The organism is Nocardia sp. NPDC050697 (assembly GCF_040654395.1).
Classification (GTDB): Bacteria; Actinomycetota; Actinomycetes; order Mycobacteriales; family Mycobacteriaceae; genus Nocardia.
In genome coordinates, this window is record NZ_JBFAHY010000006.1 from 280,599 (window position 1) to 494,948 (window position 214,350).

General features: G+C 73.0%; 190 protein-coding genes and 2 pseudogenes (1 of these 192 cut by a window edge). 72 read left to right on the forward strand and 120 right to left on the reverse strand.

Annotated features, from left to right (window positions below):
* On the reverse strand, positions 1-429 hold the 5' end (the start) of the coding sequence (locus AB0H71_RS22295; protein WP_357024026.1) for a hypothetical protein. Its footprint begins 1,167 nt before the window's first position; only the first 429 of its 1,596 coding nucleotides appear in the window; it begins with the start codon at positions 427-429; the stop codon falls past the left edge of the window.
* An 819-nt stretch (positions 430-1,248) separates the two neighbouring features.
* On the opposite strand from AB0H71_RS22295, the gene AB0H71_RS22300 reads away from it, so the two are divergent.
* The gene (locus AB0H71_RS22300; RefSeq protein ID WP_357024029.1) at positions 1,249-1,812 is read left to right on the forward strand and encodes a hypothetical protein; all 564 of its coding nucleotides are present in this window, start codon (positions 1,249-1,251) and stop codon (positions 1,810-1,812) included.
* 123 nt (positions 1,813-1,935) lie between these two features.
* Positions 1,936-2,268: an STAS domain-containing protein gene (locus tag AB0H71_RS22305; protein WP_357024523.1), complete on the forward strand. Its 333-nt coding sequence runs from the start codon at positions 1,936-1,938 to the stop codon at positions 2,266-2,268.
* A gap of 52 nt (positions 2,269-2,320) precedes the next feature.
* Here AB0H71_RS22305 and AB0H71_RS22310 read toward each other — a convergent pair whose 3' ends face one another.
* Complete coding sequence (locus AB0H71_RS22310; RefSeq protein ID WP_357024032.1) at positions 2,321-3,469, reverse strand: LLM class F420-dependent oxidoreductase; 1,149 nt, start codon at positions 3,467-3,469, stop codon at positions 2,321-2,323.
* Between AB0H71_RS22310 and AB0H71_RS22315 the strand changes: the two genes are divergently transcribed.
* The 4 genes from AB0H71_RS22315 to AB0H71_RS22330 all read left to right on the forward strand — a co-directional run bounded on the left by AB0H71_RS22315 (position 3,461) and on the right by AB0H71_RS22330 (position 7,336).
* Entirely contained in the window at positions 3,461-4,126 is a 666-nt protein-coding gene (locus AB0H71_RS22315) for a cyclodeaminase/cyclohydrolase family protein (protein ID WP_357024034.1), read from the forward strand. The two genes, AB0H71_RS22310 and AB0H71_RS22315, sit on opposite strands and share 9 nt — an antisense overlap.
* Before the next feature lie 120 nt (positions 4,127-4,246).
* A complete protein-coding gene (locus tag AB0H71_RS22320; protein WP_357024037.1) occupies positions 4,247-4,999 on the forward strand; it encodes a L,D-transpeptidase in 753 nt (250 codons plus the stop codon).
* A 76-nt stretch (positions 5,000-5,075) separates the two neighbouring features.
* Complete coding sequence (locus AB0H71_RS22325) at positions 5,076-6,038, forward strand: TIGR03557 family F420-dependent LLM class oxidoreductase (protein ID WP_357024039.1); 963 nt, start codon at positions 5,076-5,078, stop codon at positions 6,036-6,038.
* Between the two features lie 110 nt (positions 6,039-6,148).
* The gene (locus tag AB0H71_RS22330) at positions 6,149-7,336 is read left to right on the forward strand and encodes a cation:proton antiporter (protein ID WP_357024526.1); all 1,188 of its coding nucleotides are present in this window, start codon (positions 6,149-6,151) and stop codon (positions 7,334-7,336) included.
* 152 nt (positions 7,337-7,488) lie between these two features.
* Here AB0H71_RS22330 and AB0H71_RS22335 read toward each other — a convergent pair whose 3' ends face one another.
* Positions 7,489-8,343, reverse strand: a complete 855-nt coding sequence (locus AB0H71_RS22335) for a bifunctional 5,10-methylenetetrahydrofolate dehydrogenase/5,10-methenyltetrahydrofolate cyclohydrolase (RefSeq protein WP_357024042.1) — start codon at positions 8,341-8,343, stop codon at positions 7,489-7,491.
* Positions 8,344-8,506: 163 nt separating this feature from the next.
* Between AB0H71_RS22335 and AB0H71_RS22340 the strand changes: the two genes are divergently transcribed.
* Positions 8,507-9,376, forward strand: a complete 870-nt coding sequence (locus AB0H71_RS22340; RefSeq protein WP_357024045.1) for a YdcF family protein — start codon at positions 8,507-8,509, stop codon at positions 9,374-9,376.
* Positions 9,377-9,542: 166 nt separating this feature from the next.
* Positions 9,543-10,313: a putative protein N(5)-glutamine methyltransferase gene (locus AB0H71_RS22345; RefSeq protein WP_357024048.1), complete on the forward strand. Its 771-nt coding sequence runs from the start codon at positions 9,543-9,545 to the stop codon at positions 10,311-10,313.
* Here AB0H71_RS22345 and AB0H71_RS22350 read toward each other — a convergent pair.
* Both AB0H71_RS22350 and AB0H71_RS22355 read right to left on the reverse strand, forming a co-directional pair.
* The gene (locus tag AB0H71_RS22350) at positions 10,291-11,124 is read right to left on the reverse strand and encodes an SDR family NAD(P)-dependent oxidoreductase (RefSeq protein ID WP_357024051.1); all 834 of its coding nucleotides are present in this window, start codon (positions 11,122-11,124) and stop codon (positions 10,291-10,293) included. The genes AB0H71_RS22345 and AB0H71_RS22350 overlap by 23 nt on opposite strands.
* Positions 11,125-11,135: 11 nt before the next feature.
* On the reverse strand, positions 11,136-12,686 hold the full coding sequence (locus AB0H71_RS22355; RefSeq protein WP_357024054.1) for a succinic semialdehyde dehydrogenase: 1,551 nt from the start codon (positions 12,684-12,686) through the stop codon (positions 11,136-11,138).
* A 137-nt stretch (positions 12,687-12,823) separates the two neighbouring features.
* On the opposite strand from AB0H71_RS22355, the gene AB0H71_RS22360 reads away from it, so the two are divergent.
* Positions 12,824-13,516, forward strand: coding sequence for a TetR/AcrR family transcriptional regulator (locus AB0H71_RS22360; RefSeq protein WP_357024057.1), 693 nt, complete (start codon positions 12,824-12,826; stop codon positions 13,514-13,516).
* Here AB0H71_RS22360 and AB0H71_RS22365 read toward each other — a convergent pair.
* The 3 genes from AB0H71_RS22365 to recC form a co-directional block, all read right to left on the reverse strand.
* Entirely contained in the window at positions 13,513-15,507 is a 1,995-nt protein-coding gene (locus AB0H71_RS22365) for an AAA family ATPase (protein WP_357024060.1), read from the reverse strand. The genes AB0H71_RS22360 and AB0H71_RS22365 overlap by 4 nt on opposite strands.
* A complete protein-coding gene (locus AB0H71_RS22370; RefSeq protein ID WP_357024529.1) occupies positions 15,504-18,764 on the reverse strand; it encodes a UvrD-helicase domain-containing protein in 3,261 nt (1,086 codons plus the stop codon). The genes AB0H71_RS22365 and AB0H71_RS22370 overlap by 4 nt, the downstream gene beginning before the upstream one ends.
* 134 nt (positions 18,765-18,898) lie before the next feature.
* Entirely contained in the window at positions 18,899-22,381 is a 3,483-nt protein-coding gene (recC, locus tag AB0H71_RS22375) for an exodeoxyribonuclease V subunit gamma (protein WP_357024063.1), read from the reverse strand.
* Between the two features lie 259 nt (positions 22,382-22,640).
* Between recC and AB0H71_RS22380 the strand changes: the two genes are divergently transcribed.
* The 4 genes from AB0H71_RS22380 to AB0H71_RS22395 all read left to right on the forward strand — a co-directional run bounded on the left by AB0H71_RS22380 (position 22,641) and on the right by AB0H71_RS22395 (position 26,445).
* The gene (locus AB0H71_RS22380) at positions 22,641-22,835 is read left to right on the forward strand and encodes a hypothetical protein (protein ID WP_357024066.1); all 195 of its coding nucleotides are present in this window, start codon (positions 22,641-22,643) and stop codon (positions 22,833-22,835) included.
* Between the two features lie 133 nt (positions 22,836-22,968).
* On the forward strand, positions 22,969-23,820 hold the full coding sequence (locus AB0H71_RS22385) for a tat pathway signal sequence (protein WP_357024068.1): 852 nt from the start codon (positions 22,969-22,971) through the stop codon (positions 23,818-23,820).
* A gap of 167 nt (positions 23,821-23,987) precedes the next feature.
* The gene (locus AB0H71_RS22390) at positions 23,988-25,520 is read left to right on the forward strand and encodes an NAD(P)/FAD-dependent oxidoreductase (protein ID WP_357024071.1); all 1,533 of its coding nucleotides are present in this window, start codon (positions 23,988-23,990) and stop codon (positions 25,518-25,520) included.
* Between the two features lie 142 nt (positions 25,521-25,662).
* Positions 25,663-26,445, forward strand: coding sequence for a hypothetical protein (locus tag AB0H71_RS22395; protein ID WP_357024074.1), 783 nt, complete (start codon positions 25,663-25,665; stop codon positions 26,443-26,445).
* A gap of 90 nt (positions 26,446-26,535) precedes the next feature.
* Here the strand turns inward: AB0H71_RS22395 and AB0H71_RS22400 are convergent, their stop codons facing one another.
* From AB0H71_RS22400 to AB0H71_RS22415, 4 genes are all read right to left on the reverse strand, one after another.
* The gene (locus AB0H71_RS22400) at positions 26,536-27,240 is read right to left on the reverse strand and encodes an urease accessory protein UreD (protein ID WP_357024077.1); all 705 of its coding nucleotides are present in this window, start codon (positions 27,238-27,240) and stop codon (positions 26,536-26,538) included.
* 1 nt (position 27,241) lies between these two features.
* Positions 27,242-27,949, reverse strand: a complete 708-nt coding sequence (gene ureG / locus AB0H71_RS22405; protein ID WP_357024080.1) for an urease accessory protein UreG — start codon at positions 27,947-27,949, stop codon at positions 27,242-27,244.
* Positions 27,950-27,961: 12 nt separating this feature from the next.
* Positions 27,962-28,591, reverse strand: coding sequence for an urease accessory UreF family protein (locus AB0H71_RS22410; RefSeq protein WP_357024082.1), 630 nt, complete (start codon positions 28,589-28,591; stop codon positions 27,962-27,964).
* Positions 28,592-28,668: 77 nt separating this feature from the next.
* Positions 28,669-30,153: an MFS transporter gene (locus AB0H71_RS22415; protein ID WP_357024085.1), complete on the reverse strand. Its 1,485-nt coding sequence runs from the start codon at positions 30,151-30,153 to the stop codon at positions 28,669-28,671.
* A gap of 78 nt (positions 30,154-30,231) precedes the next feature.
* On the opposite strand from AB0H71_RS22415, the gene AB0H71_RS22420 reads away from it, so the two are divergent.
* Positions 30,232-30,903: a TetR family transcriptional regulator gene (locus tag AB0H71_RS22420; RefSeq protein ID WP_357024087.1), complete on the forward strand. Its 672-nt coding sequence runs from the start codon at positions 30,232-30,234 to the stop codon at positions 30,901-30,903.
* Positions 30,904-30,961: 58 nt separating this feature from the next.
* Positions 30,962-31,942: a zinc-binding dehydrogenase gene (locus AB0H71_RS22425; protein WP_357024090.1), complete on the forward strand. Its 981-nt coding sequence runs from the start codon at positions 30,962-30,964 to the stop codon at positions 31,940-31,942.
* 104 nt (positions 31,943-32,046) lie between these two features.
* Here AB0H71_RS22425 and AB0H71_RS22430 read toward each other — a convergent pair whose 3' ends face one another.
* The 16 genes from AB0H71_RS22430 to AB0H71_RS22505 all read right to left on the reverse strand — a co-directional run bounded on the left by AB0H71_RS22430 (position 32,047) and on the right by AB0H71_RS22505 (position 49,648).
* A complete protein-coding gene (locus tag AB0H71_RS22430) occupies positions 32,047-32,715 on the reverse strand; it encodes an O-methyltransferase (RefSeq protein WP_357024092.1) in 669 nt (222 codons plus the stop codon).
* Positions 32,716-32,737: 22 nt separating this feature from the next.
* Positions 32,738-34,459: an urease subunit alpha gene (locus AB0H71_RS22435; RefSeq protein ID WP_357024095.1), complete on the reverse strand. Its 1,722-nt coding sequence runs from the start codon at positions 34,457-34,459 to the stop codon at positions 32,738-32,740.
* On the reverse strand, positions 34,456-34,782 hold the full coding sequence (locus AB0H71_RS22440) for an urease subunit beta (RefSeq protein ID WP_357024097.1): 327 nt from the start codon (positions 34,780-34,782) through the stop codon (positions 34,456-34,458). The genes AB0H71_RS22435 and AB0H71_RS22440 overlap by 4 nt, the downstream gene beginning before the upstream one ends.
* Positions 34,779-35,081 carry an urease subunit gamma gene (locus AB0H71_RS22445; protein ID WP_357024100.1) on the reverse strand — a complete coding sequence of 101 codons (303 nt, stop codon included), beginning with the start codon at positions 35,079-35,081 and terminating at the stop codon, positions 34,779-34,781. Before AB0H71_RS22445 ends, AB0H71_RS22440 begins: the two co-directional genes overlap by 4 nt.
* A gap of 74 nt (positions 35,082-35,155) precedes the next feature.
* Positions 35,156-35,539: a PaaI family thioesterase gene (locus tag AB0H71_RS22450; RefSeq protein ID WP_357024532.1), complete on the reverse strand. Its 384-nt coding sequence runs from the start codon at positions 35,537-35,539 to the stop codon at positions 35,156-35,158.
* Positions 35,540-35,888: 349 nt separating this feature from the next.
* Positions 35,889-36,926, reverse strand: coding sequence for an aldo/keto reductase (locus tag AB0H71_RS22455; protein ID WP_357024103.1), 1,038 nt, complete (start codon positions 36,924-36,926; stop codon positions 35,889-35,891).
* Positions 36,923-37,957, reverse strand: coding sequence for an aldo/keto reductase (locus AB0H71_RS22460; protein WP_357024106.1), 1,035 nt, complete (start codon positions 37,955-37,957; stop codon positions 36,923-36,925). The genes AB0H71_RS22455 and AB0H71_RS22460 overlap by 4 nt, the downstream gene beginning before the upstream one ends.
* A gap of 3 nt (positions 37,958-37,960) precedes the next feature.
* Complete coding sequence (locus AB0H71_RS22465) at positions 37,961-39,298, reverse strand: LLM class flavin-dependent oxidoreductase (protein ID WP_357024109.1); 1,338 nt, start codon at positions 39,296-39,298, stop codon at positions 37,961-37,963.
* Between the two features lie 2 nt (positions 39,299-39,300).
* Positions 39,301-40,689: an LLM class flavin-dependent oxidoreductase gene (locus tag AB0H71_RS22470; protein ID WP_357024112.1), complete on the reverse strand. Its 1,389-nt coding sequence runs from the start codon at positions 40,687-40,689 to the stop codon at positions 39,301-39,303.
* The gene (locus AB0H71_RS22475) at positions 40,686-41,873 is read right to left on the reverse strand and encodes an acyl-CoA dehydrogenase family protein (RefSeq protein WP_357024115.1); all 1,188 of its coding nucleotides are present in this window, start codon (positions 41,871-41,873) and stop codon (positions 40,686-40,688) included. The genes AB0H71_RS22470 and AB0H71_RS22475 overlap by 4 nt, the downstream gene beginning before the upstream one ends.
* 1 nt (position 41,874) lies before the next feature.
* Complete coding sequence (locus AB0H71_RS22480; RefSeq protein ID WP_357024117.1) at positions 41,875-43,191, reverse strand: NtaA/DmoA family FMN-dependent monooxygenase; 1,317 nt, start codon at positions 43,189-43,191, stop codon at positions 41,875-41,877.
* Between the two features lie 176 nt (positions 43,192-43,367).
* Complete coding sequence (locus AB0H71_RS22485; protein WP_357024120.1) at positions 43,368-44,273, reverse strand: LysR substrate-binding domain-containing protein; 906 nt, start codon at positions 44,271-44,273, stop codon at positions 43,368-43,370.
* A 100-nt stretch (positions 44,274-44,373) separates the two neighbouring features.
* Positions 44,374-46,143 carry an ABC transporter ATP-binding protein gene (locus AB0H71_RS22490; RefSeq protein WP_357024122.1) on the reverse strand — a complete coding sequence of 590 codons (1,770 nt, stop codon included), beginning with the start codon at positions 46,141-46,143 and terminating at the stop codon, positions 44,374-44,376.
* Complete coding sequence (locus tag AB0H71_RS22495; protein WP_357024125.1) at positions 46,140-47,009, reverse strand: ABC transporter permease; 870 nt, start codon at positions 47,007-47,009, stop codon at positions 46,140-46,142. The genes AB0H71_RS22490 and AB0H71_RS22495 overlap by 4 nt, the downstream gene beginning before the upstream one ends.
* Positions 47,010-47,012: 3 nt before the next feature.
* Positions 47,013-47,993 carry an ABC transporter permease gene (locus AB0H71_RS22500; protein ID WP_357024128.1) on the reverse strand — a complete coding sequence of 327 codons (981 nt, stop codon included), beginning with the start codon at positions 47,991-47,993 and terminating at the stop codon, positions 47,013-47,015.
* Positions 47,993-49,648: an ABC transporter substrate-binding protein gene (locus AB0H71_RS22505; protein WP_357024131.1), complete on the reverse strand. Its 1,656-nt coding sequence runs from the start codon at positions 49,646-49,648 to the stop codon at positions 47,993-47,995. Before AB0H71_RS22505 ends, AB0H71_RS22500 begins: the two co-directional genes overlap by 1 nt.
* 148 nt (positions 49,649-49,796) lie before the next feature.
* Between AB0H71_RS22505 and AB0H71_RS22510 the strand changes: the two genes are divergently transcribed.
* Positions 49,797-50,621, forward strand: coding sequence for an NADPH-dependent oxidoreductase (locus AB0H71_RS22510; protein ID WP_357024133.1), 825 nt, complete (start codon positions 49,797-49,799; stop codon positions 50,619-50,621).
* Between the two features lies 1 nt (position 50,622).
* Here the strand turns inward: AB0H71_RS22510 and AB0H71_RS22515 are convergent, their stop codons facing one another.
* Positions 50,623-51,408, reverse strand: coding sequence for a hypothetical protein (locus tag AB0H71_RS22515; RefSeq protein ID WP_357024136.1), 786 nt, complete (start codon positions 51,406-51,408; stop codon positions 50,623-50,625).
* Positions 51,409-51,535: 127 nt separating this feature from the next.
* Here AB0H71_RS22515 and AB0H71_RS22520 point away from each other — a divergent pair, with 127 nt between their 5' ends.
* The 11 genes from AB0H71_RS22520 to AB0H71_RS22570 all read left to right on the forward strand — a co-directional run bounded on the left by AB0H71_RS22520 (position 51,536) and on the right by AB0H71_RS22570 (position 64,069).
* A complete protein-coding gene (locus tag AB0H71_RS22520) occupies positions 51,536-52,576 on the forward strand; it encodes an iron ABC transporter permease (RefSeq protein ID WP_357024140.1) in 1,041 nt (346 codons plus the stop codon).
* Positions 52,573-53,691: an iron chelate uptake ABC transporter family permease subunit gene (locus AB0H71_RS22525; protein WP_357024143.1), complete on the forward strand. Its 1,119-nt coding sequence runs from the start codon at positions 52,573-52,575 to the stop codon at positions 53,689-53,691. The genes AB0H71_RS22520 and AB0H71_RS22525 overlap by 4 nt, the downstream gene beginning before the upstream one ends.
* The gene (locus AB0H71_RS22530; RefSeq protein ID WP_357024145.1) at positions 53,688-54,539 is read left to right on the forward strand and encodes an ABC transporter ATP-binding protein; all 852 of its coding nucleotides are present in this window, start codon (positions 53,688-53,690) and stop codon (positions 54,537-54,539) included. The genes AB0H71_RS22525 and AB0H71_RS22530 overlap by 4 nt, the downstream gene beginning before the upstream one ends.
* Positions 54,540-54,617: 78 nt before the next feature.
* The gene (locus tag AB0H71_RS22535; protein ID WP_357024148.1) at positions 54,618-55,034 is read left to right on the forward strand and encodes a BlaI/MecI/CopY family transcriptional regulator; all 417 of its coding nucleotides are present in this window, start codon (positions 54,618-54,620) and stop codon (positions 55,032-55,034) included.
* 62 nt (positions 55,035-55,096) lie between these two features.
* Positions 55,097-56,035 carry a M48 family metalloprotease gene (locus tag AB0H71_RS22540; protein WP_357024150.1) on the forward strand — a complete coding sequence of 313 codons (939 nt, stop codon included), beginning with the start codon at positions 55,097-55,099 and terminating at the stop codon, positions 56,033-56,035.
* Between the two features lie 260 nt (positions 56,036-56,295).
* Complete coding sequence (locus AB0H71_RS22545) at positions 56,296-57,873, forward strand: DEAD/DEAH box helicase (RefSeq protein ID WP_357024153.1); 1,578 nt, start codon at positions 56,296-56,298, stop codon at positions 57,871-57,873.
* A gap of 169 nt (positions 57,874-58,042) precedes the next feature.
* On the forward strand, positions 58,043-58,906 hold the full coding sequence (locus AB0H71_RS22550; RefSeq protein WP_357024156.1) for a DMT family transporter: 864 nt from the start codon (positions 58,043-58,045) through the stop codon (positions 58,904-58,906).
* Positions 58,907-58,925: 19 nt separating this feature from the next.
* Positions 58,926-60,362 (forward strand): GuaB1 family IMP dehydrogenase-related protein, encoded by a 1,437-nt coding sequence (locus AB0H71_RS22555; RefSeq protein ID WP_357024159.1) that lies wholly within the window; start codon positions 58,926-58,928, stop codon positions 60,360-60,362.
* A 260-nt stretch (positions 60,363-60,622) separates the two neighbouring features.
* Complete coding sequence (locus AB0H71_RS22560; RefSeq protein WP_357024161.1) at positions 60,623-62,008, forward strand: hemolysin family protein; 1,386 nt, start codon at positions 60,623-60,625, stop codon at positions 62,006-62,008.
* On the forward strand, positions 62,001-63,065 hold the full coding sequence (locus AB0H71_RS22565; RefSeq protein ID WP_357024162.1) for a hemolysin family protein: 1,065 nt from the start codon (positions 62,001-62,003) through the stop codon (positions 63,063-63,065). Before AB0H71_RS22560 ends, AB0H71_RS22565 begins: the two co-directional genes overlap by 8 nt.
* 206 nt (positions 63,066-63,271) lie before the next feature.
* The gene (locus AB0H71_RS22570) at positions 63,272-64,069 is read left to right on the forward strand and encodes a 3-methyladenine DNA glycosylase (RefSeq protein ID WP_357024535.1); all 798 of its coding nucleotides are present in this window, start codon (positions 63,272-63,274) and stop codon (positions 64,067-64,069) included.
* 78 nt (positions 64,070-64,147) lie between these two features.
* Here the strand turns inward: AB0H71_RS22570 and AB0H71_RS22575 are convergent, their stop codons facing one another.
* On the reverse strand, positions 64,148-64,537 hold the full coding sequence (locus AB0H71_RS22575; protein ID WP_357024165.1) for a hypothetical protein: 390 nt from the start codon (positions 64,535-64,537) through the stop codon (positions 64,148-64,150).
* A 216-nt stretch (positions 64,538-64,753) separates the two neighbouring features.
* Between AB0H71_RS22575 and AB0H71_RS22580 the strand changes: the two genes are divergently transcribed.
* The gene (locus tag AB0H71_RS22580; protein WP_357024168.1) at positions 64,754-66,298 is read left to right on the forward strand and encodes a hypothetical protein; all 1,545 of its coding nucleotides are present in this window, start codon (positions 64,754-64,756) and stop codon (positions 66,296-66,298) included.
* A 1-nt stretch (position 66,299) separates the two neighbouring features.
* Here AB0H71_RS22580 and AB0H71_RS22585 read toward each other — a convergent pair whose 3' ends face one another.
* Together AB0H71_RS22585 and AB0H71_RS22590 are read right to left on the reverse strand one after the other, a co-directional pair.
* Positions 66,300-66,872: a hypothetical protein gene (locus AB0H71_RS22585; RefSeq protein ID WP_357024170.1), complete on the reverse strand. Its 573-nt coding sequence runs from the start codon at positions 66,870-66,872 to the stop codon at positions 66,300-66,302.
* A 393-nt stretch (positions 66,873-67,265) separates the two neighbouring features.
* Positions 67,266-69,455, reverse strand: a complete 2,190-nt coding sequence (locus AB0H71_RS22590) for a malate synthase G (protein ID WP_357024173.1) — start codon at positions 69,453-69,455, stop codon at positions 67,266-67,268.
* A 152-nt stretch (positions 69,456-69,607) separates the two neighbouring features.
* Between AB0H71_RS22590 and AB0H71_RS22595 the strand changes: the two genes are divergently transcribed.
* From AB0H71_RS22595 to AB0H71_RS22615, 5 genes are all read left to right on the forward strand, one after another.
* The gene (locus AB0H71_RS22595; RefSeq protein ID WP_357024176.1) at positions 69,608-70,348 is read left to right on the forward strand and encodes a glucose 1-dehydrogenase; all 741 of its coding nucleotides are present in this window, start codon (positions 69,608-69,610) and stop codon (positions 70,346-70,348) included.
* Between the two features lie 146 nt (positions 70,349-70,494).
* Entirely contained in the window at positions 70,495-71,121 is a 627-nt protein-coding gene (locus AB0H71_RS22600; protein ID WP_357024538.1) for a TetR/AcrR family transcriptional regulator, read from the forward strand.
* Positions 71,122-71,123: 2 nt separating this feature from the next.
* On the forward strand, positions 71,124-72,413 hold the full coding sequence (locus AB0H71_RS22605) for an acyl-CoA dehydrogenase family protein (RefSeq protein WP_357024179.1): 1,290 nt from the start codon (positions 71,124-71,126) through the stop codon (positions 72,411-72,413).
* A 2-nt stretch (positions 72,414-72,415) separates the two neighbouring features.
* Positions 72,416-73,099, forward strand: coding sequence for a hypothetical protein (locus AB0H71_RS22610; protein WP_357024182.1), 684 nt, complete (start codon positions 72,416-72,418; stop codon positions 73,097-73,099).
* Positions 73,100-73,190: 91 nt separating this feature from the next.
* Positions 73,191-74,723: an acyl-CoA synthetase gene (locus tag AB0H71_RS22615; protein ID WP_357024185.1), complete on the forward strand. Its 1,533-nt coding sequence runs from the start codon at positions 73,191-73,193 to the stop codon at positions 74,721-74,723.
* 166 nt (positions 74,724-74,889) lie between these two features.
* On the opposite strand, the gene AB0H71_RS22620 is transcribed toward AB0H71_RS22615, so the two are convergent.
* Both AB0H71_RS22620 and AB0H71_RS22625 read right to left on the reverse strand, forming a co-directional pair.
* Positions 74,890-75,138, reverse strand: coding sequence for a hypothetical protein (locus tag AB0H71_RS22620; RefSeq protein ID WP_357024187.1), 249 nt, complete (start codon positions 75,136-75,138; stop codon positions 74,890-74,892).
* A 357-nt stretch (positions 75,139-75,495) separates the two neighbouring features.
* Positions 75,496-75,678 (reverse strand): hypothetical protein, encoded by a 183-nt coding sequence (locus tag AB0H71_RS22625; RefSeq protein WP_357024190.1) that lies wholly within the window; start codon positions 75,676-75,678, stop codon positions 75,496-75,498.
* Positions 75,679-76,101: 423 nt separating this feature from the next.
* Between AB0H71_RS22625 and AB0H71_RS22630 the strand changes: the two genes are divergently transcribed.
* Both AB0H71_RS22630 and AB0H71_RS22635 read left to right on the forward strand, forming a co-directional pair.
* Positions 76,102-77,595 (forward strand): alpha/beta hydrolase domain-containing protein, encoded by a 1,494-nt coding sequence (locus AB0H71_RS22630; protein WP_357024193.1) that lies wholly within the window; start codon positions 76,102-76,104, stop codon positions 77,593-77,595.
* A 51-nt stretch (positions 77,596-77,646) separates the two neighbouring features.
* The gene (locus tag AB0H71_RS22635) at positions 77,647-78,261 is read left to right on the forward strand and encodes a dihydrofolate reductase family protein (RefSeq protein WP_357024196.1); all 615 of its coding nucleotides are present in this window, start codon (positions 77,647-77,649) and stop codon (positions 78,259-78,261) included.
* On the opposite strand, the gene AB0H71_RS22640 is transcribed toward AB0H71_RS22635, so the two are convergent.
* Together AB0H71_RS22640 and AB0H71_RS22645 are read right to left on the reverse strand one after the other, a co-directional pair.
* Positions 78,236-78,952 carry a siderophore-interacting protein gene (locus AB0H71_RS22640; RefSeq protein ID WP_357024198.1) on the reverse strand — a complete coding sequence of 239 codons (717 nt, stop codon included), beginning with the start codon at positions 78,950-78,952 and terminating at the stop codon, positions 78,236-78,238. The genes AB0H71_RS22635 and AB0H71_RS22640 overlap by 26 nt on opposite strands.
* 14 nt (positions 78,953-78,966) lie before the next feature.
* Positions 78,967-79,560: a helix-turn-helix domain-containing protein gene (locus AB0H71_RS22645; RefSeq protein WP_357024200.1), complete on the reverse strand. Its 594-nt coding sequence runs from the start codon at positions 79,558-79,560 to the stop codon at positions 78,967-78,969.
* Between the two features lie 85 nt (positions 79,561-79,645).
* On the opposite strand from AB0H71_RS22645, the gene AB0H71_RS22650 reads away from it, so the two are divergent.
* Positions 79,646-81,013: an FAD-dependent monooxygenase gene (locus AB0H71_RS22650; RefSeq protein ID WP_357024203.1), complete on the forward strand. Its 1,368-nt coding sequence runs from the start codon at positions 79,646-79,648 to the stop codon at positions 81,011-81,013.
* Between the two features lie 102 nt (positions 81,014-81,115).
* On the opposite strand, the gene AB0H71_RS22655 is transcribed toward AB0H71_RS22650, so the two are convergent.
* The 9 genes from AB0H71_RS22655 to AB0H71_RS22695 all read right to left on the reverse strand — a co-directional run bounded on the left by AB0H71_RS22655 (position 81,116) and on the right by AB0H71_RS22695 (position 88,505).
* On the reverse strand, positions 81,116-81,616 hold the full coding sequence (locus AB0H71_RS22655; RefSeq protein ID WP_357024206.1) for a GNAT family N-acetyltransferase: 501 nt from the start codon (positions 81,614-81,616) through the stop codon (positions 81,116-81,118).
* A 62-nt stretch (positions 81,617-81,678) separates the two neighbouring features.
* Positions 81,679-82,119, reverse strand: coding sequence for a DUF4189 domain-containing protein (locus AB0H71_RS22660; RefSeq protein ID WP_357024208.1), 441 nt, complete (start codon positions 82,117-82,119; stop codon positions 81,679-81,681).
* A 110-nt stretch (positions 82,120-82,229) separates the two neighbouring features.
* The gene (locus tag AB0H71_RS22665) at positions 82,230-82,595 is read right to left on the reverse strand and encodes a metal-sulfur cluster assembly factor (RefSeq protein WP_357024211.1); all 366 of its coding nucleotides are present in this window, start codon (positions 82,593-82,595) and stop codon (positions 82,230-82,232) included.
* Positions 82,592-83,053 (reverse strand): Fe-S cluster assembly sulfur transfer protein SufU, encoded by a 462-nt coding sequence (gene sufU / locus AB0H71_RS22670; protein WP_357024214.1) that lies wholly within the window; start codon positions 83,051-83,053, stop codon positions 82,592-82,594. Before sufU ends, AB0H71_RS22665 begins: the two co-directional genes overlap by 4 nt.
* A gap of 3 nt (positions 83,054-83,056) precedes the next feature.
* A complete protein-coding gene (locus tag AB0H71_RS22675) occupies positions 83,057-84,313 on the reverse strand; it encodes a cysteine desulfurase (protein ID WP_357024217.1) in 1,257 nt (418 codons plus the stop codon).
* A gap of 1 nt (position 84,314) precedes the next feature.
* A complete protein-coding gene (gene sufC / locus AB0H71_RS22680) occupies positions 84,315-85,085 on the reverse strand; it encodes a Fe-S cluster assembly ATPase SufC (RefSeq protein WP_357024220.1) in 771 nt (256 codons plus the stop codon).
* 32 nt (positions 85,086-85,117) lie between these two features.
* On the reverse strand, positions 85,118-86,293 hold the full coding sequence (gene sufD / locus AB0H71_RS22685) for a Fe-S cluster assembly protein SufD (RefSeq protein WP_357024222.1): 1,176 nt from the start codon (positions 86,291-86,293) through the stop codon (positions 85,118-85,120).
* Positions 86,293-87,729, reverse strand: coding sequence for a Fe-S cluster assembly protein SufB (sufB, locus tag AB0H71_RS22690; protein ID WP_357024225.1), 1,437 nt, complete (start codon positions 87,727-87,729; stop codon positions 86,293-86,295). The genes sufD and sufB overlap by 1 nt, the downstream gene beginning before the upstream one ends.
* The gene (locus AB0H71_RS22695) at positions 87,726-88,505 is read right to left on the reverse strand and encodes a metalloregulator ArsR/SmtB family transcription factor (protein ID WP_357024540.1); all 780 of its coding nucleotides are present in this window, start codon (positions 88,503-88,505) and stop codon (positions 87,726-87,728) included. The genes sufB and AB0H71_RS22695 overlap by 4 nt, the downstream gene beginning before the upstream one ends.
* Positions 88,506-88,757: 252 nt before the next feature.
* On the opposite strand from AB0H71_RS22695, the gene AB0H71_RS22700 reads away from it, so the two are divergent.
* The 7 genes from AB0H71_RS22700 (at position 88,758) to AB0H71_RS22730 (ending at position 96,087) form a co-directional block, all read left to right on the forward strand.
* The gene (locus AB0H71_RS22700; protein ID WP_357024228.1) at positions 88,758-89,180 is read left to right on the forward strand and encodes a YciI family protein; all 423 of its coding nucleotides are present in this window, start codon (positions 88,758-88,760) and stop codon (positions 89,178-89,180) included.
* Between the two features lie 43 nt (positions 89,181-89,223).
* The gene (locus AB0H71_RS22705; protein ID WP_357024543.1) at positions 89,224-90,438 is read left to right on the forward strand and encodes a DUF6596 domain-containing protein; all 1,215 of its coding nucleotides are present in this window, start codon (positions 89,224-89,226) and stop codon (positions 90,436-90,438) included.
* Between the two features lie 59 nt (positions 90,439-90,497).
* The gene (gene mptB / locus AB0H71_RS22710; RefSeq protein ID WP_357024231.1) at positions 90,498-92,174 is read left to right on the forward strand and encodes a polyprenol phosphomannose-dependent alpha 1,6 mannosyltransferase MptB; all 1,677 of its coding nucleotides are present in this window, start codon (positions 90,498-90,500) and stop codon (positions 92,172-92,174) included.
* The gene (locus AB0H71_RS22715) at positions 92,171-93,103 is read left to right on the forward strand and encodes an ABC transporter ATP-binding protein (RefSeq protein WP_357024235.1); all 933 of its coding nucleotides are present in this window, start codon (positions 92,171-92,173) and stop codon (positions 93,101-93,103) included. The genes mptB and AB0H71_RS22715 overlap by 4 nt, the downstream gene beginning before the upstream one ends.
* Complete coding sequence (locus AB0H71_RS22720) at positions 93,100-93,885, forward strand: ABC transporter permease (protein ID WP_357024238.1); 786 nt, start codon at positions 93,100-93,102, stop codon at positions 93,883-93,885. The genes AB0H71_RS22715 and AB0H71_RS22720 overlap by 4 nt, the downstream gene beginning before the upstream one ends.
* A gap of 41 nt (positions 93,886-93,926) precedes the next feature.
* Entirely contained in the window at positions 93,927-94,895 is a 969-nt protein-coding gene (locus tag AB0H71_RS22725; RefSeq protein ID WP_357024241.1) for a heme A synthase, read from the forward strand.
* Positions 94,896-95,205: 310 nt separating this feature from the next.
* Positions 95,206-96,087 (forward strand): universal stress protein, encoded by an 882-nt coding sequence (locus tag AB0H71_RS22730; RefSeq protein WP_357024244.1) that lies wholly within the window; start codon positions 95,206-95,208, stop codon positions 96,085-96,087.
* Positions 96,088-96,104: 17 nt separating this feature from the next.
* Here the strand turns inward: AB0H71_RS22730 and AB0H71_RS22735 are convergent, their stop codons facing one another.
* Positions 96,105-96,455: a hypothetical protein gene (locus AB0H71_RS22735; RefSeq protein WP_357024246.1), complete on the reverse strand. Its 351-nt coding sequence runs from the start codon at positions 96,453-96,455 to the stop codon at positions 96,105-96,107.
* 62 nt (positions 96,456-96,517) lie between these two features.
* Between AB0H71_RS22735 and AB0H71_RS22740 the strand changes: the two genes are divergently transcribed.
* Complete coding sequence (locus tag AB0H71_RS22740; RefSeq protein ID WP_357024249.1) at positions 96,518-97,483, forward strand: quinone oxidoreductase; 966 nt, start codon at positions 96,518-96,520, stop codon at positions 97,481-97,483.
* Here AB0H71_RS22740 and AB0H71_RS22745 read toward each other — a convergent pair.
* Positions 97,480-98,367: a heme o synthase gene (locus tag AB0H71_RS22745; RefSeq protein WP_357024546.1), complete on the reverse strand. Its 888-nt coding sequence runs from the start codon at positions 98,365-98,367 to the stop codon at positions 97,480-97,482. The genes AB0H71_RS22740 and AB0H71_RS22745 overlap by 4 nt on opposite strands.
* A gap of 260 nt (positions 98,368-98,627) precedes the next feature.
* Here AB0H71_RS22745 and tkt point away from each other — a divergent pair, with 260 nt between their 5' ends.
* From tkt to AB0H71_RS22780, 7 genes are all read left to right on the forward strand, one after another.
* The gene (tkt, locus tag AB0H71_RS22750) at positions 98,628-100,769 is read left to right on the forward strand and encodes a transketolase (protein WP_357024251.1); all 2,142 of its coding nucleotides are present in this window, start codon (positions 98,628-98,630) and stop codon (positions 100,767-100,769) included.
* Between the two features lie 6 nt (positions 100,770-100,775).
* On the forward strand, positions 100,776-101,912 hold the full coding sequence (gene tal, locus AB0H71_RS22755) for a transaldolase (protein WP_357024254.1): 1,137 nt from the start codon (positions 100,776-100,778) through the stop codon (positions 101,910-101,912).
* A gap of 4 nt (positions 101,913-101,916) precedes the next feature.
* Positions 101,917-103,473, forward strand: a complete 1,557-nt coding sequence (gene zwf, locus AB0H71_RS22760; protein WP_357024257.1) for a glucose-6-phosphate dehydrogenase — start codon at positions 101,917-101,919, stop codon at positions 103,471-103,473.
* A complete protein-coding gene (opcA, locus tag AB0H71_RS22765; RefSeq protein ID WP_357024548.1) occupies positions 103,470-104,381 on the forward strand; it encodes a glucose-6-phosphate dehydrogenase assembly protein OpcA in 912 nt (303 codons plus the stop codon). Before zwf ends, opcA begins: the two co-directional genes overlap by 4 nt.
* The gene (gene pgl, locus AB0H71_RS22770; RefSeq protein ID WP_357024260.1) at positions 104,371-105,099 is read left to right on the forward strand and encodes a 6-phosphogluconolactonase; all 729 of its coding nucleotides are present in this window, start codon (positions 104,371-104,373) and stop codon (positions 105,097-105,099) included. Before opcA ends, pgl begins: the two co-directional genes overlap by 11 nt.
* A gap of 274 nt (positions 105,100-105,373) precedes the next feature.
* On the forward strand, positions 105,374-107,395 hold the full coding sequence (locus AB0H71_RS22775) for a thiamine pyrophosphate-dependent enzyme (protein ID WP_357024551.1): 2,022 nt from the start codon (positions 105,374-105,376) through the stop codon (positions 107,393-107,395).
* Positions 107,396-107,481: 86 nt separating this feature from the next.
* The gene (locus tag AB0H71_RS22780) at positions 107,482-107,964 is read left to right on the forward strand and encodes a hypothetical protein (RefSeq protein ID WP_357024263.1); all 483 of its coding nucleotides are present in this window, start codon (positions 107,482-107,484) and stop codon (positions 107,962-107,964) included.
* Here AB0H71_RS22780 and AB0H71_RS22785 read toward each other — a convergent pair.
* Complete coding sequence (locus tag AB0H71_RS22785) at positions 107,961-108,917, reverse strand: alpha/beta hydrolase (protein ID WP_357024266.1); 957 nt, start codon at positions 108,915-108,917, stop codon at positions 107,961-107,963. The two genes, AB0H71_RS22780 and AB0H71_RS22785, sit on opposite strands and share 4 nt — an antisense overlap.
* Before the next feature lie 55 nt (positions 108,918-108,972).
* Between AB0H71_RS22785 and AB0H71_RS22790 the strand changes: the two genes are divergently transcribed.
* Positions 108,973-109,809 carry an SDR family NAD(P)-dependent oxidoreductase gene (locus AB0H71_RS22790; protein ID WP_357024268.1) on the forward strand — a complete coding sequence of 279 codons (837 nt, stop codon included), beginning with the start codon at positions 108,973-108,975 and terminating at the stop codon, positions 109,807-109,809.
* Between the two features lie 9 nt (positions 109,810-109,818).
* Here AB0H71_RS22790 and secG read toward each other — a convergent pair whose 3' ends face one another.
* The gene (secG, locus tag AB0H71_RS22795; protein ID WP_067657074.1) at positions 109,819-110,052 is read right to left on the reverse strand and encodes a preprotein translocase subunit SecG; all 234 of its coding nucleotides are present in this window, start codon (positions 110,050-110,052) and stop codon (positions 109,819-109,821) included.
* Positions 110,053-110,094: 42 nt separating this feature from the next.
* A complete protein-coding gene (locus tag AB0H71_RS22800) occupies positions 110,095-111,693 on the reverse strand; it encodes an MFS transporter (RefSeq protein WP_357024271.1) in 1,599 nt (532 codons plus the stop codon).
* 188 nt (positions 111,694-111,881) lie between these two features.
* Between AB0H71_RS22800 and AB0H71_RS22805 the strand changes: the two genes are divergently transcribed.
* Positions 111,882-112,664, forward strand: a complete 783-nt coding sequence (locus AB0H71_RS22805) for an META domain-containing protein (protein WP_357024274.1) — start codon at positions 111,882-111,884, stop codon at positions 112,662-112,664.
* 54 nt (positions 112,665-112,718) lie between these two features.
* Here AB0H71_RS22805 and tpiA read toward each other — a convergent pair whose 3' ends face one another.
* From tpiA to AB0H71_RS22845, 8 genes are all read right to left on the reverse strand, one after another.
* A complete protein-coding gene (tpiA, locus tag AB0H71_RS22810) occupies positions 112,719-113,504 on the reverse strand; it encodes a triose-phosphate isomerase (protein ID WP_357024277.1) in 786 nt (261 codons plus the stop codon).
* A gap of 1 nt (position 113,505) precedes the next feature.
* Positions 113,506-114,741, reverse strand: a complete 1,236-nt coding sequence (locus AB0H71_RS22815) for a phosphoglycerate kinase (protein ID WP_357024279.1) — start codon at positions 114,739-114,741, stop codon at positions 113,506-113,508.
* A gap of 5 nt (positions 114,742-114,746) precedes the next feature.
* Positions 114,747-115,766 (reverse strand): type I glyceraldehyde-3-phosphate dehydrogenase, encoded by a 1,020-nt coding sequence (gene gap / locus AB0H71_RS22820; RefSeq protein WP_357024282.1) that lies wholly within the window; start codon positions 115,764-115,766, stop codon positions 114,747-114,749.
* Between the two features lie 91 nt (positions 115,767-115,857).
* On the reverse strand, positions 115,858-116,841 hold the full coding sequence (whiA, locus tag AB0H71_RS22825) for a DNA-binding protein WhiA (RefSeq protein ID WP_357024286.1): 984 nt from the start codon (positions 116,839-116,841) through the stop codon (positions 115,858-115,860).
* Positions 116,832-117,902 carry a uridine diphosphate-N-acetylglucosamine-binding protein YvcK gene (yvcK, locus tag AB0H71_RS22830; protein ID WP_357024289.1) on the reverse strand — a complete coding sequence of 357 codons (1,071 nt, stop codon included), beginning with the start codon at positions 117,900-117,902 and terminating at the stop codon, positions 116,832-116,834. The genes whiA and yvcK overlap by 10 nt, the downstream gene beginning before the upstream one ends.
* Positions 117,899-118,849, reverse strand: a complete 951-nt coding sequence (gene rapZ, locus AB0H71_RS22835; protein ID WP_357024292.1) for an RNase adapter RapZ — start codon at positions 118,847-118,849, stop codon at positions 117,899-117,901. The genes yvcK and rapZ overlap by 4 nt, the downstream gene beginning before the upstream one ends.
* 142 nt (positions 118,850-118,991) lie before the next feature.
* Positions 118,992-121,061, reverse strand: a complete 2,070-nt coding sequence (uvrC, locus tag AB0H71_RS22840) for an excinuclease ABC subunit UvrC (protein ID WP_357024295.1) — start codon at positions 121,059-121,061, stop codon at positions 118,992-118,994.
* 41 nt (positions 121,062-121,102) lie between these two features.
* Positions 121,103-121,777, reverse strand: coding sequence for an HAD-IA family hydrolase (locus tag AB0H71_RS22845; RefSeq protein WP_357024554.1), 675 nt, complete (start codon positions 121,775-121,777; stop codon positions 121,103-121,105).
* A gap of 124 nt (positions 121,778-121,901) precedes the next feature.
* Here AB0H71_RS22845 and ggt point away from each other — a divergent pair, with 124 nt between their 5' ends.
* Positions 121,902-123,839: a gamma-glutamyltransferase gene (ggt, locus tag AB0H71_RS22850; RefSeq protein WP_357024298.1), complete on the forward strand. Its 1,938-nt coding sequence runs from the start codon at positions 121,902-121,904 to the stop codon at positions 123,837-123,839.
* Here ggt and AB0H71_RS22855 read toward each other — a convergent pair whose 3' ends face one another.
* From AB0H71_RS22855 to rpe, 5 genes are all read right to left on the reverse strand, one after another.
* On the reverse strand, positions 123,840-124,322 hold the full coding sequence (locus tag AB0H71_RS22855; protein WP_357024301.1) for a PH domain-containing protein: 483 nt from the start codon (positions 124,320-124,322) through the stop codon (positions 123,840-123,842). It lies immediately after the preceding gene.
* A 2-nt stretch (positions 124,323-124,324) separates the two neighbouring features.
* Positions 124,325-124,804 carry a 6,7-dimethyl-8-ribityllumazine synthase gene (gene ribH, locus AB0H71_RS22860; RefSeq protein WP_357024303.1) on the reverse strand — a complete coding sequence of 160 codons (480 nt, stop codon included), beginning with the start codon at positions 124,802-124,804 and terminating at the stop codon, positions 124,325-124,327.
* 13 nt (positions 124,805-124,817) lie between these two features.
* Complete coding sequence (locus AB0H71_RS22865; RefSeq protein WP_357024306.1) at positions 124,818-126,062, reverse strand: bifunctional 3,4-dihydroxy-2-butanone-4-phosphate synthase/GTP cyclohydrolase II; 1,245 nt, start codon at positions 126,060-126,062, stop codon at positions 124,818-124,820.
* 87 nt (positions 126,063-126,149) lie between these two features.
* The gene (locus AB0H71_RS22870) at positions 126,150-126,761 is read right to left on the reverse strand and encodes a riboflavin synthase (protein ID WP_357024309.1); all 612 of its coding nucleotides are present in this window, start codon (positions 126,759-126,761) and stop codon (positions 126,150-126,152) included.
* A 60-nt stretch (positions 126,762-126,821) separates the two neighbouring features.
* Positions 126,822-127,487, reverse strand: a complete 666-nt coding sequence (gene rpe / locus AB0H71_RS22875; protein ID WP_357024557.1) for a ribulose-phosphate 3-epimerase — start codon at positions 127,485-127,487, stop codon at positions 126,822-126,824.
* 111 nt (positions 127,488-127,598) lie between these two features.
* Between rpe and AB0H71_RS22880 the strand changes: the two genes are divergently transcribed.
* Complete coding sequence (locus tag AB0H71_RS22880) at positions 127,599-128,021, forward strand: ATP-binding protein (protein WP_067657030.1); 423 nt, start codon at positions 127,599-127,601, stop codon at positions 128,019-128,021.
* Between the two features lie 14 nt (positions 128,022-128,035).
* Positions 128,036-128,968 (forward strand): RNA polymerase sigma factor SigF, encoded by a 933-nt coding sequence (locus AB0H71_RS22885; RefSeq protein ID WP_357024312.1) that lies wholly within the window; start codon positions 128,036-128,038, stop codon positions 128,966-128,968.
* On the opposite strand, the gene AB0H71_RS22890 is transcribed toward AB0H71_RS22885, so the two are convergent.
* The 19 genes and pseudogenes from AB0H71_RS22890 to pyrR all read right to left on the reverse strand — a co-directional run bounded on the left by AB0H71_RS22890 (position 128,969) and on the right by pyrR (position 149,934).
* Entirely contained in the window at positions 128,969-129,310 is a 342-nt protein-coding gene (locus AB0H71_RS22890; RefSeq protein ID WP_357024315.1) for an MmcQ/YjbR family DNA-binding protein, read from the reverse strand.
* 56 nt (positions 129,311-129,366) lie between these two features.
* Positions 129,367-130,695: pseudogene (locus tag AB0H71_RS22895) on the reverse strand (transcription antitermination factor NusB); the annotation flags it as partial.
* Between the two features lie 368 nt (positions 130,696-131,063).
* Complete coding sequence (fmt, locus tag AB0H71_RS22900) at positions 131,064-131,987, reverse strand: methionyl-tRNA formyltransferase (RefSeq protein ID WP_357024318.1); 924 nt, start codon at positions 131,985-131,987, stop codon at positions 131,064-131,066.
* Positions 131,987-132,532, reverse strand: a complete 546-nt coding sequence (def, locus tag AB0H71_RS22905; RefSeq protein ID WP_357024321.1) for a peptide deformylase — start codon at positions 132,530-132,532, stop codon at positions 131,987-131,989. The genes fmt and def overlap by 1 nt, the downstream gene beginning before the upstream one ends.
* Before the next feature lie 60 nt (positions 132,533-132,592).
* Entirely contained in the window at positions 132,593-133,618 is a 1,026-nt protein-coding gene (locus tag AB0H71_RS22910; protein WP_357024324.1) for an alpha/beta fold hydrolase, read from the reverse strand.
* Positions 133,619-133,816: 198 nt separating this feature from the next.
* Complete coding sequence (locus AB0H71_RS22915; protein WP_357024327.1) at positions 133,817-134,488, reverse strand: PadR family transcriptional regulator; 672 nt, start codon at positions 134,486-134,488, stop codon at positions 133,817-133,819.
* Positions 134,489-134,591: 103 nt separating this feature from the next.
* Positions 134,592-136,739, reverse strand: coding sequence for a primosomal protein N' (locus tag AB0H71_RS22920; protein WP_357024560.1), 2,148 nt, complete (start codon positions 136,737-136,739; stop codon positions 134,592-134,594).
* Positions 136,740-136,838: 99 nt separating this feature from the next.
* Positions 136,839-138,062: a methionine adenosyltransferase gene (gene metK, locus AB0H71_RS22925; protein WP_357024330.1), complete on the reverse strand. Its 1,224-nt coding sequence runs from the start codon at positions 138,060-138,062 to the stop codon at positions 136,839-136,841.
* Between the two features lie 210 nt (positions 138,063-138,272).
* On the reverse strand, positions 138,273-139,490 hold the full coding sequence (gene coaBC, locus AB0H71_RS22930; RefSeq protein ID WP_357024333.1) for a bifunctional phosphopantothenoylcysteine decarboxylase/phosphopantothenate--cysteine ligase CoaBC: 1,218 nt from the start codon (positions 139,488-139,490) through the stop codon (positions 138,273-138,275).
* A gap of 22 nt (positions 139,491-139,512) precedes the next feature.
* Positions 139,513-139,788 (reverse strand): DNA-directed RNA polymerase subunit omega, encoded by a 276-nt coding sequence (rpoZ, locus tag AB0H71_RS22935; protein WP_067657009.1) that lies wholly within the window; start codon positions 139,786-139,788, stop codon positions 139,513-139,515.
* A gap of 135 nt (positions 139,789-139,923) precedes the next feature.
* On the reverse strand, positions 139,924-140,508 hold the full coding sequence (gmk, locus tag AB0H71_RS22940; protein ID WP_357024336.1) for a guanylate kinase: 585 nt from the start codon (positions 140,506-140,508) through the stop codon (positions 139,924-139,926).
* Between the two features lie 8 nt (positions 140,509-140,516).
* A complete protein-coding gene (gene mihF / locus AB0H71_RS22945; RefSeq protein WP_067657004.1) occupies positions 140,517-140,837 on the reverse strand; it encodes an integration host factor, actinobacterial type in 321 nt (106 codons plus the stop codon).
* Between the two features lie 449 nt (positions 140,838-141,286).
* Positions 141,287-142,105, reverse strand: a complete 819-nt coding sequence (pyrF, locus tag AB0H71_RS22950; RefSeq protein WP_357024339.1) for an orotidine-5'-phosphate decarboxylase — start codon at positions 142,103-142,105, stop codon at positions 141,287-141,289.
* Positions 142,102-145,437 carry a carbamoyl-phosphate synthase large subunit gene (gene carB, locus AB0H71_RS22955; RefSeq protein WP_357024342.1) on the reverse strand — a complete coding sequence of 1,112 codons (3,336 nt, stop codon included), beginning with the start codon at positions 145,435-145,437 and terminating at the stop codon, positions 142,102-142,104. Before carB ends, pyrF begins: the two co-directional genes overlap by 4 nt.
* A 1-nt stretch (position 145,438) precedes the next feature.
* Complete coding sequence (gene carA, locus AB0H71_RS22960) at positions 145,439-146,554, reverse strand: glutamine-hydrolyzing carbamoyl-phosphate synthase small subunit (RefSeq protein WP_357024345.1); 1,116 nt, start codon at positions 146,552-146,554, stop codon at positions 145,439-145,441.
* Complete coding sequence (locus AB0H71_RS22965) at positions 146,551-147,060, reverse strand: transporter (RefSeq protein WP_357024348.1); 510 nt, start codon at positions 147,058-147,060, stop codon at positions 146,551-146,553. The genes carA and AB0H71_RS22965 overlap by 4 nt, the downstream gene beginning before the upstream one ends.
* Positions 147,060-148,367 (reverse strand): dihydroorotase, encoded by a 1,308-nt coding sequence (locus AB0H71_RS22970; protein ID WP_357024351.1) that lies wholly within the window; start codon positions 148,365-148,367, stop codon positions 147,060-147,062. Before AB0H71_RS22970 ends, AB0H71_RS22965 begins: the two co-directional genes overlap by 1 nt.
* Complete coding sequence (locus tag AB0H71_RS22975) at positions 148,364-149,326, reverse strand: aspartate carbamoyltransferase catalytic subunit (protein ID WP_357024354.1); 963 nt, start codon at positions 149,324-149,326, stop codon at positions 148,364-148,366. Before AB0H71_RS22975 ends, AB0H71_RS22970 begins: the two co-directional genes overlap by 4 nt.
* Entirely contained in the window at positions 149,326-149,934 is a 609-nt protein-coding gene (gene pyrR / locus AB0H71_RS22980; RefSeq protein ID WP_357024357.1) for a bifunctional pyr operon transcriptional regulator/uracil phosphoribosyltransferase PyrR, read from the reverse strand. The genes AB0H71_RS22975 and pyrR overlap by 1 nt, the downstream gene beginning before the upstream one ends.
* 169 nt (positions 149,935-150,103) lie before the next feature.
* Between pyrR and AB0H71_RS22985 the strand changes: the two genes are divergently transcribed.
* Both AB0H71_RS22985 and AB0H71_RS22990 read left to right on the forward strand, forming a co-directional pair.
* Complete coding sequence (locus AB0H71_RS22985) at positions 150,104-150,727, forward strand: alpha-ketoglutarate-dependent dioxygenase AlkB (protein WP_357024360.1); 624 nt, start codon at positions 150,104-150,106, stop codon at positions 150,725-150,727.
* 47 nt (positions 150,728-150,774) lie between these two features.
* On the forward strand, positions 150,775-151,518 hold the full coding sequence (locus tag AB0H71_RS22990) for an HD domain-containing protein (protein WP_357024362.1): 744 nt from the start codon (positions 150,775-150,777) through the stop codon (positions 151,516-151,518).
* 3 nt (positions 151,519-151,521) lie between these two features.
* Here the strand turns inward: AB0H71_RS22990 and AB0H71_RS22995 are convergent, their stop codons facing one another.
* Both AB0H71_RS22995 and AB0H71_RS23000 read right to left on the reverse strand, forming a co-directional pair.
* Positions 151,522-152,079, reverse strand: coding sequence for a DUF4334 domain-containing protein (locus AB0H71_RS22995; RefSeq protein WP_357024365.1), 558 nt, complete (start codon positions 152,077-152,079; stop codon positions 151,522-151,524).
* Positions 152,080-152,144: 65 nt separating this feature from the next.
* Positions 152,145-157,823: a TIR domain-containing protein gene (locus tag AB0H71_RS23000; RefSeq protein ID WP_357024368.1), complete on the reverse strand. Its 5,679-nt coding sequence runs from the start codon at positions 157,821-157,823 to the stop codon at positions 152,145-152,147.
* A gap of 62 nt (positions 157,824-157,885) precedes the next feature.
* On the opposite strand from AB0H71_RS23000, the gene AB0H71_RS23005 reads away from it, so the two are divergent.
* A complete protein-coding gene (locus AB0H71_RS23005) occupies positions 157,886-159,103 on the forward strand; it encodes an SLC13 family permease (protein ID WP_357024370.1) in 1,218 nt (405 codons plus the stop codon).
* A gap of 121 nt (positions 159,104-159,224) precedes the next feature.
* On the opposite strand, the gene AB0H71_RS23010 is transcribed toward AB0H71_RS23005, so the two are convergent.
* The 6 genes from AB0H71_RS23010 to AB0H71_RS23035 all read right to left on the reverse strand — a co-directional run bounded on the left by AB0H71_RS23010 (position 159,225) and on the right by AB0H71_RS23035 (position 164,319).
* On the reverse strand, positions 159,225-160,127 hold the full coding sequence (locus tag AB0H71_RS23010) for an inositol monophosphatase family protein (protein ID WP_357024373.1): 903 nt from the start codon (positions 160,125-160,127) through the stop codon (positions 159,225-159,227).
* Positions 160,128-160,177: 50 nt separating this feature from the next.
* A complete protein-coding gene (locus tag AB0H71_RS23015) occupies positions 160,178-160,870 on the reverse strand; it encodes a hypothetical protein (RefSeq protein WP_357024376.1) in 693 nt (230 codons plus the stop codon).
* 30 nt (positions 160,871-160,900) lie between these two features.
* Positions 160,901-161,791: a hypothetical protein gene (locus AB0H71_RS23020; RefSeq protein ID WP_357024378.1), complete on the reverse strand. Its 891-nt coding sequence runs from the start codon at positions 161,789-161,791 to the stop codon at positions 160,901-160,903.
* A gap of 223 nt (positions 161,792-162,014) precedes the next feature.
* Entirely contained in the window at positions 162,015-162,524 is a 510-nt protein-coding gene (gene nusB, locus AB0H71_RS23025) for a transcription antitermination factor NusB (RefSeq protein ID WP_357024381.1), read from the reverse strand.
* Positions 162,525-162,544: 20 nt separating this feature from the next.
* Positions 162,545-163,108: an elongation factor P gene (efp, locus tag AB0H71_RS23030; protein ID WP_067656953.1), complete on the reverse strand. Its 564-nt coding sequence runs from the start codon at positions 163,106-163,108 to the stop codon at positions 162,545-162,547.
* 50 nt (positions 163,109-163,158) lie between these two features.
* On the reverse strand, positions 163,159-164,319 hold the full coding sequence (locus AB0H71_RS23035) for an aminopeptidase P family protein (RefSeq protein ID WP_357024385.1): 1,161 nt from the start codon (positions 164,317-164,319) through the stop codon (positions 163,159-163,161).
* Between the two features lie 129 nt (positions 164,320-164,448).
* Between AB0H71_RS23035 and AB0H71_RS23040 the strand changes: the two genes are divergently transcribed.
* The 4 genes and pseudogenes from AB0H71_RS23040 to aroB all read left to right on the forward strand — a co-directional run bounded on the left by AB0H71_RS23040 (position 164,449) and on the right by aroB (position 168,560).
* Positions 164,449-164,922 carry a prepilin peptidase gene (locus tag AB0H71_RS23040; protein WP_357024387.1) on the forward strand — a complete coding sequence of 158 codons (474 nt, stop codon included), beginning with the start codon at positions 164,449-164,451 and terminating at the stop codon, positions 164,920-164,922.
* A 55-nt stretch (positions 164,923-164,977) separates the two neighbouring features.
* Positions 164,978-166,186 carry a chorismate synthase gene (gene aroC, locus AB0H71_RS23045; protein ID WP_357024389.1) on the forward strand — a complete coding sequence of 403 codons (1,209 nt, stop codon included), beginning with the start codon at positions 164,978-164,980 and terminating at the stop codon, positions 166,184-166,186.
* A pseudogene (locus AB0H71_RS23050) lies at positions 166,183-166,701 on the forward strand (shikimate kinase); the annotation flags it as partial. The gene aroC and the pseudogene AB0H71_RS23050, both read left to right, overlap by 4 nt.
* Before the next feature lie 740 nt (positions 166,702-167,441).
* Positions 167,442-168,560 (forward strand): 3-dehydroquinate synthase, encoded by a 1,119-nt coding sequence (gene aroB / locus AB0H71_RS23055; RefSeq protein ID WP_357024392.1) that lies wholly within the window; start codon positions 167,442-167,444, stop codon positions 168,558-168,560.
* Positions 168,561-168,659: 99 nt separating this feature from the next.
* On the opposite strand, the gene AB0H71_RS23060 is transcribed toward aroB, so the two are convergent.
* The 7 genes from AB0H71_RS23060 to AB0H71_RS23090 form a co-directional block, all read right to left on the reverse strand.
* On the reverse strand, positions 168,660-169,115 hold the full coding sequence (locus AB0H71_RS23060; protein ID WP_357024395.1) for a B-4DMT family transporter: 456 nt from the start codon (positions 169,113-169,115) through the stop codon (positions 168,660-168,662).
* 104 nt (positions 169,116-169,219) lie between these two features.
* Positions 169,220-170,044: a shikimate dehydrogenase gene (locus AB0H71_RS23065; RefSeq protein ID WP_357024398.1), complete on the reverse strand. Its 825-nt coding sequence runs from the start codon at positions 170,042-170,044 to the stop codon at positions 169,220-169,222.
* Complete coding sequence (gene mltG / locus AB0H71_RS23070; RefSeq protein ID WP_357024401.1) at positions 170,034-171,563, reverse strand: endolytic transglycosylase MltG; 1,530 nt, start codon at positions 171,561-171,563, stop codon at positions 170,034-170,036. Before mltG ends, AB0H71_RS23065 begins: the two co-directional genes overlap by 11 nt.
* A gap of 29 nt (positions 171,564-171,592) precedes the next feature.
* Positions 171,593-172,168, reverse strand: a complete 576-nt coding sequence (gene ruvX / locus AB0H71_RS23075; RefSeq protein WP_357024403.1) for a Holliday junction resolvase RuvX — start codon at positions 172,166-172,168, stop codon at positions 171,593-171,595.
* On the reverse strand, positions 172,168-174,834 hold the full coding sequence (alaS, locus tag AB0H71_RS23080; RefSeq protein ID WP_357024406.1) for an alanine--tRNA ligase: 2,667 nt from the start codon (positions 174,832-174,834) through the stop codon (positions 172,168-172,170). Before alaS ends, ruvX begins: the two co-directional genes overlap by 1 nt.
* 11 nt (positions 174,835-174,845) lie before the next feature.
* Entirely contained in the window at positions 174,846-176,243 is a 1,398-nt protein-coding gene (locus AB0H71_RS23085; RefSeq protein ID WP_357024408.1) for a replication-associated recombination protein A, read from the reverse strand.
* 49 nt (positions 176,244-176,292) lie between these two features.
* The gene (locus AB0H71_RS23090) at positions 176,293-177,462 is read right to left on the reverse strand and encodes a kinase (protein WP_357024411.1); all 1,170 of its coding nucleotides are present in this window, start codon (positions 177,460-177,462) and stop codon (positions 176,293-176,295) included.
* A 252-nt stretch (positions 177,463-177,714) separates the two neighbouring features.
* Between AB0H71_RS23090 and AB0H71_RS23095 the strand changes: the two genes are divergently transcribed.
* Entirely contained in the window at positions 177,715-178,572 is an 858-nt protein-coding gene (locus tag AB0H71_RS23095) for a hypothetical protein (RefSeq protein WP_357024413.1), read from the forward strand.
* A 49-nt stretch (positions 178,573-178,621) separates the two neighbouring features.
* Here AB0H71_RS23095 and aspS read toward each other — a convergent pair whose 3' ends face one another.
* Complete coding sequence (aspS, locus tag AB0H71_RS23100; RefSeq protein WP_357024416.1) at positions 178,622-180,433, reverse strand: aspartate--tRNA ligase; 1,812 nt, start codon at positions 180,431-180,433, stop codon at positions 178,622-178,624.
* Between the two features lie 166 nt (positions 180,434-180,599).
* Between aspS and AB0H71_RS23105 the strand changes: the two genes are divergently transcribed.
* Both AB0H71_RS23105 and AB0H71_RS23110 read left to right on the forward strand, forming a co-directional pair.
* Positions 180,600-181,520, forward strand: a complete 921-nt coding sequence (locus AB0H71_RS23105) for a neutral zinc metallopeptidase (protein WP_357024419.1) — start codon at positions 180,600-180,602, stop codon at positions 181,518-181,520.
* Between the two features lie 54 nt (positions 181,521-181,574).
* Positions 181,575-182,102, forward strand: coding sequence for a hypothetical protein (locus tag AB0H71_RS23110; RefSeq protein ID WP_357024421.1), 528 nt, complete (start codon positions 181,575-181,577; stop codon positions 182,100-182,102).
* Positions 182,103-182,138: 36 nt separating this feature from the next.
* Here AB0H71_RS23110 and AB0H71_RS23115 read toward each other — a convergent pair whose 3' ends face one another.
* A complete protein-coding gene (locus AB0H71_RS23115; RefSeq protein ID WP_357024423.1) occupies positions 182,139-183,770 on the reverse strand; it encodes a hypothetical protein in 1,632 nt (543 codons plus the stop codon).
* Positions 183,767-184,084, reverse strand: a complete 318-nt coding sequence (locus tag AB0H71_RS23120) for a type VII secretion target (RefSeq protein WP_357024426.1) — start codon at positions 184,082-184,084, stop codon at positions 183,767-183,769. Before AB0H71_RS23120 ends, AB0H71_RS23115 begins: the two co-directional genes overlap by 4 nt.
* A gap of 137 nt (positions 184,085-184,221) precedes the next feature.
* Here AB0H71_RS23120 and AB0H71_RS23125 point away from each other — a divergent pair, with 137 nt between their 5' ends.
* From AB0H71_RS23125 to AB0H71_RS23140, 4 genes are all read left to right on the forward strand, one after another.
* Positions 184,222-185,235, forward strand: coding sequence for an NAD-dependent epimerase/dehydratase family protein (locus tag AB0H71_RS23125; RefSeq protein WP_357024429.1), 1,014 nt, complete (start codon positions 184,222-184,224; stop codon positions 185,233-185,235).
* 21 nt (positions 185,236-185,256) lie between these two features.
* On the forward strand, positions 185,257-186,270 hold the full coding sequence (locus AB0H71_RS23130; protein WP_357024432.1) for an Rv2578c family radical SAM protein: 1,014 nt from the start codon (positions 185,257-185,259) through the stop codon (positions 186,268-186,270).
* 99 nt (positions 186,271-186,369) lie between these two features.
* Positions 186,370-188,304 carry a 2-oxoacid:acceptor oxidoreductase subunit alpha gene (locus tag AB0H71_RS23135; protein ID WP_357024434.1) on the forward strand — a complete coding sequence of 645 codons (1,935 nt, stop codon included), beginning with the start codon at positions 186,370-186,372 and terminating at the stop codon, positions 188,302-188,304.
* Positions 188,301-189,341: a 2-oxoacid:ferredoxin oxidoreductase subunit beta gene (locus AB0H71_RS23140; protein WP_357024437.1), complete on the forward strand. Its 1,041-nt coding sequence runs from the start codon at positions 188,301-188,303 to the stop codon at positions 189,339-189,341. Before AB0H71_RS23135 ends, AB0H71_RS23140 begins: the two co-directional genes overlap by 4 nt.
* Here the strand turns inward: AB0H71_RS23140 and AB0H71_RS23145 are convergent.
* The 3 genes from AB0H71_RS23145 to hisS form a co-directional block, all read right to left on the reverse strand.
* Complete coding sequence (locus AB0H71_RS23145; protein WP_357024440.1) at positions 189,338-190,348, reverse strand: malate dehydrogenase; 1,011 nt, start codon at positions 190,346-190,348, stop codon at positions 189,338-189,340. The two genes, AB0H71_RS23140 and AB0H71_RS23145, sit on opposite strands and share 4 nt — an antisense overlap.
* A 93-nt stretch (positions 190,349-190,441) precedes the next feature.
* The gene (locus AB0H71_RS23150; protein ID WP_357024443.1) at positions 190,442-191,137 is read right to left on the reverse strand and encodes a hypothetical protein; all 696 of its coding nucleotides are present in this window, start codon (positions 191,135-191,137) and stop codon (positions 190,442-190,444) included.
* A gap of 22 nt (positions 191,138-191,159) precedes the next feature.
* Entirely contained in the window at positions 191,160-192,428 is a 1,269-nt protein-coding gene (gene hisS / locus AB0H71_RS23155) for a histidine--tRNA ligase (protein ID WP_357024446.1), read from the reverse strand.
* A 122-nt stretch (positions 192,429-192,550) separates the two neighbouring features.
* Here hisS and AB0H71_RS23160 point away from each other — a divergent pair, with 122 nt between their 5' ends.
* Together AB0H71_RS23160 and AB0H71_RS23165 are read left to right on the forward strand one after the other, a co-directional pair.
* Positions 192,551-193,423, forward strand: coding sequence for a peptidylprolyl isomerase (locus AB0H71_RS23160; protein ID WP_357024449.1), 873 nt, complete (start codon positions 192,551-192,553; stop codon positions 193,421-193,423).
* Positions 193,424-193,650: 227 nt separating this feature from the next.
* Positions 193,651-194,208 (forward strand): hypothetical protein, encoded by a 558-nt coding sequence (locus AB0H71_RS23165; protein ID WP_357024451.1) that lies wholly within the window; start codon positions 193,651-193,653, stop codon positions 194,206-194,208.
* A gap of 36 nt (positions 194,209-194,244) precedes the next feature.
* On the opposite strand, the gene AB0H71_RS23170 is transcribed toward AB0H71_RS23165, so the two are convergent.
* The 17 genes from AB0H71_RS23170 to AB0H71_RS23250 form a co-directional block, all read right to left on the reverse strand.
* A complete protein-coding gene (locus AB0H71_RS23170) occupies positions 194,245-194,631 on the reverse strand; it encodes a DUF4913 domain-containing protein (protein ID WP_357024563.1) in 387 nt (128 codons plus the stop codon).
* Complete coding sequence (locus tag AB0H71_RS23175; RefSeq protein WP_357024453.1) at positions 194,631-196,469, reverse strand: TraM recognition domain-containing protein; 1,839 nt, start codon at positions 196,467-196,469, stop codon at positions 194,631-194,633. The genes AB0H71_RS23170 and AB0H71_RS23175 overlap by 1 nt, the downstream gene beginning before the upstream one ends.
* Before the next feature lie 29 nt (positions 196,470-196,498).
* Positions 196,499-197,026 (reverse strand): hypothetical protein, encoded by a 528-nt coding sequence (locus tag AB0H71_RS23180; protein WP_357024456.1) that lies wholly within the window; start codon positions 197,024-197,026, stop codon positions 196,499-196,501.
* A 65-nt stretch (positions 197,027-197,091) separates the two neighbouring features.
* On the reverse strand, positions 197,092-198,777 hold the full coding sequence (locus tag AB0H71_RS23185; protein WP_357024459.1) for a peptidoglycan DD-metalloendopeptidase family protein: 1,686 nt from the start codon (positions 198,775-198,777) through the stop codon (positions 197,092-197,094).
* 7 nt (positions 198,778-198,784) lie between these two features.
* Positions 198,785-199,093, reverse strand: a complete 309-nt coding sequence (locus tag AB0H71_RS23190) for a transposase (protein WP_357024462.1) — start codon at positions 199,091-199,093, stop codon at positions 198,785-198,787.
* A 28-nt stretch (positions 199,094-199,121) separates the two neighbouring features.
* Positions 199,122-201,782, reverse strand: a complete 2,661-nt coding sequence (locus AB0H71_RS23195; protein ID WP_357024464.1) for a hypothetical protein — start codon at positions 201,780-201,782, stop codon at positions 199,122-199,124.
* Between the two features lie 7 nt (positions 201,783-201,789).
* Entirely contained in the window at positions 201,790-203,280 is a 1,491-nt protein-coding gene (locus AB0H71_RS23200) for an SCO6880 family protein (RefSeq protein ID WP_357024466.1), read from the reverse strand.
* On the reverse strand, positions 203,277-204,758 hold the full coding sequence (locus AB0H71_RS23205) for a hypothetical protein (protein ID WP_357024469.1): 1,482 nt from the start codon (positions 204,756-204,758) through the stop codon (positions 203,277-203,279). Before AB0H71_RS23205 ends, AB0H71_RS23200 begins: the two co-directional genes overlap by 4 nt.
* Positions 204,759-204,786: 28 nt before the next feature.
* The gene (locus AB0H71_RS23210; RefSeq protein WP_357024472.1) at positions 204,787-205,605 is read right to left on the reverse strand and encodes a hypothetical protein; all 819 of its coding nucleotides are present in this window, start codon (positions 205,603-205,605) and stop codon (positions 204,787-204,789) included.
* Between the two features lie 13 nt (positions 205,606-205,618).
* Positions 205,619-206,236, reverse strand: a complete 618-nt coding sequence (locus AB0H71_RS23215) for a hypothetical protein (RefSeq protein ID WP_357024474.1) — start codon at positions 206,234-206,236, stop codon at positions 205,619-205,621.
* A 29-nt stretch (positions 206,237-206,265) separates the two neighbouring features.
* The gene (locus AB0H71_RS23220) at positions 206,266-206,493 is read right to left on the reverse strand and encodes a hypothetical protein (protein WP_067656861.1); all 228 of its coding nucleotides are present in this window, start codon (positions 206,491-206,493) and stop codon (positions 206,266-206,268) included.
* Positions 206,494-206,519: 26 nt separating this feature from the next.
* Complete coding sequence (locus AB0H71_RS23225) at positions 206,520-206,813, reverse strand: hypothetical protein (RefSeq protein WP_067656720.1); 294 nt, start codon at positions 206,811-206,813, stop codon at positions 206,520-206,522.
* A 46-nt stretch (positions 206,814-206,859) separates the two neighbouring features.
* Positions 206,860-207,333 (reverse strand): hypothetical protein, encoded by a 474-nt coding sequence (locus AB0H71_RS23230; RefSeq protein ID WP_357024477.1) that lies wholly within the window; start codon positions 207,331-207,333, stop codon positions 206,860-206,862.
* Between the two features lie 179 nt (positions 207,334-207,512).
* On the reverse strand, positions 207,513-208,286 hold the full coding sequence (locus tag AB0H71_RS23235) for a hypothetical protein (protein WP_357024480.1): 774 nt from the start codon (positions 208,284-208,286) through the stop codon (positions 207,513-207,515).
* Positions 208,287-208,301: 15 nt separating this feature from the next.
* Positions 208,302-209,567, reverse strand: a complete 1,266-nt coding sequence (locus AB0H71_RS23240) for a hypothetical protein (RefSeq protein WP_357024482.1) — start codon at positions 209,565-209,567, stop codon at positions 208,302-208,304.
* Positions 209,568-209,646: 79 nt separating this feature from the next.
* Positions 209,647-211,251 (reverse strand): cutinase family protein, encoded by a 1,605-nt coding sequence (locus AB0H71_RS23245; RefSeq protein ID WP_357024485.1) that lies wholly within the window; start codon positions 211,249-211,251, stop codon positions 209,647-209,649.
* 533 nt (positions 211,252-211,784) lie between these two features.
* The gene (locus AB0H71_RS23250) at positions 211,785-214,163 is read right to left on the reverse strand and encodes a RelA/SpoT family protein (RefSeq protein WP_357024488.1); all 2,379 of its coding nucleotides are present in this window, start codon (positions 214,161-214,163) and stop codon (positions 211,785-211,787) included.
* Positions 214,164-214,350: the final 187 nt, after the last annotated feature.

Consider the following 214,350-nt stretch of genomic DNA (forward strand, 5'->3'; position numbering starts at 1 on the left):
GAGCCGCGCGGTGAACAGGTGCACGCCCTGGTCGACGCCGGCCGCGTCGATGAAGCGGGCGCCGACCACGCAGACCCGGGACACCGGAATGCCGACGCTCGGCATGAACTTCCTGGCCCGCGGGTTCGGGGTGTTGATGACGAACCCGTCGCCGTCCCAGGTCGCGGTGGTCTGCATGAACCCGATGTTCGAGCCGCAGCCGTACTCGGTCAGCAGCATGACGCCGATGGCCGAGGCATCGTCGAGATCGTGCAGGTACGGCTCCGCCGCCTCGGCGTCGGTCAGTGTGGCCAGGCTGCCCGAGGCCAGGTTGTAGTGCCCCGAGATCAGCGGAATCAGATCGGTCGCCAGCACCGCCGCCCAATCGAAGACCGCGAACAGCTCGGGCAGCGTCGTCGCCACCGTCTTGGTGCTGCCGATCTCTTTCACCAGGTACCGCAGCTGAGCGTACGCGTTCTCGCGCCGCTGCTCCTGGCTTTGCTTGTCCGTGACCCGATAGTCCGGACTACTCAGAATCTCCTGTAACCGCCGATGGAATTCCGGACTCCCGTGCCGGAGAAAATCGGCCAGCGATTCACGCTCATCAGACCCCTGCTCGACCATTGCACTTGCTCCTACCCTTTTCCGACCCCCGGCCCCACCGCCGGGGTGACGTTCAGGCCATCGCCGCCGCCTTCCGGCTCGACGAGGCCGACCGGTGCCGCACGAGCGCACCGGAGGAGCGAAAGGTGGTTCTTCCGTCGGAAATCGCGGGATCACGCACCCTCCCCCCGGACCCGCCCGCGCGCACCATGAAGGGTCGCGGGCGTGTAGCAGAGGATTCCCCGGGCCGCGATCGGCGAGCTGGGCGAAGGTCGGCTCCGCCCAGCTCGCTTCGGGCCTCCGGCGCCATGTTCGTTTCACAGTCGAACGCGCCTACCTGGGAAGTCACCGGTGCTGCAACGTTCAGTTTGAGCGACCGGGACACATGACACATTGTGCCACAGCAACTCTCGAAGTTCAGGTCGAAACGATGGCTGTGCGATAGCCGATTATTAGCTCTACTGCCCGCCCGAAGCCGTGAGCGCGGAATGTTTCCGAATGGTAGCCACGCAGCCGATGCCGTGCCCGCCCCGCTCCCCCTGTTGCCGATTGGTCGCTTGATCGATATGGAATCGTAAAAGATCTTGAGCGGCGCGCGCATTCACCCCCCGGGTGCGGCGCGAGCGGCCGTTTGAGCCGCGTCACCGCCCCGTGGATGATGTGGCGGTGAAATTGGATGACATCGACGCCCGCACCCGCGAACTGGCGACCCGATTGGGCATAGCGCCCCCGCAGCTCCAGGAGGGGCCGGTCGCGGCATGGGTGGCCGAGGGCGTCCGCGCACTGCCCCAGCCCGAGCAGACGGTGCTCGTGGTCGGGCCCGCCTTCGGCGAGCTCACCCCGGCCGAGCAGGAGGCCGGGCTGGCGAGCGCCATGGTGATCGCGGAGCTGTACCGGCGCGGGAAGCGGACGCCGCTCGTCGCGGCCGGGCTGGTCACCGTGGCCGCCGGCGCGGCGGGGTTCGCCTTCGCCGAGCCGAAGTGGCTGGTGGTCCTGGGGCTCGCGGTGCTGTTCCCGGTCAGCTTCGTGCTCGCGCAGGCGCTGTGGCTGCGCGGTATCGCCTACGGGCACGATCGGCGCCTCGCGGAGGTGTTCGGCCGCGACACCCCGGAGCTGCTCCTCGAGCTGAACGCCCGCAACAAGCACGAGATCCGGGGCATCCTGCGTGCGTACCTGACGGTGGCGAATCCGTCGCGGAGCAGCCGGAGCAAGCGTCTGCGCGCCGTCTGACCCGAGCGCACCGGCGCCCCGACAGAGCCCCGTGACCACACTGCGGTTGCGTTTTCGCGCGTAATTGTGTGTCGTGGGATCGTGACCAACACATCGGGCGACGCGTACCCCCTCACGGACACCATGACCACCACCGTCTCCTCGCGCGAGGGCGCGACGGTGCTGTCGGTGGCGGGCGAGGTGGATCTGGCGACGGCGCCCGCGCTGGAGAACGCGATCGACGCGATTCTCGGCGAGCGGCCCGCGGCGCTGATCATCGATCTGACCGCGGTCAGCTTCCTGGCCTCGGCGGGGATGGCGACGCTGGTGGCCGCGCATCAGCGGGCCGGGGAGTCGACGGCCATCGCGGTCGTGGCGGACGGCCCCGCGACCAGCAGGCAGCTCAAGATGACGAGCCTGGACCAGGTGTTCAAGCTGTACGCCACGCTGGACGAGGCGGTCGCCGGGCGCGGCTGAGCACAGCCCACGGCGTCGGCCCCGCCCCTCGACGGGCGGGGCCGAGCCGCGTTCAGACGATGTCGCGGAGCTGTTCGATGAGCTGCACGCGCTCGGCGGCGGTGCCGGCCAGCGGGACCACGTTGAGCACGGTGACGCCGGCCTCGCGGAAGGCGGCGACGCGCTCCTTCACGAAGCCGGCCGGGCCGATCAGGGAGATGTCGCGGACCAGGTCGTCGGGGACGGCCCGCGCGGCCTCCTCCTTCTTCCCGGCCAGGTACAGCTCCTGGATGCGGTCGGCCTCGGCGCCGTAGCCGTAGCGGGTGGCGAGGGTGTGGTAGAAGTTCTTGCCGCGCGCGCCCATGCCGCCGATGTAGAGCGCGAGGTGCGGTTTCACGAACTCGAGCAGCGGGGTGACGTTCTCGCCGATGGCGAGCGCGGGGCCGGCGTAGACCTCGAGGTCGCCGAGCGCGGGGTCGCGCTTGGCGAAGCCGGCGTCGAGCGCCTCGCCCCAGACGTCCTTGGCCCGCTCCGGCAGGAAGAAGATGGGCTGCCAGCCCTCGGCGAGCTCGGCGGCGAGCTCGACGTTCTTCGGGCCGAGCGCGGCGAGCAGCACGGGGATGCGCTCACGCACGGGGTGGTTGATGAGCTTCAGCGGTTTGCCGAGGCCGGTGCCCGCGCCCTCGGGCAGCGGGATCCGGTAGTGCTTGCCGTCGTACTCCAGCCGCTCCCGGCGCCACACCTTGCGGCAGATCTCGATGAGTTCCCTGGTGCGGCCGATGGGGGCGTCGTACGGGACGCCGTGGAAACCCTCGATGACCTGCGGGCCGGAGGCGCCGAGGCCGAGCACGAAGCGGCCGTCGGAGACGAAGTCCAACCCGGCCGCGGTCATGGCGGTGAGGCTGGGCGTGCGGGTGTAGATCTGCAGGATGCCGGAGGCGAGCTGCACCCGCTCGGTGCGGGCGGCCAGGAAGCCGAGCGCGCTCACCGCGTCGAAGGAGTACGCCTCGGGCACGAACACGATGTCCAGCCCGGCGCGCTCGAGGTCGGCCACCTCGGCGGCCACCTCCTTGAAACCGCCCGAGTAGTTGATCCCCAATCCGATCCGCATGGGGTCAACATATCCCCGGCTACGGCCGGGCCGAGCACCGGTGCGGCCGACGCGGCCGGATAGCGTGTAGCGGCCAGCCCCCGACCACGAAAGGTGCCGTCCGTGTCGCAACCACCCGCGCCGAGCCCGCAGGCAGGAACCGAAGCCGGATTCGGCGCCGTCACCGTCGCCGCGTACCTGGAGCAGCTGGGCGCCAAGGTGCCCGCGCCGGGCGGTGGCGCGGTGGCGGCGCTGCACGCGGCGCAGGGCGCGGCGCTGGTCGCCATGGTCGCCCGCTACACCACCAGGGCCAAGGACGCCGAGCACCGGCCGGAGATCGACCGGGTGATCGCCGCCGCGGACGCCGCGCGGGTTCGCGCGCTGGCGCTGGCCGACGCCGACGCCGCCGCCTTCACCGCGGTGGGCGCCGCCTACAAGCTGCCGAAGGAGTCCGAGACCAGGCAGCGGGCGATCACCGAGGCGCTGCTCGGCGCGGCCCGGGTGCCCGCGGAGGTGGTGGACGCGGCCGACGAGGTGCTGGCGCTCGCGGCCGACCTGCTGCCCATCGGCAACCCGAACGTGGTCACCGATATCGGGGCCGCCGCGGATGCCGCCAGGGCCGCCGCGACGAGTTCGCGGCTGAACATCGAGATCAACCTGGTGTCGCTGCGCGGCGCGGTCGCGGATAACGATCTGGCCGATTTCGCCGCCGCGCTGGCCCGCGTCGAGGAGATCACCGCGCGGGCGGATGCCCTGCACACGGAGGTCGTGCGCGCGGTTCGCGGCTGAAACCGACCGTGTCTCAACCGGGTTACCCCGGATTCAGGACGCGCGCTCGGCTGGACCGCGAAGATCATGACGGCCTAGGCTGAACACCTACTTACCACACCCGGTTCGAAGGTGGTTGTCATGAGGAGCGCGGGTCGGCCTCTTTTTCTGCTCGCCGCGGTGGTCGCGCTGGCGGTGACCGGCGTCGGCGCCGCGTTCGGCAGTATCGCGGCCGCCCCGGATATCCCCGCGGTCGTCGCGATCACCCCGTCGGAGGGGCGCACGGTCGGGATCTATCCCCCGGTCACGGTGCGCTACGCGGCGCCGGTGGCCGATCGGGCGGCGGCCGAGCGGGCGCTGACCGTGCGCGCGCCGGAGGCGGTGCCGGGCCACGTCACCTGGAACAGCGCCACCGAGCTGACCTGGCTGCCGGAGGCCTTCCTGCCCGCCCGCACGAAGGTGCAGGTCTTCGCGGCGGGCTGGCGCACCGAGTTCGAGACCAATGCCGGGTTCAGCGCGGTCGGTGACATCTCGGCGCACACCTTCACGGTGAGCATCGGCGGCGTGCCGGTGCGCACCATGCCCGCCTCGTACGGCAAGCCCGGCTGGGAGACCCCGGCGGGCACCTTCCCGATCCTGGAGAAGTTCCGCCGGGTGACCTTCGACTCGCGCACCATCGGCATTCCGCTCAGCTCGCCGGAGGGCTACCTCATCCAGGGCGAGTACGCGGAGCGGCTCACCTGGGGCGGGGTCTTCGTGCACTCGGCGCCGTGGTCGGTGGAGTCGCAGGGGTCGGCGAACGTCAGCCACGGCTGCGTGAACCTGGCCCCGGACGACGCCTCCTGGTTCTACGAGAACGCCGGGATCGGCGACCCGGTGCAGCTGCACTGGTAGTTTTCGCCGCCGCCGCCCGGGTACGCGCCGCTCGACGGCCGGGACGCGCCCGGCCGCCCGGAGAGGCGGAGGCGACATGCGGATCGGGTACAAGCTGGTCGCGGAGGCGTACGGGCCGAAGGAGCTGATCCGGCAGGCGGTCGCCGCCGAGCGCGCCGGGTTCGACTTCGTCGAGATCAGCGACCACTTCCACCCGTGGCTGGACAACCAGGGGCACTCCCCCTTCGCCTGGACGGTGCTCGGCGCCATCACCGCGCGGACCGAGCGGGCCGGGCTCGTCACCGGGGTCACCTGCCCGATCCTGCGCTACCACCCGGCGATCGTGGCCCAGGCCGCGGCGACGCTCGCCCTGGTGAGCGACGGCCGCTTCACCTTCGGCGTCGGCTCCGGCGAGCGGCTGAACGAGCACGTGGTCGGCCGCGAGTTCCCGCCGGTGCAGATCAGGCACGCCATGTTCCGGGAGGCGCTGGAGATCATCCGGCTGCTCTGGCAGGGCGGATATCAGAGCTACGAGGGCAAGTACATCCAGCTCTCCGACGCGCGGATCTTCGACCTGCCGGACGAGCTGCCGCCGCTGGTGGTCGCCGCGGGCGGACCGGAGGCGGCGCGGCTCGCGGGTGAGCTCGGCGACGGCCTCTTCGCCACCGATCCGGATGCCGACCTGGTCAGCGCCTTCTCCGCGGCGGGCGGCTCCGGCCCGCGCTACGCCGAGGTGCCGCTGGCCTGGGCGCCCGACGCGGACACCGCCGCGCAGGCGGCGCTGGAGACCTCGCGCTGGGCGGTGACCGGCTGGAAGGTCATGAGCGAGCTGCCCAACCCGGTGAACTTCGCCGCCGCCACCGAGACCGTCCGGCTGGACGACATCCGGGAGAACTTCGCCTGCGGCAGCGACCCGGAGCGCATCGTCGAGGCGGCGCGGCCCTTCGCCGACGCGGGCTTCGACCACCTGGTGCTGCTCAACGCGGGCCCCGACCCGGACGGTTTCCTCGACTTCTACGCGAGCGAGCTCGACGGCCCGCTGCGCGCGCTCGGCGCCTGAAAGCACCTGCCCGCGACCGTTTTCCGGGGCCGGGCGATCTTGGTGCACCACACTCGAGTAAAGTGCAGGTAATGAGGCGCGACACGGGGTGGGACGGCTGACCGGTGGTTATCGAGGAGACCGCGCTGGCCTTGATCCAGCTCGGAGCGGTGTTCTTCGGTCTCGGTGTGCTCGGCCGGGTGGCGGCGCGGATCGGGATGTCCCCGATTCCGCTGTACCTGCTCGGCGGGCTGGTGTTCGGCTCCGGTGGGCTGGTGCAGCTGCACGAGGTCGACGAATTCATCCACCTCGCCAGTGAGATCGGCGTCATCCTGCTCCTGCTGCTGCTCGGGCTGGAGTACACCGCCGCCGAGCTGGTCACCGGGATGCGCAAGTCCTGGCCCGCCGGGCTGCTCGACCTGGCGCTGAACGCGACACCGGGCGTGATCGTGGCGCTGCTGCTCGGGCTCGGGCCGGTCGGGGCGATCGCCATGGCGGGCGTCACCTACATCTCCTCCTCCGGGATCGTGGCCAAGGTGCTCGGCGATCTCGGCAGGCTCGGCAACCGGGAGACGCCGACGATCCTGTCGATCCTGGTGTTCGAGGATCTGGCCATGGCCGCGTACCTGCCGGTGCTCACGGCGGTGCTGGCCGGGGTCGGGCTGATCGCCGGGCTCTGGACGCTCGGGATCGCGCTCGCCGCGGTGACGGTGGTGCTGGTGGTGGCGCTGCGCTACGGGCGCTACGTCTCCGCGCTGGTGGCCAGCGACGATCGGGAGATCTTCCTGCTCAAGGTGCTCGGCGCGGCGCTGCTGGTGGCCGGGCTGGCCTCGGCGGTGCAGGTGTCGGCGGCGGTGGGGGCGTTCCTGCTCGGGATCGCCATCTCGGACTCCACCGCGCACACCGCGACCAAGATCCTGGAGCCGCTGCGCGACCTCTTCGCCGCCATGTTCTTCGTGCTCTTCGGGTTGAACACCGATCCGCGCAGCATTCCGCCGGTGCTGGCCTGGGCGCTGCTGCTCGCGGTGGTGACCACGGCGACCAAGATCGCCACCGGGTGGTGGGCGGCCGGGCGTGCCGGGGCGGGCGAGATGGGGCGGGCGCGCGCCGGGGTCGCGCTGGTGGCGCGCGGTGAGTTCTCCATCGTGATCGCCGGGCTGGCGGTGGCGGCGGGGGCGCTGCCCGATTCGTTCACCGCGCTCGCCACCACCTACGTGCTGCTCATGGCGATTATCGGGCCGGTGGCGGCGCGGATCGTCGAGCCGGTCATGCGGATGTTGCGGGGGAAGCCGCGAGCGCCGGAGCGCGTTCGGGAGTGACCGGGGGCGCCGGTCGGCCCCGACCGGCGGAGGTGAGGGACGCCGCGGCAGGGCAAGACCGGCGCCCGCGGCAAGCGATGACCGGCCGCCGGGCCGGACAGGACCAGCGACTCGGGCCGGGCGGGACCGGCCGTTGCGGGGCGGAACGCGGCTCAGGCTTCGGCGGCGCGCTCGGCGGCCTCGACCACGTGGCGCATGAGGAGCGCGGTGGTGACCGGGCCGACGCCACCGGGGACGGGGCTGAGGGCGGCGGCGCGGCCGCGTACGGAATCGGCGTCGACATCGCCGACGATGCTGCCGTCGGGGCCCTCGTTGGTGCCGACGTCGATGACGACGGCGCCGGCGCGGACGTGCTCGGCGCGGATGAGCCCGGCCCGGCCCGCGGCGGCGACCACGATATCGGCGGCCGCGGTGACGGCGGCGAGGTCGGCGGTGCGCGAGTGCGCGACGGTGACGGTGGCGTTCTCCGCGAGCAGCAGCTGGGCCAGCGGCTTGCCGACGACATTGGAGCGGCCGACCACGGCGACGTGCTTGCCGGTCAGCTCGATGCCGTGCTGCTTCAGCAGCACGACGACCGCCTCGGCGGTGGCGGGGGCGAAGACGGGGGTGTTGGCGGCGAGCAGGCCGAGCGAGAGCGGGGCGACGCCGTCGACGTCCTTCTCCGCGCCGATGGCGGCGGCGACGTCCTCCAGCTTCACCCCGGCGGGCAGCGGGGTCTGCAGCATGATGGCGTCGACGGCGGGGTCGGCGGTCCGGGCGGCGAGCTCGGCGCGCAGGGTGGTGATGTCGGCGTCGACGCCGAGGTCGACGGTGTCGCACTCGATGCCGCGGTTGGCAGCGGACTTGCGCAGCGAGTTCACGTACCAGGCGCTGGCCGGATCGGCGTTCGCCACCACCAGCGCCAGGCGCGGGGCCCGGCCGCGCGCGGCGAGCGCGGCGGCCCGCTCGGTGGTCTCGGCGTTCAGGGCGGCGGCGGCTTCCTTGCCGGTCAGCGATGCGGTCTCCACGGGGTCAACCCTATCGGGGCGGTTTCGGTCCGCCGCCGCGGTGTCACCCTTCCGGCCGCGATCGCCGACTTACGGCGAGTTCACACCCGCAACATCAGCCTCAGCCGTATCGTGGTCGCTGCTCTACAGCACAGCTGGCTGCCGTCCGCGAAAGGTGTGACCTGTGGTGACTCGTCGAATCCGAACGATTCTGCTCGCGGTGCTGACCGCGCTGGCCCTGTCCGGGGCGGTCGCCGCGCCCGCGGTGGCCGACCCCGACCCGGACGACCTCTACAACTCCGCGCAGCGGCACTTCGCCGCCGGTGACGACGCCGCGGGCCGCGCCGACCTGCGCGCGCTCATCGGCGCCGCGCCGGACGACGCGGAGGCGATCGCGCTGCAAGCGCTCTGGTCGCACTACGCCGGCGACCGGCCCGCGGTGGACGACGCCATGCGCAGGCTCGCCGGGCTCGACCCCGCCCGCGCCCAGGGCACCCGCCGGGTGATGGACGCCATCGGCGCCGCCGTCGGCACGCTGCCCAACCCGCTGCCCGCGCTGATCGGGCCGCAGACCGGGATCGTCGTCCTCGGCTACGGGCTGCTGCCGGACGGCGCGCTGCGCCCGGAGCTGGTGAATCGGTTGACCGCGGCCTGGGTGCAGGCGATCGCCGCGCCGCTCTCCCGGGTGGTCGTCACCGGCGGGAATCCGCAGAACGGGATCGCCGAGGCCGATGCCATGGCGGGGTGGCTGATCGGGCGCGGGATCCCGGCCGGCCGGATCATCGTGGAGAACCGGGCCGGCTCGACGGTGCAGAACGCGCTCTTCAGCACCGACCTGCTGCGCGCTGCCGGGGTGACCAGCGCTGTCGTGGTGACCTCGCCGAACCACATCCGCCGGGCGGTCGCCGATTTCATCGTCGCCGGGACCGCGGTGGTCGGGGCGATGGTCTCGCTGGAGCAGCTGGTGTCGAATCTGCCGCCGCCGGGACGGGCCGGGCAGCGCGGGATCTACCTGGATGCCTCCCGCACCTTCCGGCTGGCTGCCAGCCGCTGAATTCCGGTCCTCGCCGGTAGCGCCAGGGGTGGACGGAGTGGGCGTGGGCGCGCACGATGACGCGGTGCCCGCGCTCCCCCGCTCCGCCGCGAATAGTTCCCCGTCCGCGGACGGGCCAGCACCCGCGCCGGGAAGCTCGGCGCCCGGCGCCGCACCTATCGAGGGTGTGGTGGCTCGGTTGCGGGCGGCGGGGTGCGTGTTCGCGGAGGAGGAGGCGCGGCTGCTGGTCGCGGCGGGCGGCGATCTGGAGCTGCTGGTCGCGCGGCGGGAGCGGGGCGAGCCGCTGGAGCAGATTCTCGGCTGGGCCGAGTTCCGGGGGCTGCGGGTGGCGGTGGCGCCGGGGGTCTTCGTGCCGCGGGCACGGACCGCGGAGCTGGTGGACGCGGCGATTCCGCTGCTCCGGGCGGTGGGTGATCGGCTCGCGCCGGTGCTGGTCGACCTGTGCTGCGGGACGGGGGTGCTCGGGCTGGCATGCGCGCGGGAGGTGGATGTCACGCTGGTGGCGGCCGATATCGAGCCCGCCGCGGTCGCCTGCGCGCGGCGCAATCTGGAAGCCGTCGCGGGCCGGGTGTACGAAGGGGACCTGTTCGACGCGCTGCCCGGCGCCCTGCGCGGGACGGTGGACGTCCTGCTGGCGAACGTGCCGTACGTGCCGAGCGACGCCGTCGCCACCCTCCCGCCGGAGGCCCGCGACCACGAACCGCGCCGCGCCCTGGACGGCGGCGCGGACGGGCTCGACATCCTCCGCCGGGTGGCGGCGGGCGCACCGGAGTGGCTCGCCCCCGGCGGTCACGTCCTCCTGGAAACCAGCGCAGCGCAGGCCGATTCGGCGTTGCGCGCGCTGGCGGAGAACGGTCTGGCGGGCCGGCTCGCCGGGTCGGGCGAGCACGGCACCACCGTGGTGATCGGGACGCTCAGCTCTCCTTGCGCCCGGTGAAGTGGTCCATCGAGCGGTACACGCCGACGGTGTTCAGGAAGAGGTCGCGGGCCCGGATCGGCAGCAGCCCGGAGAGCGCCTTGTTGAACCGCGAGGTCCAGGGCAGCACCAGCACCGGGGTCCCGGCCTTCATCTGGGTCCAGGAGGTCTCGACCACCGCGTCCTGCTTGAGGATCGGGGTGAACCAGAAGCCCTTGGCGCCGTCGAACATGCCGGTGTCGATGTAGGTGGGGCACACGGTGGTGATCTTCACGTGCTCGTGTCCGGCCTGCTCCAGCTCGATGCGCACCGAGTCGGACCAGCCGATCGCGGCCCACTTGGAGGCGGCGTAGACGCTCATCCGCGGGTTCGAGACCAGCCCGGCGGAGGAGGCGATGTTCAGCACCCGGGAGGGCGACTTCGACGCCACCATGGCGGGCAGGAACTCCAGCGTGATCCACATGGGCGCCAGCGAGTTGATCGCCATGGTCTTCTCGATGTCGGCGCGGTTCGTGGTCTCCCAGAAGTACTGGTTGCCGCGCACGATGCCGGCGTTGTTCACCAGGATGTCGATATCGCCGACCTCGGCGCGCACCGCGGCCGCGGCCTCGGTGATCGCCTCCTGCGAGGAGACGTCGACAACGTTGTAGTGCACGGTGCCGCCCAGCTCGGTCAGCTCGGCCGCGGTCTCTTTGAGCGCGGCCTCGTTGATGTCCCAGAGCACCACCGCGGCCGCGCGCTCGCGCACCGCGGTGGTGGCGAAGAGCTTGCCGAGCCCCATGGCGGCGCCGGTGACCAGCACCGTGCGCCCGGCGACCGATTCCAGCTTCATCGCTGTGTTCCTCACTTCTGTCGCAGGGTCTTCATGACGCCGAAGTAGAGCGTCATGGTCTTGGCCCACAGCTCCTCGGACATGCCGGGCAGCGGGGCGATCGGCAGCACCCGTTGCTGCGCGATGGTCTGGGTGTCGAGGTACTTGAGCAGCCCCTCGGGGCCGTGCCTGCGGCCGGTGCCGGAGATGCCGAGCCCGCCGGAGGGGGCGTCCGAGCTGCCCCAGGCGGCGATGAAGCCCTCGTTGACGTTCACCGAACCGGCGTTGATCCGGGCCGCGACGGCCCGGCCGCGGGCCGCGTCCTTGGTCCACACGCTGGCGTTCAGGCCGTAGGCGGTGTCGTTGGCGGCGGCGACGGCGGCGTCGTCGGAGGGCACCCGGTAGACCGAGACCACCGGGCCGAAGGTCTCCTCGCGGTAGACCGTCATCTCCTCGGTGACGTCGGCGAGCACGGTCGGCTCGTAGAAGTACGGGCCCAGGTCGGGGCGGTGCCTGCCGCCCGCCAGGACGGTGGCGCCCTTGGCGACGGCATCGTCCACGTGCTGCTGGACGGTGTCGAGCTGGCGCTGGAAGGTGAGCGAGCCCATGCCCGCGCTGTAATCGAGCGCGCCGCCGAGCTCGATGTTCTCGACGTGCCCGGTGAACTCCGCCACGAAGCGGTCGTACACGCTGTCGTGCACGTAGATCCGCTCCATGGACTCGCAGAGCTGGCCCGCCGAGGCGAAGCAGGCGCGGATGGCGATCTTGGCGGCCCGCGCGATGTCGGCGTCGGCCAGCACCAGCAGCGGGTTCTTCCCGCCGAGCTCCAGCGAGTAGCCGATCAGCCGCTCACCGGCCTGCTGCGCGATGGTGCGGCCGGTGGCGCTGGAGCCGGTGTAGTCGACGTAGTCGGCGCGGGCGATCACCTCGCCGCCGATGTCCCGGCCGCGGCCGAGCACGGCCTGCCACAGCCCGCGCGGCAGCCCGGCGCGCTCGGCGGCGTCGATGGCCCAGAGCGCGGTGAGCGCGGTCTGGTTGTCCGGCCGCGCGACCACGGCATTCCCCGCGACCAGGGCGGGCAGCGCGTCCGAGACGGCGAGCGCGAGCGGGTAGTTCCACGGCGAGATGACCGCGACGACGCCCTTGGGCCGCTGCCGGACGTCGACCCGGGTGAGCACCGGCAGCACGCCGCGCGGGCGCCGGGTGGAGAGCAGCTTGCTCGCGACCGACCCGTAGTACCTGGCGTTCACCGCCACATCGCCGACCTCGTCGAAGGCGTGCGCGCGGGCCTTGCCGGTCTCGGTCTGCACGATGTCGAGGATGGTCTCCTGCTCGGCGAGCACGATGTCGTGCAGCTTGCGCAGCACGGCCACCCGCTCCCGCACCGGCCGCGCGGCCCACGCCGCCTGCGCGGTGCGGGCGGTGGTGAAGGCGCGCTCGATGTCCTCGGTGGAGGACTGCGGCAGGTCGGCGATCTTCACGCCGGTGGCGGGGGCGAACACCTCCACCGACGGCGCGCCGCCCGCGGTCGCCCGCTCCAGCAACGGCTTGACCAGGTCGGCGGGGAGGGCGGCTGTCGTCATGGGCGGCTCTTCCGGGGGTTTCGAGGTGGTGGTCGACGGGGGCTCATTAAAATGAACACTGATGTTAGAGTAATGGCCGTGCGACCCCCGGTGTCAAGCGTCACGTCCCGTGCCACATGCGGCGATGGCCGGAAACTGTGACCGCTCACAACACCGAGCGCCCGGCCCGCCGTGGCCGCCCGCCGCAGACCCCGGAGCAGGCCGGCGAGGTGCGCGCCCGGATCGTGGCGGCCACCGCCGCGGTGTTCACCCGCACCGGATCGCGCGGGCTCAGTGTCGCGCAGATCATCGACCAGGCCGGGCTGGCGCGCCCGACCTTCTACCGCTATTTCGCGAACGCCGCCGAGCCGCTGCACGCGCTGCTCACCGTCTCCAACCACGACCTGGTCGGCGGCATCCGCACCGCGCTCGGCACCGCCGCCGGGCCGCTGCCCGGCGTCGAGCTCGGCATCCGGCTGATCGACGCCTACCTGGCCTGGGCACGCGGCCACGGCGCCATGCTGCGGCCGCTCTTCGCCGAGCTGCACGACCCCGGTTCGCCGGTCTCGGCCTACCGGGAGGAGGCGCTGGAGGACATTCGCGGCATCATCCGGGAGACCTTCCGCGTGCTGGAGCGCCCGGTGCCCACCCCCCTGGACCTGGATGCCGCGCTGCACCTCTGCGAGTACGTGGTCTACCGGATCTCGGCGGGCAGCGCGCCCGGCTCCGAGCCGGCGGCCGCGGTGGTGGACGAGGCGCGGCTGACCATGATCCGGGTGCTGCTCACCACGCTCGGCACCCGCTCGGACGTGGAGTACGCGCTGACCGTCCCGGGGCTGCTGCGCGACTAACCCGGCCGGGAGAGGCCGCTGGCGCGGAGCACGCGGCGGTCGATGCCGGCGCGGATGGCGGCCTCGGTGCCGATGACGCGGACGCGGCCGCGCGCCCTGGTGATGGCGGTGTAGAGGAGTTCCCTGGTGAGCAGGGTGGATTCGGGTTCGGGGAGCACCACCGAGACGGTGCCGTACTGGCTGCCCTGGCTGCGGTGGATGGTCATGGCGAAGACCGAGACGACCGCGGAGAAGCGGGTGGGGTGCACCAGGTACGGGGTGCTGCCGCGGTGCAGGGCGGCGCGCAGGGTGCCGTCCGGGAGGCGGACGATGACGCCGGTGTCGCCGTTGTAGATCCTGGCCTCGTAATCGTTGGCGGTGACCAGCAGGGGCTGGCCCGGGTACCAGAGGTTCTGCTGCGGGTCGGCGCCCGCGCCGCTCGCGGCGGCCCACTCGGCGGCGAGGCGGTCCCAGCGTTCGACGCCGAACGGCCCCTGGCGGTGCGCGCAGAGCAGGCGGTGGGATTCCAGGGCGGTGAGGGCCCGCTCGGCGTCGCCGTCGATGGCGGCGGCGGTGACGGCGCGGGCGGCGGTGACGACGTCGGCGCGGACGGCGGCGATGTCGTCGGGGGCGCGGAGCTCGACGTCGTCGGCGCCGGAGGTGAGGAGGCGCAGGGCTTCGTCGGCGTCGCCGGCGCGCACCGCGACCGCGAGTTCGGCGATGGTGCCGCCGAAGCGGCGGCCCCTGGTGAGGCGGACGATGCCGCCGTCCAGGCGGTCGAGTTCGCGCGGGGTGAGCGCCTCGGTGGAGGAAACGGCCGCGTCCGCGATGGGTGCACCCGGCGTGGGGTGCGGGGCCGGTCGAGCGGGGTGCGGCTCGTCCACCGGTTGCTCGGCGTCGGATGCCACGCCCGCATCGGGTTCCCCGGCGCGCGGCGCGGTGCCGGTGATCTCGGCGAGGACCGGGTTCCCGGCGCCGCGGATGGGCCCCGCGACCAGGTCGGCGAGGACCGCACCTGCGTCGACCGAGGCGAGCTGGTCCGGGTCGCCGACCAGGACCAGGCGGGTGTCCGGGCGCAGCGCGGCGAGCAGGCTGCTCATGAGGGTGGAGGAGACCATGGAGGTCTCGTCCACCACGATCACGTCGTAGGGCAGCCGGTTGAACTCGTGGTGCTTGAAGCGGGTGGCCCGCCCGCGCTGCCAGCCGAGCAGCCGGTGCAGGGTGGCGGCGGTGAGCTCGGGCAGCCCGATCTCGGCGGCCTGCTCGCGCACCGCCTCCTGCAGCCGGGCCGCGGCCTTGCCGGTGGGCGCGGCCAGCGCGATCCGCAGCGCGGGCAGCTTGGGCTGCGCGGCGCGCTGCGCCACCAGCAGCGCGAGGATGCGCGCGATGGTGTGCGTCTTGCCGGTGCCCGGCCCGCCCGCGACCACGGTGGTCCAGCGGGTGGCGGCGACCGCGGCGGCGAGCCGCTGCCGGTCGGTGGTGCCCGCGGTCTCGGCGCCGAAGAGGCGGTCGAGTTCCCGGCGCACCAGCGCGGGGTCGACCGCGGGGTGGCCGGCGGCGCGCTCGGTGAGCACGCACCGGATGATCTGCTCCTGCTTGTGGTAGCGGTCCAGGTAGAGCAGCGGGCCACCGTCCGGGCCGCCCTCCAGCAGGGAGAGCGGGCGCAGCGGCCCGGCGTTCCCGCCGCGGACCAGCGGGCTGGTGCGCAGCGCGGCGACGAGTGCGCCGGGGTCCGGCCACGGCAGCCGGGCGGGGTCGAGCCCGGGGGCGGGCTCGCGGGTCTCGTCGGCCTCGACGCCGATCTCCGCGATCCGGTCCAGCTCCAGGCAGACCGAGCCGGAGCGCACCGCGCGCACCGCGAGCGCCGCCGCGAGCAGCACCTCCTCGCGGTCCTCCCGGCCGAGCCGGGCCAGCCGGGTGGCCACGTGCACGTCGGCCGAGGCGAGCACCCCGGCCTCGTTGAAGAGCCGGAGCAGCCCGGTGCCGCGCTGCGCGATCTGGATGGAGGTCACCGCTCCCCCGCCAGCAGGTCGGAGAGCTCGGTGACCAGCGCGGCGGGCGGCGCCCAGTCGAAAACGCCCGCGCCGCCCGGGGTCTCGGGCCCGATCATGCCGCGCACGAACAGGTAGCGGACCCCGCCGAGGTGCCGCTCCGGGTCGTAGCCGGGCAGCCGCCAGCGCAGGAAGCGGTGCAGCGCGACGGCGTAGAGCACCGCCTGCAGCGGGTAGTGCGAGCGGATCATCTCGGCGGCCATCCGCTCCCCGGTGTAGTGCGCGACGGTGAGGTCGCCGAGCCCGAGCCGGTTGGTCTTGTAGTCGACGACGACGAAGCGCGGGCCCGGCAGCCGGAGCACGGCGTCGATGCTGCCGGTCAGGTAGCCGCGCAGCGCGCCGCCGTCCAGGTGCGACAGCTGCGCCGGGTACCCGGCCAGCACGTCGCCGGCCGGGAGGTGCCGCTCCAGCAGCGCGGCGATGGCGGGCAGCGAGGCGGCGGCCGCCGCCGGGCGCTCGCCACCGGCCAGCGGCAGCTCGAAGTCGAGCTCGCTCAGCCGATCCGAGGCGGGGATCTCGGCCAGCGTGCGGCCCAGCCCGAGCGGGGTGTGCAGGACCGCGAGCAGCGCCGTCGCCAGCACCTCGGGGTCGGCGGCGGAGGCGGCGGCGTGCACGGCGTCGAGGCAGCGGGCGCGCACCTCGGCGGCGAGATCGGCGGCGTCGGTGTCGACCAGCTCGAGCACGCCGTGTACCAGGGTGCCGAACTCGGCGCCGTAGGGCAGCGCGTTCATCAGCGAGGGCGCGGCGGCCGGGACCTGCGGCTGCTCCGGATCGAGCACCGGGATGCCGACCGGCTCGTCCGGGCGGGCGCGGTCGTTCTCCGGCTCGGGCTCGGCCGCGGCGGCGGCGGCCTCGTGCGCGCCCGCGGTGAGCGCGGAGTACGAGGTGCGGCGCCACTGGTGATCGAGCGCGCGGTCGAAGGCCGCGGCGGCCAGCGCGCCGGTGTGCGGCCGGGTCCGGATGCGGCGCGGCTCGGCGGGGGCGGTGCCGTCCGGGGCGGAGACCGCGATGGCGCCGTCGGCGGGCGCGGCCCACGCCGTGAGCGCGGCCAGCGCGGCGGCGTCGGCCGGGACGGGGGCGCGGGCGGGCACCTCGGGGCCGCGCTCGGGGCGGCCGAGCGTCATCCGGTGCAGCGGGGCGCTCTCGGTGCCCCACGCCGGCGCCCACCAGGCGACGACCTGGCACATGGCGCGGGTCAGCGCGACGTAGAGCAGCCGCAGCTCCTCCCCCGACTCCTCGGCCTCGGCCCTGCGCCTGGTCTCCGCGGCGCCGGGGATGTCGGGGCCGCCGACGTCGAGCACCCGGGTCCGGCCCTCGTGGTAGAGCTGGGTGGCGGGCTTCGGGTTGCGCGCGCTGTCCCAGGCGAAGGGCAGGTAGACGATGGGGAACTCCAGCCCCTTGCTGGCGTGCACGGTGGCGATCTGCACGGCGGCGGAGTCGCGGTCCAGCCTGCGGCTGCGGTCGGCGACGCTGCCGGAGGCCGGGTCGCGCACCCGGTCGCCGAGCCAGCGGGTGAGCGCGGTGAGCCCGAGGCCGTCGGTGAGCGCGACCTGGTCCAGCAGCTGGGCCAGGTGCCGCAGGTCGGTGAGCTCGCGCTCGCCGTTGCGCAGCGCGAGCAGCCGGGGCGCCAGCTCGGTCGCGGCGGCGAGCCGTTCGAAGACCGCGGCGAACCCGGCCCGGCCGAAGAGCCGCGCCGCCTCGCGCAGCAGCGTGCTCATCCGGCCGGTGAGCTCGGCGCCGCCGCGGTCGAGTTCGGCGGCGTCCACCCCGAGCAGCGGGGTGCAGGCGGCCAGCCGCACCCGGTCCGAGCGGTGCGGCTGCTCCAGCGCGCGCAGCACCCAGAGCCAGTGCGTGGCCGACGGGGTGTCGAAGACGCTGGTGCCGCCGGCCAGCACCGCGGCCACCCCGGCCCGGTCCAGCGCGGCGCGCACCACCTCGAGCTGCGAGCGGGTGCGCACCAGCACCGCGATATCGCCGGGGCCGAGGTCACGGAGTGCGCCGGCCCGGTCCCGCAGCCGGACCCCGGACTCCAGCAGCCCGACGATGTCGTCGGCCAGGTCGGCGGCGGCCCGTTCGCGTACCCGCCCGATCTGCGGAAAGCCCGACGAGCCGAGCGGCCCGGCGCCGGTGCGCGGCAGGCAGCGCAGCCGCAGCGGCACGATCCGCTCGTCCGGCCCGGTGAGCCTCCACTCCCTGGTCGGCTCCACCCCGGCGACGGTGATCGCCGGATGGCCGAGCGCGGCGCCGCCGTGCAGGTGCGCCAGCGCGCGCAGCAGCCCGGCGTCGCTGCGCCGGTTGTGCGTGAGCTCGTGCCGCGCGTCGGCCACCGCGACGGCGTCCAGGTAGCTGAGCACCTCGGCGCCGCGGAAGGCGTAGATGGCCTGCTTGGGGTCGCCGACCAGCACCAGCGTGGCGGCGCCGTGGAAGGCGAGCCGCAGGATCTCCCACTGCAGCGGGTCGGTGTCCTGGAACTCGTCGACCAGCGCCACCGGGAAGCGCTGGCGCACCCTGGCCCTGGCGGCCGGGCCGTGCACCGGGTCGGCGAGCACGGCGTGCAGCACCACGAGCAGGTCGTCGAAGTCGCGCAGCCCGAGCAGCCGCTTGCGGCGCTCGGTCTCGGCGCGCACGGCGGTGGCGAAGGCGACCCGCTCGCCCGCCTCGCCCTCCTCGTCGGGGGCGAGGGTGGCGTGCCGGTCGTGCACGGCGGCCAGGGCGAGCGCGCGGGCGGTCTTCAGCGGGAACGGCGGCTCGGTGCGGGCGTAGCGGGCGAGGTAGAGGTCGTCGGCGACGGTCAGCACCACGTCGTCCACGTTCTCCACCAGCCTGCTGCCCGGGTCGTCGTCCCCGGCCAGGCCGAGCTCGTCCAGCATGCGCTGGCAGAAGCTGTGCGTGGTGGCGATGGTGCCCGCGTCGAACTCGGCCAGCGCGGCGAGCAGCCGCTGCCTGCGCAGGGCGGGCTCGGTGGCGGCGAGCGCGCGCACCACCTCGTCGTCGTGCGCCGCCGCGCGCTCCGGCTGGGCGAGCGCGGCGGCGACCGCGACGAAGCGCTCGCGGGTGCGTTCCCGCAGCTCCTGGGTGGCGGCCCGGCTGAAGGTGACCAGCAGCAGGTCGGCGATATCGATCCCGGCCTCGGCGACGTAGCGCACGGCGAGGCCGACGATGGCGTGCGTCTTGCCGGTGCCCGCGCTGGCCTCCAGCACCGTGGTACCGGTGGGCAGCGGGCCCGCGGGGTCGAAGGCGGCGGGTGGCGGCCCGGCCGGGTGCGCGTCCGCGCCGCGCGCCCCGGTGGCGCGGGGGCCGCCTGCCTGCCGGGCGGTCGCGGTGTCGCCGGCTGCTCCGGCTCCGGCCCGGCTCACGGCCTGCCCTGCTGTTCGGCGCGGAGCAGCGGTTCCCAGAGCCGCCTGGCCAGCGCGCCGAAGCGGGTCGGCTCGCCCGCGCCGCCGCCCTGCGGTGCGGGGGCGGCGAGCAGCGTCGCGAGGGTGATCCCCTCGCCCCAGACGTAGCGCAGGTGCCGGTCCCTGTTGTCGCCGTAGTCGCCGCCGAACTCCTGCAGGGCCGCGTATTCCGCGTCCTCCCTGCGGTTTCCGAGCATGCGGCTGGCGGCGTAGGCGGCGGTGGCGGTGGGGGCGATGGGCAGCGGCTCGCAGAGCCCGGCGTCCCGCATGGCGACCAGGGTGCGCAGGGCGGTGAGCGCGGCGGGCGGCTCCGGCGCGGTGAGTTCGCTGCGCCAGGCCGGGGTGCGGAACTTCCCGCGCCCGATGGTGAGCGCCTGCCAGGAGCGGTCCTCGGTGCAGGTGAGCGCGAGCAGCGCCACCCAGGCCGCGATCCGGTGCTTGGCCGCGACCCGGGAGAAGGTGGTGCGCACCAGCCGGTCGCCGTGCACCTCGGGCACGGTGCCGGTGAGCCTGCGGCCGTTGCCGAGGTCGAGCGCGATATCGACCGCGCGGGCGGGGATCTCGTAGTGCGGCTGCGCGGTGCGGACCAGGGTCTCGACGGTGCGCTCGACCTCGTCCAGCACGGCGGCGCCGAAGGCGAAGGGCGGCAGCCCGCCGCGGCGCCACTCGGCGGCGCGCAGGGTCTCCGGGTCGGTGCCGGTGAGCCGGGCGGCGAGCAGCCGCTCGCCGAGATCCCACTTGGCGAGGCCGTCCAGCTCGACCGGGAGCCGGTCGTCGATCTCCTCCTCGTGGTCCGGGACGCGGAGCCCGAGCCGCTGGCCGAGGAAGGCGCGCACCGGGTGCTCGACGAAGGCGATCAGGTCGGCGAGCTCCACGTCGCCCGGCTCCGGCCGGGGCAGCGGCTCGCCGAGGAAGGCGGGGCGCGGGCGCGGGGGTTCGGCGGCCGCCCGCGCCCCGGCCAGCGCGACGGGGTCGAAGCCGAAGGGGTGCTCCGGCGCGAAATTGCGGCGGTCGAAGCTCTGCAGCGGGTGCCGGACGACGAACCGGTCCGTGCCGGTGTGCGCGCGCAGGGCGTCGAGCAGCTCGGCGACCGGGACCGCGGGCGGGCGGTGCGCGCCGGTCACCGGGTCGGCGCCGGTGTAGCAGACCAGCAGCCGCTCCCCGGCGGCGAGCACCGCGTCCAGCAGCAGCTGGCGGTCCTCGCCGCGCGGCTCCCGCTCGCCCACCTGCGGGTCGCGGGCCAGCACATCGTCGCCGTCGACGCCGCCCGCGCGCGGGAAGACCTCGTCGTCCAGGCCGAGCAGCACCACCACCCGGTGCGGCACCGAGCGCATGGGCACCAGGGTGCAGACGGTGAGCTCGCCGGTGCGGAAGTTGGCCCTGGTCGGCGCGGTGCCGAGCCGTCCGGCGAGCACCGTCACCACATCCGCGAGGCGCAGCGCGACCGCGCCCGCGTGCTCGGTGGCGGCGGCGAGCTCGGTGCGCGCCTCGGTGCGCTGCCAGGCCAGGTGCTCGGGGACGTCGCAGAGCAGGTCGAGCGCGCGGATCAGCACCGCGCTCCACTCCGGGGCCGGGCGCGGGCCGCGCAGGTCGCGCAGGCAGACGGCGAGGCGGTCGACGAACTCGGCGAAGCGGCCGGCCAGGTCGACGTCGTTGCTGTCCACGTCGTCCAGCGGGAGCGCGAGGTCGAGCCAGTCGCCGTCGGTCTCGGCGGCGGTGACGCCGAGCAGGATCCGGTCCACCGCGCTGTTCAGCGTGTTCTGCGCGAAGTCGGCGAGGCCGTAGGCCTGGCGCTGGCGCTGCCCGATGCCCCAGCGGGCGCCGGAATCGGCGGCCCAGCCGCGCAGCCGCTCCAGCTCGTCGTCGTCGAAACCGCAGCGGCGGCGGACGGTCTCGGCCGCGGCCAGGTCGAGCACCTGGGTCACCGTGACCCGGCCGTCGGCCAGCTCCAGCAGGGTGGCGACCACGGTGAGCAGCGGGTTGGTGACGGCGCGGCCGCGGTCGGCGAGCCGGACCCGGAGCCGGTGGCCGGGGTGCGCGTGCTCGTCCGGGGCGTCGGCACTGCCGCGCGACCCGAAGGCGGCGCGGACCAGCGGGGCGAAGGTCTCCACATCCGGGCACAGGACCAGGACGTCCCGCGGTTCCAGGGTGGAGTCGGCGGCGAAGAGCTGGAGCAGGGCGTCGCGGAGGACCTCGACCTGGCGGGGGCGGCCGTGGCAGAGGTGGATGCGGACGGTGCCGTCGTCCGCGAGGGACGGGTCCGGGGCCGGGGGCCAGGTGTCGTCGCGGACGGCCCGCTGGAGGGTTGCGAGCAGGGTGCGCGGGGAGGGAGCCGCGGAGTTCCCGGCCGGGTCGCCGGTGCGGGGCGCGCCGGTGGCGGGGAGTCGGCGCGCAGCCGGACCGCTGCCGCCGGTCGAAGACGCTCCGGCAGGAGGGCTCGCAGCCGGGTCGTCGGCTGCGGCTGAAGGCGCTTCGGTGGCCGGTGCTCGGCCGAGGTCCGGCGCGGTGCCGATGAGCGGGTGGTAGGTGTCGATCACCTCCGCGTCGCAGCCCGCGAGGCGCTGCTGGAGTTCGCGGATGTCGCGGCCGAGGCCGGCGAGCAGGGGGTTGCGGACGAGACGGACGCTGGTGTCGGCGCCGCGGAGCAGGGCGGGCGGGTGGGTGGCGAGGCGGTCCCAGAGCGCGGGGCTCGGGTGCGTGAGCCAGAGGTGCAGGTCGCGGTGGGCGCCGAGGGCGGAGAGGACGGCGCGCTGGTCGGCGGGGAGTCGGGTCGGGCCGAAGAGCGAGAGGCGTTGCGGCAGTGCGGTGCTCGCCGGGTCGGCGCGCAACCGGGCGCAGGCGTCGGCCAGCCGCTCGGCGGGGCCCGGCACCCCGATGGCGGCGCGCAGCTCGCGCCAGAGCGCGGGCTGCCAGCCCAGGTCGGCGGGGAGCGGGCGCCCGGCGCCGTCGGTGTCCGCGCCCGCGGCCCAGGCCAGGATCAGCTCCGGCCGCTGCGCCGCGTAGCTCTCGAAGAGCGCCGCCAGCCGGACCGCGGTGGCGTACCGCCGCCCCGCCCGCTCCTCCGCGCCGAGATGCCTGGTCAGCACGGCCGCCCAGGGTTCGCCGACCACCCCGTCGAGCACCCGCAGCAGCGCCCAGACCACCCGGTCCCGCTCCCACGGATCGTCCGCCGCCGCCACCCCGCTCGCCGCGGCCAGGCACTCCGCGACCAGCGCGGCGGGCGAGGGAAAGCGCACCGCGGCGGCGATCCCGTCCGCGGCGCCCGGCCCCGAGGTGCCGAGCACCCCGGCCAGCCGCTGCGTCAGCCAGCGCTCGATTCCCTTGGCGGGCACCGCCACCACCTCGGCGGCGAAGGGGTCTGCGGGCGGGGTGGCCAGCTGCCGCGCCAGCGCCTCCGCCAGGGTGTCGGCGCGCTCGGCACGATGGATGTGCAGCGGCATGCCACCCCTTCGACGATCGTGCGTTCCGCAACGGTTATACGCCCGGTGGTTGCCCATGGCCCCGGCGACCCGCTGCGATCACCCGGAGCCGTCCGCGCCACGTGATCTGCACCACAGTCGCGGCGCGTCGGGTGAGGTGTCGCGCGGCCGGGGTAGCCCCCTGTGCCACAGTGCTGCGTCGAGGGAGGAGCGGCACCGTCCGGGGGGATGCACAGGGCTTGTATCTCGAAAGGCTGGTCTCGCGCTCATGGTTGCGCTGGTGGTTCCCCTGCTTCCGAAAGGCGGCTTCACCGTCCGCCGCGTCGGCGAGCGGTGGGAGTTGGTGAACTCACGGCATTTCGGGCGCGGCGTGGTGCTGCACGCCTGGCCGCGGGATCGGCACGGCGAGGCTTTCGAGCACTGCTACCGGCTGAACGGCAGAACCGTCGAGGAACTGCGCGCCGCGTTCCGGTAGAAGCGCTGGGCCGCAACGGGTTACGACCCCGGTACCGGCCGGTAGCCGGGAGGGGACGTGCATTCGCGCCGACGATGTGCCATCGTGGGCAACCGTGCGTCATCAGTTGGCCGCCACCCGGTCTGTTCCCCGCGTGGCCGCATCCGCCTGTGCCCTCGCCGCCGCGGCGATCATCGTCTCCAGCGGTACGGTTTCCCTCTCCACCGCGCATGCCGCGCCGGCCGTTCCGATGCTGGAACAGGCCAACCTCGCCGGTTTCGACTCCGACCTGAGCAGCCGGATCGCCAAGGCGAACGCCTACCTGGCCGGGCGCCCCGGCACCACCGGGTACGTGGTGCGGGATCGGGTGACCGGCGGCGTCTACGCCAACGAGAACGCCGAGGCGTCGGTCTGGACCGCCTCCACCATCAAGCTGGCCATCGCGGCCGACCTGCTGAACCGCGCCAGGGTCGGCGCCATCCAGCTGCCGCCGGAGGATCGCGGGCTGCTGGAGTCCATGCTCGCCACCTCCAACGACCACGCCGCCGACGTGCTGTGGACCAAGTACGCCGGGCTCGACCGGATGGCGTTCAACAACGCCTTCCGGGCCAACGGCATGAGCACCCTGGTGCCGCAGCCCACCGAGACCGCGCTCTTCCCGGACTGGTCGTTCCAGAAGTGCACCGCCGCCGACCTGGACCGGCTGATGGACAACATCTTCACCCAGATGCACCCGGACGACCGGGCCTACCTGTTCGACCGCATGCGCTCGGTCGACAGCAACCAGCACTGGGGCGTCTGGGGCGCGGGCGACAAGATGCGCCCCGGGCTGAAGAACGGCTGGTCCGCCGAGCAGGGCGGCTGGGTCGTGAACTCGGTCGGCTTCGCGGGGCCGGGCGAGCGCTACACCCTGGCGATCATGACCGCCATGGGCGAGGAGGGCGGCTACACCGACGGCGCCGCCACCGACACCGAGGTCGCGAAGATCCTCTTCGCCGGACGCTGAGCCCGGCCCCTCCCGGCGCACTTCCCGTGCCGCGGCACCGATCGGTGCCGCGGCACGCGCGTTCCGCGGGCACGCCGCCGCTCGCCGTGACGGCCCCGGCACCGGCCGACTACGGTAGGCGTGTCCGCAACACTGGGGTACGCCCCCGTCTGTCGAGGAGCACGACGATGAGCACTCAGCCCGTGGAGACCCCTCGTCACCGGGTGGTCGTGATCGGATCCGGGTTCGGCGGCCTGTTCGGCGCCAAGCACCTCAAGCGCGCCGACGTCGACGTCACCCTGATCTCCAAGACCTCGACCCACCTCTTCCAGCCGCTGCTCTACCAGGTGGCGACCGGCATCCTCTCGGTCGGCGAGATCGCCCCCGCCACCCGGCTGGTGCTGCGCAAGCAGAAGAACGTGCAGGTGCTGCTCGGCGATGTCACCGATATCGACCTGGAGCGCAACACCGTCAGCTCGCGGCTGCTCAACCAGACCACCCGGACCTCGTTCGACAGCCTGATCGTCGCCACGGGCGCGCAACAGTCCTACTTCGGCAACGATAGGTTCGCCACCTACGCGCCCGGCATGAAGACCATCGACGACGCGCTCGAGCTGCGCGGCCGCATCCTCGGCGCCTTCGAAAGCGCGGAGCTGGCCACCTCGCAGGAGATGCGCGACCGGCTGCTCACCTTCGTGGTGGTCGGCGCCGGCCCGACCGGCGTCGAGCTGGCCGGGCAGATCGCCGAGCTGGCCGACCGCACGCTCGAGGGCACCTTCAAGAACATCGACCCGCGCGACGCCAGGGTCATCCTGCTGGAGGGCGCGGGCGCGGTGCTCGGCCCGATGGGCGAGAAGCTGGGCAACAAGGCCCGCCGCCGGCTGGAGAACATGGGCGTCGAGGTGCAGCTCAACGCCATGGTCACCGATATCGACGCGAACGGCGTCACGGTGAAGGACAAGGACGGCACGGTCCGCCGGATCGAGTCCTCCTGCAAGGTCTGGTCGGCGGGGGTGCAGGCCAGCCCGCTCGGGAAGATGCTGGCCGAGCGCTCCGACGGCACCGAGACCGACCGGGCCGGGCGGGTCGTGGTCGAGCCGGACCTCACCATCAAGGGCCACCCGAACGTCTTCGTGGTCGGCGACCTCATGTCGGTGCCGGGCGTGCCGGGGCAGGCGCAGGGCGCGATCCAGGGCGCGACCTACGCCGCCAAGCAGATCAAGGCCGGGCTGAACGGGCAGCAGCCCACCGAGCGCAAGCCCTTCAAGTACTTCAACAAGGGCAGCATGGCGACCGTCTCGCGGTTCAGCGCGGTGTGCCAGGTCGGCAAGCTGGAGTTCGGCGGCTTCATCGCCTGGCTGGCCTGGCTGGCGCTGCACCTCTACTACCTGATCGGGTACCGGAGCCGGATCGTCACCGTGATCCAGTGGTTCGTCACCTTCTCCGGCCGCAGCCGCGGGCAGATGGCCGCGACCGAGCAGTGGGTGATGGCGCGGCTCGCGCTGGAGGCGGTGAACGCCGACGAGGAGGACGCGGACGAGCTCGCCGCCGCGCTCGGCGCCCCGCCCGGCGAGCGCCAGGGCCACGTCGGCAGCCAGGTCCCGCTGGACGCGGCGCTCGCCGAGTCGACCACCACCGAGGACGTGCGGGACGGCTCCGCGAACGAGCCCGCCGGTGGCGAACGCCCCGGAAAGCAGGAGAGCAGCCACCCCGCGGTGTGACCCATCCGACGCCGCGTCCGGATCCGAATAGGAACGTCGGGACTTGTCGTTCCAGCCGGATGAAAGGTGACGTATGGCCATCGTGGGGGCACAACCGGGGAAGCACCGGGCGCCCAACGCACAGCGGCAGAAGATCGGATCGATGGTCGCGCTGGGCGCGTTACCGCTGGTCGTGGCGCTCGTCGGCGCCGGAACCGCGAACGCCGACCCCGGCACGCCCGACCCGGTGACCCAGCCCGAGCAGCGCACCGCGGCCGATCCGCTGGCCGCGCTCTTCGCCGGGCAGCCCGCGCAGATCGCGCTGCCGGAGCTCCCCGCTCCCCTGCGCGAGCTGACCGGCGGGGCCGCGCCGGTCGCCGTGCCCTTCGCGGCGCCGGTGGACGCGCCGCTCTACCGGGCGCTGCCGGACCAGGGCTACCTGGCACCCGCCGGGGCGCTGCACGGGCCGATCCCGGTCGAGCCGGTGGCGCCGATCGCGCCGCCGGAGGGGAAGCTCCGGATCGGCGACATCATCGTCGACGCGCCCGGCTTCCTCGCGCCGGACCAGATCTTCGCGATCAACGACGGCGCCGCGCAGGCGGAGGCGCAGCTCGCGACGTTCTACGACTCGGTCGGGATGGAGCGGAGCCGGTCGGACAAGATGGCGGCGCAGACGCTCAGCTCGGCCGCGATCGGGGCGACCGTCGCCACCAACCTGTCGATGCCGATCACCTCGGCGTCGGTGATCGTCGGCGCGGGCGCCGGGCTGCTCGCCGGGGTGCCGTTCCTGCCGATCGGGCTGCTCATCGGGCCCATTCTCGGCGGGGCGATCGGCGGTGCCGTGATCGCGGTGCCCGCCGCCGCGCTCGGTGGGGCCATCGGTGCCGCCGTGGGTGCGGGGATCGGGTACGGGACCCCGGGGTACGGGGAGCCCGCTCCGGCGTAGTACGTGTGCGGTGCGCCGGGGGTCTCGGTGCACCGCGCGGCGGCGGAGACCGGTTCGGGCCGGTCGCCGCCGCACCGCTGGAGCCGCCGCTCAGGCTCCGGCCACGGTCGCGGTGCCGCGGCGCGATATCTCCGTCCGGCTCGGCCGGACATCCCCGACCTCGGTGCAGAGGCTGCCGCCCGCGGCGAGCGGGAGGCGGGCGGCGGTCAGGCCGACGGTCTCTGCGGGGCGATCGTCGGGGTAGCGGAGGACGCTGTCCAGCGTGCGCGGCGCGCTCAGCGCGTCGTCGGTGCCGCTGCCCGAGCCCAGTTCCAGCCGATGCCGCAGCAGCGGAATGGATTCCGCGCCGTCGATATCCGCGATCAGCTCGCCGGTCCAGTGGCCGTGCTCCTCACCGGCCCTGCCGATCCGCACCCGCTCCCTGACCCGGACCGACGCGTCCGGCGCCAGCCGCAGCTCGGTGCGCGTGCGGTGCCGCGCGCCGCCCGCGACGATGGTCGGCTCGGTATCCAGGTCCAGCTCGGCTCCGGCGCCGACCGTGAGCCGCCAGCACGCGGTGGAGTCCGGCGTCCCGCGCGCGGGCAGCGCGATCATGGCCGCGACCGAGCGCAGCAGCAACCGCGCGCCCGGCAGCACCTCGATGCTCAACTCCAGGTGGTCGCCGCCGAGCGGCGTGGCGGCGGTGCCGATGAGGTGCACCGTGTCCGGCCCGGTCTGCCGCGCCGCGATCCCGCCCACCGCCTCGAACCGCGGCGACCTTCCCGGCGCCGCGAGCACGCGCAGGACGGTGCGCACCTCAGCGCGCCGCCGACCCGGCGGCGTCCCGCTCGGCCACCGCGCGCAGCTGTTCGCGCACCCAGGCCAGCACCGGCGTCGCCGCCGGGTCCGCGGTGAGCGAGATCAGCGCCGTCGGCCGCCCCTCCCGTACCTTGGCGGCGTCCCGCTCCATCACGCCCAGATCGGCGCCGACCAGCGGGGCCAGGTCGGTCTTGTTCACCACCAGCAGGTCCGAGAAGGTGACGCCCGGCCCGCCCTTGCGCGGCACCTTGTCCCCGCCCGCCACGTCGACCACGAAGATCTGCACGTCGATCAGCCCCGAGGAGAAGGTGGCGGTCAGGTTGTCGCCACCGGACTCCACCAGGATCAGATCCAGCGGCGGGTTCGCGGCCACCAGGTCATCGATGGCGTCCAGGTTCGCGGTGATGTCGTCGCGGATGGCGGTGTGCGGGCAGCCGCCGGTCTGCACCGCGGTGATCCGCTCGTCCGGCAGCACCGCGTGCCGACGCAGGAAGTCGGCGTCCTCGGTGGTGTAGATGTCGTTGGTCAGCACCGCCAGCGACAGCTCGTCCCTGAGCTGCCTGCACAGCGCCGCCACCAGCGCCGTCTTCCCCGACCCCACCGGCCCGCCGATCCCCACCCGCAGCGCCTCGCCCGGGACGCGCTCCCGCTTCGGCCGGTCGTGGGCGTGGTCGTGCGGTTCACCGTCGAGGAGGTGCGGGGGCATGCGGTGGTCCTTTCAGCTGGCGAACAGGGGCATTTCGCGGCGCGGATGGCGTTCCGCGAGCACGTCCTGCAGGGGGTCGGAGAGGGAAGCCGGTTCTGCGGCGGCTGCTTCCGCCGTCGCGTCGCAGAGTTTCGCGAGGCGGAAGGTGGTGGCCGCGACGGCGGCGGGGTCGAGCGCGAGCAGGCGCTGCGCGGCGGTCGCCGCACCGGTCAGCGTCGTGTAGACGACGACATCCGCGATCTCGCGCGGAGTGGCGCCGTACTCGCGGCCGACCAGGCCGAAGACGGTCGACAGGTGCGGGCGCGGGGTCAGCTCCGCCCACACCGGGCCGGGGCGCAGTTTGCTCGCCAGCCGGAGCAGGCCGCGGCCCTGCGCTCGGGAGGCGTCCCTGGCCGCAGGTGACGGAGTCCTGGCATCGGCCTCCCTCTCGGCGGCCGCCGGGGTGAGGGTTCCGGCGCACACCGCTGCCGCCAGTGACGATGTGACCAGGCCGGTCGTGCGGATACGCCGGGCCAGGTACTGCTCGACCGTGCTCGCGTCGCGAAGCAGGCCGGAGGCGACGGCCTCTTCGACCCCGCCGGAGTGCACATGCCCGCCGATCGGCAGCCGGGAGTCGGCGAGCGCGAGCAGGGTCGAGAGCATTCGCTGATCCTAGGGGCGCGGCGCCCGTCCCGCCCGTTTCGTGCGCTTCACCACCACGGCTCGGGCCCGCGCACTTTCTATCCCGGGGTGACGGCTCGCTTGCGCGGGCCGAAGAACCAAGTGGCTATCGCCATCACCACGAGAAGAAGAGCGCCGACGGTGGTGGCGGTGTGCATGCCGGTGACGAAGGAATCCTGGACCACGGCTACCCGGCCCGCATCTGACCCCGCCTCCCGCAACTCGTCACCGAGCGTGCCGGACGTCCCGCTGGACGAGCGGAAGACGGCGGTGGCGAGGGAGCCGAGCAAAGCCAGCCCCAGGGCATTGCCCAGTTCGAAGCTGGTTTCGGAGGTGGCCGCGGCCGAACCCGCGCGCTCGGGCGAGACCGAGGAGACCGACACGTCGGAGACCAGGGTGAAGGCGATGCCGTAGCCGACGCCGGCGAGGGCGGAGCCCGCCACGTACCACCAGACGCCGCCGTCCACCCCGACGCCGAGCAGCATCAGGTTGCCCACCGCGGAGGCGAGCAGCGCCACCACGAAGGCCACCCGGGCGCCGAGGGCGCGACCTATTCCGGAGCCGCCGATGGAGAAGACGAAGACGGCGACCGCCATGGGGATACCGAGCCAGGCGGCGGCGAGCGGGTCGCGGCCGGTGATGGATTGCAGGTAGATGCTGGAGAGGTAGCTGAGCGCGGCCAGCGACATCATGCCGGTGAGGCTGGCGCCGATGGCCAGCGAGAAGGTCCTGTTGGCGAAGAGCGACAGGTCGAGCAGGGGGTCGTCGAGGAGGCGCTGCCTGCGGACGAACCGCACGAGCAGGACCACGCCGATCAGCACAGCGATCAGGGCCTGAGCGTCGACGCCCTCGGCGGCGGCGTGCTTCACGCCGTACACGACCGGCAGGATGCCGCCGATGGAGAGCGCGACGCTGCGCAGATCCAAGGGCCCGCGTTCGGCGGCGCGGTGCTCCGGCAGCAGGAACGGGCCCGCTACCAGCAGGACCAGCAGCACGGGGGTGTTGACCAGGAAGACCGAGCCCCACCAGAAGTGGTGCAGCAGGAAGCCGCCGACCACCGGGCCCACCGCGGAGCCGCCCGCGAAGAACGCGGTCCAGACGCCGATGGCGACGCCGCGGCGCCGGGCGTCGGGGAAGAGCGCGGAGATGAGCGCCAGGCTGGAGGGCAGCAGGGTGGCGCCGCCGACGCCCATGAGCGCGCGGGCCGCGATGAGCATCTCCGGGCCGGTGGCGAAGGCCGCCAGCACCGAGCCGATGCCGAACACCGCCGCGCCGGCGAGCAGGATGTTCCGCCTGCCGATGCGGTCGCCCAGGTTGCCCATGGTGATGAGGAGCCCGGCGAGCAGGAAGCCGTAGATGTCCAGGATCCACAGCTGCTGGGCGGCGGAGGGCGCGAGATCGGCGGAGAGCGTGGGCATGGCGAGGAAGAGGACCGAGATGTCCATCGAGACCAGCAGCACCGGCAGCAGCAGCACCGCCATGCCGAGCCAGGCGCGGCGCGGCCCGGCCGTCGTCGCCGTCACCGCATCGTCCACGGACGTCATCGCTGGTCGCCTCCTCGTGCTCGTCGTCTGCCGATGTAACGGCGCGTACACCGTACGCATTCCGGGTACAGTGTACGCATGGTCGAAACCAAGCTGTCCAGGGCCTCGATCGTGGATACCGCCATCACCGTCGCGGACACCGAGGGGCTGGACGGGCTCTCCATGCGGCGGATCGCCGAGCGGCTCGGCGTCGGCGCCATGTCGCTGTACCGGCACGTGGCGAGCAAGGACGAACTGCTGGCCGCCATGACCGACGAGGTGTCGCGGCGCAACCCCTACCCCGCGCCGCCGGCGGGCGCGCGCTGGAGCTGGCGGGAGCGGGTGCATATCGCCGCCGACGTGGATCGGGCGCTCTACCAGCGGCATCCGTGGGTGCTGCTGGCTTTCGCCATGCCGCGCTACAGCTTCGGGCCGTACAGCCTGCGCTGCCTGGCGTGGCTGGTGGAGGGGTTCGGGGAGCTGGGGGTGGATACCGCGGAGGCGACGCGAATGGCCTTCGCGGTCTGGAACTACATCTCCGGCTGCACCCTGCCGCTGGTCAGCGAGGTGCTGGTGCGGCGGACCGAGGAGCGGGACGGGGCGGGGAATCCCCTGCGCGCATTGCTCACCGGGCAGTCGGTGGCGGAGATGCCGGAGGCGCTCGGCGGGCTCGCCGGCCGCGGGCTCGATGCCCTGGACAACGACCTGGTTCTGCGCAGCGGGCTGGACGCGCTCTGCGACGGTTTCGCCGCGCTGCACGCCCGGGCTTGACCTCGACCTCGCTCGAGGTTGCAGGGTGGAGCGACGTCCGACGACAGGAGCTCCGCCCGTGCGCGCCATCCGTTTACATGCCTTCGGCCCCGCCGAGAATCTACGCCTCGACGAGGTGCCGGACCCGGAGCCGGGGCCCGGCCAGGTGCGGATCGCGGTGCGCGCGGCCGGGGTGCACCTGCTCGATACCGTGCTGCGGCAGGGGAAGCCGGGGCCGATGCCGGCGCCGGAGTTGCCGACGATTCCCGGCCGGGAGGTCGCGGGGACCGTCGACGCCATCGGGGCCGGGGTCGACCCGGGCTGGCTGGGCGCCGAGGTGGTGGCGCACCTCGGCATGGCGCCGGGCGGGTATGCCGAGCTGGCGGTGGTCGCGGCGGAGCGGCTGCACCGGCTCCCGGAGAGCGCCGATCCGGCTGCGGCGGTCGCGCTGATCGGCACGGGACGCACCGCCGTCGGGATTCTGCAGTTCGCCACGATCGAACCGGGCACGGTGGTGCTGGTGACCTCGGCGGCGGGCGGGCTCGGCGTCCTGCTCGTGCAGGCGGCGAAGGCGGCGGGTGCCGAGGTGGTCGGCGTGGCGGGCGGCCCCGCGAAGGTGGAGCTGGTGCGCTCACTCGGTGCCGACCACGCGGTGGACTACCTGGGCGACGGTTGGGCCGACGAGGTGCGGAAACAGCTCGGCAAGCCGGTCGACGTCCTGTTCGACGCGGTCGGCGGGCCGGTCGCGCGGGCCGCGCTGGACCTGCTCGGCCCCGGCGGAGCCCACGTGGTCTACGGCTGGTCGGCCGAGCCGGGCGCCGCCGGACCGCCGGTCCTGCTGCCGCCGGGCGGTGACCGCACCTCCACGGTCGTACTCGGCCCCGCCATGCTCGCCCCGGTCGGCGGCGACATCCGCGTCCTGGAGACCCGTGCCCTCGACGCCTGGCGGGACGGCCGCTGGAAGCCGGTCGTGCACCGCTTCCCCCTGGCCGAGGCGGCCGTCGCGCACAAGGCGCTGGAAACCCGCGGGACGACCGGCAAGGTAGTGCTGATCCCCTGAGCGACGGCGCGGGGCCAGGGCCGGGCGGGCCGGAGCCGAGGCCCGCGCGACTACGCGGCATCCGATTCCGACGGCGCGGCTCACGGCCCGGACACCGGGACGAATCAGCCCCCGTTCACGACGGCGTACGCGAAACCGTCCCAGCCCTTGGCACCCACGGTCTGCACGATGGTCGCATCCAGCGACGGCTCGGCGGCGAGCAGCTCGACCAGCTCCCGCCCGGCCTGCACGGCGGGATCATCGGAGTGCTCGTCGGCGAGCCCGCCATTGCGCACGACATTGTCGACCACGATGGCCGACCCCGGCCGCGTCAACCGCAGCGCCCAGAGCACGTAGTTCGAGTTGTTCACCTTGTCGGCGTCGATGAAGACGAAGTCGAACGGCTCCGCGTCCTCGTCGGCCAACCCGGGCAGGTTGTCCAGCGCGGCCCCGACCCGGATGTCGACCCGATCGGCAATCCCCGCCCGCTCCAAGTTCTCCCGCGCCACCGCCGCGTGCTTCGCCTCGAACTCGAAGGTGACCACCCGCCCGGAGGGCCCGACGGCCCGCGCCAGCCACAGCGTGCTGTACCCGCCGAGCGTCCCGATCTCCAGGACGCGCCGCGCCCCCGCGGTCCGGGCGAGCAGGTGCAGGAACTTGGCCTGCGGCGGCGACACATCGATGGCGGGCAGCCCGGCGTCGGCATTGGCGCCTAGCGCCGCCGCCCCCACCTCGTCCTCCACCAGGCTGTCCACGATGTAGCGGTCCACCTCGGCCCATTGCGACGACGTCATGGGCTCAGTCTGCCACCGCGGCTCAGAACAGGAAGTAGCGCTGCGCCATGGGCAGCTCGGTGGCGGGCTCCTCGGCCCAGACCTCGCCGTCGATCCGCACGGTGAAGGTGTCCGGCTCGACCTCGATGTGCGGCATGGCGTCGTTGAGCGGCATATCGGCCTTGCCGCGGCGGCGCACGTCCGCGGTCGGTACCAGCCGCCGCCGCACGTCGATCCGGTCCGCGAGCCCGGCGGTGACGGCGTGTTCGCTGACGAAGTGCAGCGAGGTGGCGGCCGCGACCGGCGGGGCGGCGCCGAACATGGGGCGCGGCAGCACCGGCTGCGGGGTCGGGATGGAGGCATTGGCGTCGCCCATGGCGGCCCAGGCGATGGCGCCGCCCTTGAGCACGGCGTGCGGGCGCACCCCGAAGAACGCGGGCTCCCAGAGCACCAGGTCGGCCAGCTTGCCCACCTCGACCGAGCCGACCTCGTGGTCCAGGCCGTGCGCGACGGCCGGGCAGATCGTGTACTTGGCGATGTAGCGGCGCACCCGCAGGTTGTCGGCGGCGCCGTCGCCGGGCAGCGCGCCGCGGCGCCGCTTCATGACGTGCGCGGTCTGCCAGGTGCGCATGACCACCTCGCCGATCCGCCCCATGGCCTGCGAGTCGCTGCCGATCATGGAGATGGCGCCGAGATCGTGCAGCAGGTCCTCGGCGGCGATGGTGGAGGGCCGGATCCGGCTCTCGGCAAAGGCCAGGTCCTCCGGGATGGAGGGGCTCAGGTGGTGACACACCATGAGCATGTCCAGGTGCTCGTCCAGGGTGTTGACGGTGTGCGGGCGGGTGGGGTTGGTGGAGCTGGGCAGCACATTGGGGTGCGACGCGACGGTGATGATGTCCGGCGCGTGCCCGCCGCCCGCGCCCTCGGTGTGGTAGGCGTGGATGCCGCGCCCGGCGATGGCGGCGAGCGTGTCCTCCACGAACCCGGCCTCGTTCAGGGTGTCCGAGTGCAGCGCGACCTGGGCGCCGGAGGCGTCGGCGACGCGCAGGCAGGCGTCGATGGCGGCCGGGGTGGAGCCCCAGTCCTCGTGCAGCTTGAACCCCGCCGCGCCGGCGCGCAGCTGCTCCCACATGGCCTCGGGGTTCACGGTGTTGCCCTTGCCGAGCAGCACCACGTTCACCGGCCAGGAGTCGGTGGCCTCCAGCATCCGGGCCAGGTGCCAGGCGCCGGGGGTGACGGTGGTGGCCTTGCTGCCCTCGGCCGGGCCGGTACCGCCGCCGATGAGCGTGGTGATGCCGCCGCCGAGCGCCTCGGGTAGCAGCTGCGGGCAGATGAGGTGCACGTGGCAGTCGATGGCGCCCGCGGTGAGGATGCGGCCGTTGCCCGCGATGATCTCGGTGCTCGGCCCGACCACCAGGTCGGGGTGCACGCCGGTCATGGTGTCCGGGTTGCCCGCCTTGCCGAGCGCGACGATGCGGCCGTCCCTGATCCCGACGTCGGCTTTGACGATGCCCCAGTGGTCGACCACGACGACGCCGGTGATCACGGTATCCGGGGCGCCGTCGGCGCGGGTGGCGCGGGACTGCCCCATGGACTCACGCAGCACCTTGCCGCCGCCGAAGACCGCCTCGTCACCGGCGCGGCCGGGGCCGCCGCTCAGGTCGTCGGTGATCTCGATCAGCAGGTCGGTGTCGGCGAGCCGGATGCGGTCGCCGGTGGTGGGGCCGAAGAGCTGCGCGTAGCGCTCGCGGCTGAGTTCGGTCATCGGGGGCCGTCCAGTGCTCCGGGGGGATCGAGGCTGATGCCGTGCACCTCGCGGGTGCCGCCGAGCGGAACCAGCGAGACCCGCTGCGGCAGCCCGGGTTCGAAGCGGACGGCGGTGCCCGCCGGGATATCGAGCCGGTGGCCGTGCGCGGCGGCCCGGTCGAACTCCAGCGCGGCATTGGCCTGCGGGAAGTGCACGTGGCTGCCGACCTGGACCGGGCGGTCGCCGGCGTTCAGCACGGTGAGCTCGATCCGTTCCGCGCCCGCGTTCAGCTCGATGCTGCCGCCGGCGCAGAGGTACTCGCCGGGGATCACGCCGCTCATCCGATCGGCCGGTGCACGGTGACCAGCTTGGTGCCGTCCGGGAAGGTGGCCTCCACCTGGACGTCGTGGATCATCTCCGGCACGCCCTCCATGACGTCGGCGCGGCCGAGCACGGCGCGCCCGGAGGTCATGAGCTCGGCGACGGTGCGGCCGTCCCTGGCGCCCTCGAGCACGTGGTCGGAGATCAGCGCGATGGCCTCGGGGTGGTTCAGCTTCAGTCCGCGGGCCTGCCTCCGGCGGGCCAGCTCGGCCGCGTAGCTCAGCAGCAGCCGCTCCTGCTCGTGCGGCGAGAGACGCATCGGGGCTCCTGACCGGTCGCGGGGATGAACGAACGGCCATTCTCACACGGCGGCCCCCGCGCCGCCCGGCAAGATCAGCTGGCCAGGTTCTGCAGCCTGACCTGCCCGCGCGCCACCACCCGGTCCTGCTCGTCGGTGATCACCACCACCCACAGCTGCTGCGACCGGCCCCGGTGCACCGGCGTCGCCTCGCCGCGCAGCAGCCCCTCGCGCACCGCGCGCAGGAAGTCGGTGTTGTTGTTCACCCCGACCACGGTGCCGCGCTCCCCCAGCCAGACCCCGCCGCCCACGCTGGCCAGCGTCTCCACCACGGTGCAGTAGACGCCGCCGTTCTGGATGCCGGCCGGCTGGTGCAGGTTCGGGGTGACGCTCCACTCGGCGCGCACCCGGTCCGGCGAGATCTCGGTGTAGCGCAGCCCGATGAAATCGGTGAAGTAGCCCTTGCTGGCCTCGTTCATGAATTCCGGGGTCAGGTCGGCGAGGGAGAATCCGGGTGCGCTCATGACCTCAACGTTTACACCACGCCCGGTCTGTTCTCGACGTAGGCATTGCGTACTTAGGTAAGCCTGCCCTATAGTCAATTCCGGCGCTCGGATCGAGTGCAGAAGGATCGAGTGAGTCCCGAGGGCTGCGGTGACCCCGATCCCGGTGCGGCGGGCTTCGTTTCGGCGAGGCCCGCCGCCCCCTTCTTCTCAGAAGTGCCCGGCCACCGGAGCCACCCCGGATTCGCGCGCGGCCGCGAAGGCCGCCTCCTGCGCCACCGCGGCGGCCGCACCACCGCCGCGGCGGCGAAGGCGACCAGCGTGCTCACGCGACGCTCCGGCGCAGCGCGGGATCGGCCAGCGCCGGGGCGATGATGCCGGTGTCGCGCTCGTGGAAAACGGTGCCGGGCGCGACGATCTCGTCGATCCGGTCCAGGATGTCGTCGCTGAGCACGGTGTCGGCGGCAGCCAGGTAGCCGTCCAGGTGTTCGCCGGTGCGCGGGCCGATGATGGTGGCGCTGATATCCGGGTGCGCCAGCACGAAGCCGACGGCCAGCTGCACCAGCGTCAGCCCGGACTCCTCGGCGAGCGCCGCGAGCGCGTCCGCGGCGGCGAGCTTGGCGGCATTGGCCGGGTTGTCCACGTCGAAGCGGCCCGGGATGAGGTCGGCGCGGTGCGAGTCCGGCTGCGCGGCCCCGACCCGGTACCTGCCGGAGAGCCAGCCCGCCGCGAGCGGGCCGTAGGAGATGACGCCGAGCCCGTACTTCCTGGCGATCGGCAGCGTCTCCCGCTCGATCCCGCGCACCAGCAGCGAGTACGGAACCTGCTCGGAGGCCGGGCGAGTCAGCTTCCGCCGGTCCGCGATCCACTGCGCCTCGACCAGCTCGCCGGGCGAGTACACCGAGGTGCCGTAGTAGCGGATCTTGCCGGCGCGCACCAGGTCGTCCAGTGCGCCGACGGTCTCCTCCAGCTCGGTCACCCGCTCCGGGCGGTGCACCTGGTAGAGGTCGATGTGGTCGGTCCGCAAGCGGCGCAGACTGTCCTCCACCGCGCGGGCGATCCAGCGCCGGGAGTTGCCGCGGTGCGTGGGGTCGTCGTCGACGGCATTGTGGAACTTGGTGGCGAGCACGATGTCGTTGCGGCGCCCCTGAAGTGCCTTGCCGACGATCACCTCGGACTCGCCGCGCGAGTAGGTGTCGGCGGTGTCGACGATATTGATCCCGGCGTCGAGCGCGCGGTGGATGATCGCGATGGAGTCCTCGTGCGAGGGGTTGCCGCGCGGGCCGAAGTTCATGGTGCCGAGCACGTACGGGCTGATCCGCACCCCGGTGCGGCCGAGGGTGCGGAGGTCGGACAGGCTCATCGGCGGGCTCCGTTGCGGCGAGTGGTGGCATCGGTGAGCGAGGGCGGCAGGTAGCCCTCGTCGGCGGGGCTGATGGTGGTGCCGGGGGCGACGATGGCGTCGATCCGGTCCAGCAGCTCGGCGTCGAGCCGCACGTCGACGGCGCCGAGCTGGCCGAGCAGGTGCTCCTCGGTGCGCGGGCCGATGATCACGCTGCTCACCGCCGGATGTTGCAGCACGAAGGCGAGCGCCAGGTGCACCAGGGTGAGCCCGGCGTCGTCGGCGAGCTTGGCGAGTTCCTCGGCGGCGGCGCGCTTGCGCTGGTTGGCGACGAGCTCCGGGTCGTGCCGGTGCGGCTGGCGGTGCAGCCGGGTGGAGTCCGGCGCGGTCTCGCCCGCGCGGTAACGTCCGGAAAGCCAGCCACCCGCCAGTGGGCTCCAGGTGAGCACGCCCAGACCGTACTTTTGCGCGGTCGGCAGCGTGCCCTTCTCCGCGCCGCGGGCCAGGATGGAGTACGGCGGCTGCTCGCTCACCGGGGCGTGCAGGTTGCGGTCCTGCGCCACCCACTGCGCCTCGACCAGCTGGTGCGGCTCGAAGGTGGTGGTGCCGGAGTAGCGGATCTTGCCCGCGCGCACCAGGTCGTCCAGGGCCCGCAGCGTCTCCTCCAGCGGCACCGCCGGGTCGGGGCGGTGCACCTGGTAGAGGTCGAGGTGGTCGGTCTGGAGACGGCGCAGGCTGTCCTCCACGGCGCGGATGATCCAGCGCCGGGAGTTGCCGCGGGTGTTCGGGTCGGTGCCGATCTGGCCGTGGAACTTGCTGGCCAGCACCACCTCGTCGCGGCGGCCGAGCAGCGCCTTGCCGACGATCTCCTCGTTCTCGCCCTGCGAGTAGACGTCGGCCGTGTCGACCACATTGATGCCGGAATCCAGTGCCTTGTGCACGATCCGGATTGCCTCGTCGTGGTCCCTGTTGGCCCAGGCGCCGAAGTTCATGGCGCCCAGCGTGAGCGGGCTGACCAGCACTCCGGTGCGGCCGAGGTAGCGGTGGGTCATGGATCACCTTCCGATCGGGGAAACGGTCCGGTACGTGTTCGCGGGCACCGGCAGGCCCAGGTGCTCGCGCAGGGTGGTGCCGTCGTAGCCGTGCCGGAAGAGGCCGCGGCGGCGCAGTTCGGGCACCACCTCGTCGACGAAGTCGGCCAGCGAAGCCGGGAGCACGGCGGGGATGACGGTGAAGCCGTCGATGCCGCCGTTGCGGAACCACAGCTCGATGTGGTCGGCGACGGTCTTCGGAGTACCGATCACCACGCGGTGCCCGCCGAGGACGTGGGTGAGCAGCTCGCGCACGGTGAACCCGGTCTCCACCGCGTACCGGGTGAGCGCGGTGAAGAACCCCTCCGGGCCGACCCGGCCCGCGGGCAGCACGGTGTAGCGCTCCGGCAGCGGGGCGTCCAGCTCGAGCTCGGCGTCCGGGTAGCCGAGCCACTGGGCCAGGGTGCGGACCGGGGCGCTCTCCGGGTGCAGCCGGTTCTGCAGCGCGTCGAAGCGGGCGCGCGCCTCGGCCTCGGTGGAGCCGATGATCGGGACCAGCCCGGGCAGGATGCGCAGCGCCTCCGGGTCGCGGCCGTGCGCGGCGGCCGCGGCGCGCACCTCGGCGCTGAACTCGCGCACCGCGGCGAGGCTCAGCTGGCTGGTGTAGATCACCTCGGCGTGCGCGGCGGCGAAGGCGCGGCCCTGCGGGGAGGCGCCCGCCTGCACCAGCACCGGGCGGCCCTGGGGTGAGCGGACGACGTTCAGCGGGCCCGCGACCGAGTAGAACTCGCCCACGTGGTTCAGGGCGTGCACCTTCTCCGGGTCGGCGAAGACGCCGGAGCCCTGGTCGCCGATGACGGCGTCGTCCTCCCAGCTGTCCCAGAGCCCGGTGACCACGCCGAGGTACTCGGCGGCGCGGCGGTACCGCTCGTCGCGGGCCGGGAGGTCGCGCAGGCCGAAGTTGGCGGCGGCGCGCGGCTCGAAGGTGGTGACGGCGTTCCAGCCGGCCCGGCCGTGGCTCGCGTGGTCCAGCGAGAGGATGCGGCGGGCCAGGTTGTACGGGCGGTTCAGCGTGGTGCTCGCGGTGGGGACCAGCCCGATGCGCTCGGTGCTCACCGCCAGTGCGGCGGTGACCAGCACGGGGTCCAGCGTGGCGGCGGGGCCGCGGGCGATGCCGGGCTGCTGCACCGGGATGTCCGGGAGCAGCAGGCCGTCCAGCGCGCCGCGCTCGGCGACCTCCGCGACCCGGCGGTAGTGCGCGAGGTCGATGAAGGCGTCCGGGGCGAGCGCCGGGTCCAGCCAGGCGGCCGGGTGGTACCCGGCGCTGCCGACATTCACGAAGAACGACAGGGTTCGGGCCATGGTCAGGCCACTCCTTCCGCGGCGGCGGCCGCGCTCGCGCCGGTTTCGGTCGCGCGCACCGTCGGCGCGCCGGGCCGCCGGTATGCCGGGACCGGCAGGCCCAGGTGCTCGCGGAGCGTGGTGCCGCGGTACTCGCGGCGGAAGACGCCGCGCTCGCGCAGGATCGGGACGACCCCGTCCACGAAATCGTCGAACCCGCCGGGCAGCACATCCGGCATGAGGTTGAACCCGTCGGCGATCCCCCGATCGACCCAGTCCACGATGGCATCCGCCACCTGCTCCGGCGTCCCGGTGACGATCCGGTGCCCGGCCCCGCCCCCGAGCCGGTGCAGCAGCTGCCGCACGGTCAGGCTCTCCCGCCGCGCCAGCCCGAGCGCGATCCGGTAGAAGGTCTGCGACCCGCCCGCCTGGTCCGGGTCGGCGAGCAGGTGCCAGGGCAGCGGGGCGTCCAGCACCAGCGCCTCGCGCTCGACCCCGAGCTGCTCGGCGAGCCGGTTCAGCGCGTACTCCGGCGGCACCAGCTCGGCCAGCAGCTGCCTGCGCCGCTGCGCCTCCGCCTCGGTGGAGCCGATGACGGTGGAGAGCCCCGGCAGGACGAGCACGTGCTCCGGCCGCCTGCCGTACGCGGCGGCCCGCGCCTTGACGTCGCGGTAGTACTCCCCCGCCTCGTCGGCGGTCTGCGCGGCGGTGAAGATCACCTCGCCGATCCGCGCGGCCAGCGCGCGCCCGTCGCTGGAGGCCCCCGCCTGCACCACCACCGGCTCACCCTGCGGGCTGCGCGGCACGTTCAGCGGCCCGGCCACCTCCAGGAACTCCCCGGCGTGGTGCACCGGATGGATCCGAGACGGGTCGGCGAAGCGGTGCGAATCCTTGTCGCCGATCAGCGCCTCCGGCTCCCAGCTGTTCCAGAGCGCCCGCACCACCTCCACGAACTCCGCCGCGCGCCGATACCGCTCGGCGTGCGCGGGCTCGGCGTCCAGCCCGAAGTTGCGGGCGGGGCCCGCGCCGGCGGTGGTCACCACGTTCCAGCCGCCGCGACCCCCGCTGAGCAGGTCGAGCGTGGCGAAGCGCCGCGCGACGTCGTACGGGTCGTTGTAACTGGAGGAGAGCGTGGCGATCAGCCCGACCCGCTCGGTCGCGGCCGCCACCGCGGCCAGGATCACCGAGGGCTCCAGCCCGTTGAACGGCCGGTAGCGCAGGTCGTCGCGGATGCCGGGGCCGTCGGCGAGGAAGATGGCGTCGAAGGTGGCCTCCTCGGCGCGGCGCGCGATCCGCAGGTAGTGCTCCAGCCCGAGGCTCGCGGCTGGGTCGGTGCCGGGGAATCGCCAGGAGCCGCCGAAGACGCCCGCGTTCAGGATATTGACATTGAGGTGGACCTCGCGGTGGCTCACGACAGCTCCTCCGCCGGGCGGCCGAGCGCGATGGCGTCGCGGCCGAGCTGGGCCAGCACCGCATCGCTCTGCGGGGTGTGGATGCGGCCGACCATGGCGTCCCGGTGGTGCCGCTCCAGCGGGTGCCGCCGGTCCAGCCCCGGGTTGCCGGTCAGGTCGAGCGCCGATTCGGTGACCCGGATGGCGGTCGCCGTGGCGACGTGCTTGGCCAGCCCGAAGAGCGGCGACCGCTCCCCCGCCACCAGCGCCGCCACGCCCTGGCGGAGCAGCGCGCGGCTGGTCTGGATACCGGCCTCGATCTCGCCGACCCGGTCGTGGAAGCGCGGCACGGTGGCCAGCGGGGCGCCGAGCGCGGTCGGCACCCGGGTGTGCAGGTAGCGCACCAGCCAGTCCCTGGCGGCGATGGCGACGCCGTTGTAGTTGGCGGCCAGCAGCAGCGGCAGCGCCTCCCGGCCCGGCCTGCGCTGCGGCGGGCCCGCCGGGTCGCGCACGTCGACCAGCCTGGCGTGCGGCACGACGGTGCCGGAGAACAGCACCGACTGGGTGTCGGAGGCGCGCAGCCCGAGGTGGTTCCAGGTCGGGATCACCTCCCAGTCCGGCGCCGAACGGTCCAGCAGGAAGGTGGCGATCCTCGGCTCCGGCTCGGCGGTGGTCGCGGTGACGGTGAACCAGTGCAGCCCGGAGATGCCGGTGGCATAGGCCTTCTCGCCGTCGATCCGCCAGTCGCCGGAGGGCAGCCGGGTCGCGGTGGTGGCGGGCACCCCGCCGCGCGAGAGGCTGCCCAGCTCGCGCTCGACATTCACGCCGTTGATCAGGGTGCCGTCGGTGGCGGCGCTGCGCAGCACCCGCTCGGCGAGCTCGCGCGGCCACGGGCTGTCCGGGTGCCGCAGCGCCAGGTGGTTGACGTAGTTCCACTGCAGGATCAGCCCGACCGAGGGATCGGCGGCGCCGATCCGCTCGATCACCTCCACCGCCTCGGCGATCCCCTTCCCCAGCCCGCCCAGCTCGGCCGGGACGGTCAGCGCCAGCACGCCGGTGGGGCGCAGCAGCTCGAAGGCGGCCGCGGGGAAGCGCCCCGCGGCGTCGTGCTCGGGGGCCAGCTCGGCGATCCGGGCCAGCGCGGCGGCGAAGGCCGCCTCGTCCAGGCCGTGCGGGGTCGCGACATCGATGATCGCGGTGCTCATCTCACACTCCGGCGGTGGTCGTCTCGGGCGCGGGCAACCCGAGGTTGCCGCGCAGGGTCTCGTGCGCGTACTCGCCGCGGTAGACGCCGATCCGCACCAGCTCCGGCACCACGTGCTCGACGAAGGCCGGGAAATCGGCGCCGATATCGCCGGGCATGACGGTGAAGCCGTCGGTGGCGCCCGCCTCGAACCACTCCGCGATCCCGGCCGCCACCTGCTCCGGCGTGCCGACCACCAGCCGGTGCCCGGCACCCCCGGCGAAGCGGTGCACCAGCTCCAGCGCGGTGTGCGGCCGCTCGCGCAGCAGCGCCAGGGTGCCCGCGCCGAACCCGGCCGAGCGGGCCGCGGCATTGCCGACGATCTCCGGGGTGAGCACGGTCTCCGGGTCCAGCGAGCCCGCGGGCAGCCCGAGCTGGGCGGCGAGCTGCTCCAGCGCGGGCCGCACCGGAATGGTCTGCCGCAGCTCGGCTTCGCGCTCCTTCGCCTCGGCCTCGGTGCCGCCGATCACCACCACCAGCCCGGTGGAGATCTTGATCGACGCCGGGTCGCGCCCGGCGTCGGCGGCGTGCCCGCGCAGCTCGGTGCGGAGCGCGCGGGCCAGCTCCGGGGTCTGCGCGGCCGCGAAGACCAGGTCGGCGGTGCGCCCGGCCAGCCGCTTGCCGCCGGGCGAGGCCCCCGCCTGCACCACCAGCGGCCTGCCCTGCGGCGAGCGCGGCAGCGGCAGCGCGCCCGCCACCGCGAAGAACTCGCCGCGGTGCGCGGGCGGGTGAATGCGCCCGGGGTCGGCGAAGCTGCCCGCGGGGTCGCCGAGCAGCGCGTCCGGCTCCCAGCCGTCCCAGAGCGCGGTCACCACCTCCACGAACTCCGCCGCCCGCCGGTAGCGCAGCTCCTTGTCCGGGTGCTCGTCGAGGCCGAAGTTCGCGGCCGCGGCGGCCTGCTGCGTGGTCACCACGTTCCAGCCGGCCCTGCCCCCGGTGAGGTGGTCCAGGCTGAGGTAGCGCCTGGCCAGCGACCAGGGCTGCTCGAAGGTGGTGGAGGCGGTGGCGATCACGCCGATGTGCGTGGTGCTCGCGGCGGCGTCGGCCAGCATGACCACCGGGTCCAGCCCGAGCCCCGGGGCGTTCGCGATGTCGGGGGCCAGCGCCGGGCTGTCGCCGACGAAGACGGCGTGCAGCGCGGCGGATTCGGCGAGCTGGATGAGCCGGCGGAAGTGCTCGGCGTCCACGAAGGCGCGCGGGTCGTTGCCGGGCAGCCGCCAGGCGCCGCGGAAGTGTCCTGGCGTCAGCAGCGAGATGTTCACGTGCAGGGATCGAGTCATGAGCTTCCGTCTGGTCGGCGGGTACGGAGACGAGTGCCGCCAGTATCGGAACTCCTCCGTTCCCCGAACAAGGCAGCGGTTCTACGACAATCGTTCAGTTTTTCTCGACCGAATCGCGTTCGGGCACAGCGGAATTCCCGCGCCTCCCGGAGGCGGGCGGGGTCCGGTGCCCGGGGTCAGGAGGCGAGCCGGCTCGGCATCGCCACCGTGCGCAGGGTGCGGATGGCGGCGGCCACCGCGGGCCGCTCGGCCGAGGCCTGCCGGTAGGTGACCCCGATCCGCCGGGTGCTGTCCACGATCGGGCAGGCGACCAGCGCACGGTGCTCGGCGGAGACCGACATCTCCGGCACGATCGCCACCCCGAGGCCGTGCGCCACCATCTCCGCCATGGCGGTGAAGCTGCCGCTGCGGTGCTGGATGCGCGGCGCGAAACCGGCCTCCCGGCAGGCGAACATGACCGAGGCGATGGAGGGCGCGCCGTCCCGCGCGGCGATCCAGTCCGCGTCCCGCACCGCGCCGAGGCCGTGTTTGCGGGCCTGTTCGCGCAGGCCGGTGGGGGCGATCAGGACCAGCGGGTCGCTGTAGAGGAACTCCGAGGTGAGGCCGAGCGGGAGGTCCCTGGTTCCGAAGGAGTAGGCGTAGGTGATGGCCAGGTCGACCTCCTGGCGCCGCACCGCGGGCACCGACTCGACCGGCATGAGATCCACCACCCGGACCTTGAGCCCCGGGTACTCGCCCATCAGCCGGGCCGCCGCGGGCAGCGCGAGCCGGGTCTGCGCGGTGCGGAAGGTGGCCAGGGTGAGCACCCCGGTCACCTTCTCCGCGGTGGCGGCCACCGCCGACTCCGCCTCCTCCAGCGCGGCGATGATCCGCGACGTGTGGTCGACCAGCACCCGGCCCGCGTAGGTGAGCCGGAGCACCCGGCCCTCGCGTCGGGTGAGCACGGTCCCCACCTCGTCCTCCAGGATCCGGAGCTGCTGCGAGACCGCGGAGGTGGTGATCCCGTGCAGCTCCGAGACCGCCGTCATGGTGGCGCGCTCGGAGAGGTCGCGCAGCAGGATCAGCCGCCGGATGTCGTACATGGAACCCTCGTTTCGCTGGCGTCGGAATTCAGTGTCCGGCGCGGCGAGGGTTCAGCAAATCCTTACGATCAGAGCGATTCTGTGCAGCCCGGCTCCAGGGTCAGACCGCGATCGGCACCGCCCGTTCGCCGGGCACCGCGGCCAGCAGGGTGCGGGTGTACTCCTGCTCGGGCTGCTCGAAGACCCGGGCCACGGTGCCGGACTCCACCACCCGGCCCGCGCGCATGACCGAGACATCGTCGGCGATCAGCCGGACCACGCCGAGGTCGTGCGTGATGAACAGGTACGTGAGCCCCTGCGCGGCCTGCAGCTCGACCAGCAGCCGCAGGATCTGCGCCTGCACCGAGACGTCGAGCGCGGAGACCGCCTCGTCCAGCACGAGCAGCCGCGGCCCGGCCGCCAGCGCGCGGGCCAGCGCCACCCGCTGCCGCTGGCCGCCGGAGAGCTCGGCCGGGCGACGATGCAGGTGCTGCTCGGGCGTCAGGGCGACGGCGTCGAGCAGCTCGGCGACGCGTTCCCGGCGGCGGCGCCGGTCCCGCTCGATGCCGAACGCCCGCAGCGGCTCCGCGACGATGCGCTCGACGGTGTAGCCGGGGTCGAGCGAGCCGAACGGGTTCTGGTGCACGAACTGGATCTCCCGGCGCAGGTCGCGCGGGCGGCGCCGGGCCAGCCCGGCCCGGCCGGTGATCGGCACCGGGGCGCCGTCGAAGCGGAGTTCGCCCGAGTCGGCGGTGCCGTGGCCCACCACGATCCTGGCCACCGTCGACTTGCCCGCGCCGGACTCGCCCACCAGGGCGTGCGTCGAGCCCGCCCGCACACTCAGCGCCACCTCGTCCACGGCACGGACCGCGCCGAACACCTTGCCGAGGCTCGACGCCTCCAGCAGCGGGCGGGACCCGTGCTCCACGACCCCGGTCTTCGCCAGCGGCGTGCGGTCCGCGGCGGGCAGTCCCAGCTCCGCCGCGCGGCCGTCGAGCGCGGGGGTGACGCCCGTCCGGCCGTCCCGATGCCCGGCGAGCGCCGGCCCGCGCTCGGCCGCACCGCCTTCCGGCCGCAGCCGCCCGCGGTGTGCCGCGGGGGCGGCCGAGATCAGGGCGCGGGTGTACTCCTCACGGGGGGCGGCGAGGATGTCGCGCACCGGCCCCTCCTCGACGACCCGCCCGCGCTGCATGACGATGAGCCGGTCCGAGCGCTCGGCGGCGACGCCGAGATCGTGCGTCACCAGCAGCACGCCGAGCCCGAGCTCGGTGCGCAGCACGGCGAGGTGGTCCAGGATCTGCTTCTGCACCGTGACGTCGAGCGCCGAGGTCGGCTCGTCGGCGACCAGCAGCTTCGGGTCGTTGGCGAGCGCGATGGCGATCAGCACCCGCTGCTTCATCCCGCCGGAGAGCTCGTGTTGGTAGCGCGGGAACACCTGCTCCGGTTCGCGCAGCCCGGCCAGCTCCAGCTTCGCCAGCGCGATCCGCCGCGCCTCGGCGGCGCTCACCCTCCGGTGCAGCCGGATCGCCTCGGCCACCTGCGCCCCGACCCGCTTCACCGGGTTCAGCGAGGTGCCGGGGTCCTGCGGCACGAACCCGGCGAACGGCCCGCGCAGCGTGCTGAGCCGACGATCGCCCCAGCCGGAGATCTCCTCCCCGCCGAGCTCGAGCGCCCGTGCCCGCACGGTGGCACTGTCCGGCAGCAGCCGCAGCGCGGCGTGCACCGTCGTGCTCTTGCCGGAGCCGGATTCGCCCACCACCGAGACGAATTCACCCGGCCGCACGGTGAGTGAGACCCCGGTCACCGCGCGCACCGGCGCCCCGCGGCCCGGAGTGGCGTACTCGACCGCGAGGTCGGCGACGCGCAGCAGGGGCTGATTCTCGATGCTCACTTCTGGTCTCCCAACGATCGGCCGATCCGATTGGTGGAGAGCACGACCACCGCGATGAGCACACCGGGCAGGATCGAGATCCACGGATAGGTGGCGAGGTAGTCGCGGCCCTCGGCCACCGCGAGCCCCCACTCCGGCTGCGGCGGCGGGGCGCCGTAGCCGAGGAAGCCGAGCGCGGCGACGGCGAGCACCGCCGACCCGCACTCCAGCGCGGCCAGCGCCAGCACCGGGGAGAGCGAGTTCGGCAGCACGTGCCGGAACACCACCCGCCCGAACCCGGCGCCGGAGCCGTAGGCGGCCTCCACGAAATCGGTGTCGGTCACCTTGAGCACCGCCGAGCGCATCACCCGGGCGAAGGCCGCCACCGCCGAGATACCGACGGCCATGGCGATATTGACGGTGCCGTAGCCGAGCGCGGTGACCACGGTCATGGCGAGCAGCAGCGCCGGGATGGCGAGCAGCATGTCGACGAAGCGCATGACGATCGCGTCCACCCGGCCCCCGACGAAGCCGCTGAACAGCCCGACCAGCGCGCCGAGCACGAAGCCGATGGCCACCGCGAGCAGGGTCGCGCTCACCGTGGTGCCGGTGCCGTGGATGGCGCGGGCCAGCAGGTCGCGGCCGAGCCGGTCGGTGCCGAACGGGTGCGCGAGGCTCGGCGCCAGGAAGCTGGCGTCGGAGTCGCCCTCGTTCGGGTCGTGCGCGGTGAACCAGGAGGGCGCGACGGCCCAGGCCAGCACCACCAGCACCACCAGCCAGGCCAGCGCGAGCCCGGGCGCGGCGGCCGCGGCGCGGGCCACCCGGCGCACCGCGCCGGGGCGCCGCGGCGGCGCGAAAGCCGGTGCGGGAAGGTCGGATACCGCCATCGTTCAGTCCTCCTTCGCGGCCGCGACCGCGGTCCCGCCGACCGCGAAGCGGGACCGCAGCCGCGGATCCAGCACCGGGTAGATCAGGTCCACCGCCAGGTTCACCAGCACGAAGACCAGCGCGGCGAAGACCACCACCGCCTGCACCAGCGGCACGTCCTGGGTGCGCACCGCCGTCTCGGTGAGCCGGCCGAGCCCGGAGCGGGAGAACACCGTCTCCACGATCACGGTGCCGGCCAGCAGGTTCCCGAAGGTCACCCCGGCGATGGTGAGCGCGGGCAGGCCGGCATTGGTCAGCACGTCCCTGGTCAGCACCCGCCACCGGGTGCTGCCCTTGGCCACCGCCACCGTGACGTACCCGGCGCGCAGCCCCTCCTCCAGGTTGTTCACCAGCAGCTGCGCGATCGGCGCCGCGACCGGGATGGCCAGCGTCACCGCGGGCAGGATCAGGGTGTCCAGCCCGCCGTTGCCGATCGGCGGGAACCAGCCGAGCTGGAAGGAGAAGACCTGCAGCAGCGCCAGCCCGACCAGGAAGACCGGCACCGAGACCCCGGCCGCGGGCAGCGTGGTGACGAGGTTCGCCAGCCGCCTGCTCCGGGTCCAGGCCGCGGTGAGCGCCACCGCGAAGGCGAGCAGCACCGCGAGCAGCAGCGCCAGCCCGGAGAGCACCGCGGTCTGCGGCAGCACCGAGAGCAGCAGCGGCCAGACCGGCTCGCCGGTCCGGGTGGACACCCCGAAATCGCCCTGCGCGGCGTCGAGCAGCCGGTTCAGGTACTGGCCGGCGAGGTGCCCATCGAGGCCGTAGTACGCGCGCGCGTTCGCCTTGTCCGCCGCCGAGATCAGCTCGCTCTCGTTGGGATCGAAGAGCATGTCGACCGCGTCGTAGGGCAGCACGTAGAGCAGCACGAAGGTCACCGTGTAGGCGCCCCACACCACGAACACCGCCTGGGCGACCTTGGCCGCCAGATACCTGAGCACGGCCATTATCCCTGCTCGATCCAGGTGTCGTAGAAGACGTTGCGGGACTGCGCCTCGTACCCGACGCCGTGCACCGTCGGCGCCGCCGCGGTCACCTGCGCCGGGTTGTACACCGGGACGGTGAGCACCTGCTCCTCCAGCAGGAAGCGCTGCGCGACGTCCGCGGCCTTCGCCCGCGCGTCCCGGTCCAGGGTGCCGCTGAGCGCGCTGAGCACCTCGATCGCCCTGGCGTGCGCCGGGTTGTCCGGGGCGAGCTTGGCGGCATTGTTGTACTGCGGCGAGTAGGTCTGCTCCAGCACCGCGATATCGCCGCGGCTGGTATTGAAAGCCTGCACGTTCCACTTCTGCTGCTGGGTCGCGGCGGCGGTGTAGTCCGGGATCGGCAGCACATTGAGCCGCAGGTCGATGCCGATCTTGCGCAGGTCCTGCTGGATGAGCTCGTAGGCGGGCTTGTTGTTCACCAGGTTGTTGATGCCGAGGAACTGCAGCTCCAGCCGCTTGCCGTCCTTGACCCGGATGCCGTCGTCGCCCTTGCGCCAGCCGGCGTCGTCCAGGATCTGCTCGGCCCTGGCGCGGTCCTGCTTCAGCTGCGCGGAGAAGTCGGTGTAGCCGGGCACCCGCTTCGAGACCACCGAGCTGGAGAGCGCGTAGCTCGGGGTGAGCACCGTCTTGGCCAGCGCGTCCCGGTTCCAGCCCAGCTTGATGGCCTGGCGCACGGCCAGCTCGTTGGTGGGGAAGAGGTCGGTCTTGAGGTCGAGCGCGATATCGCGGCCCGGGATGAGCTGCGGGACGATGCGGTAGCCCTCGTTCGCCAGCGGCGCCTCGTCGGTGTTGTTCACATCGAGGATGGCGTCGACCTGCCCGGAGCGCAGCGCGCCGGTGCGCACCCCCGCCTCCGGGATGACGGCGATCTCCACGGTGTCCAGGTACGCCTCGCCGTTGTGTTTGCGGCTCGCGGGCGCCCAGTTGTAGCCGGGGCGCTTCTTCAGCACGGTGCGCTGCTGGTAGATGTGCTCGGAGACGGTGAACGGGCCGGTGGTGACGATGTTCTGCGCCAGCGCCCGCTGCTCCTTCGGCAGCTGCAGCGTCGAGTGCCCGACGATGCCGGAGAAGTAGTGCGAGAGCGCCTGCAGGAAACCGGCGCTGGGGCGATCGAAGATCACCTTGGCGGTGTACTCGTCGACCACCTCGGTGTTCACGTACCCCACCCAGTAGGCCGTCACCGGGACGACGCCGAGCTCCTTGTTGCCGCGCCCGAGCAGGTCGAAGTTCTCCTTCACCGAGGTGGCGTCGAACTTGCTGCCGTCGTTGAAGGTGACGTCGTCCCGCAGCTCGAAGGTGAACTGCTTCAGCGTCGGATCGATCTCCCAGGAGCGGGCCAGCCACGGCTCGATCGCGCCGGTCTCCGGGTTCTGGTAGGTGAGCTTGTCGGCGGTATTGCTGGTGATCAGCGACTCGGGGTAGGAGCTGCCGGAGTGCGGGTCCAGGTTGGCGGGGGCGTCGAGCACCGCGAAGCGCAGGGTGCCGCCGGGCACCGGGGTGCCGCCGTCGTCGCCGGCGGCGACCCGGTTGCCCGAGGCCGCGCAGCCGCTCAGCGCGGCGGCGACGAGCGCGACGGCGGCGAGCAGGGTGCCCGCGCGCCGGAATCTGTGGGATGACATGGATGCGATGGTGCACAGCGGAAATCCGGCAAACAACCAAGCTGTTCTTTCGGATTCTTTCAGTTCCGCTGCATGTTTCGGATCGAGTATTTCGCTCGAGCTGCGGGCAATTGCTGACCGGCCGCGCACCGGGCGCGACCATGGCGGGATGACCCAGATCGCCTCCCCGGACCAGGTGGTGGCCGAGCGCTACCGCGACCCAGCGGCCGGCGCGCCGCCGGAGTGGAACCCGGTGCTCCAGGTGCTGCACGAGCACCGCTCGGTGCGCCGCTACCTGCCCGACCCGGTCCCGGACGACGTGCTGCGGGTGCTGATCTCGGCCGCCCAGTCCGCGCCCACCTCCTCCAACCTGCAGGTGTGGAGCGTGGTCGCGGTGCGCGATCCGGAACGCAAGGCGCGGCTGGCCCGGCTCGCCGGCGACCAGGAGCAGATCCGGCAGGCCCCGCTGCTGCTGGTCTGGACCGCGGACCTGGCCAGGCTGCGCGGGCTGGCCGCCGCGCGCGAGGTGCCGCTGGACGGCGCGGACTACCTGGAGTCCAGCTACGTCGCGTTCCTGGACGCCGCGCTGGCCGCGCAGAACGCGCTGGTCGCGGCGGAATCGCTGGGGCTGGGGACGGTCTACATCGGCGCCATCCGCAACCACCCCGAGGAGGTGGCGGCCGAGCTCGCGCTGCCGCCCGGGGTCTTCGCCGTGGTCGGGCTGGTGGTCGGCACCCCCGACCCGGCCGAGGGCGCGCGGGTCAAGCCGCGGCTGCCGCAGGCCGCGGTGCTGCACACCGAAACCTACGACCCGGCCGGGCAGAACGAGCGGATCGCCGAGTACGAGGGGCGGATCGCCGAGTTCTACGCCGAGCAGAACCTGGCGCACTCCTGGGTCGAGCGGGTCCTCACCCGCCTCGGTTCGGTGGCGGCGCTCAAGGGCCGGGACAGGTTGCGCGACCAGCTCGCGGCGCAGGGGTTCCCGCTGTACTGATTCAGCGCACCAGGCAGCCGATGCTGCGGCGGAGGGGAAGGCCGCGCCCTTCCAGGGCGTGCAGGAAGCCGTGGCCGCGGCGGGCGCCGACCGCGGGATCGGTCCCGGCCAGGGCGGGGACGTAGGTCGCGGCCCCCGCGATGGACTCGCCGACCAGCGCCCAGAACCGGCGCGGGGTGAGCCCGGCGCAGCTGCTCAGCGCGGTGAGCACCAGCTCCAGCGCGGGCTCGCAGCGATGCGCCAGCCACAGGAACATGGCCTCCTCGCAGGGCAGCGCGAGCGCCCCCGACTCGCGGGCGATCCGATCCCCGTCCAGCACCCGGATGGTGGTGTCGGAGAGCCCCGCCCAGTCGATCCCGCCGTCGTTGTCGGTGTGGATCCACAGGTTCTCCAGCCCCGGATCCCAGGCCCGCCCGTCGGCGACCAGCGCCGCGGTCACCCGCCCGACCACCGCGTGGATGAGCGCCGTCGCCACCACCTCGGCGGCCACCTCGCTGCGCACCATCTCCTCGGCGTGCCGCCGGTACATGACCTCGATCCGCCCCTCCCGCAGCCCGTCGGCCAGCCGCCACCACCGCCGCTTGCCCTGGTCGGCCATGGCGGCGACGGCGTAGACCCGCGGATGCTCGGGTTGCAGCGCCCGCAGCCGCCCCCCGACCCGCGCGAATGCCTGCTCCGGCCGGCGCGGGCTCCCCGGTGTCCACCGGTCGAAGCCGATCTCCCCGCGCCGCAGCCCCGCACTCCGCAGACCGTCGGACAGGCAACGGTCGGACATGATCTCGGTCATCGGACCTCCTCGGCGCGAACCCGGCGGAAACGCGGGCTCCGGAAACAGGGCGTATCTAAAAGATAGGTTAGGCTTACCAGACTTGTCGGTACTTGCACCACCGTTGACGCAGGAGAGAATTTTTGCCGTGACCGGACTCCCCTCCCTGGCACGGCGCCGCCGCACCGGCCTGCTCGTCCTGCTCGCCCTGCTGGCGGTCGCCGCCGTGGCCGGCATCGCGGTCGGCACCCGGTTCCTGGACCCGCTCACCGTGTACCGCGCGGTCCGGGACGCGCTCACCTGCCCCGGCGGCCCGTTCAGCTGCCCGGCGGGCTCCACCGAGGCCGAGATCGTGCGCGGGCTGCGCTTCCCGCGCACGGTGCTCGCGCTGGCCAGCGGCTGCGCGCTCGGCGTCGCGGGCGCCCTGGTCCAGGGCTACACCCGCAACCCGCTCGCCGACGCCGGGCTGCTCGGGCTGAACGCGGGCGCCGCCTTCCTGGCCGCGCTCGCCGTCTACCTCTTCGCCTTCACCGCGCCGGAGCAGTACATCTGGTTCGCCTTCGCGGGCGCGCTGCTGGCCGGGCTCGCGGTCTTCGCCGCGTCGTCGGCGGGCGGGGCGAGCCCGCTCACCCTGGTGCTGGCCGGGGCAGCCATGACCGCCTTCCTGCAGGCCATGACGAATGCCGTTGTCCTGCTGGACGCCACCGCGCTGGACACCTACCGCTTCTGGGTGGTCGGCACCGTGGCGGGCCGGGACGCCGCGGTGTTCTGGCAGGTCGCCCCCTTCCTGCTGGCCGGGTTGATCCTGGCCGCGCTCGCCACGCCGGGGCTGAACCTGCTGAGCCTCGGCGACGACGTCGCGCGCGGGCTCGGCGTCAACGTCACCCGCAACCGGGCGCTCGGCTTCGCCGCGGTGGTGGTGCTCTGCGGCGCGGCCACCGCCGCGGTCGGGCCGATCTCGTTCCTCGGGCTGGTGGTCCCGCACCTGGCGCGGGTCTTCACCGGGCCGGACTACCGGCTGCTGCTGCCGTGGTCCGGGCTGCTCGGCGCGCTGGTGCTGCTCACCGCCGATATCCTGGGCCGGGTGGTGGCCCGGCCGGGCGAACTCCAGGTCGGCGTGGTGCTGGCCGCGGTCGGCGCGCCCTTCTTCGTCCTGCTGGTCCGGCGCCGGAAGCTGGTGAGCCTGTGAGCATCTCCGCACCGCACGACCCGGAGCTGGCGAAGCGGAACCTGCGCGCGGTGCGCAGGCCGCTGCGCACCGCGCGCTTCTCCACCGTCTTCCGGCCCGCGCCGCTGCTCACCGTGCTGGCGCTGACCGTACTGCTGCTGGCGCTCTTCTGCCTGGACATCGCGGTCGGCGAGACCACGCTCCCGCTGGGCCGGGTGCTCGACGTGCTGGCCGGCGGCGGCACCCGCTCGCAGCGCTTCATCGTGCTCGACTCCCGGCTGCCGCGTGCGCTCACCGCGGTGGTGGTCGGCGCCGCGCTCGGGCTGGCGGGCGCGCTCACCCAGTCGATCCTGCACAACCCGCTGGCCAGCCCGGACATCCTCGGCATCACCTCGGGCGCCGGGCTCGGCGCGGTGGCGGTGGTGGTCGGCAGCGGCGGCGCCGCCACCGGGCTGCTGGCGACGCTCGGCACCCCGCTCGCCGCGCTGGCGGGCGGGCTGCTCACCGCGGTCGCCATCTACCTGCTCGCCTGGGGCCGCAGCGCCTCCGGCGAGCGCGGCGCGAGCGGGCTGCGGCTGGTGCTCATCGGCATCGGCGTCAATGCCTTCCTGCTCTCGGCGATCAGCTTCATGCTCACCCGCGCCGATCTGGAGCAGGCGACGCGGGCGCAGCTCTGGCTCACCGGCTCGGTGAGCAATACCGACACCGGCAAGCTCGTCCCGGTCGCGGTCGTCACCGCCGTGCTGCTGGTGGTCGCCGCCGGTTCCGCCCGCACCCTCGCGGTGCTGCGGATGGATGCCGAGACCACCCGCGGCCTCGGCGTCCGCATCCAGGCGCAGCAGGCGCTGCTCATCGGCCTCGCGGTGCTGGCGGCGGCGATGGCCACCGCCATCGCCGGGCCGATCGGCTTCGTCGCGCTGGCCGCGCCGCAGCTCGCCCGCGGGCTGCTGCGCACCCCGGGCGAGCCGGTGCTGGCCTCGGCGCTGGCCGGCGCGGTCCTGGTGGCCGGCTCGGACATCGTGGCCCGCACCCTGGTCCCGGTCGACCTGCCGGTCGGCATCGTCACCGCGGCGCTGGGCGGGCCCTTCCTGCTGTTGTTGCTCGTCCGGATGAATCGGAAGGCCACCGTCTCATGACCAGCGCTGAACACCACCTGACCGCGGAGGCGGTCACCCTCGGGTACGGCGATCGGGTGATCGTCAAGGGGCTGAACCTGGAGATCGCGCCCGGCGTCGTCACCACCGTGATCGGGCCGAACGGCTGCGGCAAGTCCACGCTGCTGCGCTCGCTCGGCCGGCTGCTGCGCCCCAGCGCCGGGCGGGTGGTGCTGGACGGCAAGGCCATCTCGGCCATGCGCACGCGGGATGTGGCGCGGATCGTCGGGATGCTGCCGCAGACCCCGATCGCCCCGGAGGGGCTCACCGTCGCCGACCTGGTCGCGCGCGGCCGGCACCCGCACCAGTCCTGGATCCAGCAGTGGTCGGCAGGCGACGAGGACGCCGTCGCCGCCGCGCTGGCCCAGACCGGCATCGCCGACCTCGCCGACCGCCCGCTGGACGAGCTCTCCGGCGGCCAGCGCCAGCGCGCCTGGATCTCCATGGCGCTGGCCCAGGGCACCGACATCCTGCTGCTCGATGAGCCGACCACCTACCTCGACCTCGCGCACTCGCTCGAGGTGCTCGACCTGGTCGACCGGCTGCACGCCGACTTCGGCCGCACCGTGGTCATGGTGCTGCACGACCTGAACCTCGCCATCCGCTACAGCGACCGGCTGGTGGTGATGGCCGCGGGCCGGATCGTGGCGCAGGGCGCCCCCGCCGCGATCGTCACCCCGGAGCTGCTGCGCGAGGTGTTCCGGCTGGAGGCGACGGTGCTGGACGACCCGATGTCCGGCCGCCCGCTCGTCGTGCCGATCGGCACCAGGCACGTGCACGGCAAGCCGGGCGCGGACGCACCGGCGAAGACCGGCGTCTACCCCGGGTGATCGATTCCACACCAGCTACCCCTTGGTTACGACGCCCTGTAGTACGCCTTCGTGTCGTTGAGTCCCTAGAATCGAGGGATGGCAGGTCTGGGTGAACTCGAGAAAGCGGTCATGGACCAGTTGTGGTCGGCCGACGAACCGCAGACGGTACGGCAGGTGCACGAGGCCTTGGCCGCGCGCCGCGAGCTCGCCTACACCACCGTCATGACGGTGCTGCAGCGGCTGGCGAAGAAGAACCTCGTCGTGCAGCGCCGGGACGACCGGGCGCACCGGTACGCCCCGGTGCACACCAGGGACGAACTCGTGGCCAGCCTCATGGTCGACGCGCTGCAGCAGGCCGACGCCGCGGGCAGCCGCGCCGCCGCCCTGGTGCACTTCGTCGAGCAGGTCGGCAAGGACGAGGCGGACGCGCTGCGCGAGGCGCTCGCCAAGCTGGAGGCCGTCGACCTGCCCGAGCAGGAGTCCGGGAACGACAGCGAGCCACCACGGCAGTAGGCTCGACACCGGCCTCACAATGCCGTGAGCGTCCTGGTCCCACAACGCAGTGAGCTGAGTCGATGAACGCAACCGCGCCGGTCTTCGCCGGTCTCGCCTTGCTTCTCGCCGGACCGGCCCCCGCCCTGCTCAGCCGGGCGAGCTGGCCCTACCGCGCGCCGCGCGCCGCGCTCGTGCTCTGGCAGGCGATCGCGCTCGCCGCGGTGCTCAGCGCCTTCGGCTCCGGCCTCGCCATCGCCAGCGAGCTGCTCGTCCCCGGCCCGGACGGCAGGCCGACCACCTCCCCCACCCGCGAGATCGACGCGCTCGGGTTCCCGCTGTGGGTCGCCTACATCACCGTCTTCGCGCTCACCCTGCTGGTCGGGGCGCGGCTCATCTGGGCCGCGGTCCGGGTCGGCGTGCACACCCGGCGCAGGCGCTCCCGGCACCGCATGCTGGTCGACCTGCTCGACCAGGGCGGCGGGTCCCGCCGCGCCGCCGACATCCGGGTGCTGGCCGCCACCGAGCCGATCGCCTACTGCCTGCCCGGGCTGCGCCAGCGGGTGGTGCTCAGCGAGGGCACGCTCACCAACCTGGACGACCCGGAGATCACCGCCATCGTCAGCCACGAGCGCTCCCACCTGCGGGCCAGGCACGATCTGGTGCTCGAGGCGTTCACCGCGGTGCACGAGGCGTTCCCCCGGGTGGTGCGCAGCAAGGCCGCGCTGGGCTCGGTGAAGCTGCTCATCGAGCTGCTCGCCGACGACTCCGCGGTCAAGGTCACCGGCCCCACCCCGCTGGCCCGTGCCCTGGTGGCCTGCGCCAAATCCACCGCGCCGCAGGGCGCGCTGGCCGCCGGCGGCCCCACCACGCTGATCCGGATCCAGCGGCTCGCCGGCCCCGGCGGCGACCCGCGGACCGCGCTCGCCGCCTACCTCGGCTCGGCCGCGATTCTCGTGGTGCCGACCCTGGCCGTGGCGGTGCCCTGGCTGCAGGAGCTGAGCCGGCTCTTCCGCGGCTGAGCGAGACTCGTACCACTCGGTTCGGCTTTCCGGACCATGATCGCCTATCCTGGTGGTTCCGGCCTGTCGCCGGGCCCGGACGCGATGCTCTTCCGCTACCGGCCCCGGATGCGCGAGCGAGCCGGGCCAGGGCCGCCGACGGCGGCATTCCCTGCGGGCGGACCATTCCGCGATATCTCGCGCCGGCCCGACGGGTGCGCAGCAGCACCCCCCGCATCACGCGACGACACCGCCGCGTGCTCTTTCGTGAAAGGTTCTTCGTGACCTCCGTTTCCCCTGCCGTGCCCACCTTCGCCGAGCTCGGCCTCCCCGCCGTGCTCGTGCAGGCCTTGCGGCGCGCGGGTTTCGACTCCCCATTCCCGATCCAGGCCGCCGCCATCCCGGATGTGCTGGCCGGCCGGGACGTGCTCGGCCGCGGGCCGACCGGCTCCGGCAAGACCCTCGCCTTCGGGCTGCCGATGCTGGTGCGGCTCAGCGGATCTCCCGCCAAGCCGGGCCGCCCGCGCGGCCTCGTCCTCGCCCCCACCCGTGAACTGGCCGCGCAGATCGAGCGCTCGCTGGAGGAGCCCGCGCTCGCCCTCGGGCTGCGGGTCGCCTCCGTGGTCGGCGGCGCGCCCATCGGGCGGCAGGCCGCCCGGCTGGCCCGCGGCGTCGACCTGCTGGTCGCCACCCCCGGCCGGCTCGCCGACCTGATCAACCAGGGCGCCGCCAACCTCTCCGACGTCGCCGTCACCACCCTGGACGAGGCCGACCACATGGCCGACCTCGGCTTCCTGCCGCAGGTCACCAAGCTGCTGGACAAGACGCCGAAGAACGGCCAGCGGCTGCTCTTCTCCGCCACCCTCGACCGCGGCGTCGACAAGCTGGTGCAGCGCTACCTGACCGACCCGGTCACGCACTCCACCGCGCCCGCCGAGGCCGCCGTCTCCACCATGTCGCACCACCTGCTGGTGACCACCAAGGCGGACAAGCGGCAGGTGCTCGCCGAGATCGCCGCCCGCGAGGGGCTCACCATCCTCTTCGTGCGCACCAAGCACGGCGCCGACCGGCTGGCCAAGCAGCTGCGCGGCTCCGGCGTCGCCGCGGGCGCGCTGCACGGCGGCAAGGCGCAGAACAACCGGGTGCGCACGCTGGCGGCCTTCGCCGACGGCTCGGTCCCGGTGCTGGTCACCACCGACCTGGCGGCCCGCGGCATCCACGTGGACGGCATCTCGCTCGTCGTGCACGCGGACCCGCCCGTCGAGCACAAGGCCTACCTGCACCGCGCCGGGCGCACCGCGCGCGCCGGTGAGGTCGGGGTCGTCGTCACGATCGCCATGGAGGAGGAGCGCTCCGACACGCTCGCCATGACCCGCAAGGCCGGGCTCGACCTGAAGCCCGTTCCGGTGCGGCCCGGCGACGCGACGCTGATCCGGATCACCGACGCCCGCACCCCGAGCGGCATTCCGCTGCCGACCCCGGGAGCCCCCGCGCAGCAGCAGGTTTCGGCCGACGGAGCCGCCGCCAGGCCGCCGCGGCGGCGCAACCGCGGTGGCGGCGGTGGCGGTGCTCGCCAGGGTGAGGCCGCACGCGGCCAGCGCTCCGGCGCTCCCCGCCGCGAGCGCGCCGCCGGTGGCGAGCAGACCGCACGGCCGAGCACGGGCGGCGCACGGCAGGGCCAGCGCTCCGCCGGGGCGCAGGCCGAGCCGGGCACCCGCTCCGGCGGCGGCCGCACGGCGGGCGCCCGCACGCACGCCGGTGGCTCGCGCGGCGGTGACACCCGGTCCACCCCGCGCTCCGGCGAGCACGGCGCCCCCGCGGGCCGTCGCCGCGCCAGCCGGAGCGTCGGCGCCCCGTAAGGGGTTTCCGCACCGGAGCCGGTCCTGCCCGCGGGCCCGGCTCCGGTGGGCACTGCCGCGCTCCGCACGACACGCCCGGACCCTTTCGACACGCCGGAAAGGTCCGGGCACCGCGGCGGTTCTCCGCACAGCCGCGCGACCGACGGCAATCACCGGGCAAACTGATCGGATGACCGGACACCCGGCGGCCGCCGTCGCCTGCGCCCTCCTCGCCGCCCTGCTGTTCGCGGTGGCGGCGGTGACGCAGCAGCGCACGGCCGCCGCCGTCCCCGCGGGCCAGCCGCTGGTCTCCAGCCTGCTGCGCAACCCGCGCTGGCTGGCCGCCACCTTCGGCGACGCGGGCGGCTACGCCCTGCAGGTGGTCGCGCTCACGCTCGGCGCCGTGCTCCTGGTGCAGCCGATCCTGGTGAGCGCGCTGATCTTCGCGCTCCCGCTGGCCGCCCGGCTGGACCGCCGCCGGATCGACACCGGCTCGATGGTGGCGGCCGCCGCGCTCACCGTCGCGCTGGCGAGCTTCCTGATCATCGGCAAGCCGACCGACGCCGACGGCATCGCCCCCACCAGGAACTGGGTGCTCCCCAGCATCGTCCTGCTGGCGCTGATCGCGCTCGCCGTGCTCTCCGCACTGGCCGCCGACACCGCCCCCGCGGCCCGCGCGCTGCTGCTCGGCACCGCCGCCGGCTCGCTCTACGGCTTCGCCGTCGCGCTCACCGACTCGACCATGGCCGGGCTGCGCCACGGCATCGCCCACCTGTTCACCGGGTGGCAGCTCTACGCCCTGATCGCCGCCGGGCTGATCGGCGTCTACCTCCAGCAGCGCGCCTTCCAGGCCGGGCCGCTCTCGGCCTCGCTGCCCGCGCTCACCATCGCCGAACCGCTGGTCGCGGTGGTCTTCAGCCTCACCGTGCTCGGCGAGCGGCTGCGCGCGGGCCCGGTCGCGCTCGGGGTCTGCGCGATCGCGGTCGTGGTCATGCTGGTGACCACGCTCATCCTCTCCCGCTCGCAGGCGCAGGCCGTCCCGGACCCGGCCTGAACTCGGTAGCATCGGACGAGTGCAGTTCCTCCCCGGACAGAAGCCGCCCTACGACCTGACCTACGACGACGTCTTCCTCGTCCCGAACCGGACCGACGTGGCGTCCCGGTTCGACGTGGATCTCGCGACCACCGACGGCTCCGGCACCACCATCCCGCTGGTCGTGGCGAACATGACCGCGGTGGCCGGGCGCCGGATGGCCGAGACGGTCGCGCGCCGCGGCGGCATCGTCGTGCTGCCGCAGGACCTGCCGCTCACCGCCGCCGCGAGCACCATCGCCTTCGTCAAAAGCCGCTCGCTCACCGCCGACACCCCCGTCACCCTGGAGCCCGACCATTCGGTCTCCGAGGCGATCGCGCTCATCCACAAGCGCGCGCACGGCGCCGTCGTCGTGCTGGACGGCGGCCGCCCGGTCGGCGTCGTCACCGAGGCGGCCTGCGCCGACGTCGACCGCTTCGCCCGGCTGCGCGAGGTGGCCGCCACCGACTTCGTGCAGGCCCCGGCGGAGACCTCGCCACGCGCCGTCTTCGACGCGCTGGAGGCCGCGCACGCCGAGCTCGCGGTGCTCACCGCGCCGGACGGCACGCTCGCCGGCATCCTGACCCGCACCGGCGCGGTCCGGGCCGGGATCTACCAGCCCGCGGTGGACGGCCGCGGGGCGCTCCGGGTGGCCGCCGCCGTCGGCATCAACGGCGACGTCGCGGCCAAGGCCAAGGCGCTGGTCGACGCCGGCGCCGACCTGCTCGTCATCGACACCGCGCACGGCCACCAGGCCAAGATGCTCGAAACCCTGCGCGCCGTCGCCGATCTCGGCCTCGGGGTGCCGCTGGTGGCGGGCAATGTGGTCTCCGCCCAGGGGACGCGGGACCTGGCCGCGGCCGGTGCCGACATCGTGAAGGTCGGGGTCGGCCCCGGCGCCATGTGCACCACCCGGATGATGACCGGCGTCGGCCGCCCGCAGTTCTCCGCGGTGGCCGAGTGCGCCGCCGCCGCGCGCGAGGCCGGGGTGCACGTGTGGGCCGACGGCGGCGTGCGGCACCCGCGCGACGTCGCGCTGGCGCTGGCCGCGGGCGCGGCCAACGTCATGGTCGGCTCGTGGTTCGCCGGCACCTACGAATCCCCCGGCGACCTGCGGGTCGACCGCGACGGCAATGCCTACAAGGAGAGCTTCGGCATGGCCTCCAAGCGCGCCGTCGCCGCCCGCACCGCCGCGGACAGCGCCTTCGACCGGGCCCGCAAGGGGCTCTTCGAGGAGGGCATCTCCAGCTCGCGGATGCGGCTCGACCCCGAGCGCCCCGGCGTCGAGGACCTGATCGACCACATCTGCTCCGGGGTGCGCAGCGCCTGCACCTACGCGGGCGCCCGCTCGCTCGCCGAGCTGCACGAGCGCGCGGTGCTCGGCGTGCAGTCGGCCGCCGGTTTCGCGGAGGGGCGGCCGCTGCCGAGCGGCTGGTGACACCCCGGGGGCGGCGCCGGACGCGCGGGCGCGCGCCCGGTACCATGACCGTGGTCGGCCATGGTCTGTCCGGCGCCGATGCCACCCCAGCCGTTTCCGGCGACGCGGCCGGAGCGCCGGGCCGCCGGTGCGCCGGAGAACGCGCCACCCGCTCCCGAAAGGATCCGCTTGTCACCCGCGTCCGAGGGCGCCACTCAGGAGGGCTCCGCTACCGAGCCGGGTGATATCCCCGGCTTCCCGTTCGCCGCGGCCCCGGGGCGGTGGTGACCGTGCTCGGCATTCTGCTCACCGTGCTCAGCCTGCTCGGCTTCGTCGCGCTGACCGCGGGCACCGCGCTCTTCGTCGCCGCCGAGTTCTCGCTGACCGCGCTGGAGCGCAGCACCGTCGAGGCGCACGCGCGCACCGGCGACCGCCGCTCCCGGATGGTGCGCAACGCGCACCGCACGCTCTCCTTCCAGCTCTCCGGCGCCCAGCTCGGCATCACCATCACCACGCTGATCACCGGCTATATCGCCGAGCCGGTGCTGGCCCGGCTGCTGCACCCGATCTTCACCGCCGTCGGCGCCTCCGAGGCGGCGGCGGGCGGCATCGCGCTGGCGCTGGCCCTGGTCCTCGCCACCTCGCTCTCCATGATCTACGGCGAGCTGGTGCCGAAGAACATCGCGATCGCGGTGCCGCTCGCCGCCGCGCGCGCCACCGCGGGGCCGATGATCGCCTTCTCCGTGGTCTTCTCCTGGATGATCCACTTCCTGAACAACACCGCCAACCTGGTGGTGCGGCGCTTCGGCATCGAACCCGCCGAGGAGCTGCGCTCGGCGCGCTCCCCCGAGGAGCTCGGCTCGCTGGTGCGCACCTCCGCGCTGCGCGGTGCGCTGGACCAGCGCACCGCCCAGATCATCGAGCGCTCACTGCGTTTCGGCAGCCGCAGCGCCGAGGATCTGATGACCCCGCGGGTCAAGGTGGAGTCGCTGGACCGCGACGACACCATCGCCGACCTGCTCACCGCCGCCGCCCGCACCGGCTACTCGCGCTTCCCCATCGTCGACGGCGACCTGGACAACACCATCGGCGTGGTGCACGTCAAGCAGGCGTTCAGCCATCCCGCCGCGACCAGGCACACGGTGAGGCTGCGGCTGCTGGCCCGCCCGGTGCCGGTGGTGCCGGACAGCCTGGACGGCGACGAGGTGCTGGACCGGGTGCGCGCGCACGGCATGCAGGTGGCGCTGGTCGAGGACGAGTACGGCGGCACCGCGGGCATCGTCACCATGGAGGACCTGATCGAGGAGATCCTCGGCGACGTGCGGGACGAGCACGACGAGGAGGAGCGCGAGATCCGCAAGGTCGCCGACGGCTGGGACTGCTCCGGGCTGCTCCGGGTGGACGAGATCTTCCACGCCACCGGCTACCAGGCCCCCGACGGCGAGTACGAGACCATCGGCGGCCTCGTCCTCGCCGTGCTCGGCCGGATCCCCGCCGCGGGCGACCGGGTGGTGCTGCCGCCCCCGCCGCACGGCTTCGGCTCGGACGGCCACAGCGGCGGCTGGATCGCCAGGGTGGAGCGGATGGACGGCAGGCGCATCGATCGGATCCGGCTGCTGCCGGTGCCCGCGGAGGAACTGGTGACCGGGGAGCGCGACCATGGGTGACCTCTTCGGCGTCGCGCTGACCGTGGTGCTGCTGGCGGGCAACGCCTTCTTCGTCGGCGCCGAGTTCGCGCTCATCTCGGCCCGGCGAGACCGGCTGGAGGCGCTCGCCGCGCAGGGGAAGCGCAATGCGGACACCGTGATCCGGGCCGCCGCGAACCTCTCCATCATGCTGGCCGCCGCGCAGCTCGGCATCACCATCTGCTCCATCCTGCTCGGCCGGGTCGGCGAGCCCGCGGTGGCGCACCTGCTGGAGCGGCCGTTCGAGCTGGCCGGGCTGCCCGAGGGGCTGCTGCACCCGGTGTCGTTCGCGCTCGCGCTCGCCATCGTGGTGGTGCTGCACATCCTGTTCGGTGAGATGATCCCGAAGAACATCGCGCTGGCCGGGCCGGAGCGGGTCGCGCTGCTGCTGGTGCCGGTGCACCTGATGTGGCTGCGGATCGCCAAGCCGCTCATCGCCTTCTACAACCTGTGCGCCAACCTCTCGCTGCGGGCGCTGCGGGTGGAGCCCAAGGACGAGCTGGAGGGCACCGTCTCCAGCGAGGAGCTCGCCGAGATGATCGGCGAGTCCCGCTCCGAGGGGCTGCTGGACGAGGACGAGCACCGCCGCCTCACCCAGGCGCTCGGCAACTCCGAGCGGATCGTCCGCGAGGTCATGGTGCCGCTCGCCGACACCCGCACCGTCCCGCTGCACGGCGACGGCACCACGCTCGGCGATATCGAGACCGCGGTCGCCGAGACCGGCTTCTCCCGCTACCCGGTGCGCGCCCGCGAGGGCTCGCTCATGGGGTACCTGCACATCAAGGACGTGCTGGACAAGGTGGTCGACCAGAAGGCGGGGCCGGAGACCACGATTCCGCGCACCGATATCCGGCCGCTGCCCACCGTGAGCGCCGGGACCACGCTGTTCGAGGCGCTCGCGCGGTTGCGGCGGACCAACAGCCACCTCGGGCGGGTGGTGGACAGCAGGGGCACCACGGTCGGGATCGTGGCGCTGGAGGACCTGGTGGAGGAGTTCGTCGGGACGGTGCGGGATACGACGCATCGCGTGGCCGAGTGAGTCCCGCCCGTCGGGGAGACTCCGCGCGGGGCGGGACGCGGCGCGTCACCGTGGCCGAACTGCACGTCGGGGGCCGCCGCGACGTGCACTCCGCCGGCGCGGGTCGCGGTCCGTCCGATGCCGGGCAGCCGGACGCCGCCGGCTGCCCTCCGGCGCCGCTCCCGCGCGCCGAGTGGCTCGAACTCGCCGCCGCGCACCGCGACCGCATCGAAGCCCTGGTCGGCCCCTACCTGCGCCGCCGCGCCGCCGGGGAGAAGCACCCGGTGCTCGACTTCCTCTTCACCTACTACGGCCACAAACCGGGTCAGCTCCGCCGCTGGCACCCCGGCTTCGGGGTGCTGCTGGGTGATTCCCCCGAATACGCCGACATCCGCGGTTACCACGAGCCCGCGCCCGGCACCCACACCGCCGCCCCCGCCTTCCTGGACCGCCGCCGCGATACCGTCCGCTTCGTCGCCGACCTGCTCCGCGCCACCGCCGCCAGGCAGCCGCGGCTGTCCTGCTTCGGCCTGCACGAATGGGCCATGGTCTACCGCGCCGCCGACATCCGCCACGATGCCCCCCTCCGTCTGGGACGCGCCGGTACCGACGAGGTCGTGGAGACCCTCGACCTCCGCTGCACCCACTACGACGCCTACCGCTTCTTCACCCCCGGCGCGGCCCCCCGCAACGACCTCACCCTCACCCGCGCCCAGCAGGTGGCCACCGAACAACCCGGCTGCCTGCACGCCGGCATGGACCTCTACAAGTGGGCCTTCAAACTCACCCCGCTCGTCCCCTCCCCCCTCCTCCTCGACACCTTCGAACTCGCCTGCGCCGCCCGCGCCCTCGACATGCGCGCCAGCCCCTACGACCTGTCCGCCTACGGCTACACCCCCGTCCCCATCGAAACCCCCGCCGGCCGCGCCGACTACGTCCGCGCCCAAGCCGACCTGGCCCGCCGAGCCCTCCCCCTCCGCCGGGCCCTCCTGGAGCACTGCGACCACCTGCTCACGGTCGCCTGAGCGAGGCGACGGACGGACCGATCGGGCGAGTTCAGGGTCTTCGCCGACTCGATCCCGTCGAGGCACCGAGTTGATTCCCTACCGATCCTCGTCGAGCGCGGCCAACCGGACCTCCGCCGCGTGCACCGGATCCTCCCGCGGCTCCGCGTCGATCGGCCCGTGGAGCAGGCTGTAGACCGCCCGCTCACCGTCGTGCAGCATCCCGTCCCCGCTGTCGGTGACGCGGAAGGACGAGTAGCTGCGGACCGGGAGGTCGGCGCGCCACACGACGGCGCCCCCGGCGCGGACGGCGAAGACGCCGTGCGTCTCGAGCCGGAGCGAGCCGGCCGCGCCCGCCGCCCAGGTGACCGCGCCGTCCCGGTGACAGATGACCGCGCGCCCGTCGGCGTCGTAGCGCAGGCACCACTCGCCCGCGGGGGCGGGGACCGGCTCGTCCAGCTCATCGAAGAGCAGCAATAGATCCGACATCGCAGACTCCGGAACGCTCGGTAACTTGATCCGTTACTTCGGCACTGTAACAGGCCCTTTCGCGAAATCGCGGCACTCCGGTATCACCGGCGGTTCCGGCCAGTCGGCGCACGATCGGGCAGCGCAGCACCCCGTGACGATGCCCGAATCCGCCCCCGAACGACGACCTCCCGCCGTACCATCCAACTGTCTGAGATGGACGAAAGGGGTGCGACGATGCACCGAGCCCAGATCCTGCTCGCGACCCTGATCCTCGCGATCCTGACCGCCCCCGGCGTGGTCTCGGCGCAACCCGATCTCACCACCCAGCTCAGAGAATTCCTCGACGTCGGAACCACCTCGGTCCCGCGCGCCGACTGCGGCCCGGACGACCTCCCGGAGCCGGGGCTCCAGGGCGACGTCCCGGCCCAGGACCGCGACTCCGGCCGCAGCACCCTCGGCTACCGCTGCAATATGTCCCTGGCCGGCTCCTGGGCGGGCCGCGGCGCCGGCATCACCTCGACCAGCTTCGAGCACTGCGCCTACCTGGGCAGCTTCTTCCCCGGCACGCTGATCGGCGAGAGCAGGGGCGTACAGGTGCTCGACGTCTCCGATCCGGCGAACCCGCGCCCGACGGTCACGCTCACCGAACCGGCCATGCTGGCCGGCACCTGGGAGTCGCTGAAGGTGAACACGGAGCGCAAACTGCTGGTCGGCACCGGCGTCCCGCTGCTGATCGGCGCCGGCTTCCTCTCGGTCTACGACATCTCGGACTGCGCGCACCCGCGGCTGCTCAACCCGGGCCCCGGCACCGACCCGCTGCAACCGCTGCCGATCACCACGCACGAGGGCGGCTTCTCCCCGGACGGCTACACCTACTGGTCCTCGGGGATCGTGCCGGGGCTGCTCAGCGCCGTCGACCTCACCGACCCGGCCCGCCCGCGGGTGATCTGGCAGGGCGTCACCGGTATCGAATCGCACGGCCTCGGCGTGAGCCCGGACGGCAACCGGCTCTACCTCTCCGCGCTCGGCGGATTCACCGTGCTCGACGTCTCCGCGATTCAGCGACGCGACCCGAATCCGCAGGTCCCGCACCTGGGCCGGGTGTTCTGGACCGACGGCGGGGCGACCCAGCACAGCGTCCCGGTCACCTACGACGGCCACCCGTACCTGTTCACGGTGGACGAGGGCGGCTCCGGCGGGGTCAAGCTCGTCGACGTGGCCGACGATGCCGCGCCGGACGTGGTCGGCAAGATCAAGCTGGAGATCAACCTGCCGCAAAACGCCGATAGCAGCCTCGGCTCGTCGATGGGCGGTTCGGCCTTCGCCTACGAATCGCACTACTGCACGGCCGACCGCCCCGCGAACCCGACGGCGCTGGCCTGCGGCTGGATCTCCTCCGGCATCCGCGTCTTCGACGTCCGCGACCCCTGGCACATCCGGGAGATCGCCTACTACAACCCGCCCGCCCGCACCGGCCAGAACCTGAGCCTGTGGAACTCCCCGCACGCGCTGGCCTCGCTCACCGGTATCCCGCTCATGAGCGCGCCGTCGGCGCTGCGCGCGGTGCTCGACGGCCAGTTCTCCGCCGCCGACGCACTGACCCCGCGCACCGGGCGGCTGCTCTTCGGCGACGTCTCCACCGACTGGTGCCTCTCGCCGCCGGAGTGGCGCGGCAACCAGCTCTACGTGTCCTGCTCGGACAACGGCTTCCTGGTGCTGAACCTCGACGGCGACGTCTACACGCCGCCGCCGGACCAGCGCTCGACCGTCGGCTCCTGACTCAGCCGACCTCGGTGAACTTGTACCAGCCGTTGTACCACGAGCTGTACTCGATGGCGGGCGCGCCCGCGACCTCGGTGTCGGCGCTCGGCTGCCCGTTCGGGAACCGGGCGAAGCCGTACGACTCCTGCGACTCGGCGTCCAGGTAGAAGAAGCAGCCGCCGTGCTTGGGGCCGACGAAGCGGAAGGTGTAGACGCCGAGCCGGGTGCGGTCGGGGCCGGGCGCCTCGCAGGAGGTGGCGCGGCCCTCGAGCGTATTCACCGAGACCCGCCACCCGGCACGCTCCGGCACGTTCTGCCACACCGCGACCCCGAGCACCGCGATCACCAGCAGCGAACCCAGCCCGCCGAGCGGCGAGCGGTAGCGGACGATGCTGACCAGCCAGGTGATCAGCGCGAGGAATCCGAGCACGCCGAGCGCGCCGAAGAGCGCGGTCTTCACCGGTAGCGTGCCCTCGGCGCCGAGCTGCCAGAAGAGCAGCGCGCCCACCACGATCACGGCGAAGAGCAGCAGGAATGTCCAGACCCGGAACCAGGTGGGGCGGCGACGCCGCTGGGTCGCAACCGAATTCATGTCCGTCACCCTAAGGGGTATCTCCGGTTCTGGAGACGCGAAACCCCCGGCTCCGGCCGCCGCCGCAGCGGGGGTGGCGGCCGGAATCGGGGGCTCGATCGATGCCTCAGCCGGGCATCAGAGCGGGGGGAATCCCGCGGAGCCGGTGACGGTCCAGTTCCAGAACTCCGCGGCCCGGTTGGCCAGCAGCGCGAAGATGTCGAGAACAACGCTTCCCATAGGTACCTCCAGATCGTTCGGTTGGTGCGCCGTCCACCCTAACGACCCCGCACGTGCAACCCGAAACCCCCGGTACCGGAAACCTCGCGTCCGGGGTCCCACCCGCAGCCCGCGAGCCCCGCACAACGCGAACGCCCCCGGCCGAAATCCGGCCGGGGGCGTTCGCGGGGGTGACTAACTGCCGTTCTTGGCGGCCAACGCCTTCGCCTCGCGACGACGCCGGTGCAGGATCGGCTCGGTGTACCCGTTGGGCTGCTTGGTCCCCTCCAGGATCAGCTCCTTGGCCGCCTGGAAGGCGACGCTGCCCGCGAAATCGGGGGCCAGCGGGCGGTAGGTGGGATCGTTCTCGTTCTGCCGGTCGACCACGGGGGCCATCCGCTCCAGGCTGGCCACCACCTCGTCCTCGGTGACGATGCCGTGCCGCAGCCAGTTCGCCATGAGCTGGCTGGAGATCCGCAGGGTGGCGCGGTCCTCCATGAGCGCGACGTCCTTGATGTCGGGCACCTTGGAGCAGCCGACGCCGTGGTCGATCCAGCGCACCACGTAGCCGAGGATGGACTGCGAGTTGTTGTCCAGCTCCTGGCGCTTCTCCTCGTCGCTCCAGTTCGGCTCGGCGGCCAGCGGGATCTGCAGGATCTGGTCGACGTCGGCGCGGCGGCCGCCCTTGACCAGCTCCTTCTGCCTGGCCAGCACGTCGACCAGGTGGTAGTGGGTGGCGTGCAGGGTGGCGGCGGTGGGCGAGGGCACCCACGCGGTGTTGGCACCGGCCTTGGGGTGGCCGATCTTCTGCGCCAGCATGTCGCGCATGAGGTCCGGCATGGCCCACATGCCCTTGCCGATCTGCGCGCGGCCGCGCAGCCCGACGGAGAGGCCGGTGTCCACGTTCCAGTCCTCGTAGGACAGGATCCACTGCTGCGCCTTCATATCGGCCTTGCGGACCATCGGCCCGGCCTCCATGGAGGTGTGGATCTCGTCGCCGGTGCGGTCCAGGAAGCCGGTGTTGATGAAGACGACGCGGGCGGCGGCGGCCTGGATGGCGGCCTTGAGGTTCACCGTGGTGCGGCGCTCCTCGTCCATGATGCCGACCTTGAGGGTATTGCGCTCCAGGCCGAGCACGTCCTCGATCGCGGCGAAGAGGTCGTTGGTGAAGGCGACCTCGTCCGGGCCGTGCATCTTCGGCTTGACGATGTAGACCGAGCCGGTGCGGCTGTTCTTGAGCTTCGCGTCGGCGCGCAGCGCGTGCTTGGCGATGAGCGAGGTGATCAGGCCGTCCAGGATGCCCTCCGGCACCTCGTTGCCCTCGGGGTCGAGGATGGCGTCCGAGGTCATGAGGTGGCCGACATTGCGCACGAAGAGCAGCGAGCGGCCGTGCAGGGTGAGCTCGGAGCCGTCCAGCGCGGTGTAGACGCGGTCCGGGTTCATGGTGCGGGTGAAGGTCTTGCCGCCCTTGCTGACCTCTTCGGCGAGATCGCCCTTCATCAGGCCGAGCCAGTTGTGGTAGCAGAGCGTCTTGTCCTCGGCGTCGACCGCCGCGACCGAATCCTCGAAGTCCATGATCGTGGTGACCGCGGACTCCAGCACCACGTCCTTGATCCCCGCGGTGTCGGTGCTGCCGATCGGCGACTCCGGGTCGATCTGGATCTCGATGTGCAGGCCGTTGTGCTTCAGCAGCACCGAGGTGGGGGCCTCCGGGGTGCCCAGGTAGCCGACGAGCTGCGAGGCGTCGGCCAGCCCGATCTCGGTGCCGTCCTCCAGCCCGACCTCCAGCTCACCGTCCACGATCTTGTACGAGGTGGAGCCGATGTGAGACCCGGTGATCAGGGTGACCGAGTCGTCCAGGAAGTTCCGCGCCCACTCGATGACCTTGTCGCCGCGGACCCGGTTGTAGCCGGTGCCCTTCTCGGCGCCGTTCTCCTCCGGGATGGCGTCGGTGCCGTACAGCGCGTCGTAGAGCGAGCCCCAGCGGGCATTGGCGGCATTGATCGCGAAGCGCGCGTTGCTCACCGGCACCACCAGCTGCGGGCCCGCGGTGACGGCGATCTCGTCGTCGACGTTCGCGGTGGTCGCCTCGAAATCGGCCGGCTCGGGGCGCAGGTACCCGATCTCGGTGAGGAACTGCTTGTAGGCGGCCCTGTCGTACTTGGCGCCGGGGTGCTCGCTGTGCCAGGCGTCCAGCTTGCCCTGGATCTCGTCCCGCTCGGCCAGCAGCGCGCGGTTGCGCGGCGCGAACTCGGTGATCACCCGCTCGGCGCCGGCCCAGAACGCGGCGGAATCCACGCCGGTTCCGGGCAGGGCCTCGTTCTCGATGAACGCGTGGAGAACGCCGGCCACCTGGAGTCCGCCGACCTGAACCCGCTCTGTCATCTACTGCCTCGCTTCCGAGAAGGCCGATGGAAAAAGTCGCTGTCATGTTACCCGTCGGTAAAAGCCACGCCGGGGTCGCGCCCCCCTGATACTAGTCAGCGCCGGATTAATGTACTGGTCGGAACATTAGTGGCGGGACGAGGAGGTCGGCGATGACGCTGGACGGCAAGGTCGCACTGGTCACCGGCGGTGGCCGCGGGCTCGGCGCGGAGATGGCGCTGGCCTTCGCGGCCGCCGGGGCCGATGTGGTGCTCGCCGGGCGCCGGATCGAGTCCTGCGCCGCGGTGGCCGAGCGGATCCGCGCCGAGCACGGACGGCGCGCGCTGCCGGTGGCCTGCAACGTGAGCCACTGGGAGCAGTGCGATGCGCTGGTCGAGGCGGCGTACGGGGAGTTCGGCCGGGTGGATGTGCTGGTGAACAACGCGGGCTCCTCGCCGCTCTACCCGAGCCTGGCCGAGGTGCCGGAGGCGCTGTTCGACAAGGTGATCGCGGTGAACCTCAAGGGGCCGTTCCGGCTGGGCGCGCTGGTCGGCGCGCGGATGGCGGCGGCGGGCGGCGGCTCGATCATCAATATCTCCTCCATCGAGGCCACGAATCCGGAGCCGCACGCGGTGCCGTACGCCGCCGCCAAGGCCGGGCTGGAGGCGCTCTCCGGCGGGCTGGCGCGGACCTACGGGCCCGCGGTGCGGGTCAACACCATCCGCTGCGGGCCCTTCGACACCGATATCGCCGCCGCCTGGCCGGACGAGCTGCGCGCCGAGCTGGAGCGGCGCAGCACGCTCGGCCGGGTCGGGAAGCCGGACGAGATCGTGGGCGCCGCACTGTATCTCGCGGGGGACGGGTCGGGGTTCGTCACCGGCGCGGTGCTGGCGCTGGACGGTGGGTGGCGGTGAAAGGGCCGCCGCCCGGGGTGAGCGGCGACACCTCCGCGCGGACGAGCAGCGCCACGACCGCGGGCGATCCCGCTACCGCCCGGATCACCGACCCCGCACCTGCCCGAGGCAGCGCGCGGGCGAGCGATCCCGGCGCGGCGGAGCCCATGCCCGCTCGCAGGCGGGGGCGGCCGCCCGCGACCGAGTCGACCGCGGCCGAGACGCGGCGGCGGATCCTCGCGGCGGCGGCGGAGTTGTTCGCACGCAACGGCTTCCACGGCACGGGGGTGGCCGAGATCGGCGCCGCGGCCGGGGTGCAGCGCGGCGCGCTCTACTACCACATCGGCTCCAAGGAGGAGCTGCTGTGGCACATCCTGCGCGACTACACCACGCTCATGCTCACCGCGGCCGAGCGGATCCGCGCCCGCGGCGACGACCCGGTGACGACGCTGCGCGCGCTCATCGGCTCGCACGTCGAGCTGATCGTCGCGCACCGCCGCGCGGTCGCGGTGCAGCTGCGCGACGTCACCGCGCTCACCGGCGACCGCGCCACCGACCTGCAGGAACTCCGTGACCGGTTGCAGCGCTGCTGGCAGGCGGTCGTCGACGCCGGGTACGCGGCGGGCGCGCTGCGCACCGCCGACCACGTCGTCACCAACAGCATGCTCGGCATGCTGAACACCGTCTCCTCCTGGTACCGCCCGCACGGGCCGCACACCCCCGCCGCGATCGCCGAGATCCTGGCGGGCACCCTGCTCGACGGCCTCGTCGTCGGGGACAGCACGAAAGGTTGACCATGGCGTGGGATTTCGAGACCGATCCGGAGTACCGGGCAGAGCTGGAGTGGGCCGCGGAGTTCGTCCGCACCGAGGTCGAGCCGCTCGACCTGCTCTACCCGAACCCCTACGACCGCACCGACACCGAGGCCATGGCGCTGCTGCGCCCGCTGCAGCAGCGGGTGAAGGAGCGCGGACTGTGGGGCTGCCACCTCGGCCCGGAGCTGGGCGGCCCCGGCTTCGGCCAGCTGAAGCTGGCGTTGCTCAACGAGGTGCTCGGCACCTCGGTCTGGGCGCCCTCGGTCTTCGGCTGCCAGGCGCCGGACTCCGGCAATGCCGAGATCCTCGCGCACTACGGCACGCCGGAGCAGAAGGAGCGCTGGCTGCGGCCGCTGCTGGCCGGGGAGATCGGCTCCTGCTACGTCATGACCGAGCCCACCGGCGGGGCCGACCCGGCGCTCTTCACCGCCCGCGCGGTGCGCGACGGTGACGAGTGGGTGATCAACGGCGAGAAGTGGTTCAACTCGAACGCCGAGTTCGCCGCCTTCCACATCGTCATGGTGATGACCGATCCGGAGGCGGGCGCCCACCGCGGCATGTCCATGTTCATCGTGCCCGCCGGGACGCCGGGACTGGAGATCGTGAAGAACTTCCACGTGCGCGGGTTCAGCGAGCACGAGGGGCACCTGCGCTTCACCGACGTCCGGGTGCCCGCCGATCACCTGCTCGGCGCGCAGGGGCAGGGCTTCGTGGTGGCGCAGACCCGGCTCGGCGGCGGCCGGGTGCACCACGCCATGCGCACGGTCGCGCTGGTGCGGCGCGCCTTCGACCTGATGTGCGAGCGGGCGGTCTCGCGGCAGGTGCGCACCGGCGCGCTCGGCTCGCTGCAGATGACGCAGGAGAAGATCGCGGACAGCTGGATCGAGATGGAGCAGTTCCGGCTGCTCGTGCTGCGCACGGCGTGGCGCATCGACCGGGAGCGCGACTACCTGAAGGTGCGCAGGGACATCGCCGCCATCAAGGTCGCCATGCCGAAGGTCATGCACGACGTCGCGCAGCGCGCGCTGCACCTGCACGGCGCCGTCGGGGTCAGCGACGACCTGCCCTTCGTCGACATGCTCACCTATGCCGAGGTCATGGGGCTGGCCGACGGCCCGACCGAGGTGCACAAGATCACGCTGGCCCGCGAGGTGCTGAAGACCTACGCCCCCGGCGACCCGGTGTACCCCTCCGGCTACCGCCCCGCGCTGCGCGAGCGGGCCAGGGATCTGGTCGCGCGGCGGCTGGAGCACGCGGTGGGCAGTCTGTAGCGGTGAACGCAGCTCTCGACCCGGCCCCGCGCGACCGGATGGCCGGTGCGCGGCGCCGGCCGCCCGCGCCCGCCCTGCAGCTCGCCGTCCTGGTGGCCGCGGTGCTCGCCGCCGCGCTCGCCGCGCACGGCGCCACCGTCGTCGGCGGCAGCCCGATCTGGATCCTGGCGCTGCTCGCCGGGGTCTGGATCATCTTCCCCGCGCTGCTGCTCACCGCGATCTGGCGGGTGCACACCGCGCTCGGCACCAAACCCGGCCGGGTACTCGGGCCGCTCGAACTCGGCGCCGCCGCCGCGTTCGGCGCGGCCCTGGTACTGCTGGCCGACGGTTCGCCCTTCGCCCGGCTGCCCGCCGCCATCGGCGCGGCCGCCGGTCTGGCCGCCCTCCTCACCCACCTGCGCGCCCGCAGGCGCCGAACGCGACGCCTCGATCTCCGCACCCGCGGCCTGGAGGGCGAGGCGGTGATCACCGACGACGGGCTCGCCCGGTTCCGGCGCACCCCGAGCCCGAAGCTCACCCGGATCACCGTCGAGTACGGCGAGCGGGTGCTCACCCTGCCCGCGCACCAGGACCCGGCGCGGCCGCTCGCGGTCGGCGACCGGGTCCGGCTGTGGGTGGACCCGGGCGACCCGGAGCGGTGGACCGCCGTCGCGGACAATGGCGCCTCGCGGTTGCTCGACCGGTAGCGCTTCCTTGCGCAATCACCGGAACCCCGGTTCACTTTCCGCTATTCTCCGCTCAGCACAGCACACCTCCCGCTCGCCCCCGAGGAGCCGCATGTACCCCGGCGCACACGTCGACCGTTTTCCGGACAAGGCCGCGGTGGTGGTGGCCGAGACCGGGGAGACGCTCAGTTATCGCCAGCTGGAGGAGAATTCGGTGCGGCTCGCGCGGCACCTGCACGAGGCCGGGCTGCGGCGGGGCGATCACCTCGCGCTGCTCTCCGGGAACGACCCGAAGGTGTACGAGGTGTACTGGGCCGCGCTGCGATCCGGGCTTTACATCACGGCGGTGAACCGGCACCTGTCGGCGCCCGAGATCGCCTACATCGTGAACGACTGCGGGGCGCGGGCGCTGATCGCCTCGGCGGAGCTGGCCGAGGTCGCGGCGGAGGTGCTGCCGCAGACGCCGGGGGTGGAGCTGCGGCTGGCGTTCGGCGGGGCGGCGCCGGGGTTCGGGTCGTACGAGGCGGCGCTGGCGGCCGCGTCGGCGGAGCCGAGGGACGACGAGCCGCGCGGCGCGGACATGCTGTACTCGTCCGGGACGACGGGCAGGCCGAAGGGGATTCGGCAGCCGCTGCCGGACCGGCAGGTCGGCGACGCCCCCGGCGATACCTACACCGCCATCTTCGGCCCGCTGTACGGCTTCGACAGCGACACCGTCTACCTCTCCCCCGCCCCGCTCTACCACGCGGCGCCGCTGCGCTTCGGCGGCGTGGTGCACGCGCTCGGCGGGACGCTGGTGATCATGCGCAGGTTCGACGCCGAGCAGGCGCTGGCCGCGATCGAGCGGTTCCGGGTGACGCACAGCCAGTGGGTGCCGACCATGTTCGTGCGCATGCTCAAACTGGATCGGGCAGTTCGCGAGAAGTACGACGTGTCGAGCCTGAAGGTGGCGGTGCACGCGGCGGCGCCGTGCCCGGTCGAGGTCAAGCGGGCGATGATCGAGTGGTGGGGCCCGATCCTGTTCGAGTACTACGCCTCCACCGAGGCCAACGGCGCGACCTTCATCGACAGCGAGCAGTGGCTGCGCAAGCCGGGGTCGGTGGGCACGGCCGGGCTCGGCACCATCCGGATCTGCGGGGACGACGGCGCAGAGCTGCCGGTCGGCGAGATCGGCACCGTCTACTTCGAGCGCGAGGAGGTGCCGTTCGCCTACCACAACGACCCGGCCAAGACCGCCGAGGCGGTGCACCCCGCACACCCGGCCTGGACCACCACCGGCGATATCGGGTACCTGGACGAGGAGGGGTTCCTGTTCCTCACCGACCGCAAGGCGTTCATGATCATCTCGGGCGGGGTGAACATCTACCCGCAGGAGGTGGAGGACGCGCTGGCGCTGCACCCCGAAGTTTTGGACGTGGCGGTGATCGGAGTCCCGGACGAGGAGATGGGCGAGTCGGTGCTCGCCGTCGTGCAGCCCGCGCCCGGCGCCGAGCCGGGTCCGGCGCTCGCCGAGGAGTTGCGCGGGTATCTGCGCGAGCGGATCGCGCACTACAAGGTGCCGCGCACCGTCGACTTCTCGGACGATCTGCCGCGTACGCCTACCGGGAAGCTGGTCAAGGGTAAGTTGCGCGCACGGTACGTGTGAGCCGCTTTCCGGGTCGGCGCAGGGGTGACGACCGCCGTCCCCGGCCGCGTCCGAGCTCGCTGCCGGGATGGGCGGCTCTGGGTGCCGCGGGGGCGCCGCGTGTCGGTGACCTTCCGGACGGTGCTCACCGGGAGCAGCGCCGCCCTTGATCCGGGTGAGAAAGTGGTCAGACCTGCATGCCGAGCCACGAGGCGAACCCGGTGAGGCTGTGGGTCTGCCTGCGCTGCGCGGCGGCGATGCCGTGAACCGTTTCCCGGACGGCCGGGTGCAGGCGGGTCTGTTGCGGCGCGATCCGGCGGGCCCGGTTCAGCGCGTCCAGCGCCTTGTCCGGTTTGCCGACCAGCAGCCATGCGCGGCTCACGTCCTGCCAGTGGTGACCGGCGCGGGTCGGCACGATGGAGGCGGGCAGCGTCAACGCGGAGCCGTCCCGGGCAGCTCGCCCCGGATCGCCCGCCTCCAGCTCGACACCGACCGCGTGAATCTCGGTATTGACCGGGCCAAATAACGTCTCGTAGGACCGCGTCTCATGCCCCAGCCGCCGGCCGATGTCGCGCGCCTCCGCGAGGTGATCGCGGGCTGTGTCCAGCCGCAGCCCCGCGCTGCCGCCACCGCTCCGGCCAGGTGCGCGGCCCCCGCTACCGACAGCGCACCCTCGCTCTCGCCGGGCGATTCCGTGATCACCTTGTCCACAAGGGTCAGGGCGAGGGCGGTGCTGTCCTGCTAGACCAGCAGCCGCGTGCGCATCACCTTGCCGGCAGCCGAGGCGAGGGGGTCACCGCAGCGCGGCCCAGTCGTAGCGGTCGATCGCGGGGATCGTGAGTGACATGAAGCCGAAGCGCCTGCACATCCGATCGGCCGCGTTGTAGGCGCTGCACAGCACCTCGTAGACGGCCGGGTCGGCATTGTGGTGCAACGCATCGTAGGTCTTGCGAATCAGCGTCGGCAGCTTCGCCAACGCTTTGCGGCCGTTGCCTTCCGGTCTTCGTCGTTGATCCGCCGCATGGCGGCTCGCAGATCGGTGATCGCCCCGGGCTCCTCGGCGCGCACGTATTCGCCCTCGCACAGGATCGCCCGCAGGCGGTCGCACGCGCACCCCCCTGATGGCCATCCACGCAGAGCACTGGCCCCCGGTACTTCATGGCCGTGACGTTGATGGAACAGACGGGCTGGTCGTGATCGCGGCGGGGTGGATAGTAGTTATCGGCCTGCTTTTGATCGCGCTCGTGCTCGCTGTGCTGTGGCCCGAACAAGGCCCACCGGATAAGCCCTGACCAGCCCAGGAGCTCGGTCATGCTGTGCCTGACAGCATGAATCGGCATCTCAACCGAGGGATATGAACTTCTGCGCTTCTGCGCAATCACCTTCTACTCTGAGCCGGGTGTTCTATCTCCGGAGACTTTTCGGCGCGCTGCTGACCCTGTGCCTCCTCACCGCAGCGGGACCAGCGGTCGCGGCACCCGTCGTCCCGCTCACCGACGGCAAACCACTCTTCGAGGCACCGTTCCGGCTGGACGAGTACGGCTACGGCGCCACCGAGTACTTCGTCTCCGGTACCGCGCGCTCGTTCATCGATCCGGCGGCCCCGCCCGCGCCGTTCACGACCCGGATCCTGGTCTACCGGCCGACCGACCCGGCCCGGTTCAGCGGGACCACGGTGCTGGAGTGGGCCAACGTCACCGGCCAGGTGGACACCCCGGTCGAGCTCATGTGGGCCTACCGGCACCTCCTCGAATCCGGGCACACCTACGTGCAGGTCTCCGCGCAGCAGGCCGGTGTCTGCGCCATGGGCGTCGCGGATTCCCCACTGTGCACGCCGATGTCGCTGAAGGGCTTCGACCCGCAGCGCTACGGCTCACTGCACCACCCCGGCGACCTCTACGCCGACGACATCTTCTCCCAGGCCGCCCGCGCGGCCCGCGACCTCGTGCCCGAGACCCGCGAGGTCATCGCCGTCGGCGAATCCCAGTCCGCCATCGCCCTGGACAACTACATCCGCTCCGGCGCCGACGACGCCGCCCGGGTGATCGACGGCTTCCTCATCGACGCCGACGGCCACACCGCGAAACCCACCACCTACCGGGTGCCGACGGTGACGGTGTGGAGCGAGGAGTCCGCCCGACCCGACCCGGTCCGCGCCCCGAACCACGCCACCTGGTCGGTGGCCGGACTCGCGCACACCGACCACTGGCTGCTCGCCGACGCCGCGGGTTGGGCCGGGCGCACCTTCCTCGGCGCACCGCTGCGCTCCCGCGCCGAGCAGGAGGCCGTCGAGCGGGCCAGCGGCGACTACGGACAGGAAGGACCGGGACTCTCCACCACCTGCGTGGGCAACAACCAGTTCCCGCGCCGCTACGTCGTGGCCGCCGCCATCGAAGCGGTACGGCACTGGATACGCACCGGCGAACCCGCACCCGACTCGCCCCCGCTGGTGTTCACCGGCGGCACCCTCGACCTCGGCCCGGCCGTACGCGACGGCTTCGGCACCCTGCTCAACGCCGTCAACCCCGAGCTCGGCGGCATCGACGTCCCCGGCATCCTGGGCGCGCCCTTCGCCCTGGTCCGCGACGCGGACGGCAATGCCGCCGGCGGGCTGCGGCTGCCGCCGATGAACGTCCCGGTGGCGGCCTACCACGGCAGCGCCTGCGTGGCGGCCGGGACCACCACACCGTTCACCCCCGAACGGCTACGGCAGCTCTACCCCACGCACGCCGACTACATACAGCGCATGGCCGACGCCATCACCGAAGCGGTCGACCAGCGATTCCTCACCCCGGCCGACGGCCGCGACCTGCTCACCCGGGCCTGCGACTCCGCCATCCCGGAATTCGGCACCACCCCACCGGAGAGACAGCCCGCGCGCTGCGGTCGATGAATCGGCGCGCCCCGCTCCGTCGATACCGATAACCGATCGAGAGGAACCGCCATGACGACCGTGATCGCCGACATCACCATGTCCCTGGACGGCTACGTCACCGGGGCGGGCGCGGGCCCCGGCCGCGGGCTCGGCGACGCCGAGGAGCTGCACGCCTGGGTGAGCGAACGGGACGAGGTGGACAGCGAGATCCTGCGCGGCGCCACCGCCGTCAGCGGCGCGGTGATCATGGGCCGCGGCCTGTACGACGTGGTCGACGGCCCCGGCGGCTGGACCGCCGAGATGGGGTACGGCGCGCAGGAGGCGGGCACGCCGCCGTTCTTCGTGGTCACGCGCGCGGCCCCGGCCGAGAGCAGGCTGGTGCGCGAGCTCGGGCTGCGCGTCACCTTCACCGATTCACTGCCGTCGGCGATCGAGCGGGCCGCCGCGGTGGCCGGGGACGGCGCGGTGGTGCTCATGGGCGGCGGCGAGCTGATCGGCCGGGCAGTCGAGGCCGGGCTCGTCGACGAGCTGCGGCTGCACCTGGCGCCGCTGGTGCTCGGCGGCGGCACGCCGCTCTTCCGGCCCGGCACCCGGCGCCACTACCGGCAGCGGCAGGTGCTGCCCTCCGGCAATGCCTGCCACCTGGTCTACGAGGGAATCACTTCCAGTACGCCTGGAACTTGATCGAGTCCTTGCCGAGCCCGTGCTTGGTCTTGAGCGTCTTGACGATCGAGCGCGTGGTGCGGCCGTCGCACGCCACCCAGCCGAAGGTGCCCTGCCGCAGGGTGATCCCCTCGGCGGCCTCGCGCAGCAGCCTGCCGTCGTCCACCCGCTGCACCCAGGTGACCTCGTGCCGCGGGCCCGCGTGCACCGGGAGCGTCGGGTCGGAGTCGTACTGCCACTCCAGCCACACCCGCGCGGGGGTGTCGCCGATGGCGCGCAGCAGCGAGTTCACGGCGGGCAGCGAGGCGGTGTCGCCGAAGAGCACGAACTCGGCGGGCACCGGCTCCGGGATCGCGAAGTTGGAGGCGCCGATATTCTTCATCGCCGATGCCTCGAGCACCTCCCCCACCTGCGCGTTCTGCGCCCACACCGAGGCGGGGCCGTGGTGCAGGGCGAACTCGACGCCGAAGGTTTCGTTCTCGGGGTCCTGGTCCACCAGCGTGTACCCGCGCTGGCGGTAGTTGCCCTTGCCGTCGTCGAACCAGATCCGGATCCACTGGGTCGGATGCACCGGGTAGTCGGCGAGCAGGCCGGGCGCGCTGAAGCCCACCCGGATGTACTTGTCGGTAATGGAGCGGACCGAGGTGACGGTCAGCTTGTAGTCGTCCGCACGGTAGGCCTTCATCATGAGGCCTTCGAGTCCTTTGCTCATAAAGTCAGGTTAGCCTAACCATTGGCGTTCGGAGAACCCCATTGCCGCTCCGCTCCGCGCACCACGGCACGGACGGCGGTGGCGGCGATCTCGTCGTCGGCGAGCCCGCTGCGCGGGATCAGGATGTGCGAGAGCACGATCCGGACGATGATCTCGGCGGCCTGCTCCGGCGGCACCGCGAGGGCGTGGGCATCCGGGCGGGCGCCGACGATCGGTACGACGAAGGCGCTCACCGTCTCGACCAGGGTCGAGGCCGAATCCCCCTGTGCGATGGCGACATCGAGCAGCCAGCGCGGCTCGTGGTCGCGGACCCGGCGGATCACCGGGTGGCCGCGCAGGTGGGTCAGGGCGAAGCGGACGGCGGCGTGCACCACCTCGGGAAGCGGGGCGAAGAGCTCGACCTCGCGGTAGCCGAGCGCGATCATGGCCGCGACCTCGGCGCGGGCGACGGCGCCGATCATGCCGTTCTTGTCGCCGAACTCGCGGTAGGCCGTCGCGCGGGAGACGCCCGCGCGCTGGGCCACCGCGGCGAGGGTGAGCGCGTCGAGACCGATCTCGCTCATCATCTCCAGGGCGGTCTGCTCCAGGAGCTCGGCATTCCGGGTCACAGGGTCATTATGCCCGGCCCTTGCCGGGACACCATATGAGACTCTATGGTCGATCGGTCTCAGTTCGGTGATCAGGAGGTCCGGCATGCACGCGATCGTGCTCGGTGCGGGAATGGGCGGGCTGCTGGCCGCGCGGGTGCTCTCCGAGCACGTCGACCGGGTGACGGTGCTGGAGCGCGACCGGCTGCCGGCCGAGCCGCGGGCGCGGCGCGGGGTGCCGCAGGGCAAACACGTGCACGGGCTGCTCCCGCGCGGCGCGGCGCTGCTGGAGGAGTTCTTCCCCGGGCTGCGCGCGGAGCTGGTGGCCTCGGGGGCGGTGGAGTGCGCGGCGCTGGAGCAGGTGCGGTTCGCGGTGGCGGGGCATCAGCTGGCCAGGGCGGCGACCGGGCACGTGGCGCTGCAGGCGAGCAGGCCGCACCTGGAGCACCACGTGCGGGCGCGGGTGGCGGCGCTGCCGGGAGTGCAGATCCGGGACGGGGTGGCGGCGCTCGACCTCTCGCACGAGCCGCGCGGCGGGCGGGTCACCGGGGTGCTGGCGCGCGACGGCGACGGTGACCGCCGGCTCGACGCCGATCTGGTGGTGGCGTCCATGGGGCGGGGCAGCGCGGTGAACTCCTGGCTGGAGCGGTTCGGGTACGCGCGGCCCGACGAGGAGGGGACGCCGATCGATATCGTCTACACCAGCGCGTTCGCCAGGCTGCCCGCCGGGGCGCTGGCCGGGGAGCTGAGCATTACCGCCGGGGTGCGGACGGCGCCGCCGCGGGCGCTGGCGATGTTCGCGGTCGAAGGCGGACGGCACATCGTGACGCTCATCGGGTTCGGCGGGGAGAAGCCGCCGGTCGACACCGCCGATTTCGCCTCGTACGCGGCGCATTTCGCGCCGGACGACGTAGTGGCGGCGCTGGCCGGGGCCGAGTACCCCGAGCCGTCGGCCTCCTTCCGGTACCGGGCGAACCTGCGCCGCCGGTACGAGCGGCTGCCGTCCTTCCCGGACGGGCTGCTGGTCACCGGGGACACGCTGTGCAGCTTCAGCCCCGTGTACGGGCAGGGGATGACGGTGGCGGCGATCCAGATGGCGGTGCTGCGCACGGTGCTCGAGGGCGGCACCCGCGATCTGGCGCGCCGCTTCTACCGGGCGGTGCGGCCGGAGATCGACCACGCCTGGCAGCTCACGGTGGCGGCCGACGGCGCCATGCCGCACGTGACGCCGGAGGGGCCGGTGGCGCGGGCGGCGGTCGCGGCGCTGGATCCCATTCTGGTGGCGGCCGAGCGGGATCCGCGGGTCGCCGCGGCGCTCTTCCAGGTGATCGGGCTGGTCGAGCGGCCCTCCTCGCTGCTCACCCCGGAGCTGCTGGCCCGGATCGGCGCCGCCAACGCGGGCGCGCTTCTCGAATCCGCGCTGCGCGGCGCAGGCAGCAGCATCACCCGCGCGCTCACCGCACGGGTGGCCTGAGCGAAGCCTGGCCGCGGAAGGAGGCGGTGGACCGCACCCCGCCGCCCGGCGATATCCGCCGAGCCGTGCGCACCGCACCTCGATACCCGCGCGGCGCGGGGCTCAGATGGCCTGGAGGTACCAGTCCACCCGATCGTCCCCATCGGTGGCACTGTGGCTGTAGCGGAACCGCGCCCGCCGCGCGACGGCGACCGACGCGCTGTGCCCCGGGTCCACCCGGATCACCGCCTCCTCGACGGTGCCGAGCGCGGCCAGGTACCGGCAGCCGAGGATGACGGCCCGGGTGGCGAGGCCGAGACCGCGCCGCTCGGGGTACACCCCGTACTCGATACTGGCCTGCCCCTTGGCCAGGTAGGGCCGGGCCAGCCGGATGTCGAGCAGCCCGATGAGCTCGGCGGCCGGGAGTTCGGTGACGGCGAAGAGCCGGGCCGGGCCGTCGGCGGCCCAGGCGGCGGCGCTGTCGGCGAAGTGCTCGGTCGCCGAATCCTCGGCGCCGAGCTCCGGCCAGAGCCGGACCAGCGCGGCGTCCGCTCCGGCGAGGTGCGCCGGGACATCGGTCACCGTGATCGGGCGCAGGGCGATCACACCATCGGAAACCAGCACGGAACCATGATCGGCAACCGAGCGATGTTCAAGCAAACCGACCCCCTTCCCGGCGGGTCGGGTCAGAGCGCGTTGCGGGTGCAGGCGGAGGTGGTGAGCACGGCGGGGCGCGGCGAGGCGCTGCCGAGATCGGGGAACGGCGGGGCGGTTTCGCCCAGCCCGGCGATGGCGGCGGACTCCGCCTCGGGCCGCGACGGTGCCGCGGCCCAGCCGAACCGCCCGTCCGCGCCGCGGGCGACGGCGGCGCAGCCGTCGGCGTACTGCAGCACGATCCGGCAGTCGTAGACCCCGCAGTTCTTGATCGCCTCGGCGTCGGCGGCGACCCAGCTCCGCTGGTCGGTCGAGACGGCGACCACGCCGGTGGACTCGGAGAGCGAAACCGTGCCGTAGTAGAGCCCCTTCGGCGGTACCGCGCCCGCCGGGGCGGAGATTCCGGCGCCGAGCAGCGCCGCCGTGGTAGCGACGACTCCGGCGACCGACCGGGACAGCGGCGGCAGGGACACGGGACGAACCTCCAGCTCAGCCCCTCACCGACGAGGAGCACCGCGAGAATCATCTCCGCGGTGCTCCCCGTTGTCCAGCGGCCGAAACCGCTGCCGCGCAGAAGCTTCGGCTAGACGGTGAAGCCGAGCGCGCGCAGCTGCTCGCGGCCGTCGTCGGTGATCTTGTCCGGCCCCCACGGCGGGATCCAGACCCAGTTGATCTTCAGGTCCTCGACCAGCCCGCTGCGCACCAGCGCATTGCGCGACTGGTCCTCGATGACGTCGGTGAGCGGGCAGGCGGCGGAGGTCAGCGTCATGTCCAGCACGGCGACGTCCTCCTCCACCTTCAGCCCGTAGACCAGCCCGAGATCGACGACGTTGATGCCGAGTTCGGGGTCGACGACATCGCGCATCGCCTCCTCGAGATCCTCCAGCAGCTTGCTGTCCTCGGCCGAGAGCGCGGGCTCCGGCGTGGTGGTGTCGGGTGTCTCGGTCATGACCCGCTTCCCTTCGATTGCTGATCCTCGATGCGCACCACCGCGTCCTTGAACGCCATCCAGCCCAGCAGGGCGCACTTGACGCGGGCGGGGTACTTGGCGACGCCGGCGAAGGCGATGCCGTCGCCGATCACGTCCTCGTCGCCCTCCACGGTGCCACGGCTGGAGATCATCTCGCTGAACGAGTCGACCACCTTCATGGCCTGCTGCACCGGCAGCCCGATCACCTGGTCGGTGAGGACCGAGGTGCTGGCCTGGCTGATCGAGCAGCCCTGGCCGTCGTAGGAGACGTCGGCGATCTCACCGGCATCGTCGATGGCGACCCGCAGCGTCACCTCGTCACCGCAGGTCGGGTTGACGTGGTGCACCTCGGCGCCGTACGGCTCGCGCAGCCCGCGGTGGTGCGGGTGCTTGTAGTGGTCCAGGATCACTTCCTGGTACATCTGCTCCATGCGCATGGTCTAGGCAACCCCGAAGAACTCGCGGGCCTTCCGCACCGCCGCCACCAGCGCGTCCACCTCGTCGAGGGTGTTGTACACGGCGAAGGAGGCGCGGGCGGTGGCCGCGACGCCGAAGCGCCGGTGCAGCGGCCAGGCGCAGTGGTGCCCGACCCGGATGGCGACGCCCTGGTCGTCCAGGATCTGCCCGACGTCGTGCGCGTGGATGCCGTCCACCACGAAGGCGACCGCGCCGCCGCGCTCCACGTTCTCGGCGGGGCCGACGATCCGCACGCCCTCGATCCCCGACAGCCCGGCCAGCGCGGCGTCCACCAGCGCGTGCTCGTGCGCGGCGACGGCGTCCATGCCGATGGCCTCCAGGTACCGCACCGCCGCGCCCAGCCCGACCACCTGCGAGGTCATCGGCACGCCCGCCTCGAAGCGCTGCGGCGGCGGGGCGTAGGTGCTGCGCTCCATGGTGACGGTCTCGATCATGGAGCCGCCGGTGATGAAGGGCGGGGTCTCCTCGAGCAGCGCGCGGCGCCCGAAGAGCACGCCGACGCCGGAGGGGCCGAGCATCTTGTGCCCGGAGAAGGCGGCGAAATCGACGCCGAGCGCGCGGAAGTCGACCGGCATGTGCGGCACCGACTGGCAGGCGTCGAGCACGACCAGCGCGCCGACGGCCTTCGCCCGGCGCACCAGCTCCTCGACCGGCGCCACGGCACCGGTGACATTGGACTGGTGGGTGAAGGCGACCACCTTGGTGGCCGGGCTCAGCTCCAGCGAGTCCAGGTCGATCCGGCCGTCGTCGGTCACGCCGTACCACTTCAGGGTGGCACCGGTGCGCCGCGCGAGCTCCTGCCAGGGCACGAGGTTCGCGTGGTGCTCCAGCTCGGTGATGACGATCTCGTCGCCGGGGCCGACGTGGTACGGGAAGCGGTCGTCGGCGAAGGCGTAGGTGACCAGGTTCAGCGATTCGGTCGCGTTCTTGGTGAAGACGATCTCACCGGCATCCACGCCGACGAAGCGCGCGATATCGGCGCGCGCGCCCTCGTAGGCGTCGGTGGCCTCCTCGGCCAGCTGGTGCGCGCCCCGGTGCACCGCCGAGTTCCGGGTGACGAGGAACTCGCGCTCGGCGTCCAGCACCGCCTCCGGGCGCTGGGCGGTGGCCCCGGAATCCAGGTACACCAGCGGTTTTCCGTCGCGCACCGTGCGGCTCAGGATCGGGAAGTCGGCCCGGATCCGTGCCACGTCGAGCACGCGCTCGGGTGCTGCGGTCATGTCAGGCTCCGGCGGTCGCGGTCTGGGTGAAGCGGACGTAGCCATTGGCGTCCAGCTCGTCGGCGAGCTCGGCGCCGCCCTCGGCGACGATCCGGCCACCGACGAAGACGTGCACGAACTCCGGCTGGATGTAGCGCAGGATGCGGGTGTAGTGCGTGATCAGCAGCACCCCGCCGTTCTCCTGCTGCTGGTAGCGGTTGACGCCGTCGGAGACGATCCGCAGCGCGTCCACGTCCAGCCCGGAGTCGGTCTCGTCCAGGATGGCGATCTTCGGCTTCAGCAGCCCGAGCTGCAGGATCTCGTGCCGCTTCTTCTCGCCGCCGGAGAAGCCCTCGTTCACGCTGCGCTCGGCGAAGGCGGCGTCGATCTCCAGCTCGCCCATCGACTCCTTCACCTCCTTGACCCAGTGCCGCAGCTTGGGGGCCTCGCCGCGGACCGCGGTGACGGCGGTGCGCAGGAAGTTCGACATGGAGACGCCGGGCACCTCGACCGGGTACTGCATGGCGAGGAAGAGCCCGGCGCGGGCGCGCTCGTCCACCGACATGGCGAGCAGGTCCTCGCCGTCCAGGGTGATCGAGCCGGAGGTCACGGTGTACTTGGGGTGACCGGCGATGGCGTAGGAGAGCGTGGACTTGCCGGAGCCGTTGGGGCCCATGATGGCGTGCGTCTCACCGGACTTCACGGTGAGGTTCACGCCCTTGAGGATCTCCTTGGTCTCGCCCTCGGGGGTCGTGATCTCGGCGTGCAGGTCCTTGATTTCCAGGGTGGTCATCGAATGTCCTTCGGGGGCTGTGGGGTCGGGTGTCAGGCGCCGATGGCGGCGAGCTCGGCCTCGATGGCCGCCTCCAGCCGCTCCCGCACCTCGGGGACCGCGATCTTCTGGATGATCTCGTGGAAGAAGCCGCGGACCACCAGGCGGCGGGCGACGTCCTCCGGAATGCCGCGGGCGCGCAGGTAGAAGAGCTGCTCGTCGTCGAAGCGGCCGGTGGCCGAGGCGTGCCCGGCGCCGAGGATCTCGCCGGTCTCGATCTCCAGGTTCGGCACCGAGTCGGCGCGGGCGCCGTCGGTGAGCACCAGGTTGCGGTTCAGCTCGAAGGTGTCGGTGCCCTCGGCCGCGGCGCGGATCAGCACGTCGCCGACCCACACGGTGCGGGCATCGCCCTTCGGCGACTCCGGATCACCCTGCAGCGCGCCCTTGTAGAGCACGTTCGACTTGCAGTTCGGCACCGCGTGGTCGACCAGCAGCCGCTGCTCGAAGTGCTGGCCCGCGTCGGCGAAGTACAGCCCGAGCAGCTCGGCGTCGCCGCCGGGGCCCGCGTAGCGCACGGTGCCGGTGAGCCGCACCAGGTCGCCGCCGAGCGTGACGGCGGCGTGCCGGAGCGTGGCGTCCCGGCCGAGCAGCGCGTGGTGCGCGGTGACGTGCACGGTGTCGTCGGCCCAGTCCTGCACCGCGACCACGGTGAGCCGGGCGCTGTCGCCGAGCACGAACTCCACGTTCTCCGCGTAGGTCCCGCTGCCGCGCAGGTCGATCACCACGGTGGCGGTGGCGAAGTTGCCGAGCCGCACCTGGAGGTGGCCGTACGCGGTGTGGCCCTCGCCCGGACCGGTGATCGTCACGGTGACGGGGTCGGCGACCTCGACCTCGGCGCCGACCGACAGCACGGTGGCCTGCTCGAAGCCCGAGTAGGCCTGCGCGGCAACGCGATCGGCGGGGGTTCCGGCCGCGCCGAGGCGGGCGTCGTCCCGGCCGACGGTCTCGATCGTCACACCGTCGACCGGCGTGACCTCGACCGTCGCGCTGCCGTCGCGGGTCGCGGTGCCGTCGTGCAGCCCGCGCAGCCGGCGCAGCGGGGTGAACCGCCACGCCTCGTCCCGGCCCGACGGCACCTCGAAGGCATCGACGTCGAAGGAGGTGAAGACCTCACCCTTGTTGACCGCGGGCCGCACCTCGACGGCCTCGGCCACGTTCTCGGCGGGCATCAGCCGACCGCCCCTTCCATCTGCAGCTCGATCAGCCGGTTCAGCTCCAGCGCGTACTCCATGGGCAGCTCCTTGGCGATCGGCTCCACGAAGCCGCGGACCACCATGGCCATCGCCTCGTCCTCGGTGAGGCCGCGGCTCATGAGGTAGAAGAGCTGGTCCTCGGAGACCTTGGAGACGGTCGCCTCGTGCCCCATGGTGACGTCGTCCTCGCGGATGTCGACGTAGGGGTAGGTGTCCGAGCGGCTCACCGTGTCCACCAGCAGCGCGTCGCACTTCACCGTGGACTTGGAGCCGTAGGCGCCCTTGTTCACCTGCACCAGGCCGCGGTAGGAGGCCCGCCCGCCGCCGCGCGCCACCGACTTCGAGATGATGTTCGAGGAGGTGTGCGGCGCCAGGTGCAGCATCTTCGCGCCGGTGTCCTGGTGCTGGCCCTCGCCGGCGAAGGCGATGGAGAGCACCTCGCCCCTGGCGTGCTCGCCGGTCATCCAGACCGCCGGGTACTTCATGGTGACCTTGGAGCCGATATTGCCGTCGACCCACTCCATGGTCGCGCCCGCCTCCGCCTTGGCCCGCTTGGTGACCAGGTTGTAGACGTTGTTCGACCAGTTCTGGATGGTGGTGTAGCGGCAGCGGCCGCCCTTCTTCACCACGATCTCGACCACCGCGGAGTGCAGCGAGTCGGACTTGTAGATCGGCGCGGTGCAGCCCTCGACGTAGTGCACGTAGGCGCCCTCGTCGACGATGATCAGGGTGCGCTCGAACTGCCCCATGTTCTCGGTGTTGATCCGGAAGTAGGCCTGCAGCGGGATGTCCACGTGCACGCCGGGCGGCACGTAGATGAAGGAGCCGCCGGACCAGACCGCGGTGTTCAGCGCGGAGAACTTGTTGTCACCGGCCGGGATGACCGAGCCGAAGTACTCCTGGAAGATCTCCGGGTGCTCCTTGAGACCGGTGTCGGTGTCGAGGAAGATGACGCCCTGCTGCTCCAGGTCCTCGCGGATCTGGTGGTAGACCACCTCGGACTCGTACTGCGCGGCGACACCCGCGACCAGCCGCTGCTTCTCCGCCTCCGGGATGCCCAGCTTGTCGTAGGTGTTCTTGATGTCCTCCGGCAGCTCCTCCCAGGAGGCGGCCTGCTTCTCGGTGGAGCGCACGAAGTACTTGATGTTGTCGAAGTCGATGCCGTCGAGCTGGGAGCCCCAGTTCGGCATGGGCTTGCGGTCGAAGATGCGCAGCGCCTTGAGGCGCACGTCGAGCATCCACTCCGGCTCGCTCTTCTTGTCCGAGATGTCGCGCACGACGGCTTCGGAGAGGCCGCGCTGCGCGGCAGCGCCCGCCGCGTCCGAATCGGCCCAGCCGTAGCCGTAGGTGCCCAGGGACGCGATGGTCTCCTCCTGGGACAGCGGCTGCACCTGGTCGGTGGTCGTCGTCATTCGGCACTCCTTCCGGAGTTCTCGGTAGTGACCGCCGCGGGCTGGGCGGCGGTGGCTTTCGGTGCGCGTACGAGCAGCGGAACGTGGGTGGTGCAGGCGCAGTCGCCGTTGGCGATGGTCGCCAGGCGCTGCACATGGGTGCCGAGCAGCTCCCGGAAGGCCGTCAGCTCGGCCTCGCACAACTCGGGGAACTCCTCGGCGACGTGCGCGACCGGGCAGTGGTGCTGGCAGATCTGCACACCCGCGCCGACCTTCCTGGTGGTGGCCGCGAAGCCGGCGCCGGCGAAGGCGCCCGCGATCTCCTCGGCCTTCTCCGTGATCTCACCGGCATCGCGCCGGTCGTCGTGCGCCAGCGGCTCGACCTCGCCCACGATGGCCTCGACCCGATCGCGCGCGAAATCCCGGATGGCCTGCTGGCCGCCGAGCGTACGCAGCCGCCGCATGGCGGCGCCGGCCAGGTCGTCGTAGGCGTGCCCCATCCGGCCTCGGCCCGCCGCGGTGAGCTGGAACTGCTTGGCCGGGCGGCCGCGGCCGCGCTGCTGCCACGGCGCCGAGCGGCTGGCCCGCGCCTGCCCGGACTCGATGAGGGCGTCCAGGTGCCTGCGCACCCCCGCGGGCGTCAAGCCGAGCCGGGTGCCGACGGCGGTGGCGGTGATCGGCCCCTCCTCCAGCAGCAGCTGCACGATGGCGGCGCGGGTCTGGCCCTCGACCGGGACAGCGGCGGGCGCGGCGCCGGCCGGGCGGCCGGTTCCGTCGTCGTCGTTCCGCAAATCCACGGTTTTCACAACACAAGTGTGGCGGAATTACTTCCCGAAATCTAATAAGGGTGCCCTGAGCTGCCGCATCCCCGCCGCGGGGGACGTTGCCCTTCGAGTGGTCGACTGCCCGAATCGCCTGATTTTTCGGCTCCGAGGTGCGACGAACGCCACATTCGAAAAATATTCGCGGCGAGTGTCGATCTCTCCCGTTCCCGTTCGACGCAGTGGGTGAAAGGGTCGAGACGCGACCGGAGACAGAGAGGCAGAACCATGAAGTACATGCTGATCATGCGGACCACCGACGAGGCGCTCGCCGCCGCCGCCGAGGTGGACTTCGAGCAGGTCATCGCCGAGATGGGCGCCTACAACGAGGCCATGATCAAGGCCGGGGTGCTGGCGGGCGGCGACGGCCTGACCGACGCCGCCGAGGGCTTCGTCGTCGAGTTCACCGACGAGGAGCCGCTCGTCACCGACGGCCCGTACGGCGAGACCAAGGAGCTGTTCAACGGCTTCTGGATCCTCGATGTCGCCTCCGCCGAGGAGGCCGCGGAGTGGGCGCGCAAGGCGCCGCTCGGCAAGGGCAACAAGCTGGAGGTGCGCCGGATCACCGGGGTCGAGGACTTCCCGGCCGACAACGAGTGGATCCAGAAGGAGAAGGTCTGGCGGGCCGAGGCCGAGGCGAAGAACTCCTGAGGTGACCGGGACGGTTCAGGGCCGGGTCGCCGCGGTGTGGCGGATGGAATCCGCGCGCATCGTGGCGGCCCTGACCCGCTCGCTCGGCGATTTCGGCATAGCCGAGGACGCCGCCCAGGAGGCGCTCGCCGACGCGCTCGCGCAGTGGCCGGAGCGCGGCGTGCCGGAGAACCCCGGCGCCTGGCTCACCACCGTCGCCAGGCGCAGGGCGATCGATGTGCTGCGCCGCGCCGAGCGGCACGACGAGCGGGTCACCGTGCTCGGCGCCGACCTGCGCGAGGGCGGCCCCGACGAGGAGCACTGGACCGGCCCGCCGTGGGATCCGGATCGGATCGACGACGACGTGCTCGGCCTGATCTTCATCTCCTGCCACCCGGTGCTGGCCAGGCAGGCGCAGGTGGCGTTGACGTTGCGCGTGGTCGGCGGGCTCACCGGCGAGGAGATCGCCCGCGCCTGCCTGATCTCCACCCCCGCGGTGCAGCAGCGCATCGTGCGTGCCAAGAAGACCCTGGCCGCGGCGAATGTCCCCTTCGAACTCCCCCCGCGCAGCGAGTTCGGCACCCGGCTGACCGGCGTCCTCGCCGTGCTGTACCTCATGTTCAACGAGGGCTACGCGGCGAGCCGCGGCATCGACTGGATGCGCCCCGAGCTGAGCCGCGAGGCACTCCGCCTGGCCCGGGTCCTGGCCGAACTGGTCCCGGCCGAGCCGGAGGCACACGGCTTGGTAGCGCTGATGGAACTGACCGCCGCCCGCTTCCCCGCCCGCCTCGACCGCGACGGCGACCCCGTCCTCCTGGCCGACCAGGACCGCGCCCGCTGGGACCGCGGCAGCATCACCCGCGGCCGCGCGGCACTGGCCAGGGGCGACGCCCTCCGCCGCGGCCGCGGCAAGTACGCCCTCCAGGCGGCGATCGCCGAGTGCCACGCCGTAGCCCCCTCGGTCACCGACACCGACTGGGAGCGCATAGTCCTGCTCTACGAAGCCCTCGGCCGCACAGCCCCCAACCCGGTCGTGGAACTCAACCGCGCCGCCGCCGTAGCCATGGCCACCGGCCCCGAAGCCGCGCTCCGCATCCTGGACGCACTCGACTCCGGCGGCAGACTCGACCGCTACCACCTCCTCCCCGCCACCCGCGGCGAACTCCTCGCCCAGCTCGGCCGCGTGGACGAGGCACGAGCCGCCCTGGAGGCGGCCGCCGCACTGACCGGCAATGCCCGCGAACGAGAGGTCCTCCTTCGCCGCGCGGCCGCCGTGTAGCCGACCCGACGCGAAGGCGAAGCCGTTAGAAAATCATCTTTTGACTACGCTGACAGCCCGTGGCGGTACTAACAGGCGCACGGCGTCGATTCGTGGCATTCGGACGTCGCGCCCTCGGGCTCGACGTGCCCGCCGACCACACCATCGCGGTGCTGCACACCGACGAAAAGGAAGTCCCCGGCCTCGACCGCGACGAGCTGCGCCAGCTCGACCGCATCCGCCTCCTCGGCGCCACCGGCACCGTCCTCATGGCGATCGCCGCCCTTGGCATCGGCGCCCAGCCGGTTCACCAGAACCCCGTCTCCGGCCTCCGGGTACTCGGCATCTTCGCCCGCGCGCACACCGGTTCGCTGGCCATGTGCATGGTCGGCTCCGCCATCGTGGTCCTCGCCTGGCTGCTGCTCGGCCGCTTCGCCATCGGCAGCCTCGGCGGCTCCCCGATACACCGGCTCTCCCGCTCGCAGCTCGACCGCACGCTGCTGCTCTGGATCCTCCCGCTGAGCGTGGCGCCCCCGCTGTTCAGCAACGACGTCTACTCCTACCTGGCGCAGAGCGAGATCGCCGGGCGCGGGATCGATCCGTACTCGGAGGGGCCGGTCGCCGGGCTCGGCATCGACAATGTGCTCACCAACAATGTGCCGACCATCTGGCGCGACACCCCCGCGCCGTACGGCCCGCTCTTCCTCTGGGTCGGCCGCGGGATCGCCGAGCTGACCGGGGAGAACATCATCGCCGGGGTGTGGGCGCACCGCGCGCTGGCGCTGGCGGGGGTGGCGCTCATCGTGTGGGCGCTGCCGCGGCTCTCGGTGCGCTGCGGGGTGGCGCCGGTGAGCGCGCTCTGGCTCGGCGCCTGCAACCCGCTGGTCCTCTTCCACCTGGTGGGCGGGGTGCACAACGACGCGCTCATGCTCGGGCTGATGCTGGCCGGGCTGGAGTTCTGCCTGCGCGCCATCGAGGACTCGCCGGTCTTCGACGCCCGCACCTACGCGCTGCTGATCGGCGGCGCGGTGACGATCACGCTCTCCTCCACCGTCAAGTTCACCTCGATCATCGCGCTCGGCTTCGTCGGCATGGCGCTGGCCAGGCGCTGGGGCGCGGGGCCGTGGTCGATTCTCAAGGCGGCGCTGTTCCTGGCGCTGGTGGCGGGGGTGACGACCGTCGCGATCAGCACAGCCAGCGGGCTCGGCTTCGGCTGGCTCTACACGCTGAACACGGCGAGCGCGGTGCGCAGCTGGATGTCGCTGCCGACCGCGCTCGGCGTGATCACCGGCTTCGGCGGGGTGCTGCTCGGGCTCGGCGACCACACCACCGCGCTGCTCAGCATCACCCGGCCGATCGCCGCGCTCGGCGCCGCCTTCATCGCGCTGCGCATGCTGGTGGCGACCAATACCGGGCGGCTGCACCCGGTCGGGGCGCTGGGCGTCGCGCTCGGCGCCATCGTGCTGCTCTTCCCGGTGGTGCAGCCCTGGTACCTGCTCTGGGCCATCGTGCCGCTGGCGGCCTGGGCCACCAGGCCCGCCTTCCGCGGCCCGGCGGTGGTGGTCCCGGCGATCGTGAGCGTGATCGCCATGCCGCGCGGTGCGGAGTTCGAGGTGTTCCAGATCGTGGGCGCGGCCGTGGCCGGGGTGATCGTGGTGGTGCTGTTCGTGGTGCTCACCAGGAACCGGCTGCCCTGGCGTCAGCCGGGGGTGTCGGCTCCGTCACAGCCGGCGAGTGCCTACGGTGTGTCATCGTGACCGCTGCCCCCGATCTCGCGCTCCGCGTCGACGGCGTCGTCAAGCGCTACGGCGAGACCGTCGCGGTCGACGAACTGACCTTCGACGTGCGGCGCGCGGAGGTGCTGGCGCTGCTCGGGCCGAACGGCGCGGGCAAGACCAGCACGGTGGAGATGTGCGAGGGCTTCCTGCGCCCGGACGCCGGCAGCGTGCGGGTGCTCGGGCTGGACCCGATCGCCGACTCCGAGGCGCTGCGCCCGCGGATCGGCGTCATGCTGCAGGGCGGCGGCGCCTACCCGGGCTCGCGGGCGGGCGAGATGCTGGAGCTGGTCGCGGCGTACTCCGCGAACCCGCTCGACCCGCAGTGGCTGCTCGACACGCTCGGCCTGCGCGACCACCAGCGCACCCCCTACCGCAGGCTCTCCGGCGGGCAGCAGCAGCGGCTGGCGCTGGCCTGCGCGCTGGTCGGGCGGCCGGAGATCGTCTTCCTGGACGAGCCGACCGCCGGGCTGGATGCCCAGGCCAGGCTGATCGTCTGGGAGCTGGTCGCGGCGCTGCGCCGGGACGGCGTGACCGTCGTGCTCACCACGCACCTCATGGACGAGGCCGAGGAGCTGGCCGACCGGCTGGTCATCATCGACCACGGCCGGATCGTCGCGCAGGGCACCCCCGCCGAGGTCACCGCGCACGGCGCCGCCGGGCAGCTGCGCTTCGCCGCGCCGCCGAAGCTCGACCTGGAGCTGCTGGCCAGGGCGCTGCCGGAGGGGTTCGCGCCGCGCGAGACCGCGCCGGGCGCCTACCTGATCGAGGGCGAGATCGACCCGCAGGTGCTGGCCACCGTGACCGCCTGGTGCGCCAGGCAGAACGTGCTCGCCACCGATATCCGGATCGACCAGCGCCGCCTCGAGGACGTCTTCCTCGAACTCACCGGACGGGAGCTGCGCGGATGACCACCGACCCGGAGAACCGGTTCGCGCCGGGCACCTTCGCCCCCGACCCGCACCCGGCGAGCCGGGCCGCCATGCTCGCCGCGCAGACCCGGCTGGAGCTGGTGCTGCTGCTGCGCAACGGCGAGCAGCTGCTGCTCACCATGTTCATCCCGATCACCCTGCTGGTCGGGCTCACCCTGCTGCCCTTCGGCGACCTGGGCAGCGAGCGCGTGGACACCATCGTGCCCGCGGTGATGATGGTGGCGGTGATGTCCACCGCCTTCACCGGGCAGGCCATCGCGGTCGGCTTCGACCGGCGCTACGGCGCGCTCAAGCGGCTCGGCGCGACGGCGCTGCCGCGCTGGGGCATCATCGCGGGCAAGAGCGGCGCGGTGGTGCTCGTGGTGATCGTGCAGGCGCTGCTGCTCGGCGCGATCGGGCTGGCGCTGGGCTGGCGGCCGGAGCCGCTCGGGCTGCTGCTCGGCGCCGCGGTGATCGCGCTCGGCACCGTCACCTTCGCCGCGCTCGGGCTGCTGCTCGGCGGCACGCTGCGCGCCGAGATCGTGCTGGCGCTGGCCAATATCCTCTGGTTCGTGATGCTGGGCATCGCCAGCGTGCACTTCGCCGCGGGCTCGGTGCCGGACGCCGTGCACACCCTGGTCCGGCTGGTGCCGTCCGGCGCGCTCGCGGTGGCGCTGGAGGAGAGCATGCGCGGCGCGGTGGACGTGTTCGGGCTGCTGGTGCTCGCGGTGTGGGGGCTCGCGGGCGGGGTGGCCGCGGTGCGCTGGTTCCGGTTCCAGTAGCCCTCAACGACGCGGTGTAGTACGCGCGCTACCATCGTCGCGTGGTGTACCGCGCCTTCCTGCGAATCGTCGACCGGCTTCCGCTCCCCTCGCTGCGCGCGCAGCGGCTGATCGCGTTCGCGGTGATCCTCACCCAGGCCGGGATCTCGGCGACCGGCGCGGTCGTCCGGGTCACCGCCTCCGGGCTCGGCTGCCCGACCTGGCCGCAGTGCTTCCCCGGCAGCTTCACCCCGGTCGGCGTCTCCGAGGTGCCGGTGGTGCACCAGGCGGTGGAGTTCGGCAATCGGCTGCTCACCTTCGCGGTGACGCTCTGCGCCGCGCTGGTGGTGCTCGCCGTGATCCGGGCGCGGCGCAGGCGCTCGGTGCTGGTCTACGCCTGGCTCATGCCGGGCGGCACGGTGCTGCAGGCGGTCATCGGCGGTATCACCGTGCTCACCGGGCTGCTCTGGTGGACCGTGGCGGTGCACCTGCTGGTCTCCATGGTGATGGTGTGGCTCGCGGTGGTGCTGTACGCCGAGATCGGCGAGCCGGACGACGGGGTGCGGGTGGCGCAGGCGCCGAAGCCGCTGCGGCTGCTCACCATCCTGAGCGGGGTCGCGCTGGCCGGGGTACTGGTCGCGGGCACGCTGGTGACCGGGGCCGGGCCGCACGCGGGTGACAAGAGCATCGAGCGGCCGGTGCAGCGGTTGCAGGTGGAGATCGTGACGCTGGTGCACCTGCACGCGCAGCTGCTCGTGGCGTACCTGGCGCTGCTGGTCGGGCTCGGCTTCGGGCTGTTCGCGGTCGGCATCACCCGCGCGGTGCGGACCCGGCTCTTCGTGCTGATCGGGCTGGTCTGCGCGCAGGCGCTGGTCGGGCTGGTGCAGTACTTCACCGATGTGCCCGCGGCGCTGGTCGCCGTGCACGTCGGCGGCGCCGCCGCCTGCACCGCCGCCACCGCCGCGCTCTGGGCCGCGCTGCACCGCCGCGAGCGGGTCCCGGCCGAACACCCCGCGCCCGCCGCCGCCTGACCGTCCGTCGAGCAGGCCGAGCCCGGGGTCTCGGTTCGGGCAGAAATCAGTCGAACGGCGCTTGCGCCGGGTGATATAGGCAGCGACGCGAGCGCGCGTTCTCTCGGTACCCGGCAAGCCCCGGCGACCGGCGGGCGCCCGGGAACGCACCGCCGCGACCTGCGCGGCATCCATTGCGCCCGATGCCGGGCAACCCCCGGGCGCACCAGGGACTTTCGGCCCTGCTTCGGGGTCCCTCGGCCCGATGACGCCGGGACCCCGCGCTGCCAAGGTGGAGCGATTAGTTCGGACGTCCCCGGGGAGGACAACCATGCCAACGGCCCAGCAGTCGATCGTCGTCGGGATCGACGGCACCGCACCGGCGCTCGCGGCGGCCCGCTGGGCCGCGGCACTGGCCGCGCGGCGCGGGGCGCCGCTCATCCTGGTGAGCGTGATCGCGGTGCCGGACACCAGGATCGTGGCACCGCGCTGGGCCGACGCCGACCTCCGCGACCTGCTCCGCGCCGAGGGGCGGCGCGCGGTGCGGCAGGCGGCCGCCGTGGTCCAGGCGGACCGGCCCGGCGTGGAGCCGACCCAGCTCGTCCTGGACGGCGACCCGGCGGCCGAGCTGCTGGTCGCCGCGGAATCCGCGCGGCTGCTGGTGGTCGCGGCGGGCGGCGCGAGCCCGCTGCGCACGCTGCTGCTCGGCTCGACCGCGCTGCGGGTGGCGGACAAGGCGCTGTGCCCGGTCGCGGTCTGGCGCGGCGACCCGGAGGCCCCGCTCCCCGGCCGCGGGCCGGTGCTGGCCGGGGTGGACGGCAGCCCCTGCGGGGACGTCGCGCTGGAACACGCCTTCGACCTCGCCTCGCTGCTCGGCACCGACCTGGTCGCGCTGCACGCCTGGAACGACCCCGACCTGCTGCGCTGGTCCGCCGCCCCGGACGACGAGCAGGCGCTCGCCGAGCGCGAGGCGGAGCTGCTCGGCGAGCGCCTGGCCGGCTGGCCGGAGAAGTACCCCGACGTCACCGTCACCCGGGTGGTCCGGAAATCCCCCGCCGCCTCCGCCCTGCTCGCCGCCGCGGAGTCGGCGAGCCTGGTCGTGGCCGGGACGCACGGCCGGAATCGCCTCGTGCGCACCATGATCGGCTCCACCAGCCAGAACCTGCTGCACCACGCCCCCTGCCCGGTGGTGCTGTGCCGGCTCCCCGCCTGACCCGCTCCGAGCCGGGCTCAGCGCTCGTTGCGCGCCTTGGGGAACCTGGTCTGCTTGGCGACCCAGCCAGCCATCTTGGCGTAGTGCCCCCGCCGCGGGGTGGCCGCGGAGCTCAGCTCGCGGTCCCACTCCTCGGCGGCGGTGAGCCCCTCGACCCGCTCGACCAGGGCCGCGGCGGCGGCGTGGCTGCCGACGACCCGGTCGCCGAGCACCCCGTCGCCGCCGACCAGCGTCACCCGGACGCCCTCGGTCCCCAGCGATTGCAGCACCGCGGTGGCCGAACCCCCGTGCTCGGCGACGAACGCCCTTACCGACTTGACGATCCCGTCCGGCAGCTTCGCCGGCGCCTCGGTCGCTTGCGCACTCATATCGGGGATCTTACCCGCGGGTAGCCCGGTGCCAACCGCGCGCGGGTGTAGAACTGGAACACATGCGTGCCATCCAGGTAGTCGAGAACGGCGGTCCCGAAGTCCTGCGTCACGTCGACCTTCCCGATCCGGAGCCGGGCCCCGGCGAGCTGCTGGTGCGGACCGCGGCGATCGGGGTCAACTTCATCGATACCTACATCCGCACCGGCCGCTACCCCGTGACGCTGCCGTACGTGCCCGGCGCCGAGGGCACCGGCGAGGTCGTCGCGGTGGGCGACGACGTCACCGAGTTCGCCGAGGGCGACACCGTGGCCTGGGCCGACGCGCCGGGCAGCTACGCCGAGCTGGCCCGGGTTCCGGCGGCGAAGGCGATCGGCGTCCCGGCCGGGGTGGAGCCCGCGGTGGCCGCCTCCGCGCTGCTCCAGGGCATGACCGCGCACTACCTGCTGACCTCGGTCTACGAGCCGAAGGTCGGCGAGACCGTGCTGGTGCACGCCGGTGCGGGCGGCGTCGGGCTGATCCTGACCCAGCTCGCGGTGGCCAGGGGCGTCCGGGTGATCAGCACCGTGTCCACCGACGCCAAGGAGGCGCTGTCCCGCGAGGCGGGCGCCACCGAGGTACTGCGCTACGCCCCCGACCTGGCCGAGCAGGTCCGCGGGCTGACCGGCGGCGAGGGCGTGGCCGCGGTCTACGACGGCGTCGGCGCAGACACCTTCGAGGCGAGCCTGGCCGCGCTGCGGATCCGCGGCACGCTGGCGCTCTTCGGCGCCGCGAGCGGCCCGGTCCCCCCGTTCGACCTGCAGCGGCTGAACCCGGCGGGCTCGCTCTTCGTCACCCGCCCGACGCTGGCGCACTACACCCGCGACCGCTCCGAGCTGCTCTGGCGCGCGGGCGACGTCCTGGAGGCCATCGCCGACGGCTCGCTCGCCGTGCGGGTCGGCGCGACCTACCCGCTGGCCGAGGCCGAGCGCGCGCACCGCGATCTGGAGGGCCGGAAGACCACCGGCTCGATCGTGCTGACGCCCTAGAAGAGGCTGCCGATGGTGTCCCAGCCGAGCACCGAGTCCACCGCGAGCCCGCAGAAGACCACAGCGAGGTAGTTGTTCGACTGCAGGAAGAGCCGCAGCGGCTTGACCGACTCGCCGCGCCGCACCCCGGCGTAGAGCTGGTGCGCCATGAGCAGGAACCAGGCCCCGGCCACCAGCGCCACCGCCGCGTAGATCACGCCGGTGGCCGGGACCAGCGCCAGCGTGGCGAGCACGGTGAGCCAGGTGTAGATCACGATCTGCTTGGTGACGACCCGCTCGGTGGCGACCACCGGCAGCATCGGCACCCCGGCCGCGCGGTAGTCCTCCTTGTACCGCATGGCCAGCGCCCAGGTGTGCGGCGGCGTCCAGAAGAAGATCACGGCGAAGAGCGCGAGCGCGGGCCAGCCGATGCCGCCGGTCACCGCGGACCAGCCGACCAGCGCGGGCATGCACCCGGCCGCGCCGCCCCAGACCACGTTCTGCGCGGTGCGGCGCTTGAGCCCGAGGGTGTAGACGAAGACGTAGAACAGGATCGTCGCCACCACCAGCGCGCCGCTGAGCAGGTTGGCCTGCCACCAGAGCCAGGCGAAGGAGCCGATGCCGAGCAGCACGCCGAAGACGAAGGCGTTCCTGGTCGGCACCGCGTCCCTGGCCAGCGGGCGCTTGGCGGTGCGCTTCATGACCTTGTCGATATCGGCGTCGGCCACGCAGTTCAGCGTGTTGGCGCTGGCCGCCCCCATCCAGCCGCCGAAGAGCGTGACCAGGATGAGCCGGATGTCGACGGTGCCGCGGTCGGCGAGCAGCATGGTCGGGATGGTCGCGACCAGCAGCAGCTCGATCACCCGCGGCTTGGTCAGCGCGATGTAGGCGAGCACCCGGCGCATCGCGCGCGAGGGGAAGCCGGTCCCGGAGAAGCGGTCGACCAGCGTGGTGCCGGAGGAGCCGTGCGCACCAAGGTCGTCCTGTCGTGGATCGATCGGCACTGTTTCTCCTCGCACGCTGTGCATCGCCTCCGGTCGGCTACTACTACAGAGGATGGTAGACCCCCGACACCCCAGGGCTAACGGGGGCGGTGGCCCCGGGCACCTCTAGGGTGGGCTGCACACCCCGCCGTCGACGAAACCATTACAGGAGAACCTCCGTCGTGTCAGTCACAGACGACATCCGCGCGCTCACTCAGCCGAACCACCCGGACGACTGGACGGACCTGGACACCAAGGCCGTCGACACCGTCCGCGTCCTCGCCGCCGACGCGGTACAGAACGCGGGCAACGGCCACCCGGGCACCGCCATGAGCCTGGCGCCGCTCGCGTACACCCTCTTCCAGCGCACCCTGCGGCACGACCCGTCCGACCCGGAGTGGGTGGGGCGCGACCGCTTCGTGCTGTCCTGCGGGCACTCCAGCCTGACCCTCTACATCCAGCTCTACCTGGCCGGGTTCGGCCTGGAGCTGGAGGACCTGAAGAACCTGCGCAAGTGGGGCTCGCTGACCCCCGGCCACCCGGAGTACCGGCACACCAAGGGCGTCGAGATCACCACCGGCCCGCTGGGCCAGGGGCTGGCCTCCGCCGTCGGCATGGCCATGGCCGCCCGCCGCGAGCGCGGCCTCCTCGACCCGGACGCCGCGCCGGGCGAGAGCCCGTTCGACCACCACATCTACGTGATCGCCTCGGACGGCGACATGGAGGAGGGCGTCACCGCGGAGGCGTCGTCGCTCGCCGGCACCCAGCAGCTCGGCAACCTGACGCTGATCTACGACGACAACAAGATCTCCATCGAGGACGACACCACCATCGCCTTCACCGAGGACGTCGCCAAGCGCTACGAGGCGTACGGCTGGCACGTGCAGGAGGTGAACGGCGGCGAGGACGTCGTCGCCATCGAGGCGGCGCTGGCGGCGGCGAAGGCCGAGACCGCGCGCCCCTCGATCATCGTGCTGCGCACCATCATCGGCTTCCCCGCGCCGAACAAGATGAACACCGGCTCCTCGCACGGCGCCGCGCTCGGCGCCGACGAGGTGGCCGCCACCAAGCGCGCGCTCGGCTTCGACCCGGAGCAGACCTTCGAGGTGGCCCCCGAGGTCATCGCGCACACCCGCAAGGCCGCCGAGCGCGGCGCCAGGGCGCACGCCGACTGGACCATCGAGTTCGACGCGTGGGCGCAGCGCTCGCCCGAGGGCAAGAAGCTCTTCGACCGGCTCTTCAACGGCGAGCTGCCGGACGGCTGGGCCGACGGGCTGCCGACCTGGGAGCCGGACGCCAAGGGGCTCGCCACCCGCAAGGCCTCGGCCAAGGTGCTGGCCGCGCTCGGCCCGGTGCTGCCCGAGCTCTGGGGCGGCTCGGCCGACCTGGCGGAATCCAACAACACCACCATCCCGGACTCGGCCAGCTTCGGCCCCGAGGAGATCAGCACCGGGATGTGGAAGGCCGACCCGTACGGCCGCACGCTGCACTTCGGCGTCCGCGAGCACGCCATGGGCGCGATCCTGAACGGCATCGTGCTGCACGGCCCGACCCGCCCGTACGGCGGCACCTTCCTGGTGTTCAGCGACTACATGCGCCCGGCGGTGCGGCTGGCCGCCATCATGCGGGCGCCCACCACCTACGTGTGGACACACGACTCCATCGGCCTCGGCGAGGACGGCCCGACGCACCAGCCGATCGAGCACCTCGCGGTGCTGCGCGCCATCCCCGGGCTGAACGTGGTGCGCCCCGGCGACGCCAACGAGACCGCCTTCGCCTGGCGCTCGGTGCTGGAGAAGCACAGCGGCAAGCACAACTCGCCGTTCGTCTCGCACGAGCGGGCCGGGCTCGGCGGCCCCGCCGCGCTGGCGCTGACCAGGCAGGACCTGCCGGTGCTCGAGGGCACCAGCTACGAGGGCGTGAGCAAGGGCGGGTACATCCTGGCCGAGGCGTCGGGCGGCACCCCGCAGGTGATCCTGATCGCCACCGGCTCCGAGCTCCAGCTCGCCGTCGCCGCCCGCACTACGCTGGAGGAGCAGGGCATCGCGACCCGGGTGGTCTCGATGCCGTGTGTGGAGTGGTTCGACGCGCAGGACAAGGCCTACCGTGACGAGGTGCTGCCCCCCGGCGCCACCGCCAGGGTGGTCGTCGAGGCCGGGATCGCGATGCCGTGGCACCGGTTCGCCGGTGACGCGGGCGAGATCGTGTCGATCGAGCACTTCGGCGCCTCCGCCGACTACAAGACCCTGTTCCGCGAATTCGGTTTCACCCCCGAAGCCGTCGTCGACGCCGCACGACGCACGCTCGAGAACGTGAAGGGATAAGCGCTCATGGCACAGAACCAGAATCTCACCGCGCTGAGCGAGGCGGGTGTCTCGGTCTGGCTCGACGACCTCTCGCGGGACCGCATCCGCTCCGGCAACCTGGCCGAGCTGATCGCGACCCGCGGCGTGGTCGGGGTCACCACCAACCCGACCATCTTCCAGCAGGCGCTGAGCAAGGGCGACGCCTACAACGACCAGGTGCGCGAGCTCACCGAGCAGCGCGCCGACGCGGACGCCGCCATCCGCACCATCACCACCGACGACGTGCGCGCCGCGTGCGACGTCTTCGCCCCGGTCTTCGAGCAGTCCGGCGGGGTGGACGGCCGGGTCTCCATCGAGGTCGACCCGCGGCTCGCCTTCGACGCGGACAAGACCGCCGCGCAGGCCGTCGAGCTGTGGAAGATCGTGGACCGGCCCAACCTGTTCATCAAGATCCCGGCCACCGAGGCGGGGCTGCCCGCCATCACCGCGGTGATCGGCGAGGGCATCAGCGTCAATGTGACGCTGATCTTCTCGGTGCAGCGGTACCGGGCCGTCATGGGCGCGTACCTGGACGGGCTGCGCCGGGCCCGCACCGCCGGGCACGACCTGGCGAAGATCCACTCGGTGGCCTCGTTCTTCGTGTCGCGGGTGGACTCCGAGATCGACAAGCGGCTGGAGGCGATCGGCACCGACGAGGCGCTGGCGCTGCGCGGCAAGGCCGCCCTCGCGAACGCGCGGCTGGCCTACGCCGAGTACGAGTCGGTCTTCAACGGCGGCAGCCACGGCTCCACCTACGACCAGCTGGCCTCGGCGGGCGCGAACCGGCAGCGCCCGCTCTGGGCCTCCACCGGCGTGAAGAACAAGGACTACCCGGACACCCTCTACGTCACCGAGCTGGTGGCGCCGAATACCGTGAACACGCTGCCCGAGGCCACCCTGCAGGCGGTCGCGGACCACGGCGAGATCCGCGGTGACACGGTGACCGGCACGGCGGCGCAGGCGGCCGAGGTCTTCGAGCAGCTCGCCGCCGCCGGCGTCGACCTGGACGACGTCTTCGCGGTGCTGGAGCGCGAGGGCGTGGACAAGTTCGAGAAGTCGTGGGAGGAGCTGCTCTCCGCGACCGCCGCCGAGCTCGGCGCGGCGGAGCACGGAGACCGCTGACCCGATGGCCGGCACAGTGCACGAGTGGACGAACCCGCTGCGTGACGAGCGGGACAAGCGCGTACCCCGGATCGCCGGGCCGTGCAGCATGGTGATCTTCGGCGTGACCGGGGATCTCTCCCGGAAGAAGCTGATGCCGGCCATCTACGACCTGGCGAACCGGGGGCTGCTTCCCCCCGGTTTCGCCCTGGTCGGGTTCGCCCGGCGCGACTACGCCGACGAGGATTTCGCCCAGGTGGTGCTGGAGGCGGTGAAGGCGCACGCCCGCACCCCGTTCCGCCAGGAGGTCTGGGACCATCTGGCCGAGGGCATCCGGTTCGTGCAGGGCACCTTCGAGGAGGACGCGGCCTTCGCCCAGCTCGCCGATACCCTGGCCACGCTGGACAAGGATCGCGGCACCGGCGGCAACCACGCCTTCTACCTCTCCATCCCGCCGAACATGTTCCCGGTGGTGCTGGACAAGCTCTCCGCGCACGACCTGGCGCAGCCGCAGCAGACCGACGCCGAGGGGCGCAGGCCCTGGCGCCGGGTGGTGATCGAGAAGCCCTTCGGCCACGACCTGGAGAGCGCCGTCGAGCTGAACGCCCTGGTGAACCGGGTCTTCCCGGAGGAGACGGTTTTCCGGATCGACCACTACCTGGGCAAGGAGACGGTGCAGAACCTGCTGGCGCTGCGCTTCGCCAACCAGCTCTTCGACCCGATCTGGAACGCCAACTACGTCGACCACGTCCAGATCACCATGGCCGAGGACATCGGGCTGGGCGGCCGGGCCGGGTACTACGACGGCATCGGCGCGGCCCGCGACGTCATCCAGAACCACCTGCTGCAGCTGCTCGCGCTCACCGCCATGGAGGAGCCGATCAGCTTCCAGCCGCGGCAGCTGCAGACCGAGAAGATCAAGGTGCTCTCGGCGACCAAGCTGGTCGAGCCGCTGGACGCGACCACCGCGCGCGGCCAGTACGCCGAGGGCTGGCAGGGCGGCGAGCACGTGGTCGGGCTGCTCGACGAGGAGGGCTTCGACCCCGAGTCGCGCACCGAGACCTACGCCGCCATCACGCTGGAGGTGGATACCCGCCGCTGGGCGGGCGTCCCCTTCTACCTGCGCACCGGCAAGCGGCTCGGGCGCCGGGTCACCGAGATCGCGGTGATCTTCAAGCGCGCCCCGCACCTGCCCTTCGACCAGACCATGACCGAGGAGCTCGGGCAGAACGCGCTGGTCATCCGGGTGCAGCCGGACGAGGGGATCACCATGCGGTTCGGCTCCAAGGTGCCGGGCTCCAGCATGGAGGTGCGCGACGTGAACATGGACTTCAGCTACGGCTCCGCCTTCACCGAGTCCTCGCCGGAGGCCTACGAGCGGCTCATCCTGGATGTGCTGCTCGGCGAGCCGTCGCTCTTCCCGGTGAACGCGGAGGTCGAGCTCTCCTGGCGGATCCTCGATCCGGTGATCGAGCACTGGGCGGCCGAGGGCAGGCCGCAACCCTACGAGTCCGGCACCTGGGGCCCGGAGTCGGCGGACGAGATGCTGGCCCGCACCGGCCGGGAATGGCGGCGACCGTGATCATCGACATGCCGGAGACGACGACCGGCGACGTGACCAAGCGGCTGGTGAAGCTGCGCGAGTCCAATGGCGTCATCACCCAGGGCCGGGTGCTGACCCTGGTGGTCTGCACGCTCGACAGCTCCGAGGCCGAGGACGCCATCGACGCCGCCAACGACGCCAGCCGGGAACACCCCTGCCGGGTCGTGGTGCTTGCCCGCGGCGACCGCGAGGCGCCGACCAAGCTGGACGCCCAGATCCGGGTCGGCGGCGACGCCGGCGCCGCCGAGGTGATCGTGCTGCGGCTGCAGGGCGACCTGGTGAACCACGAGAGCAGCGTGGTGATCCCGTTCCTGCTGCCGGACACCCCGGTGGTGGCCTGGTGGCCGCGCGGCGCGCCGGAGTTCCCGTCCAAGGACTCGGTCGGGCGGCTGGCCGCCCGGCGGATCACCGACGCCACCTTCGCCCCCGACCCGCTCGAGGCGATCAAGCGGCGGCGCGCCTCCTACGCCAGCGGCGACACCGACCTGGCCTGGAGCCGGATCACCTACTGGCGCGCGCTGCTCGCCGCCGAGCTGGACGAGCCGCCGCACGAGCCGGTGGACTCGGTGGTGGTCTCCGGGCTGCGCGAGGAGCCCGCGCTGGACATGCTGGCCGGCTGGCTCGCCGCCAAGCTGGGCTGCCCGGTGCGGCGCCGCACCGGCGACCTGCGGGTGGAGCTGCACCGGCCGACCGCGTCGATCACCATCGCGCGGCCGCAGACCGGGGTCACCGCCACGCTCTCCCGCACCGGCGACCCGGAGCAGCGGATCGCGCTGGCCCGCCGGGAGACCAGGGACTGCCTGGCCGAGGAGCTGCGCAGGCTGGACCCGGACGAGATCTACGCCGAGGCGCTGGCCGGAATCGAGAGGGTGAGCTATGACGGATAGCGTCCAGGTCGAGCTCGACGCCGACGCGCTGGTCGCGGCGGCCGCCGACCACTTCGTGCGGATCGTGGTGGCGGCGCAGCGCGAACGCGGGTCGGCGTCGGTGGTGCTCACCGGCGGCGGCACCGGGATCGGACTGCTGAAGCTGGTCCGCGAGGCGCCGGGCGAGATCGACTGGGCGAAGCTCGACGTGTTCTGGGGGGACGAGCGGTTCGTGCCCGCCGGTGATCCGGAGCGCAACGAGCTGCAGGCGCGCGAGGCGCTGCTGGACCACGTGCCGGTGGAGCGCGCCCGGGTGCACCCGGTGGCGACCTCGGACGGCGAGTACCCGGACCCGGTCGAGGCGGCCGCCGAGTACGCGGCCGCGGTGCACGCGCACCTGGCCGAGCACGGCGCCTTCGACCTGCACCTGCTCGGCATGGGCGGGGAGGGGCACATCAACTCGCTCTTCCCGCACACCGACGCGGTGCGCGAGCAGCACGATCTGGTGGTCGCGGTGACGGCGTCGCCCAAGCCGCCGCCGGTCCGGGTCACCCTCACCCTGCCCGGCATCCGCCGCGCCAGGAACGTGGTGCTCGTGGTCGGCGGGGCGGCCAAGGCCGACGCCGTAGCCGCCGCACTCGCCGGTGCCGAGCCGGACGAGATCCCCGCCGCGGGCGCGCTCGGCGCCGAATCCACGCTCTGGCTCCTCGACCGGGACGCGGCCGCGAAAATCGGCTGAGGTTCCGGTGCCCACCCTCGCCGCCCAGCTCCGCGACGACCTCGCGGGGGTGGTGGGTGAAGTGGGTGCTGCGCACCCACACCCGCTGGCGGGGGACGCCCCCGCCGACGAGCCGACGCCTGTGGGTGGCACCGCGGCCCTGTCCACCGGCGCCGCTTCAGCCCACGCGACGGCGGGCGCGCACCGGCGCCCGGCGGCGGCCGCGCGCCGACCCGGTGATCCGTCGCTACCGCGACAAGTCGAGGCGGCCGCCGGCGGCCCCGACGTAGGCGACGTGCTGACGGCACTGTTCGAATCGCAGCTGACGAGCAGGCACCTCGACTTCGCGGCGCGGCGGCTGGGGGCGGAGAAGCGGGGGTTCTACAGCATCGGCTCGGCGGGGCACGAGGGCAACGCGGCGCTGGCGGAGGCGACGCGGACGACGGACCCCGCGCTCCTGCACTACCGTTCGGGCGCGTTCTACGTGCACCGCTGCCGCAAGGTGCCGGACCTGGACCCCATCCGGGACGTCCTGCTCGGCGTGGTCGCGGCGAAATCCGAGCCGATCGCGGGCGGCAGGCACAAGGTCTTCGGCCGCGCCGAGGCCGCGATCATCCCGCAGACCTCGACCATCGCCTCGCACCTCCCGAGAGCCGTCGGCCTCGCCTTCGCCCTCAATCGCCCCGGCGCGCACCCGGAGTGGCCCGCCGACGCGCTGGTCCTGTGCACCTTCGGCGACGCCTCCGCCAACCAGTCCACCGCCACCGGCGCCATCAATACCGCCATCCACACCGCCCACCAGAACATCTCGATGCCGATCCTCTTCGTCTGCGAGGACAACGGCATCGGCCTCAGCGTCCCCACCCCGCCCGGCTGGATCCGCACCGCCTACGCCACCCGCCCCGGCCTGCGCTGGTTCGAGGCGGACGGCACCGACCTCGAGGACACCCTCGCCACCGCGAGCACCGCCACCGACTGGGTGCGCGAGCACCGCAAACCCGCGTTCCTCCGGCTGCGCACGGTCCGGCTGCTCGGCCACGCGGGTTCCGACGTCGAGTCCGGCTACCGCTCCCCCGCCCAGATCACCGCCGACGCCGCCCGCGACCCGCTCCTCGCCACCGCCCGCCTCCTCGCCAGCCGCGGCGTCGACGTCCTGGCCCTGCACGACCGCGTGCACGGCGCCGTCACGATGGCGGCAACGGACGTGCTCACCGAGGTACAGCTGGGCTCGGCGGCCGAGGTCGTCGCCCCGCTAGCCCCGGCTCACCCGGACGCCGTCCGCGCGGAGGCCGAACGCACGGCCACAGCGCACGAAACCCCCCTGACCCTCGCGGCGGCGATCAACCACACCCTCGCCGAGGCACTCGCCGCCGACCCCGCCGTCCTGGTGTTCGGCGAGGACGTGGCCCGCAAGGGCGGCGTCTACGGCGTCACCAAGAACCTGCGCACCCGCTTCGGCCCGCGCCGCGTATTCGACACCCTGCTGGACGAGCAGAGCATCCTCGGCACCGCGCTCGGCGCGGCACTGGCGGGCTTCCTCCCGGTCCCGGAGATCCAGTACCTGGCGTACCTGCACAATGCCGCCGACCAGCTGCGCGGCGAGGCCGCCACGCTGCCGTTCTTCTCCCGGGGCCGCTACCGCAACGGCACCGTGGTGCGCGTCGCCGGCTACGGCTACCAGAAGGGGTTCGGCGGCCACTTCCACAATGACAATGCCGTTGCCGCCCTGCGCGATATCCCCGGGCTGGTGCTCGCCTCCCCCGCCCGCGCCGACGATGCCGCCGCGCTGCTGCGCACCTGCCTCGCGGCGGCCAGGGTGGACGGCCGGGTCTGCGTCCTCCTCGAGCCCATCGCGCTCTACCACACCCGCGACCTGCACGAACCCGGCGACGAGGGCTGGCTCGCCGCACCGGATTCCGCGCACGTGCCGATCGGCGGTGCCCGCGAGTACGGCACCGGAGCCGACCTCACCCTGGTCTGCTTCGCCAATACCGTCCCGATGTGCCTGCGGGTGGCGCGCCGGCTCGCCGCCGACGGCATCGGCGCCCGGGTGCTCGATCTTCGCTGGCTCACCCCGCTCCCCGTGGCCGACCTGCTGCGCGCCGCCCGCGCCACCGGCCGGGTCCTGGTCGCCGACGAGACCAGGCGCAGCGGCGGCGTCTCCGAGTCGGTGCTCACCGCGCTGCTCGACGGCGGCTTCACCGGCCGCATGGCCCGGGTCACCAGCGCGGACAGCTTCGTCCCGCTCGGCCCGGCCGCCGCGCACGTCCTGCTCGACGAGGCCACCATCGAGCGCGCGGCCCGCGACCTGCTGTGATCGACACCGCCGAATGCGATTCGGTGGCGACCCTCCGGCAATACAGTTGGGGGAACTCCAGCACCCGTCCACCGAAGGGATCGACCATGGCAACCGCACCGGCAGACACCGCGAACTCGGTACTCGGCGAGGTCCGGCCCGAGCACGGCGTCCCCGCGCGCGATCTGGTGGAGCTGCACTACCAGCGCTCGTTCGCGCAGCCGGTGCTCGCCGTGTGGGCGGCCATCACCGAGCCGCCGCGGGTGGCGAGCTGGCTCGGCACCGTCGAGGATGGCTACCTGACCCCGTTCGACGGCCCGGTGGCGGGCCCGATCGCGGTGTCGGTCGAGCACCGCGAGGCGCCGCACACGCTGACCGTGCTGCTCGACGGCTCCGCGCTGGAGGTGCGGCTGCGGCACGTCGGCGTGGTCACCACCGTCGAGCTGAGCCGCAGGCACGTGGGCCACGAGGAGGCGCGCGAGCTCGGCCCGCGCTGGCAGTTCCTGCTCGACCGGCTCTGCGCGCACCTGGAGGAGCGCGAGCTCCCGCGCTGGGAGCCGTACGCCGCGCTCGCCGACGAGTACCGCTAGAGCTCGGCCAGGTAGCGCAGCAGCAGCGCGTTCACCTCGGCGGTGCGCTCCAGCTGCACCAGGTGCCCGGCCCCGGCGATCTCGTCCGTCCGGCGCAGCCCCGGCACGTGCTTGCGCATGGTGCCGAACGGGTCGCGCCCGCTGAACCCCTCGATATCCGGGTCCTTGTCCCCGTAGAGGAAGTACGTGGGCACGGTGATCGGCTGCCCGGCGAACTCCGCGGTGAGCTCCCAGTTCCGGTCCAGCGCGCGGTACCAGCCGAGCCCGCCGGTGAAGCCGGTGCGGGTGAACTCGGCCGCGAGGGTGTCGAGCTCCCCGGTCGAGAGCCAGCGCCACGGCAGCGGCGGCGCCGCCGGCAGCACGTCCAGGTAGCCGGTGTTCTCCGGCGGGAAGCGCCAGGTGTCGAAGTAGTGGTAGTCGGCGCTGAGCGCGTAGTACACCCGGGCCAGGAAGTCGCGGGGGGCGCTGTTCAGCTCGGCGTCGGCGGGGCCTTCGCGCTGGAAGTACTCCAGGTGCAGGAAGTGCTTGCGGGCGGCCGCGGCCCAGAGCTCGCTCGGCGGCTTCGGCGGCCGGGGCTGGAAGACATTGTTCAGCACGATCAGCCCGCTGATCCGCTCCGGCGCCCGCCAGGCCAGCTCCCAGACCAGCGCGGCGCCGAAATCCAGCCCGGCGAAGACCGCGCGCTCGGCACCGATGTCGTCGAGCAGCGCCAGCAGGTCGCCGATCACCTCGCGGTTCGCGCAGCCGGCCGGCGGGCAGGCGGTGCCGCCCGCGCCGCGCAGGTCGGGCGCGAGCGCGTGGTACCCGGCCGCCGCCAGCGCGGTCAGCTGCCGGTGCCAGATGTAGCCGGTGTGCGGGAAGCCGTGGCAGAAGATCACCGGCGGGCCGGAGCCCGCCTCGGTGACCCGCATGGTGACCTCGCCGGTCGTGAACTCCCGTCGGGTGAGCGCCACGGCCCACTCCCCTCTACTAGAACGTGTTCTCATTCGACGGTAGTGTGCTGCAACCATGAGCGGAACACCCGAGGTGATCGCAGTGGTGACCGGCGCGAGCCGGGGCATCGGCAAGGGCGTGGCCCTGGAGCTGGGGGCGGCGGGCGCGACCGTCTACCTGACCGGCCGCGGCGGCGGGAAAGGGCGCCTGCCGGGGACGCTGGAGGAGACCGCGGCCGAGGTCGGGGCGCTGGGCGGCAGCGGGGTGCCGGTGGTCTGCGATCACCGCGACGACGCGGCGGTGGCCGCGCTCTTCGAGCGGGTGCGCGGCACGCACGGCAGGCTCGACGTGCTGGTCAACAATGTCTACAACTCCCCCGCCGCGGCCAGGCACCTGGGCAGGCCGTTCTGGGAGGTGCCGCCCGCGGCCTGGGACGAGACCTTCGACGTCGGGGTGCGCTCGCACTACGCGGCCGCCTATTACGCCGCCGACCTGCTGCGCGCCGCGGGCGGGTTGATCGCGCAGATCTCCTCGCCCGGCTCGATCCGGTACATGCACAATGCCGTCTACGGGGTCGGCAAGACCGCGGTGGACCGGCTCACCGCGGATCTGGCGCACGACCTCGCGGGGTCGGGGGTGACGGTGGTGTCGCTGTGGCCCGGCATCGTCGACACCGAACTGCTGCAGCTGGTTCCGGCCGACGGCTCGGGCCGGCGGCTGGTGACGCTGCCGGGCGAGGCGACGGTCGACCTGGCGGAGGCGGAGACGCCGCGGTTCGCGGGCCGCGCCGTCGCCGCGCTGGCCGAGGACCCGGCGCGCGCCGAACTCACCGGAAAGGCGTGGCGGGTGGCCGATCTGGCCGAGCGCTACGGCTTCACCGACGTGGACGGGCGGGTGCCGCGCACCGGGTGAGCGCGCGGGTCAGGAGAACTTGATCTCCAGGCCGATGCCGAGAATGGCGATGAGCCAGATGATGCCGGTGAAGATGGTGATGCGGTCGAGGTTCTTCTCGGCGACGGTCGAGCCGGAGAGGCTCGACTGCATACCGCCGCCGAACAGGCTGGACAGGCCTCCACCCTTGGCGCGGTGCAGCAGCACCAGCAGCACCAGCAGCACGCTGGTGACGATCAGGAGGATATCCAGGAACATCCGCATGCCCGTCAGTCTATGGGAGCGCGCGGCATGCTCCGCACCGGGTCAGCGTGGCTCGACCGCGACCAGGTGGGTGATCTGTTCGCCGCCGGTGGCGAAGCGCCGTACCTCCTGTTCGCGCAGTCGGTCCTGCGCGGTCAGCCGCACCTGGTGCTGGTGCATGTGCTCGGCCCAGGAGCGCACCACGAACGCCTCCACGTAGCGGTCGAGCACGCCGACATCGCGGTAGAGCCGCCACTCCATGGCGCCGGTGCGCTGCCGGGAGCGGCCGACGAAGGCCATGGCGGCGAGGAAGCCGTCGCGGTCGCCGGGGTCGACGTCGTAGCTGCTCAGCACCAGCACCGGGCCGTCCGCGGGGTCCGGCTCGACCACCAGCTGCGGCTCCGGCCAGAAGGCGGCCGGGGTGAGGTCGAGCGCCTCGGGGTCGTGCCGGATGGGGAGCCAGAGCGTGCTCACGGCGCACAGCCCGAGCAGCGCGGCCACCGCGATCAGCGTGGCGACGACGCCGTACGCGTTCGCGACCAGCCCCCACACCAGCGAGCCGACGGCCTGCCCGCCCATGAACACCAGCATGTACACGGCGAGCCCGCGGGCCCGCACCCAGGCCGGGAGCAGCAGCTGCATGGTCGCGTTCAGCGTGGACATGGCGAGCAGCCAGGCCAGGCCACCGAAGACCAGCAGCACCAGCACCGGCCAGAGCACCGGGAGCACCGCCACCCCCAGCGTGGCGACGCCGAACAGGACGGCGGCGACCGCGAGCCGGGCGGTGGGGTCGAGCCGGCGCCGCAGCCTGCCGAGCCCGACCGCCCCGGCGACCGCGCCGAGCCCGAGCGCGCCGAGCATCAGGCCGTAGCCGGAGGAGGAGAGCCCGAGCTGATCCGCCGCGACCACCGGGAGCAGCGCCCAGAGCGCGCTGGCCGGGGCGACGAAGAGCAGCGAGCGCATGAGCACCCGCCGGATGGCGGGGGCGGCGCGGATGAAGCGGGTGCCCGCCTGCAGCGCGGCCAGCGGGCGCTCGGTGGGCAGCTGCCGGTCGGTGCGCGGGCGGCGCCACAGGAAGAGCACCGCGACGATGCCGACGAAGGAGGCGGCGTTCAGCGCGAACACCAGCGTCGGGCCGGAGGCGGCCACCAGCACGCCCGCCACCGCGGGGCCGACCGCGCGGCCGATGTTCACGCTCATGCTGCCCAGCGCCGCCGCCGAGGGAATCTGCTCGCGCGGCACCAGCTCCGGCTGGATGGCCTGCCAGGCCGGCGCCGTCATGGCCTGGCCGCAGCCGAGCAGGAAGAGCAGGGTGAGCAGCACGCCCGGGCTGGTGTGGCCGGTCGCCGTGGCGACGGCGAGCACCGCGGCGAGCAGCGCCATCGCCGACTGCGCCGCCAGCAGCAGGTTGCGCCGGTCGAGCAGGTCGGCCAGGACGCCGGAGGGGATGGAGAGCAGCATCACCGGCAGCGTGATCGCCGTCTGCACCAGCGAGACCAGCGTCGCCGCGTTCGGCTCGGACACCAGCGACCACTGCGCGCCCACCGTCTGCATCCAGGTGCCCAGATTCGACACCAGCTGCGCGATCCACAGCGCCCGATACAGCGGTGAGCGCAGGGGCGCCCAGGTGGACACCGGAGCGGTGGCATCAGCAGTACTCACCGAACGACAATATCCAGCGCGACCACTCCGAACCCGCCCACCACGGGTTCGCGCCCGGCTCGCGGTCCGGTGGCCGCGACGCACGCGCCGCAGGCGCAAGTCGCGGCCACCGGACCGCGAGCCCCCGAAGGGCGCGAACCCCGCCGCGCCGAAGGCGTGGCAAACAAACCCTGTGCGACAATCGGCGCATGCCGGCCAACTTGCTGCGTTTCGGCGCGGTTGTGCTGTTCGCCCTGTGTGCCGTCGCCTGTGTCGACGACGGTGACTCCGACTCCCCCGCCCCCGGCGACACCCCGATGGGCCGTACGTTCCTGTCCACGTCCGTCGACGGCACCCCGATCCCCGGCGGCGGCCCGCTGACGCTGCGCTTCGCCGACGGCCGGGTGTCGGCGAATGCCGGGTGCAACACCACCACCGGCCCGGTGAGCTTCGACGGCGACGTGCTGCGGGTGGGCGAACTCGCGGGCACGCTCATGGGCTGCCCCGGCGACCGCGCCGACGCCGACCAGTGGGTGGCCCGGCTGCTCAATGCCACCCCGACCTGGCAGCTCACCGACGGCACGCTCACCCTGCGCGCCGAGGGCCAGACCGTCGAGCTGCTGGACAAGAAGATCGCCCAGCCGGACCGGCCGGTGCGCGACACCACCTGGACGGTGACCGAGCTGCTCACCCCGGAGGCCAGGATCCGCTCCGAGGCCATCGACCAGGCCGCCCCGTCCCTGCGGATCGACCGGGACGGCGCGGTCACCGGCTCGGCGGGCTGCAATCAGCTCACCGGCACCGCGGAGGTGGGCGACGGCGCGGCCACCTTCCGGGTGGCGACCACCAGGATGCTCTGCCCGCCGGCGGTGATGGAGATCGAGCAGTCGGTGCTGCGCGCCCTGGACGGCCACGCCACCCTCACCGTCGACGCCGACCTGCTCACGCTGCGCAACGACAACGGCAGCGGGCTCACCCTGCGCGCCACCTGACCCGGAACGCGCGACGGCCCGGCTCGCCGAGGCGAACCGGGCCGCGCGACCAGCTCAGAGCAGCGGGCCGCCCGCGGCGATCGCGGAGAGCTGCGCGAACTCGTCGCCCTTGAGCGACGCCCCGCCGACCAGCGCACCGTCGACATCGGGCTGCGCGACCAGCTCGCCGACGTTCTTGGCGTTCACCGAGCCGCCGTACAGGATGCGCACCTGCCCGGCGACCTCCGGCGAGGCCAGGGTGTGCAGCTCCTTGCGGATGGCGCCGCACACCTCCTGCGCGTCGGCCGGGGTGGCGACCTTGCCGGTGCCGATGGCCCACACCGGCTCGTAGGCGATCACCACCCGCGCGATCTCCTCGGCCGTGAGCCCCCGCAGCGAGCCCCGCAGCTGCTCCAGGTTGTACTCGACGTGGGTCTGCGCCTCGCGCACGCCGAGCCCCTCGCCGATGCACACGATCGGGGTGATCCCGTGCTTCAGCGCCTGCTTGGCCTTGGCGAGCACGGTGGCGTCGTCCTCGCTGTGGTACTGCCGCCGCTCCGAGTGCCCGACCACCGCGTAGCTGCACCCCAGCTTGGCGAGCATGCCGCCGCTGATCTCCCCGGTGTAGGCGCCGGAGTCGTGCGTCGACACGTCCTGGGCCCCGTAGGTGAGGAGCAGCTTGTCGCCCTCGACCAGGTTCTGCACGCTGCGCAGGTCGGTGAAGGGCGGGATGACCGCCACGTCCACCCGGTCGAAGTACTTCTCCGGGAGCGCGAAGGCGATCTTCTGCACCAGGGTGATGGCCTCGAGGTGGTTGAGGTTCAGCTTCCAGTTGCCCGCGATCAGCGGTTTGCGCGCCATGTCACGCCTCCCCGTCGAGGACGGCGATACCGGGAAGTTCCTTGCCCTCCAGGTACTCCAGCGAGGCCCCGCCACCGGTGGAGATGTGCGAGAAGCCGTCCTCGGGCAGCCCGAGCGCGCGCACGGCCGCGGCCGAGTCGCCACCGCCGACGACGGTGAAGGCGCCCTTGCCGGTGGCGGTGCGGATCGCCTCGGCGACGCCGCGGGTGCCCGCCTCGAACGCCTCGAACTCGAACACGCCCATCGGGCCGTTCCAGAAGATCGTCCGCGCCTCGGTGAGCAGCGCCGCGAAGCGCCGCGCCGACTCGGGGCCGATGTCGAGGCCGCTCCAGCCGTCCGGGATCTGCTCCGCCGGAACGACCTTGGTCTCGGCGTCGGCCGCGAAGCGATCCGCCACCACGATGTCGCGCGGCAGGTGGATCACGTCGGCGTACCGGTCCAGCAGCTCCTTGCAGGTCTCGATCATCTCCTGCTGCAGCAGCGAGGAGCCGACCGGGAAACCCTGCGCGGCGAGGAAGGTGAAGCACATGCCGCCGCCGATGACCAGGGTGTCGACCCGGGGGGCGAGCGCCTCGATCACGGCCAGCTTGTCCGAGACCTTGGAGCCGCCGAGCACCACCGCGTACGGGCGGTCGGCGCCGTCCGCGGAGTCCTCGCCGGTGAGCTTGCGCAGCACCTCGACCTCGGCGGCCACCAGCGTGCCCGCGTAGTGCGGCAGCAGCTTCGCCACGTCGTAGACCGACGCCTGCTCGCGGTGCACGACGCCGAAGCCGTCGGAGACGAACGCGCCGTCCTCGCCGACCAGCTCGACCAGCGCGGCGGCCAGCCTGCCGCGCTCGGCGGCGTCCTTGCTGGTCTCCCGCTTGTCGAAGCGGATGTTCTCCAGCAGCAGCACGTCGCCGTCGGTGAGCCCCTCGGAGCGGGCCAGCGCGTCCTGGCCCACCACGTCACCGGCGAGCTGGACATTGCGGCCCAGCTCCTCGGCGAGCTTCGCGGCGACCGGCGCCAGCGAGAGCTTCGGGTCGGGCTCGCCCTTGGGCCGGCCCAGGTGCGCGGTGACGACCACCTTGGCGCCGGCCTCGACCAGCGCCTTCAGGGTCGGCACCGACGCGATGATCCGGCCGGGATCGGTGATCTGCCCGTCCTCGCCGAGCGGGACGTTGAGGTCGGAGCGCACCAGCACGCCCCTGCCCTCGACGCCGTCGGCGAGGAGATCCCGCAGTGTCCTGACAGCCATGCGGGTCAGAGCGACTTGCCGACGAGGCCGATGAGGTCGGCCAGGCGGTTGGAGTAGCCCCACTCGTTGTCGTACCAGGAGACGACCTTGATCTGGTCGTCGATCGCCTTGGTGAGCGGCGCGTCGAAGATCGAGGAGTGCGGGTCGGTGACGATGTCGCTGGAGACGATCGGGTCGGTGTTGTACTTCAGGATGCCCTTCAGGCGGCCCTCGGCGGCTTCCTTCAGCGCGGCGTTGACCTCGTCCACCGAGGCGGGCTTGGCCAGCTGCGCGGTCAGGTCGGTGACCGAGCCGGTCGGGACCGGGACGCGCAGCGCGTAGCCGTCCAGCTTGCCCTGCAGCTCGGGCAGCACCAGGCCGATGGCCTTCGCGGCGCCGGTGCCGGTGGGCACGATGTTCAGCGCGGCGGCGCGGGCACGGCGCAGGTCGGCGTGCGGCGCGTCCTGCAGGTTCTGGTCCTGGGTGTAGGCGTGGATGGTCGTCATCAGCCCCTTGACGATGCCGAACTCGTCGTGCAGCACCTTGGCCAGCGGGCCGAGGCAGTTGGTGGTGCAGGAGGCGTTCGAGATGATGTTCTGGCTGCCGTCGTACTTGTCGTCGTTGACGCCGAGCACGATGGTGATGTCCTCGCCCTTGGCCGGGGCCGAGATGATGACCTTCTTGGCGCCCGCGGCCAGGTGGCCCTTGGCCTTGGTGGCGTCGGTGAAGATGCCGGTGGACTCGACCACCACGTCCACGCCGAGGTCGCCCCACGGCAGGGCCGACGGGCCCTCCTTGATCGCGAGGGCCTTGATCCGCTGGTCCCCGACGACGATGGTGTCCTCGCCGTCGAGCGACACGTCCTTCGGCAGCCGGCCGAGGATCGAGTCGTACTTCAGCAGCGTGGCCAGGGTCGCATTGTCGGTGAGGTCGTTGACCGCGACGATCTCGATGTCGGTGGTACCCAGCGCCTTCTGCGCCTCCACCGCACGGAAGAAGTTACGTCCGATACGGCCGAAGCCGTTGATGCCTACCCGGACAGTCACGTTATCGCTCCTCAGCTTTCAGGCGGATACTCCGATGCCCTACTCACCCTAGTAGCAGGCCGTGACCTCACCGACATGCACCTGCCGCCGGTCAGGCGTCGTCCAGCAGTTCGGCGGTCACCGCCGACTCGGTGTCCGGGATGCCCAGTTCCTTGGCCCGGCGGTCCGCCATCGAGAGCAGCCGCCGGATCCGGCCCGCCACCGCGTCCTTGGTCATCGGCGGCTCGGCGAGCTGACCGAGCTCCTCCAGCGAGGCCTGGCGGTGCTGCACCCGCAGCTTGCCCGCGGCGGCGAGATGGTCGGGCACCTCGTCGGCGAGGATCTCGAGCGCCCGCTCCACCCTGGCGGCCGCGGCCACCGCGGCGCGCGCCGAGCGGCGCAGGTTGGCGTCGTCGAAGTTGGCCAGCCGGTTGGCGGTGGCCCGCACCTCGCGCCGCATCCGGCGCTCCTCCCAGGTGAGCCTGGTGTCCTGGGCGCCCATCCTGGTGAGCAGCGCGCCGATCGCCTCGCCGTCGCGCACCACCACCCGGTCGGTGCCGCGCACCTCGCGGGCCTTGGCCGCGATGCCGAGCCGCCGGGCCGCGCCGACCAGCGCCAGCGCCGCCTCCGGGCCGGGGCAGCTCACCTCGAGCGCCGAGGAGCGCCCGGGCTCGGTGAGCGAGCCGTGCGCCAGGAACGCGCCGCGCCAGGCGGCCTCCGCGTCCCCGATGCTGCCGCCGACGACCTGCGCGGGCAGCCCGCGCACCGGGCGGCCGCGCACGTCGAGCAGCCCGGTCTGCCTGGCCAGCGCCTCGCCCTCCTTGGAGACCCGGACCACGTAGCGGCTGGTCTTGCGGAGCCCGCCCGCGCCGAGCACGTGCACATCGGAGCCGTAGCCGTAGAGCTCGAAGATCTCCCGGCGCAGCCTGCGCGCGATCGACCCCATGTCGACCTCGGCCTCGACGATCACCCGGCCACCGACGATGTGCAGCCCGCCCGCGAACCGGAGCAGCGCCGAGAGCTCTGCCTTCCTGGCGCTCACCTGCGCCACGCTGAGCCGGCTCAGCTCGTCCTTCACCTCGGCTGTCATCGCCACGAGACGCGCTCCTTTCCACCCAACCCGGGCCGCACATCCGCGCCCATGTGCCGTCCCTCGACTCGAAGCTCTGCCAGTTGCGGCCGAGGTTGCCGGATCAGCTGATCCAGTGCGGCGGCGAGCTTTCCGGGGTGATGCCGGTCGGTCCCCGCCTCGGCGACATCGGAGAAGGTTACCCGGGCGCGCAATTGCCCGGCGGCCCTGGCCAGGTGTTCGCGCTCGCGCCCCTCCGGCACCGAGCCGGAGTCCACGAGCACGTCGTCGACCCCGAAATCCGGTGCGTGCTGCGACAATACGTGCAGGTGGCGCTCGGCGGAGAAGCCCGCCGTCTCCCCCGGCTCGGCGGCGAGGTTGAGCACGAGCACCTTGCGCGCCCTGGTGTGCAGCAGCGCCTCGTGCAGCTGCGGGACCAGCACGTGCGGGATGACGCTGGTGAACCAGGAGCCGGGCCCGAGCACCACCACGTCGGCGTGCTCGATGGCCGAGACGGCGGCGGGCGCGGCGGGCGGGTCGGAGGGGATGAGCCGCACCCGGCGCACCGTGCCCGGGGTGGTGGCCACCGCGACCTGGCCGCGGATGCAGCGGCTGACCCGCGGGTCGGCCTCCAGGCCGGAGACGTCGGCCTCGATGTCGAGCGCGATCGGCGCCATCGGCAGCACCCGGCCGACGACGCCGAGCAGCCGGGCCAGCTCGTCCAGCGCGGCCACCGGGTCGCCGAGCACCTCGGTGAGCCCGGCCAGGATCAGGTTGCCGACCGAGTGCCCGGCGAGCGCGCCGGTGCCGCCGAAGCGGTGCTGCACCACCCTGGTCAGCGAGCCGCCCGCCTCGGCGGCGAGCGCGGCCAGCGCCATCCGCAGATCGCCGGGGGGCAGCATGCCGAGCTCGGAGCGCAGCCGGCCGGACGAGCCGCCGTCGTCGGCGACGGTGACCACCGCGGTCACCCGGTCGGTCAGCCTGCGCACCGCGGAGAGCGTCGCGAACAGGCCGTGCCCGCCGCCGAGCGCCGCCACCGCGAGGTCGCCGGGGGCGGGTGTGCCACCGGCATCGCCGCCCGCCGTCACTCGCGCCCCAGATCCCGGTGCACGACGCGCACGGTGTCGACCGCGCCGGACTCCTCCGCGCTGCTGGTCAGCGCGGCCAGCGCCTCCGCGATCGCCACGCTCCGATGCCTGCCTCCGGTGCAGCCGACTGCGACGGTCATGTATCGCTTCCCCTCCTGGCGGTAGCCGTTCGCGGTCAGGTTCACCAAGTGGTGACCGGTGCGCAGGTAGTCGTCCGCGCCCGGCCGCCCGAGCACGTAGTCGCGCACCATCGGCTCCTGGCCGGTGTGCTCGCGCAGCTCCGGAATCCAGTGCGGATTGGGCAGGAAGCGCACGTCGAGCACCATGTCGGCGTCGAGCGGGACGCCGTGTTTGAAGCCGAAGGACTGCACGGTGAGCTGCAGCGCCGCCGGGGTGCCGCCGCCGTAGGCCTCCTCCAGCTTGCGGTGCAGCTGGTGGATGGAGAGCTCGGTGGTGTCGATGACCAGGTCGGCGGCGTCGCGCACGGCGGCCAGCCGGACCCGCTCGGCGGCGATCCCGGCCGAGAGCGTGCCGTCGGCGCTCTCGCTCTGCAGCGGGTGCCTGCGCCGGGCGAAGCCGAAGCGGCGGATCAGCACGTCGTCCGAGGCCTCCAGGAACAGCACGCCGGTCGGCACGCCGAGCGCGTGCAGCGGCTCGGTGACGACGCCGAGGTCACCGGTGAAGAACCGGCTGCGCACATCCATCACCAGCGCCAGCTTGCGGATCGGCGGCTCGGCGGAGGCGCCGAGCTCCACCATGCGGCCGATCAGCTCGGGCGGCAGGTTGTCGGTGACGTACCACCCCAGGTCCTCCAGCACCCGGGCCGCGGTGCCGCGGCCCGCGCCGGAGAGCCCGGTCACGACCACGACCTCGACCTGCGGACGGGTGGCGCCGGAGCCGCGCTCCGGCGCCGGGTTCTCGGCATTGGTGTTGTCGACGCGTGTCATGTCCTACCGGTTCGTGTCCGACGCGACCTGCAGGAGGTCGGGTTCGCTTGGCCTCTCCGATCCGCCCGGGCCGCAGCCGGCCAGGGGCACAGGGACAACGTACGCGAAAGCGGGCACGCATTCCCCCCGCCGCGCACGGCCGTCACGGCGCGTCCTGCTCGTTGAGCACCGCGAGCACCGCCTTGGCGGTCGCGACGCCGATCCCGGGGACCTCGGTGATCTGCTCCACCGTCGCCTCCCTGAGCTTGGCCACCGAGCCGAAATGGGTGACCAGCGCGGTGCGCCTGGCATCGCCGAGGCCGCGCACGGAGTCCAGCGCCGAGGCCGTCATCCGCCGGGAGCGCTTGCTCCGGTGGAAGGTGATGGCGAAGCGGTGGGCCTCGTCACGCACCCGCTGCAGCAGGAACAGCGCCTCGCTGTTGCGCGGCAGGATCACCGGGTCCGGCTCGCCCGGCACCCAGACCTCCTCCAGCCGCTTGGCCAGCCCGATCACCGCCACGTCGGTGATGCCCATGTCGTCGAGCACCTCGGCGGCGGCCGCCACCTGCGGGGCGCCGCCGTCGACCACGTACAGGTTCGGCGGGTAGGCGAAGCGGCGCGGCTTGCCGGTGTTCGGGTCGATCCCGGGCCGCGAGGTGGGCGTCTCGTCGGCGGGCAGGCCGTTCCGGTCGAAGGTCCCCGAGCCGGGGGCCTCCGGCGCGTCGGCGTCCGGCACCGGCTCGCCGTCCAGCTCGGCGGCGGCCTCCTCGCGGTCCTTGCGCAGCCGGTAGAAGCGGCGGCGGGTGACCTCGGCGATACTGCCGACATCGTCGGAGCGGCCCTCGCCGGCCGCCTCCTTGATGGCGAAGTGCCGGTACTCGGACTTGCGCGCCAGCCCGTCCTCGAACACCACCAGCGAGGCCACCACGTCGGTGCCCTGCACGTGGCTGATGTCGACGCACTCGATGCGCAGCGGCGCGGAGTCCAGCTCCAGCGCGTCCTGGATGTCCTGCAGCGCGGCCGAGCGCGAGGTGAGGTCGCCCGCGCGCTTGAGCTTGTGCTGGGCCAGCGCCTCGGCGGCGTTCCGCTGCACCGTCTCGGCCAGCGCCTTCTTGTCGCCGCGCTGCGGCACCCGGACCCGCACGGCGGCGCCGCGCAGCCTCCCGAGCCACTCCTGCACCTCGTCCACGTCGGTGGGGAGCTCGGGGACGAGCACCTCGCGCGGCACCGCGGAGCCGGACTGCCCGTCCGGGGTCTGCCCGGCGACGGCGGCCTCCTCGCCGTAGAACTGGGTGAGGAACTGCTCGACCAGGGCGGCCAGCTCGCCGCCGGCGTCCGCGACGTCCACCGCGTCGCCGGACTTGTCCACCACCCAGCCGCGCTGGCCGCGCACCCGGCCGTCGCGGACGTGGAAGATCTGCACCGCGACCTCGAGTTCGTCGGTGGCGAAGGCGATCACATCCGCGTCGGTGCCGGTGCCGAGCACCACCGCCTGCTTCTCCATGGCCCGGCGCAGCGCCCGCACGTCGTCGCGGAGCCGGGCGGCCAGTTCGAAATCCAGGTCGTCGGAGGCGTCGTGCATGCGGCGCTCCAGCTGCTTGACCATCTTGTCGGTGCGGCCGGCCAGGAAGTCGCAGAAGTCGTCGACGATGTCGCGGTGCTGGCCCGGGGTGACCCGGCCGACGCACGGCGCCGAGCACTTGTCGATGTAGCCGAGCAGACACGGCCTGCCGATCTGGTTGTGCCGCTTGAAGACCCCGTTCGAGCAGGTGCGCGCCGGGAAGACCCGGAGCAGCAGGTCGAGCGTTTCCCGGATGGCCCAGGCGTGCGCGTACGGGCCGAAGTAGCGGACGCCCCTGCGCCGCGCGCCGCGGTAGACGAAGAGCCGGGGGAACTCCTCGTTCAGCGTCACCGCGAGCACCGGGTAGGACTTGTCGTCCCGATACCGGACATTGAAGCGCGGGTCGAACTCCTTGATCCAGTTGTACTCCAGCTGCAGCGCCTCCACCTCGGTGGAGACGACGGTCCACTCCACGCTCGCGGCGGTGGTGACCATCTGCCTGGTCCGGGGGTGCAGCGAGGCGATATCGGCGAAGTACGAGTTCAGCCGGGAGCGCAGGCTCTTGGCCTTGCCGACGTAGACGACCCGGCCGTGGACGTCACGGAACTTGTAGACGCCGGGTTCCACCGGAATGGTGCCCGGCGCGGGCCGGTACGTCGCGGGATCTGCCACGGACCCAGCCTATCCACGGCCTCCGACAGGCCGAGCGCCGCTCAGGGCTGCCGCACTCCGTGCGCGGCGAGCGCGGCCAGCAGCGCCGCGGGCCGCTCGGCGGTCGGCAGCGGCGGCACCTCGGCGAAGGCGCAGCCGAGCGCGGTGGCGCCGCCGTCCGCCTCGGCGCTGTCGCCGATCATGAGCGTGCGCTCCGGGGCCGCGCCGAGCGCCCGCAGCGCCGCCTCGAAGATGCCCGGCTCCGGCTTCACCGCGCCCACCTCGTAGGAGAGCGTGAAGGCGCGCACCAGCCGGTCCCAGCCCCGCGCGGCGAAGGCCGGGCGCAGGTCGAAGGCGATATTGCTGACCACCGCGACCGGAATGTCGTGGGCGGCGAGTAGCTCGAGCGCGGCGCCGGTGTCGGGGTACGGCTGCCACTCGGCCGGGTCGATGAGCCGCTCGTAGAGCCGGGTGGCCTGCTCGGTGTCGGGGACACCGCTGGCCAGCAGCACCGTCAGGTAGGCCGCGCGGTGCAGCGCCGGATCCAGGTCGCGGTGCGCCCAGGCGTGTGCGCCCGCCGCGTCCAGCTCGACCGTGCGGCCCACCGGCGCCGTCATCCGGCGCATGATCTCCGCCGTCTCGTGCACGTCGAACGGCGCACCGCCCGGGTGCACCAGGTCCGCGTACCAGGACTCGTCCTCCTCCAGCCGGAACAGCGTGCCGGAGAAGTCGATCATCACCGCCTCGATCGCCACCCGTCCGAGGCTACCGACCGCAGAATGCGCCCGCGCCCTCCCCGCGGCCCTCCCGATACCGGGAAGATGCCCGCGGGGGCACCCGCTCCGGCGTTACAGTTCCGGCATGAGGCGCGTGTGGGGAAGCTGGTCCGGCGCCACGGCGGCGCTGCTGCTGACGGTGGGGCTGGCCGCCGGGTGTTCGTCCGATGGGGAGGCCACGGGCGGCAGCTGCGTGGCGGGGCCGAACGGGACGCCGGTGACGGCGGCCGGGCCGACGGGGGGCGGCGATATCGCCACCAACCCGGAGATCGCGAGCGGCTACCGCTCCGGCATGAGCACGGTGCGGACCGCGACCTATGCCGTCTCGACCGCCAACCCGGTCGCCACCGAGGCGGCCTGCGAGGTGCTGCGCGACGGCGGCACCGCGGCCGACGCCCTGGTGGCGGCGCAGGCGGTGCTCGGGCTGGTGGAGCCGCAGGCCTCCGGCATCGGCGGCGGCGCCTTCCTGCTCTACTACGACAGGGCGAGCAACAGCCTGCGCGCCTACGACGGCAGGGAGACGGCGCCCGCGGCCGCCACCGAGAACTACCTGCGCTGGGTCAGCGACACCGAGCGCACCGAGCCCGCGCCGGACACCAGGGCCAGCGGCCGCTCGATCGGCGTCCCCGGCGTGCTGCGCATGCTCGATCAGGTGCACGCCGCGCACGGCAGCACCGGCTGGCGGGAGCTCTTCGGCCCGGCGATCACGCTGGCGGACAGCGGCTTCCCGATCAGCGCCCGGCTGGCCGGGCAGATCGCCGAGTCGGCGCCGCAGCTGGCGCGGGACGCGAACGCCCGCGGCTACTTCCTGGAGCCGGACGGCACGCCGAAGCGCGCTGGAACGGTGCTCACCAACCCCGCCTACAGCAAGACGCTGAACACCGTCGCCACCGACGGCGCCGACGCCTTCTACACCGGCGCGCTGGCGGCGAACCTGGTCGACGCGGCGCGCGCGGGCTCCGGCGGCCGCACCCCGAGCCTGATCAGCACCGAGGACCTGGCGAACTACCGGGCGGTCGAGCGCGACCCGCTCTGCACCGACTACCGCGGGCACCGGCTCTGCGGCATGCCGGCGCCGTCGTCGGGCGGGATCGCGGTGGCGGCCACGCTCGGCATCCTGGCGAACTTCGACCTCGCGGCGCTCGGCCCGGAGCACCGCGACGCGAACGGAGGCAAGCCGCGCGCCGAGGCGGTGCACCTGATCTCGGAGGCCGAGCGGCTCGCCTACGCCGACCGCAACAAGTACGTGGCCGACACCGACTTCGTTCCACTGCCAGGCAATTCGCCGCAGGCGCTGCTGAACCCGGAGTATCTGAAGCAGCGTGCCGCGCTGATCGATCCGGGGCGCAGCATGGGCACCGCGCAGCCCGGCGACTTCGGCCCGGTGCCGGTGGGCAGCGGCCCGCAGCCGCCCGAGCACGGCACCAGCCACATCTCGGTGGTGGACCGCGACGGCAATGCCGCCGCCATGACCACGACGGTGGAGTCGGCCTTCGGCTCGTTCCACATGGTCGACGGCTACCTGCTGAACAACCAGCTCACCGACTTCGCCGCCGACCCGCTCGGCACCGACGGCGCCCCGGTGGCGAACCGGCTGCAGCCGGGCAAGCGGCCGCGCAGCTCCATGAGCCCGACCCTGGTCTTCGCGCCGGGCGCGGCGGGGGCGCTCGGCGACCTGCAGCTGGTCACCGGCTCGCCCGGCGGCTCGGTGATCATCCAGTTCGTGGTGAAGACGCTGGTCGGGCTGCTGGACTGGGGCCTGGAGCCGCAGCAGGCGGTCTCCGCGGTCTCCTTCGGGGCGGGCAATACCCCGAGCACCGGAGTGGGCGGCGAGCATCCGGCGATCGACGCCACCGACGACGGCAACCGCGACCCGCTGGTGCTCCGGCTGCGCGAACTCGGGCACCAGGTGTCGGTAGCGCCGCAGACCAGCGGGCTCAGCGCCATCGTCGTGGAGGGTGGCGGGCTGGCCGGTGGCGCCGATCCGCGCCGCGAAGGTGTGGTGCTCGGCGACACCCGCTGATCAGGCGGCGGTGTACTTGGCGCCGAGTTCGCGGATGCGGTCCAGCGCGTCGACCGCGCGCTGCCCGTCGTTGGCCCGCACCGCGAGCATGGGCACGTACTCGTCGTGCTCGAGTTCGAGGCGGGCCCAGGCCTTGCGGTCCGGGAAGGAGACGCCGCGGACGTGCTCCCAGCCGAAGAGGTGGTCGCCGAGCACGTTCCGCACGGCCACGCCGCGCGGCCCGACCCGCACCCGCGGCCGGGTGAGCAGCAGCGTGGTGAGCGCGGCGAGCACCCCGATGGCGTACATGGCGATCTGATCGATCACCCGGAAGTTCACCCCGGTGAAGGCATTGCGCATGCCGGTACCCGCGATCACGAACAGGATCAGCAGCACCACCGCCACGATCCGCGCGGTGCGCACCGCCTTGCGCGGCCGCACCTCGAGATCCCAGTCCGGCTCGGGCGCCGCCGCGGCCCGGCGACGGATGCGAACCACCGGCACGGTTACGCCGATCCGCGCAGCGTGCGCAGGGTGAGCGCGGCGTCGAGCGCGGCGGCCGCCGCCTGCTCGCCCTTGTTCTCCGCGGAGCCGGGCAGCCCGGCGCGGTCCAGCGCCTGCTCCTCGGTATTCGTGGTGAGCACGCCATTGGCCACCGGGGTGCCCGCGTCCAGCGAGACCCGGGTGAGCCCGGCGGTCACCGCGTCGCAGACGTACTCGAAGTGCGGGGTGCCGCCGCGGATGACCACGCCGAGCGCGACCACCGCGTCGTGCGTGCGGGCCAGCTCCTGCGCCACCACCGGCAGCTCCATCGCGCCGGCGCAGCGGACCACGGTCACCTGCCGCACCCCGGCCTCCTTCGCCACCCGCTCGGCATTCGCCACCAGGGTGTCGCAGATGGTCGTGTGCCAGCGCGAGGCCACGATGCCGAGCCGGAGGTCGGCGGAGTCGGACAGCTCGAAGCTCGGAACGCCGGAGCCACTCATGCGGGGGTCCTTCCTACTGCGCGGTCTCGCCGAGATCCAGGTCGTCCAGCCCGACCAGATCGTGGCCCATGCGGTCGCGCTTGGTGCGCAGGTACCGCAGGTTCTCGGCGTTCGGGCGCACCGGCATCGGCACCCGCTCGCTCACGGTCAGGCCGTAGCCGTCCAGCCCGACCCGCTTGGCCGGGTTGTTGGTGAGCAGCCGCATGGAGCGCACTCCGAGGTCGACCAGGATCTGCGCGCCGATGCCGTAGTCGCGGGCGTCGGCGGGCAGCCCGAGTTCGATATTGGCGTCGACCGTGTCGCGGCCGGAATCCTGCAGCTGGTAGGCCTGCAGCTTGTGCATGAGGCCGATGCCGCGGCCCTCGTGGCCGCGCATGTAGAGCACGACGCCGCGGCCCTCGGCGGCGACGATCTCCAGCGCGGCGTCGAGCTGCGGGCCGCAGTCGCAGCGCAGCGAGCCGAAGACGTCGCCGGTGAGGCACTCCGAGTGCACCCGCACCAGCACGTCGTCGCCGTCGCCGACCTCGCCGCGGACCAGCGCGACGTGCTCGACCTCGTCGTAGATGCTCTGGTAGCCGACCGCCTGGAACGGTCCGTGCGCGGTCGGGATGCGCGCCTCCGCCACCCGGATGACCTGCTGCTCGTGCCGCCGCCGCCAGGCGATCATCTCGGCGATGGAGATCAGCGCGAGGTCGTGGTCGTCGGCGAAGACCCGCAGCTCCTCGGTGCGGGCCATGTGGCCCTCGTCCTTCTGGCTGACGATCTCGCAGATCACGCCGGCGGGGCGGAGCCCGGCCATCCGGGCCAGGTCGACCGCGGCCTCGGTGTGGCCGGGGCGGCGCAGCACGCCGCCCTCCTTGGCGCGCAGCGGGACCACGTGGCCGGGCCTGGTCAGGTCGTCGGCCTTGGCGTTCGGGTCGGCGAGCAGCCGGATGGTGGTGGCCCGGTCGGCGCCGGAGATGCCGGTGGTGATGCCCTCGCGGGCGTCCACCGAGACGGTGTACGCGGTGCCGTGCTTGTCCTGGTTCATCGCGTACATCGGCGGCAGCCCGAGCCGGTCGCAGTCCTCGCCGGTGAGCGGGACGCAGATATAGCCGGAGGTGTAGCGGATCATGAACGCCACCAGCTCGGGCGTCGCCTTCTCCGCGGCGAAGATGAGGTCGCCCTCGTTCTCGCGGTCCTCGTCGTCGACCACGACGACGGCCTTACCGGCCGCCATGTCGGCGACGGCGCGCTCGATAGTATCGAACCTGGTCACGTCTTTGCGCTCCATCGTGTTCGCCCCGCGGGGCTCGTTGCCTCACCACACTACGGCCTGCGCGGGGAGGCGTTCCGCGCCGCCCGCTCAGCCGCGCTGCTGCAACCGCTCCACGTACTTGGCGATGACGTCCACCTCGAGGTTCACGGTGGTCCCCGCCGGCGCGGTGCCGAGCGTGGTGAGCGCGAGCGTGGTGGGAATGAGCGAGACCTCGAACCAGTCGCCCTCGGCGGCCGAGCCGCCGAGCCCGGAGACGGTGAGCGAGGTGCCGTCGACGGTGATCGACCCCTTCTCGACCACGTACTTGGCGATCTCGGCGGGCAGCGAGACCCGCACGACCTCCCAGTTCTCCGACGGGGTGCGGGCGAGCACGGTGCCGGTGCCGTCCACGTGGCCCTGCACCAGGTGCCCGCCGAGCCTGCTGTTCAGCGCGGCGGCGCGCTCCAGGTTCACCCGGGAGCCGATGCCGAGCGCGCCGATGCTGGAGCGGTTCAGCGTCTCGGCCATCACGTCCACGGTGAAGGAGTCGCCCGCCACCACGTCGTCGACGACGGTCAGGCAGACGCCGTTCACCGCGATCGAATCGCCGTGCGCGGCGTCCGAGGTCACCAGCTTGCCGCGGATGGTCAGCCGGGCGGCGTCGCTGAGCCGCTCGACCGCGACGATCTCGCCGAGCTCCTCCACGATCCCTGTGAACATATGTCTCCCTCCGGGTCTACCGGTGCGAACACCCCGCACCGGGGTACGCATTCCCGCCGTTCAGCTCGCGGTGGCGGCAGCCGCCTCGGCCGCGCGGGCGCGCAGCGCGGCGACGGTGGCCGCCGGGTCCGCAGTGCCGTAGACCGCCGAGCCGGCGACGAAGCAGTCCACGCCCGCCTCGGCGGCGGCCTCGATGGTGTCGGCGTTGATGCCGCCGTCGATCTCCACCAGCAGCCGCAGCTCGCCGGAGTCGACCAGGCGGCGCACCGCCTTCGCCTTCGCCAGCACCTCGGGGATGAAGGACTGGCCGCCGAAGCCGGGCTCGACGCTCATCACCAGCAGCGTGTCGAAATCGCGCAGGATCTCCAGGTACGGCTCGATCGGGGTGCCCGGCTTGACCGAGAGCCCGGCCTTGGCGCCCGCCGCGCGGATATCCCTGGCGACGGCGACCGGGTCGTCGGTGGCCTCGGCGTGGAAGGTGACGTTGTGCGCCCCCGCCTCCGCGTACGGCGGCGCCCAGCGGCCCGGATCCTCGATCATCAGGTGGCAGTCGAGCGGGATGTCGGTGGCCTTGAGCAGGCTCTGCACGATCGGCAGGCCGAGCGTCAGGTTCGGCACGAAGTGCGCGTCCATCACGTCCACGTGCAGCCAGTCCGCACCGGCCACCGCCCTGGTCTCGGCGGCCAGGTTGGCGAAATCGGCGGAGAGGATGGACGGGGCGATCATCGGCCGGTCGGGGCGGGAGAAGGTCGGAGTGGACACAGCGCGGAGTGTATCGGCCGCGCCTCGCGCCGGTCCGCGCGGTTGTGCCGCGCCACGGGTGGGTAACCTCTGGGCGTGATCAACATTTCGGCGGAGAAGGGGATATACAGCACCCCGGTGGAGATCAGGGTGGCAGCCGCGGTCTCGCAGCTGCCCATCGTGCGCGGGCTCGCCGAAACACTGGTGCTGCTCAGCGAATTCACGCTGGACGAGGTGGCCGACGTCCGGCTCGCGGTGGACGAGGTGTGCTCGAACCTGATCGAGGTCGCGGCGCCCGACAGCTACCTCAACTGCCGCTTCGTGGTCGGCGAGACCGACCTGCTCGTGCACGTGAGCGGGCTGGCGGCGACCGAGGGGCTACCCGATCAGCGCAGCTTCGGCTGGCACGTGCTGCGCACCCTCGCCGATTCCGTGGAAGCACACCAGGGTCCGTTCGACGCGACCGCCTCCGGATACCCGACGTGGGTCGAATTCCGTCGGGTCCGGGGCAAGGCGTGACGGACGGGCGGCCCGTGTTCGAGCCTCGTGACGGGTCCGGCGCGGACGCCGAGCCGGAGCCGGGCACGCTGCGGCAGCCCGGCCCGGATCCGGCCGCGGCGGCCACCGGCGAGGCCGCCGTGGACGATCCGGAGGAAGACGAGCTCGGCGGCGAGGACGACGCGGTCGAGGAGTACGGCGCCAAGGGCTCGGTCCCCGGCTACGACGATGTCGCCGCGCTCTTCGGCGACCTGGCGGCGACCGAGCCCGGTACCGCGCGGCACGCGACGGTGCGCGCGGAGCTGATCAACCGCTGCATCCCGCTCGCCGATCACATCGCGCGCAAGTTCAGCGGGCGCGGCGAGCCCTTCGACGACCTCACCCAGGTGGCCAGGGTCGGGCTGGTGCACGCCGTCGACCGCTTCGACGTCTCCCGCGGCTCCAACTTCCTCTCCTTCGCGGTGCCGACCATCATGGGCGAGGTCCGCCGCTACTTCCGGGACAACACCTGGGCCATGCGGGTGCCGCGCCGGGTCAAGGAGACGCACCTGCGGATCGGCGCGGCGATCGACTCGCTCTCGCAGACGCTCGGCCGCTCCCCCACCGCCAAGGAGATCGCCGCCGAGCTCGGCGTCGACCCGGACGAGGTCACCCAGGCGGTGATCGCGGGCAACGCCTACCAGCCCAGCTCCATCGACGCCGCCTCGCTGGGCCGGGACACCGAGGCCTCGCTGCTGGACACGCTCGGCGAGGAGGAGTCGCAGTTCGACCGGGTCGAGGAGTACGTGGCGATCCGGCCGCTGCTGGCCGGGCTGCCGGAGCGCGAGCGGCGCATCCTCACCATGCGGTTCTTCGAGTCCATGACGCAGACCCAGATCGCACAGCGGATGGGGATCTCGCAGATGCACGTCTCCCGGATCCTGGCCAAGACGCTGGCCCGGCTGCGCGAGCAGACCGCGCGCGAGTAGTCACCCCGCGCGCTCTGTACGCAGCTTCGCCGGGGCCGCCTGCCACCACGCGCCGTCCACCAGCTCCGCGAGCTGCGCCCGGTCGATCTTCGCCAGGTCGACCAGGATGCTCGCGTAGCCGTCGTAGTGCGGCGTGCTGAAGAAGGCCGGGTCGCCGGAGGCGAGCAGCGCCTCCTTCTCCGCCATCGAGCAGCGCAGCATGACCGCGCCCTCGGCCTCGGTGCGCAGCCGCGCGAAGCCCTTGCCGCCCGCCTTCAGCGCCGGGGTGCGGTACCAGGTGCTCTCCTCGACGCCGGGCAGCTCGCTGGCGAGCGCGACGACGTCCTCCCAGGTGCAGGTCATGCGGTTCAGTGTGCCCGGTCGCCGCGCGCGCCGGATTGGACGAATGGAACGCGCGGTCAGGTGGGCTTGCGCAGCGCTGCCAGGAACATGGCGTCGGTGCCGTGCCGGTGCGGCCAGAGCTGGGCGGCCGGGCCGTCGCCGGTGTCGGTGACGCCGGGGAGCAGCGCCGGGGTGTCCAGTTCCAGCGCGCCGGTGCGGCGCACCACGTCGCCGACCACGGCTGTGGTCTCGGCCAGGTGCGGTGAGCAGGTGGAGTACAGCACCACGCCGCCGGGGCGCAGCAGCTCGTACGCGGCGGTGAGCAGTTCGCGCTGCAGGGCGGTGAGCTCGGCGAGGTCCTCCGGGCGCCGGCGCCAGCGCGCCTCGGGGCGGCGGCGCAGCGCGCCGAGGCCGGTGCACGGGGCGTCGACCAGGATGCGGTCGTAGCCGGGGTCGAGGCCGCTGTCCCTGCCGTCCGCGACGTGCACCCGGACCGGGAGGTCGTGGGTGGCGCGGCGGACCAGCTCGGCGCGGTGCTCGGAGCGCTCGACCGCGTCCACGGTGTAGCCGTCGATGGCGGCGAGCGAGCCGAGCAGGTTCGCCTTGCCGCCGGGGCCCGCGCACAGGTCGAGCCAGCGGCCGGTCTCGGGGCCGTCGAGTTCGGCGCGGGTGAGGGCGAGCGCCACCAGCTGGCTGCCCTCGTCCTGCACCGCGGCCATGCCGGCGCGGATCGGCTCGAGGTCGCCGGGGTCGCCGCCTTCGTCCAGGTAGACGGCGTACGGGGACCAGCGGCCCTCGGTGCCGCCGGTGACGAGGGCGAGTTCCTCGGCGGTGATGTCGCCGGGGCGGGCCACCAGGTGCACCGCGGGGCGGGCGTCGTCCGCTGCCAGCGCGGCGGCGAGCTCGCCCGCCCGTGCGCCGAGCGCGTCAGCGAAGGACTGGGCGATCCAGCGCGGGTGCGCGTGTTCGAAGGCGAGGTGGGCGACCGGGTCGGCCGGGGCCAGCTCCGCGATCCACTCCGCCAGCGTGCGGTTCGCGGCCTTGCGCAGCACCGCGTTCACGAAGCCCGCCTTGCCCGCGCCGTGTTCGGCGCGGACCAGGGCCACCGAGGTGTCCACGGCGGCGTGCGCGCCGATTCTGGTGCGCAGCAGCTGGTAGACGCCGAGCCGGAGGACGTCGAGCAGGTCACCGTCGATCTCGTCGATCCGGCGGGCCGCCGCCGCCTCGATCACCGCGTCGAGCTGGCCGCGGGCGCGGCTCGTGCCGTACGCGAGTTCCGTCGCGAGGGCGGCGTCCCTTCCGGTCAGCCGGTAGCGGCGGAGCAGCGCCGGGAGCGCGAGGTTCGCGTAGGCGTCGCGTTCGCGCACGTCGCGCAGGAGGTCTCGGGCCGCCTGACGCGGAGCGTCCTCCGGCCCGCCGGAGCGTCTCGCGCTCCCCCGGACCCCGGACCGCCGCTCATCCCCGCGCCCGCCCCGGTTGTCGGCACCTCGATCACCGGCCCGGTCGCGGCGACGATCGTCGCCGGAATTCGCGGCTGCGCCGCGATGACCGCCGCCTTGGCGGCGCCCACCGCCACCTTCTGCAAAGGCCGCTTTCGGGCGACGAACGTCGCCCGGCCGGTCGCGGTCCGGGGCGCGCCGACTGCTCGCGTCGCGGCGGTCATCGGCACCTCGGTCGCCGGGGTTCGCGGCTGCGCCGCGGGAAGTGCTGCCGCTACGGCGGGACTCGCCGGTCGGGCGACGTTCGTCGCCGGAACGGTCACGCTCGGCGCCGCTCATTCGACGACCGTCCCGGCGCCGAGCCGCGCCCCGCGCGCCCAGTCGAGCGCGGGCATCATGCGCTTCCCCTGCGGCTGCACCTGGCCGAGGCGAACGGCGGTGGTGGCGGTGCCGATGTAGACCCCGTCCTTGCGCACATCGACGGCGCCGACCGGCAGTTCGTCCGCGACGAGCTCGACGGGCCCGAGCTTCAGCCGGGCCGAGTCGACGAGGGTCCAGGCGCCGGGCGCGGGGGTGACGGCGCGGATCCGGCGGCCGACATTGAGCGCGGGCTGATCCCAGCGCACCCGCCCCGCCTCGGGCGCGAGCTTGGGCGCGTAGGAGACGCCGTCCGAGCTCTGCGGCACCGCCGTCAAGGTCCCGTCCTCGATCCCGTCGAGCGTGGTGGCGAGCAGATGCGCCCCGCTCACGGCGAGCTTCTCCAGCAGAGTCCCCGCGGTGTCGCTGACCTCGATCTTCTCGGTGATCACGCCGAACACCGGCCCGGTGTCGAGCCCGGCCTCGATGCGGAAGGTGGAGGCGCCGGTGATCTCGTCCCCGGCGTCCAGGGCGGCCTGCACCGGCGCCGCCCCGCGCCACGCCGGCAGCAGCGAGAAGTGCAGGTTGATCCAGCCGTGCGGCGGAATGCCGAGAATCCGCTCCGGCAGCAGCGCACCGTAGGCGACCACGGGGCAGCAGTCCGGTGCCAGGGCGGTGAGCTGCTCGACGAACTCCGGCTCCCCCGGCTTGCGCGGCGTGAAGACCGGGATCCCGTGCTCGTCGGCGAGCAGCGCCACCGGCGACCTGCTCACCTTGCGCCCCCGCCCGGCGACGGCATCGGGCCTGGTGAGCACCCCGGCCACCGTGTGCCGCGGCGACTCGAGCAGCGCGCGCAGCGCCGGAACGGCGGGTTCCGGCGTCCCGGCGAAGAGCACCCGCATCAGCGACCGCCCCCGGTGCCGAGCCCGCGCGATTCCCGCACCGTGAGCCCCGCGCCGAACCAGTCCGACTCCCGGATGGTCCGCATGGCCTCCTTGCGCGCGGCCGGGTCCAGCCGGTCGAGGAAGAGCACCCCGTCCAGGTGATCGGTCTCGTGCTGCACGCACCGGGCGAGCAGCCCGTCCGCCTCGAAGGTCACGGGCGCGCCGGTGACGTCCACGCCGCTGGCTCGCAACCGCAGCGCGCGGCGCACGTCGTAGCGCACGCCGGGGATGGAGAGGCACCCCTCCGGCCCGACCTGCTCCTCCGCGCCGAGCACCTCGTAGCTCGGGTTCACCAGGTGCCCGGCCGCGTCCCCGGTGTCGTAGACGAAGACCCGCAGCCCGACCCCGATCTGCGGCGCCGCCATCCCGACCCCGCCGTCGTCGTGCATGGTGTCGGTGAGATCGTCCACCAGCCTGCGCAATTCGGCGTCGAAGGCCGGCACCTCGGCGGCCCGCGAGCGCAGGATCGGGTCGCCGAAGAGGCGAACGGGCTGGACGGTCACGGCGGGCTCCCGGGAAGACGAGACAACGGTCGTCCCATTCTAGAGAGCCCGCCCGGACGGTCAGGAGTTGCCCGCGATCACCACCTGCGGAATGCCGGTGCCGAGCGGCACCGGCGCGCACACCGGCTCCGGCGCGTGCTCCGGATCGAGCACCCCGACCAGCAGGTCCTGCACGAACGGGTCGTAGACCATGTGGAAGTGCCCGGTCAGATCGGCCGGGCAGAGGTCCTGCAGCGCGATATTGCGCGCGTTCGGCCCGTGCAGCGCGATATTGGCGAAGGGCTGGATCATCTCGTCCACCCGGCTGCCGACGGTGATGTACTCCGGTCCGGGCACGGTGTCGCCGCCCGCGTTGAGCTCGGTCATCACCGGCGAGCCCTGCGCCTGCTGCACCGCCGCCAGCGAGGTGACCCGCTCGAAGACCTGCAGCACGCCGGGGATCGCCTGGGCGATCGGCACCAGCCCGTACATGATCCCGCCGTAGCTGGGTGAGGCCAGCCCCACCCAGCGCCCGACGTACGGCGCGCCGCCGAGCTTGTTGGTGTAGTAGCGGGTCACATTGGCGCCCTGCGAGAAGCCGACCAGGTCGACCTGCGCGGCGCCGGTGGCGGCGAGCACCTGGTCCACGAAGGCGGCGAGCTGCCACCCGCTGGCGGGCAGGTCCTCGGTGCCGTAGCTCAGCGCGCCCGGCGCGCCGCCGTAGTTCAGCGCGAAGACGCAGAAGCCGGCGGCGGCGAGCCGGGGCGCGATGGCCGAGTAGTCCGAGTAGGCGGAGGAATCGGTGCCGTGCGCCAGGATCACCGGACGCGGGCGCTCGGCGTCCGGCCGGCAGCCGAAGTCGTTGGTGCCGGTCGGCACGACGCGCGGATGCTGCTTCTGGTACCAGGCCGCGGCCAGGTGATCCGGCTGCGGCGGGCCCTGCTCGGTGGGCACCTCGGCCGCCCGGAAATCGCCCGGCTGCGCGGACGCCGCCCCGTGCACCCCCGCGACGGTGCCGAGCACCGCGCTCGTCGCCACCGCCAGCACCGCGGCCCCGCGCCGCAGTTGTGACAATCCCCTGCCCCACACCCATGACAGTTGTTCCATATAACAATTCTTGCGCCCCCCAGCGCTTTTCGCGGGCTCCACGGTGCGCTTTCACACCTTCGTTACCGCGCGGTCGCCGCACCGTTGCGCAGCGGCCGGGACGCCGGTCTACGGCGCTTTGTCATGCCCCGAATTCCGGTGCCGGAGGCGGGGCCGGGAGCCGGGTATACCCGACCGTGTCCGGCCCCGCGTGCGAGGTCACTTCTCGCTCTCGGCCGCTCCGGGCTCGTCGTCCTCGGCGAGGATGCGGTACAGCGCGCGGCGGGCCTCGGTGAGGACGTCGGCCGCCTTCGCCGCCTGCGCGGGGGTGCCCGCGGCGGCGACCTGCCCGACCGCGCCCATGAGCGCGCCGACCAGCTCACGCAGATCCCGGGCGTGCGGCCCGACGTCGCCGGTGACATCCGCCCAGGGGTCGCCGAGCTCGTCCCGGTGCTCCTCGACGTAGCGCACGCCCTCCTCGGAGAGCTTCGCGGTCTTGCGGCCGGAGACCTTCTCGATGACGATCAGCCCCTCGTCCTCGAGCTGCGCCAGCGCCGGGTAGATCGAGCCGGGGCTCGGACGCCAGACGTCCTCGCTGCGCTCCCGGATCCGCTGGATCAGCTCGTAGCCGTGCATGGGCCGCTCGGTGAGCAGCAGCAGGACCGCGGCGCGCACGTCACCGCGCCTGCCCCGGCCGCCGCGACCGCGACCGCGGCCGAAACCGGGCCCGAAGCCGGGGCCGAAACCGCCGGGACCGGGACCGAAACCGGGACCGAACTCCGGCCCGGGGCCGAAGCCGTGCCTGCCGCCGCGGCGGAAGTGCCCGCGACCCCGTTCGAACGGGGGGCGGGGCGCACGCGGGCCGAATTCTCCGTGCAGTGGGTGTTCCATGATTGCCTCCTCGGCATCTCGTGTTCATTTCACAGTATCGACGATATATCGACAATAGATCGAACGCAAGGGTGCCGTGGGTTGTTCCCGGGGGTGTGCTTCGTCAGCCGATGTCGACGGGGTCGATCTGGACGCGCAGCGGGGCGTCCGAGCGCTGCGTGCTGCGCACGGCCTGGGCGGCGGTGAGCGCACGGGCCAGCGCGGCGCCGCCGGAGCGCGGCACCCGGAGCAGGAGCCGCTCGACCGGGGCGCTGCTGTCCGCGGCGAAGGGCGGGCGCGCGCTCTCCGGCAGCGGGACCGGGCCGAGCACCTGCACCCCGTCGGGAAGCGCTGTCGCGGCGAGCAATTCGGCGACCGAGGCGGCGGTGCCGTCGACGGCGGCGAGCCGGACGGCGGGCGGGAAACCGACCTCGGCGCGCGCCGCGAGCTCGGCGCGCGCGTGCCCGACCGGGTCCCAGCGCACCAGCGCCTGCACCGTCGGCACGGCCGGGTCGGCCATCACGATCACCCGGCCGTGCGGGCGGACCAGCGCGGCCGCGGCGGTCCAGCGGCGCAGCGTGTCCTCGGTGGCGCGCAGGTCGGCGCGGGTGAGCAGGGCCCACCCGTCGAGCAGCAGCCCGACGCCGTAGCCGCCGCGCACCCGCGGCTCGGCGCCGACCGTGGCGACCACGACCTGCGGGCCCGGCTCGACGCTGTCGAGCACCGCTCCCCCGCCGGAGCCGCGGATCGGCACGTCGGGGAAGGCGCGGCCCAGCTCCTCCGCGGTGCGCTGCGCGCCGATCACCACCGCGCGCAGCGCGCGGGCGGCGCAGACCGGGCAGCGGAAGGCCGCCTCGGTGCTGCCGCACCAGCGGCAGGCCGGGCTGTGTGCGCCGTCGCCGGCGTGCTCGGGCAGCGCGAGCGGGCCGTTGCAGCGGCGGCAGCGGGCGGGGGTGCGGCAGCGGGCACAGGCCAGGGCCGGGACGTACCCGCGGCGCGGGACCTGCACCAGCACCGGCGCGCCCTCCTTCAGCGCCGCGCGGGCGGCCGCGAAGGCGACGCCGGGGATGCGGACGGCCCTGGCCACGGGGTCGCGCTCCAGGGCGATATCGCTGTCGCCCGGTGCGCTGATGTGCGGGGTGTGCTCGCGGAGCACGGCGCGGTCGGCGACCAGGTCGTGGGCCCAGCCGGAGTCGACCACGGCCTGGATCTCCGCGGTGCGGGCGAAGCCGGCGGCGACGAAGGCGGCGCCGGTTTCGTGTGCCCGGAGCAGGGCGACCTCGCGGGCGTGCGGGTAGGGGGCGCGGGGTTCGGCGAAGGTGTCGTCGCCGTCGTCCCAGATCGCGATCAGGCCGAGGTTTCGCACGGGGGCGAAGACGGCGCTTCTCGTGCCGACGACCACCGTCGCGGTGCCGCGCAGGGCCGCCAGCCAGCGGCGGTACCTGGCCGAGGGGCCGAGGCCCGCTGCCAGGCCGACCACTCGGTCGCCGAGGAGGGGTTGGCATTCGGCGAGGACGCGGTCGAGGTCGCGTTGGTCGGGGACCAGGAGGAGGGTGCCGCGGTTCGTGGCGTCGGTCAGGGCGGCGAGTTCCGCGAGGCGGCGGGGCCAGTTCTCGCCCGGGAGGGCCTGCCAGGCGGCGCGCGGGTTTCGCTGTGCGGTTATCGCGGTCAGGAAGGCCGGGCCGTGGGTGTAGCGGGACCACGCCGCTTCGTCGATCTGCGGGTTTCGCGTCGACGTCCCGTCGGTATCGCCGCCTACCTCGCCCGGTCCCCGCTCGGCGAATTGCGCGGTTTGCGGCGAATCATGCGGTGCTGCGGTGACTTCGGGGGGAGCGGCGGGGGTGGCTGCCTCCGCCGCGGCGGAGTTCGTCTCTGCGAGGGAGTCGGCCTCTGTGGCAGCAGCATCGTCTTCGTTGGAGACAGCTACGGCAGCACCGACCTTCGGCGCCTTCGCTTCGGTGCGGGCGTGGCGGGGCGGAATGGCGAGGCGGAGTACGTCGGCGCGGGTGCCGGCGTAGCGCGCGGCGACGGCGCGGACCAGACGTTCGATCTCGGGGGTGAGCACCTGCTCGGGTGAGACCACCCGCTCGAGGGGGCGCAGGGTTCCCTCGTGGTCACTGCGGTCGAGGCGGGCGAGCAGGTACCCGTCGACCAGGCGCCCGGCGAAGCGGATGCGCACCCGGACGCCGGGTCGCGCCACCGCGTCGTACTCGGGCGGGATCAGATAGTCGAAGTCGCGGTCCAGGTGGGCGGGGGTGAGCAGGGGCAGCACCCGCGCGACCGGGCCCGCACCGGGGTGCCCCGGGCGCGGACCGTCCGCCGTGGCGGCGGCACGGTCCGCGTCGGGTTCGTCCACTCCGGCTCGGCGGGCCTACAGCCCGGCGGCGGCGCGCAGCTTGTCCGCGCGGTCGGTGTGCTCCCAGGGCAGATCGATGTCGGTGCGGCCGAAGTGGCCGTACGCGGCGGTCTGCGCGTAGATCGGGCGCAGCAGGTCCAGGTCGCGGATGATGGCGCCGGGACGCAGGTCGAAGACCTCGTTGATGGCCGCGGTGATCTTGGCCGGGTCGGTCTTCTCGGTGCCGAAGGTCTCCACGAAGAGCCCGACCGGGGCGGCCTTGCCGATGGCGTAGGCGACCTGCACCTCGATCTTGTCGGCCAGCCCCGCCGCGACCACGTTCTTGGCGACCCAGCGCATGGCGTACGCGGCCGAGCGATCCACCTTCGACGGATCCTTGCCGGAGAAGGCGCCGCCGCCGTGCCTGGCGAAGCCGCCGTAGGTGTCGACGATGATCTTGCGGCCGGTGAGCCCGGCATCGCCCATCGGCCCGCCGAGCACGAAGCGGCCGGTGGGGTTGACCAGCAGCCGGACATTCGAGATGTCCAGCGTGGGCAGCGCCAGGTCGGCGAGCACGGTGTCGACGACCTTCTCCCGGATATCCGGCGTGAGCAGGTTGTCCAGGTCGATGTCGGCGGCGTGCTGGGTGGAGACCACCACGGTGTCCAGCCGGACCGCGCGGTCGCCCTCGTACTCGATGGTGACCTGGGTCTTGCCGTCCGGGCGCAGGTAGGGCAGCACGCCGGTCTTGCGGACCTCGGTGAGCCTGCGGGAGAGCCGGTGCGCGAGCGCGATCGGCAGCGGGAGCAGCTCGGGGGTGTCGGTGTTCGCGTACCCGAACATCAGCCCCTGGTCGCCCGCGCCCTGCCGGGCGATCTCGTCCTCGGTGGACTCGGCGCCGCCGCCGGTGCGGACCTCGTGCGAGGTGTCGACGCCCTGCGCGATCTCCGGCGACTGCGCGCCGATGGCGATGTTCACGCCGCACGAGTTGCCGTCGAAACCCTTTGCGGAGGAGTCGTACCCGATCTCCAGGACCTTCTCCCGGACGATCTTCGGGATGTCCGCGTACGCGGAGGTGGTCACCTCGCCGGCCACGTGCACCTGGCCGGTGGTGACCAGGGTCTCCACCGCGACCCGGCTGCGCGGATCCTCGGTGAGCAGCGCGTCGAGGATGGAATCGCTGATGGCGTCACAGATCTTGTCCGGATGACCCTCGGTGACGGACTCACTGGTGAACAGGCGGCTGCCAGACGTCGGCACAGTTGTTCCCTTCCCCTCACGGGTTGCTCGGTCGGTCTGCGACAGTAGCGGTGTCCCGCCGGTGCGCAAGCCTTCTACTCAGACTATTCCAAAGAGGTGACACCGCGGGGAGGCCCGGCTCCGCTCCGGCACCCCTCCGTCGAGAGGCGGGAGCGGCCGGGAAACTTCCCGGAGATCCGCCGCCGCGCCCGCGGTCGTTCCGGTGCGGATTCAGCGCAACAGCGGGCCGAGTGCGTCCAGCACCCGGCTGGCCAGCAATGCCTTGGAGCCGTGGTCGAGCGACTGCTCGGTACCGTCGGCGCCGAGCAGCCAGCCGTCGTTGGTGTCGACCTCGAAGGCCTTACCCTCGCCGACGGCGTTCACAACAAGAAGATCGCAGCCCTTGCGCGCGAGCTTGGCGCGGGCGTGGGTGAGCACGTCGCCGTGCTCGTCCCCGGTCTCGGCGGCGAAGCCGACGATCGCGGTACCGGGCAGCTGGCCGTCGCGGCGGGACTGCACCAGCCCGGCCAGGATGTCCTCGTTCTTGGTCAGCGGAATGACGTCCGGCTCGCCGGCGCCCTTCTTGATCTTCGCGGTGGCGACGCTGGTCGGGCGGAAGTCGGCGACCGCGGCGGCCATGATCACCGCGTCGGCGCCGACCGAGTGCTTCTCCACGGCGGTCTTCAGCTGGTCGGCGGTGGTGATGTGGACCAGGTCGACGGCGGCGGGCGGGGCCATCTCGATGGTGTTGCCCGCGATCAGCGTGACCAGCGCGCCGCGCTGCGCGGCGACCCGGGCCAGCGCGTACCCCTGCTTGCCGGAGCTGCGGTTGCCGAGGAAGCGCACCGGGTCCAGCGGCTCCCTCGTCCCGCCCGCGGTGATCACCAGGCGGCGGCCCTCCAGGTCGCGCGGGACGGCGTCGGGGCGCTCCAGCAGCAGCGTCGCGAGGCCGAAGATCTCCTCCGGCTCGGGCAGCCGGCCCGGGCCGGTGTCGGTGCCGGTGAGCCGGCCCGCGGCCGGCTCCATCACGACGGCGCCGCGGCTGCGCAGCGTCTCCACGTTCGCGACGGTGGCCGGGTGCTGCCACATCTCGGTGTGCATGGCCGGCGCGAACAGCACCGGACATCGGGCGGTGAGCAGGGTGGCGGTGAGCAGGTCGTCGGCGCGGCCGGAGGCGGTGCGCGCCATCAGGTCGGCGGTGGCGGGGGCGATCACCACCAGCTCGGCCTCCTGGCCGAGCCGGACGTGCGGCACCTCGGGCACGTCGGCGAAGACACCGGTGTGCACCGGGTTGCCGGAGAGCGCCTCGAAGGTGGCCTTCCCGACGAACTGCAACGCCGATTCGGTGGGGATCACCCGCACCGAATGGCCGGTCTCGGTGAACCGCCGGACGAGTGCGCAGGCCTTGTAGGCCGCGATTCCCCCGCCGACGCCGACGACGATCCGCATGGTTACTCCGCTCCCGCCGGGTTCACTCGCCTTCGGAGTGCTCGAGCAGGTCCGAGTGGATCTCGCGCATGGCCACGGAGAGCGGCTTCTCCTGCAGGCCGGGCTCGACCAGCGGGCCGACGTACTCGAGGATGCCGTCACCGAGCTGGTTGTAGTAGTCGTTGATCTGGCGCGCGCGCTTCGCCGCGTAGATGACCAGCGCGTACTTCGACGAGGTGCGCTCGAGCAGCTCGTCGATCGGGGGGTTGGTCAGACCGACCGGGGTGTCGTAGGCGGGCGCGGCGGTGGTGTCGGTCACTGGAGGAGACTCCTGCGTTCTCGGTAGGCGGAAAGTTCCGGCTCGCGAGAACCGGACGGGCTGAGCGGCGGGTCGGCGGGCCACCGGGGTTCTCGCGCCGTACGGCGCGAGAACCGGGTCACCGACCGGCTCGGGTCACGAGCTGGAATTCGTGCTGACGAACAACGATACCAACTGCTCACAGGCACTGGTCAGGTCGTCGTTCACGATCACGATGTCGAACTCGTCACTGGCGGCGAGTTCGATCCGCGCGGTCTCGAGCCTGCGCTCGATCACCTCGGGGGATTCCGTCCCGCGCGACCGCAGCCGGGCGACCAGCTCGTCCCAGCTCGGCGGGGCGAGGAACACCAGCAGTGCGTCCGGAATGGCCCGGCGCACCGAGCGGGCGCCCTCCAGGTCGACCTCGACCAGGACCGGGTGGCCGGCGGCCAGTGCGTCCCGCACCGGCCGGGCCGGGGTGCCCGAACGTTGGAGCCCGCCGTGGATGTCCGCCCATTCCAGGAGTTCGCCCGCCGCGATCATCGCGTCGAAATCCGCCCTGGCGACGAACCGGTAGTCGCGCCCGTCGATCTCACCGGGCCGGGGGGCCCGGGTCGTCGCCGAGACGCTGAACACCAGCTCCGGCAGCTGCTCCCGCACGCACCGTACGACCGTCGACTTCCCGACGGCCGAGGGGCCGACCAGTACTACCAGCCGACCCTTCCGCGTGTGTCCGACCACCCTCGTCGTCAGGCGTCGAAGTCGAAGCGGGCGAGCAGCGCCTTGCGCTGCCGGTCGCCCAGACCCCGGAGCCTGCGGGTGGGGGCGATCTCCAGCTCGCTCATGATCTCCGCCGCCTTGACCTTGCCGACCTTGGGCAGGGCCTCCAGCAGCGCCGACACCTTCATCTTGCCGAGAATCTCGTCGTTCTCGGCGTCCGCGAGGACCTTCTTCAGGTCGGTCCCACCACGCTTCAGGCGCTCCTTGAGCTCTGCCCGAGCGCGGCGAGCGGCAGCCGCCTTCTCCAGAGCAGCGGCGCGCTGCTCATCGGTCAGCTGGGGAAGGGCCACGGTTCCTCCGTCTCATCGTTCATTGCAACAACGACTGCCGGTAACCCGACAGTCCCAGCGACCGTACCCACGACGCCCGCCGATTGCGAACCCGCCCCCCAGGTCAGCGCATGATTCCGCGGGTCCGCTAACGGACGCGGGAGAGTTTCGCGCGTCGCTCACCGAGGGTACGCCGCCACCGCCGTGACCTCACCGAACCCACGTCGACCTGGGACTTTGCGGCGATGTCCGGAATTTGCGTGGAAGTAGCGACGCCGTGGGCGCGCCGCTCGGCAACCGGCACCCGCGCGACCTGCAATTTTCTCGAAAATATCGGCGTGTCCAGCAAAGACCCTCGGCGTGTCGCGGGATTTTCCCGGTCGTGAATTTCGTACCCACCGATGGAAAAAGTCGTGCCCGGACGCGGAGAATCCGCGCCCGGGCAGCGAGAGGGACGTGATCGTGCGGGCTCAGCCGAGGAAGCCGAAGGCGTCCTGCAGCTCGGCCAGGCGGGTGCGCAGCGCCCGCGGGGACGGCCCCGCGCGCAGCAGCTCCCTGGAGACGGCGGGGACCACATCGGGCAGCACGGCGGCGGGCAGCAGCGCGCGCACCGACTCCGGGCCGCCGCCCTGGGCGCCGATCCCCGGCATCAGAATCGGGCCGCCGAGCGCGCTCAGATCCGGCGCCTCGGCCAGCGTGGCGCCGACGACCACGCCGACCGACCCCGCCGCGGCGCCGGCATTGCGCACGGCCGCCTCGTCCACCATGGCCTGCGCGACCACCCTGTCCCCCGCCACCGCCTGCTGCACCTGCGGCCCCTCCGGGTTGGAGGTGGCGGCCAGCACGAAGACCCCGCGGTCGTTCGCCCGCGCCAGCTCCAGCGCCGGCTCCAGCGAGCCGAAGCCGAGGTAGGGCGAGACGGTCACCGCGTCGCTGCCGAGCGGGCCGTCGGCCAGCCAGGCGTGCGCGTAGGCGTCCATGGTGGAGCCGATGTCGCCGCGCTTGGCGTCGGCGAGCACCAGCGTGCCCGCCGCCCTGAGCTCGGCGACGGCGCGCTCCAGCACCGCGAGCCCGGCCGAGCCGTAGGTCTCGAAGAAGGCGACCTGCGGCTTCACCAGCGCGACGTTCCCGCGGTACACCTCGACGCAGGTCTCGGTGAAGGCGGCGAGCCCGGCCGGGTCCGGCGTCAGCCCCCACTCCCGGAGCAGCCCGGGGTGCGGGTCGATGCCCGCGCAGACCGGCCCGTACTTGCGCGTGGCCTGCCGGAGCCGCTCGCCGAACGCCGTCATCCGCGCAGCACCGAGTGCAGCTCCTGCAGCGAACGCACCCCGATGCCGCCGTTGATGGCGGCCTCGATGCCCTGCACCGCCGCGGCGGCGCCCTGCACGGTGGTGATGCACGGGATGTTCACCCCGACCGCCGCGCTGCGGATCTCGTAGCCGTCGACGCGCGGCCCCGAGTTGCCGTACGGGGTGTTGAACACCATGTCGACCTCCCCCGCCCGGATCAGGTCCACGATCGAGGGGCCGTCCGCGTCGGTGGCCTCGTCCGAGTGCTTGCGCACCTGATCGCAGGGGATCCCGTTGCGGCGCAGCATCTCCGCGGTGCCCTCGGTGGCGAGGATGCGGAAGTTCAGGTCGTGCAGCCGCTTGACCGGGAAGACCATGGCCCGCTTGTCCCGGTTGGCGATGGAGACGAAGACCGTGCCCGCGGTGGGCAGCGAGCCGTAGGCGGCGGTCTGGCTCTTGGCGAAGGCGGTGCCGAAGTCGGCGTCGATCCCCATCACCTCGCCGGTGGACTTCATCTCCGGCGAGAGCAGCGAGTCCACCCCGGTGCCGTCGGCGCGGCGGAACCGGTTGAAGGGCAGCACCGCCTCCTTCACCGCGACCGGCGCGTCCAGCGGGACGTGGCCGCCGTCGCCCTCGGGGGGCAGCATGCCCTCCTTGCGCAGCCCGGCGATGGTGGCGCCCATGGTGATCCTGGCCGCCGCCTTGGCCAGCGGCACCGCGGTGGCCTTGGAGACGAAGGGCACCGTGCGGCTGGCGCGCGGGTTGGCCTCCAGCACGTAGAGCACGTCGTCCTTGAGCGCGTACTGCACATTCAGCAGGCCGCGCACCCCGATGCCCCTGGCCAGCGCGATGGTCGAGCGCCGCACCGCCTCGATATCGCTGCGGCCGAGCGTGATCGGCGGCAGCGCGCAGGCCGAGTCGCCGGAGTGGATACCGGCCTCCTCGATGTGCTCCATGACGCCGCCGAGGTAGACCTCCTCGCCGTCGCAGAGCGCGTCCACGTCGATCTCGATGGCGTCCTCGAGGAAGCGGTCCACCAGCACCGGGTGGTCCGGGTTCAGCTCGGTGGCGCGGGAGATGTACCCCTCCAGCGCGTGCTCGTCGTAGACGATCTCCATGCCGCGCCCGCCGAGCACGTAGGAGGGGCGCACCAGCACCGGGTAGCCGATCCCGGCGGCGATCTTCTTGGCCTGCTCGACGGTGGTGGCGGTGCCGTACTTGGGCGCGGGCAGCCCGGCCGCGACCAGCACGTCGCCGAACTCGCCGCGATCCTCGGCCAGGTCGATGGCGGCGGCGCTGGTGCCGACCACCGGCACCCCGGCGTCGGTGAGGCGCTGCGCCAGCCCGAGCGGGGTCTGCCCGCCGAGCTGCACGATCACCCCGGCCACGGTGCCGGATTCGCACTCCGAGGCGTACACCTCGAGCACGTCCTCGAAGGTGAGCGGCTCGAAGTAGAGCCGGTCGGCGGTGTCGTAGTCGGTGGAGACGGTCTCCGGGTTGCAGTTGACCATCACCGTCTCGTATCCCGCGGCCGAGAGCGTCTGCGCGGCGTGCACGCAGGAGTAGTCGAACTCGATGCCCTGGCCGATCCGGTTCGGGCCGGAGCCCAGGATGATGACCTTCTCCCGCTCGCGCTGCGGCGCCACCTCGGACTCCGCGGCGGGGTCGAGCTCGTAGGCGGAGTAGTGGTACGGCGTCTTCGCCTCGAACTCGGCGGCGCAGGTGTCCACGGTCTTGAAGACCGGGCGCACCCCGAGCCGGTGCCGCAGCACCCGGACCCCGGTCTCCCCGGCGAGCTCGGGGCGCAGCGCGGCCAGCTGCCGGTCCGAGAGGCCGTAGTGCTTGGCCCGGCGCAGCAGCGGCTCGTCCAGCACCGGGGCGTCGAGCAGCTCGGCGCGCAGCTCCACCAGCCCGGCCACCTCGGCGACGAACCACGGGTCGATCCCGGACGCTTCGGCCACCTCCTCGATGCCCGCGCCGAACCGCAGCGCCCGCTCCACCTGGTAGATCCGGCCCTCGGTCGGCACCCGCAGGTCGGCCAGGATCTCCTCGATGGCGGGCCTGGCATCGTCGCCGCTCGGCGCCCAGCGGCCGTCGTCGGTGGTCCAGAACCCGGCGGCCTTGGTCTCCAGCGAGCGCAGCACCTTGCCCAGCGCCTCGCTGAAGTTGCGGCCAAGCGACATGGCCTCGCCCACCGACTTCATGGTGGTGGTGAGGGTGGCGTCGGCGCCGGGGAACTTCTCGAAGGCGAAGCGCGGCGCCTTGACCACCACGTAGTCGAGCGTCGGCTCGAAGCAGGCGGGCGTCTCGCCGGTGATGTCGTTGACGATCTCGTCCAGGGTGTAGCCGATGGCCAGCTTGGCGGCGATCTTGGCGATCGGGAAGCCGGTGGCCTTGGAGGCCAGCGCCGAGGAGCGCGAGACCCGCGGGTTCATCTCGATCACGATGAGCCTGCCGTCGGCCGGGTTCACCGCGAACTGGATATTGCAGCCGCCGGTGTCGACGCCGACCTCGCGCAGGATGGCGATGCCGAGGTCGCGCAGCTTCTGGTACTCGCGGTCGGTGAGCGTCATGGCCGGGGCGACGGTCATGGAGTCGCCGGTGTGCACGCCCATCGGGTCGACGTTCTCGATCGAGCAGACGACGACGACATTGTCCCGGCCGTCGCGCATGAGCTCGAGCTCGTACTCCTTCCAGCCGAGGATGGACTCCTCGATCAGGACGTTCGCGGTGGGCGAGGCGGCGAGCCCGCCGCCGGCGATGCGGTCCAGGTCGGCGTGGTCGTAGGCCATGCCGGAGCCGAGCCCGCCCATGGTGAACGACGGCCGCACCACGACCGGGAAGCCCAGCTCGGCGACGGTGTCGCGGACCTCGTCCATGGTGAAGCAGACCCGGGAGCGGGCGCTCTCGCCGCCGACCTTCGCGACGATGTCCTTGAACTTCTGCCGGTCCTCGCCGCGCTGGATGGCGTCGAAGTCGGCACCGATCAGCTCGACGTCGTACTTCTCCAGCACCCCGCGCTCGTGCAGCGCGACCGCGGTGTTCAGCGCGGTCTGGCCGCCGAGGGTGGCCAGGATGGCGTCCGGGCGCTCCTTGGCGATGACCTTCTCGACGAACTCCGCGGTGATCGGCTCCACGTAGGTGGAGTCGGCGAACTCGGGGTCGGTCATGATGGTCGCCGGGTTGGAGTTCACCAGCGACACGCGCAGCCCCTCGGCGCGCAGCACCCGGCAGGCCTGGGTGCCGGAGTAGTCGAACTCGCAGGCCTGGCCGATGACGATCGGACCGGAGCCGATGACCAGGATGTGACGCAGATCCTCGCGACGAGGCATATCAGGCTCCTTCCAGCAGACCGGAGAACCGATCGAAGAGATACGCGGCGTCGTGCGGGCCGGCGGCGGCCTCGGGGTGGTACTGCACCGAGAAGGCGCGGCCGTTCACCAGCCGGACGCCCTCGACCGCGCCGTCGTTGGCGCAGACGTGGCTGACCTCGGCGCGGCCGAACGGGGTGTCGAACTGCTCGCCGCGCTCGCCCTCCAGCGCGAAGCCGTGGTTCTGCGCGGTGATCGAGACGCGGCCGGTCTCGTGCTCCAGCACCGGGATGTTGATGCCGCGGTGCCCGAACTTCATCTTGTAGGTGCCGCGGCCGAGCGCCCGGCCCAGGATCTGGTTGCCGAAGCAGATGCCGAACAGCGGCAGCCCGCGCTCCAGCACGCCCCGCGTGAGCGCGACCGCGCCGTCCTGGGTGGCCGGGTCGCCGGGGCCGTTGGAGAGGAAGACCCCGTCCGGGCTCAGCTCCAGGATGCGCTCCAGGGAGGTGGTCGCCGGGACCACGTGCACCCGGATGCCGCGCTCGGCGAACATCCGCGGGGTGTTGGTCTTGATGCCGAGGTCGACCGCGACAACCGTGTGCTTGTGCCCGCCGACCGGCTCGATGGTGTAGACCGCGTCGGTGCTCACCTCGTCGGCCAGGTCGGCGCCGAGCATGGACCCCTGGCCGGTGACCCTGGCCACCAGCTCGTCGGTGCCGGCCAGCGCCGGACCGGAGAAGATGCCCGCCTTCATGGAGCCGCGGGTGCGCAGGTGCCGGACCAACGCGCGGGTGTCGATGCCGGCGATGCCGACCACGCCCTGCTTCTCCATGGCCTCCGGCAGCGTGGTGGTGGCGCGCCAGTTGGAGGCGCGGCGCGCGGGGTCGCGCACGGCGTACCCGGCGACCCAGATCCTGCCGGACTCGTCGTCCTCGTCGTTCCAGCCGGTGTTGCCGATCTGCGGGGCGGTCGCCACCACGATCTGGCGGTGGTAGCTGGGGTCGGTGAGGGTCTCCTGGTACCCGGTCATGGCGGTGCAGAAGACCGCCTCCCCGAGCGTCTGGCCGACGGCGCCGTAGGCGGTGCCGCGGAAAATCCGGCCGTCCTCCAGCACCAGCGCCGCTTGCTGTCCTGTCATCCCTCGTCGTCTCCTGTCGTCGGCCGGGACGGGGCTGCCGTCCAGGCCGGATACACGGTCTTGTCGTCGCCGCGGAACCCGGTGTCGATCTCGGTGCCGGTCGGCAGCGTCCAGCGCACGACCAGCACCCCGCCCTCGGTCATCACCTTGCCCGCGTGGCCGCGCTCGGTGCGCACCACGCTGATCGATTCCTGCGGCATCCAGATGGCCTGCGCGCCCGCGCGCTCCAGCAGGATGCCGTGCTCGAAGCGGGTGAGCTCCGCGGTGGCACGGAAGCCGAGGTCGCCGACGGCGATCCGGTCCTGCCAGCTGGGCGCGATGGTGCTGCCCAGGTAGAGCCCGGTGGTGGGCTCGAGCAGCTGGGCGCCGAGCTCGGCGGGGACCGGGGGCAGCTCGCCGATCCGCTCGGCCTGCCGCTGCGCCCGGTTCTGCCAGCCGCGGTACATGAGGTAGAGCCCGAGCAGGAAGCAGAGCAGCAGCCCGGCGACCCAGAGTATGCGTTCCATCAGTACCCCTCCGCTCGCACCGCGACCGCGCCGTCGCGGGCGGTGATCCGGCCGCGCAGCACGGTGGCGGTGACCCGCGCGCGGAACGTCATCTCCTCGAACGGGGTGTTCTGCGCGATGCTGGCGAGTTCCCGGCCGCGCACGGTCCACTCCGCGTCCGGGTCGACCAGGGTCAGGTTGGCCGGTTCGCCGACGGCGATCGGGCGGCCCTGGTCGTCCAGCCCGGCGATCCGGGCCGGGTTCTCGCTCAGCACCCGCGCCACCCCGCGCCAGTCCAGCAGCCCGGGGCGCACCATGGTCTGCTCGACGATGGCGAGCGCGGTCTCCAGCCCGAGCATGCCCGGGCGGGCGGCCGCGAACTCGCAGCACTTGTCCTGCTCGGCGTGCGGCGCGTGGTCGGTGGCGACGCAGTCGAGCACGCCGTCGGCGAGCGCCTGCCGCAGCGCGGCGGCGTCGGACGCCTCGCGCAGCGGCGGGTTCACCTTGTTCACCGCGTCGTAGGTCGCCAGCCGGGAGTCGTCGAGCAGCAGGTGGTGCGGGGTCACCTCGGCGGTGATCGCAATGCCCTGCGCCTTGGCCCATTTCAGCAGCTCGACGGTGCCCGCGGTGGAGGCGTGGCAGATGTGCACGCGGGCGCCGGCGTCCCTGGCGAGCAGGGCGTCGCGGGCCACGATCGACTCCTCGGCGGCGCGCGGCCAGCCGGCCAGCCCGAGCCGGGCGGCGTTCGGGCCCTCGTGCGCGACCGCGCCGACGGTGAGCCGCGGCTCCTCCGCGTGCTGCGCGATGAGCACGCCGAGCGAGTTGGCGTACTCCAGCGCGCGGCGCATGATCAGCGGGTCGGCGACGCAGTGGCCGTCGTCGGAGAAGACCCGGACCCCGGCCTCGCCCGCCGCCATGGTGCCCATCTCGGCGAGCCGCTCACCCTTCAGCCCCACGGTGACCGCGCCGACCGGGTGCACGTCGACCAGCCCGACCTCGCGGCCGCGCCGGAAGACGTGGTCGGTGACGACCACCGAGTCGGCGACCGGGTCGGTATTGGCCATGGCGAAGACCGCCGTGTAGCCGCCGAGCGCCGCCGCGGCGGAGCCGGTCTCGATGGTCTCGGTGTCCTCGCGGCCGGGTTCGCGCAGGTGCGTGTGCAGGTCGACGAAGCCGGGGAGCAGTACCCGGCCGTGCGCGGCGAGGACCTCGGCGTCGCCTGCGTCCAGGTCGGCGCCGATCTCCCGGATCTCGCCGTCCGCGATCAGCACATCGACCGGCTCCCCCTCGCCGTAGAGCAGAGCGCCCTGAATCAGCAGCCCGCTCATACCCCGACCGCCTCGTGGGTTCCGACCAGCAGCCGGAACAGCACCGCCATGCGCATGTGCACTCCGTTCGTCACCTGTTGCAGGATCGCGGCCCGATTCGAGTCGGCCACCGGCGAGGCGATCTCCATGCCGCGCAGCATCGGCCCCGGGTGCAGCACCACCGCGGCCTCGTCGAGCAGCGCCAGCCTGCGCTCGGAGAGGCCGTACCGGATCGCGTACTCGCGCGCCGACGGGAAGAAGCCGCCGTTCATCCGCTCGGCCTGCACCCGCAGCATGAGCACCGCGTCGGCGCCGGGCAGCTCCGCGTCGAGCGCGTGCGAGACCCGCGCGGGCCAGGACTCCACCCCCACCGGGAGCAGGGTGCGCGGCGCGACCAGCACCACCTCGGCGCCGAGGGTGTGCAGCAGCAGCACGTTCGAGCGGGCCACCCGGCTGTGCAGGATGTCGCCGACGATCAGCACCCGCCTGCCCTCGATGTCGCCGAGCCGCTGGCGCAGCGTGAGCGCGTCCAGCAGCGCCTGGGTCGGGTGCTGGTGGGTGCCGTCGCCGGCGTTCACCACCGCGGGCCCGCCGGGCCTGCCCTCGGCCACCGCCCAGGCATCCAGCCAGCGCGCGATCTGGTGCGCGGCGCCGGAGGCCGGATGCCGCACCACCAGCGCGTCCGCGCCGGCCGCGTGCAGCGTGAGCGCGGTGTCGCGCAGCGACTCGCCCTTGGCGACCGAAGAGCTGCTGGCGCTCACATTGATCACGTCGGCGCTCATCCACTTGCCCGCGACCTCGAAGGAGACCCTGGTGCGGGTGGAGTTCTCGTAGAACACGGTCATCACGGTGCGGCCGCGCAGCGTCGGCAGCTTGCGCACCTCGCGGCCGAGCAGCGCCTGCTCGAACCGCTCGGCCTCGTCGAGCAGCTCGGTGGCGGCCGCCCGGTCCAGGTCGGCGACCGTCAGCAGGTGTCGCATCAGGCCTCCTCCTCGTGGTGCAGGTAGACGCCGTCGCGGGCGTCGTGTTCGGTGAGCAGCACCGAGATGTCCTCCGCGCGGTTGGTCGGCACGTTCTTGCCCACGTAGTCGGCGCGGATCGGCAGCTCGCGGTGGCCGCGGTCGATCAGCACCGCGAGCTGCACGGCGCGCGGGCGGCCGAGGTCGCGCAGCCCGTCCAGCGCCGAGCGCACGGTGCGGCCGGAGAACAGCACGTCGTCGACGAGCACCACCAGCGCGTCGTCGATGCCGCCGTCCGGCACCGAGGTGCGCTCCAGCGGCCGGTGCGGCCGGGAGCGCAGGTCGTCGCGGTAGAGCGTGATGTCGAGGGAGCCGAGCGCGGGGCGGACGCCGGAGAACTCCTCGATCCGATCGGTGAGCCGGGCCGCGAGCGTGGTGCCGCGGGTCGGGATGCCGATCAGGACCACGCGCGGCGGGTCCGGCTCGCCGGAGTCCAGCGCGGTCTTCTCGATGATCTGGTGCGCCATGCGGGCGACGGTGCGCCCCACATCGGCGGCCGAGAGCAGCTCGCGGGCGCCCGCGAGCCGATCGGCGGAGTGCCGCTCGGAGGTGTCGTCGGGCACGGCCATGCCGACCTCCTTCCCCGCCTCACCGGACGGTCCGTTAAAGGATGTCTTTCCGAGCAAGGAGCCTAGCAGCGCCGCGAAGGTGCCTTTCACCAGCGGTATCGCGATGTGAGGTCGGCCACGCCCGACACCGTTATAGCACAGGTGTTCGAATAGCTGTAGAGTCGCCCGCATGACCGCCTTCCAGGGTTCGCTCTTCGACCAGTCGCCCGCGGCCGGGCTCGGCGAGCTCGCCGGGCTGCGCCGCACCGAGCTGGGGCAGGGCGCCTGGGTCGACCTGCTGCCCGGCTGGCTCACCGGCGGTGACGCGCTCTTCGACCGGCTCGCCGCCGGGGTGCCGTGGCAGGCCGAGCGCCGCCCCATGTACGACCGGGTGGTGGACGTGCCGCGGCTGCTCTGCTTCTACGGCGAGCGGGATCCGCTCCCCGACCCGATCCTGGCGTCCGCACGAGACAACCTCTCCGTGCACTACGGACCCGAGCTACGCGAGCCGTTCCGCACCGCCGGGCTGTGCTGGTACCGCGACGGCAGGGACAGCGTGGCCTGGCACGGCGACACCATCGGCCGCGGCGCCACCCACGACACCATGGTCGCCATCGTCTCGCTCGGCACACCCCGCGCACTGCTGCTCCGCCCGCGCGGCGGCGGCGCCAGCCGGCGCTACCACCTCGGCCACGGCGATCTGCTGGTGATGGGCGGCTCCTGCCAGCGCACCTGGGAGCACGCGGTGCCGAAGACCAGGCGCCCGGCCGGGCCGCGGATCAGCGTGCAGTTCCGGCCGCGCGGGGTGCGCTGACCGGCGCTCGGTCGGCCGCGCCCGGCGCGCCGGGATAGATTGCTCGCATGGGCACACCGGAGGCGGGGGTACTCGCCGTGATGCCGCTGCACACCATCAGCGAGGTCTACGGCGAGGAGGGGCTCCGCGAGCGGCTGCGCCACGAGGTGGCCGAGCTGCCGGGGCGGGACGACGTGCTCGCCGCGCTCGAACTCGCCGCCGAGCTGCACCGCGACGACCGGTACGGCCGCGAGCCCTACCTGAGCCACCTGCTGCGGGTGGCGATCCGGATCGTCAGCCACTACGAGGTGCGCGACGCCACCCCGGTCATCGCCGGGCTGCTGCACGACGCCGTCGAGGACCACGCCCCGGAACTCGCCGCGCTGCACGGAGATTCGAGCGCCGAACCGCGTGCCGCCGCGCTCGCGCTGCTCACCGAGCGGTTCGGCCCGGGGGTGGCGGAGATCGTCGCCGCGGTGACGAACCAGGAGCGCGACCCCGCCGACCCGGCCGACGTCGCCGACCGGCACCGCCGCTACCGCGAGCACATCGCGGCCAGCCTGGACCACTCCCCCTGGGGCCGGGTGGTGAAGCTCTCCGACTTCACCGACAACGGCGTCGGCATCCTCTACGCCACCGGCCCCGCCATGCCCCGGCTGGCCCGCAAGTACGCCCCGCTCACCGACGTCTACCGCGAGCTGCTCCGCCGCCGGGACACCCCCCTCGCCGCGCACGTCAAGGAGTACATCGCCGCCCAGCTCGACCGCGCCGACGAGCGCTTCGCCGCCATCCTCGCCGAGGAGCCGGGCTAGCCGTCAGCGCTTCAGCACGAAGAAGTACGGCTCGGCCAGGTCACGCATGTCCATGATGCCGAGCAGGGTGTGCTCGTCGACCCGCCGGAAGTGGTCGATGATCGGCAGGTGGTCGTAGACCATGGCGACGCTCACCGCGCCGCGGTACTCGATGTCGCGGAGACGCGCGGTGTACTTGCGGGTGCGCAGCGCGATCCCGAGCACCGGCAGCGCTTTGTTGATCAGCCGGACCCCGGAGAGCGGCACCTTGTCGGTGAGGGTCAGCGGGACGCGGCGCGGGTCGACCGGGAAGACGGCGCCGGTGGAGTCGGCGAAGAGCAGCGGGTGCACCTGCTCGGGGCCGTCGAACTGCTTGCCGTACCAGCCGGAGGCGACGAGCACGCCGGCGAACGGGTGCCCGGTGTCGAGCTCCGAACCCTGCCAGCGGCCGAGCGTCACCTCGTCGGTGCGGGCGGGGGCCAGGCTGTCGAAGAGCGCCCACGCCTGCTCGGGGGTGGCGCCGGACTGCTGCAGCAGCGCCAGCTCGGCCGCTGCGGTGGCAGCGCTGTCGATCGCGACCATGTCGGTGTTCTCTCCTCGTGTCGGGCCCGTGCAACGATCAGAGTATCTGTCTCTCAGAGTATCGGTCAGAACGGCTCGTCCGGCGCCAGCCTGCGGATCTCCGGGAGCTGGGCGTCCAGCTCGCCGGTCTCGAAGCGAGTGGTGCCGACGACGTGCCAGAACTGCCCCGCGGTGTCGCCGGAGATCTTGTACCTGCCGTCCGGCGCCAGCGCGGCCCAGCCCTCGGGCAGCCCGAGCAGCGCCGCCCTGATCCGCGGCGCCGCGATGTCGGCGAGGTCCCAGAGCAGCACGGTGCCGTCGTCGCCGCCACCGGCGAGCAGCTTTCCGGCGGGGTCGAAGGTGACCGACCAAACCCGGCGGCGGTGCCCCTCCAGGGTGTGCAGGTGTGTGCCGGTGGCGATATCCCAGAGCCGGATCACCAGGTCGTCGCCGGCGGTGGCGAGCAGGCCGGTGACCGGGTCGGCGGCGGCGGTCCAGAGCCGGTCGCTGTGCCTGGTCAGCTCGTGCCGGAGCGCGCCGGTGCCGAGGTCCCAGATCCGCGCGGTGGTGTCCCAGGAGGCGCTGATCACCGAGTCGCCATGGAAGGCGACGGCGTACACCCGGTCGGTGTGGCCGCGCAGGGTGCGCAGCAGCTCGCCGGAGTGCACGTCCCAGACCCGGACCACGGAGTCGTCGCAGCCGGTGGCCATGAGCGTCCCGGCGGCGTCGAAGGCGATGGAGCGCACCCGGCCGCGGTGCTCCCGGCACACCAGGTACTGGGCGCCGGTGGTGCGCCGCCAGAGCACGACGGTGTCGTCGTCGTTGGCGGTGGCCAGCAGCGTGCCGGTGGGGTCGAAGGCGCTGGCCCAGATGGGCGCGGCGTCGACCCCCAGATGCCGCTCGTAGAGGTCGGTGCTCAGGTCGAGCATGCTGAGCCTGCCGTCGTTGCCGACGGTGGCCAGGGTCTGCGGCCTGCCGGGGACGAAGGCCGCGGACTCGTAGGTGACCAGCCGGTCCTCGCTGCCGACGAGCCGGCGCCCGGCACCGCCGGTGACCGGGTCCCAGAGCCGGACGCTGCCGTCGTTGCCGCAGGCGGCGAGCAGGCTGCTGTCGGCGTTGAAGGCGACGGTGCGAATACTGCGGCCGTGCCCGGCGAGGGTGTGCCTGCAGTGCCCCGTGCCCGGATCCCAGAGCCGGGTGGTGAACTGGTCGTCGGTGACGGCCAGCTGGCCGCCGCCGGGCCGGAAGGCGAAGGGCCACACCGACCCGGTGTGCGCGGTGAGCCGATGCCCGGTGACCGCGGTGTCGGCAGCGCGCACGCAGACCACGCCCGCGCTGTCGGCGGAGGCGAGCAGGTCACCGGCGTGGTCGAAGGCGACCCAGTACAGCGCCGCGGCGTGGTCGGCGGCGGTGTGCGCGAGTGCGCCGGTCTCGGTGTCCCAGAGCCGGATCACGCCGTCGGTGTCGCCGGAGGCGAGCAGCGGCCGGGCCGGGTGGAAGGCCAGCGTGTAGACCGCGCCGGTGTGCCCGGCCAGCTCGTGCAGCCCGGTCGCGGGGTTCCAGAGTGCCAGCGCGCCGCGGCCGCCGCCGATGGCGAGCACGGTGCCGGTGGGGTCGAAGGCGAGCCGGTAGACCGCGCCGCTCGCCGCGGTGAAGCGGTGCAGCTCGGCGCCGGTCCCGGCGTCCCAGACCCGGACCGTGCCGTCGCGGTACCCGGCGGCCAGCCGGGAGCCGTGCACGGCGAGGGTGTAGATCAGCTCGCCCGGCCCCGCCGGTTCGGTCTCGTGCCGCAGCTCGCCGTCGGGCAGCGACCAGACTCGAAGCACTCCTTCCGCGTCGCCGGTGGCGAGCAGCCCATCACCCGCCACCACCGGCCAGGCCCATTCGCGGTGTCCGCGCAGGATGTTCCTGCTCTCCCCCGTCCCCGGGTCCCACAGCCCGACATTGCCGTCACCGGAGCCGCTGATCAGCAGCGATCCCGCGTAGAGCACGGCGAAGGTGCGGGCCCGGTGCCCCTGCAGGGTGCGCAGCGGACGGCCGGTGTCGGCGTCGTAGAGGTGCACGCCCCCGTCGTCGCTGCCGATGGCGATGGTGCCGCCGTCCGGGCTGTAGGCGATGGGCTGCGGCAGCCTGCCGTGCCTGGCGTGGAAGCCGTGCCGGACGCCGAGCGCGGCGGGCGCGAACTCGGTGACGGCCCGGCCGCCGGGCAGCACCGCGGCGCCGAGCCGGTCCAGCCCGTCCGGGGCGCCGGTCACCGCGAGCAGCGCGGTGCGCAGCCAGCGCGCGCCGTCGGTGCGCGCGCCGGTCAGGTCGGTGCGGGTGAGCCGGGCGCGGCTCAGGTCGGCGCCGGTGAGATCGGCGCCGGAGAGGTCGGCCTCGTCCAGCCGGACCCCGACCAGCCCGGCATCGCGCAGCACCGCGCCGCGCAGGTCGGTGCCGACCAGCCGGGCGCCGGTGAGGTCGGCGCCGGTGAGGTCGACCTCGCGCAGGTCGCGGTAGGAGAGGTCCTCCCCCGCCAGCATCGCGCCGCGCAGGTCGGCCGAGCGCGAGGTGCGCAGCCGGGTGGTCACCCGGATGGCGTTGGTGCGCAGCACCTCGTCGGCGTCCGGCTCGGCCAGCACCGCCTCGGCCCATTCGCGCAGCGAGCGGGCATCGGTGAGGTCGCAGAGGAAGTCCACCGAGAGCGGGGAGAGCAGCGCCTGCGCGAGCTGCGGCGGGGTGCGGTCGCCGCCGCGGAAGCGGTCCGCGATATGATCCGCCACCAGCCACTCCGCCACCGAGGCGTGGATGAAGCCGAACAGGTCCTCCTCGGTGCGCACCAGCAGGCTGCCGGAGCCGATGGCGTGCGCCGACTGCGGGATGGAGAGCCGCTGCGGCCCGGCCAGCTCCACCAGCTCGCGCGCGACGTCGGTGAGCTCGGCGCGGCGCAGGTACGGCTCGCCGGTCTCCCAGACCCGCAGCGCGAAGGCGGTGACGGCCTGCCACATCTCGGTCAGCCGCAGCCCCGGCTGGGAACCGGGGCCGCCACCGGCTCGCTCCGCTTCATAGGAGAGCCAGAACTCCAGGATCTCCCGGTACAGCCCGGCCGCGCCGACCGCCTGCCGCGCCCCGGCCGCCGCCCGCAGCCGGCGGTCGTCCAGGTCGGCGATGAAGCTGAGCATGCGCGGGTTGCGGGCCAGCCCGAGCAGCTCCTCGATCCCGGTGAGCAGCCGCATCCTGGCCTCGGCGCGCGCGGTGTCGCCGCCGTACCGATTGGCCAGGAAGGCCTGGATCTGCGCCGGGCCGAACTCCTCGATGCCGAGGATGCGCCGCTCGCGCAGCGCCCCGACCCGCTCGCCGAGCGCGGTGAGCACCTGCGCGCGCGAGGCGAAGTGCTGGGTGCGCGCGGCCACCACGATCTTGGCCTTGCCCTCGGCGGCGCGCAGCAGCGTCTCCAGGTGGTCGGCGGCGAATTCGTAGCTGATCCGGTTCACCAGCTCGTCGAAGCCGTCGAAGAGCAGCACCACCCGGCCCTCGGCGAGCATGTAGCGCAGCGCCTTCAGGTCGATCCGGTCCTCGCCGTGGTTGGCCAGGTGCGCGGCGACCAGGGCGTCCACCGAGTGCGTCTTGTCCAGGTGCCGCAGCTCCACCAGGATCGGCACCAGCGCGGGCATGGTCTCGGTGATCCGGCGGGCCAGCTCGCGCAGCGCGAAGGTCTTGCCGCGCCCGAAATCGCCGAGGACGAGCACGAACCGGCCCTGGTCGGCGGCGACCACCCGGAGCAGCTCGGCGACCAGGTCGTCCTCGACCCGCTGGTCGCCGTGGTCGAGGACGCGGAAGCGCTGCGGCACGTACAGCTCCGGCGGGTAGCGCTGGTCGGTGCGCAGCCGGGCGGCCTGCCCGGTCAGGTAGTCGTCGAGGTCGAGCAGCCCCTGGAATTCGCTGAAGCTGCGCACCCGAAGCCCGTACCCGGCGGCCTGCTCGCGCAGCGAGCGCGACGGCGGCGCGCCCCGGTACACCAGCTCGGAGCCGAACCCCGGCTCGTGCGCGAGCACCGCCTCCACCACCTCGCGGGTCACCTCGCCGACGTGCACCGCCACCCGGGACTGCACGGTGACGCCGTCCGCGTCCCTGGTGACCAGCAGGTGCGGCGGCGCCGCCGCCACCCGGCGCACGGTGGCGCCGGGGTGCCTGGCCTCGACCACCTCGGCGACCCTGGCCAGCAGCCGGTCGTGCGGGTCGAGCGCCGGGTCGTCGGCGGGCGGAGCGGGCAGCGCGGGGACCTCGGCGGCGGCGGTGAGCGCCGCAGTGGCCCTGGTGAACTCGACCGGGACCAGCGCCGCGGGCTCGGTGGCGCCCGCGGGGTAGCGGGCGACGCCGTCCGCGGTGATGTGCAGGATCTCCGCGGCGCCGGGCGCGGCGGCGGGCAGCACGGGCAGCACGCCGTCCAGCCGGTCGGCGAGCACGCCGCCCGGGCCCGGCCCGTGCAGCAGCAGGTTGAGCCGGTTGCCGAGCAGCCTGCTGAGCACCGGCACGTCGTGCAGCAGCGCGGGGTCGCGCGGATCGCCGCCGGGGCCGGGCAGCGGGTCGTGCCGCAGCAGCCCGATCCGCAGCCAGCCGTCGTTCTCGAAGGCGCGCAGCCGCTCCGCGAACCAGGCCGCCTGCACCTCGCCGAGCAGCCCGTGGTCGTCCTCGGGCAGGTGGGTGGCGGCCATGGTGGAGTCGAGCCCGGCCACCACCACCCGCAGCGCCGGGACGGGAAACAGCGTCCACGGCTGCCCCACGTCGAAGACCAGGTGCTCCAGCCCCTGGTACAGCTCGCCGAAGAGCCGGGTGAACTGCTCCAGCTTGGGGAAGTAGGGCGGCTGCGGGGTGCGGTCGCGGGCCTCGCAGTTCAGGAAGTAGGCGTGGCAGGCGGCCTTGGAGACGTCGTGGTTGCCCGGCACCACCGCGATCCGGTCCGGCTCCAGGCCGAGCAGCACCCGGAGTCCGGTGAGGAAGGCGAGCGCCTCGTCCGCCTCCTTGGGTTTGCCGGACTCGGTGAGATCACCGGAGACCAGCAGCAGCTCCGGCGCGGGCACCCCCGCGTCCACCGCGTGCGTGACATTCGCCCAGATCCGGGATTGCAGGTCGCGGGCGGTGCCGGGCTCGGCGCCGAGCAGGCCGCGGCCGAAGCGCGGCCCGGCGATGTGCAGCACGCTCACGCCGGGCTGCCGCGGCGCGCCGCCCGGCGTGCCGGGGAAGCCCGGCTCCGCCACCGGGACGTGCCGGTTGGCGCGCTCGGCGGCCGCCGCCGCGACCCGCTCCAGCTCCGGGAAGTGCCGGTCGTCGTAGCGGCCGACCGGGAAGCCGGGCGCGGCGGCGGGCTTGTTCCGCCCGGCCAGCACCTGCCGCACCCGGTCGAAGAGCACCGCGCGGGCCCGCTCCGCATCGGTGACGCCGAGCAGGTCGATCCAGGTGAGCGTGGCGAGCAGCCCCTCCGGCGCGCACTCCCCGATCCGCACCGGGATGAGCTTGCCCGGGTCGGTGCGCATGGCGGCCTGCCACTCCATGGTGCCGTACCGGGAGGCCAGGTAGTGCTCCGAGAGCAGCGCCAGCATCACCGACGAATCCCGCACGCCGCGGTCCATGAAGTCGATGAAGTTGGTGCCGGGCACGAAATCCCACGCCTGGATGAGCGTGCTGTACCCGGCCGTCTCCAGCTGCCAGGCCAGCCAGGTCGCCCAGCGCTCGTCCGCCGGTGAATAGCTGACGAAGAAGTCCCGTGCCCGCCCCTGATCCGTCACACCCGACAGTATGGCCCACCCGATGGACATGTCCCGCAGGCGATTACTGCCATGATGGGGTCGTGCCCGAGCCGGTCGAACCCTCCTCGCCAGGTACGACGAGCACGCTGGATCGCCTGCGGATCGGGCTGCTGGTGGCCGGTGTGCTCTGCGTCGTCACCGGGCTGCTCCCGCGCGCCGAGGCGGTGGCCAATATGCGGCGCATCGGCCCGCTGCTGCTCTTCCTCGGCAGCGTGATCGTGCTGGCCGAGCTGACCAGGCGGGCCAAGGTCTTCGACGTCATCGCGCACCGGCTCGCCATCGCCGGCCGGGGCCGCTACCCCGCGCTCTTCGCGCTGTGCGTGGTGTTCGCGGCGGGCACCACCATCCTGCTGAACCTGGACACCACCGCGGTGCTGCTCACCCCGGTCACGCTGGCGCTGGCCGGCCCGGCCCGGATCCCGCCGCTGCCGCTCGCCATGACCACGCTGTGGCTGGCCAATACCGCCAGCCTGCTGCTCCCGGTCTCCAACCTCACCAACCTGCTCGCCGCCGAGCGGATCGACCTGAGCGCCGTCGAGTTCGCCGCCGTGATGGCGCTGCCGCAGCTGGTGGCGCTGGCGGCGACGGCGCTCTGCCTGTGGTGGTTCTACTGGCGGCGGGCGCACCGCGGCGCCGACACCTACCTGCCGCCGGAGCCGGTCCGGCTGGACGGCCCGCGCGACCGCGCCCTGCTGCTCGCCACCGCCGCCGCCTGCCTGCTCTTCGTGGCGGCGATTCCGCTGCTCGGCGAGCAGATCGGGATCGCGGCGGTGCTGGCCGCGGCGCTCGCGGTGGCCGCCTTCGCGGTCTGGGACCGCGCCGCGCTGCGCTGGTCGCTGCTGCCGTGGCGGCTGCTGGTCTTCGTGGTGGGGTTGTTCCTGGTGGTGCCGACGCTGAGCCGGTTCGGCCTCGGCGAGCTCATGGGCGCGCTGATCGGCACCGATCCCGGTGCGGCGGGCGCCTTCCGGGCCGCGGCGGCGGGGGCGGGGCTGTCCAATATCGCCAACAACCTGCCCGCCTACACCGCGGGCGAGGCGGTGATCCCGGTGGAGAACAGGACCCAGCTGCTCGCGCTGCTGATCGGCACCAATGTGGCGCCGATCGTGACGCCGTGGGGCTCGCTCGCCACACTGCTCTGCCTGGAGTACTGCCGGGCGCACGGGGTCTCGGTGCCCCTGCGCCGCTTCGCGCTCACCGGGCTGGTGCTGGCGCTGCTCGCCACCGGCGGCGCCGTCGCCGCCCTGGTGCTGACCGCCTGACGCGCGACCCGGGCACGGTCGCCGCCCGCCCTCCACCGCGCGGCCGGTCTCGGCAACCCGTCCCGGTCTCCACCGCGGGGCCAGTCTTGGCCGCTCGCACCGGTCTCGGCCGCCGGGCCGCTCAGCCGGGCAACCCGCTCACCCGCACCGCGGCCGCCGACTCCACCAGCCCGGCCAGTGCGGGCAGCACCTCGGGGCGGGCCGCGACGAAGTCGATCGCGCCCCCGGCCGGGGTGATGTGCTCGATGAGCGGCGCGCCGTCGAAGCCGACGATCCGCACCCCGGCCTCGCGCGCGATGAGCGTGCCCGCGGGCAGGTCGATCTGGCCCGCGCCGTACCCGACGAAGCCGTCGATATCGCCGCGGCTCAGCATGATCCAGCAGAGCAGCGGCGACCAGAGCTGGATGAGCCTGCGGGCACCGGCCTCCAGCGTCAGCCGCAGCGCCCGCGCGGCGGGGTCGGTGCGCCGGATCGGATACCCCTGCAACCAGGCCAGCACCGGCCCCGACCCGGTCGCCGGGCCGCTGCCGCAGCGCAGCCGGCCGTCCGGGCCGTGCGCCCCGCGCCCCCGGATCGCCGACCAGGTGTGACCCGCCACCGGTTCGTGCACCACGCCGAGCACCGGGGTGCCGCGGTGGCAGAGCGCGATGCCGACGGTGCAGACCGGCAGCCCGATGGCGATGTTGTTGGTGCCGTCCAGCGGGTCGACCACCCAGGTCCAGTCGGCGTCGAAGCCCTCGAGCAGCCCGGATTCCTCGGCCAGCACCCGGTGCCCGGGGAAGGCGCCGCGAATGCGGTCCAGAATGATCCGCTCGGCGCGCAGGTCGAGCTCGGTCACCAGGTCGCCGCCCGCGTCCTTGACGCTGATGCCGAGCGCGCCGTGCAGCCCCGCCCTGATCACCGCGCCCGCCTCCTCGGCGGCCGCCACGGCGACCCGGGCCGCGGCGAGCGCGACCGTGCTCACCGTCGGCGCGGCGAAGCCACCCGCCCCGGTGCGGCCGGTGACCACCTCACGTGTGCGCATGGCGCTGCCTCCGCTCGCCCGGCCGAGTCCGGTCGACCGTCGCACCACTGTCATTCATCGGGCCTCCGGTCGCTGGTGGCGTCGTCGCGCAGCCGGGCCAGAACGAGTCCGGCCACCCGACGGGTCTCCTCGGGGGTGCACACGGTCCGGTGCACCCGGTGGTCGTGGACGTGCGGCGGGGCGAGCGACAGATCCGGCCTGCCGTGCCGATCCCGGCCCAGCGCGACCGTGGCGGCCTCGCCGCCCACCTCCGAGAGATGGAATACACCGTGCGGCAGGTCGTACACGTCGCCGCGCCGGAAGAACTCCCGCGACCTGCGGCGATACGAAACCATGCGGTCCGTGCCGCGCACCTGGTCGCCATCGCGTCCGCTGTGGATTTCGTAGAGCCGATGGGTCGGCGCAACACCGCCCGCGTCGATCTCCACCACTTCGTTACCGACCTCACCGTAGAGCACCGTGCTCACCAGGTCCCAGCTGTGCGCGTGGATCGCCGAGGTGGTCGAGGAGGAGCACACCCCCGCGGTCCAGACGTGCAGGCAGACCCCGTGCCCGTCCTCCCGGGACACCGGGAAGCAGACGAAGCCGAGCGGGTGCCGCACCGCGTGCGCCGGCCGGTCCCCGGTGAGCACCGCGGCCAGGTAGCCGGAGGCCCAGGTGCGCACGGCGTGCGGGCGGCCGCCCTGCAGCAGCAGTTGCAGCAGGCGGTAGTCGGAATCGGGGTGCGGGGCGATGCTCTCCATGGCGGGACTCACGGGTTCAGCGGGTGGCGATCAGTACGGGTTCCTCGGCTGCAGGGCGCGGCGCACGATGTCGGCGACATCGCGGTCGGTGAAGGTGGCGGGCAGCGGCAGCGCGAGCGCGTCGAAGAGCCTGCGCACCTGATCCACCGAGGGTTCGTCGGCGAGCGGGACGGTGTCGGCCCGGCTCAGCTCCACCTCTTTGGCCTGCTTGAAGCTGGCCACCAGCTCGCGGCTCAGGTCGCGGTAGTAGGGCTTGTCCCGCTCGAACATGAGCGCGGGCGAGTTGGTGCTCTCCTGGGTGACGATCACGCAGCTGGACGAGAGATCCCAGCGGAAGGTCGACATCACCTTGGAGAGCCCGACCCCAATGGTGAGGAAGGTGAAGCGCTGCCGGTACCAGCAGGCCGCGAGCACGGTGGCGAAGGCCTCGCGCCGGGTGCGGTCGGTGGTCCAGGCCTCGCCGGTGCGGTCGCCCTCCGGGGTCAGCGAGGTGCGGAACTGGGCGTAGATCTTGCAGAGCTGCTCGTCCGAGGGGTCCAGGATCTCCAGCTGCATGCGCAGCGGCCGCTGCTCGCGCCTGGCGTTCTCCACGCAGGAGCGCAGCGTCACGGCGCGAATGTAGGTCCCGGTGCCGCCCTTGAAGATCCACTGCTCGGTGCCGCCGCGGGCCAGCGTGTGCGCGTGCCCGATGGCCGAGCCGTACAGCAGCTGCACCGACGACGCGTCCCTGAGCGCCTGCGCGGACAGGTGCCGGTCGCGCAGCAGCGTGCCCGCGAGCAGACCGAGCACCAGCAGCACGATGGCATTGACGCTGTCCACGTCGATCAGATCCAGCACCGCCAGAATGCCGACGATGAACGCCAGGACCAGCGCCACGAGCCCGTCGATGTTGTTGCGCAGCCACGCCAGCGCGCGCGTCATCGGAACTCCCCTCCACGTGTGCGTCCAGCATACGGGTGGGGTGCGCGCGGCAGGACCGAACCCGGACCGATTGCCTCACAGGAAGGTTGGGACACGAGCTGCCGCCTCGGCCGCGACCGAATTTCTCGGGCGGGCCAAGTGCGCGCGCCGGAGAGCGGCGCCGCACCGACGTCAGTTCACGACGTCCCACCGTGGCGCACAGGCCAGCCGCCGCGGCCGGGCGTCAGTTCGCGGCGTCTCCGCGCGGCGCCCTGGTGGCCGCGGCGGCGGCGCGCACCTGCTCGGCGACGAGCACCACCTTGCCGAGCACGCCGTTCACGAAGCCCGGCGAATCGTCGGTGGAGAGCTCCTTGGCCAGCTCGACGGCCTCGTCCACCGCGACCACCGGTGGCACGTCCGGTGCGTGGAACAGCTCCCACACGGCGATCCGCAGGATGGCCCGGTCCACGGCGGGCAGCCGGGAGAGGGTCCAGTCCTGCAGGTAGGACTCGATGGTGCCGTCCACCCGGTCGAGGTCGTCGGCGACACCGTCGACCAAGGTCCTGGTGTAGGGGTGGACCGGCGCGACCGTCTGGTCCCGGCCTGCCAGGTCGACCCGCTCGTCCGCGAGGACGGCCGGGTCGACATCACGCGCCTCGGCCTCGAAGAGCAGGTCCACGGCCCGGCGCCGGGCTTTGTGCCGGGCGCCGAGCTTCTTGTACGCGGGTTTCTTGTCCGCGGGCTGATCCGCCACGTCTCGGGTCGCCGGAGCCGTCAGGCGTTGACCCGGCCGAGGTAGCTGCCGTCGCGCGAGTCGATGCGCAGCTTGTCGCCGGTGTTGATGAACAGGGGCACCTGCACCTCGGCGTCGGTCTCCAGGGTGGCGGGCTTGGTGCCGCCGGTGGAGCGATCGCCCTGCAGGCCGATGTCGGTGTGCTTCACCACGAGCTCGACGGTGACCGGGAGCTCCACGAAGAGCGCCTCGCCCTCGTGCGTGGCGACCTGCACCGACATGTTCTCCAGCAGGAAGCGGGCACCGGGGCCGACGGTGGACTCGCCGATGGAGATCTGGTCGTAGGTCTCGCCGTCCATGAAGATGTAGTCCGAGCCGTCGTGGTACAGGTAGGTCATGTCCCGCCGGTCGACCGTGGCGGTCTCCACCTTGACGCCCGCGTTGAAGGTCTTGTCGACCACCTTGCCGGACAGCACGTTCTTCAGCTTGGTGCGCACGAACGCGGGGCCCTTGCCCGGCTTCACGTGCTGGAACTCGGTGATCTGCTGAAGTTGACCGTCGATCTTCAGCACCAGGCCGTTCTTGAAGTCGCTGGTGTCCGCCACTGTGCTCGGGTCTCCTCGTTGTCTGCGTCTGTCGATTCGCGGCGACCGGGTCAGCCGACCTCGGTCAGGTCCTTGCCGGTGCGGGTGAGCAGTTCCGGGCCCCCTTCGCGCACCACGAGCGTGTCCTCGATCCGGACTCCGCCGCGGCCGGGAAAGTACACACCTGGTTCGACGGTCACCGCCACGCCGGACAAGAGTGTACCGGTTGCCGTTTTCGCGATGCCCGGCGCTTCGTGGATGCGCAGCCCGACCCCGTGCCCGAGGCCGTGCACGAAGAACTCGCCCTGCCCCGCCGCCTCGATCACATCACGCGCGGCGGCGTCGACATCACCGGTCCGCGCGCCGGGGTGCAGCGCCTCCCGCCCCGCCCGCTGCGACTCACGCACGAGCTCGTAGACCTCGCGCTGCCATTCCGCGGCGGGGCCGAGGACGAAGGTCCTGGTCATATCGGAGTGGTAGCCGTCGACGATGGCGCCGAAGTCGATCTTCACGAAGTCACCGACGGCCAGCACCGCCCCGGTGGGCCGGTGGTGCGGCACTGCGGAGTTGGCGCCCGTGGCGACGATGGTCTCGAAGGCGACCCCGGCGGCGCCGTGCTCGAACATCGCCCACTCCAGGTCCCTGGCCACCTCCCGCTCGGTGCGGCCGGGGCGCAACCCGCCGCGCTCCAGCAGCGTGGCCAGCCCGGCGTCGCCCGCGGCGCAGGCGGCAGCGAGCCGGTCCACCTCGTAGCCGTCCTTGACCATCCGCAGCTGCTCGACCAGCCCGGGCACCGGAACCAGCTCCAGCCCGGTGCGCTGCTCCGCCAGCCCGCGGTGCTGGTCGACCGTCATCACGTGGCTCTCGTAGCCGATCCGGCCCAGCTGCCACTCCCCCGCCAGCTCGACGAGCCGCGGCGCGCAGGCCCTGGCGATCTCGGCGCGCAGATCGGGCACCTGCTCGGCGACCTGGCTGCGGTACCTGCCGTCGGTGCAGAGCACCGTGCGCTCCTCCGAGCCCCTGGTGTCCCACGAGTGCACGAGGAGGACGGCATTGGAGCCGGTGAAGCCGCTGAGGTAGCGGATGTTCACGAGATCGGTGACGAGCAGGGCGTCGACGCCGTTCTCCACCAGCAGGCTGCGCAGCGCGGAGCGGCGCCCGGCGTGATCGGGAACGAGCGGGGCACCGGCGGCGGGCGACCCGGAGGGCTGTGGCGCTGGATCATCGGGCATGGCCTCGAAACTACTCCGCCGGGCCGCTCCGGCCGCCCCGGAGCAGCCGAGTTGTGCACAGCCCCGGAGTTGTCCACAGACGCTCGAACTCCGCCCTTCGCCGGGGCCGCACCGGGGCAGGCTGAACGCATGTCCGCATTCGTCGCCCTCCCGCTCTTCGCCGCCTGGTGCGTCCTCGCCTCCGTCATCGACCTGCGCACGCTCCGGCTGCCCGACCGCCTCACCGCGACCGGTGCGCTGGCCGTGCTCGGCTACGCCGCCGGGAGCGGGCGGTTCGGCCCGGCGCTGCTCGGCGCCGCACTGCTCGCGGGGCTCTATCTGACCGTCCACCTGATCTCCCCCGCCGGGATCGGCGCCGGCGACGTGAAGCTCGCGGTCGCGCTCGGCGCGGCGGCGGCCTGCGCGGGCGCCAGGGCCTGGGTGTGGGCGGCCCTGCTCGCGCCGCTGGTCACCGCCGTGGCCGGGCTGGTGCTGCTCGCGCGGCGCCATCGGCGCGGGCTGCCGGTGCGCGGGCAACCGGTGCCGCACGGCCCCGGTATGTGCGCCGCGACCCTCGTCGCCGTCGCCGCACCGGTGGCGATCGGCCAGGGCGGGGCGTCGTGACCGGCGCGCCGGACCGTGTGCCCGGGCACCCCGCCCGACATGGGAGGATGAACCCGTGTTGCGCTGGATAACTGCCGGAGAATCCCACGGTCCCGCTCTCGTCGCCCTCCTCGACGGGATGGTCGCCGGCGTCGAGGTGACGTCGGAGGAGATCTCCGCGCAGCTCGCCCGCCGCAGGCTCGGGTACGGGCGCGGCGCCCGGATGAAGTTCGAGGCCGACAAGGTCACCGTGGTCGGCGGCGTCCGGCACGGCCGCACCATGGGCGGCCCGGTGGCCATCGAGATCGCCAACAGCGAGTGGCCCAAGTGGACCACGGTGATGTCGGCCGATCCGGTGGACGAGGCGGAGCTCGCCGAGCTGGCCCGGAATGCGCCGCTCACCCGGCCGCGCCCCGGCCACGCCGACTTCTCCGGCATGCTCAAGTACGACTTCGACGACGCCCGCAACGTGCTGGAGCGGGCCAGCGCCAGGGAGACCGCGGCCCGGGTGGCCGCGGGCACCGTCGCCCGCAACTTCCTGCGCCAGGCCCTCGGGGTCGAGGTGATCTCGCACGTGATCTCGATCGGCACCGCCCGCAGCACCGCCGAGCAGCTGCCCGGCCCCGGCGATCTGGATGCCGTGGACGCCAGCCCGGTGCGCGCCTTCGACGCCGCCGCCGAGGCGGCCATGATCGCCGAGATCGAGGCGGCCAAGAAGGACGGCGACACCCTCGGCGGCGTGGTCGAGGTGATCGTGACCGGGCTGCCGATCGGGCTCGGCTCCTTCACCAGCGGCGAGAACCGGCTGGACGCCAGGCTCGCGGCCGCGCTCATGGGCATCCAGGCGATCAAGGGTGTCGAGGTCGGCGATGGTTTCGAGACCGCGCGGCGACGCGGCAGCGCGGCGCACGACGAGATCCGGCCCGGCCCGGACGGCGTGCTGCGCTCGACCAACCGGGCCGGTGGGCTCGAGGGCGGAATGACCAACGGCGAGCCGCTGCGCGTGCGCGCCGCCATGAAGCCGATCTCGACGGTGCCGCGTGCGCTCGCCACCATCGACATGGCGACCGGGGACGAGGCCGTCGCCATCCACCAGCGCTCCGACGTGTGCGCGGTGCCCGCCGCGGGCGTGGTTGCCGAGAGCATGGTGGCGCTGGTGGTCACGCAGGCGGCGCTGGAGAAGTTCGGCGGCGATTCGCTCACCGAGACCACCGACAACATCGCTCGCTACCTCGAGCGGCTGGAGGCCCGTCCGCACGTGCCGGCGGGCAGCCGCTCACGATGACCGCGCCGACCGGCCCCCACGCCCCGCGCGTGGTGCTGGTCGGACCGCCCGGCGCGGGCAAGTCGACCATCGGCCGGAAGCTGGCCAGGGAGCTCGGCGTCCCGCTGTACGACACCGACGCCGGCATCGAGGAGGAGGCCGGGCGGACCATCCCGGAGATCTTCGCCGCCGACGGCGAGCCGGAGTTCCGGCGGATCGAGGAGCGGGTCGTGCGGCGCGCGGTGCTCGGCGAACTCGGCGTGGTCTCGCTCGGCGGGGGCGCCGTGCTCTCCGAGAGCACGCGGGCGCTGCTGCGCGAGCGCACCGTGGTGTACCTGGAGATCAGCGTCGCCGAGGGGCTGCGCCGGACCGGGGCGAGCACCGGGCGGCCGCTGCTCAACGGCGCCGACCCCGGGGCCAAGTACCGGGAGCTCATGCGCATCCGGCGGCCGCTCTACCGCGAGGTCGCAAGCATCCGGGTGCGCACCGATGGGCGCAGCCCCGGGCGCGTGGTGCGGGCCATCCTCGCCGAGCTGGGCGTCGAGGTCGACGCACCCGAGGTGGCCGTGCCCCCGGCCGGGCCGGTGCCCGCGCCCGGCAGCCGGTCCAGGGCGCGCCGCAGGGCACGGGCCCGCGCGGCCGCGCGGCGGGGTCAGGAGCAGGGTGGGCGCGGTGATGCCGAGCGGGCCGCGAAGGCGGCCGGCGGCACCAGGAACGCGCCGGAGCGCGCCGCCACCGAACGCATATCCGGTGATCGCGTCGCCGCCGAGGGTGCCGCGGCCCGCGCTCCGCGGCGGCGGCGGCGCAAGCGGCGGATCACCGCCACCGGGCGCCGGCCCGATGGCGCCGCCACCAGCGGCGCCTCGACCGGCGTCGACAGGCCGGACACCTCCGGCACGGCTTCGCGGACCGGGAACACAGAGCGTTCCTCCGGTGCGGCCGGGCTTGCCGGAGCCACAGAGCGTCCAGGTGCGGCCGGGCAAGCCGGAAGCACAGGCCGCTCCGGCACCGCGGGTGGCTCCGGCACCATCGGCTCACCCGACGCCGGAGAGCGACCCGGCCCGGCCGGTGATCGCGGCGGGGCGACCCAGCCGGGTACCGGCGCGGCGGCTCGAGCAGGTGCCGCCCGAGGTTCAGGGGCCGCGGGGCCGAACGCCGACGCGGCCGCAGCGGGAGATCCGCCCGCCGAGGGCGGGGGGCGGGCGCGGCGCCCGCGGGCCCGGCGTGCCCGCGGGCGCAACCGCATTCAGACCACACGCACAGATTCGGAGCACACGTGACAGAGCCGATCCGTCTCCAGGTCCGCACCGCCGATCCGTACGAGGTGATCGTCGGCCGCGGGCTGCTCGGCGAACTCGTCGAGTCCGTCACCGCGGGCGGCGGCGTCCGCTCGGTGGCGATCTTCCACCAGCCGCCGCTGGCCGAGACCGCGGAGGCGGTGCGCGCCGCGATCGCCGAGACCGGGGTGGACGCGCACCGGATCGAGATCCCGGACGCGGAGGCGGGCAAGGACCTGGCGGTGGCCGGGTTCTGCTGGGAGGTGCTCGGCCGGATCGGGCTGACCCGCAACGACGTCGTGGTGAGCCTGGGCGGCGGCGCCGCCACCGACCTGGCCGGTTTCGTCGCCGCCACCTGGATGCGCGGAGTGCGCATCGTGCACGTGCCGACCACGCTGCTGGCCATGGTGGACGCGGCGGTCGGCGGGAAGACCGGGATCAATACCGAGGCGGGCAAGAACCTGGTCGGCAGCTTCCACGAGCCCGCCGCCGTGCTGGTCGACCTGGTGACGCTGGAGACGGTGCCGCGCAACGAGATCGTGGCGGGGATGGCCGAAATCGTGAAGACCGGGTTCATCGCGGACCCGGTGATCCTCGACCTCATCGAGGCCGATCCGCAGGCCGCGCTCGATCCGACCGGCGATATGCTGCCCGAGCTGATCCGCCGCTCCATCCAGGTGAAGGCGGATGTGGTCGGCACCGACCTCAAGGAGGCGGGGCTGCGCGAGATCTTGAACTACGGCCACACCCTCGGCCACGCCATCGAGCGCCGCGAGCGCTACCGCTGGCGGCACGGGGCCGCCGTCTCGGTCGGGCTGGTGTTCGCCGCCGAGCTGGGGCGGTTGGCCGGGCGGCTGGACGATGCCACCGCCGACCGGCACCGGAGCATTCTGGCCGCGCTCGGGCTGCCCACCGGGTACGACGCGGATGCGCTGCCGCAGTTGCTCGAGGGGATGCAGACCGACAAGAAGACCCGCTCCGGGGTGCTGCGGTTCGTGGTGCTGGACGGGCTCGCCAAGCCGGGCCGCCTGGAGGGCCCGGATCCGGCGCTGCTCGCCGCCGCCTACTCGGTGGTGGCGAAGCAGCCGACGCCGGACAACGGCGCCGTCCTGCTCTGACGCCGGAAGGGGCGGCCCCTCCCGGGGCCGCTCCTTCCCTTGTGGGCGACGTGGTCACCAGCAGCGCCGCCCCGACGAGACGACCGCCGCCGGACGGAACTACGCGTGCGCGGCCTGCGGCTCCGCACGGGTCTTGCGACCCCCACCGACTCGGCGGCCGATCGCGGCGCCGATCAGGGCGGGAATGAAGATCAGCAGCACGATGAACGCCGCTCCGGCGGTGAGCTCGAAGAGCAGCCCGTTGTCCCCGAGGTCGAACCGGGGCAGGAAGTCCAGGATCCAGGCAACCAGGCCGCTGCCGATTCCGCCCGCCAGCCCGGCCCGCAGCCAGCGCATGGTCAGGTCGGCGCCCTGGCCGCCGCGCTCGACGCGCCCGCGGTCGGCTCTGCCGTCCAGCACACCCCAGGCGACGACCGCCGCCACCAGCACCAGCAGGCACAGCAGCCGCAGCAGCGCGCCGTGGGTGGGCCAGTTCACCATCGCGAAGCCGAGCACGGCCCGCAGGAACACCACCAGCGCGCCGAGAACCACCGCGCGCAGTACCCATGTGTTCATGTCCACCTACCGTTCATGCCCATCACCATAACCAAGGCACCGTACCGCTCCTGCGGAAATGCCGGGGTCGCCCGGTCCGGGGTGTCCGAGACGGGCGGATCCGGTCAGCCCGCGAGCGTCGCGGCGAGCGCGGCGCGCATGGCGGCGCGCGGCGCGGGCTGCCCGGTGAACTGCTCGACCTGTCCGAAAGCCTGGTTCAGCAGCATCTCGAGGCCGCTCACCACGGTGTGCCCGGCGGCCGCGACGGCGCTCGCCAGCGGGGTGGGCCACGGATGGTAGAGCGCGTCGAGGACGACCGGCGCGAGGGCGACCGCGTCGGCGACCGCACCGGCCGCGTCGGCGGGCACGGTGCTGATCACGACGTCGGCGGCGGCGCAGTGCTCGCGCAGCACCTCGGGCCGGAAATCGGTGTGCAGGGCGCGCAGCGAGAGCCGCTCGGCCAGTTCCAGCGCACCGGCGGCGCGGCCCGCGTCCCTGGCCACCACGGTCACCTCGGTGGCGCCGAGATCGCGCAGGGCCAGCAGCGCGGGGCGGGCGGTACCGCCGGCGCCGAGCACGACGGCCCGGGTGACCCGCTCGATTCCGGCCGCGCGCAGCGCCCCGGCGACCCCGTCGACATCGGTGCAGTCGGCCCGCCACCCCTCGGCGGTCCGCACCAGCGTGTTGGCGGAGCCGACCAGCACCGCGCGCTCGGTGCGCGCGGTGGCGACGGCGAGCGCCGCCTCCTTGCCCGGCATGGTCACCGAGAGCCCGGCCCACTCCGGCCCGAGCCCGGCGACCAGCCCGGGCAGCGCGGCGGCATCGCACTCGATCCGCTCGTAACTCCAGTCCAGCCCGAGCGCCCGGTAGGCCGCGAGGTGCAGCTGCGGCGAGCGCGAGTGCGCGATCGGGCTCCCGAGCACGGCCGCCCGGCGGGGGTCAGCGCCCACTGTCGAGGATTCCGCTCTCCAGGGCGCGGTCGATATTGCGCAGGTGCTCGGCGTAGGACTCGGTGAAGAGCGTGGTCCCCTGCTGGTCGATGGTCACGAAGTACAGCCACACCCCGGGCGTGGGGTTCTCCATGGCCTTCAGCGCCTCCAGCGAGGGCGAGGAGATCGGGGTGGCGGGCAGCCCGGCCATGGCGTAGGTGTTCCAGGGCGTCTTGGTGGCCCGGTCCGAGTCGGTGGTGGCCACCTCGGTCTTGTCCAGCGCGTAGTTCACGGTGGAGTCGAACTGCAGGGGCTGGTCCACCTTCAACCGGTTGACGATCACCCTGGCCACCTTGCCCATGTCCTGCGGCAGCGCCTCGCGCTCCACCAGCGAGGCGGCGATCAGCGTCTCGTAGGGGGTGAGCTGGTTGGTGGCGCCGGATTGCAGCAGCCCGGCGGCCTCGTAGCTGCGCGCGCTGGCGCTCACCAGCTGGGCCAGGATCTGCTGCGCGGTGCCGCTCGGATCGAAATCCAGGGAGCCCGCCATGATCAGCCCCTCCAGCTGCCGCTGCCGGTCCGGGACCTCGCGCACCGCCGCGCGCGCCCACTCCGGGACGCCGAGCGCGGCGAGATCGGCGGAGGCGCCGGCGGCGTCGAGCTCCTGGTAGGTCACGCACTTGGTGCCGATGCAGCTCGCCGCGGCGATCTTGGTGTAGATCCCCTCCTTGCGCGAGCCGGTGTTCACGTCGTGCTGGTCGTGCAGCTGCCTGCCCTCGGAGACCACCACATTGCCCACCCTGGCCTTGCCGCCGACCAGCTCGGCGACGGCCGACTTGGCGGGGCTGCGGCCGGCGATGGCGTAGAAGCCGGGCTGCACGCCGCTCATGGCGGAGTTCTGCACGGCCGCCTCGTAGAAGGCGGCGCTGCTGGCGACCACGCCGCGGTCGTACATGGAGGCGGCGATCTGGGTGGCGGTGTCGCCGGGCTTCACCTCCACCACCACCGGGTCGCCGCCGGGGCCGGCGAAGTCCTCGGCGGGGGTGTACCCGCCGATCAGCTTGCTGCCGACGTAGCCGACCGCGGCCACCACCAGCACCGCGAAGAGCGCGCCGATGAGCCAGAAGTTGCGCCTGCGGCGTTTGCGCTCCTCGGCCTTGCGGGAGGCGATCCGCGAGGACTTCCGGCCGGACCCACGCCGCGGGCGCGGCTCCTCGCCCTCCCGGCGCCGCCGCGGCTCACCGGACGGGCGCGGCCTGCGATTCGCGGGGCGGCGCGGCGGCTCCTCGTCCGGGTAGTGCTCGGGGTCGGCGTGGCCGGGCTCCGCGTCCGGGTAGACCCCGTCGCCGGGGTAGGCGCCCGCCTGGTACGGCTCGTCGGGGTAGCCGCCGGGCAGCTCGTCGTCGTAGCGCGGGATGACCCTGGTCTCGTCGTCGTAGCCGTCCCACTCGGGCTCGGCGGTCGCGGGGGCCCTGCGCTTGTAGCGGCGCTCGGCCTCCTTCTGGCGGTAGCGCTCCTCGGCCCGCGCCCAGCGCTCAGACATGCAGGGCCGCCTCGTTCCGGCTCGGACGGTCAGACATGCGGCGGCACCTCTCCCTCGGGTCCCACCGTGCGTTCGACCGACTTCACCACCGAGCTCCGTTCGTCCAACCAACCCTGCAGGATCGCCACCGCCGCCGCCTGGTCGATCACCTGCCGGCTGCCGCGCGCGCGAACCCCGCTGTCCCGCAATGCACGTGCAGCTGACACGGTAGTCAACCGTTCGTCGGAGAGTCGGACGGGGACCGGTTGGACCGCTTCCCGCAACCGATCCGCGAACGCGAGCGCCATGGCGGCCGATGCCCCGTTCTCCCCCCGCAATGTCCGGGGCAGCCCGACGATGACCTCGACCGCTTCATACTCCCGCACAATCTCGGCTAATCGTGCGATATCCGGCGCCGTGGCGGAATCCGAGCCGCGGCCCCGCGCCCGCGCCACGGTCACCACCGGGGTCGCGAGAATGCCGTCGGGGTCGCAGGACGCCACGCCGACGCGCACGCTGCCGACGTCGATACCGATCCGCCTGCCGCGACCGGGGTCGTCGGCCGGATCCGGCCGGTCGGCGGGGCGGGCCCCCGCCTGCGGCCCGTGCCGTTCGGAATCAGCCATCAGCCGGCGAGTTCACCCACCCGGGTACGCACCGCGGCGAGCCCCGCCTCGATGCCCGAGGGGTCGGAGCCGGAGCCCTGCGCCATCTCCGGCTTGCCGCCGCCGCGCCCCGCGATGCCGGGGCCGAAGCTGCTCACCAGGTCACCGGCCTTGACGCCGAGCTCCTGGGCGGGCTTGTTCACCGCGACCACGAAGGGCACCTTGCCGTCGGCATTCCCGAGCAGCACCACCACGCCGGGCTCGGTGCCGAGCCTGCCCTTGATGTCGGTGGCCAGGGTGCGCAGGTCGCCGCCGCCGATGCCGGCCGGCGCCGCGGCCGCGACCAGCAGCACCGAGCCGATCCGCTCGGCCCGCTCGGCGAAGGTGGCCGCGCTCGCCAGCACCGCGGCGGTGCGGTTGCGCTCCAGCTCCTTCTCCGCCACCCGGAGCCGCTCCACGAGCTGCTCGACCCGGGCGGGCACCTCGTCGGAGGGCACCTTGAGCGAGGCGGCGACACCGGCCAGCAGCGCCCGCTCCTTGGCGAGGTACTGGTAGGAATCCAGCCCGACGAAGGCCTCGACGCGGCGCACGCCGGAGCCGACCGAGGCCTCGCCGAGCAGCGTGATCGGGCCGATCTGCGAGGAGTGCTGCACGTGCGTGCCGCCGCAGAGCTCCATGGAGAACGGGCCGCCGATCTCGACGACGCGGACCTCGGAGCCGTAGTTCTCGCCGAAGAGCGCGAGCGCGCCCATCCGCTTGGCCTCGGTGAGGTCGGTGACGAACGTGTTGACCGGGAAGTCGGCGCCGACGGCGTCGTTGGAGACCGCCTCGATGTCGGCGCGCTGCTGCTCGGAGAGCTGGCCCTGCCAGTTGAAGTCGAAGCGCAGGTAGCCGGGCTTGTTCAGGGAGCCGGCCTGCACCGCGTTCGGGCCGAGCACCTGGCGCAGCGCGGCGTGCACCATGTGCGTGCCGGAGTGGCCCTGGGTGGCGCCGCGCCGCCAGGCCGGGTCGGCCTGCGCCAGCACCACGTCGCCCTCGGTGACGGCGCCCTGCTCGACGGTGCCCTTGTGCACCCACAGCTTCTTGGCGATCTTCTGCACGTCGTCGACGCGCAGCTTCAGCCCGGTGGCGGTGATGCTGCCGCGGTCGGCGATCTGCCCGCCGGACTCCGCGTAGAGCGGGCTGCGGTCCAGGATCACCTCGACCCGCTGCCCCTCGGAGGCGACCGGGATCCGGACCCCGTCGGCCAGCAGCGCCAGCACGGTGGCCTCGGAGGTGAGCTCGGCGAAGCCGGTGAACTCGGTGGCGCCGCGGTCGATCAGCTCCTTGTAGACGCTGAGGTCGGCGTGCGCGTGCTTGCGCGCGGCGGCGTCGTCCTTGGCGCGCTGCCGCTGCTCGGCCATGAGCGCGCGGAAGCCGGCCTCGTCGACGCTGAGCCCGGCCTCGGCGGCCATCTCCAGGGTGAGGTCGATCGGGAAGCCGTAGGTGTCGTGCAGGGTGAAGGCCTCGGAGCCCGGAATGGTGCTGCTGCCCTTGGCCTTCACCTCGGAGACGGCGGTGTCGAAGAGCGTGGAGCCGGTGCTCAGGGTCTTGAGGAAGGCGGTCTCCTCGCCGACGGCGACGGTCTCGATCCGGCGGAAGTCGGTGCCGAGCTCCGGGTACGAGGGTGCCATGAGCTCGGAGACGACGGTGATCAGCTCGGCCATCACCGGCTTCTCCGCGCCGAGCAGCCGGGCCGAGCGCACGATCCGGCGCAGCAGCCGGCGCAGCACGTAGCCGCGGCCGTCATTGCCGGGGTTCACGCCGTCCGAGATGAGCATGGCGGAGCTGCGCGCGTGGTCGGCGATCACCCGGAAGCGCACGTCGTCGCCGGCGTCGGCGCCGTACGCGCGGCCGGTCAGCTGCTCGGCCTTGGCGATGATGGGGCGCAGCAGGTCGGTCTCGTAGACGTTCTCCACGCCCTGCAGCAGCATGGCGATCCGCTCGACGCCCATGCCGGTGTCGATGTTCTTCTTCGGCAGCGTGCCGACCGGCGGGTGGCCCTGTTTGGGGCTCTGCTCGCCGCGGATGTCCTGCATGAAGACGAGGTTCCAGATCTCGATGTAGCGATCCTCGTCGGCGACCGGACCGCCCTCGCGGCCGTAGGCGGGGCCGCGGTCGTAGTAGATCTCCGAGCAGGGGCCGCCGGGGCCGGGCACGCCCATGTCCCAGTAGTTGTCCTTGCCGTCGCGGAACTGGATCCGCTCGGCCGGGATACCGGCGACCCGCTGCCAGATCTCGGCGGCCTCGGGGTCCGACTCGTAGGCGGTGACCCAGATCCGCTCCGGGTCGAAGCCGTAGCCGCCCCGGTCCTGCGGCGTGGTGATCAGCTCCCAGGCGAAGCCGATGGCCCCCTCCTTGAAGTAGTCGCCGAAGGAGAAGTTGCCCGCCATCTGGAAGAAGGTGTTGTGCCGCGTGGTGATGCCGACCTCGTCGATATCACCGGTGCGCACGCACTTCTGGACGCTGGTCGCGCGCGGGTAGGGCGGCTCCTCCTGCCCCAGGAAGTACGGCTTGAACTGCACCATTCCCGCGTTCACGAACAGCAGGTTGGGGTCCGCCAGGATCAGCGAGGCGCTCGGCACCTCGGTGTGTCCGGCACGGACGAAATGGTCCAGGAAGCGCCGTCGGATGTCGTGGGTCTGCACGGAAGTCCAGCCTACCGGCCCGGTTCATCCGATTTTCCGCTGCCCGGCCCGGCGCGCAGCCCGCGCACGATCCGGCGCAGTTTTCCGACCCGCGCGGCGACCTCGCGCTCGGCGCCGTGCTCGGTCGGCGCGTAGTAGTCGACACCGACCAGCTCGTCCGGCGGGTACTGCTGGGCGAGCACCCCGCCGGGGTGGTCGTGCGGGTAGCGGTACCCCTGCGCGTTGCCGAGCGCGGCGGCGCCCGCGTAGTGCCCGTCGCGCAGGTGCGGCGGCACCGAGCCCGCCTTGCCCGCGCTCACGTCGGAGAGCGCGGCGCCGATCGCCGCGACCACAGCGCCGGATTTCGGCGCGGTCGCCAGGTGGATGGTGGCCTGCGCCAGCGCCAGTTTGGCCTCGGGCATGCCGATCAGCTGCACCGCCTGCGCGGCGGCGATCGCGGTCTGCAGCGCCATCGGGTCGGCCATGCCGATGTCCTCGCTGGCGTGCACCACCAGCCTGCGGGCGATGAACCGCGGGTCCTCGCCCGCGCTGATCATCCGGGCCAGGTAGTGCAGCGCGGCGTCCACGTCGGAGCCACGGATGGACTTGATGAAGGCGCTGATCACGTCGTAGTGCTGGTCGCCCGCGCGGTCGTAGCGGACGGCGGCCTCGTCCACGCTGGCCTCGACCAGCGCCAGGTCCACCGTCTCCCCGGTGGCCGACGAGGTGGCCGCCTCCAGCGCGGTGAGCGCGCGCCGCGCGTCGCCCGCCGCGATCCGGACCAGGTGCTCCATGGCCTCGTCGGTGACGGTGCGGGTGCCGCCGAGGCCGCGCGGGTCGTCGAGCGCGCGGCGCAGCACGGCGCGGATGTCGTCCGGGGTGAGCGGGCGCAGCTGCAGCACCAGCGAGCGGGAGAGCAGCGGCGAGACCACGGAGAAGGACGGGTTCTCGGTGGTGGCGCCGACCAGCAGCACGATCCGGTTCTCCACCGCGGCGAGCAGCGCGTCCTGCTGGGTCCGGGAGAAGCGGTGCACCTCGTCGATGAAGAGCACGGTCTGCTCACCCGCGGTGAGCCTGCGCCGGGCCAGCTCGATGACGCCGCGCACCTCCTTGACCCCGGCGGAGAGCGCGGAGAGCGCCTCGAAGCGGCGGCCGGTGGCGGTGGAGACGAGCGAGGCGAGCGTGGTCTTCCCGGTGCCGGGCGGGCCGTAGAGCAGCACCGACGCCGCCCCGGAGCCCTCGACCAGGCGGCGCAGCGGCGAGCCGGGGCCGAGCAGGTGCTGCTGGCCGACCACCTCGTCGAGCGTCTCCGGCCGCATCCGGACGGCGAGCGGGACCAGGTCGCCGCCACCGGCGCCGCGGAATTCGACGGCGGCGTGCTCCGGCTCGGCCGACGCCGATCCGGGCACGTCGAACAGCCCTTCGCTCATGGGTTCGACCGTACCGGCCGGGTCCGACGCGGCTACGCGAGCCGACCGGTCAGACCGACCAGCGCTCCTCCAGCGTGGCGGAGACCCGCTCGGCGAAATCGCCGACGTGGTCGTCGCCGATGCAGCGGGCGTCCTCGGCGAGCGCCGCCCACCGGTTGATCAGCGCCTCCGAGCGCGGCACCGAGAGGCCGTGCTCGCGGGCGGCGGCGATCCGCAGGTGGTCGACGGGGAGGAACCAGTAGGTGCTCAGCCAGACCCAGATGAGCCTGGCCTCCAGGATCCGCTCGGCCAGCATCGCGTCGTCGGCGAGCGCGGGCCAGACCCCGACCACCTCGGAGCGCCAGGCCTCGATCATCTGCTGCGCCCTGGCCCGGGGCAGCTCCACGTCGCAGAGGCAACCGGGGAAGGAGACCAGCGCGTACGCGACATCGAGCGAGGCGTCCCGGAAGCCGCCCCACTCGTAGTCGAGGAAGCGCGCGCCCTCCTCGTTCAGGATCACGTTGTCCGGGCACAGGTCCGAGGGGCTGAAGGCGCGGAAGCGGCCCGCGGTGAAGAGCCGGTTGCCGCGCACGATGCGCTCGGCGATCTCGCCGGGCACGTCGACGCCGAGCTCGCGCTCCAGCATGCCGGGCACCTCGGAGACCGCGGCCTGCGCCTGCTGGGCGATGCCGTCCATCCGGTGCGCCACGTCGACCCGGCGCAGCAGCGCGACGAAATCGGCCTCCCGGCCGACGGTCGCGGCGTGCATCCGGCCGAGCGCCTGCGCGTACGCCATCAGGCTGTTGTGCGTCGCGGTCTGGGTGCCCGCGCGCAGCACGTGCGTCATCTTGGCGTTCTCGCCGAGATCGCTGAGGATCAGCAGCCGGGCGGGCAGGTCGTAGGCGACCAGGTAGGCGCCGGGGCGGTGCTCCCGGCTGAGCGCGGTGGTGAACTGGTAGGAGACGGCTTCGCGGAGGAAGGCGGAGTCGCTGCCCGCGACCCCGGGCACCACACCGCCCGGCACGCCGGCCGCGCCGGAGCCGTTCACCTGCTTGACGATCAGCGTGCGGGGTAGCGAGAAGGCGTTCTCCGCGACGCGGACCCGCAGAACCGTGGTTCTGCCACTCCCGCCGAGTTCGGTCGGGTCACTCAGCTTCACCGGAGCGCCCATTCGCTTTGTGAGCAAATGTTGCGCTGCGGCCACGACTTCGGCGGCGCGTTCGGCCAATAGTGCGGTCATCGTCTCTCAAAGTACTCGCATCGGGTTACTTTCAGCGAGCGGTTCGACAACCTTTCCGCGTCGCCCGGCGTGTCCTGCACATCGCCCGGGCAACCCGCGCCGCCGTGCTCGACATCGCCCGCGCGACCCGGGTTGCCTCGGTCTCGACCGTGGTGTGGCACACCATGTTCCGACCTTCGGCGGGGGTACCCCCGCGCCGCGTAGGCTTGGCGTTCCGCCGCCACCGCCCCGCGTCGAAAGGGTCAACGGACCATGACCGAAAGCCACGGCCAGCCCGGCTCGCAGCCTCAGGGTACCGGGCCGAAGCACGCCGCGCCGCAACCCGCGCCGCCGGAGCACTATCCCGGACCGGACGGTCCGGGATACGGGGGTCCGGCATACGGCCCGCAAGGCACCGGGCCGGACCCCACCGAGCAGATGTACACCGGCTCCGGCGCGAGCGCCTACCCGGACGACCGGCCGCAGTACGGCTACGAGAACCGCGCGCCGGAGGCGCTGGATGTCGGGCGGGCGATCAGCTACGGCTGGGAGAAGTTCCGCGCCGACGCGCCGACCTGGATCGCGGTCTCGGCGCTCGGCGTGTTGCTCTACCTGGTCTTCGTGCTCGTGGTCCGGATCTTCGAGCCGACCTCGCTGTTCGGCGTGCTGCTGCTGTTCCTGGTGCTGATCGTCGGCGTCTGGGTGCTGCAGGCGGCCATGATCCGCGGCGCGCTCTACGAATGCGACGGGCACCGGCCCACATTCGGGGCCTTCTTCCAGTACCTGAACGCCGGCAACGTGGTGCTCACCGCGCTGCTCGCCTTCACCCTCACGCTGCTGGCCTCGGCGTTCTGCCTGCTGCCCGGGATCGTGGTCGGGGTGCTGTGCATGTTCTCGCTGCACTTCGTGATCGACCAGGACCTGGGGCCGTTCGCCGCGCTGAAGGCGAGCGCGGGGCTGGTGGTCGGCAATCTCTGGCCGGTCGTGCTGCTGACGCTGGCCGTGCTGGTGATCACGGTCCTCGGTGTGCTGGCCTGCGGGCTCGGGCTGCTGGTGGCGTTCCCCATCGCGACCCTCGCGGTGACCTACGCCTTCCGCACCCTGACCGGCGGCGCGCTCTCCCCGGTGTGACCGGTCGGTGCGGGCCGGGCGGCGATGCCGAAACGCCGCCCGGACCTGCTCAGCTCTGCTTGGCCGGCGCCGGGACCCCGTTCGCCTTCGCCGCGTCCCGCTGCGGCGGCTTGGCATCGAGCCCGGCCTCCCTGCGCTGCTGCGCGGTGATCGGGGCGGGGGCGTCGGTGAGCGGGTCGACGCCGTTCCCGGTCTTCGGGAAGGCGATGACCTCGCGGATCGAGTCCAGCCCGGCCAGCAGCGCGACGATCCGGTCCCAGCCGAAGGCGATGCCGCCGTGCGGCGGGGCGCCGAAGGCGAAGGCGTCGAGCAGGAAGCCGAACTTCTCCCGCGCCTCCTCCGGCTCGATCCCCATCACCGCGAAGACCCGCTCCTGCACGTCGCGGCGGTGGATGCGGATGCTGCCGCCGCCGATCTCGTTGCCGTTGCAGACGATGTCGTAGGCGTAGGCCAGCGCCGAGCCCGGGTCGGTGTCGAAGGTGTCGAGCGACTCCGGCTTGGGCGAGGTGAAGGCGTGGTGCACGGCGGTCCAGGCGGAGTGCCCGAGCGCGACGTCGCCGCCCGCGGTGGCGTCGGCCGCCGGCTCGAAGAGCGGGGCGTCCACGATCCAGACGAAGGACCAGGCGTTCTCGTCGATCAGCCCGACCTTGCGCGCGATCTCGCCGCGCGCCGCGCCGAGCAGCGCGCGCTGTGCCTTGGCCGGCCCGGCCGCGAAGAAGACGCAGTCGCCGGGCTGCGCCCCGACGTGCGCGGCCAGCCCGGCCCGCTCCTCCTCGCTGAGGTTCTTGGCGACCGGCCCGCCGAGCTCGCCGTCCGCACCGATCAGCACGTAGGCCAGCCCCTTGGCGCCGCGCTGCTTGGCCCACTCCTGCCAGGCGTCGAGCTGGCGGCGGGGCTGGCTCGCGCCGCCCGGCATGACGACCGCGCCCACGTACGGCGCCTGGAACACCCGGAACGGGGTGTTCGCGAAATACTCGGCGCACTCGGTGATCTCGATACCGAAGCGCAGGTCCGGCTTGTCCGAGCCGTAGCGCCGCATGGCCTCGGCGTAGGTCAGGTGCGGGATCGGGGTGGGGATCTCGTAGCCGATCAGCTTCCACAGCGCGGCCAGGATCTCCTCGGCCAGCAGGATCACGTCCTCCTGCCGGACGAAGCTCATCTCCAGGTCCAGCTGGGTGAACTCGGGCTGCCGGTCGGCGCGGAAGTCCTCGTCCCGGTAGCAGCGCGCGATCTGGTAGTAGCGCTCGATGCCGCCGACCATGAGCAGCTGCTTGAAGAGCTGCGGGCTCTGCGGCAGCGCGTAGAAGCTGCCCGGCTGCAGCCGCGCGGGGACCAGGAAGTCGCGCGCGCCCTCCGGGGTGGAGCGGGTCAGCGTCGGCGTCTCGACCTCGACGAACTCGTGCCCGGCCAGCACCGAGCGGGCAGCCGCGTTGGCCTTGGAGCGCAGCCGGATCGCGTGCGCCGGGGTGTCCCGCCGCAGGTCGAGGTAGCGATGCTTGAGCCGGGCCTCCTCACCGGGCTGCTCGTCCAGCTGGAACGGCAGCGGGGCGCTCTCGTTCAGCACCTCGAGCTCGGTGACGTCGATCTCGATGGCGCCGGTCGGCAGCTCCGGGTTCTCGTTGCCGTCCGGGCGCCGCTCCACCACGCCGGTGACGAGCACGCAGTACTCGGCGCGCAGCCGGTGCGCCTGCCCGGCCGCCTCGCCCTGCCGGAACACCGCCTGCACCACCCCGGAGGCATCGCGCAGATCGATGAAGATCACGCCACCGTGGTCCCGCCGCCGGGCCACCCATCCGGTGAGGGTGACGGTCTGGCCGGCGTGCTCGCTTCGCAGCGAACCAGCCAAGTGGGTGCGCAGCACGGTGTTCCTTTCGACGGGGTCCGGGCACCGGCGGGGCGTGACCAGTGCGGTCGCCATCGTAGTGAGACCCGCCGGGCAAGGGAAAACCGATATCCGTCCACCCCGACCGGGTATAGCCGTGCCAAGCTGTACCGGCGCGCGGGCAGTTCGAACAGAAAGCGACGACATGACCTTCAACGAGGGCCTGCAGATCGACCCGAATCGAGCCTCCAGCGGCGGGCCGGGGCGGGGCGGCAAGATCGCGCTCGGCGGCGGTGCGGGCGGCATCATCCTGGTGGTGCTGGCGCTGCTGCTCGGCGGCGACCCCGGCTCCATCCTCGGCCAGTTCACCGGGGCCGACGGCAGCGGCGGGTCGAGCGCCACCGAGGGCACCCCGGAGCACTGCAAGACCGGCGCGGACGCCAACCGCTACGTGGACTGCCGGGTGGTGCTCACCGCGGAGAGCCTGGACGCGGTCTGGACCGAGCAGCTGCCCGCGCAGGCCAGGGTGCAGTACGAGGAGCCGAAGCTGCGCCTCTTCTCCGGCGCGGTGAGCACCGGCTGCGGCAATGCCACCAGCGAGGTCGGCCCGTTCTACTGCCCGGCCGACAACACCGCCTACTTCGACACCTCGTTCTTCCAGGAGCTGGTGGACCGGTTCGGCTCCAGCGGCGGGCCGCTGGCCCAGGAGTACGTCGTCGCGCACGAGGTCGGGCACCACATCCAGACCCAGCTCGGCGATATCTCCAGGGCGCAGAACGACCCGCAGGGCGCCGAGTCCGGCGCGGTCCGCACCGAGCTGCAGGCCGACTGCTACGCCGGGCTCTGGGCGCACTATGCCGACAAGACGCCGGCGCCGGGCGGCGACACCCCGTTCCTGAAGCCGCTCACCGAGACCGATATCAAGGACGCGCTCTCCGCGGCGGCCGCCGTGGGCGACGACCGGATCCAGCGGGCTTCGCAGGGCCGGGTGAATCCGGAGGCGTGGACGCACGGCTCGTCCGACCAGCGGCAGAAGTGGTTCCTGACCGGGTACCGAACCGGCCAGTTGGCTGCGTGCGACACCTATTCGGCGCGAAACCTGGACAACCCCCCTGCCCTGCGCTGACCATCGTCTGCGGCCGGGAACCCTCCCGAAGCCGTTCCGAGAGAAGGACACACGATGCGACGAGCACTGCTGCTGCCGGTGCTGCTGACCTCCGCACTGCTCGGCGGGGCGGGCACGGCACAGGCCGAGCCCGCGACGCCGAGCGCGCAGCCGCCTGCCACCACGATCCCGCTGCTCACCCTGACCGCCATCCCGAACGGCTGGCAGTCCCGGGTCGATCTACGCCCCGAGCTGCAGGTGTACGCGGACGGCAGGGCGGTCCGGGTGCCGGACGCCATCGCGGCGGATCGCGGGCCGGACGCCGCCCCGCACGAGGTCGAGGGCACGGTCCCGGCGGACGTCCTGAAGAACGCGGTGGCCGAGACGGCGGAGCTGGCGAAGCTGGACCTCGGCCTGCCGTCCGTCTCCGACCAGGGCTCGCGCATCATCGATGTCATGCCGGAGCGGGACGCCGAGGCGGTGCACGCCATCGTCTACGCCCCCGGTTTCACCGAGGGGCTGAACGACGACCAGAAGCAGGCGCGGGACCGGTTCGACCAGCTCTACCGGAAGGTGCTGGACGCCTTCAAGGAGCAGCGCTGAGCTGATCCGGGGCGGGCGCGGGCCCGCCCCGGAGGCTCAGAACTGGTCCTGGTCGTAATCGGTGCCGAACAGCTCATCCGTGTGCGTCGCGCCGATCACCTCGGGCGTCGACTCCCCGAGCGGGCCGGTGAGGTCGTCGTTGCCGGTGCGGCTCTGGTACGGCTGCACGTTCCGGCCGTGCTCGTCGTCGCCGCGCTGGCCGGCGCCCGCCGCGCCGGGCGCACCGCCCATGAAGCCGGACGAGCCGGAGCTGGAGGTCGCCGTGGAGCTCGGCACGCCGGTGGCCAGCGGGGTTCCCGGCACGCCTGGCACGCCGCGCAGCGGCGAGACCACCGCGTTCGGCATCGGCGTCGCCGCCTTGGGGGTCACGGTGCCGTTCGGCGTGCCCGGGCTGTAGCCGGGGGTGCCGGAGCGGGTCGGCGAGCCGGGCACGATGCCCGGCGTGCCGTGCGTGCTGCTCGGCGTCCCGCTCGGCGTCACCGCGGCCGGGGTGGTGGAGGGGGTGCTGCCCGGGAGCGCCGAGGTGTCCAGCCCGGCGGCGGTGGTCGCCGACTCCACGCCGTCCTTGGCCTGCGACATGATGGGCTCGGCGATGTTCTGCATCACCGCCTGCGCCACCTCCTGCGGCGCCGGGCCGCCGCCGGGCGCGATCAGCTGGTTGACCGCCGCCGTGAGCTCGGCCGTCTTCCCGGCCAGGTCGCCGCGGGTGGCATTGGCCACCGCCACCGCCTGGCCCAGGTGCTCGGTGGCGGTCGCCATGAGCGTCGCCTGCGCGGGCGGGGTGACGATCACCGGCGCCAGCGCGACCGCCTGGGTGGCGAGCGAGGAGGCGATGCCGAGCAGCTGCGCGTTGCCCTGTTGCACCGCGGCCGCAGCGCGCTGGGTGATCTCCGAGATGTCGATCCCGCGCTGGCTGGTCTCGGTGCCCTGGTTCTGCGCCTGCTGCCCCACCACCTGGGCATTGCGCGCGGCCTGGCCCTGCCACAGCTGGTCGACGGTGCTGAGGCTGCCCTTGGCCACCTGCATGGCGGTGTCGATGACCTTGGAGGAGGCGCTGAGGATGGCGGTCGGGTCGAGCGCGCCGAGCACGCCGGTGCCGAAGCTGCCGAGCAGATCCAGGATCGGCTTCATGAGCAGGTCGACGCCGGGCAGCGCGGGCAGCGCGAGCCCGTTCAGCAGCGCGCCCACCGGGTCGGCGGGGAGCGCGGGCAGCGGCGCCGCGGCGGCGCCGGTATCGCCGCCGCCGAGCAGCCCGCTGTCCTGCGCGGCCCGCTGCACCCCGCTCGCCCCCGGCGCCACGGCGGCGCCGAGCGCCGCGGTGGCCTGCTGCGCCAGCTGATTCGCGCCGTCCAGCACCCCGTTCGCGGTGCCGAGCAGCGCGTCGGCCTCGGGCGGCAGCCCCGCGAGCACGTCCGGCGCGCCGTCGTTCCCCGCCCCGGACAGCCCGGGCAGCCCGCCGGGCAGCGCCGAGGTGTGCCCCGGCTCGTCCGTGATCCGCTGCGACAGCACGAGTTCCGGTGCCTCGACCGGTTCGAGATCGGCGGGTAGCTGGGGCAGCACCACGTCCTGGATCGCGTACCGCGACGGGTCGGCGGTGGCGGTCAGCGCCTCGTGCGCGAGCTGCTCCGGTGCCGCGGGCGCGATCACCCCGGAGTCCAGCGGCCTCACAGCGCGCCCTCGATCGCGCCGAGCGCGGCACCGCTGGCGATCTCCTGGCCGTCGAAGGCCGCCGCCGCGTTGAACGCGGAGTTGGAGAGCTTGCCGACCTTGCCCGAGAGATCGTTGATATCGCGCGCCTGCAGCACCTGCGCGGCCGCGAAGGCGAGCAGGTAGTCGGCCCCGATCAGGCCGAAGACCGGCGTCAGCGCGGCCACATTGGCCACCGCGTCGAAATTCCCCGCCCCGGCGATCTGCCCCGCCACCCCGGCATTCGTCGCGGCGAAATCCCGCACCCCGTCGGTGTCCACCGAGAGATCGGTCATCCGAGTTGCCCCCCAACATCGTCGTACACGTTCGTGGGCTCAATATAACGCAGAGCGCTGCACCGATTCAGCCTGCCGAATGCCCGGAAAAAGTAGAACGTGTTGCAATCTAGAACAAGTTCTATATTCTCGTCGCCATGAAGGTCGCAGTGACCGGCGCCGCGGGGTACCTCGGCTCCAACCTCCTCCCCCTGCTCACCGATCGCGGTCACGAGGTGATCGCCGTCGACCGCGCCGCGCCCGCCGGCCCCGCCGCCGACGGCGTCACCTGGGTGAGCGCCGACGTGCTGAACCCGGACGCCGTGCGCGCCGCGATCGACGGCGCCGAGCTCGTCTACCACCTGGTCGCGGTGATCACCCTGGCCGACCGGAACGATCTGGCGTGGCGGGTGAACACCAGGGGCGTGCGGGTGGTGGCCGAGGCCGCGCTCGCGGTCGGCGCGCGGCGCCTGGTGCATGCCAGCTCCATCCACGCCTACGACCAGTACAACTGCGGCGGCCGGATCGACGAGCGCTCCGGCCGCTCCACCGACCCCGGCCTCCCGGTCTACGACCGCTCCAAGTGGGCGGGCGAGCAGGAGCTGCGCGCCGTGATCGAGCAGGGCCTCGACGCGGTGCTCTGCAACCCGACCGGCGTCTACGGCCCGGCCGACCACGGCACGCCGCTCTCCCGGATCAACCGGACGCTGCGCGACGCCGCCCGCGGCCGGATCCCGGCCATGATCGACGGCGCCTTCGACCTGGTCGACGTGCGCGATGTCGCGCAGGGGCTGATCCTGGCCGGCGAGCACGGCCGCACCGGGGAGAACTACCTGCTCGGCGGCGAGATGGTGCGGATGCCGGAGCTGTGCCGGGCGGCGGCGCGCGCGGGCGGCACCCGCGGGCCGCGCTTCACCATCCCGGCCCGCCCGGTCGAACGGGCCATCCCGCTGCTGGCCCCGGTGGGCAAGCTGTTCAAGACCGACATCGTCTCCAAGGCCGCGCTCGGCGCCCTGGTCTCGGCGCCGGAGGTGGATCACAGCAGGGCGAGTACCGAACTCGGCCACCGGCCGCGGCCGATGACCGAAACCGTGCGCGACCTGGTCCGCTTCTTCGCCGACGGCACCCTGCCGCCGCGCCAGGCCCCCGCGGACACGCTTGACACCGCCTAGAACTGGTGTTCGACTGATGGCGTGCGGTGGCAGGGGCAGTCCCTCGACGCGGACGACGGCGCGCTACCCGGGCTGAGCCGGGCCGACTTCGTCCGTACCGTCCGCACGCCGGAATTCGACGGCATCACCTTCCACGAGGTGCTCTGCAAGAGCGCGCTCAACGAGGTGCCGGAGAGCTCGAAGCTGCCCTTCCGGTGGACGGTGAACCCCATCCGGGGCTGCTCGCACGCCTGCCGATACTGCTTCGCCCGCCCGACGCACGAGTACCTCGAGCTCGACGCGGGCGCGGATTTCGACTCCCAGCTGGTGGTGAAGACCAATGTGGCGGCGGTGCTCCGGCGCGAGCTGCGGCGCAAGTCGTGGCGCCGGGAGCCGGTCGCGCTCGGCACCAATACCGACCCCTACCAGCGCGCCGAGGGCCGATATCGGCTGATGCCCGGCATCATCCGGGCGCTCGCCGCCTCCGGCACGCCGTTCTCGGTGCTCACCAAGGGCACGCTGCTGCGCCGGGATCTGCCGCTGCTGGCCTCGGCCGCCGGTGAGGTGCCGGTGCGGCTCGCGGTCTCGCTCTGCATGCTCGACCCGGAGCTGCACCGCGGCCTGGAGCCGGGCACCCCGGCGCCCAAGGCGCGGCTGGAGCTGATCGCGGCGCTGGCCGACGCCGGGTTCGCGGTGAACGTCATGGTGGCGCCGGTGATCCCCTACCTCACCGACGGCAGCGAGCAGCTGGACGCGCTCTTCGCCGCGCTGGCGCGGGCCGGGGCGGAGTCGGCGACCGCCTTCCCCCTGCACCTGCGCGGCAGTACCAAGGGCTGGTTCCTGGGCTGGGTGGCCGAGCACCACCCGGCGCTGCTGCGCCGCTACCGGCAGCTGTACGGGCGCGGCGCCCAGGTCTCGCCGGAGTACGCGAGCTGGCTGCGCGGGCGGGTCGACCCGCTGCGCGAGCGGCACGGGCTGGTGCGCGACAGCGTGGTCAGCGCCCCGGCCCCGCGCCCGGAGCCCGGGCCCGCCCCGCAGCTCGCGCTCTTCGGCTGAGCCGGTACCCGCGAGTACGCCGGACGGCGCGGGCCCGCGGGAGTACCTTGGCGGGTGCGCCCCGAGCACCACTCGACGACGAGGACGGTGAGGCAGCCCGTGACCCTGTCATCCGAGCAGTCGGCGGCCCGCGGGCCGACCCCGCTGGACCGCGTGGTGATCCGCTTCGCCGGCGATTCCGGCGACGGCATGCAGCTCACCGGGGATCGCTTCACGCACGAGGCGGCCGCCTTCGGCAACGACCTCGCCACCCAGCCCAGCTTCCCGGCCGAGATCAGGGCGCCGCAGGGCACGCTGCCCGGGGTGTCGTCGTTCCAGATCCAGATCGCCGACCACGACATCCTCAGCGCAGGCGACCAGCCCGACGTGCTGGTCGCCATGAACCCCGCCGCGCTCGTCGCCAACCTGGCCGAGCTGCCGCGCGGCGCCACCGTCATCGTGGACACCGACGAGTTCACCAGGCGCAACCTGGCGAAGGCCGGGTACCGCGGAAACCCGCTGGACGACGGCGCTCTCGGCGACTTCGTGCTGCACCGGGTGCCGATGACCACGCTCACCGCGGGCGCGACCGAGGCGGCGGGCGCGGGCAAGAAGGACGGCAAGCGGGCGCGCAATATGTTCGCGCTCGGGCTGCTCTCCTGGATGTACGGCCGCCCGATCGGCGGCACCGAGCGCTTCCTGCGGGAGAAGTTCGCGGCGCGGCCGGAGATCGCGGAGGCGAACCTGCTCGCCTTCCGCGCCGGGTTCGCCTACGGCGAGACCACCGAGAGCTTCGCCACCACCTACCACGTCGCCCCGGCGGCGCTGCCGCCCGGCACCTACCGGCAGATCACCGGCAACACCGCGCTCGCCTACGGCATCGTCACCGCGGGCAGGCTGGCCGGGATCCCGGTCTTCCTCGGCAGCTACCCGATCACCCCGGCCTCGGACATCCTGCACGAACTCAGCAGGCGGAAGTCGTTCGGCGTCACCACCTTCCAGGCCGAGGACGAGATCGCCGGGATCGGCGCGGCGCTCGGGGCCGCGCTCGGCGGCGCGCTCGGGGTCACCAGCACCTCGGGGCCCGGGCTCGCGCTGAAGAGCGAGACCATCGGGCTCGCGGTGATGACCGAGGTCCCGCTGCTGGTGATCGATGTGCAGCGCGGCGGCCCCTCCACTGGGCTGCCGACCAAGACCGAGCAGGCCGACCTGCTGCAGGCGCTCTACGGCCGGAACGGGGAGTCGCCGGTGCCGGTGCTGGCCCCGCGCTCCCCCGCGGACTGCTTCGCCACCGCCGTCGAGGCGGCCAGGATCGCGCTGGTGCACCGGACCCCGGTGCTGCTGCTCTCCGACGGCGCCATCGCGAACGGCTCGGAGCCGTGGGCGATCCCGCGGGTGGCCGAGCTCGAGCCGATCGACCCCGGTTTCGCCGAGCCCGGCGCCGAGCCGGAGTTCCTGCCCTACGCCCGCGATCCGGAGACGCTGGCCCGCCCGTTCGCGGTGCCGGGCACGCCGGGGCTGGCGCACCGGATCGGGGGGCTGGAGAAGGCCGACGGCACCGGCGACATCTCCTACGACCCGGCCAACCACGACCTCATGGTCCGGCTGCGCCGCGCCAAGATCGACGGCATCGGCGTGCCCGACCTGGAGGTGGACGACCCGGACGGCGCCGCCGAGGTGCTGCTGGTCGGCTGGGGCAGCTCGTACGGCCCGATCGGTGAGGCCTGCCGCCGGGCGCGGCGGCGCGGGCGCTCGGTGGCGCACGCGCAGCTGCGCCACCTCAACCCCTTCCCGGCGAATCTCGGCGCGGTGCTCGGCCGCTACCGCACGGTGGTGGCGCCGGAGCTGAACGGCGGGCAGCTCGCGCTGCTGCTGCGCGCCCGCTACCTGGTGGACGTGGTGCCGTGGACCAGGACCACCGGCACCGCCTTCCCCACCGCCGAGCTGGCCGGCGTGATCGACGCGGCGCTGGACGGCTCGCTCCGGGAGCTGGAGCGGGACAAGGATGCCGCCGCCCGCGCGCGGGCGACCTATCGGACCGGGGGCCGCCGATGACGATCACCGACGGACACACCGGGCTGGCCCACGTGCCGCTGGCGCTCACACCGCAGAAGGCCAAGGACTACACCACCGACCAGGAGGTGCGGTGGTGCCCCGGCTGCGGCGACTACGTCATCCTGGCCACGGTGCGCGGCTTCCTCGCCGAGCTCGGGCTGCGCCGGGAGAATCTGATGTTCGTCTCCGGGATCGGCTGCTCCAGCCGCTTCCCGTACTACCTGGACGCCTACGGCATCCACTCCATCCACGGCCGGGCGCCGGCCATCGCCACCGGGCTCGCGGTGACCAGGCCGGATCTCTCGGTCTGGGTGGTGACCGGCGACGGTGACGCGCTCTCGATCGGCGGCAACCACCTGATCCACGCGCTGCGGCGCAATGTGAACCTGACGATCCTGCTGTTCAACAATCGGATCTACGGCCTCACCAAGGGCCAGTACTCGCCGACCTCGGAGCCGGGCAAGGTCACCAAGTCGACGCCGCTCGGCTCGGTGGACCACCCCTTCGACACGCTCGCGCTCGCCCTCGGCGCGGACGCGAGTTTCGCCGGGCGGGCGCTGGATTCGGACCGGGCCGGGCTCACCGAGGTGCTGCGCGCGGCGGCCGCGCACCGCGGCGCGGCGTTCGTGGAGATCCTGCAGGACTGCCCGATCTTCAACGACGGCTCGTTCGACGTGCTGCGCCGCGAGGAGGCGCCGCGGCACCTGATCCCGCTGCGCCACGGGGAGCCGCTGCGCTTCGGCGCCGAGCGCGAATTCGCGGTGGTGCGGTCGGGTTTCGGGCTCGCGGTGGCGCGGGCGGACGAGGTGGGCGATCTGGAGGTGGTGGTGCACGACGCGCACAGCACCGACCCCGGGTACGCGCACGCCCTGGCCCGGCTCGGCGACCAGGAGCTGAACCACGTGGTCACCGGCGTTCTCCGGGATGTCGAGCGGCCGACCTACGACGACGGCGTGCGCGCCCAGCTCGCCGCCGCGGGAGAACCCGGCGATCTGCAGGCGCTGCTCGACGGCCCCGAGACCTGGACCGTCGGCTAGCGGTACTTGGCGAAGCCGAGGTCGATCACCGCGGACCGCTCCTGCTCGAGTTCGGCCGCGCTGAGCTCGATCCTGGCCCGGGAGAAGTCGTCGATCTCCAGCTCCGGCACGATCCGGTACTCGCCGTCGGCGCAGGTCACCGGGAAGGAGCTGATCAGCCCCTCGGGCACGCCGTACGAGCCGTCCGAGGGCACCGCCATGGAGGTCCAGTCGCCGGGCGCGGTGCCGAGCACCCAGTCGTGGATGTGGTCGATGGCGGCGCTCGCGGCGCTGGCCGCGGAGGAGGCACCGCGCGCCTCGATGATGGCGGTCCCGCGCTGCTGCACGGTCGGGATGAAGTCGCGCTCCACCCAGGCCGGGTCGGCGATCACGGCGCGGGCGTCGCGGCCGCCGATGGTGGCGTGCGTGATGTCCGGGTACTGGGTGGCGGAGTGGTTGCCCCAGACCGCGACGCGCGCGATCTCCGCGGCGGGCGAGCCGGTCTTGCGGGCGAGCTGGGCGATGGCCCGGTTGTGGTCCAGCCGGGTCATGGCGGTGAAGCGCTCCGGGGGCACGTCGGGGGCGTTGCTGCGGGCGATGAAGGCATTGGTGTTGGCCGGGTTGCCGACGACCAGCACCTTGACGTCGTCGGCGGCGGCCGCGTTGATGGCGGCGCCCTGCTCGGTGAAGATCGGGCCGTTGGCGGCGAGCAGGTCGCCGCGCTCCATGCCCGCGGTGCGCGGCCGGGCGCCGACCAGCAGCGCGATATTCGCGCCGGCGAAGCCGGTCCACGGGTCGTCGCTGATGTCCACCGACTCCAGCAGCGGGAAGGCGCCGTCCTCCAGCTCCATCGCGACGCCGGCGAGCGAGGCCACCGCCGCGGGGATCTCCAGCAGCCGCAGCCGCACCGGCGTCCGCGCGCCGAGCATGGCGCCGGAGGCGATGCGGAAGAGCAGCCCGTAGGCGATCTGGCCCGCGCCGCCGGTGACGGCGACGGTCACCGGAGCGGTGCGATCGGTGCTGGTCACGACGGGGCTCTCCTGTTCAGCGGGGTGCGCGGACGCCCCCAACCCTACTGAGGCTCACCACCGCGGGCCGCCGAAGGTGAGCGAGCAGACAGCTCAGACCAGGTCGGCGATCTCCCGGTCGCTGAGCACGACGGCGCGCCGGTGCCCGGCGTCCAGCGCGGCCCGCACCGCGCGGTAGAGCGGGCGCTGCTCCAGCGGGGCGTCGCGGGCCTCGGCGCGCAGCTGCGCCACCAGCACCGAGGAGAGGGCCAGCGCCGCCGCCAGCGGGGCGGCCGCCAGCGCGTCGGCGAGCCCGCGCAGCCCGAGCAGCGGCAGCTCCCGGCCACGCGCCTCGCCCGCCTCGGCGCCGGGGCCCCCGGTGTAGAGCGCGAGCGGGACGGTGATCGCCGGACCGCCCGCGGTGATCCGCAGCGCCACCCGGCTGATCCGCCCCGGCAGCACCAGCACCGCGACCTCGGTGGCCGCCGCCGCCCGCACCCGGCGCTCGCCGAGCACGGTGCGGGCGTGGATCACGCCGTCCGCCAGCCACATCCGGCGCCTGCGCAGCGCCGCGACGGTGAGCACGGTCGGCGCGGCGATCACCAGGAAGACCGCGAGCGCGGGGACCGGGCCGAGCAGCACCGCGGCCAGCAGCGCCGCGACCAGCCCGGCGCCCGCCGCGAACGCGGCGAGCCTGCGCAGCGTCGGCGCGTACGCCTCGGGCTCGACCAGATCCAGCCCCACCGGCGGCCGGGCCGGGGCCGGGGCGGGTTTCGGGGCGGCGTCCTCGTGCGCGGCGTCCTCGTTCATCCGGGGCTCTCCTCTTCCCGGCTCAGCCGAGCTGATCCCGCAGCACGCCGGCCACCTCGGCCAGCGGCACCTGCCGCTGTTCCCCGTCGGCCAGGTTCTTCACCCCGATCGTGCCCTCGGCGAGGTCGCGGTCGCCGAGGACCAGCGCGAAGCGGGCACCGGAGCGGTCGGCGGCCTTCATGGCGCCCTTGACGCCGCGCCCGCCGTAGGCGAGATCGACCCGGATCCCGGCGCCGCGCAGCTCCCCGGCCAGCACCACCAGCCGCTGCTTGGCGGCGTCGCCAAGCGGCACCCCGTAGACGTCGCAGCGGGCCGGATCCCCCGCTTCCTTCCCTTCCGCGCGCAGCGCGAGCACCGTGCGGTCGACCCCGAGGCCGAAGCCGATGCCGGAGAGCTCGGCGCCGCCGAGCTGCGCCATCAGCCCGTCGTAGCGGCCGCCGCCGCCGATGCCGGACTGCGCGCCGAGACCGTCGTGCACGAACTCGAAGGTGGTCTTGGTGTAGTAGTCCAGGCCGCGGACCATGCGCGGGTTCACTACGTACGGCACGCCGAGCCCGTCCAGATAGCCGAGCACCTGCTCGAAGTGCGCCTTGGCCGATTCGGACAGGTGGTCGAGCATGAGCGGGGCGTTCGCGGCGAGCTCGCGGACCTCGGGGCGCTTGTCGTCCAGCACCCGCAGCGGGTTGAGCCGCGCGCGGCGCCTGGTCTCCTCGTCCAGCGGCAGCCCGAGCAGGAACTCCTGCAGCAGCTCGCGGTACTGCGGGCGGCAGGTGTCGTCGCCGAGCGAGGTGAGCTCCAGCCGGAAACCGGTGAGCCCGAGCCCGCGGAACCCGGCGTCGGCGACCGCGATGACCTCGGCGTCCAGCGCCGGGTCGTCGACGCCGATGGCCTCCACCCCGACCTGCTGCAGCTGGCGGTACCGCCCGGCCTGCGGCTGCTCGTAGCGGAAGAAGGGGCCCGCGTAGCAGAGCTTGACCGGGAGCTGGCCGCGGTCGAGGTTGTGCTCGATCACCGCGCGCATGACCCCCGCGGTGCCCTCGGGGCGCAGCGTGACGCTGCGCTCGCCGCGGTCGGCGAAGGTGTACATCTCCTTGCTGACCACGTCGGTGGACTCGCCGACGCCGCGCGCGAAGAGCCCGGTGTCCTCGAAGATCGGCAGCTCCACATGCCCGTATCCGGCCAGCCTGGCGACGCGCACCAGCCCGTCGCGCACCGCGACGAACTCGGCCGAGGCGGGGGGCAGGTAGTCCGGGACTCCCTTGGGCGCGGAGAAGCTGCTGGTCTTGGTCACGATGGTCCAGTTTCCTCCACCGGGGGGTGCGGAGTCCAACCGGTTCCACACAGCCGCGAGCCGTCTCAGGCAGGGATGGCACACTCGTATGCCGGAAGTCACGGAAACGGGAGGATCTGCCAGTGCCGAGCAACGAACAGCGACGAGCAACGGCGAAGCGGAAGCTGGAGCGCCAGCTGGCCAACCGGGCGGAGCGGGCGCGCAAGCGCAGGCAGCTGACGATCGCGGGGTCGGTACTCGGAGTCGTGGTGGTGGTCGCGGCCGGCATCGGCGGGTACTTCCTCACCAGGAGTGACGACAGCACCGCCGACCAGGCGGACGCCTCGCTCTCCAGCACCCCGGTGGCCGGTGAGCTGCCCGCCGCCAAGCCGAAGGCCGCCACCGTGGACTGCGCCTACCGGGACGGCGTCAAGCCCGCCGACAAGCCGGTGCAGAAGCCGAGCAAGACCACCGGCATCCCGACCACCGGCGCCGACGCCACCCTGAGCATGAGCATCGACACCAGCGTCGGCCCGATCGGCGTGACCCTGGACAACGCGGCCTCGCCGTGCACCGTCAACAGCTTCGCCAGCCTGGCCAGCCAGGGCTTCTACAACGGCACCGACTGCCACCGCCTCACCGCGGGCGAGGGGCTGAAGGTGCTGCAGTGCGGCGACCCCACCGGCAGCGGAAGCGGCGGCCCCGGTTACGAGTACGACAACGAGTACCCGACCGACCAGTACGATCAGATGGATCCCGCCTCCGGCGAGCCGGTCCCGTACCAGCGCGGCGTGCTCGCCATGGCCAATGCCGGGCCGGGCACCAACGGCAGCCAGTTCTTCCTGGTCTACGGCGATTCCCAGCTCCCGCCGCAGTACACCATCTTCGGCAAGGTGGACGACGCGAGCCTGCCGACGCTGGATCGGATCGCCGCCATCGGCACCAACAACGCCAACGGCCCCGGGGACGGCGCGCCGAACGAGCCCATCACCCTCAGCACCGTGCAGATCGACTGACCGGCCGGGCTCCGGATATTCCGCGACGGCTTCCCCCCGTCGCAGCCGACTGAACGCACCTCCGTCGGCTAAGATGGAGCGAGGAGCAGTCTCGGTCGCGGGCCCCGAAGGAAGTTCTTGCGGTAGCAGTTCCGTCTCCGCCGAGAGTTTCCCCGGGTTCCGCGCCGGCCGTTCCGGGGTATGTCGTCGACGGGTCGATATCGACCACTGCAACACGGGGAGCAGCCATGGCCGAGGAACTTGACGATATCGGCAAAGAGACCGCAGCGGTGATGCGGACGATGCTGCAGATCGCCACACTGGTCGCGCTACGCACCCGCGAACGCGGTCAGAAGGAAGCCGAGGCCCGCGTCAAGGTCACGGAAGCGCGGATGAAGGAAGCCAGGGAGCTCCAGGTTCGCGAGGCGCGGGAGTCCAAGGCCAAGGATCCACGCAATGTCGAGCTGACCCGGTTGATGGAACGGGCCCCGGAGCCGTCCAAGGGGCTGTCGCTGGAGAAGGATCGGGTCGCCGCCGAGCGGGAGTCCGTCGGCATGGCCTCGGCCCAGTCCGCCATGGCCTCCGCGCCGACGATCCGGTACGACTCCGCGGAGCGCAGGAACGCCATCGCGCAGCACCTCGAAAGGCTCGGCGTCGCGCCGGAACTCGCCGCGGTACGGATGCTGGTCGAGCTGGGCAACGGCGCGCCGCCGGAGGAGGCGGTGCGCACCCGCGCCGGCGCCTCCGCCGTGCAGCGCGGCGCGCGCGAGCAGGATCCGCGCGGCCTCGAGCGCACCCGCAACTGAGCCGGGTTGCCGGGCGGCGCGCCGCCCGGCATCGCCTCAGGCCCGGTACTCCCCCACCGTCGGATCGGCGAAGATGCCCTGCTGCGGCGACTTCACCGGCAGCGGGCCGAGCATCTCCTTGTGGCCGTTGCGCACACTGCAGTACTTGAACGGCCCGCGCGGGTCGAACAGCTTCTTCATGTGCGGATCGGCGTGGTCGAGGAACCACACGCTCATCCCGGTGGCCGGGTCGAGCCGGAAGTGCTCCCAGGCGCGCCACAGCGCGTCCAGCCGGGCCCACGCCTCTGCGTGCTTGAACCACTCCGGGCACCACACGGTGTCGCCCAGATCGGTCACCTGACGCCGGTACACGACGCTCAGGTAGTTCTCCACGAATTCGACCACGGTCGCGTGGACCATGGGCTGCTGCTGCTGCGGTTCCATCACAGCGGCCGCACCTCCTCGATCTGCCCCTGATCCTCACCGGCGATCTGCTTGTCGAACGACGGCGAACCGTAGAGGTCGGTGATCTCCGTCTTGCGCTGCGGATCGTGCCGCGAGATGGAGTTCTTCACCTCGGCAGCGTACTCGCTCTCCCACCAGGGCACGGTTCGAACGAGTACCGGCGGCGCGCCGGAGGCGAAGACGATGATCCGGCCGCGCGGCAGCTGGGCCAGCGCCTGCACGCTGAACGTGGTGGACGAGCTCAGGGAGCGGGAGAAGCTCTTGCCACCACTGGATTCCGAGACCGACTGCGAGATGGCGTCGTGCGAGCCGATCGCCTCGGAGCGTTCGCGCAGGAAGTTCGTGTCGTCAACCCCGCTTCCCAGCACCTTGATGTTGGCCGCCGCCCAGAGCGCGTTCATCCCGGCCTCGCCCCAGCAGCGGACGCCCTGCGCCCAGGACTGCAGCACCGTCATCACCACGATGCCGCGCGAGCCGAAGTGGCTGTACTGCTTGGGCAGATCCTTCCAGCGCACCACGTTCGCCGCCTCGTCCAGCACCGCGAGCAGCGGTACCGGCAGCCGGCCGCCGCGCGACCGCGACGCCTTGCGCATCGCCACGTCGACCACCGCCTCGGTGAGCGCGCTCACCAGCGGCGATGCCGAACCCCTTCCCTCGAGGGAGAGGCTGTAGAGGGTGCCGTTGCGCTCCAGGAACTCCAGCTCGTCGAACTCCTTCCGGTCGTCGCCCCTGGAAACCCACGGGTGCACGTTGGAGAGCTTCAGGCAGCGCACCATCTTCTTGGCGGTACCGAAGATGCCGCTCTTCGTGCGCGGGTCGGCGTTGTACTGGGACGAGAGGCCGGAGGCGGTGAAGTGGTGCCTGGCCCGGCGCAGCAGCTCGATCGGCTCGGTGTCGAGCGGATTGGTGACCCACTCCCAGATCTGGGTGATCGGGCGCGGCTTTCCCGGCTCGTCACCGACCGCGGCGGCCAGGAAGAGCCCGGCCAGCAGGTCTTCGGCCTCCGGGTCGAAGAAGGCATCGCCCTTGGCGTCCTCGCCGTCGTCCCCGTCGGCGAAGTGCCCGGCCAGCCGCGCGGCCCGCATCTCGCAGCCCTCGTGCTGGGCATCGATCCACGCGAGCGGATCCCAGAACCAGGTCGGCTCCTCGCCCGCGACGCCCTGCGGGTCGAAGACGAAGGTGGGGCTGCCCTTCGACTCCCGGACATCCCGCGTCGCGTCCACCACATCGCGTTTGTTCGAGGTCGCCAGCACCGGCCCGATGGCATTGAGAATGGCCGGGATCACCCGGGACGTGGACTTGCCCTGCCGCGGCCCCCAGATATCCAGGTGCAGATCCTCGTACGACCCGTACAGCATGACCCCGTCGGCCACCCCGATCCCGATCGGCACCCCCGGGCTGTGCCCCGGCTCCAGCCGGGTGCCGAGCTGCTCGGCCTTGGCCCGCACCCCCGCCTCGGTGAGCGACGCGATGGCGCCGCCATTGCCCATCTTGTCGGCCTTGTCGTCCACCCCGAGCCGCCCGGCCGACGCCTTCTTGGCCCGCCGCTTGCGCAGCAGGACGAAGGCGATCACCAGCGCGATCACCAGCAGGAGCAGCGCCGTCGTCGCCGGTGGCCAGCGGAGTTCGCCCTTGATCAGCTTCAGGACGATGTCGACCGGGTTGATCGGCATGTCCTGCGGCGGCGTCAGGAACCAGTTGCCCAGGTGCAGCGAGAGATACAGCGTGCCGAAGACCGCGAAGCCCGCGTAGACGGCGTACAGCCCGAGGTCGGGCCCGACCTCGGCCGGGTCCTGGACCACGTTCTTCTTAGCCATGCGCTCCTCCGGACTTGTGATGAAACGGGTCAGCGGAAACCGTCGAGCCGCCAGCCGTCGGCGGTGCGCACCACGGTGGCGATCACCGTGGCCGGCGGCAGCTGCTCCTGCCTGCCGTTCCGGTACTCGACGGTCTGCTCGATCCCGATCTTGAACTGTTGCACGTTCGGATCCGCCGCCGCGGGCGGCCGCTCACCGGAGGCGAAGGTGAACGCCCGCACCGTCGCTCCCGCGGCGGCCCACTCCCCCCACTGCAGGGTCGGCTTCGGCCCGTCCGCGGCGGGGGCATCCGCGGTGCGGGTCAGGCTGGGGCCGAGGAACTTCCGGGCCCGCGCCAGCGAATCGCCCGGCGCCTCGGCGGCCGGGTTCCAGGTGTAGATCTCGCGCAGCGCCGCGACCGCGACGCCGTCCGGCGTGACCGGGTCCGGCGCCGGGACGGCCTCGAGCTGCCTGGTGGTCGAGGTCGCCGGGTTCGCTCCGCCGGGCGCGGACGAGCCCGGCTCCCGGCCGCCGCAGGCAGCCAGCAGCACCGCGATGCCCGCCATCAGCACCACCACCAGCGTCGCGCGTGAATTCCCCTTGCCCCTCCAGGGTAACGCTTCCGCGCACGTCGGCCGAGTATTCACAGCACCCTCCTCGCCCTCGCGTCACCCGGTACCGGCACCTCGGTGACGCCGCCACCCTGACCGTTCGCGCCGGGCACCGCCTGGATCATGCTGCCGTTCCCGGCGTACACCCCGACCTGCGCCGGGCCGCGCGCGCCGAAGCCGCTGAACACCAGGTCGCCGGGGGCCGCCTTGCCCAGCGGCACCTCGGAGCCCGCCTCCCACTGCTGTTCGGCGGTGCGCGGCAGCGTGACCGTGCCGGAGGAGGCGGCGAAGACCGCGGCGGCGGTGAGCCCGGGGCCGTCCAGCCCGCCGCTGCTCGGGCCCTGCGGCCCGCCGCCGCCCCACACGTACGGGGTGCCGACCCACTCCTGCGCGGCGGCGAGCACCTGCGCGGTGCCGCCGCCCTCCTCCGGGGTGAAGCGCCCGTTCGCGCCGGGATCGCGGTACTCCGGCTCCATGGTGAGGATATTGCGCACGTAGGGCGCGGTTTCCGAGAGGTGCGCGGCGTACTGGTTCGGCATGCCGCCGGAGGCGAGCACCGCGCCCTCGCCCGCGTTGTAGGCGGCCAGCGTGAGCGGGACGATATCGCCGCGCACCCGGCCGTCCGCGATCCAGCCCTTGATCTTGCCCGCGATGGCGCACATGTAGCGGCCCTGGCCGATGATGGCGTCGCCGTCGTCCCAGACGCTGGCGGTGCCGTTGCCGTCGGCGTCGATGACGTAGGGCTGGCCGTCGTCCGGGTCGGTCGCGGCGGCGGTGCCGGGCAGGAACTGCGCCAGCCCCTGCGCGCCCGCGGGCGAGGTGAGCCCGCGCCGGAAGCCGGACTCCTGCCTGGCCTGCGCGGCCAGCAGCGACGGGGTGATCTCCGGGCAGAGCGAGCCCGCCCTGCGGTACCAGATCTCCAGCTCGGCCGGGACCTTGCCGTCGGCGAGCGCGCCGCCCGCGCTGCCGAAGCCGCGGCTGCAGCGCGGGTCGGCCGAGTAGGCCTGCGCGCCGCCGACATCCGGGGTCGGCGCGCCGTCCAGCCACGGCATCGGGTCGATCTGCCTGCCCCCGGTGAAGCGGCCGCCGGGGACCACCTCGAAGTGCAGGTGCGGGCCGCTGGACTCGCCGTTCGAGCCGACCGCGCCGATGGGCTGGCCGGCCCGCACCGTCTCGCCGACCGCGACCCCGACCCCGCTGTCCCACATGTGGCCGTAGACCGCGGAGTAGCCGCGGCCGTTGGTGTCCACCGAGTCGACGACGATCCAGTTGCCGAAGCCGGAGGCGGGCCCGGCGGCGACCACCCGGCCGTCGGCGACGGAGTAGATCGGGGTGCCGTCGGTGGCGGCGAAGTCGACGCCGCGGTGCGCGCCGCCGCGGGAGCCGAAGGTGTCGGAGACCGAGTAGGTGCCGGTGGCCAGCGGCAGCGTGCGGCGCAGCGGGGCGCCGCCGGCGGCGAGCGAGGGGGCGCCGGTCGCGGACGGATTCGCCGCCGCGGCGGGCGTATTCAGGGCGCCGGTGCCGTCCGGCGCGACGGTGGCGCCGGCGCGCGGGTCGCCGGGGGCGTAGCCGCCGAGCGGCGGCAGCACCGAGCCCGAGCCGAGCACGCTGGCGTCCGCGCACGGGTCCTCGGCCGCGGGCAGCACGATCACCAGCACGATGGTGATCAGCCCGATGATGGAGCCGAGGGCGAAGTAGAGGATGCTGCGCGCGTTCACCGAGGGCTCACGTGCGGCGCCGGGTCTCGTTCAGGGTGTCGGCGAGGGTCCGGTTCATCTCCGCGGCGGCGGCGAGCTGCTGCTGCAGCAGCGCCACCTTGCGGCGCAGCGCCGCCGCGTCCATCCGCTCCAGGCTCGGCCCCTCGGCGGCCCGCACCCAGTTGCGCACCGAATTGGTGTGCACGCCGATCTGATCGGCCACCACCCGGCACGCCTCCGACTCGCTGCTCAGCGTGCTCGCCAGCGCGAGCACCTGCTCCACCGCCGCCTGCCGCACCTCCGGGGAGACCCGCCGGTACGACCGGTGCGGCATCATCGGGCGCGCCTCTCGCTCACCGCTGTACTCACGCCGCGCTCCCGGAATCACCACGCCGGGTGGACTCGGTGAACTCGCTGAACCGCTGGTTGGTCTCGTGGATCCCGCTCTCCCGCTCGGAGAGCGTGAACTCCATGTGGAACGGGATGCCCGGCCTGCGGTCCTCGCCGATCTTGAGCAGGAACTTGCCGGTGCCGGGCGGCGACGGCCGCTGCTGCCCCGGCTTGAGCGCCTCGCCGGTGAGCGCCTGCGGCGCCGACCAGCTGGTCACCATCTCCTGCTCGGCGGCGGTGAACGGCACCGTGCTGTCCAGCCGGTTGATCTCCTCGGCGGGCAGCGCGCCGAAGATCTTGGCGCGCGCGCGTTCCAGGAAGCCGAGCGCCTTGGCGATGGCCGCCTCGGAGCCGAGCGCCTGCAGGTCCTTGATGGTGTGGCTGATCATGATCAGCGCGGTCGCGATGGTGCGCTGCAACCGGGTCAGCTCGTCCACCCGGTCGACCATGAAGTCGCCGAGGCCGAGCACCTGCCACAGCTCGTCCATCACCACCTGGAAGTAGCGCTGCGGGCCGAGCCCGGCGTCGGCGAGCACGTGCGCCGCCTCCACCGAGGCGAAGCCGTCCGCCCAGCAGGCCAGCATGACCGCGGCCTTGAGCTTCTTGTCGCCGGTGGGGATGTGCGAGACGTCGATTGCCACCGCTACCGCGGAGGTGTCGATCGGCACCGAGGTCTGGCCGTTGAAGACCGCGCCGAACGGGCCCTGGGTGAGCGCGCGCAGCGAGCGCCGCAGGTTCTTGATGGCGATCTGGTACTCGGCCTCGTCGTCGGCGCCGGCGTCGAGCATGAGCTCCTCGCCGCCGTCCACGATCACCTCGAGCAGGTTCTCCATGATCGGCGGGGAGTCCGGGGTGTAGCCGCTGCCCGGCCGGTACAGGATGCGCAGCGCGGTGGAGATCAGCGTCTCCTCGTAGTCGCGCACCCGGGCGCCGCGGACCAGCTCGACCAGCCCGGCGATCAGCGTGACCTGCCTGGCGCGCAGGTCCTGCAGCACCTGGAGCTGCAGTTCCGGCATTTCGTCGAGCAGCGGCACCACCGAGCCGAGCACGCCCGCGGCCAGCGGGTTCAGCTGGCCGTGGCCGTAGCCGAGGTCGATCACCTGGCCGCCGACCATCTCCACCATCTTGCGGTAGTCCGGTTTGACGTCGGCCAGGATGAGCGGGGTGATGCCCTGGGCGACGCCGCCGAGCACGATCCGGCGCACCAGCGAGGACTTGCCGAAGCCGTTCAGCCCGAGCACGAACAGGCTGGGCGCGGTGATGAAGCTGCCGCGCAGGAACCAGTTCATCGGGTCGAAGCAGACCGGGGCTCCGGTGTGCAGGTGCGAGCCGAGCGGGGTGCCGATGAGCGGCGCGCCCGCGCCGACCGACCAGGGCCAGAGCCCGGCCACCTGGGCGGTGGTGGCGCGGTACTCGACGGTGCGGCCGACCACGTTCATCCGGCCGCCGCCGGGGCCCGCGTAGCCGCGATCGGTGAGCTGGGCGGTGGCGCGCTCGAAGCCGTCCTCGTGCGACTGCTCGGTGCGGGCGGCGGCATTGCGGCGGCGGGCGTCGTCGGTGGTGATCCGGAACTGCGCCCAGACCGCGCGCAGGCCGTTCTGCTCGCGGGCGATCGCCTCCAGCTGCGCGCGGGTGGCATCGTCGAGGACCGAGGGGCCCTGCTGCTTGCGCTTGTCCGCCTTGGCCTTGGCGCGGCGGGCGGCCGGGTCGGCATTGCCCATCGCGCGGTCGGCGGTGTAGTCCGGTTTCTGGTCGCGGCGGTCGCGGGGTTGCCGGTCCGTGCGCGGGTTCGCCGGGCGGCGCGTGCGGCGCGGGGCCGGTGGTTCCGGTTGGCGGTGCGGGGCGATGTCGTCCGGGGAGCGGCGGGCGAGCTCCGCGTCCCCGCGGCGGGGTGCCGTGCCGCGGCGGGCCTCGGCGGCGGCGCGCGCGGACTCCGCCGCGCGGCGGCCGTTCTCGATCGAATCGCGACCGGATTCCGGTGCGCGCCGGGCGCTCTCCGCCGGATGCCGCACGGTGTCGCCGTCCACCGCCGCACGGCGCGCCTCGGCGGCCGCCCGGCGTCCGGTGTCACCGTCGATGGACGCGCGACGCACCTCGGCCGACGGACGGCCGGACTCCGTCGCCCGCCGTTCGGCGGGACGGCGCTCCGCGTCACCCGCGCTTGGCCCGCGACGTCCTTCGGCCGACGGGCGGCCCGACTCCGGTGCGCGCCGCTCGGCGGCAGTCCGATGCTCGGCATCACCCTCACTCGGCGCGCGACGTGCCTCGGCCGACGGGCGGCGTTCGGCCGGGGGGCGCCCCGATTCGGGGGCGCGCCTGGCCCGTTCGACGGCCGGGCGGCGCTCGTCCTCGGCGGCCGGGCGGCGGCGTTCGGGCGCGCGCCTGCTGTCACCCTCCGGCGCGTCGGGATCGCGGTGCCGCGGCGGGGCGTCCGGCGCGCGACGACCGCGCGGGCGCCCGTCACTGTCCGGCGGCTCCAGGGTGGGCGGAACCGGGCGGCGCCGGGGCGGCTCGGCTAGCGCCGGGTCCGGCCACTGTTCGTGGTCGGCGCGGTGCTCGCGCGAGTCGCGCCGGGAGCCGCGGCGGGCCGGGGCGCTCTCCCGGTCCCGGACCGGTGGTTCGTAGTCACGTGCCATGGATCGCTCACCCCGCCAATGCCTTCGGAATGGTCGCGTGCTCCGGCAGGATGACACCGCACCCGAGCGAAGCCGCGAAAGCCGCCGCCTGGTACCGGTAGCACCGCCGGATCTTCAACCGCGCCTGTGTGGACAGGTCGCGGGTAATCGCCTCGATGCGCGGCAGATCACCGCGCATCGGTTCGGTGATGGTCACGAGCGCGCCGAACCGCGTAACCCCGTGACCACGTGCCTGTTCCTCTCGCGCCTGCTGGGTGGCGCCCACCCGCAGGGTCGCCGCGGCCGACACGACGCCGCGTTCGCTCTGCTGCGCCACCAGCGCGTTCTTGAAGTCGTCGTCGACGATCTCGGCGGCGTCCGCGGCCGAGTGCGGCCGGTACACGATGGCGATCCGCTTGCGCGGCACCTCCGGGTTCGGCGCCAGCAGGCGCTGCAGCACCCGCTCGTCGACGGCGCCCTCGGGGGCGGCGTCCATCTCCCAGGTGACCGAGCGCCCGCCGTCGTGCAGCAGGTGGTCCCACTTCTCGTCGTGCGAAACCGGCCCGGCGTCGGCCCAGTCCAGGCCGTGCCCGCCGGGCTCGCCGGCGGCGACCTCGAGGTCGGCTTGCGCGGCCGGGTCGTAGCTGCGCCGGATGAAGGCGATGACCTCCTCGGCCGCCATCGGCTGCGCGCGCACCCCGGCCTCGGCCAGCGCGGCGCAGATGCCGGGCAGCCTGCGCCCGATCTCCACCGCCTCCTCGGCCGGGTTCTTGCGCCGCTCGGCGGTGGTGGCCTTGAAGGTGATGGCGACCCGGGGCAGCAGCTGCACCCGCTCCTGCGGCAGCTCGGTGGCGAGCTCGTACATCACCTGCTGCGCCAGGTCCGGCGCGTCCGGGCGGGTGATGGTGGAGACCTCGGTGAGCAGCCGGTTGCCGGTCTCCGGCACGGTGTCGATCACCGGGACGACGGCGACGATGTCGCTGGTCTGGCCGACCGAGGCGAGGAAGGTGCCCCAGGCCGAGACCCAGCGGTCGATGACCGGCTGGTCGACCGCCTCGTGCCCCTGCGGCCAGGCCCGCAGCACCACCGTGTACTGCGCGAACTGCGGCAGGTGGATCATGCCGAAGCTGTAGCCGCCCGCGTCGATGCCCTCGTAGAGCTTGGAGGGCGCCAGCAGCCCCGGCAGCCGGGTGACGCCGCCGGGGATCCGGGAGAACCGGCCGCCGCGGTAGACGTGCTCGCCGCGGTTCCGCGACCGCATCCAGTTGAACATCATTATTCCCGTCTCGTACCCGGAGCGTCCCCCGGACCGCCACACCAGCGGAACCATCACGACGACACCGACGCCGCCGACGATCACCCCCCATTGGAAGCCGCCGACCATCGCGCTGATCAGCGCGGTGATCACCACGACGAAACCGATGACGGTCTCCTCCCAGCGCAGGCCGAAGAGGCCTGCGCTGCGGGGTTTCTGCCAGAGGCCGTAGGACCGGCGCTCGTAGGTCTCGGTACTCGTCATCGCGGAATGGTGCTCCTCCCGAGATCGGGCGACCGGTTGGCCCAGCTGTCACCCGCCATATCGCCCATGGCCTGATCCGCCCGGTTCATCCCCGAGGTGGCGGCGCGCGCCGACGCGACCCGGCCGGCCACCCGGGACGCCCCGGACGCTACCCCGCCCGCGCCCGCGGGCCCGGAGGCGCGCGGTGGCGGTGGTGCCGCGGCATTGCCCGCGCCACCGCCGCCGCCGCGCGGCGGGGTCGGGCGCGGCGAGGGCCGCATTCCGCCCGCGCCGCCGGGCGGCCGCGGCCCGGTGCCGCTGCCGCTGACGTACCCGGCCCGGCCGGGCGCGGCGGCGGTGCGGGTGCCGACCGCCTTGGTGCCCATGGCGCCGAGCGCGGCCGCCGCGACCAGCGTGCCGCCGGTGGCGGTGAGGCCGGAGCCGCCGCTGCCGACGATGGCGACCGCCGGGGTGACCAGCCGCATGAGCGCGGGCAGCACGAACGCGACCGAGCAGAGCAGCACGATGGCGACCAGCATGCGCTGCGCCTCCTCGCCCTCCGGCAGCCCGCCGGTCGGGGTGAGGCCGTCCACGTGCCCGGCGGTGGTGAAGGCGATCATGTAGACGATCGCGGCCACCGGTTTGTAGAGCATGAAGGCGATGATCCAGCCGACCAGCTTCTGGTACGAGGACTTGCCGATATCCATCCCGGAGGAGGCCGCGGCCAGTGGAAGCACCCCCGCCGCGATGATCAGCAGCCCCTGCCGGACGATGGCGAGCACGATCTGCGCCAGCGCGCCGAGCAGCCCGACGATCGCGATGATCAGCACCAGCCCGGGCGAGAAGGCCTGCAGCTTGCTGGTTTTCACCATCAGCTCGGCCATGTCCTTGGCATTGCCGTTGGTGGCGTCCTGGATGAGCCAGTCCGCGAAGCGATCCGACGCCTGGGTGCCCGCCACGATCACCGCGCCGAGCATCCAGGAGCTGAACACCACCCGGGCGAACATCTTGAACGACTCGGCCGCCTCGCTCACGGCGGCCCCGCGTCTGGCCGCGGCCAGCCGCGCCCCGGAGAGGATCACCGAGGCTATGAGCAGCAGCACCTGTATCTGATACGTGTACTCGTTGATCTTGGTGAAGAGCGAGCCGGAGTCACTGGCCGCCTCGTTCGGCACCCGCATCCAGAAGGTCAGCGCCAGCACGATGGCCTCGCCGAGGCCGTTCATCAGCGAGTCGACCACCTTGCCGAAGGTGGAGTCCCACGCCTTGTCCTTGACCGCGGTCGCGGCGTCGCCGGGGTGCGAGGCGGCATTGCCTGCCTTGCACACCGCCGAGGCGGCGTCGCCCAGCGAGACGCCGGGAATGCCGACGCTGTCCAGGGTGTCGTGTAGCTCGTTACACGCCTCGTCGAAGCCGTAGGTCTGGCCGTAGGCGATCATCGGCGTCGCCATCGTCACCGTGAAGACGACCGCGAGAATCGTGATTATCCGCCGTAGCATGGCATCCACCCCTCGATGTAGTGCCTGATCACCATCGGGTCCACCCCTCGAGCGTCTCGAGGTACTCGGTCTGCGAGTTGTTCGACGAGGTCGGCTTGAGCCGCCAGTCGCCCGCGTCCCACACCACCACGAGCCGGACGGCGGCCCACAGCTGCTTGCCGTCGACGACCGGGCCGCGCGCGGCGAGCCGCACGATGGCCAGGTCGTCCGCGTAGTCGTCGATCTTGAAGGCATCCGGGGCCACCAGGTAGCGGGTGACCTTCTCCGGCTGCTGCTCCGGCAGTTTGTCCGCGGCCAGCGCGTTCTCGTAGGCCGAGAGCTGCTGCGGCGAGACCCGCACCTGGGTGACGTAGAGCTCGCGGTTGGCCGGGCGCGCGTTCAGCCGGTAGGTGATCTGCGCGGCGGCCAGCGCGGCGCCCTGCGGGGTGTGCGCGTAGCCGACCGCGAGGCCGTTCTCGATCCGGGCCGGGCCGTCCGAGGTGGAGAAGGGCACCGAGGCGCCGTACACCCGCTGCCAGCCCCGCGGCGCCGTGGTCCCGCTCGGGGCCGCGGTGAGCCAGGCCGGGTCGCCGGGTTTGCGCTGCTTGCTCGCGTCCTGCGGGAGCGGCTGCCCGGCCGCGTTGTTCGGGATGTCGACCCGGCGGCCGAGGAAATCCGCCTCCGGGGAGGCGAAACCGGTGCCCTCGGCGTTGCTCCCGGCAGGCGGCAGCGCCACGGGGGTATCGCTGTCGTCCCTCGACAGGTAGACGACGAACCCGACGATGAGGATCAGCGCCAGCACCGCGCCGGAGGCGACCGCGCCGAAGGAGACGCGCTCGCGCGGCGCCGCGGAATCCTTGCTACTCACGGCTCCTCCCCGCTCACTTCGGGGCCTCCAGCTTCACCATCTCCGATGGCACCTGGTCCACGGCGTCCACCGGCCGGACGGTCGACTCCGGGTCCGGCAGCCGCAGCCGCCAGTCCTCGCCGAACCACTCGACGGTGGTGTGCGTGACGGCGCGCGAGGCGTCCGAGTACTCGGTGTAGACGTCGACCGTGGAGCGCTCGTCGGTGTAGCCGGTCACCCGGTACCCGAGTACTCGCGGCGCGTACTCGGCCGCGGCCGGGCCGGTGATCGAGAGCTGCACCCGGTTGATCGCCCACTCGTCGCGCGCGGGGCCCGGCACCACCTCCCGGTTCACCACCTGCGACCACTGCCCGTCCGGCGCGATGGAGAGCCGCACGGTGTGCACGATGGCGGCTACGGCGGCGCCGGGCGGCGAGTGCTCGAAGCCGGTCGCGGCGCCGTCCGCGCTGGACTCCGGCCCCTGGTCGGCGTGCGGCAGCGCGACGCCCTGGAAGGGCTGCCAGCGCACATTGCTCGGTGCCGCGTTCAGGTCGGGGCCGGACTCGCCGGAGCCGCCGCCGCCACACGCGGTGGCGGCGAGCAGCAGCGCGACGCCGACCGCGCCCGCCCCGGGCCGCTGGATTCGATTCATGATGGTGGAGCTCCCCCTGATCCGTCCGGTCACGCCGGCAGGAACGCGAGTGCGATGCCGGAGGCGGTACTGGCCACGATCGCGCCGAGCAGGCTCATGAGCACGCCGAAGGACGCGTCGTTGACGGCCAGGTCGGACTTGAAGGCCATCCACAGCCGCCCGGCGGAGAGGATCATCCACGCGAGACAGACCAGCAGCACGAACCAGAGCAGCCAGTTCAGCAGCTGCATGAGCGGCTCGAGCACGTCGGCCGGCATCTGTTTGTAGGCGAGCACGGCGGACCTCACGTCCCGATGACGGCGTTCATAATGGTGCCCGCGCTGGTCGCGACGACACCGCCGATCATCGCGCCCGCCACCATCTTCGGCGATTCCAGCCCGCCGCCGGTCCACCGCTCCCAGGCGAACTTGCCGCCCGCGTAGATGATCGCGACGATCCCGGCGAGCAGCACGAACCAGGTGAGGTAGCGGACCAGCTGCAGGATCTTCTCCGATCCGGGCGGCGCCTCCGGGGTCGGGTTGCCGACCTGGGCAAGTACGGTGCCCGCGTCCTGTACGGCCAGCAGCAGCGCGCTCATCCGGATACCTTTCTGAAAGCGGAGATGACGTGGTTCGGCACGGCGCTCACTCCTCGAACATCCGTGCGTCGGCGTCGTAGCTGGATTCGCGCAGCGCCGAGCGGGCCGCCGCGACGATCTCGGAGCCGAGCCGGTGGATCTCCGGCGGCACCTCGTCGAGCGGATCGATCCGGCGCTTGCGCGGCAGCTGCACGTCCCCCGGTGTCCACACCGGCAGCTTCTCGGGCTCCACCAGGGTCCACTCCTCGACCCACGGCACCTGCCAGAGCTGGCCGGCCAGCGAGCCGACCACATCGCGGTACCTGCGGATCTCGGCGGGCAGCCGGCCGGGGCGGGCGGCCACGGTGACCAGGCCGAGCACATCGGCGCGGCCGGCGTAGCCGGAGAGGTGCTGGCGGAGCAGATCGTGCGCGCGGGTCAGCCCGGGGATGGTCTCCCTGGCGACGAGGACGACGAACGGCGATTCACGCTCGAAGACGCCGGGCCAGCGGCGGCTCGAATCCGCCACTGGCGCAAGCACATGCGCGAGCGTACTGGCTCCGGCGCCCCCGTGTACACCCAGCACCCAGACCAGCGGCGCGCGGCCGATTCCGGGCACCGGACGCTGCCAGATGGGAGCACGCCGGGACTCCGGCGGCGCGATCACGCCCGCCGTTCCCGGCTCCGGATCGGAGCGGCGCGGAAGTTTCATGGCCGCCGTCATGATGCCACGCCGCGCAGTAGCTCGTCGTAGGCTGCCCTGGTCGCCTCGGCCAGTTCGCCGTGCTGCACCAGCTCGCCGCGGGCCAGGTGCGGGTCGTACGGGATCTCCCTGATCTCGTGCACCCAGCCGGCCAGGTGCTCGCGCAGATGCTCGGCGACGCGCGAATCCGAGTCCGGCAGCTGGTGCGAGACCACGATGGTGGTGTCGCCGACGATGCCGCCGCCGGGCCCCTCGTCGGCCGCGCCGAACTGGTCGTCCAGCCACTCCAGCGTGACCCGCAGCCGGTTGGCGGCGTCGGTGCGCGACGGGATCGCCAGCACCAGCGCGATCTCGGCGTCGTCGAGCAGCGGGCGCAGCTGGCGCGCCGCGATCGGGCTGCCGCCGTCGTAGACCGCGGTGAAGCCGGCCTGGGAAACCGCCCGCGCCACCGTCAGATACGTCGCGCGGCGGCGCAGCGGGGCCTCGTCCCTCCAGAGCAGCCCGATCCCGGAGGAGGCCCGGGAGAGGCACTCCTTGAGCGGGGCCGGCTCGTCGTCGCCGCGGCCGTAGAGCCACGACTGCAGGCTGATCGGGTGCAGGTGCTCGTCCGCGCCGCGCAGCGCCAGGTCGCCGCCTGCCGCGGTGGCGTCGACCGCCACCGCCGGGGTGCCGCCCGCGGCCCGCGCACCCGCGAGCCCGAGCACCGTCGTCGTCGTGCCCGCGCCGCCACAGCCCCCGACCACCAGGATCGGTCGCTGCCGGTCGGCCCGGGAACTCCTGTCCTCGCCCATCGCCACTGCTCTCCTCTACCCGGCCGCGATGCCCGTGATCAGGGTGCGGCCGCCGATCTCCGCGGTGGTGACCGTCTGCCTGCTGTAGGACGCGGGAACTCCACCTGGCCGCTGTTCGGTGACCTCGACCGAGTACCGATTGTCGCCCACCCCGGTGATCCGCACGCAGTGCGTGGTTCCGGCCGGGATGGAGTCGATGCCGCGCTGGATCACCTCGGCCGGCGAGACCGCGGCCTCCGGCGCCACCAGCTGCCGCGCCGAGCTGCCGCTGCGCTCCACGTAGTACGCGTACTGGAAGGCGAGGATGGCGTCCGGCCCGGACATGGCGCCGCCCCGGCCCGCCCCGCGCACCTCGGTGGGGGTGCGGCTCGCGGTGCACTCGGCGGCCGCGCCGCCCGCGCTGCTGAACTGCATGGCGGAGGGGACGACCGGAGCCGAGCCACTGCGCTCGCCGCCGGAGCCGAGCAGGTAGACCACGCCGAAGGCGGCGAGCACCAGCAGCAGCACCGCGACGCCGAGCACGACGACGGCGCGGCGGCGCCCGGTGTCCGGCGGCGCGTCCTGCTCGCGCACCGCGAGCGGGCCGGGCAGGGTGCGCACCGCGCCGTCGTCGTCCCGGCCCGGCGGGGTGGCCGCGGCGGGCGCGCCCGCGCCGACCCAGTCCGACCAGCCGCCGACGAATTCGCTGCGCTGCGCGGTGACGTCGCTCGGCACGTAGGTGTCGAAGCGGTCGTCGTTCTCCCACTGCTCGCGCTCGCCGCGGCGGGCGTCGAGTGGGGTGACGGTGTCGGCGGCGAGGTCGGCGTCGCCGAACAGGTCGGCGTCGTCCAGCGGCCCCGCCGGGCGCAGCCGCGGAGTCTCGTCCGGCACGGCCTCGGCGGCCGCCGCGGCCTCGGCTTCGCGCTCCCAGGGGAACTTGAGCTCGTCGTCGATCTCGTCCAGCGGGGTGGTGGTTTTCGTGCCGGTGTCGACCTGGACGACCTCGGCGTCGATCACCGGGGGCGGTGGTTCGGCTGCGGGGTCCGCGGCCTCGGGTTCGCTCCCGGCGGGCGCGATGACCACCGGTTCCACCGGCGGCTCGACGATCTCCGGCTCGACGGCGGCGGGCGCGGCCTCCCCCTCGGGCTCCGATCCGGTCCGACGCCCCTCGACAGCGTCGGCCGGCTGCACCGAGAGCAGCGGCGCGCCCGGTGGCCCGGCGTCCGCGTCGGCGCCGGGCCGGGAACGCTCCGGCTCGGGGGCCGAGCCCTCCGGCTCGAGCGCCCCGTACCATCGCGACAAATCTTTGTACGACTTCAACATTCCCCCATTCCCGCTGATCGGGGCGCGTAACGCAGCATGAATCGGCCCTTCTCGGCGTTCAGTTCCTGGAGAACGGATAGGCGTTGCCTGCGGAATCGGGTCGGTCGGCGGGGGGCACCGACGGCACCGAGCCTCCGGAGGAGGCGCCGTCGACTCCACTCCCGAAGGGGAATTGTCCCGTACCCGACGGAGCCGGTGTCGGAGACGCGCCGGAGCTGCCGTCGAAGAATCCGGTCGGTACTTTCGGCGCCGCGCCGGACGGCTTGCCGCCGCTGCCGATGGTCGCGTGGATATCGTGCGCGGTGGCCGCCAGCCAGTCCGCCACGAACTGGGTGGGGGCGTCGCCATTGGCCGAGACGGCGGCATTGCCGTAGGCCCCGTGCCGCTGCACCGTGTCCCAGTACCGCACCCAGGTGGTGGTGTTCAGCAGCTCGCTGTTGTCGGTGATGTTCTGCACCACCGCCTCGAAGGCCTGGGTGACCAGCCGGGAGACCGTGGTCGGCGGAATCAGCTGCGGGATCGCGCCGAGCAGCTTGGTGCCGAGCATGAGAAGCGCGGCAGGCGGGTTGCTCAGCGCCGCCGTCGCGAGCTCGGCGATGGCGGTCGGGTTGAGCACCGTCTTCACCACGGTGACCACCGCGTTCAGCCCGATCATGCCGACCTTCAGCATGGCCTTGAAGGCGCCGTTCAGGTCGAGCGGGGTGCGCGGGTCGGAGGCGTCGGCCAGCCGCTGCGAGATCGACTGCTTCGGCGCGATCGAGAGATTCGCCAGCGAGGTGCCGGAGATGTCCTCGTTCACCACCTTGGTGGCGGTCTTGATCGAGGTGAAGGCCAGCGCCTGCGAGATGGAGACCAGCGAGGCGATCGGGTCGCCGCCGCTCAGCTTGGCCTGGCCCGCGATATTGGCCACCGCCTTGAGGATCGGCGCGCCCTCGGGGGCGTCGCAGGCGAGATCGCCGGCGGCGCAGAAGCTCGCGACCCGGCCGGTGAGCGAACCGAAGTTGGCCGCCCGATCCCGCTCCGGGCCGATGCCGCCGCCGGTCGCGGGCGCCTGCGGCAGCGCGGCGATGGCGGCGATCTCGTCGCCCGAGACACCGGGCGCGGCGTCCGGGGCGGCCTTGCCGGGGGCGCCCGGGAAGAGCGGGGCGCCCGGATTGCGGGTGGGGTCACCGAAGAGCGCGACCGCCGCGACCTTGTCCGCGGCGAGCACGCCGTGCCCCTGCCCGACCTCCTGCGCGAACATGGAGGCGACGTGCGCGCCCTGCGAATACCCGACGATCGCGAACCGGGTCTCCCCGCAGCGATCCGCGACCTGCTTGGCCATGGTGCGCAGCCGGATCAGCCCGCCGGAGACGGACTCCGAGTACGGCGCCTGCTGGCCGCCGACGGCGCCGCCGAAGCCCGCCTCGTACGGCACGTAGGCGCGATCGACCAGCCCCGGATCGCTCGCCTTGGCCAGCAGCGGCCGGAAGACGGTGGAGAGCATCCCGGTATCGGTGCTCGGCGCGGCATCCGGCGAGGACTCACCGGTGCCCTGGATGCCGAGCGCGTACAGCGCCGGGCAAGAGGTGATCTCCAGCTCCGTGGAGGGCCCGGCAGGTGGCTGCGCGGCGGCGGTGCCCGCTGTCGCGGTCGCCACAGCGACGGCGAACGCGACGAGCATTCCCGAGATTCTTCCCGTGTACGTTGCCATAGCGGTTCGCAATCAGTCCGTATCGCCGAGCCAACAGGACGCTTCGAAACGCAATAGACCGTAACAGATTCCGGCTATGACTGCGGGCGCGGCGGAAACATTCCGCGGGACACGGCGGTGTCCGCGACAGTTCGACGGCGATCGCTCGGCGGCACACCGTAAGTTTCCGATTTCCCGGCGTGGGGGCGGGATGTGGGGTGGCCTGCGGGAGGAAGTTACCACTGCTGTGGGGGCTTGGGGGCGAATTGCGGGCAAATGGATCGGGGTTCTTGGCGCGGGGCAAGATCAAGGCGCTGCCCCTGTGCTGCCTGTGTTGAAATCTCGCCGCTGTGTTTGTTTGGCGCGCCTGCGGCGCGCGGGTTCGCGGCCCGGGGAGATTCGCGTCCGAGCGCTCGAGACTCGAGCCTTCGGCTCATGCGCTTTCGAGCACTCGGACGCGAATCGGCCGCGAACCGGGGCTCGTAAGACTCGCCCCCTTGGGGCTGGGTGGGAGGTGGGGGGGGTTACGCGGCGGAGGTGACTCTGTAGACGTCGTAGACGCCTTCTACGTTGCGGACGACGTTGAGGAGGTGGCCTAGGTGTTTGGGGTCGCCCATCTCGAAGGTGAACTTGCTGATGGCCACTCGGTCGCCGTGGGTGGTGACGGAGGCCGAGAGGATGTTGACCTTTTCGTCGGCCAGGACCTTGGTGACGTCCGAGAGGAGGCGGGTGCGGTCGAGGGCCTCGATCTGGATGGCCACCAGGAAGACCGAGGACGGCGAGGGGGCCCACTCGACCGGGATGATGCGTTCCTGCTGCGATTGCAGGGAATCGGCGTTGGTGCAGTCGGTGCGGTGCACGCTGACCGAACCACCCCGGGTGACGAAGCCCATGATCTCGTCGCCGGGGACGGGGGTGCAGCACTTGGCGAGCTTGGCCACCGTGTTCGTGGCGCCGGGGATCAGGACGCCGGCGTCGCCGGTGACGCGCTGCCTGGCGGGGGTGGTGGAGGGGGTGGAGCGCTCGGCGAGCTCGTTCTCGACGTCGCCGATGCCGCCGAGCTGCGCCATGAGCCGCTGCACGACGTGCTGGGCGGAGACCTGGTGCTCGCCGACGGCGGTGTAGAGCGCCGACACGTCGTCGTAGTGCAGCTCCTTGGCCAGCGCGGTCATGGCGTCCGCGCTCATGAGCCGCTGCAGCGGCAGCCCGGAGCGCTTGACCTCCTTGGAGATCTGCTCCTTGCCGGTCTCCAGCGCCTCCTCGCGGCGCTCCTTGGCGAACCACTGCCGGATCTTGGCCTTGGCGCGCGGCGAGACGACGAAGTTCTGCCAGTCCCGGCTCGGCCCGGCGTTCTGCGCCTTCGAGGTGAAGATCTCGACGACCTCACCGTTCTCCAGCTGCCGCTCCAGCGCGACCAGCCTGCCGTTCACCCTGGCGCCGATGCACTTGTGCCCGACCTCGGTGTGCACCGCGTACGCGAAATCGACCGGGGTCGACTTCTGCGGCAGCGTGATCACATCGCCCTTCGGCGTGAACACGAAGATCTCCGGGCTCTTCAGGTCGAAGCGCAGCGACTCCAGGAACTCGGCCGGGTCCGCCGCCTCACGCTGCCAATCGAGCAGCTGGCGCATCCAGGACATCTCGTCGACCTCGGTGGAGTCGACGGTGTGCTTACCCTTGGTCTCCTTGTACCGCCAGTGCGCGGCGATGCCGAACTCGGCGGTGCGGTGCATCTCGTGCGTGCGGATCTGCACCTCGAGCGGCTTGCCGTCGGGGCCGACGACCGTGGTGTGCAGCGACTGGTAGACGCCGTACCGCGGCTGCGCGATGTAGTCCTTGAACCGGCCCGCCATCGGCTGCCACAGCGAGTGCACCACGCCGACCGCGGCGTAGCAGTCCCTGATCTCCTCGCACAGGATCCGGATGCCGACCAGGTCGTGGATGTCGTCGAAGTCCTTACCCTTGACGATCATCTTCTGGTAGATCGACCAGTAGTGCTTGGGCCTGCCCTCGACCACCGCGTTGATCCGGGAATCGCTCAGGTTGTTCACGATCAGCGCGCGCACCCGGGCCAGATAGGTGTCGCGGGAGGGGGCGCGGTCGGCGACCAGGCGGACGATCTCGTCGTACTTCTTCGGGTGCAGGATGGCGAAGGCCAGGTCCTCCAGCTCCCACTTGACCGTGGCCATGCCGAGCCGGTGCGCCAGCGGGGCGATCACCTCGAGCGTCTCGCGGGCCTTCTTCGCCTGCTTCTCCGGCGGCAGGAAGCGCATGGTGCGCATGTTGTGCAGCCGGTCGGCGACCTTGATCACCAGCACCCGCGGGTCGCGGGCCATGGCGATGATCATCTTGCGGATCGTCTCGGCCTCGGCGGCCGAGCCCAGGTTCACCTTGTCCAGCTTGGTGACGCCGTCCACCAGGTGCGCGACCTCGCGGCCGAAGTCGGCGGTGAGCTGCTCCACCGAGTAGCCGGTGTCCTCCACGGTGTCGTGCAGCAGCGCGGCGGTCAGGGTGATGGTGTCCATGCCGAGCTCGGCCAGGATGTTCGCCACCGCGAGCGGATGCGTGATGTACGGGTCGCCGGACTTGCGGAACTGGTGCTTGTGCCGCTCGTCGGCCACGTCGAAGGCGCGCTGCAGCAGGACCAGGTCGCCCTTCGGGTACAGCTCGCGGTGCACCGTCGCCAGCGGCTCCAGCACCGGCTTCACCGCCGCGATGCCGCGCTGACCGGTCATGCGCCTGGCCAGCCGGGCCCGGACCCGGCGCGAGGCGGAGGTCGGGACCGCGGCGGAGCCGCTGCGCGGGGGCACGGAGGTTTCGGTGGCAGGGGTGGGCTGCTCGGGCTCGGGGCGGGGTTCGTCCGCCGCGTTCCCGGCGTTCACCTCGTCCAGATGCTGAGTCATGCCACCGCCTCTCTAGTGCCCCGGTACCCGGGAATCCCCCACTTTAGTCCTGTGTTGGATGGCTCGCCTCCGGCTCGCGGGGTTCGCGGCCCGGGGAGGTTCGCGTCCGAGCGCTCGAGACTCGAGCCTTCGGCTAATGCGCAGTAGAGCTAAACGTCGCGCACCCGCCCCGCCACCGGGGGCGGTA

Coding starts and splice junctions, on each gene's coding strand:
- AB0H71_RS22305 (WP_357024523.1), top strand. CDS start 1,936: ATGACCACCACCGTCTCCTCGCGCGAGGGCGCGACGGTGCTGTCGGTG.
- AB0H71_RS22320 (WP_357024037.1), top strand. CDS start 4,247: ATGAGGAGCGCGGGTCGGCCTCTTTTTCTGCTCGCCGCGGTGGTCGCG.
- AB0H71_RS22325 (WP_357024039.1), top strand. CDS start 5,076: ATGCGGATCGGGTACAAGCTGGTCGCGGAGGCGTACGGGCCGAAGGAG.
- AB0H71_RS22350 (WP_357024051.1), bottom strand. CDS start 11,124: ATGAAGCTGGAATCGGTCGCCGGGCGCACGGTGCTGGTCACCGGCGCC.
- AB0H71_RS22355 (WP_357024054.1), bottom strand. CDS start 12,686: ATGACGACAGCCGCCCTCCCCGCCGACCTGGTCAAGCCGTTGCTGGAG.
- recC (WP_357024063.1), bottom strand. CDS start 22,381: ATGCCGCTGCACATCCATCGTGCCGAGCGCGCCGACACCCTGGCGGAG.
- AB0H71_RS22390 (WP_357024071.1), top strand. CDS start 23,988: ATGAGCACTCAGCCCGTGGAGACCCCTCGTCACCGGGTGGTCGTGATC.
- AB0H71_RS22395 (WP_357024074.1), top strand. CDS start 25,663: ATGGTCGCGCTGGGCGCGTTACCGCTGGTCGTGGCGCTCGTCGGCGCC.
- ureG (WP_357024080.1), bottom strand. CDS start 27,949: ATGCCCCCGCACCTCCTCGACGGTGAACCGCACGACCACGCCCACGAC.
- AB0H71_RS22410 (WP_357024082.1), bottom strand. CDS start 28,591: ATGCTCTCGACCCTGCTCGCGCTCGCCGACTCCCGGCTGCCGATCGGC.
- AB0H71_RS22415 (WP_357024085.1), bottom strand. CDS start 30,153: ATGACGTCCGTGGACGATGCGGTGACGGCGACGACGGCCGGGCCGCGC.
- AB0H71_RS22420 (WP_357024087.1), top strand. CDS start 30,232: ATGGTCGAAACCAAGCTGTCCAGGGCCTCGATCGTGGATACCGCCATC.
- AB0H71_RS22430 (WP_357024092.1), bottom strand. CDS start 32,715: ATGACGTCGTCGCAATGGGCCGAGGTGGACCGCTACATCGTGGACAGC.
- AB0H71_RS22435 (WP_357024095.1), bottom strand. CDS start 34,459: ATGACCGAACTCAGCCGCGAGCGCTACGCGCAGCTCTTCGGCCCCACC.
- AB0H71_RS22440 (WP_357024097.1), bottom strand. CDS start 34,782: ATGAGCGGCGTGATCCCCGGCGAGTACCTCTGCGCCGGCGGCAGCATC.
- AB0H71_RS22445 (WP_357024100.1), bottom strand. CDS start 35,081: ATGCGTCTCTCGCCGCACGAGCAGGAGCGGCTGCTGCTGAGCTACGCG.
- AB0H71_RS22450 (WP_357024532.1), bottom strand. CDS start 35,539: ATGAACGAGGCCAGCAAGGGCTACTTCACCGATTTCATCGGGCTGCGC.
- AB0H71_RS22455 (WP_357024103.1), bottom strand. CDS start 36,926: ATGAGCCTGTCCGACCTCCGCACCCTCGGCCGCACCGGGGTGCGGATC.
- AB0H71_RS22460 (WP_357024106.1), bottom strand. CDS start 37,957: ATGACCCACCGCTACCTCGGCCGCACCGGAGTGCTGGTCAGCCCGCTC.
- AB0H71_RS22465 (WP_357024109.1), bottom strand. CDS start 39,298: ATGGCCCGAACCCTGTCGTTCTTCGTGAATGTCGGCAGCGCCGGGTAC.
- AB0H71_RS22475 (WP_357024115.1), bottom strand. CDS start 41,873: ATGAGCACCGCGATCATCGATGTCGCGACCCCGCACGGCCTGGACGAG.
- AB0H71_RS22480 (WP_357024117.1), bottom strand. CDS start 43,191: ATGACTCGATCCCTGCACGTGAACATCTCGCTGCTGACGCCAGGACAC.
- AB0H71_RS22485 (WP_357024120.1), bottom strand. CDS start 44,273: ATGTACGACATCCGGCGGCTGATCCTGCTGCGCGACCTCTCCGAGCGC.
- AB0H71_RS22495 (WP_357024125.1), bottom strand. CDS start 47,009: ATGGCGGTATCCGACCTTCCCGCACCGGCTTTCGCGCCGCCGCGGCGC.
- AB0H71_RS22500 (WP_357024128.1), bottom strand. CDS start 47,993: ATGGCCGTGCTCAGGTATCTGGCGGCCAAGGTCGCCCAGGCGGTGTTC.
- AB0H71_RS22505 (WP_357024131.1), bottom strand. CDS start 49,648: ATGTCATCCCACAGATTCCGGCGCGCGGGCACCCTGCTCGCCGCCGTC.
- AB0H71_RS22510 (WP_357024133.1), top strand. CDS start 49,797: ATGACCCAGATCGCCTCCCCGGACCAGGTGGTGGCCGAGCGCTACCGC.
- AB0H71_RS22515 (WP_357024136.1), bottom strand. CDS start 51,408: ATGACCGAGATCATGTCCGACCGTTGCCTGTCCGACGGTCTGCGGAGT.
- AB0H71_RS22530 (WP_357024145.1), top strand. CDS start 53,688: ATGACCAGCGCTGAACACCACCTGACCGCGGAGGCGGTCACCCTCGGG.
- AB0H71_RS22535 (WP_357024148.1), top strand. CDS start 54,618: ATGGCAGGTCTGGGTGAACTCGAGAAAGCGGTCATGGACCAGTTGTGG.
- AB0H71_RS22540 (WP_357024150.1), top strand. CDS start 55,097: ATGAACGCAACCGCGCCGGTCTTCGCCGGTCTCGCCTTGCTTCTCGCC.
- AB0H71_RS22550 (WP_357024156.1), top strand. CDS start 58,043: ATGACCGGACACCCGGCGGCCGCCGTCGCCTGCGCCCTCCTCGCCGCC.
- AB0H71_RS22565 (WP_357024162.1), top strand. CDS start 62,001: ATGGGTGACCTCTTCGGCGTCGCGCTGACCGTGGTGCTGCTGGCGGGC.
- AB0H71_RS22575 (WP_357024165.1), bottom strand. CDS start 64,537: ATGTCGGATCTATTGCTGCTCTTCGATGAGCTGGACGAGCCGGTCCCC.
- AB0H71_RS22580 (WP_357024168.1), top strand. CDS start 64,754: ATGCACCGAGCCCAGATCCTGCTCGCGACCCTGATCCTCGCGATCCTG.
- AB0H71_RS22585 (WP_357024170.1), bottom strand. CDS start 66,872: ATGAATTCGGTTGCGACCCAGCGGCGTCGCCGCCCCACCTGGTTCCGG.
- AB0H71_RS22590 (WP_357024173.1), bottom strand. CDS start 69,455: ATGACAGAGCGGGTTCAGGTCGGCGGACTCCAGGTGGCCGGCGTTCTC.
- AB0H71_RS22595 (WP_357024176.1), top strand. CDS start 69,608: ATGACGCTGGACGGCAAGGTCGCACTGGTCACCGGCGGTGGCCGCGGG.
- AB0H71_RS22600 (WP_357024538.1), top strand. CDS start 70,495: ATGCCCGCTCGCAGGCGGGGGCGGCCGCCCGCGACCGAGTCGACCGCG.
- AB0H71_RS22605 (WP_357024179.1), top strand. CDS start 71,124: ATGGCGTGGGATTTCGAGACCGATCCGGAGTACCGGGCAGAGCTGGAG.
- AB0H71_RS22615 (WP_357024185.1), top strand. CDS start 73,191: ATGTACCCCGGCGCACACGTCGACCGTTTTCCGGACAAGGCCGCGGTG.
- AB0H71_RS22635 (WP_357024196.1), top strand. CDS start 77,647: ATGACGACCGTGATCGCCGACATCACCATGTCCCTGGACGGCTACGTC.
- AB0H71_RS22640 (WP_357024198.1), bottom strand. CDS start 78,952: ATGAGCAAAGGACTCGAAGGCCTCATGATGAAGGCCTACCGTGCGGAC.
- AB0H71_RS22650 (WP_357024203.1), top strand. CDS start 79,646: ATGCACGCGATCGTGCTCGGTGCGGGAATGGGCGGGCTGCTGGCCGCG.
- AB0H71_RS22665 (WP_357024211.1), bottom strand. CDS start 82,595: ATGACCGAGACACCCGACACCACCACGCCGGAGCCCGCGCTCTCGGCC.
- sufU (WP_357024214.1), bottom strand. CDS start 83,053: ATGCGCATGGAGCAGATGTACCAGGAAGTGATCCTGGACCACTACAAG.
- AB0H71_RS22675 (WP_357024217.1), bottom strand. CDS start 84,313: ATGACCGCAGCACCCGAGCGCGTGCTCGACGTGGCACGGATCCGGGCC.
- sufC (WP_357024220.1), bottom strand. CDS start 85,085: ATGACCACCCTGGAAATCAAGGACCTGCACGCCGAGATCACGACCCCC.
- sufD (WP_357024222.1), bottom strand. CDS start 86,293: ATGCCCGCCGAGAACGTGGCCGAGGCCGTCGAGGTGCGGCCCGCGGTC.
- sufB (WP_357024225.1), bottom strand. CDS start 87,729: ATGACGACGACCACCGACCAGGTGCAGCCGCTGTCCCAGGAGGAGACC.
- AB0H71_RS22700 (WP_357024228.1), top strand. CDS start 88,758: ATGAAGTACATGCTGATCATGCGGACCACCGACGAGGCGCTCGCCGCC.
- AB0H71_RS22705 (WP_357024543.1), top strand. CDS start 89,224: ATGGAATCCGCGCGCATCGTGGCGGCCCTGACCCGCTCGCTCGGCGAT.
- AB0H71_RS22720 (WP_357024238.1), top strand. CDS start 93,100: ATGACCACCGACCCGGAGAACCGGTTCGCGCCGGGCACCTTCGCCCCC.
- AB0H71_RS22730 (WP_357024244.1), top strand. CDS start 95,206: ATGCCAACGGCCCAGCAGTCGATCGTCGTCGGGATCGACGGCACCGCA.
- AB0H71_RS22735 (WP_357024246.1), bottom strand. CDS start 96,455: ATGAGTGCGCAAGCGACCGAGGCGCCGGCGAAGCTGCCGGACGGGATC.
- AB0H71_RS22740 (WP_357024249.1), top strand. CDS start 96,518: ATGCGTGCCATCCAGGTAGTCGAGAACGGCGGTCCCGAAGTCCTGCGT.
- AB0H71_RS22745 (WP_357024546.1), bottom strand. CDS start 98,367: ATGCGCCGGGTGCTCGCCTACATCGCGCTGACCAAGCCGCGGGTGATC.
- tal (WP_357024254.1), top strand. CDS start 100,776: ATGGCACAGAACCAGAATCTCACCGCGCTGAGCGAGGCGGGTGTCTCG.
- zwf (WP_357024257.1), top strand. CDS start 101,917: ATGGCCGGCACAGTGCACGAGTGGACGAACCCGCTGCGTGACGAGCGG.
- pgl (WP_357024260.1), top strand. CDS start 104,371: ATGACGGATAGCGTCCAGGTCGAGCTCGACGCCGACGCGCTGGTCGCG.
- AB0H71_RS22780 (WP_357024263.1), top strand. CDS start 107,482: ATGGCAACCGCACCGGCAGACACCGCGAACTCGGTACTCGGCGAGGTC.
- AB0H71_RS22790 (WP_357024268.1), top strand. CDS start 108,973: ATGAGCGGAACACCCGAGGTGATCGCAGTGGTGACCGGCGCGAGCCGG.
- secG (WP_067657074.1), bottom strand. CDS start 110,052: ATGCGGATGTTCCTGGATATCCTCCTGATCGTCACCAGCGTGCTGCTG.
- AB0H71_RS22805 (WP_357024274.1), top strand. CDS start 111,882: ATGCCGGCCAACTTGCTGCGTTTCGGCGCGGTTGTGCTGTTCGCCCTG.
- tpiA (WP_357024277.1), bottom strand. CDS start 113,504: ATGGCGCGCAAACCGCTGATCGCGGGCAACTGGAAGCTGAACCTCAAC.
- AB0H71_RS22815 (WP_357024279.1), bottom strand. CDS start 114,741: ATGGCTGTCAGGACACTGCGGGATCTCCTCGCCGACGGCGTCGAGGGC.
- rapZ (WP_357024292.1), bottom strand. CDS start 118,849: ATGACACGCGTCGACAACACCAATGCCGAGAACCCGGCGCCGGAGCGC.
- AB0H71_RS22845 (WP_357024554.1), bottom strand. CDS start 121,777: ATGATCGACTTCTCCGGCACGCTGTTCCGGCTGGAGGAGGACGAGTCC.
- ggt (WP_357024298.1), top strand. CDS start 121,902: ATGAGGCGCGTGTGGGGAAGCTGGTCCGGCGCCACGGCGGCGCTGCTG.
- ribH (WP_357024303.1), bottom strand. CDS start 124,804: ATGAGTGGCTCCGGCGTTCCGAGCTTCGAGCTGTCCGACTCCGCCGAC.
- AB0H71_RS22870 (WP_357024309.1), bottom strand. CDS start 126,761: ATGTTCACAGGGATCGTGGAGGAGCTCGGCGAGATCGTCGCGGTCGAG.
- rpe (WP_357024557.1), bottom strand. CDS start 127,487: ATGATCGCCCCGTCCATCCTCTCCGCCGATTTCGCCAACCTGGCCGCC.
- AB0H71_RS22890 (WP_357024315.1), bottom strand. CDS start 129,310: ATGACCTGCACCTGGGAGGACGTCGTCGCGCTCGCCAGCGAGCTGCCC.
- fmt (WP_357024318.1), bottom strand. CDS start 131,987: ATGCGGGTGCTCTTCGCCGGGACGCCGGAACCCGCCGTTCCGGCGCTG.
- AB0H71_RS22910 (WP_357024324.1), bottom strand. CDS start 133,618: ATGGAACAACTGTCATGGGTGTGGGGCAGGGGATTGTCACAACTGCGG.
- AB0H71_RS22915 (WP_357024327.1), bottom strand. CDS start 134,488: ATGGAACACCCACTGCACGGAGAATTCGGCCCGCGTGCGCCCCGCCCC.
- coaBC (WP_357024333.1), bottom strand. CDS start 139,490: ATGCGGATCGTCGTCGGCGTCGGCGGGGGAATCGCGGCCTACAAGGCC.
- pyrF (WP_357024339.1), bottom strand. CDS start 142,105: ATGACGGCGTTCGGCGAGCGGCTCCGGCAGGCCACGCGCAAGTACGGG.
- carB (WP_357024342.1), bottom strand. CDS start 145,437: ATGCCTCGTCGCGAGGATCTGCGTCACATCCTGGTCATCGGCTCCGGT.
- carA (WP_357024345.1), bottom strand. CDS start 146,554: ATGACAGGACAGCAAGCGGCGCTGGTGCTGGAGGACGGCCGGATTTTC.
- AB0H71_RS22965 (WP_357024348.1), bottom strand. CDS start 147,060: ATGGAACGCATACTCTGGGTCGCCGGGCTGCTGCTCTGCTTCCTGCTC.
- AB0H71_RS22970 (WP_357024351.1), bottom strand. CDS start 148,367: ATGAGCGGGCTGCTGATTCAGGGCGCTCTGCTCTACGGCGAGGGGGAG.
- AB0H71_RS22975 (WP_357024354.1), bottom strand. CDS start 149,326: ATGCGACACCTGCTGACGGTCGCCGACCTGGACCGGGCGGCCGCCACC.
- pyrR (WP_357024357.1), bottom strand. CDS start 149,934: ATGGCCGTGCCCGACGACACCTCCGAGCGGCACTCCGCCGATCGGCTC.
- AB0H71_RS22985 (WP_357024360.1), top strand. CDS start 150,104: ATGACCGCCTTCCAGGGTTCGCTCTTCGACCAGTCGCCCGCGGCCGGG.
- AB0H71_RS22990 (WP_357024362.1), top strand. CDS start 150,775: ATGGGCACACCGGAGGCGGGGGTACTCGCCGTGATGCCGCTGCACACC.
- AB0H71_RS22995 (WP_357024365.1), bottom strand. CDS start 152,079: ATGGTCGCGATCGACAGCGCTGCCACCGCAGCGGCCGAGCTGGCGCTG.
- AB0H71_RS23010 (WP_357024373.1), bottom strand. CDS start 160,127: ATGCGCACACGTGAGGTGGTCACCGGCCGCACCGGGGCGGGTGGCTTC.
- AB0H71_RS23015 (WP_357024376.1), bottom strand. CDS start 160,870: ATGGAGAGCATCGCCCCGCACCCCGATTCCGACTACCGCCTGCTGCAA.
- AB0H71_RS23020 (WP_357024378.1), bottom strand. CDS start 161,791: ATGACGCGCGCGCTGGCGTGGCTGCGCAACAACATCGACGGGCTCGTG.
- AB0H71_RS23035 (WP_357024385.1), bottom strand. CDS start 164,319: ATGCCCGATGATCCAGCGCCACAGCCCTCCGGGTCGCCCGCCGCCGGT.
- AB0H71_RS23040 (WP_357024387.1), top strand. CDS start 164,449: ATGTCCGCATTCGTCGCCCTCCCGCTCTTCGCCGCCTGGTGCGTCCTC.
- AB0H71_RS23060 (WP_357024395.1), bottom strand. CDS start 169,115: ATGAACACATGGGTACTGCGCGCGGTGGTTCTCGGCGCGCTGGTGGTG.
- mltG (WP_357024401.1), bottom strand. CDS start 171,563: ATGTCTGAGCGCTGGGCGCGGGCCGAGGAGCGCTACCGCCAGAAGGAG.
- ruvX (WP_357024403.1), bottom strand. CDS start 172,168: ATGGCTGATTCCGAACGGCACGGGCCGCAGGCGGGGGCCCGCCCCGCC.
- AB0H71_RS23085 (WP_357024408.1), bottom strand. CDS start 176,243: ATGAGCGAAGGGCTGTTCGACGTGCCCGGATCGGCGTCGGCCGAGCCG.
- AB0H71_RS23090 (WP_357024411.1), bottom strand. CDS start 177,462: ATGACCGCACTATTGGCCGAACGCGCCGCCGAAGTCGTGGCCGCAGCG.
- AB0H71_RS23095 (WP_357024413.1), top strand. CDS start 177,715: ATGACCGAAAGCCACGGCCAGCCCGGCTCGCAGCCTCAGGGTACCGGG.
- AB0H71_RS23105 (WP_357024419.1), top strand. CDS start 180,600: ATGACCTTCAACGAGGGCCTGCAGATCGACCCGAATCGAGCCTCCAGC.
- AB0H71_RS23110 (WP_357024421.1), top strand. CDS start 181,575: ATGCGACGAGCACTGCTGCTGCCGGTGCTGCTGACCTCCGCACTGCTC.
- AB0H71_RS23120 (WP_357024426.1), bottom strand. CDS start 184,084: ATGACCGATCTCTCGGTGGACACCGACGGGGTGCGGGATTTCGCCGCG.
- AB0H71_RS23125 (WP_357024429.1), top strand. CDS start 184,222: ATGAAGGTCGCAGTGACCGGCGCCGCGGGGTACCTCGGCTCCAACCTC.
- AB0H71_RS23140 (WP_357024437.1), top strand. CDS start 188,301: ATGACGATCACCGACGGACACACCGGGCTGGCCCACGTGCCGCTGGCG.
- AB0H71_RS23150 (WP_357024443.1), bottom strand. CDS start 191,137: ATGAACGAGGACGCCGCGCACGAGGACGCCGCCCCGAAACCCGCCCCG.
- AB0H71_RS23165 (WP_357024451.1), top strand. CDS start 193,651: ATGGCCGAGGAACTTGACGATATCGGCAAAGAGACCGCAGCGGTGATG.
- AB0H71_RS23170 (WP_357024563.1), bottom strand. CDS start 194,631: ATGGAACCGCAGCAGCAGCAGCCCATGGTCCACGCGACCGTGGTCGAA.
- AB0H71_RS23175 (WP_357024453.1), bottom strand. CDS start 196,469: ATGGCTAAGAAGAACGTGGTCCAGGACCCGGCCGAGGTCGGGCCCGAC.
- AB0H71_RS23190 (WP_357024462.1), bottom strand. CDS start 199,093: ATGATGCCGCACCGGTCGTACCGGCGGGTCTCCCCGGAGGTGCGGCAG.
- AB0H71_RS23195 (WP_357024464.1), bottom strand. CDS start 201,782: ATGGCACGTGACTACGAACCACCGGTCCGGGACCGGGAGAGCGCCCCG.
- AB0H71_RS23200 (WP_357024466.1), bottom strand. CDS start 203,280: ATGACGAGTACCGAGACCTACGAGCGCCGGTCCTACGGCCTCTGGCAG.
- AB0H71_RS23205 (WP_357024469.1), bottom strand. CDS start 204,758: ATGCTACGGCGGATAATCACGATTCTCGCGGTCGTCTTCACGGTGACG.
- AB0H71_RS23215 (WP_357024474.1), bottom strand. CDS start 206,236: ATGAATCGAATCCAGCGGCCCGGGGCGGGCGCGGTCGGCGTCGCGCTG.
- AB0H71_RS23220 (WP_067656861.1), bottom strand. CDS start 206,493: ATGCCGGCCGACGTGCTCGAGCCGCTCATGCAGCTGCTGAACTGGCTG.
- AB0H71_RS23225 (WP_067656720.1), bottom strand. CDS start 206,813: ATGAGCGCGCTGCTGCTGGCCGTACAGGACGCGGGCACCGTACTTGCC.
- AB0H71_RS23235 (WP_357024480.1), bottom strand. CDS start 208,286: ATGGGCGAGGACAGGAGTTCCCGGGCCGACCGGCAGCGACCGATCCTG.
- AB0H71_RS23245 (WP_357024485.1), bottom strand. CDS start 211,251: ATGCTCGTCGCGTTCGCCGTCGCTGTGGCGACCGCGACAGCGGGCACC.
- AB0H71_RS23250 (WP_357024488.1), bottom strand. CDS start 214,163: ATGACTCAGCATCTGGACGAGGTGAACGCCGGGAACGCGGCGGACGAA.